This is a genomic window from Aurantimonas sp. NFXS3, from assembly GCF_049132005.1.
GTDB classification, from domain to species: domain Bacteria; phylum Pseudomonadota; class Alphaproteobacteria; order Rhizobiales; family Rhizobiaceae; genus Aurantimonas; species Aurantimonas coralicida.
This window is the reverse complement of sequence record NZ_JAGDDZ010000006.1, coordinates 169718-359610: the sequence shown is the minus strand read 5'-3', so window position 1 is coordinate 359610 and position 189893 is coordinate 169718. Positions and strand designations below refer to the sequence as shown.

At 66.0% G+C, this 189893-nt stretch carries 181 protein-coding genes, 6 tRNA genes and 4 pseudogenes (1 of these 191 cut by a window edge); 62 read left to right on the top strand and 129 right to left on the bottom strand.

Annotated features, from left to right (window positions below; genetic code table 11):
* Window positions 1-140: 140 nt before the first annotated feature.
* Entirely contained in the window at window positions 141-1232 is a 1092-nt protein-coding gene (locus tag J3367_RS18055; RefSeq protein WP_024351815.1) for a hypothetical protein, read from the top strand.
* Window positions 1233-1295: 63 nt separating this feature from the next.
* Here the strand turns inward: J3367_RS18055 and J3367_RS18050 are convergent, their stop codons facing one another.
* Entirely contained in the window at window positions 1296-2306 is a 1011-nt protein-coding gene (locus J3367_RS18050) for a 3'-5' exonuclease (protein ID WP_029703596.1), read from the bottom strand.
* Between the two features lie 148 nt (window positions 2307-2454).
* Here J3367_RS18050 and J3367_RS18045 point away from each other — a divergent pair.
* Window positions 2455-2702 (top strand): annotated as a pseudogene (locus tag J3367_RS18045) (cupin domain-containing protein); the annotation flags it as partial.
* 142 nt (window positions 2703-2844) lie between these two features.
* Here the strand turns inward: J3367_RS18045 and J3367_RS18040 are convergent.
* The 5 genes from J3367_RS18040 to J3367_RS18020 form a co-directional block, all read right to left on the bottom strand.
* Complete coding sequence (locus J3367_RS18040; protein WP_024351813.1) at window positions 2845-4008, bottom strand: aldo/keto reductase; 1164 nt, start codon at window positions 4006-4008, stop codon at window positions 2845-2847.
* Window positions 4009-4105: 97 nt separating this feature from the next.
* Complete coding sequence (locus J3367_RS18035; RefSeq protein ID WP_024351812.1) at window positions 4106-5098, bottom strand: aldo/keto reductase; 993 nt, start codon at window positions 5096-5098, stop codon at window positions 4106-4108.
* 65 nt (window positions 5099-5163) lie between these two features.
* Window positions 5164-5757, bottom strand: a complete 594-nt coding sequence (locus tag J3367_RS18030) for a flavodoxin (RefSeq protein WP_024351811.1) — start codon at window positions 5755-5757, stop codon at window positions 5164-5166.
* 16 nt (window positions 5758-5773) lie between these two features.
* On the bottom strand, window positions 5774-6763 hold the full coding sequence (locus J3367_RS18025) for an aldo/keto reductase (RefSeq protein WP_024351810.1): 990 nt from the start codon (window positions 6761-6763) through the stop codon (window positions 5774-5776).
* A gap of 155 nt (window positions 6764-6918) precedes the next feature.
* Window positions 6919-7983, bottom strand: coding sequence for an alpha/beta hydrolase (locus tag J3367_RS18020; protein WP_421461903.1), 1065 nt, complete (start codon window positions 7981-7983; stop codon window positions 6919-6921).
* A gap of 103 nt (window positions 7984-8086) precedes the next feature.
* Between J3367_RS18020 and J3367_RS18015 the strand changes: the two genes are divergently transcribed.
* Window positions 8087-8980: a LysR family transcriptional regulator gene (locus J3367_RS18015; RefSeq protein WP_024351808.1), complete on the top strand. Its 894-nt coding sequence runs from the start codon at window positions 8087-8089 to the stop codon at window positions 8978-8980.
* On the opposite strand, the gene J3367_RS18010 is transcribed toward J3367_RS18015, so the two are convergent.
* Together J3367_RS18010 and J3367_RS18005 are read right to left on the bottom strand one after the other, a co-directional pair.
* Window positions 8977-9666 carry a DUF4405 domain-containing protein gene (locus tag J3367_RS18010; RefSeq protein WP_024351807.1) on the bottom strand — a complete coding sequence of 230 codons (690 nt, stop codon included), beginning with the start codon at window positions 9664-9666 and terminating at the stop codon, window positions 8977-8979. The two genes, J3367_RS18015 and J3367_RS18010, sit on opposite strands and share 4 nt — an antisense overlap.
* Before the next feature lie 7 nt (window positions 9667-9673).
* Window positions 9674-10135 carry a cytochrome P460 family protein gene (locus J3367_RS18005; protein ID WP_029703591.1) on the bottom strand — a complete coding sequence of 154 codons (462 nt, stop codon included), beginning with the start codon at window positions 10133-10135 and terminating at the stop codon, window positions 9674-9676.
* 163 nt (window positions 10136-10298) lie between these two features.
* Here J3367_RS18005 and J3367_RS18000 point away from each other — a divergent pair, with 163 nt between their 5' ends.
* On the top strand, window positions 10299-11195 hold the full coding sequence (locus J3367_RS18000; RefSeq protein WP_024351805.1) for a dihydrodipicolinate synthase family protein: 897 nt from the start codon (window positions 10299-10301) through the stop codon (window positions 11193-11195).
* A 444-nt stretch (window positions 11196-11639) separates the two neighbouring features.
* On the opposite strand, the pseudogene J3367_RS17995 reads toward J3367_RS18000, so the two are convergent.
* Both J3367_RS17995 and J3367_RS17990 read right to left on the bottom strand, forming a co-directional pair.
* Window positions 11640-12062 (bottom strand): annotated as a pseudogene (locus J3367_RS17995) (ATP-binding protein); the annotation flags it as partial.
* A gap of 54 nt (window positions 12063-12116) precedes the next feature.
* Window positions 12117-13007, bottom strand: coding sequence for an AraC family transcriptional regulator (locus J3367_RS17990; RefSeq protein WP_024351804.1), 891 nt, complete (start codon window positions 13005-13007; stop codon window positions 12117-12119).
* Between the two features lie 134 nt (window positions 13008-13141).
* On the opposite strand from J3367_RS17990, the gene J3367_RS17985 reads away from it, so the two are divergent.
* From J3367_RS17985 to J3367_RS17970, 4 genes are all read left to right on the top strand, one after another.
* On the top strand, window positions 13142-13885 hold the full coding sequence (locus J3367_RS17985) for an SDR family NAD(P)-dependent oxidoreductase (RefSeq protein WP_024351803.1): 744 nt from the start codon (window positions 13142-13144) through the stop codon (window positions 13883-13885).
* Between the two features lie 34 nt (window positions 13886-13919).
* Window positions 13920-14321 (top strand): VOC family protein, encoded by a 402-nt coding sequence (locus J3367_RS17980; protein WP_024351802.1) that lies wholly within the window; start codon window positions 13920-13922, stop codon window positions 14319-14321.
* 4 nt (window positions 14322-14325) lie between these two features.
* Complete coding sequence (locus J3367_RS17975; protein WP_081651978.1) at window positions 14326-14670, top strand: nuclear transport factor 2 family protein; 345 nt, start codon at window positions 14326-14328, stop codon at window positions 14668-14670.
* 100 nt (window positions 14671-14770) lie between these two features.
* Window positions 14771-15754, top strand: coding sequence for a saccharopine dehydrogenase family protein (locus J3367_RS17970; RefSeq protein WP_024351800.1), 984 nt, complete (start codon window positions 14771-14773; stop codon window positions 15752-15754).
* Window positions 15755-15764: 10 nt separating this feature from the next.
* Here the strand turns inward: J3367_RS17970 and J3367_RS17965 are convergent, their stop codons facing one another.
* A complete protein-coding gene (locus tag J3367_RS17965) occupies window positions 15765-16370 on the bottom strand; it encodes a TetR/AcrR family transcriptional regulator (RefSeq protein ID WP_024351799.1) in 606 nt (201 codons plus the stop codon).
* 172 nt (window positions 16371-16542) lie between these two features.
* Between J3367_RS17965 and J3367_RS17960 the strand changes: the two genes are divergently transcribed.
* The 4 genes and pseudogenes from J3367_RS17960 to J3367_RS17945 all read left to right on the top strand — a co-directional run bounded on the left by J3367_RS17960 (window position 16543) and on the right by J3367_RS17945 (window position 20199).
* Window positions 16543-17289, top strand: coding sequence for an SDR family NAD(P)-dependent oxidoreductase (locus J3367_RS17960; protein WP_024351798.1), 747 nt, complete (start codon window positions 16543-16545; stop codon window positions 17287-17289).
* Between the two features lie 181 nt (window positions 17290-17470).
* Window positions 17471-18496, top strand: coding sequence for a zinc-dependent alcohol dehydrogenase family protein (locus J3367_RS17955; RefSeq protein ID WP_024351797.1), 1026 nt, complete (start codon window positions 17471-17473; stop codon window positions 18494-18496).
* On the top strand, window positions 18490-18879 hold the full coding sequence (locus J3367_RS17950) for a VOC family protein (protein WP_029703588.1): 390 nt from the start codon (window positions 18490-18492) through the stop codon (window positions 18877-18879). The genes J3367_RS17955 and J3367_RS17950 overlap by 7 nt, the downstream gene beginning before the upstream one ends.
* Window positions 18880-19396: 517 nt before the next feature.
* Window positions 19397-20199: pseudogene (locus J3367_RS17945) on the top strand (IS5 family transposase).
* On the opposite strand, the gene J3367_RS17940 reads toward J3367_RS17945, so the two are convergent.
* From J3367_RS17940 to J3367_RS17910, 7 genes are read right to left on the bottom strand one after another with little or no spacing between them, the layout of a single operon-like run.
* Window positions 20196-21086 carry an ABC transporter permease gene (locus tag J3367_RS17940; RefSeq protein ID WP_421461898.1) on the bottom strand — a complete coding sequence of 297 codons (891 nt, stop codon included), beginning with the start codon at window positions 21084-21086 and terminating at the stop codon, window positions 20196-20198. The pseudogene J3367_RS17945 and the gene J3367_RS17940 sit on opposite strands and share 4 nt — an antisense overlap.
* Window positions 21083-22021, bottom strand: a complete 939-nt coding sequence (locus tag J3367_RS17935; RefSeq protein WP_024351794.1) for an ABC transporter permease — start codon at window positions 22019-22021, stop codon at window positions 21083-21085. Before J3367_RS17935 ends, J3367_RS17940 begins: the two co-directional genes overlap by 4 nt.
* Window positions 22018-23445: an alkaline phosphatase family protein gene (locus tag J3367_RS17930; RefSeq protein WP_024351793.1), complete on the bottom strand. Its 1428-nt coding sequence runs from the start codon at window positions 23443-23445 to the stop codon at window positions 22018-22020. Before J3367_RS17930 ends, J3367_RS17935 begins: the two co-directional genes overlap by 4 nt.
* Window positions 23442-24176, bottom strand: coding sequence for a glycerophosphodiester phosphodiesterase (locus tag J3367_RS17925; RefSeq protein WP_024351792.1), 735 nt, complete (start codon window positions 24174-24176; stop codon window positions 23442-23444). Before J3367_RS17925 ends, J3367_RS17930 begins: the two co-directional genes overlap by 4 nt.
* A 26-nt stretch (window positions 24177-24202) precedes the next feature.
* Window positions 24203-25018, bottom strand: coding sequence for an ATP-binding cassette domain-containing protein (locus J3367_RS17920; protein ID WP_051141644.1), 816 nt, complete (start codon window positions 25016-25018; stop codon window positions 24203-24205).
* 11 nt (window positions 25019-25029) lie between these two features.
* Entirely contained in the window at window positions 25030-26073 is a 1044-nt protein-coding gene (locus tag J3367_RS17915) for an ABC transporter ATP-binding protein (RefSeq protein ID WP_244495470.1), read from the bottom strand.
* On the bottom strand, window positions 26070-27635 hold the full coding sequence (locus J3367_RS17910; RefSeq protein ID WP_421461894.1) for an ABC transporter substrate-binding protein: 1566 nt from the start codon (window positions 27633-27635) through the stop codon (window positions 26070-26072). Before J3367_RS17910 ends, J3367_RS17915 begins: the two co-directional genes overlap by 4 nt.
* A gap of 571 nt (window positions 27636-28206) precedes the next feature.
* Here J3367_RS17910 and J3367_RS17905 point away from each other — a divergent pair.
* Complete coding sequence (locus J3367_RS17905; protein ID WP_024351788.1) at window positions 28207-31548, top strand: AAA family ATPase; 3342 nt, start codon at window positions 28207-28209, stop codon at window positions 31546-31548.
* Between the two features lie 347 nt (window positions 31549-31895).
* Here the strand turns inward: J3367_RS17905 and chrA are convergent, their stop codons facing one another.
* Together chrA and J3367_RS17895 are read right to left on the bottom strand one after the other, a co-directional pair.
* Window positions 31896-33311, bottom strand: a complete 1416-nt coding sequence (gene chrA, locus J3367_RS17900) for a chromate efflux transporter (protein ID WP_024351787.1) — start codon at window positions 33309-33311, stop codon at window positions 31896-31898.
* Window position 33312: 1 nt separating this feature from the next.
* Window positions 33313-34131, bottom strand: a complete 819-nt coding sequence (locus tag J3367_RS17895; protein WP_024351786.1) for a chromate resistance protein ChrB domain-containing protein — start codon at window positions 34129-34131, stop codon at window positions 33313-33315.
* A 539-nt stretch (window positions 34132-34670) separates the two neighbouring features.
* Here J3367_RS17895 and J3367_RS17890 point away from each other — a divergent pair.
* Together J3367_RS17890 and J3367_RS17885 are read left to right on the top strand one after the other, a co-directional pair.
* Window positions 34671-36170: an ATPase domain-containing protein gene (locus tag J3367_RS17890; protein WP_024351785.1), complete on the top strand. Its 1500-nt coding sequence runs from the start codon at window positions 34671-34673 to the stop codon at window positions 36168-36170.
* Between the two features lie 2 nt (window positions 36171-36172).
* Complete coding sequence (locus tag J3367_RS17885) at window positions 36173-37840, top strand: ATP-binding protein (protein ID WP_024351784.1); 1668 nt, start codon at window positions 36173-36175, stop codon at window positions 37838-37840.
* Window positions 37841-38481: 641 nt separating this feature from the next.
* On the opposite strand, the gene J3367_RS17880 is transcribed toward J3367_RS17885, so the two are convergent.
* The 5 genes and pseudogenes from J3367_RS17880 to J3367_RS17860 all read right to left on the bottom strand — a co-directional run bounded on the left by J3367_RS17880 (window position 38482) and on the right by J3367_RS17860 (window position 45945).
* On the bottom strand, window positions 38482-39342 hold the full coding sequence (locus J3367_RS17880; RefSeq protein ID WP_024351783.1) for an alpha/beta fold hydrolase: 861 nt from the start codon (window positions 39340-39342) through the stop codon (window positions 38482-38484).
* 167 nt (window positions 39343-39509) lie between these two features.
* Window positions 39510-39706: pseudogene (locus J3367_RS17875) on the bottom strand (ATP-binding protein); the annotation flags it as partial.
* A 292-nt stretch (window positions 39707-39998) separates the two neighbouring features.
* Window positions 39999-43877: a vitamin B12-dependent ribonucleotide reductase gene (locus J3367_RS17870; RefSeq protein WP_024351782.1), complete on the bottom strand. Its 3879-nt coding sequence runs from the start codon at window positions 43875-43877 to the stop codon at window positions 39999-40001.
* Window positions 43878-44495: 618 nt separating this feature from the next.
* Entirely contained in the window at window positions 44496-44993 is a 498-nt protein-coding gene (gpt, locus tag J3367_RS17865) for a xanthine phosphoribosyltransferase (protein ID WP_009209626.1), read from the bottom strand.
* Window positions 44994-45189: 196 nt separating this feature from the next.
* Complete coding sequence (locus J3367_RS17860) at window positions 45190-45945, bottom strand: competence/damage-inducible protein A (protein WP_024351781.1); 756 nt, start codon at window positions 45943-45945, stop codon at window positions 45190-45192.
* A gap of 296 nt (window positions 45946-46241) precedes the next feature.
* On the opposite strand from J3367_RS17860, the gene wrbA reads away from it, so the two are divergent.
* Window positions 46242-46841: an NAD(P)H:quinone oxidoreductase gene (wrbA, locus tag J3367_RS17855; RefSeq protein ID WP_024351780.1), complete on the top strand. Its 600-nt coding sequence runs from the start codon at window positions 46242-46244 to the stop codon at window positions 46839-46841.
* Between the two features lie 185 nt (window positions 46842-47026).
* On the opposite strand, the gene J3367_RS17850 is transcribed toward wrbA, so the two are convergent.
* On the bottom strand, window positions 47027-47233 hold the full coding sequence (locus J3367_RS17850; protein ID WP_024351779.1) for a hypothetical protein: 207 nt from the start codon (window positions 47231-47233) through the stop codon (window positions 47027-47029).
* A gap of 157 nt (window positions 47234-47390) precedes the next feature.
* Between J3367_RS17850 and J3367_RS17845 the strand changes: the two genes are divergently transcribed.
* Together J3367_RS17845 and ade are read left to right on the top strand one after the other, a co-directional pair.
* Window positions 47391-47476: transfer RNA gene (locus J3367_RS17845), tRNA-Leu, on the top strand.
* A gap of 148 nt (window positions 47477-47624) precedes the next feature.
* The gene (gene ade, locus J3367_RS17840) at window positions 47625-49433 is read left to right on the top strand and encodes an adenine deaminase (protein WP_024351778.1); all 1809 of its coding nucleotides are present in this window, start codon (window positions 47625-47627) and stop codon (window positions 49431-49433) included.
* A 39-nt stretch (window positions 49434-49472) separates the two neighbouring features.
* Here ade and J3367_RS17835 read toward each other — a convergent pair whose 3' ends face one another.
* The gene (locus J3367_RS17835) at window positions 49473-50102 is read right to left on the bottom strand and encodes a LysE family translocator (protein ID WP_024351777.1); all 630 of its coding nucleotides are present in this window, start codon (window positions 50100-50102) and stop codon (window positions 49473-49475) included.
* A 380-nt stretch (window positions 50103-50482) separates the two neighbouring features.
* Here J3367_RS17835 and ilvA point away from each other — a divergent pair, with 380 nt between their 5' ends.
* Window positions 50483-51736 carry a threonine ammonia-lyase IlvA gene (gene ilvA, locus J3367_RS17830; protein WP_024351776.1) on the top strand — a complete coding sequence of 418 codons (1254 nt, stop codon included), beginning with the start codon at window positions 50483-50485 and terminating at the stop codon, window positions 51734-51736.
* A 59-nt stretch (window positions 51737-51795) separates the two neighbouring features.
* Here ilvA and J3367_RS17825 read toward each other — a convergent pair whose 3' ends face one another.
* The 6 genes from J3367_RS17825 to J3367_RS17800 all read right to left on the bottom strand — a co-directional run bounded on the left by J3367_RS17825 (window position 51796) and on the right by J3367_RS17800 (window position 57794).
* On the bottom strand, window positions 51796-52815 hold the full coding sequence (locus tag J3367_RS17825; RefSeq protein WP_024351775.1) for an aldo/keto reductase: 1020 nt from the start codon (window positions 52813-52815) through the stop codon (window positions 51796-51798).
* A 49-nt stretch (window positions 52816-52864) separates the two neighbouring features.
* Complete coding sequence (locus J3367_RS17820) at window positions 52865-53920, bottom strand: hydroxyacid dehydrogenase (protein WP_051141643.1); 1056 nt, start codon at window positions 53918-53920, stop codon at window positions 52865-52867.
* Window positions 53917-55002 (bottom strand): LacI family DNA-binding transcriptional regulator, encoded by a 1086-nt coding sequence (locus J3367_RS17815; RefSeq protein WP_024351773.1) that lies wholly within the window; start codon window positions 55000-55002, stop codon window positions 53917-53919. The genes J3367_RS17820 and J3367_RS17815 overlap by 4 nt, the downstream gene beginning before the upstream one ends.
* Window positions 54999-55745: an ATP-binding cassette domain-containing protein gene (locus J3367_RS17810; protein WP_024351772.1), complete on the bottom strand. Its 747-nt coding sequence runs from the start codon at window positions 55743-55745 to the stop codon at window positions 54999-55001. Before J3367_RS17810 ends, J3367_RS17815 begins: the two co-directional genes overlap by 4 nt.
* Complete coding sequence (locus J3367_RS17805) at window positions 55742-56773, bottom strand: ABC transporter permease (protein ID WP_210310380.1); 1032 nt, start codon at window positions 56771-56773, stop codon at window positions 55742-55744. Before J3367_RS17805 ends, J3367_RS17810 begins: the two co-directional genes overlap by 4 nt.
* Window positions 56774-56849: 76 nt before the next feature.
* On the bottom strand, window positions 56850-57794 hold the full coding sequence (locus J3367_RS17800) for a substrate-binding domain-containing protein (protein ID WP_244495471.1): 945 nt from the start codon (window positions 57792-57794) through the stop codon (window positions 56850-56852).
* Between the two features lie 335 nt (window positions 57795-58129).
* Between J3367_RS17800 and J3367_RS17795 the strand changes: the two genes are divergently transcribed.
* The 4 genes from J3367_RS17795 to J3367_RS17780 all read left to right on the top strand — a co-directional run bounded on the left by J3367_RS17795 (window position 58130) and on the right by J3367_RS17780 (window position 62333).
* Window positions 58130-59062 carry an SMP-30/gluconolactonase/LRE family protein gene (locus tag J3367_RS17795; protein WP_024351769.1) on the top strand — a complete coding sequence of 311 codons (933 nt, stop codon included), beginning with the start codon at window positions 58130-58132 and terminating at the stop codon, window positions 59060-59062.
* A 73-nt stretch (window positions 59063-59135) separates the two neighbouring features.
* Window positions 59136-59582: an RbsD/FucU family protein gene (locus J3367_RS17790; RefSeq protein ID WP_024351768.1), complete on the top strand. Its 447-nt coding sequence runs from the start codon at window positions 59136-59138 to the stop codon at window positions 59580-59582.
* A gap of 8 nt (window positions 59583-59590) precedes the next feature.
* Entirely contained in the window at window positions 59591-60508 is a 918-nt protein-coding gene (locus J3367_RS17785) for an amidohydrolase family protein (RefSeq protein WP_024351767.1), read from the top strand.
* Between the two features lie 118 nt (window positions 60509-60626).
* Window positions 60627-62333 carry a GMC oxidoreductase gene (locus J3367_RS17780; protein WP_421461925.1) on the top strand — a complete coding sequence of 569 codons (1707 nt, stop codon included), beginning with the start codon at window positions 60627-60629 and terminating at the stop codon, window positions 62331-62333.
* A gap of 82 nt (window positions 62334-62415) precedes the next feature.
* Here the strand turns inward: J3367_RS17780 and J3367_RS17775 are convergent.
* Window positions 62416-62505: transfer RNA gene (locus J3367_RS17775), tRNA-Ser, on the bottom strand.
* Window positions 62506-63108: 603 nt separating this feature from the next.
* Here J3367_RS17775 and J3367_RS17770 point away from each other — a divergent pair.
* The 8 genes from J3367_RS17770 to mazG all read left to right on the top strand — a co-directional run bounded on the left by J3367_RS17770 (window position 63109) and on the right by mazG (window position 71771).
* Complete coding sequence (locus tag J3367_RS17770) at window positions 63109-64200, top strand: septal ring lytic transglycosylase RlpA family protein (protein ID WP_024351765.1); 1092 nt, start codon at window positions 63109-63111, stop codon at window positions 64198-64200.
* 208 nt (window positions 64201-64408) lie between these two features.
* Window positions 64409-65602, top strand: a complete 1194-nt coding sequence (locus J3367_RS17765) for a D-alanyl-D-alanine carboxypeptidase family protein (RefSeq protein ID WP_024351764.1) — start codon at window positions 64409-64411, stop codon at window positions 65600-65602.
* Window positions 65603-65636: 34 nt separating this feature from the next.
* Window positions 65637-66305 (top strand): dTMP kinase, encoded by a 669-nt coding sequence (gene tmk, locus J3367_RS17760; protein ID WP_029703578.1) that lies wholly within the window; start codon window positions 65637-65639, stop codon window positions 66303-66305.
* Window positions 66302-67360, top strand: a complete 1059-nt coding sequence (locus tag J3367_RS17755) for a DNA polymerase III subunit delta' (RefSeq protein WP_024351762.1) — start codon at window positions 66302-66304, stop codon at window positions 67358-67360. The genes tmk and J3367_RS17755 overlap by 4 nt, the downstream gene beginning before the upstream one ends.
* A 107-nt stretch (window positions 67361-67467) precedes the next feature.
* Window positions 67468-69015, top strand: a complete 1548-nt coding sequence (metG, locus tag J3367_RS17750) for a methionine--tRNA ligase (protein ID WP_024351761.1) — start codon at window positions 67468-67470, stop codon at window positions 69013-69015.
* Window positions 69015-69809: a TatD family hydrolase gene (locus tag J3367_RS17745; RefSeq protein WP_024351760.1), complete on the top strand. Its 795-nt coding sequence runs from the start codon at window positions 69015-69017 to the stop codon at window positions 69807-69809. The genes metG and J3367_RS17745 overlap by 1 nt, the downstream gene beginning before the upstream one ends.
* Window positions 69810-69824: 15 nt before the next feature.
* Window positions 69825-70637 carry an MBL fold metallo-hydrolase gene (locus J3367_RS17740; protein WP_024351759.1) on the top strand — a complete coding sequence of 271 codons (813 nt, stop codon included), beginning with the start codon at window positions 69825-69827 and terminating at the stop codon, window positions 70635-70637.
* Window positions 70638-70898: 261 nt separating this feature from the next.
* Window positions 70899-71771, top strand: coding sequence for a nucleoside triphosphate pyrophosphohydrolase (mazG, locus tag J3367_RS17735; RefSeq protein ID WP_024351758.1), 873 nt, complete (start codon window positions 70899-70901; stop codon window positions 71769-71771).
* 57 nt (window positions 71772-71828) lie between these two features.
* Here mazG and J3367_RS17730 read toward each other — a convergent pair whose 3' ends face one another.
* From J3367_RS17730 to J3367_RS17685, 10 genes are all read right to left on the bottom strand, one after another.
* The gene (locus J3367_RS17730) at window positions 71829-72218 is read right to left on the bottom strand and encodes a TfoX/Sxy family protein (protein ID WP_024351757.1); all 390 of its coding nucleotides are present in this window, start codon (window positions 72216-72218) and stop codon (window positions 71829-71831) included.
* A gap of 28 nt (window positions 72219-72246) precedes the next feature.
* Entirely contained in the window at window positions 72247-72624 is a 378-nt protein-coding gene (sufA, locus tag J3367_RS17725) for a Fe-S cluster assembly scaffold SufA (RefSeq protein WP_024351756.1), read from the bottom strand.
* 119 nt (window positions 72625-72743) lie between these two features.
* Entirely contained in the window at window positions 72744-73163 is a 420-nt protein-coding gene (locus tag J3367_RS17720; protein ID WP_029703574.1) for a VOC family protein, read from the bottom strand.
* 10 nt (window positions 73164-73173) lie between these two features.
* The gene (locus J3367_RS17715) at window positions 73174-73587 is read right to left on the bottom strand and encodes an SUF system Fe-S cluster assembly protein (protein WP_024351754.1); all 414 of its coding nucleotides are present in this window, start codon (window positions 73585-73587) and stop codon (window positions 73174-73176) included.
* A gap of 87 nt (window positions 73588-73674) precedes the next feature.
* Window positions 73675-74925, bottom strand: a complete 1251-nt coding sequence (locus J3367_RS17710) for a cysteine desulfurase (RefSeq protein ID WP_024351753.1) — start codon at window positions 74923-74925, stop codon at window positions 73675-73677.
* A 95-nt stretch (window positions 74926-75020) separates the two neighbouring features.
* Complete coding sequence (gene sufD / locus J3367_RS17705) at window positions 75021-76256, bottom strand: Fe-S cluster assembly protein SufD (protein WP_024351752.1); 1236 nt, start codon at window positions 76254-76256, stop codon at window positions 75021-75023.
* A 2-nt stretch (window positions 76257-76258) separates the two neighbouring features.
* The gene (gene sufC / locus J3367_RS17700) at window positions 76259-77014 is read right to left on the bottom strand and encodes a Fe-S cluster assembly ATPase SufC (protein ID WP_024351751.1); all 756 of its coding nucleotides are present in this window, start codon (window positions 77012-77014) and stop codon (window positions 76259-76261) included.
* A gap of 14 nt (window positions 77015-77028) precedes the next feature.
* Window positions 77029-77346, bottom strand: a complete 318-nt coding sequence (locus tag J3367_RS17695; RefSeq protein WP_024351750.1) for an antibiotic biosynthesis monooxygenase family protein — start codon at window positions 77344-77346, stop codon at window positions 77029-77031.
* On the bottom strand, window positions 77343-78866 hold the full coding sequence (gene sufB, locus J3367_RS17690; RefSeq protein WP_024351749.1) for a Fe-S cluster assembly protein SufB: 1524 nt from the start codon (window positions 78864-78866) through the stop codon (window positions 77343-77345). Before sufB ends, J3367_RS17695 begins: the two co-directional genes overlap by 4 nt.
* Window positions 78867-78999: 133 nt before the next feature.
* A complete protein-coding gene (locus J3367_RS17685) occupies window positions 79000-80187 on the bottom strand; it encodes a cysteine desulfurase family protein (protein WP_024351748.1) in 1188 nt (395 codons plus the stop codon).
* A gap of 187 nt (window positions 80188-80374) precedes the next feature.
* On the opposite strand from J3367_RS17685, the gene J3367_RS17680 reads away from it, so the two are divergent.
* Window positions 80375-81049, top strand: a complete 675-nt coding sequence (locus tag J3367_RS17680) for an alpha/beta hydrolase (protein ID WP_024351747.1) — start codon at window positions 80375-80377, stop codon at window positions 81047-81049.
* A gap of 28 nt (window positions 81050-81077) precedes the next feature.
* Here the strand turns inward: J3367_RS17680 and J3367_RS17675 are convergent, their stop codons facing one another.
* Window positions 81078-82253 carry an anhydro-N-acetylmuramic acid kinase gene (locus J3367_RS17675; protein ID WP_024351746.1) on the bottom strand — a complete coding sequence of 392 codons (1176 nt, stop codon included), beginning with the start codon at window positions 82251-82253 and terminating at the stop codon, window positions 81078-81080.
* A gap of 89 nt (window positions 82254-82342) precedes the next feature.
* On the opposite strand from J3367_RS17675, the gene tyrS reads away from it, so the two are divergent.
* Complete coding sequence (gene tyrS, locus J3367_RS17670; RefSeq protein WP_024351745.1) at window positions 82343-83596, top strand: tyrosine--tRNA ligase; 1254 nt, start codon at window positions 82343-82345, stop codon at window positions 83594-83596.
* Window positions 83597-83626: 30 nt separating this feature from the next.
* Here tyrS and J3367_RS17665 read toward each other — a convergent pair whose 3' ends face one another.
* A complete protein-coding gene (locus J3367_RS17665; protein WP_024351744.1) occupies window positions 83627-86848 on the bottom strand; it encodes a hypothetical protein in 3222 nt (1073 codons plus the stop codon).
* Window positions 86849-87103: 255 nt separating this feature from the next.
* Between J3367_RS17665 and J3367_RS17660 the strand changes: the two genes are divergently transcribed.
* The 3 genes from J3367_RS17660 (at window position 87104) to J3367_RS17650 (ending at window position 89898) form a co-directional block, all read left to right on the top strand.
* Window positions 87104-87580 (top strand): peroxiredoxin, encoded by a 477-nt coding sequence (locus J3367_RS17660; RefSeq protein WP_024351743.1) that lies wholly within the window; start codon window positions 87104-87106, stop codon window positions 87578-87580.
* Window positions 87577-88413, top strand: a complete 837-nt coding sequence (locus J3367_RS17655) for a ferritin-like domain-containing protein (protein ID WP_024351742.1) — start codon at window positions 87577-87579, stop codon at window positions 88411-88413. The genes J3367_RS17660 and J3367_RS17655 overlap by 4 nt, the downstream gene beginning before the upstream one ends.
* A gap of 156 nt (window positions 88414-88569) precedes the next feature.
* Window positions 88570-89898, top strand: a complete 1329-nt coding sequence (locus tag J3367_RS17650; protein ID WP_421461879.1) for a M23 family metallopeptidase — start codon at window positions 88570-88572, stop codon at window positions 89896-89898.
* A gap of 86 nt (window positions 89899-89984) precedes the next feature.
* Here the strand turns inward: J3367_RS17650 and prfB are convergent.
* From prfB to J3367_RS17635, 3 genes are all read right to left on the bottom strand, one after another.
* A protein-coding gene (gene prfB / locus J3367_RS17645) for a peptide chain release factor 2 (RefSeq protein WP_155898541.1) occupies window positions 89985-91113 on the bottom strand; the annotation gives its coding sequence in 2 pieces (ribosomal slippage) (window positions 89985-91043 and window positions 91045-91113; 1128 coding nt in all).
* Between the two features lie 127 nt (window positions 91114-91240).
* The gene (locus J3367_RS17640) at window positions 91241-93691 is read right to left on the bottom strand and encodes a penicillin-binding protein 1A (protein ID WP_024351738.1); all 2451 of its coding nucleotides are present in this window, start codon (window positions 93689-93691) and stop codon (window positions 91241-91243) included.
* Between the two features lie 236 nt (window positions 93692-93927).
* Entirely contained in the window at window positions 93928-95154 is a 1227-nt protein-coding gene (locus J3367_RS17635) for an N-acetylmuramoyl-L-alanine amidase (RefSeq protein WP_024351737.1), read from the bottom strand.
* A gap of 690 nt (window positions 95155-95844) precedes the next feature.
* Here J3367_RS17635 and J3367_RS17630 point away from each other — a divergent pair.
* Window positions 95845-98703, top strand: coding sequence for an Rne/Rng family ribonuclease (locus tag J3367_RS17630; RefSeq protein ID WP_421461877.1), 2859 nt, complete (start codon window positions 95845-95847; stop codon window positions 98701-98703).
* A 119-nt stretch (window positions 98704-98822) separates the two neighbouring features.
* Here the strand turns inward: J3367_RS17630 and J3367_RS17625 are convergent, their stop codons facing one another.
* Entirely contained in the window at window positions 98823-100004 is a 1182-nt protein-coding gene (locus J3367_RS17625; protein ID WP_244495472.1) for a pyridoxal phosphate-dependent aminotransferase, read from the bottom strand.
* 104 nt (window positions 100005-100108) lie between these two features.
* Between J3367_RS17625 and J3367_RS17620 the strand changes: the two genes are divergently transcribed.
* From J3367_RS17620 to aat, 6 genes are all read left to right on the top strand, one after another.
* Entirely contained in the window at window positions 100109-101491 is a 1383-nt protein-coding gene (locus tag J3367_RS17620) for a M48 family metalloprotease (protein WP_024351734.1), read from the top strand.
* 59 nt (window positions 101492-101550) lie between these two features.
* Complete coding sequence (locus J3367_RS17615; protein WP_035695195.1) at window positions 101551-102330, top strand: DsbA family protein; 780 nt, start codon at window positions 101551-101553, stop codon at window positions 102328-102330.
* A gap of 117 nt (window positions 102331-102447) precedes the next feature.
* Window positions 102448-102882: a type II 3-dehydroquinate dehydratase gene (gene aroQ / locus J3367_RS17610; protein WP_024351732.1), complete on the top strand. Its 435-nt coding sequence runs from the start codon at window positions 102448-102450 to the stop codon at window positions 102880-102882.
* Between the two features lie 31 nt (window positions 102883-102913).
* Window positions 102914-103393, top strand: a complete 480-nt coding sequence (gene accB / locus J3367_RS17605) for an acetyl-CoA carboxylase biotin carboxyl carrier protein (RefSeq protein WP_024351731.1) — start codon at window positions 102914-102916, stop codon at window positions 103391-103393.
* A gap of 10 nt (window positions 103394-103403) precedes the next feature.
* Window positions 103404-104753, top strand: coding sequence for an acetyl-CoA carboxylase biotin carboxylase subunit (accC, locus tag J3367_RS17600; RefSeq protein ID WP_024351730.1), 1350 nt, complete (start codon window positions 103404-103406; stop codon window positions 104751-104753).
* A gap of 4 nt (window positions 104754-104757) precedes the next feature.
* Complete coding sequence (gene aat / locus J3367_RS17595) at window positions 104758-105426, top strand: leucyl/phenylalanyl-tRNA--protein transferase (RefSeq protein ID WP_421461873.1); 669 nt, start codon at window positions 104758-104760, stop codon at window positions 105424-105426.
* Here aat and J3367_RS17590 read toward each other — a convergent pair.
* The 9 genes from J3367_RS17590 to J3367_RS17550 form a co-directional block, all read right to left on the bottom strand.
* On the bottom strand, window positions 105366-105773 hold the full coding sequence (locus tag J3367_RS17590; protein ID WP_009209683.1) for a DUF2155 domain-containing protein: 408 nt from the start codon (window positions 105771-105773) through the stop codon (window positions 105366-105368). The two genes, aat and J3367_RS17590, sit on opposite strands and share 61 nt — an antisense overlap.
* A gap of 158 nt (window positions 105774-105931) precedes the next feature.
* Window positions 105932-106312, bottom strand: a complete 381-nt coding sequence (locus tag J3367_RS17585; protein ID WP_024351728.1) for an NADH:ubiquinone oxidoreductase subunit NDUFA12 — start codon at window positions 106310-106312, stop codon at window positions 105932-105934.
* Window positions 106313-106416: 104 nt separating this feature from the next.
* Entirely contained in the window at window positions 106417-106923 is a 507-nt protein-coding gene (locus J3367_RS17580; RefSeq protein ID WP_024351727.1) for a GNAT family N-acetyltransferase, read from the bottom strand.
* Window positions 106920-108419 (bottom strand): Asp-tRNA(Asn)/Glu-tRNA(Gln) amidotransferase subunit GatB, encoded by a 1500-nt coding sequence (gatB, locus tag J3367_RS17575; RefSeq protein WP_024351726.1) that lies wholly within the window; start codon window positions 108417-108419, stop codon window positions 106920-106922. Before gatB ends, J3367_RS17580 begins: the two co-directional genes overlap by 4 nt.
* A gap of 96 nt (window positions 108420-108515) precedes the next feature.
* On the bottom strand, window positions 108516-108749 hold the full coding sequence (locus tag J3367_RS17570; RefSeq protein WP_024351725.1) for a hypothetical protein: 234 nt from the start codon (window positions 108747-108749) through the stop codon (window positions 108516-108518).
* Between the two features lie 4 nt (window positions 108750-108753).
* On the bottom strand, window positions 108754-110235 hold the full coding sequence (gatA, locus tag J3367_RS17565; protein ID WP_024351724.1) for an Asp-tRNA(Asn)/Glu-tRNA(Gln) amidotransferase subunit GatA: 1482 nt from the start codon (window positions 110233-110235) through the stop codon (window positions 108754-108756).
* The gene (locus tag J3367_RS17560; protein WP_024351723.1) at window positions 110232-110702 is read right to left on the bottom strand and encodes a GNAT family N-acetyltransferase; all 471 of its coding nucleotides are present in this window, start codon (window positions 110700-110702) and stop codon (window positions 110232-110234) included. Before J3367_RS17560 ends, gatA begins: the two co-directional genes overlap by 4 nt.
* A 7-nt stretch (window positions 110703-110709) precedes the next feature.
* Window positions 110710-110997 (bottom strand): Asp-tRNA(Asn)/Glu-tRNA(Gln) amidotransferase subunit GatC, encoded by a 288-nt coding sequence (gatC, locus tag J3367_RS17555; protein ID WP_009209688.1) that lies wholly within the window; start codon window positions 110995-110997, stop codon window positions 110710-110712.
* Window positions 110998-111140: 143 nt separating this feature from the next.
* Window positions 111141-111842, bottom strand: coding sequence for a metal-dependent hydrolase (locus J3367_RS17550; RefSeq protein ID WP_421461870.1), 702 nt, complete (start codon window positions 111840-111842; stop codon window positions 111141-111143).
* Between the two features lie 107 nt (window positions 111843-111949).
* Here J3367_RS17550 and ruvX point away from each other — a divergent pair, with 107 nt between their 5' ends.
* Entirely contained in the window at window positions 111950-112420 is a 471-nt protein-coding gene (gene ruvX / locus J3367_RS17545; RefSeq protein WP_024351721.1) for a Holliday junction resolvase RuvX, read from the top strand.
* Here the strand turns inward: ruvX and J3367_RS17540 are convergent.
* The 3 genes from J3367_RS17540 to J3367_RS17530 form a co-directional block, all read right to left on the bottom strand.
* A complete protein-coding gene (locus tag J3367_RS17540; protein ID WP_024351720.1) occupies window positions 112381-112719 on the bottom strand; it encodes a DUF6105 family protein in 339 nt (112 codons plus the stop codon). The genes ruvX and J3367_RS17540 overlap by 40 nt on opposite strands.
* A complete protein-coding gene (locus tag J3367_RS17535) occupies window positions 112719-113276 on the bottom strand; it encodes a hypothetical protein (protein WP_156421805.1) in 558 nt (185 codons plus the stop codon). Before J3367_RS17535 ends, J3367_RS17540 begins: the two co-directional genes overlap by 1 nt.
* 165 nt (window positions 113277-113441) lie before the next feature.
* A complete protein-coding gene (locus tag J3367_RS17530) occupies window positions 113442-115097 on the bottom strand; it encodes an acyl-CoA dehydrogenase family protein (RefSeq protein ID WP_024351718.1) in 1656 nt (551 codons plus the stop codon).
* Window positions 115098-115169: 72 nt separating this feature from the next.
* Between J3367_RS17530 and J3367_RS17525 the strand changes: the two genes are divergently transcribed.
* The 4 genes from J3367_RS17525 to dprA are packed head-to-tail and all read left to right on the top strand — an operon-like array spanning window position 115170 to window position 119169.
* Window positions 115170-116123, top strand: a complete 954-nt coding sequence (locus tag J3367_RS17525; protein WP_009209692.1) for an aspartate carbamoyltransferase catalytic subunit — start codon at window positions 115170-115172, stop codon at window positions 116121-116123.
* A complete protein-coding gene (locus tag J3367_RS17520) occupies window positions 116120-117433 on the top strand; it encodes a dihydroorotase (protein WP_024351717.1) in 1314 nt (437 codons plus the stop codon). Before J3367_RS17525 ends, J3367_RS17520 begins: the two co-directional genes overlap by 4 nt.
* Complete coding sequence (plsY, locus tag J3367_RS17515) at window positions 117434-118042, top strand: glycerol-3-phosphate 1-O-acyltransferase PlsY (RefSeq protein ID WP_421461866.1); 609 nt, start codon at window positions 117434-117436, stop codon at window positions 118040-118042.
* Complete coding sequence (gene dprA / locus J3367_RS17510) at window positions 118039-119169, top strand: DNA-processing protein DprA (protein ID WP_024351715.1); 1131 nt, start codon at window positions 118039-118041, stop codon at window positions 119167-119169. Before plsY ends, dprA begins: the two co-directional genes overlap by 4 nt.
* Here the strand turns inward: dprA and J3367_RS17505 are convergent.
* The gene (locus J3367_RS17505; protein WP_421461864.1) at window positions 119158-119334 is read right to left on the bottom strand and encodes a hypothetical protein; all 177 of its coding nucleotides are present in this window, start codon (window positions 119332-119334) and stop codon (window positions 119158-119160) included. The two genes, dprA and J3367_RS17505, sit on opposite strands and share 12 nt — an antisense overlap.
* 253 nt (window positions 119335-119587) lie before the next feature.
* On the opposite strand from J3367_RS17505, the gene topA reads away from it, so the two are divergent.
* The 7 genes from topA to J3367_RS17470 all read left to right on the top strand — a co-directional run bounded on the left by topA (window position 119588) and on the right by J3367_RS17470 (window position 128565).
* Entirely contained in the window at window positions 119588-122374 is a 2787-nt protein-coding gene (gene topA, locus J3367_RS17500) for a type I DNA topoisomerase (protein ID WP_024351714.1), read from the top strand.
* A 3-nt stretch (window positions 122375-122377) separates the two neighbouring features.
* Window positions 122378-124645 carry a ribonuclease R gene (gene rnr / locus J3367_RS17495; RefSeq protein WP_024351713.1) on the top strand — a complete coding sequence of 756 codons (2268 nt, stop codon included), beginning with the start codon at window positions 122378-122380 and terminating at the stop codon, window positions 124643-124645.
* A complete protein-coding gene (locus J3367_RS17490) occupies window positions 124642-125079 on the top strand; it encodes a DUF983 domain-containing protein (protein WP_024351712.1) in 438 nt (145 codons plus the stop codon). The genes rnr and J3367_RS17490 overlap by 4 nt, the downstream gene beginning before the upstream one ends.
* On the top strand, window positions 125076-125834 hold the full coding sequence (locus tag J3367_RS17485; RefSeq protein ID WP_024351711.1) for an NUDIX domain-containing protein: 759 nt from the start codon (window positions 125076-125078) through the stop codon (window positions 125832-125834). The genes J3367_RS17490 and J3367_RS17485 overlap by 4 nt, the downstream gene beginning before the upstream one ends.
* Before the next feature lie 19 nt (window positions 125835-125853).
* Window positions 125854-127053: an MFS transporter gene (locus J3367_RS17480; protein ID WP_421461862.1), complete on the top strand. Its 1200-nt coding sequence runs from the start codon at window positions 125854-125856 to the stop codon at window positions 127051-127053.
* Window positions 127054-127245: 192 nt separating this feature from the next.
* Window positions 127246-127413 carry a 50S ribosomal protein L33 gene (gene rpmG, locus J3367_RS17475; RefSeq protein WP_024351709.1) on the top strand — a complete coding sequence of 56 codons (168 nt, stop codon included), beginning with the start codon at window positions 127246-127248 and terminating at the stop codon, window positions 127411-127413.
* A 144-nt stretch (window positions 127414-127557) separates the two neighbouring features.
* Window positions 127558-128565, top strand: coding sequence for a hypothetical protein (locus tag J3367_RS17470; RefSeq protein WP_024351708.1), 1008 nt, complete (start codon window positions 127558-127560; stop codon window positions 128563-128565).
* Window positions 128566-128620: 55 nt separating this feature from the next.
* Here the strand turns inward: J3367_RS17470 and J3367_RS17465 are convergent, their stop codons facing one another.
* From J3367_RS17465 to J3367_RS17185, 57 genes are all read right to left on the bottom strand, one after another.
* The gene (locus J3367_RS17465) at window positions 128621-130153 is read right to left on the bottom strand and encodes an acyl-CoA carboxylase subunit beta (protein WP_024351707.1); all 1533 of its coding nucleotides are present in this window, start codon (window positions 130151-130153) and stop codon (window positions 128621-128623) included.
* Between the two features lie 103 nt (window positions 130154-130256).
* Window positions 130257-130979 carry an ATP12 family chaperone protein gene (locus J3367_RS17460; RefSeq protein WP_024351706.1) on the bottom strand — a complete coding sequence of 241 codons (723 nt, stop codon included), beginning with the start codon at window positions 130977-130979 and terminating at the stop codon, window positions 130257-130259.
* A 93-nt stretch (window positions 130980-131072) separates the two neighbouring features.
* Entirely contained in the window at window positions 131073-131780 is a 708-nt protein-coding gene (locus tag J3367_RS17455; protein ID WP_024351705.1) for an HAD-IA family hydrolase, read from the bottom strand.
* Window positions 131780-132766, bottom strand: coding sequence for an RluA family pseudouridine synthase (locus J3367_RS17450; RefSeq protein ID WP_024351704.1), 987 nt, complete (start codon window positions 132764-132766; stop codon window positions 131780-131782). Before J3367_RS17450 ends, J3367_RS17455 begins: the two co-directional genes overlap by 1 nt.
* A gap of 37 nt (window positions 132767-132803) precedes the next feature.
* Window positions 132804-133181 carry a fluoride efflux transporter CrcB gene (crcB, locus tag J3367_RS17445; RefSeq protein WP_024351703.1) on the bottom strand — a complete coding sequence of 126 codons (378 nt, stop codon included), beginning with the start codon at window positions 133179-133181 and terminating at the stop codon, window positions 132804-132806.
* 141 nt (window positions 133182-133322) lie between these two features.
* Complete coding sequence (locus J3367_RS17440) at window positions 133323-134939, bottom strand: BCCT family transporter (RefSeq protein ID WP_024351702.1); 1617 nt, start codon at window positions 134937-134939, stop codon at window positions 133323-133325.
* Between the two features lie 147 nt (window positions 134940-135086).
* Window positions 135087-136445, bottom strand: a complete 1359-nt coding sequence (locus J3367_RS17435; protein ID WP_421461857.1) for a replication-associated recombination protein A — start codon at window positions 136443-136445, stop codon at window positions 135087-135089.
* A 1-nt stretch (window position 136446) separates the two neighbouring features.
* The gene (locus J3367_RS17430) at window positions 136447-138006 is read right to left on the bottom strand and encodes a DegQ family serine endoprotease (RefSeq protein WP_373279292.1); all 1560 of its coding nucleotides are present in this window, start codon (window positions 138004-138006) and stop codon (window positions 136447-136449) included.
* A gap of 189 nt (window positions 138007-138195) precedes the next feature.
* Window positions 138196-138366 (bottom strand): hypothetical protein, encoded by a 171-nt coding sequence (locus J3367_RS17425; RefSeq protein ID WP_155898538.1) that lies wholly within the window; start codon window positions 138364-138366, stop codon window positions 138196-138198.
* A 236-nt stretch (window positions 138367-138602) separates the two neighbouring features.
* Window positions 138603-139637, bottom strand: a complete 1035-nt coding sequence (locus J3367_RS17420; protein WP_024351699.1) for an NAD-dependent epimerase/dehydratase family protein — start codon at window positions 139635-139637, stop codon at window positions 138603-138605.
* A 145-nt stretch (window positions 139638-139782) separates the two neighbouring features.
* Window positions 139783-140205 (bottom strand): 50S ribosomal protein L17, encoded by a 423-nt coding sequence (gene rplQ / locus J3367_RS17415; protein WP_009209711.1) that lies wholly within the window; start codon window positions 140203-140205, stop codon window positions 139783-139785.
* 148 nt (window positions 140206-140353) lie between these two features.
* The gene (locus tag J3367_RS17410; RefSeq protein ID WP_009209712.1) at window positions 140354-141382 is read right to left on the bottom strand and encodes a DNA-directed RNA polymerase subunit alpha; all 1029 of its coding nucleotides are present in this window, start codon (window positions 141380-141382) and stop codon (window positions 140354-140356) included.
* 116 nt (window positions 141383-141498) lie between these two features.
* Complete coding sequence (gene rpsK, locus J3367_RS17405) at window positions 141499-141888, bottom strand: 30S ribosomal protein S11 (RefSeq protein ID WP_009209713.1); 390 nt, start codon at window positions 141886-141888, stop codon at window positions 141499-141501.
* A gap of 104 nt (window positions 141889-141992) precedes the next feature.
* Window positions 141993-142361, bottom strand: a complete 369-nt coding sequence (gene rpsM / locus J3367_RS17400) for a 30S ribosomal protein S13 (protein ID WP_009209714.1) — start codon at window positions 142359-142361, stop codon at window positions 141993-141995.
* A gap of 209 nt (window positions 142362-142570) precedes the next feature.
* Entirely contained in the window at window positions 142571-143224 is a 654-nt protein-coding gene (locus J3367_RS17395) for an adenylate kinase (protein WP_009209715.1), read from the bottom strand.
* Window positions 143221-144564: a preprotein translocase subunit SecY gene (secY, locus tag J3367_RS17390; RefSeq protein WP_024351698.1), complete on the bottom strand. Its 1344-nt coding sequence runs from the start codon at window positions 144562-144564 to the stop codon at window positions 143221-143223. Before secY ends, J3367_RS17395 begins: the two co-directional genes overlap by 4 nt.
* Before the next feature lie 137 nt (window positions 144565-144701).
* Entirely contained in the window at window positions 144702-145169 is a 468-nt protein-coding gene (gene rplO, locus J3367_RS17385) for a 50S ribosomal protein L15 (RefSeq protein ID WP_009209717.1), read from the bottom strand.
* A 120-nt stretch (window positions 145170-145289) separates the two neighbouring features.
* Entirely contained in the window at window positions 145290-145493 is a 204-nt protein-coding gene (gene rpmD / locus J3367_RS17380; protein ID WP_024351697.1) for a 50S ribosomal protein L30, read from the bottom strand.
* Between the two features lie 54 nt (window positions 145494-145547).
* Complete coding sequence (gene rpsE / locus J3367_RS17375) at window positions 145548-146105, bottom strand: 30S ribosomal protein S5 (RefSeq protein WP_009209718.1); 558 nt, start codon at window positions 146103-146105, stop codon at window positions 145548-145550.
* An 89-nt stretch (window positions 146106-146194) separates the two neighbouring features.
* On the bottom strand, window positions 146195-146557 hold the full coding sequence (gene rplR, locus J3367_RS17370) for a 50S ribosomal protein L18 (RefSeq protein ID WP_009209719.1): 363 nt from the start codon (window positions 146555-146557) through the stop codon (window positions 146195-146197).
* Between the two features lie 8 nt (window positions 146558-146565).
* Window positions 146566-147099, bottom strand: a complete 534-nt coding sequence (gene rplF / locus J3367_RS17365; RefSeq protein WP_009209720.1) for a 50S ribosomal protein L6 — start codon at window positions 147097-147099, stop codon at window positions 146566-146568.
* A gap of 41 nt (window positions 147100-147140) precedes the next feature.
* On the bottom strand, window positions 147141-147539 hold the full coding sequence (gene rpsH / locus J3367_RS17360) for a 30S ribosomal protein S8 (protein WP_009209721.1): 399 nt from the start codon (window positions 147537-147539) through the stop codon (window positions 147141-147143).
* Between the two features lie 12 nt (window positions 147540-147551).
* Window positions 147552-147857, bottom strand: a complete 306-nt coding sequence (gene rpsN, locus J3367_RS17355) for a 30S ribosomal protein S14 (RefSeq protein ID WP_009209722.1) — start codon at window positions 147855-147857, stop codon at window positions 147552-147554.
* 25 nt (window positions 147858-147882) lie between these two features.
* Window positions 147883-148446, bottom strand: coding sequence for a 50S ribosomal protein L5 (rplE, locus tag J3367_RS17350; RefSeq protein WP_024351696.1), 564 nt, complete (start codon window positions 148444-148446; stop codon window positions 147883-147885).
* Window positions 148439-148753, bottom strand: coding sequence for a 50S ribosomal protein L24 (gene rplX / locus J3367_RS17345; RefSeq protein WP_009209724.1), 315 nt, complete (start codon window positions 148751-148753; stop codon window positions 148439-148441). The genes rplE and rplX overlap by 8 nt, the downstream gene beginning before the upstream one ends.
* Before the next feature lie 15 nt (window positions 148754-148768).
* Window positions 148769-149137, bottom strand: coding sequence for a 50S ribosomal protein L14 (rplN, locus tag J3367_RS17340; RefSeq protein WP_009209725.1), 369 nt, complete (start codon window positions 149135-149137; stop codon window positions 148769-148771).
* Window positions 149138-149199: 62 nt separating this feature from the next.
* A complete protein-coding gene (gene rpsQ, locus J3367_RS17335; protein ID WP_024351695.1) occupies window positions 149200-149448 on the bottom strand; it encodes a 30S ribosomal protein S17 in 249 nt (82 codons plus the stop codon).
* Between the two features lie 10 nt (window positions 149449-149458).
* A complete protein-coding gene (gene rpmC, locus J3367_RS17330; protein ID WP_009209726.1) occupies window positions 149459-149659 on the bottom strand; it encodes a 50S ribosomal protein L29 in 201 nt (66 codons plus the stop codon).
* Window positions 149660-149670: 11 nt separating this feature from the next.
* Window positions 149671-150084 carry a 50S ribosomal protein L16 gene (rplP, locus tag J3367_RS17325; protein WP_009209727.1) on the bottom strand — a complete coding sequence of 138 codons (414 nt, stop codon included), beginning with the start codon at window positions 150082-150084 and terminating at the stop codon, window positions 149671-149673.
* A 27-nt stretch (window positions 150085-150111) separates the two neighbouring features.
* Window positions 150112-150819 carry a 30S ribosomal protein S3 gene (gene rpsC, locus J3367_RS17320; protein ID WP_009209728.1) on the bottom strand — a complete coding sequence of 236 codons (708 nt, stop codon included), beginning with the start codon at window positions 150817-150819 and terminating at the stop codon, window positions 150112-150114.
* Window positions 150819-151208 (bottom strand): 50S ribosomal protein L22, encoded by a 390-nt coding sequence (gene rplV / locus J3367_RS17315; RefSeq protein ID WP_009209729.1) that lies wholly within the window; start codon window positions 151206-151208, stop codon window positions 150819-150821. The genes rpsC and rplV overlap by 1 nt, the downstream gene beginning before the upstream one ends.
* A 2-nt stretch (window positions 151209-151210) precedes the next feature.
* The gene (rpsS, locus tag J3367_RS17310; RefSeq protein WP_024351694.1) at window positions 151211-151489 is read right to left on the bottom strand and encodes a 30S ribosomal protein S19; all 279 of its coding nucleotides are present in this window, start codon (window positions 151487-151489) and stop codon (window positions 151211-151213) included.
* Between the two features lie 12 nt (window positions 151490-151501).
* A complete protein-coding gene (rplB, locus tag J3367_RS17305) occupies window positions 151502-152338 on the bottom strand; it encodes a 50S ribosomal protein L2 (RefSeq protein ID WP_009209730.1) in 837 nt (278 codons plus the stop codon).
* 23 nt (window positions 152339-152361) lie between these two features.
* Complete coding sequence (locus J3367_RS17300) at window positions 152362-152655, bottom strand: 50S ribosomal protein L23 (RefSeq protein ID WP_024351693.1); 294 nt, start codon at window positions 152653-152655, stop codon at window positions 152362-152364.
* Window positions 152652-153272 carry a 50S ribosomal protein L4 gene (gene rplD, locus J3367_RS17295; RefSeq protein WP_009209731.1) on the bottom strand — a complete coding sequence of 207 codons (621 nt, stop codon included), beginning with the start codon at window positions 153270-153272 and terminating at the stop codon, window positions 152652-152654. Before rplD ends, J3367_RS17300 begins: the two co-directional genes overlap by 4 nt.
* Entirely contained in the window at window positions 153272-153997 is a 726-nt protein-coding gene (gene rplC / locus J3367_RS17290) for a 50S ribosomal protein L3 (protein ID WP_024351692.1), read from the bottom strand. The genes rplD and rplC overlap by 1 nt, the downstream gene beginning before the upstream one ends.
* Before the next feature lie 25 nt (window positions 153998-154022).
* Window positions 154023-154331 (bottom strand): 30S ribosomal protein S10, encoded by a 309-nt coding sequence (rpsJ, locus tag J3367_RS17285; RefSeq protein WP_006205468.1) that lies wholly within the window; start codon window positions 154329-154331, stop codon window positions 154023-154025.
* A 165-nt stretch (window positions 154332-154496) separates the two neighbouring features.
* A complete protein-coding gene (tuf, locus tag J3367_RS17280) occupies window positions 154497-155672 on the bottom strand; it encodes an elongation factor Tu (protein ID WP_060577032.1) in 1176 nt (391 codons plus the stop codon).
* A gap of 63 nt (window positions 155673-155735) precedes the next feature.
* Window positions 155736-157826 (bottom strand): elongation factor G, encoded by a 2091-nt coding sequence (gene fusA / locus J3367_RS17275; RefSeq protein WP_024352402.1) that lies wholly within the window; start codon window positions 157824-157826, stop codon window positions 155736-155738.
* Between the two features lie 30 nt (window positions 157827-157856).
* On the bottom strand, window positions 157857-158327 hold the full coding sequence (gene rpsG, locus J3367_RS17270) for a 30S ribosomal protein S7 (RefSeq protein ID WP_009209735.1): 471 nt from the start codon (window positions 158325-158327) through the stop codon (window positions 157857-157859).
* A gap of 31 nt (window positions 158328-158358) precedes the next feature.
* Window positions 158359-158730: a 30S ribosomal protein S12 gene (gene rpsL, locus J3367_RS17265; RefSeq protein ID WP_009209736.1), complete on the bottom strand. Its 372-nt coding sequence runs from the start codon at window positions 158728-158730 to the stop codon at window positions 158359-158361.
* A 424-nt stretch (window positions 158731-159154) separates the two neighbouring features.
* Complete coding sequence (rpoC, locus tag J3367_RS17260) at window positions 159155-163351, bottom strand: DNA-directed RNA polymerase subunit beta' (RefSeq protein WP_024352401.1); 4197 nt, start codon at window positions 163349-163351, stop codon at window positions 159155-159157.
* Between the two features lie 140 nt (window positions 163352-163491).
* On the bottom strand, window positions 163492-167661 hold the full coding sequence (gene rpoB / locus J3367_RS17255; RefSeq protein ID WP_024352400.1) for a DNA-directed RNA polymerase subunit beta: 4170 nt from the start codon (window positions 167659-167661) through the stop codon (window positions 163492-163494).
* 324 nt (window positions 167662-167985) lie between these two features.
* On the bottom strand, window positions 167986-168360 hold the full coding sequence (gene rplL, locus J3367_RS17250; protein WP_009209739.1) for a 50S ribosomal protein L7/L12: 375 nt from the start codon (window positions 168358-168360) through the stop codon (window positions 167986-167988).
* 51 nt (window positions 168361-168411) lie between these two features.
* On the bottom strand, window positions 168412-168930 hold the full coding sequence (rplJ, locus tag J3367_RS17245; protein WP_024352399.1) for a 50S ribosomal protein L10: 519 nt from the start codon (window positions 168928-168930) through the stop codon (window positions 168412-168414).
* Between the two features lie 363 nt (window positions 168931-169293).
* Window positions 169294-169998, bottom strand: coding sequence for a 50S ribosomal protein L1 (rplA, locus tag J3367_RS17240; protein WP_024352398.1), 705 nt, complete (start codon window positions 169996-169998; stop codon window positions 169294-169296).
* A gap of 4 nt (window positions 169999-170002) precedes the next feature.
* Entirely contained in the window at window positions 170003-170431 is a 429-nt protein-coding gene (gene rplK, locus J3367_RS17235; protein ID WP_009209742.1) for a 50S ribosomal protein L11, read from the bottom strand.
* Window positions 170432-170576: 145 nt separating this feature from the next.
* Complete coding sequence (nusG, locus tag J3367_RS17230) at window positions 170577-171107, bottom strand: transcription termination/antitermination protein NusG (protein WP_009209743.1); 531 nt, start codon at window positions 171105-171107, stop codon at window positions 170577-170579.
* Window positions 171108-171138: 31 nt separating this feature from the next.
* Entirely contained in the window at window positions 171139-171330 is a 192-nt protein-coding gene (secE, locus tag J3367_RS17225; RefSeq protein WP_029703862.1) for a preprotein translocase subunit SecE, read from the bottom strand.
* Window positions 171331-171461: 131 nt separating this feature from the next.
* Window positions 171462-171537: transfer RNA gene (locus tag J3367_RS17220), tRNA-Trp, on the bottom strand.
* 216 nt (window positions 171538-171753) lie between these two features.
* Window positions 171754-172614 carry a hypothetical protein gene (locus J3367_RS17215; RefSeq protein WP_051141679.1) on the bottom strand — a complete coding sequence of 287 codons (861 nt, stop codon included), beginning with the start codon at window positions 172612-172614 and terminating at the stop codon, window positions 171754-171756.
* A gap of 33 nt (window positions 172615-172647) precedes the next feature.
* Window positions 172648-173340 (bottom strand): glycosyl transferase, encoded by a 693-nt coding sequence (locus tag J3367_RS17210; protein WP_024352396.1) that lies wholly within the window; start codon window positions 173338-173340, stop codon window positions 172648-172650.
* Window positions 173341-173443: 103 nt separating this feature from the next.
* Entirely contained in the window at window positions 173444-174130 is a 687-nt protein-coding gene (locus tag J3367_RS17205) for a hypothetical protein (protein ID WP_024352395.1), read from the bottom strand.
* A complete protein-coding gene (locus tag J3367_RS17200) occupies window positions 174127-175074 on the bottom strand; it encodes an ELM1/GtrOC1 family putative glycosyltransferase (protein ID WP_024352394.1) in 948 nt (315 codons plus the stop codon). The genes J3367_RS17205 and J3367_RS17200 overlap by 4 nt, the downstream gene beginning before the upstream one ends.
* Before the next feature lie 239 nt (window positions 175075-175313).
* Window positions 175314-176489: an elongation factor Tu gene (gene tuf / locus J3367_RS17195; protein ID WP_060577032.1), complete on the bottom strand. Its 1176-nt coding sequence runs from the start codon at window positions 176487-176489 to the stop codon at window positions 175314-175316.
* Window positions 176490-176650: 161 nt separating this feature from the next.
* Window positions 176651-176724: transfer RNA gene (locus tag J3367_RS17190), tRNA-Gly, on the bottom strand.
* A gap of 27 nt (window positions 176725-176751) precedes the next feature.
* Window positions 176752-176836 (bottom strand) — tRNA-Tyr (locus J3367_RS17185).
* A gap of 263 nt (window positions 176837-177099) precedes the next feature.
* On the opposite strand from J3367_RS17185, the gene rlmB reads away from it, so the two are divergent.
* The gene (rlmB, locus tag J3367_RS17180) at window positions 177100-177954 is read left to right on the top strand and encodes a 23S rRNA (guanosine(2251)-2'-O)-methyltransferase RlmB (protein ID WP_024351209.1); all 855 of its coding nucleotides are present in this window, start codon (window positions 177100-177102) and stop codon (window positions 177952-177954) included.
* Window positions 177955-177979: 25 nt separating this feature from the next.
* On the opposite strand, the gene J3367_RS17175 is transcribed toward rlmB, so the two are convergent.
* A tRNA-Thr gene (locus J3367_RS17175) sits at window positions 177980-178054 on the bottom strand.
* A gap of 157 nt (window positions 178055-178211) precedes the next feature.
* On the opposite strand from J3367_RS17175, the gene J3367_RS17170 reads away from it, so the two are divergent.
* Window positions 178212-178985, top strand: coding sequence for an NAD kinase (locus J3367_RS17170; RefSeq protein ID WP_024351208.1), 774 nt, complete (start codon window positions 178212-178214; stop codon window positions 178983-178985).
* A 28-nt stretch (window positions 178986-179013) separates the two neighbouring features.
* Here the strand turns inward: J3367_RS17170 and J3367_RS17165 are convergent, their stop codons facing one another.
* The 3 genes from J3367_RS17165 to J3367_RS17155 form a co-directional block, all read right to left on the bottom strand.
* Entirely contained in the window at window positions 179014-180153 is a 1140-nt protein-coding gene (locus J3367_RS17165) for a DUF2336 domain-containing protein (protein WP_024351207.1), read from the bottom strand.
* 161 nt (window positions 180154-180314) lie between these two features.
* Window positions 180315-180935: a flavin reductase family protein gene (locus tag J3367_RS17160; RefSeq protein ID WP_024351206.1), complete on the bottom strand. Its 621-nt coding sequence runs from the start codon at window positions 180933-180935 to the stop codon at window positions 180315-180317.
* A gap of 2 nt (window positions 180936-180937) precedes the next feature.
* Window positions 180938-181522: a nitroreductase family protein gene (locus J3367_RS17155; RefSeq protein WP_024351205.1), complete on the bottom strand. Its 585-nt coding sequence runs from the start codon at window positions 181520-181522 to the stop codon at window positions 180938-180940.
* A 162-nt stretch (window positions 181523-181684) separates the two neighbouring features.
* Between J3367_RS17155 and J3367_RS17150 the strand changes: the two genes are divergently transcribed.
* On the top strand, window positions 181685-182842 hold the full coding sequence (locus J3367_RS17150; RefSeq protein ID WP_029703308.1) for a hypothetical protein: 1158 nt from the start codon (window positions 181685-181687) through the stop codon (window positions 182840-182842).
* Window positions 182843-182878: 36 nt separating this feature from the next.
* Here the strand turns inward: J3367_RS17150 and J3367_RS17145 are convergent, their stop codons facing one another.
* Window positions 182879-183733, bottom strand: a complete 855-nt coding sequence (locus J3367_RS17145) for a 1-acyl-sn-glycerol-3-phosphate acyltransferase (protein ID WP_024351203.1) — start codon at window positions 183731-183733, stop codon at window positions 182879-182881.
* Between the two features lie 103 nt (window positions 183734-183836).
* The gene (gene thrS / locus J3367_RS17140) at window positions 183837-185813 is read right to left on the bottom strand and encodes a threonine--tRNA ligase (RefSeq protein ID WP_024351202.1); all 1977 of its coding nucleotides are present in this window, start codon (window positions 185811-185813) and stop codon (window positions 183837-183839) included.
* A gap of 154 nt (window positions 185814-185967) precedes the next feature.
* Between thrS and J3367_RS17135 the strand changes: the two genes are divergently transcribed.
* On the top strand, window positions 185968-186459 hold the full coding sequence (locus tag J3367_RS17135; RefSeq protein WP_024351201.1) for a LysM peptidoglycan-binding domain-containing protein: 492 nt from the start codon (window positions 185968-185970) through the stop codon (window positions 186457-186459).
* Between the two features lie 24 nt (window positions 186460-186483).
* Here the strand turns inward: J3367_RS17135 and yidD are convergent, their stop codons facing one another.
* Window positions 186484-186873 (bottom strand): membrane protein insertion efficiency factor YidD, encoded by a 390-nt coding sequence (yidD, locus tag J3367_RS17130; protein WP_024351200.1) that lies wholly within the window; start codon window positions 186871-186873, stop codon window positions 186484-186486.
* A 48-nt stretch (window positions 186874-186921) separates the two neighbouring features.
* Window positions 186922-187368 (bottom strand): iron-sulfur cluster assembly scaffold protein, encoded by a 447-nt coding sequence (locus tag J3367_RS17125; protein WP_024351199.1) that lies wholly within the window; start codon window positions 187366-187368, stop codon window positions 186922-186924.
* 259 nt (window positions 187369-187627) lie between these two features.
* Between J3367_RS17125 and folE the strand changes: the two genes are divergently transcribed.
* The 3 genes from folE to J3367_RS17110 all read left to right on the top strand — a co-directional run bounded on the left by folE (window position 187628) and on the right by J3367_RS17110 (window position 189747).
* On the top strand, window positions 187628-188251 hold the full coding sequence (gene folE / locus J3367_RS17120) for a GTP cyclohydrolase I FolE (RefSeq protein WP_024351198.1): 624 nt from the start codon (window positions 187628-187630) through the stop codon (window positions 188249-188251).
* Window positions 188248-188691 carry a phosphoribosyl-AMP cyclohydrolase gene (gene hisI / locus J3367_RS17115; protein WP_029703307.1) on the top strand — a complete coding sequence of 148 codons (444 nt, stop codon included), beginning with the start codon at window positions 188248-188250 and terminating at the stop codon, window positions 188689-188691. Before folE ends, hisI begins: the two co-directional genes overlap by 4 nt.
* Window positions 188692-188763: 72 nt before the next feature.
* Entirely contained in the window at window positions 188764-189747 is a 984-nt protein-coding gene (locus tag J3367_RS17110; protein WP_024351196.1) for a patatin-like phospholipase family protein, read from the top strand.
* 51 nt (window positions 189748-189798) lie between these two features.
* Here the strand turns inward: J3367_RS17110 and J3367_RS17105 are convergent, their stop codons facing one another.
* Window positions 189799-189893 carry the end of a CBS domain-containing protein gene (locus tag J3367_RS17105; protein ID WP_024351195.1) on the bottom strand. 337 nt of this gene lie beyond the right edge of the window, so only the last 95 of its 432 coding nucleotides appear in the window; the start codon falls outside the window, past its right edge; it ends in the stop codon at window positions 189799-189801.

Below are 189893 nucleotides of genomic sequence, written 5' to 3'. Positions count from 1 at the left end.
GACGGAAGGCCAGGTGAACAAGCTCAAGCTCGTGAAGCGGCAAATGTACGGGCGCGCCAAGCTTGATCTTCTTGAGGCCCGCTTGCTAGGCGCCGCCTGATCGTCATCGAAAGTGCGTCAGACCCAAAATTGCACGCCGAATGACAGCGGAGATCGACCCGATGTTCGCGGGTGCGGTCTCCATTTGCCGAGAGTTGGTGACTCCTGCGGGCGCGATCGACAACTTGTTGGTTACCCCGTCCGGGTTGCCGATCCTCGTGGAATGCAAACTCTGGCGAAATCCGGAAGGACGTCGCGAGGTCGTCGGACAAATCCTAGACTATGCCAAGGAGCTCAGCCGCTGGACGTCTGCCGATCTCCAGCGTGAGGTAGGGCGTCGGCTTGGTAGAGAGGGCAACGCCGTTCTCGATCTTGTGCGGTCGGCGGACGCGTCCGTCGACGAGATAGAGTTCAACGACGCCCTTTCCCTTAACCTACGCCGCGGGCGGTTCCTCCTCCTCATCGTCGGCGATGGGATTCGCGAGGGGGTCGAGGCTATCGCCGAATACCTACAACGCCACGCGGGCCTCCATTTCTCACTCGGTCTTGTGGAGATGCCCGTCTATGTAATGCCGAACGGCGACAAGTTGGTCGTTCCGCGCGTGCTCGTCCGGACGGCGATTGTGACGCGCAATGTTGTTGGGGTACCCGACGGTCACGTCGTACAGGACGTCGCCTCGGACGGGGAAAGCCACGAGGTCGATCCCGACCGCCAAGCCCTCGGTGATATACAGCAGGCGTTCTGGAAGGAGTTCCTCCCTGTCCTTCGTATTCGTGATCCAGAACAGCCGATCCCACGGGCCCCCAGGCAGGGATACCTGAATGTCATGATGCCCGCGCCCGGTGGAAGCAGTTGGCTGACCGTCTACCGTGACATGCGGAAGAACGAGGTCGGGCTGTTCCTGTCAGCGACCCGCAACAGCGCGGGGGAATACGCTTCCGACAGATTGGTCGAAGATTTCGCTGCCGTGGGTCCGCAACTCGGTGGAGCGGCCGAAGTGACCAAGGATACGTACGGCAGAAACCGCATCGGCGAGCATGCATCCTTCGGACCGCTCTCACACCCCGATAACAAGGCACGCGCGTTCAGTTGGCTCGCTGAACGCGTGGACAGCTATGTCACCGTCATGCGCCCCCTGATCAGGTCGGCGGTGGCAGACTATGCAGAAACCTATGGAACGGGGGCGACCTGAGTGTCCGATTTCGCTCGTGCCCGACGGAGGCGGTGATGACGGTCGGCTTATGGCTAAGACAGTTCAGGCTTTGAAACGCTCGCAAGCCGTCAGCCGCTGGACAATCGCCTCCGAGTGCCCGCCGTAGACTTCTTCGCGCAGGAACAAGTCCTCGTCGTCGAAGGCGTCCTCGTCGACCTCCCGCCACCAGCACTTGGGGCGACCGTCCGAACCGTCCGCCCAGCGGTAGCCGCGCGCCTTCAGGACATCCTTCGTGTGGAAGGGCGAGGCGACCGCATGGACGCGCAGCCTCGCGCGCCCGGCTGATACCAGCAACTGCGCGAAGGGGGCAACGGCACCGTCGACCCGCGACGGGCCCGCTAGGACCTCGAGCAGCGCGTGGCAGTCGTCGACGGCACGGTGGCCGTTGTGGAAGAGCCCGACTTGCCCGACGAGGTAGCCGAGCTTGGTTCCCTCGAACCCGAGTGACGTCCAGTCGATCTCGGACACCGAGCATGCCCACGGTTTCACATCGAAGCCGCACGCGAGCTTTTCGCAGAACGGACGGTCGAAGCGCGCGTTGTGCGCGATCATCAAGTCGGCGGGCTCAATGAAGCGCTCCACAACGTCGAGGTCGATGACCTGCCCGCGGACCATCTCGTCCGTGATGCCGGTGATCCGGGTGATCTCGGCGGTGATGGGCTGACTCGGTTGGCGCAAGCCAGAGAACACGCCGACGACGTCACGGATTCCTCCGTCGTCGTAGGTGAAGGCTACCATACCGAGTTCGATGATTTCGTGCGTCGCGTGGTTCAGTCCGGTCGTTTCCGTATCGAGGAGGACGCCGAGCTTCAAGCCGTTCGGCCACGGGCACGGCATCGGCTCGACGGGTCGCGGTACAAGTTGCCGGAGGACACGGTAGCGGCCGGTCTCTTCAAGGCGGCTGGCCATCTCCTCGTCCGCGGGGAAGGCGGCCACCTGGGGACGGCGAGTGGAAGGGTAGGGCAGGGGCGGGGCGACTGCGTCGTCGTTCGCTGCGGTCTCCGCGAACAAGTCGGCCTGCCTCCCTGCCGCCGCCGGAGGAAGCTGCCCCATCAGGACACCCCGGTGGGCAACGGCGAGGAGGGTCGACCGAGATTGGGAGACAGGCGGTCTGAAACCATGGTGGGACAACATCATCGAGTGAGACTCGTGTAGCGCAATAGTGCGCCACGGGACTATCCCCACAATTCGCTCGCGGTGGTCAGCTTGGCACACACACCCTCTCGGCCAGACCCTGATCGTCCTTTCAGGTGTCGGCCTGGTCCAGCGTTGGGAGGGACCGGTTCAGGAAATCCGGGCGGGTGACACCGTTTGAATCCCGCCGGGGTCAAGCACTGGCACGGTGCCTCACCCGATAACGCGACGAGCCATATCGCGTTTTCCGAAAGTGTCGACGGCTCGACAGTCGAGTGGCTCGAACTCGTTACTAACGATCAGTATCCCGACTGAGTGGTCCATCACGGGGCGCTACATCTCGCGGACTCGCGCGCCCAAACCCAAAAACGTCCGCAGTCAAGTTGGCTGCGGACGTTCCGTCAGGATCGCTAAGTCAGGAGGCTCCGACCCGCTGAAGGGAGCTCCTGGTCCAGAATCAGGTTTTCGGCGGCGCCTCGACGCCTGAGAAGGCGAGCACTGCTTCGGGAAGCCGCGCGCCCCGAACCTCAATGGCCGCGACCGCGGCATTCAGTTCCTCCAACTCCTGCGGCGTGAACCCGATTGCCGTCGCGCCGACGTTCTGGAGCATGTGCGCCATCTGCGTCGTGCCCGGGATGGGGACGATCCAAGGCTTCTGCGCCATCAGCCATGTCAGGGCGATCTGCCCCGGGGCGGCTTCCTTCCGCTCCGCCCAGCTCTTCACGAGTTCGACGAGCGCAAGGTTGTGAGGCAGGTTTTCCGGCGAGAACCGGGGCTCGATCCCACGGATGTCACCCTCGGCAAAGCGCGTTCGCTCGTCGATGGCCCCCGTCAGGAAGCCGACACTGAGCGGACTCCACGGCACGAAGCCGATGCCGAGTTCTTCACATAGCGGGATCACCTCGTCTTCCGGCCCGCGCCACAGCATCGAGTACTCGTTCTGAACGGCGGTGACGGGTAAGGCGGCGTGCGCCCGCCTCAGCGTGTCCAAACCCATTTCGGAGAGGCCCCAGTGGAGGACCTTGCCCTCGTCCATGAGGTCCTTGACCGCCCCCGCGACGTCCTCGATCGGCACGTCCGGGTCAACGCGATGCTGGTAGAGAAGATCGATGCGGTCGGTGCGAAGGCGTCTGAGCATGCCTTCCACGGCCTGCTTGATGCGCGCCGGTTTGCTGACCAGCCCCGGACGCCGCTCGCCGGTCTCAAGATCGACATCCCAGCCGAACTTGGAGGTGATCACCACCTTGTCGCGAAACGACTCGATCGCCTCGCCGAGGATCCGTTCATCCTCATGCGGGCCATACGCCTCGGCCGTGTCAAAGAAGGTCACGCCGTGATCGTAGGCGGCGCGGATGATGTTCAGCATCTCCGGCCGATACGGGACCAGCGTCGTGTAGGTCCGGTGCATGTTCTGGACACCGAGGCCAATGCTGGAGACCTCCAGCGAGCCCAGCCGCCTGCGCCCCGCTACTTCGGCCGTCGATGCAGCGCCGCCGTTGCCGCCGCCACTTTCGACGGAAGCCTGCGCATGGGCGCGTCCGATAAGCGGCGCGGCGGCGGCGGCTCCTGCCGCAAGAAGGAGGCCGCGGCGGCCAATTTGAAGTCCTCGCTTGTTCGTCATGTCAGATCCTTTCGTGAGAGTTCGTGTGGTTGCGCCGTGTTCCGCCTGCGCGGTCGGATGCCAGGGGCCGGTCGTGCCGGCGCCTCTGGGCGCGTTGCTAGAGTCCGGTCATCCGCAGCGCGGCTTCCGGCAAGCGTTCACCCTGAAGGTCGAGCTGGGCGGCGCGGCTTTCGATCTCGGACAGATCCGCCTCGGTGAGATCCACCTCGGTCGCCCCGAGGTTTTCCCGAAGCCGGTGCGGCTTGGTCGTGCCGGGGATCGGGACGATCCAGGGCCGCTGGGCGAGCAACCACGCCAACGCCACCTGAGCCGGCGTCGCTCCCCGGCGATCCGCCACCGAGCGCAGCAGTTCAACGAGGACAAGGTTGGCCCTGCGTGCCTCTGGCGAGAAACGCGGAACGTTGTTGCGGAAGTCGGTCGGATCGAACTGCGTGGCCTCGTCGATCTTGCCCGTCAGGAAGCCGGCGCCGAGCGGGCTGAAGGGAACGAACCCGATCCCGAGTTCCTCCAGCGCCGGCAGCAGTTCGCTTTCCGGGCCACGCCAGAACAGCGAGTACTCGCTCTGGACGGCCGTGAGAGGCTGGACCGCGTGAGCGCGGCGGATCGTCGGAACGCCCGCCTCCGACAGGCCGAAGTGTCCGACCTTGCCTGCGGCAATCAGTTCCTTGACGGCCCCGGCGACGTCCTCAATGGGGACCACCGGGTCGACCCGGTGCTGGTACAGGAGGTCAATGCGGTCGGTCCGCAGCCGCTTCAACATGGCGTCGACGACTGCCTTGATGTGGTCGGGACGGCTGTTGGTTCCGCCGGTCCGCTGGCCCGTCTCGAGATCGATGTCGAAGCCGAACTTGGTCGCGATCACGACGCGGTCCCGGATCGGCGCAAGCGCCTCGCCGAGCAGGCGCTCGTTCTTGAACGGACCGTAGGACTCGGCCGTGTCGAACAGCGTGACACCCTCGTCATGAGCCGCGCGGATCAGGCTGATCATCTCCGTCTTGTCGGCAGCCGGGCCGTACAGGCTGGTCATGCTCATGCAGCCGAGGCCCAGGGCGGAGACCTCCAGTCCATTGCCCAGCGTGCGATGCTTGATCGTCATGGTCTTGCTTCCGAATGCGTTGAAAGGAGGCTCTCCAAGTTCGAGAGCGGAAAGGCGTGTCAGCGAACCGGCGGCGACCGTTCGAGCCAGTCAGTGACCTCCTCGAGGGTGCGACGTTCCTGGTCGGCCTCGAGCGCGAAGGCTCTCGCCAGGCGCGAACCTTCGGCGCGCTCGGCGAGGAGTTCCTCGCTGTTGCCGAGGCCATAGCCACCATGCGTGATGAACGGCAGGACGGTTTTGCCGGACAGGTCGTGCTGCGAGAGGAACGAGCGGATCACCGGCGGGGCGGTGCCGCTCCAGATCGGAAAGCCGAGATAGATGGTTTCGTATCGTGACAGGTCCGATACCGAGCTCTCCAGCTCCGGCTCAAAACCGGCGTCCCGCTCCCGATGCGACTGTGCGACGGTCTCCTCGTAGTCGGCCGGATAGGGCTGACGGGGGCGGATCTCGAATTCATCTGCTTCGGTTGCCCGGCGGATCTGGCCCGCGATCACCCGCGTGTTGCCGGAGCGGGAGAAGTACGCGACGAGAACCCGCGAGGCCGACCCCTGTGCGCGTGCGCCGCTTCCGGGACTTGTCGCGACCAACGTTGGAAGCGCCAGCAGGGTCGACGCGGCCAGCAGGCTTCGGCGGGATAAACGGGTCGAGCTCATATGATGGCCTCCAGCCTCAGCGACCGACGCGGGCGCGAAGGTGCTCCGGGTAACGGTCGCCCTGTACCGCGATCCGCGACATCGCTCCGTCGATGCGGGCGAGGTCGTCGGCGGACAGCAGCACGGCATCGGCGCCGATGTTTTCCTTCAGGCGATGCGATTTGGTCGTGCCGGGGATAGGGACGATCCATGGCTTCTGCGCGAGGAGCCAGGCCAGGGCGATCTGGGCGGGCGTCGCCGCCTTGGCGGCGGCGATCTCCTTCAGGAGGTCGACGACTGCGAGGTTCGCTTCGCGAACGTCGTCGGAGAAGCGCGGCACGCTGGCCCGGAAGTCGCCTTCGGTGAACTTAGTGTCCCGGTCGACCGCGCCCGTCAGGAAGCCCTTTCCGAGCGGCGCGAACGGCACGAAGCCGATGCCGAGCTCCTCGAGCATCGGCAGGATCTCCGCTTCCGGCTCGCGCCACCACACCGAGTACTCGCTCTGGAGGGCGGTTACCGGTTGGACCGCGTGGGCCCGGCGGATTGTCTCTGCCCTCGCCTCGGACAGACCGAAATGGCCCACCTTGCCGGCGGCGATCAGGTCCCGGACCGTCCCGGCGACGTCCTCGATCGGCACGTCGGGATCGACACGATGCTGGTAGAGAAGGTCGATGTGGTCGGTCCGCAGGCGCTTCAACGAGGCGTCCACGACCGAGCGGATGTGGTCGGGCTGGCTGTTGAGGATCTGCTGCCTGCCGTCCTCGCCGAACGTGAAGCCGAACTTCGTGGCGATCACCACGCGATCGCGAACGGGGGCCAGTGCCTCGCCGACCATCTCCTCGTTGGTGAAGGGCCCGTAGACCTCCGCGGTGTCGAAGAACGTGACGCCGAGATCGACGGCCTGCCTGATGAGGTCGACGCCCACCTTCGCATCGGGAGCGGTGCCGTAGACCGGCGCAAAGCCCATGCAGCCGTATCCGATCGCGGATACTTCCAGGCTGCTCGTTCCCAACTGACGCTTCCGCATGGCGGATCTCCTTCTGGTTCACCGCGAGCACGCGCATCGAAGCCGCCGACCGCGACCCGCAGGGTGAAGTCCGTGTTGGTGTTGGGGGTGATGTAGGCCCGCGGCGGACAGCGGATTAGCCGGAAGAATGTTCTAACGCTTAGAAGCAGCCCTAATCAGTCAACGGGCGTCGCAGCCCTTCTCGACGGACGTCGGTTCGGCTCCACGAAGCGCTCCCAGAACCCGATCGCCTCGTCGATCCAGGCCGCCGCCCGCGTTCCCGTGCCGAGACCAAAGCCATGGCCGAGACCCGGGTATTCCCGGTAAACGACTTCGGCGCCCAACTCGCGCAGGGCGGTGACCCGCTCAAGCATTCTCGAAGGGGGAGCGACGCCGTCGGCTTCACCGACGACAACGAATGTCGGAGGCTCATCGGCCGCGTGGTCCGAATGGCCCGTGTAGGCCATGACCACCGCCGATGGCTTCGGCAGATCCTGGCCGCCGAACGCTGCGGCGCCGTGCGATCCGATCGAGGCCGCCATGCGCGCGCCGGCGGAGCTGCCCCACAGCGCGTATCCCTTCCTTGCGACCCCAAGTTCCTCTGCGTGGTCGACGATCCAGGACAGGGCAGCCGCGAGGTCTTCGGTGGCGAGCCTGCCGCCCAAACCGGCCCGGTATCGCAGGACAAAGGCGTTGTACCCCTGTCGGCTGATCTCCTGTGCGTAGGGAAAGCCTTCGTGCAACGAGCCGACATAGGAGAATCCGCCTCCGGGCGCCACAATGGCGAAAGGTGCTCCCGGCACGCTGCGGAAGTAGAACAGGCCGGTGCTATCGACCGTCGGGCCGTTCTTCGGCCGGGTTCCTTCGTAAAAATCGTAGAACACCCGGTTTCCGTCGTTCACGTCGTCGATCATGCGGTTGAGCGCCGCGACGGCACCCTCGGGATCGACCTCACTGTGGTAGGGCATCAGCGACCGCATCCCCCGCAGGCTCATGGAGGGATCGTACGGGCGGCCGTCCCACGGCAGGATCGATGGCGCGAAGCCTTCGAATGCCGGGTGCGACAGCAGGTCGCCGATGGTGTCGTCGGCCGACAGATGGTCGCTCGTCGGCGCGGCGATCGTCTCGACTTCTGTGGTGCCTTCGTCCCCGTCGACGGGGGAGTCAGCGGATGTGGCCCCCACCAGGGCGAGCGAGGCAACGGTCAGGCAGACGGCGGAAGCGGTGCTGGACCAGTTCATCGTTGATGTCCGTGACGAAGATGAGCGACGCCCGAACCGTAGCGCTGGCTGAACGCCTCTGTTAGAGGCGTAATCGGCAAAGCCTCAGAAGGAACGCTAATCAATGGCGCTCGAGAACTACAACGAGCTTGCCGCGTTTGCGATCGTGGCGAGGGAGCGGAGCTTCACCCGGGCAGCGGCCCAGCTCGGCATCTCGCAATCGGCACTGAGCCAAACGATCAAAGGTCTCGAGGCCCGGCTCGGAATGCGTCTCCTGACCCGGACGACCCGTAGCGTCGCTCCGACCGAGGCGGGCGAGCGCCTGTTGCAGACTGTCGCGCCGCGCTTTCAGGAGATCGATCACGAGCTCGCGGCATTGAGCGTCCTGCGGGACAAACCCGCGGGGACCGTTCGCATCACAGCCGGTGAGCATCCGGCGATCTCAATCCTGCAACCCGCCCTTGCTCGTTTCCTTCCCGAGCATCCCGACATAAAGATCGAGATCATCGTCGACTACGGCCTGACCGACATCGTCGCCGAGGGATTTGACGCCGGGGTCCGGATGGGCGAGCAGATCGCCAACGACATGATCGCCATGAAGATCGGCCCGGAGATGCGGATGGCCGTGGTGGCGTCGCCGGGCTACTTCGCGGAGCATGGGGTTCCCCTGTCACCTGAGGACTTGACCGCCCATCGTTGCATCAACACGCGGCTGCCGACCTACGGCGGACTGTTCCCCTGGGGCCTTGAGAAGGACGGCCGGGAGATCAAGGTTCGGGGCGAGGGTCAACTCGTCTTCAACAACCTCGCCATGCGCCTTCTCTCGGCCATCGATGGGCTCGGCGTCGCCTACATGCCGGAGGACCAAGTGCTGCCGCACGTCGCCGCCGGGCGGCTCGTCCGCGTATTGGAGGACTGGTGCCCGCCGTTTCCCGGCTACCACCTCTATTATCCGAGCCGAAAGCACGCCTCGCCGGCCTTTTCCGTCCTGGTGGAGGCTCTGCGCTACCGCAGCTAGGCGGGCCTGCGCACGGCGGATCGTCCGGCTTCCACGAGCTTTAGGCCGTAATGCGTCAGGGCGATGCAAAGGCCGACGATGGCTCCCGCGTGGCCGAAGAAGCCGAGCACCGACTCCTCGAAGTTCCACCAGTCGAGACTCACCTGCATCGTCAGTTTGCCGCCGAGGCCGAGCGCCAGCGAGCTGGCGACGCCCTGCACGGCTATTGCCAGCGTGACAAGGCGAAGAACGGTCGCCCGCAGCATGCTTCGACCGGTGATGCCGAACAGGCTGCGCGCCATGCCCATGATCATCGTCCAACGAAAGCCGAGGTGGACCGCGACGATCACCAGCGCCCAATAGGCCGCCAGCGTGTGGATCTGGCGGACTGTGAAGCCGCCGTAGGCCGACATCACCGGAGACAGGGCATTGGAGATCAGGATGCTCGTCGCCAAGAGGGCCAGCATGACGAGGAGAAGCGCGAGCGTGGCCGGGACGTTCAGGGTCGAACGCATGTCGCGCTGTGGGCGCGCGGCTCTACCGTACCAGCGGCGGTTGAAGGCGTTGTGGACGATCAGGAGGAGAAAGAACGCGGTCCCCGCCACCTCGTGAGCGATGTTGCCGAGCCACCAGTAGGAAAGGCCGAACAGCAGCAGGCCGAAGGCAAGAAGGTCGAGGACGAGGCGCAGGCGGAGGATGCTGGTCATAGAACCCTCACTCGACCGGGGTGCCGTCGAAGCGCGGGATCCGGTAACCCGTGAACAGATAGTCGGCGTCAGCCTGGCTGCTGTGGCAGGACTGGCAGCGCGCCGTGTTCTCGTCCGTGTTGATGGAGCGGTCCGGCCAGAACCACTGGAATTGCCAGTCGTCGGTGCGCCGGCCTTCGTCGTAGTCGGCGCCCCAACCGTCGCCCTTCTCCATCACGAAGTAGCGGTAGAGCTCGTCGTCGCGATAATCGACCAGGACGAACTGGGTGCCGGAAGGGATGGCCTCACCTTGCTTAACCGCCTCGATCGCCATCGGCGTCGTCATGATGTGTTCGGTGACGTCGCCGCGGCGCACGGTCGTGTAGTGCACAAGCGCCTCCAGTGCCGGGAACTGCACGCGATTGGGCTCGGCATGGACCTGCCACCCCGCCGCTATCGTGGTAATGGCGGCCGTGACGACGAAGACCAGGGCGGCTTGGGGTCTTGTGGGGATCAACAGGCGGTCCTTTTCAAGGTTCGCCTGACCGTTACCCTTTCCGCATCCTCGCCTTTAGACCCCTGAAACCGATAAGAGCTAGAAGCCGCGCTAATGAGTTGATGCGCGGCGTGTGCCAATCGCAACGGAGCTGACGATGTCCGGTCCTTCTCCCTTCCACGGCTTGTGCGCCTTCCCGATCACGCCTGCTGACGAACACGGGCGCGTCGATGTCGAGATGCTCGCGAGGCTTCTGGACCGCTTGTGCGAAGCGGGCGTCGATTCGATCGGCCTTCTTGGCTCCACCGGCACCTACGCCTACCTAACAAGGGAAGAGCGGCTTCGAGCGGCGAAAGCCGCGGTGGAGTGCGTACGAGGGCGCCTACCGCTCGTCGTCGGCGCCGGGGCGCTCCGCACGGATTGGGCGCAGGATCTTGCACGGGACGCCGAGGCCGCAGGCGCCGACGCGCTGCTCATGGCACCGGTCTCCTACACGCCACTGACGCAGGACGAAGCCTTCGAGCACTACGGGGCCGTGACGGATGTTTCCGGATTGCCGATCTGCCTCTACAACAATCCCGGCACCACCCACTTCACCTTCGGCTTCGATCTCCTGGAGCGGCTCTCCGGCCTCCCGACGATCCGGGCCGTGAAGATGCCCTTGCCCTCGGACGGCGACTACGCTGGCGAGCTCGCCACCCTGCGCAACCGGACGGAGCTTGCGGTCGGCTACAGCGGCGACTGGGGCACTGCGGATGCGTTACTGGCGGGGGCGGATGCCTTCTACAGCGTCCTCGGCGGCGCACTGCCCGGTCCGGTCGTTGCCCTCGCGCGCGCTGCGCGGGCGGGCAATGCCGAGGACTTACGTCGCATCGATGCCGAGCTGTCGCCGCTTTGGGAGGTCTTCCAGATCTTCGGAAGCCTACGCGTCATGTACGTGCTCCTTGATCTACTAGGTCTCGGAAAAATGGAGCTGCCGCGACCGATCCAGCGGCTTGGGACAGAGGCGAGGGAGCGTGTGGCAGCGGCGGCGGAACCGTTGCTGGCCAGTTGATGAGGCGAGTTTTCCCATTTCTGGTTTGCACGACGGATGTCTGTGTAGTGCAAAGGGAGGCAGCACCACGAGCGGCTCTTCTGGGTCGTGAGCGGAATGACGGCTATTTGCGACAACGCTCCAGAAGCGGACGGTCTTCTTTCGGCCCGGTTTCCGCAGTCAGAGATGGTTCCTGGTCGGGGTATTTACCCTTGCTGCCTGAACTCGCGAACTCTCCCAACTCGTGCGTCGAAGGGCCCGGTCGGTGTCCTGCCGTCCTGGTGCCTGCATCTAAACTGGGCCCGATCGGCGAGTACGATCTCCGCTCCGAACTTGCTTGCCGGCTTCTCGAGCCTACTGCGTCCTTTTGGTTCTCACTTGACCGACAGAAGTGTTGATTCCCACGCGGAACTGACCCGGGTTGTCCATCGAGGAGTAATCCGGCTTCGAGTTGAGTTGAGATGGTCATGTCTGGGTCAAGGTATGTTCGCCTTCCTTCCTCTTGCGGTTGGTGGCCGCGGTGCTCGCCCTGAAGCGGAAGCTGTCATTTCCGATTTCGAGAATGTGGCAGCGATGGATGCGTCGATCGAGTAGGGCGGTGGTTATCTTGGCGTCGCAGAAGACGGTGGCCCATTCGCTGAAGCTCAGATTCGCCGTGATGACAACGCTGGTGCGCTCGTAGAGCTTGCTCAGCAGATGGAAGAGCAGCGCGCCGCAGGAGGCACTGAATGGCAGGCATCGAAGCTGGTCTAAGACCACGAGGTCGAGACGCGCAAGGGTCTCGGACAACTAGCCGGCCTTGGCCTTCTCCTGTTCGAGCGTGTTGACGAGTTCGATGGTCGAGAAGAACCGAACTTTCCGACGCTGATGCATAACAAGCTCGCCGCCGCGCCTTACAGAGTCGAGGACAAGCGGTCAGGACGGCGCCCCGCAGCTTGGACGTCAGGAAGGGCGTCCGAGTTCGCTCTGAACCTTGGCGGCGTCACGGGACGGCGGAAGGCCGAAGAACCGCGCGTACTCTCGGCTGAACTGCGAGGCGCTCTCGTAACCGACCTCGAAGGCAACAGCGGCGGCGCTTTCGGCCCCGCCGATAAGCAGGGTTCGGGCATGGAGCAGCCGGATCTGCTTCTGAAACTGGAGCGGGCTCATCGCGGTCGCCGCCTTGAAGTGCCGATGGAAGGCGGAAGCACTCATCGCCACCATGTCTGCCAATGCCTCGACGCGCATCGGGCTGCGGAAGTTGCCTCGGATCCACTGGATCGCGAGGCGCATGCGGGACAGGGCGGTGTCCGGCATGGCAATGTCGCGCAGCATCGCCCCGTGCGGCCCTTGCAGGACCCGGTACAGAATCTCCCGCTCGTAGGCAGGGGCGAGAACCGGGATGTCGCCCGGAACCCTCATCAGGCGCAGCATTCGCACCCAGGCGTCCAGCAGGTCGGGCGTTACCGAGGCAACGGAGAAGCCGCCGACGTGCAGGTTGGCATGGGATAGGGGCGGTGCATCCGCCAGCATGCCTGCGACAACGTGCGGATCGATCGTCAGGCTGACCGCAAGGTAGGGCTCGCCCGTCGCCGCCGCGTGGATGGACCCCACCGCCGGCAGATCGATGGACATGACGAAGTAGCTCGCGGGATCATAGTCCAGCGTGCGGTCGCCGATCGTCATCGATTTCCGCCCCTGGAGGATGAGGTTGATCATCGGGTCGTAGACGGCGGAGAGCTCGTGCTCGGGAATCTTTCCCTGCACCATGGCGACGCGCGGGATACCCGTGTCGGTTCTTCTGTTCTCGGCATGCGAGGCCAACGCGCGCAGTTCGTTCAGGCGATCTTCCATACCTCGAGGCTTGCAGTCGGCGACCGGGCGCGCAAGCCGGAAAGCAGGAATAGGCAAGAACCGGACAGGATCGGGCCCGACCTCCTGTCCGTGGCGGCGGTAGAAAAGAGCCACGGACAACGCGGAGAACACCAATGAAGATTGCCATCATCACCGGCTCCAGCCGCGGCCTCGGCCGGAGCACCGCACTCAACTGCGCCCGGCGCGGTGCGGGTGTCATCGTTACCTACAACAGCCATCCCGACGGCGCCGAGGAGGTGGTCCGGGCGATCGAAGCCGAGGGCGGCAAGGCCGTGGCGCTGAAGCTCGACGTCTCCGACACCGCTTCGTTTCCTGCCTTCCGGGACCAGGTAGCCGAGACACTGTCGGCGACGTGGGACCGAGCCGACTTCGATCATTTGGTCAACAACGCGGGCTACGGCCTCTGCAACCCAATCGAGACCGTCACCGAGGCCGACTTCGACGACCTGTTCAACGTGCACCTGAAGGGGCCCTTCTTCCTGACACAGGCGCTGCTGCCGCTGATGGCGCGCGGCGGGCAGATCATCAACCTGACCAGCGCCACCACTCGCGTCGCCACCGCCGGCGTCGCGCCCTATGCCGCCTTCAAGGGCGGGCTCGAGGTGCTGACCCGCTACATGGCCAAGGAGTTCGGCGACCGCGGCATCCGGGCCAACGCTGTCGCGCCCGGCGCCATCCGCACCAACCTCGGTGGCGGCTTGAACGACGAGTTCGAGGCGCTCCTCGCCGGACAAACCGCACTCGGCCGCGTTGGCGAGCCCGACGACGTCGGTCGGATGATCGCCGGCCTCCTCTCGGACGACAATGCCTGGGTGAACGCCCAGACCATCGAGGTCGCCGGCGGCTACGTCATCTGAACCACCCGTCCAAACTCAGCCGCAGGAGAGTCCCGTGCTCGACCACGTCTTCATCTCGGTCAGCGATCTCGACCGCTCGATCGCCTTCTACACCGCGACCCTCGCGCCGCTCGGCATTACGGACCGCGTCGACTACGACGGCGCTGACGGTCCACCCGGGCATCCCGACCTGAAGGGGTTCGGCTGCGACGGCCGCATTTTCTTCTGGCTGCGCCCAGGGATAGTCGAGGGGCGGGCCGCCCATGTCGGCTTCGTCGCAAAATCCAACGCCGCGGTCGATGCCGCCTATGCCGCGGCGATGGCGGCCGGGGCGACCGACAACGGCAAGCCCTCGGCCCGGCTTTATTACGACCCACGCTACTACGCCGCCAACGTCCTCGACCCCGACGGCTACAGCCTCGAGTTCGTGCACAAGAGCTGGCAGCAAGGGAGCTGATGCCATGTCCGATCAAGGCAAGATGCATCGCGCGGCCGAGGCTTTGATCGCGGCGTGCAACGCCTTCGACGTTGACGCGGCCGTTGCACTCTTCAGGCCGGAAGCGGTGATCGACGATCCCTCGACAGGCCAGCGCTTCGACGGCCACCCCGGTATCCGAGATTACGTCACGCAGTTCTTCGTCGGCTACCACTCCGTCACGCGTCTTCTGTCGATCGAGGCAGTGGCCACGGACCGTACCCGGGTGCGGGCCGATTTCACCGGCGACTTCGGCCATGAGGTCGGACTGCTGGATGTCTCGGTCGATCAGGATGGGTTCATCGTTCGCATCGACGCTGATCTCGAGTGACGTCGGCCTGAGCGCCGCAGCCTCGAGTCCACGCTTGGCGACACCTGAACCTTACACCCGCACGAACGCCGACCCTCGGTGCGTCGGAAAGGAATAAACCATGACGAAACTACTGATCTACGGCGCCACCGGGTACACGGGTCGGCTGGCGGCGGACCGGGCGAAGGCTGTCGGGCTCGACTTCGAGATCGCCGGGCGGGATGCCCCCAAGCTGGACGCGGCATCGGTCGAGCTGGGTGTTGCCCATCGTGTCTTCTCGCTCGATGACGCAGGCGAACTTCCCAAACACTTAGCCGGATGTTCGGTACTGCTCAACTGCGCGGGTCCATTCGCCAAGACCGCGGAGCCGCTGATGCGGGCCTGCATGAAGGTCGGTGCCCACTACCTCGACATTACCGCCGAGATCAACGTCTATCGCCGGGCCGAAGCCTTGGGCGGTGAGGCCGAAGCCGCGGGAACGATGCTGCTCCCGGGCGTTGGCTGGGACGTGGTGCCGACGGACTGCCTGGCCGCCCACGTGATGAGCCGGGTGAAGGATCCGAGACGGCTACGGATCGCCCTCCAGGTCGCCGGATCAATGTCCCGAGGTTCGGCAGTCAGCGCGGGAGAGATCATCGGTGCGGGGTTGATGGCTCGTGTCGACGGAGCCCTTGTGACCAAGTCCGACACGAGCTTCGCATCCTTCAACTTCGGCGACGGCGCGGTCGATTGTGCGCCGCTGTCGTTCGGCGATCTGGTGACCGCCTGGCGTTCCACCGAGATCCCGAACATCGAGATGTTCGTCCACGTATCTGGTGACGCTTTCCCCGAGGGCGACCTATCGACGTTGCCGGACGGACCCAGCGCCGAGGAGCGCGATGCGCACCGCGCACGAGCGGTGGCCGAGGTCACCGGGGCCGACGGGACGGCCGCCCGCTCCGTTATCGAAACCGTGAACGGCTACTCCTACACGCCGTTGGCTGCCGTCGAAGCCGCGCGGCGGGTGCTGGCGGGCGAACACGAACCCGGCTTCCAGACCCCGGTCAGGGTGTTCGGAGCAGGCTTTGCCGAGACAATCTCAGGGACGACGATCACCGACCTCTGACGGTGAGCACTTAAGCGGCGTCTGGCGGTACGCCAACGTTCTGGAACTCGCCCTCCAGCGTGCGGCCTGCCATCCGCGCAACCTCGACCAATCGTTTCTGCGACATGCCAAGGCACGCGAAGGACGACAGGCCGCGCATGGTCACGAGGACGTAGTCGGAGATTTCCCGGGCGCGGGTCGGATGATGGAGCGCCACATAGGCATGGATGGCATCCATGGCGCCCCGCCCTAGCTCCATGGCCATCCGCCGCGCGGTCTCGTCGTCTGCCCGCATCCCCTCCGTGACGAGGCAACCCTTGAGTTCCGCGTCGCCGCCATACTGACGGGCGCTGGCAACAAGAAGCGCGTTCAACGCCTCGGCAGGAGGACGTCCAGGAGCGAGCAGCTTGTCGAGCGGCAACGCGTGCAACGACGAGTAACGCTTCATCGCGCGCTCGAAGAGTTCGGCCTTGCTGCCATAGGCAGCGTAGAGGCTCGGCGGGTTGATCTCGAGCTCCTTGGTCAGATCGGCGATGCTGACGGCGTCGTAGCCATGTCGGTGGAAGAGTGCCTGCGCCTTGGCAACACCCTCCTCGCGATCGAACGCCGGCCGCCGCTTGCGCTTCTGTGCCTCCATCAAACCCTCCGTTTCGACCCATGATATAACGGTCGCTACACCGACGCACAAGCCGACACCATCTCTTGTATGTAGTGAATGGTATATAAAACGCTTGCCAGCGCATTGTCGTGCATATAGCGTCCGCTACATGAATGGTGGCGATGATGCCTCCGGTACCGGGAACGAGCTTATGACATTCGCAGGAAAGATTGCCGTCGTGACGGGCGGGGCGACGGGCCTCGGCTTCGCCATTGCAAAGGAGCTGGTGAGCCAGGGCGCCCGCGTCGTGGTGACGGGTCGGCGCCAGAAGGAGCTCGACGAAGCCGTCGCCATGCTTGGCGAGATGAGCGCCGCGGTGCAGGCGGACGTCTCGAAGCTGGAGGACCTGAGCCGACTGTTCTCGCAGGTCGGCGCCGAGCATGGTCGCGCCGACGTCCTGGTCGCGAACGCTGGCAAGGGAGAGCTGGAGCCTTTGGGATCGATCACTGAAGGATCGTTCGACCGGATCTTCGACACCAACGTCAAGGGCGTGGTGTTCACCGTCCAGCACGCATTGCCTCTGATGCGCCCGGGCGGCTCGATCGTCATCGTCGGCTCGACCGCATCGATCAGTCCGGGCCCGGGGCTCAGCGTCTACGGTGCAACAAAGGCCGCCCTTCGCGCGCTCGTCCGAGCCTGGGTCCTTGACATCAAGGGAAGCGGCATCCGCATCAACCTCCTCAGCCCGGGCCCGGTGAACACCCCATCTCTTCGGAACATGTTTCCGACGCCCGAAGAGGCCGAAACCGCGATCGCCTTCCTCAACGGCCAGAGTACCATCGGTCGCATCGGCGAGCCGGAGGAGATCGGACGCGCGGTGGCTTTCCTCGCCAGCGACGCGGCCAGCTACGTCAACGGCGCCGAGCTCTTTGCCGACGGCGGCGCCTCGCAGGTCTGAGGCCCGCCGAGCTCGCCGCAAGGATGTCTGTCCGGCAAAGATCGGAGCCGACGAACCGACCACCAGCTTCCTCGGCGTAGCTCGGTTCAAGCAGCCCCGGGGACCTGACGTCCCCCACTATCCCTTTCCAATCTTGCCGCGCCAAACGATCTGCGTCGGCTTCACTCCATTAGAGGTTTCCATGTCCACTGCCCAACGCGTTGTCTATCGTGAACTCGGCGGTCCCGAAGTCCTGAAGCTCGAACCCCTCGATCTCCCGGAGCCGGGCCGAGGCGAAGTCCAGTTGCGGATCCTTGCCGTCGGCACCAATCGGTTCGACGCGTTGATGCGGCGCGACCATTACGTGATCGCGCCCGCCTTTCCTTCAGCGATGGGCAACGAAGCTGTCGGCGTGGTGAACGCCGTCGGTGCCGACGTCAGTCATGTTGCGCCGGGCGACCGGGTCGCGGTTCTCCCGGTCGTCTCGCCCATCATGGGGACGGGGACCTATGCGACCGATGCCAATGTTCCCGCTCACGCGGTCGCGTCCGCCATCGCGGAACTGACGTCGGCGGAGGAGGCGGGCCTTTGGATGGCAGCCTTGCAGGCATGGAACATGATGGCTCGCCACGACCTACCAGCAGGAACATGGGTTCTGGTAACGGCCGCCACTTCGGCAGTGGGATTGATGGCCTTGCAGATGGCGCGCGATCTGGGGCTCCGCGCCATTGCCACCACCCGCCGCAAGGACGCAGAGACTTCGCTGTTGGCCACCGGCGCCGCCGCGGTCATCGTCACGCGCTCGGCCGGTGATCTGGCTAAGGGCGTCGAGGAGATCACCGGGGGAGCCGGAGTCGGTCTGGTCATCGAAGCGGTGGGTGGCGACACGCTCGCCGAATGCATCGGCGCTACCGCTGAAGGCGCCCACATCATCTCCTATGGCGCGCAGAGCTCTCCGGACTTCAAGGCCGCCCGGGTCAATCTGCCCCTGATCGCGCTCGATCGCAGGACGCTGACCTTCTCGGAACTGTTCGAGGTGACGGAGAATGCCGAGCGCTTCGCCGCCGCTAGAGATTACATCCGCGAGGCTGTTCGCCGAGGCGCGCTGCGGCCGGTCATCGACCGCACCTTTCCACTGACTGAGGTCCAGGCCGCGCACCGCTACCTTGAATCCGGCCGCCTCACGGGAAAGGTCGTTCTCTGCGCGACGGAGGAAGTCCCATGCTGATCGACCATGTCGAGATCCCGGTCTCCGACGCGGATGCGGCCAGGGCGTTCTACGAGGCGGCGCTCGGACCCCTCGGCGTGGCCTGCATCGTGTCGGTTTCGCCGGATCATTCGGCGAGCGGCACCAAGCGGCATGGCCTGGGAAGCGACGGATACCCGCGCCTGTGGATTCACGACGGCGAGCCCGCGCCTGGTGGTGTTCATCTCGCTTTCGCCGCGCCCGACCGTGCCACGGTGGATGCCTTCTACGCGGCGGCCATGTCCGCCGGCGGCCGGGACAATGGTCGGCCCGGCATCCGCGCCCGATATCATCCGTCCTACTATGCCGCCTACGTCCACGACCTCGATGGCAATAACATCGAGGTCGTGTGCCAAAGGGAATGAACGAAGAGGCTGCTTAGGGAGGCGGCATGACGGTCAGGACATGTGGATGCAACTGCGGCGCGGTCCGCCTCGAGATGCGCGGCGACCCGATCCGCGTCGGCCTCTGCCACCGCACCGTCTGTCGGAAGAAGACAGGCGGACCCTACCTGGCGTTCGCCGTCTTTGCAGAAGCGGTCGTCACCGTCACCGGCGATACCCGGGGATGGGCGGGACTTCGTCCACCGTCACTTCTGCCCGACCCGCGGCTCGTGGCTCTTCAGCGTCGAGGGCAACGGAGAGCTCAAGGTCCGCCGCGGGTGCCTCGACGCCGCGCCGACGGATCTGGCGCCCACGTACGAGAGCTGGATCGTCCATCGCGAGAGGTGGCTTCCCGGAGGTGCCGGGGCAGGGCAGAGCGAGCGGGATCGGAATGCGCAAAGCTAAATCGCAGGGAGCGCTCGCGGCCACTAGGTCACGAACTCATAAACGGGTAGCGGATTTGGCTGCGGGATGATTCAAGCTCCGAAAGGAGTTTGCAATGTCGCAGCGCCGCTACGAGCTGACCGATTTCGAATGGTCGATCATCGAGCCACTTTTGCCGAAGAAGCCGCGCGGGGTTCCACGTGCCGATGACCGCAAGGTCCTGAACGGCATCTATTGGCGGCTTCGCATTGGGTCGCCATGGGCCGACATTCCGGAGCGCTACGGTTCGGCGACGACCTGCTACAATCGCTTTGTGCGGTGGCGCAAGGTCGGTGTGTGGGACCGCATCTTCGATGCCGTTTCGGTGGCCTACGATGGTTATCTGCAGTCGACCGACTCCTCCTCGATCAGGGTTCACCAGCATGCCAGCAACGTCAGGCGGCAAAAAAGGGGGCGCCGAAGCCGCCAGCCTGGCACGATCCGTCGCCCTCTGTATGGGGCGCTCGCGGGGCGGATTGACGACGAAGATCCATGCCCTTGTCGATGCCGACGGGCTACCTGTGAAGCTGGCTCTCACCGCCGGGCAGGCCCATGACGGGCGCTCGGCCATTGGCATGCCCGACACAATCGGCCCGGGGCAGGCCCTGCTTGCCGATGCAGCTTACGACAGCGACGCTTTGCGTCGCCAAATGAAGGCGCAAGGCGGCTGGGCTTGTGCAAAGCCGATGCCCAACCGACGCGAAAAGCCCCCTTCAGCCGCTATCTCTATCGCTTCCGGAACGTGGTCGAGCGGTTCTTCAACCGCATCAAACACTGCCGCGCCATCACGACCCGCTACGAAAAGCACGACGCTATCTCGCACTCGTCAAACTCGCCGCCGTCCGACTATGGATCGCAGCTAATGAGTCAGTGGCCTAATCCGCGTCACGCAGGGTTGGATCGAGACGGTCACGCAGCCAGTCACCGAGCAGGCTTACCGACAGCGTCGTCAGGAAGATTACGACGCCGGCTGGGATTGCCATCCACCAGGCCGTCGCGATGTAGTTCCGCCCTTCGCCGAGCATCAACCCCAGGCTCGTTTCCGGTGGCTGGACGCCAAGCCCGAGAAAGCTCAGCGAGGTCTCCAAGAGAATCAGTTCCGGAAAGTTCAAGGTGACCTGCACCACGAGGACGCTGAGAATGTTGGGCAGTACGTGGCGGACGTAGATGCGGAACGGGTGGACGCCGAGCGTGCGGACGGCGAAGGCGTAGCCCTGCGCGTTCGCCTGCAGGACCAGCCCGCGCGTCAGGCGCGCATAGACTTCCCAACCATAGAAACCGACCACGATGAGGAACAGTTCGAAGCTGTTGCCGAAGAAGGCGAGGATCGCCAGCGCGATGATCAGGAACGGCATCGACGCCTGGAAATCGACCAGCAGCATGACGACTTCGTCGACCCAACCGCGGAAATGGGCGGCGAGAAAGCCGAGCATTGTGCCGATCACGGAACCGATCAGCGTGCCGCAAAACGCGATGAGGACGCTTGTGCGCAGGGCGTACAGGAGCCGCGAGAAGACGTCGCGACCTAGCCCGTCAGTACCCAGAATATAGGCCGGGTCGCCGCCGAGAAAGGCTGGTGGCTTAAGGCGATTGAGCAGGCTCTGCTCGGCGTAGCCGTAAGGCGCGATCAGGTCTGCGCCGATGGCCGTGATAAGAACGAGGAAGAGCCAGGCGCTGCACAGGCTGACGACCACCGGCAGGCGGCGCTGTCGCCGCGTTGATTGCGTCTCTGGTTCGGTGAGGATCGGATCGACGGAGGTGCTCATGCCTGCGCCTCCCGTCGGCCAGCGCCGATGCGTGGGTCGAGCCAACCATAGAGGATGTCGACGAGGAAGTTCACGACGACCATGGTGAAGGCGATCAGCAGCACGACCGTCTGGACGACGGCGAGATCGCGGAAGGCGACGGCATTGACGAGAAGCTGGCCGACGCCCGGCCATGCGAAGACTGACTCGACCACCACCGCACCGCCGATCAGCGCCCCTATGCGAAGACCGATGACCGTGACGATCGGGATGCCGGCATTCGGCAGTGCGTGGCCCATGATCCGACGCCCGAACGGCACGCCCTTGGCCCTGGCTGTCCGCATGAAGGGTTGATGCAAGACTTCCAGCAGCGACGAGCGGGTAAAGCGTCCGACCGTGGCGGCGTAGCTGGTGCCGAGCGTCACCGCCGGCATGATCAGGTGCTCGATACTGCCGGCACCCGAACTGGGCAGGACCCGCCAAGTCATTGCGAAGAGCAGGATCATCAGAATGCCAAGGAAGAAGTTCGGCATCGAATGGCCGAAGATGGTGAAGGCCATGGTCGCGTGATCGATCGCGTTCCCACGGTTCAGGGACGCCAGGATACCCGCTCCGAGCCCGAGAAGCAGCGTGAGGGCAAGCGCCGCGAGACCTAGTTCAAGCGTCAGGGGCACGCGCTCTAGGACGATTTCGAGCGCCGGCCGGTCGTCGCGGAACGAAAAGCCGAAATCTCCGCGGACGAGGCCCGCGACGTAGCGCAGATATTGTTCCGGGAGCGGACGGTCGAGACCCCACATCGTGCGGTACTGCGTGATCACGGCCGCCGGCGTGTCGTCGGGGAGCATCTGCGTGACCGGATCGCCGGACATGCGCAGGACGACGAAGACGAAGGTCACCGCCAGAACGAGCGTCAGACACGCGCGCAGCAGCTTCGTGAGGACGAAACGCGGGCTCATTGCAGCAGGTCTCCCGGTCCGTTCGACCAGCCGTAATCGGTGATTGCCCGGCCGTCGACGAGCCACTGCTCGACGATCTGTTGGTGGTCGCCGACCGCGGCCATGAGGCTGCGGCGCTCGACGCGCGCAGCGCCGCCGTCCTGATTTGCCAGGACCTCATGCATGATGCGGCCGCTGGTTCCGTCGCTTGCAAGACCGAGGACCGCCAGTAGCGTCGGCGCGATGTCGGGCAGCCAGCATGGTGTCGCCGATCGCACGCCGCGATGGAATGCCGGCCCGGCCGCAGCGAGAACGGTCGAGAGCTCGCCTCGGGCGAGGCCGCCATGCATGCCGCCGCCGGGATCGATCCCGCCGACGAACAGGCAGGTTTCCGGCGAGCCGGGCTCGGGGCCCGTCGAAGCTCGGAGCGTGAAAGAGACGGGCGCAGAGCGACGATGGCCGCCGCCCATGGCCGAGGCCGCGATCGCGCCCGGCACGGCGGCCTGCGGCTCGCCGGGAAGGTTGACGAAGACCAGCCCGCACCACGGCTCGGCCGCCAGTCTTTCGACGGTCGCGGCGATCGTCTCGCGGGATGGTTCGGGGAGATAGAGGCCGGAAAAATAACCGGGCGCCAGATGGTCCACATGGTCGGGCAGGGCTGCCCTCAGATCGACCCGGCGCGTGCCGGTGATCTGGCCATGGTCAGACATGACCATGATGTTTTCCGGCCCGTCGCCGGCCTCCCACCAATCGAGAAGGCGCCCGAAGGCGTCGTCGCAGCCCCGCTGCGCGGCGATCGTCTCGAGCCCGTCGATCCCAAACCCGTGCGAGGTGATGTCCGGATCCGACATCCAGAAGATTGCCAGATCCGGACCATACGCAGGATAGACGAGGTCGGTCAGGACTCGCGTCGCATAGTCAATCCTTGCCGAGTTGGGCGTTGCGCCTTCTGGTACTGTACCGAACCGGTCCTCAGCCTGCCGCATGACGTCCGGCGTTCCGACCCCCTCATGCACCGAGAACACCGGCTGTCCGAGACTGCCCGCGCCGTAGCTCATCATGAAGGTAGCGCCGGGCGTGGCCGTGCTGACGACGGCGAAGCGCTTGCCTGCGCGCGCAAGCCGATGGCCGAGGCTCTCGCGATCGACGAGGACGCCGAGCGCGTCGGCTCGCAGGAGATTGTCACGCTTCGCCGTGTTGAAGAGACCCGCCGCCGAGACCTCCGGATGGATGAACTGGTTGGCGACGAGCCCGTGCTGGCCCGGAGCGCAGCCGGTGACCGTGCTGGTCGAGGCAACGCGGGTCTCGCTCGGAAAGACGCTGCGCGAATGGGTCATGTCGACGCCGCCTGCGATGAACCGGGCCAGATTCGGCATTCGTTCGGCCGTGGCCCGGTCGCGCCGCAGTCCGTCGAAGCAGACGAGAAGGGTCGAGCCTTGGTTCATGCGCGGGCCTCCGGCTGATGGCCGGCAAGGGCATCGCGCGCTGCGGCGGGATCGTTGACGAGGAAACCGGCAACGCCGTTGGCGGCCATGCGGCGCAGGGCCTCAGGCACGAAGTCGCCGACGTCGCGGCCGGTGTGGTGATGACCCGTGGTGACCCAGACCCGGCGGTTCCGGCCATTGACGGCATCGAGGCGCTCCGGGCTCGCGTCGCACTCCCACAGGCGCAGGATGGTGCCGCCGGCCGCGAAGAACGCCTCTTCTTCGTCAGGGTCCTTCAGAAGGCCCAATATGGCGGCGCTCGTCCGGGCTCTGACGTGGCGCACCGAGGCGATGTCATGGAGACCGAAGACAGGTCTGTCACGACCGCAAGCCTCTGACACCGCGACGATGCGATCGAGTGCTTCGGGCCGCTCGTCCTTGATGTCGAAAAGGATGGCTTGCCCGGCCGGCAGAACGCTGAACAGCAGCGCCAGAGGCGGTGCTGCCGCCGCACCGTTGGCAGCGATTGCGGCAAGGGTTGCCACGTCGATATCCGCGATCGTGTCGTGACGGCCCGCAAGCCGAGTAAGATCGCCGTCGTGGCAGCACACGAGCGTCCCGTCGCGGGTCATGCGGATGTCGGCCTCGACGAAGTCGGCGCCGGCCTCGTATGCGGCCCTCCAGGCATCGGGCGAGTTTTCACGGTGCGCGGCCGAAAAGCCGCGATGGGCGACGATCGCCGGTCTGTTCATGACGGAGAAAGGCATGGGTAGGATTCCTAGGCGGCTTGGGCCGCCGCTTCGCGGGCTCGGCGCATGGCGGGAGAGGCCGCCGGCAGCGCCGCGATCAGCGATTGCGTGTAAGGATCTTCCGGGCGGGCGAAGACCTCGCTCGCCAGCCCTGTCTCGACGATCCGTCCGCGCTGCATCACCGCGATGCGATGGCTGATGTGGCGCACCACGCCGAGATCATGGGAAATGAAGAGGTAAGCGACGCCGAACTCGACCTGGAGGTCTTTCAACAGGTTGAGGATCTGCGCCTGCACCGAAACGTCGAGTGCGCTGACGGCTTCGTCGCAGACGATCAGCCGCGGCGACAGAGCGAGCGCCCGGGCGATCACCGCGCGCTGCAACTGGCCGCCGGACAACTGGTGCGGAAAACGCGATCCGAGCCCGGCAAGGCCGACACGGGCGAGCAGGGTCTGCGTCTTGTCCTCGCCGTTCACCACCGCGTCGATCCGATGAGCGGCCATGGCGCCGTGGATCTGCGCGGCAATTGCCAGCCGTGGATCGAGGGCCTGGGACGGGTTCTGGAAGACGACTTGGACGGTCTTGCGCTGCCGGCGCCATGCTGCCGTGTCGATAGCCGCATAGGGCTCGCCGTCGAAGGTGACCCGGCCCTCGCTGGGCGCCTCGATGCCCGCCGCGATGCGGCCGAGCGTCGACTTGCCGCTGCCGCTCTCGCCAACGATCCCGAGCGTCTCGCCCGGGCAGAGCGTCAGGGTGACGTCCTTGACGGCGCTGACCGGATCGCCGCGGCGGAGCAAGACGTGCTTGCCGCCATAGCGCCGGCTCACGGCCTGAAGTGCGAGCATGGGGTCGCTCATCAGCTCTGGCCCGGAAAGTGGCATGCGACGGTCTGCGACCCGGCATAGGGCCGTGGAGGCGGGCAGGTCGCGCATGGATCGGCTTGCTTGTCGCAACGCGGACGAAACGCGCAGCCGGTGGGGCGCGCCGCCGGCCGCGGCACCGTTCCACCGATAGCCGCGAGCCGTCCGTCCGTCGCCGACAGCGCATGCAGGCGGCAGTTCATCAGGCCCTGCGTATAGGGGTGGGCAGGGTGGTCGAAAATGTCGTCGACCGTGCCCGTCTCGACGATCCGGCCAGAATACATCACCGCGACGCGGTCGGCGATCTCGGCGACGACGGACAGGTCGTGAGTGACGAAGATCATCGCCGTTCCCGTCTCGTCTTGCAGAGCCTTCATCAGCTTCAGGATCTGCGCTTGGGTGGTGACGTCGAGCGCCGTGGTTGCTTCGTCGGAGACGAGCAGCCGCGGGCTGCAGGCGAGTGCCATGGCGATCATTACCCGTTGGCACATGCCGCCCGACAATTGATGCGGATAGGCACCGGCGCGCGCTTGCGGGTTCTGAATTCCGACCTTGTCAAGAAGTTCGACCGCCCGGCGCATCGCGACTTTCCACGAAGCCCCCTCGTGGACCACCAATGCCTCGGCGACCTGGCGGCCGACCCGCTGCACCGGGTTCAGCGAGGCGGCTGGATCCTGGAAAATCATCGCGATGTCGCGCCCGCGCAAATGCCGCAGTGTCCGCTCGTCGAGGCCGGTCAGATCGTTGCCGAGAAGGCTGACGCGACCGGCCTTCAGGTGCACGGGATCCGCCAGCAGGCCCATCGTGGCGAGGCAGGTCAGGCTCTTGCCGCAGCCACTTTCACCAACAAGGCACAGCGTTTCTCCGGCGGCGACATGAAGCGAGGCGTCAAGAACGAGATCCACCGTATCCGTGCCGATGGTCATCCCCTCGATCGAAAGGACCGGAGCCGCAGTATCGGCAGGAGCGATCGAGACATCCGAAACGGGGGAGGCGCCGGCAAAGCCGGCGCCTCCCGTTGGCGGGAGGGAGAGGTTCACGAGCCCTTGGCCCCGTCCTCCAGATTGAAGGGCCGCAGGTCCATGTAATAGAAGGTGTAAGGCTGCCATTTCAGAGACTTGCGTACGCCGTAGGTCTCCAGCGGCTGGTACAGGATCGTGCCGGGCGCATCGTCCTCCCAGGTGTCCATCAGATCGACGGCGAGGTCAAAACGCTTGTCGTGGTCGAGCGTCGTCTCAAGCTCCTGACCAATCTGGTTGAACGTGTCGGGCGTCCAGCTTTCCCAGGTCTTCTGGGCCGAGCCATAGGGGCCCCAGGTGTTCCACAAGCCGCCGACCGGGTCGGGATAGCGGGTGGAATTCGACCAGTTGCGGACCATCAACTCGTCGTTCGAGAGGGAGTCGAGATCCTCCATCACGTTTAGCTCGGCATTGAAGCCGACAGCCTTCCACATCTCCAGGATCGCCTGGGCGGCCGGCAAGGCGTTCAGGTAGTATTGCGGCTCTGTGGAGTAGATGATCGCCTCGCCGTTGTAGCCGGCCTCTTCGAGGAGCTGACGGGCCTTGTCCGGATCGTAGGCGAAACCGGGGCGTTCGGCCTGGTACATGTCGCCATATTCTGGATATTGGTGACCGTTCGGCACCACGGCATCGCCATTCCAGAGCGCATCAACGAGCAGCTTGCGATCGATTGCCAGGTTCATCGCCTGGCGAATGCGCTTGTCGGCCAGCACGGGATGGTCGGTGTTGTAGACAAGGACGTGCGAGTTCGCGAGGACAACGCTGCGCGTCTCGATGTCGTCATAGGCGTCGATCTGGGCGATCTGGTCCGGCGCCACATTGGTCACGATGTCGAACTCGCCGCTGACGAGACCGGCGATGCGGGCGGCCGGCTCCGGCACCCTGCGGAAGGTCACGGTCGCCGCGGTCGGCTCGCCGTCCCAATACTGGTCGAACGCGTCGAGCCGGATGTACTGATCGGCCCGGTACTCGTCGAGCATGTAGGGACCGGTGCCGACTGGAAACTGGGCGAAGCTCTTGCCTTCGGCTTTCTCCAGCCAGTCGTCCTTGTCGACGATCCAGGAGGCCCAGGAGGCGAGGCGCTGCTCGAGAAGCGGGTCCGGCGCCTTGGTGACGAAGCGCACGGTGTAGTCGTCGAGCTTCTCGACCCGGTCGAGTACGCCGAAATAGGCCCGACCTTGTGGCAGCGGCGAGTCCTCACCGATCAGGCGCTCGGGCGAAAAGGTGAAGACCACGTCGTCGGCATTGAACGCGGCGCCGTTGTGGAACGTGACGCCCTCGCGGAGCTTCACTTCGAGTGTTGTGTCGTCGATCCGCTCCCAACTCTTCGCGAGCGATGGAACGAGCTTGGCGCCGCCGCCGCCTTCACCCGAGAGGAAGTCCCGGCGGATCAGGGTGTCGAATACCGAGTAGGTGATCCGGGTGCCGACATTGGAGAGTTCCTTGCCTGGCTCCAGCGTCGGCGGATTGTCTGCGACGGCGACGACGATGTCGGGTCTGTCGGCAGCTTGCGCCGGCATTGCGCCGAGACCGCCCATGGCAAGCCCCGCAGCAAGGCAAGCTGTGATCGTCCTGTCGAACATGTTCGCTCCTAAGTCCTACTGACAAAGGGCGTCTATCGCTCTGGTGAGAAGCCGCAGTGACACTCACGCGACGATTCTGTGAACGAGGGCGGCGAAGGATCGAGGACGTCGGCCCGCAGAGCAGCAGAATGTTTCGACGGACAGCTTCTGCGTGGACGTTCAAGGGAGCCGGGGAACTTGCCGCCGAGCCCTGCCAACGGCTTAGTTGCGCCCAATTCAGGCATAAGAGCCAGTTCCGCGATCGTCTATAGCTGACATCGAGTGGCTTCAACGGCTGATCTCGTCAGCGGTGGGTGCGCAAGCTAAACGAGTTTGCCTACAGTATCCCGCCGATGGAACGCGAACTGAAATTGGCCCATGCGACGAGAGCGTTATGAATTATCGTATGCGTCGGCAGATTTCTAAGACGCTATTTGCAGGCAGCTAAAATACAACTCCTGCTGGAAGTGGGTGAAGCCACATAGCGCTATTGTCAACTTCCTCTCCTGCAGCGGTGCCATACCATGCCGTACCCGCACGGCCGCCCCAAACGTGCTAGCCTGACGTGGGGCTAGGCTCGGATGGCGGGAACTTGGAACGAAGAACCGATCATGGTGCGGAGACCGACCACGACCGTCCCGAAGGGCTCGAGTCCTGGTTGCGCCTGGCCGGCCTAGAAGCTCTGGCACCGCGCCTGATTGAGGAGGATCTGGATCTGGAGCTCTTGCGTGAGCTCGACGAATCCGACCTGCAGGAACTCGGCCTGACGCTCGGACAGCGCCGGCGCTTGCTAAAGGCGCTGCACGAGGCGACGCCGGCGCGGCCTGTCGACGCCGAACCGCCGTCAGACGGTGCAGCCGAACGGCGGCAGATCACCGTCATGTTCGTTGACCTCGTCGGCTCCACCGAACTCGGCGCGCGTCTGGACCCAGAGGAGATGGCGACCCTGATCCGTCGGTTCCAGGACACGGTCGCGGGCGAGATCGCTCGGTTCGGCGGCCATGTCGCCAAGTTCATGGGGGATGGCGTGCTAGCCTATTTCGGCTGGCCGCGCGTGCGCGAGGACGAGGTCGAAATGGCGTTGCGCGCCGGCCTTTCGGTCGTCGAGGCGGCCGGGCGCCTCGCTTCCCCTACGGATATCCCGCTCGCCGTTCGCGTCGGTTGCGCAAGTGGTCCCGTCGTGGTCGGCGACCTCATCGGCGACAACGAGGCGCGCGAGCGCACCGTCGTCGGCGATACGCCGAACCTCGCCGCGCGGCTGCAATCGATCGCGGCCCCCTCCGCCATGGTGATCTCGGCGATGACGCGTCATCTCGCAGGCGAACACTTCGAGGTCGAGCCCTTGCCGGCGCTGAGGCTGCGTGGCTACCTCCGGCCGGTCGAGGCCTTCCGCGTCCTGCGCGAAAAGATGCTCGTAAGCCGCTTCGAGGCGCGGGAGGGTCATCGCCTGCTGCCGCTTTGCGGCCGCGCGATTGAGTTGTCGCTCCTGCTTGAGCGCTGGGAGCTGGCGAGGGGCGGCGAGGGGCAGTGCGTACTCCTGACCGGGGAGGCCGGCATCGGCAAGTCGCGGATCACGGCGGAATTGCTGCGTCGTCTGGAAGGCACGCATCACTTCCGGATTCGCCAGCAATGCTCGCCCTACTACGCCGATACACCGCTCTGGCCGGTGGTCCAGCAACTACGGCACGCGGCTGGGCTCGACCCCGATGTCGGAAATCCAGAGAACCTTAATCGTCTGACTGCACTGCTGGCGAAGGGCGATGAGGAGACGATCGGCGCGCTGCCGGCGCTGGCCGACGCCGTTGGTCTGGTCCCGCCAGACTCCGAAATTTTCGAGCGATTCGGTCCGCAGCAACGCCGTGTGATTACGCTGCAGGCGCTTGCTGCCCAACCTGTGGGCCTTTCTCGCGCCCGTCCGGTCCTCATGGTGCTGGAGGACGCGCATTGGGCCGATCCCTCCACGCTGGAACTCTACGGCCTCGTTCTCGACGCGATCGGCGACCGGCCAGTGATGATCCTTATGACCAGCCGTCCAGAGGGTGGGCCGCGGCTGACGGCCCATCCCCATGTCACCCGGCTCGCGCTCAATCGGCTGAGCCGTGCCGCCGCGCAAGAGCTGATCAGGGAACTGATGAGTGATACCGCGACGTCGAGCGAGATCCTGGAAGAGATCATAGCCCGCACCGACGGCGTGCCGCTTTTCATGGAGGAACTGACCAGAGCCGTCATCGAGTCCGGCAGCCAGGGCCCCTCGCTCGCCGCCATCCCCGCTTCTTTGCACGACAGCCTCATGGCCCGCCTCGATCGACTGCCGGGCGTTCGCGAAGTCGCGCAGATCGCCGCGTGCATCGGCCGCGAGTTCGATTACGCGCTGCTCGCGGCCGTGGCCGGCCTGCCCGGGGCGCAAATCGACGAGGCGCTCGATCGGCTGGCCGAAGCCCAGTTGGTCTTCCGCCGCGGCGCCGCTCCCGCCGTTCACCATGTCTTCAAACACGCACTGGTCCGTGACGCCGCCTATGCCAGCCTGTTGCATTCGCGCCGCCGAACTATTCACGGAGTCATCGCGGCCGCGCTCACCGCGCGTCCCGACGGGGCGCCCCACAGTCTGATCGCCTACCATGCGGCCGAAGCTGGCGATCTGCCACAAGCTATCGATCGCTTCGTGGCCGCCGGCCGTGCCGCCACCCATCGCAGCGCCAATGAGGAGGCGGTGAGCGCCATTTCCAACGCACTCGCCCTCACGGAGAGACTTCCCGAGGGACCCGATCGCGCGACGCGAGAACTGGACGCACGTGTTGCCCTCAGTGTGCCGCTCATCGCGGTGCGGGGCTATGCCTCGCCGGATGTCGAGGCGGCCTTGACGCCTGCCGTCGCGCTCGCTGAGCAACTTCGGGACGATGCGTGCCGCTTCACGGTGCTGCGCGCGCTCTGGAACTGCGTCTACGATCAGGGGGAGTTGACGCGCAGCGCCGCGCTCGCCGATCAGCTCATCGATCTGGCCGAAACCTGCGGTCGGGGAGACTGGTTGCGGCTTGCCCGACGCGCCCGCGGCTCCAACTGCAAGTCGGAAGGTCGTTTGCCGGAGGCGCGTGCGGCGTTGGAGGCCGTGCTCTCTGACCCCACGCCATGGTCGCCGGAGCAATCTCTCTTCGACCACGGCGAGAATCCGGAATTGATCGCACATCTCTATCTCGGGTGGATCGATACGGTCGAAGGCATGCCAGCCACCGGCCTTGCCCGGATCGAGGCGGCCATCGGCGATGCCGATGCGCTGGAATTCCCGATCGCCAGTGTTTTCGCTGGTGCCATTCGCAGCTTGGTTCTCTTCTTGCGGCGGGATGCAGAAAGCTGTCTGGAACAGGCAGAGAAGAACCTGCGGCTGAGCGAGAAGCACGGCTTTGTCTTCTGGGCCGCGCACGACAACATCTTCATCGGTTGGGCAAAAGTGCTGCTGGGCGGAGGCGTGTCAGCCCTCAAACAGTCACGCGACGGCATCGAAAGGTGGAAGCGGACGGGCGCGCGCTTGCATGTCGCGACCTGGGATGCGGTCGCCGCCGACGCGGCGCTCCATCTGGGATGCACGGCGGACGCTGTGGAACTGGTCGAAGAGGCGTTTGCCTGCACCGCGCACGCAGGTGAGGAGTTCATGCTATCCGAAATTCAACGTCTTCATGGGTGCAGGCTTCTCCATGAGGGCGACGTCGATGCCGCAGAAGAGGCCCTCGGCCGCGCTTGCGCTACGGCGGACTGGCAAGGCGCCCACTGGTTCAAGCTACGAGCGGCCCGCGACCTCGCCGCGCTCCGCATGGCGAGGGGCGACAATTCGGGAGTGTCATTGTCAGCGCTCGTGAGTGCCCTCGACTCAGTAATCGAGGGTGACAATCTGAGGGACGTCGTTGAGGCGCGCGATCTGCTGCATCTGCTCCGCGAATAGCTCGTGACGCCGCTACACCGTTGGATGCGATCTGCTGATGTAATCCACCGTCCGAATCGTCAGAAACCGATTCCGAGTATCCTGAGGATTTGGGTCTTAATGAGCGTGACCCGCTTCGCTCGCGCGCCCAATTCCCAAGTCCGGGACTGGTTTGGCAACAAATGGCAGAGCGCGAGGGCCACGGGCTCTGCTGAACAACAACTCTCATATCTGCGTACCTAAGTGGACGGTCTCTTTACGGCCCAATGCTGAACCGGAAATCATTTCCGACCCGGGTGGAAAGCGGCCAGGCAGTTCTCCAGCGTCGATGAGAGAAAAGCGGACGCATGTTGAGCTTCTGGGCCGTCTCAGATCAACCCTCCTGCTAGATGCCAGAGTGCTCCCGCACCCGCGGCTCCCAGGAGAGTCGGCAGGATGCCGATGTTAAGTCGGAATAACGCCAGAGCGGCTGCGGCAAAAAGCAGTAGGGCCATTGGGTCAACGCTCGAAGGGACCGGAACATCGAGGGAAAGCAGACCCATTTGGGCTTCATCAACCTGTCGGAAGAGGACGTGCATCCCAAACCAGACGCCCAGGTTCAGGATCACCCCGACCACCGCCGCGGTGATCGCCGCGAGTGCGCCGGAGAGCGCGCGGTTGCCGCGCAACCGCTCGATGTAGGGCGCGCCGAGGAATATCCACAGGAAGCACGGCGTGAACGTCACCCAGGTCGTGAGCAACCCGCCGAGGGTACCGGCGAGGTAGGGGTTCATGCTTCCCGGGTCCCGGAAGGCGGCGAGGAAGCCGACGAACTGGGTGACCATGATCAGCGGCCCCGGCGTCGTCTCCGCGAGGCCCAGCCCGTCCAGCATCTCGCCGGGTCCGAGCCAGCCATATTGCTCGACGGCCTGCTGCGCGACATAGGCGAGAACGGCGTAGGCGCCGCCGAAGGTGACCACGGCCATCTGGCTGAAGAACACCGCGATGTCGGCGAAGGCATTGCCGGTGCCGAACACGATCAAAAGCAGGGCGACGGGGATCAGCCAGAGCGCCAGGAACACCCCCGAGATGCGCAGCGCCCAGGCAACATTCGGCTGGGCGTGATCCGGCACCGCTTGGCCCAGCGCGGAGTCGGCGTCGGACACTGTCGCTCCCTTCGATGGTCCGTGACCGCCGTTGCCTGAGAAGGCCGGAAGTCCTGCACGGGCGGCGACGTATCCAATGGTCCCTGCGGCAAGGATGATCGCCGGGAACGGCACGTCGAAGAGGAAGATCGCGGCGAAGGCCGCACCGGCTATCGCGACCATGATGCCGTTGCGCAGCGCCCGTCGGCCGATCCGGTTGACCGCTTCCAGCACGATCGCGAGGACCGCGGCCTTCAGTCCGAAGAACAGGCCGGCGACGATGCCGACATTGCCGAAGGCGACATAGACCCACGACAGCGCCATGATGGCGACAAGGCCCGGTAGGACGAACAAGGCCCCGGCGACGAGGCCGCCCTTCGTGCGATGCAGGAGCCAACCGAGATAGGTGGCGAGTTGCTGGGCCTCGGGCCCGGGGAGGAGCATGCAGTAGTTCAGGGCATGCAGGAACCGCTCCTCGCCGATCCATCGCTTCTCGTCGACGAGGATGCGGTGCATTACGGCGATCTGACCCGCCGGACCGCCGAAGGATAGGCAGGCGATCTTCGCCCAGACGCGGACCGCTTCACTGAAGGGAATCCCATGGTCTGGGGTGCGGGCGGATCCGGACGCGTCATGGCGGGAGGCGGGCAAGTCGGTCATCTCACAATCCTGCCTTCCGAACGGGCCAGTTGTGCGTCTCGTCCGTCGCGTCGCGGCACCAGCGGTAAAACGCGTCGTAGAGGAGCAGTCCGGCCTCCAGTTGCTCGAGGTCGTTCGCGTACATCCGCGAAAGGCCGAGCGATGCAGCTAGCAATCCGGCTGCTTCCGGGGCGAGGTCCGGTCGGGCGGTGTCGGCACCGCGAACCAGGGTCGCAAGCCGGAGCAGCGGCGGCGTCGCGAGATCGAGCTCCTCGACCATCGTGTCGAACGTGCAGCGCTCCCCGCGGTGGCTCCAGAAGACGTTCTCGACGTCGAACGGCGCGGCCCCGAAGCGCTCGCCGACCGCCTGGACCTCGGATGGCTGGACGAATAGGAACACCGCGAACGGATCGACGAAGCGTCGGATCAGCCAGGGACAGGCGATCCGGTCAACCTTCGGCCGGGCCCGGGTGACCCAGACGGTCCGACCCTGGCCGTCCCGACGGGGAAGCGAGGCTTCCGGCACGACCGGCAGGCCCGCAGAAGACCAGGCTTCGTGGCCACCCTCCAGCGCTTCGGCGGCGACACCTTCATGGCGCAGCCAGGCGGCGACGCCGTGGCTGAGCTTGGCGCCGGCATGGCAGACAACGACGACCGCTCTGGCGCGAAAGTCCGCCGCCCAGGTCGCGACCGTCGCATGATCCCTGCGCACCGCGCCCGGCACCAGCCGCGGGTCGGCGGCGAAGTCTTCCTCCGTCCGCACATCGACGACGAACGGACATTTCGGGGTGCCGACGAGGCGTGCAAGCTTGGCGTGTGTGATGGCGATCGTAGAAGCCATGACGCGTCCTTCCATGAATGGATGAGTGGACGCGATGCTTCGGCCGGGGCCTCGTGGGGTGATCGCAATCCCCATTCCGGCATTCAGCCAGGGCGGCCGTCAAAGTCAAGTCACCGCCGCGCCGATCCCCGCCATCGGATGCGAAGGAGGTTCATTCGCCACCATGACCCGGATTCGGAATTCATTTCCGACCCGGGTGGAAGCCATCCGTACGCTATGCGGCCGGTATAGTCTCAACCTGCCAGTTGCACGTTCAAGCTGTTCTGATCAGGCGGCATTTTGCCAAGTGAGGCCCCTGACGATTATTGGTGATCATCGGAGATGACGGATCGTGATCAGATTGTGCCGTCGAGCGTGTAGCGAACACCGTCTCCCGGTTACGAAATGGCCGCCTTGCACGCGACATATGAAGCCCGCGGTCGATTTGCGTCCAAGTTCGCTTCATCGCAGGTTTACCGATTGCCAGCATCCGTAGCTGCGGCTACCGATCAACCATGCGGATTGGAAACTGCATTGCCCATACCCTGCATGGAGCTCTTATGGAAACTGCAGTTATCAAAGCGAAGACGGGCGTAGCGGGTCTTGACGACATCCTCGTCGGTGGCTTGGCTCCCGGCCACGTCTTCCTGATGGAAGGCAGTCCTGGCACCGGTAAGACCACTATTGCTCTCAGCTTCCTCATGAGCGGTGCTGAGATCGGTGAGAGGGGCCTCTACATCACACTGTCGGAGACGGAGAAGGAACTGCGGGCCGGCGCGAGATCGCATGGCTGGGACCTCGGCGATACGATCGAGGTAAGCGAGCTCGTCCCTCCCGAAAGCCTGTTAGATCCGGATTCCCAGCAGAGCCTTTTGTATTCTTCGGACCTGGAGTTGGGCGAGACGACGAAGGCAATCTTCGACGCCTTCGAGCGCATCCAGCCTTCCCGTGTCGTCCTCGACAGCCTTTCCGAGATACGCCTGCTCGCACAGAGTTCACTTCGCTACCGCCGGCAGATCTTGGCACTGAAGCATTTCTTCGCCACGAAGAACGTCACCGTCCTCCTGCTTGACGACCTTACGACTGACACGATGGACAAGACTGTCCATTCGATTGCGCATGGCGTGATCAAACTGGAGGAACTTGCGCCAGAATACGGTTCGGAACGCCGAAGGCTTCGCGTCATGAAGTATCGCGGTCAGTCTTTTCGTGGAGGCTACCACGACATGGTCATCAAGAATGGCGGCGTGCAGGTATTTCCACGGCTTGTCGCGTCCGAGCACCGTATTCCTTTTACCCGGACGCAGTTGACGAGCGGGATTGCGGAACTCGACGCGTTGGTCGGCGGCGGGCTAGAGCAGGGTTCTAGCACATTGGTCCTCGGCCCTGCCGGTACCGGAAAGAGCACCTTCTGCTTCCAGTTCGCCGTCGCGGCCGTCGCGAGAGGCGAGAGGGTGGCGATGTTCATCTTCGATGAAGAGCTCGGCCTGTTGTTCGACCGGACGAAGGCCTTGGGGATGGACCTCGAGGCGATGAGGGATGCAGGGCTGCTGCTGATCGAGCAGGTCGATGCGGCAGAGCTTTCCCCTGGCGAATTTGCTCACCGTGTCCGGGATCGCGTCGACAGTTCGAATGCAAAAACCGTCGTCATTGACAGCCTCAACGGATATCAAGCAGCGATGCCGGCTGAAGGTTCCCTGACGCTGCACATCCACGAGTTGCTCCAATACCTGAACCGGCGTGGGGCAACCACCTTCCTGACGGTCGCGCAGCATGGTCTCGTCGGCGACATGAAGTCCCCTGTAGATCTGACGTACATCGCGGACACCGTCATCCTACTCCGATATTTTGAAGCTCTCGGCAATGTCCGTCGGGCGGTCTCCGTAATCAAGAAGAGAACGGGTCTACATGAGGATACCATCCGTGAGTACAAGATCGGAGTGACTGGCCTGGTCCTCGGACAGCCGCTGAAGGAGTTCCAAGGCGTGCTTCGCGGTGTACCTACTTTCATCGGCACCTCGGAAGGCGGACCGAGGTCTGTTCCAGAGGGCATGCTGTAGGGATGTCGGCACTGATTGCCCTCATCTTGTCGCCCGGCGGCAGGGACGCTGCCATTGCCGCGCGAATCATAGAGGATGTCGGCCTTCAGCCGGTCGTATGTGAGAGCTGCCAGGAACTGATCTGCCGGATCGGCGACGGCAGCGGCTTCGCGATCGTGACCGAGGAATCCTTTCGGGGCGTCGATCTCAAGCCATTGCACGACCGCCTTACTACACAGAATGCGTGGTCGGACTACCCCTTCATCATTCTGACGCGGCGTTCGGAAAGTTCGCAGCGAAATCCTGCGACGACGCAGCTTGCCGAACTTCTGCGGAACGTGACTTTCCTCGAGCGTCCATTCCATCCCTCGACGTTCATCAGTCTTGCGAAGACCGCTTCGAGAAGTCGTGAAAGGCAGTTCGAGGCTCGTGCCCGTATCGTCGAATTGCACGAGCGCGACGATCAGCTCAGGCAGGCAAACGAGACTTTGGAGACGCGTGTCGCCGAGCGGACGGCGGAAATGCAGTTGGCTCACGAAAAACTGGTGATGGAGGTTGAGCAGCGGGAGCGGACGGAAATTCTTCTGAGGCAGGCGCAGAAGATGGAGATGATCGGTCAGCTTACGGGCGGCATCGCGCACGACTTCAACAATTTGCTCATGGCGGTCCTGGGAAACCTCGAACTTCTGCATCGTCATATGACGCTCGATGCGAAGGCTGAACGCTTGGTCGACGGAGCTGTGAAGGGCGCGCAGCGTGGCGCCGCACTCACCCAGAGACTTCTGGCATTCGCGAGAAGGCAGGAGCTCACCCTCGCTCCGACGAACCTCTCCGAGCTCGTGAGGGGAATGGCGGACCTCTTGGACCGATCTCTCGGCTCGACAATCGAGCAGCATGTCGTACTTCCAGAAGGCATGCCTCTGGCTTTCGTCGACGGCAATCAGCTCGAGCTGGCTCTGCTCAATCTCGCAGTGAATGCACGTGATGCAATGCCGGACGGCGGCAGCCTAACGATCGAGGTGGACGTGCCGGATACGTTCGAAGCGATGGTGCTGCCATCGGGCACCTACGTGCGACTTTCAGTCTCCGATACTGGCTCTGGTATGAGCGAGGAGACGCTGAAGCGGGCGACCGAGCCTTTCTATTCAACAAAGGGCGTCGGCAAGGGAACCGGTCTCGGGCTGTCGATGATTCAGGGTCTTGCCGAACAACTCGGGGGATCGCTGCGGCTGACAAGCACGGTTGGCATAGGGACGCGTGCGGAGCTCTGGCTTCCGGTCGCCGCCGGCGCAGGCGAAGTACAGGCTGCCGAGCCAGATCTCGAAATTTCGGCGGTGACCGTCAGTTCCCGGATCCTGATAGTAGATGACGATCCGCTGATTTTGATGAGCACTGTCGACATGCTCGAAGATCTCGGTCACGAAGTCGTCGAGGCGGGTTCTGGAGCGAAAGCGCTTGAGATTCTGAACGCCGGTGAGCAGTTTGACCTGATGATCACGGACTTTTCGATGCCGAGGATGAACGGCGGTCAGCTTGCCCGTGCGGTTCATGAGCTTCGTCCAAGCCTGCCGATGCTTCTGGCCACAGGATTCGCAGAGATGCCGTCCGGTTCTGAAATCGAGCTGCCGAGGCTCGGGAAGCCGTATACCCAAGCGCAGCTAGCGGCTGAGATCGGGAAGCTACTGCGGTAATGTCAGATCGTACATGTGACTGGCGTGCGCTGAATATAGGAGGGCTGTTATGAAGCCTTGGGTGCCATGTATTCCGCATAACGAGCCTGTTGCCATTACAGCTATGCTGCCCGAGGATCTTGGACTGGAACCGCTCCCTTATGCGCACGGGCACGTGTTCGGACACCGGGGATTCCAACTATCCTCATGGTTATCTTAGCCTGGATGACAGCCTACACCTCTGAACTAAAAAGCCTCGTTTGCCGCCGACGGCGGGCTGGATGACCAAGTCGATCTGCTACTCTTGGGCTTGGGCTCCCAGCCCTTGTCGGCACATATGTCAGGGCTTCTGATCGACCGCATGCTCCGTTCGCTCGTCCTGATCAGCCTAGGTGCATTCGGTAACGTCGCCCCCGCTGTTGGGATGTCACCGGAGACCGCAAACGAGATGACGATGGCCGAATTAAATGAAAGCAATCGGGATTTTGCAGCGATAGCTTAAGTGCCTGACGTGGGTCGTGAGCGGTACGACAGCTACAGGCCATACCGTCCAGAAAGCCGCCGGTCGGCTTTCGGCCCGAACCGGAATCGGAAATCATTTCCGACCCGGGTGGGCTGCTGCCAGTCCGGTTGACGACGCTAAAGAGCCAAAGCGGACACGGCTACGTGTGGCTGAAAAACGCTCCCAACTCGACAGCCAGTTCCTCCGGCGCTTCCTCGGCCATGTGGTGGCCGCAGTCGAGGCTGCGACCCATCACGTCGTCGGCCCAACCTCGCCAGATGCCCAAAATGTCGCCGTGAAGTTCTTCGAGGTCATCGCGTGCTGACCAGAGAACCAGAAGCGGACAGGCCAGCCTGCGGCCCGCCGTCTGATCGGCCTCGTCATGAGCCCGGTCAATACCAAGTCCAGCTCGGTAGTCCTCAATCATTCCGTGAACGGTTGCAGGATCGTGGATCGCTGCATGGAAGTCCGCGTAGGCTTGTTCGCCCATAGCAGTCGGAGTCCCGCCATACCAAGCGTCCGGGTCGGCCAGGATCGCGCGTTCGGGCTTCTCGGGCTGCGCGAAGAAGAACCAGTGATACCAGGCGGTGGCAAAACGTGCGTCGCAGCGATGGAGCGCTTCCGCAATGGGGACGCCGTCCAGGATCGCAAGACGGCTGACGACGTTGGGATGGTCCATTGCTGTGCGGAACGCCGTGTAGGAGCCTCGGTCGTGGCCGACGAGCCCGAAGTGATCAAAGCCTAGGTGGTGCATGAGTTCCACGCAGTCTTGTGCTTTGGCCCGTTTGGAAGAGCCGGAATGATCGGGCGTGTCCCGTGGCTTTGAGGATTGGCCAAACCCACGGAGATCGGGGCAAACCACCGTGAAGCGATCGGACAGGACTGGGGCGACCCGATGCCATGTTGCATGGGTGCGCGGATGACCATGAAGCAAGAGGAGCGGCGGACCACTGCCACCCATGCGAACTCTTAGTGTCGCATTAGAAAGCTGGATCCGCTCCAGCTCGAAGCCTTCGAACATACGGCCTCCCGCCCGTTCTGAGATGATCCGGTGACAGTTAGGGCCGCGTTCGCTTATGGGTACGAGGCAAGTCTGCCCTGTCGACAGCAACGGGTCGCGAGCGGTACGACAGCTATCGGCCATACCGTCCAGAAAGCTGCCGGTTGGCTTTCGGCCCGAACCGGAATGCTCAGCAGATGGAAGAGCAGCGCGCCTTCGGAGGCACTTCCGGCAGGTATCCAATCTCGTCGGGGATCACGAGGTTGAGACGGGCAAGGGTCTCGGACAGTTAGCCGGCCTTGCCCTTGGCCTTCTCCTGTTCGAGCGTGTTGACAAGTTCGATGGTCGAGAAGAACCGGATTTTCCGACGGTAATGCTCGACTGCTCACCCCGCGGCGGCGGGGTGAGCGGGCTTCATGCGATCACGAGCGAACCTATGCGACGCTGAGCGAGATCCGGTGACGCATCAGGGCGCCGGTCCCCCGACAGCGCTTCCGTGATCCCTGTTTGTTCCTGCTTGCATTCCTGCGCGGCGGTGCCGCGCAGGTTAAGTCATTCTATTGGCGTCGTTTTCAGGACGTCGCGAACCTAGGTTTCAGTTCCTACCTTGTCGAAGGCGCTCACAACTTTGCTTCCGATTCCACAAATTTGGTATTCCCAACATCTATCGGATCGGATCAGCTGCAGCCGCTGGTCGAGCCGCAGGTGTCGCATTTCAGGCAGGTGCCATTGCGGACCATCGAGTAGTTGCCGCATTCGGTGCAGCTGTCGCCGGTGTAGCCCTTCATCATGGCGATGGAGCGCCGTTCGGCGGTCGACGGTGCCGCCGCCACATTGGCGGTGTCCTTCGCGCTCGCCTCATAGGCCAGCGGCTGATCGAACAGGCCCTGGGCCGGCGTCGTGTCCGACGTCGGGGCCGGATCGGCAAGCGGCGCCTGCTCGTAATCGCGCTTGAAGGCGGCCGCCGGCGTGCCGAGCGCCGTCGGCGACAAAGCCGTGGCCGTGGCGGCAGCCGTTGCCGGACGAGCGGTGACGCGGGCAGGGGATCCGCCGGCGGTGTTGGCCGCCGTCCGCGCGGCCGTGGTCACCGGCTTGGTGCCGGCCGGGGCGTTGGCTGCGTTGCCCTGGGGCTCGGCCGAGGAGATCAGCCGGAATTTCGACGTCTGCCCGCGGACCATGCCGTGGGAGACCGGCAGCGGCTGCGGCTTGTCGCCCTCGACACCGCGACCGAGGGTCGAGGCGCCGAAATCCTCCGGCTGGACATGGGCGAGATCGTGCCGGTCCAGATAGGAGACCGCCAGCTCGCGGAAGACGTAGTCGAGGATCGACGTGGCGTTCTTGATCGCCTCGTTGCCCTGCACCATGCCCGCCGGCTCGAAGCGGGTGAAGGTGAAGGCCTCGACATATTCGTCCAGCGGCACGCCGAACTGCAGGCCCAGCGAGATGGCGATGGCGAAATTGTTCATCATCGCCCGGAAGGCCGCGCCCTCCTTGTGCATGTCGATGAAGATCTCGCCGATGCGGCCGTCATCGAACTCGCCGGTGCGCAGATACACCTTGTGGCCGCCGACGATGGCCTTCTGGGTGTAGCCCTTGCGCCGGTTCGGCAGCTTCTCGCGGTCCCGGACGACCTTCTCGACGATCCGCTCGACGATGCGCTCGGCGACTTCCGCGGCCTGGGCCGGCTTGGTCGCGGAGGCGAGCGCCGCGGTCGCCATCTCGACGGCGTCCTCGTCCTCGTCGTCCTCGTCGGCGATCAGCGAGGCGTTGAGCGGCTGCGACAGCTTGGAGCCGTCGCGGTAGAGGGCGTTCGCCTTCAGGGCCAGCTTCCACGACAGCATGTAGGCCGCGTTGCAATCCTCGACCGTCGCCTCGTTCGGCATGTTGATGGTCTTGGAGATGGCGCCCGAGATGAAGGGCTGCGCCGCCGCCATCATGCGGATGTGGGATTCCACCGACAGGTAGCGCTTGCCGATGCGTCCACAGGGGGTCGCGCAGTCGAACACCGCCAAGTGCTCGGGCTTGAGGTGCGGCGCGCCCTCGAGCGTCATGGCGCCGCAGACATGGACGTTGGCCGCGTCGATGTCCTTCTTCGAGAAGCCGAGGAACGGCAGGAGCTCGAAGGCGAAGTCGGCGAGCTGCTCGTCGGAGACGCCCAGCGTCTCCTTCATGAACGCCTCGCCGAGGGTCCATTTGTTGAAGACGAACTTGATGTCGAAGGCCGAGCCGAGCGCGGCGTTCAGCGCGGCGATGTGCTCGTCGGTGAAGCCCTTGGCCTTGAGCGAGCCCGGATTGATCGCCGGTGCCTGGTTCAGATTGCCGTGGCCGACCGCATAGGCCTCCATCTCAGCGATCTGGGCCTCGGTGTAGCCGAGCGAGCGCAGGGCCTCCGGCGCGGCGCGGTTGATGATCTTGAAGTAGCCGCCGCCGGCGAGCTTCTTGAACTTCACCAGCGCAAAGTCGGGCTCGATGCCGGTGGTGTCGCAATCCATGACGAGGCCGATCGTGCCGGTGGGCGCGATCACCGAGACCTGGGCGTTGCGGTAGCCGTTCTTCTTGCCGAGTTCGACGGCATCGGTCCAGGCGGTCTTGGCCCGGGCGGAGAGGCGCTTGTCGGGCAGCGAGGCATGGTCGAGCGGGACCGGGTCGACCGACAGGCCCTCATAGCCATTGGCGATGCCATGGGCGGCGCGGCCATGATTGCGCATGACGCGCAGCATGTGCTCGGAATTGCGCTCGTAGTCCGGGAAGGCGCCCAGATGCCCGGCCATCTCGGCCGAGGTCTTGTAGGCGACGCCGGTCATCAGCGCCGCGATGGCGCCGCAGATCGCCCGACCCTCGTCGGAATCATAGGGGATGCCAGCGGTCATCAGCAGGCCGCCGATATTGGCGAAGCCGAGGCCCAGCGTGCGGTAGTCGTAGGACAGCCGCGCGATCTCCTTGGACGGGAACTGCGCCATCATCACCGAGATCTCGAGGACGACGGTCCACAGGCGGGTGGCATGCTCGAAGGCGTCGGTATCGAAGCGCTTGATGCCCTCCGGGCCGTCGAGGCCTTCCTCGCGGAACTGGATAAGGTTCAGCGACGCCAGGTTACAGGCCGTGTCGTCGAGGAACATGTACTCCGAGCACGGATTGGAGGCACGGATCGGGCCGGCCGCCGGGCAGGTGTGCCAGTCGTTCATGGTAGTGTTGTAGTGCAGGCCGGGATCGGCCGAGGCCCAGGCGGCGTAGCCGATCTGGTCCCAAAGCTCGCGTGCCTTCAGGGTCTTGGCGACCTTGCCGTCGGTGCGACGGATCAGGTCCCAGGTGCCGTCCTCCTCAACCGCGCGCAGGAAGTCGTCCTTCAGCGAGACCGAATTGTTGGAGTTCTGGCCGGAGACGGTGAGATAGGCTTCGGAATCCCAGTCGGTGTCGTAGACTGGGAATTCGATGTCGGTGTAGCCCTGCCGCGCGAACTGGATGACGCGCTTGACGTAGTTCTCCGGAACCTGGGCGCGCTTGGCGTCCTTGACCGCGCGCTTGAGCGCCGGGTTCTTCATCGGCTCGAAGCAGTCGCCGTCCGGACCCTCGCAGTTCACGCAGGCCGACAGGATCGCCTTGAGGTGCTTGGACACGGTCTTGGAGCCGGTGACGAGCGCGGCGACCTTCTCCTCCTCGCGGACCTTCCACGAGATGTAGTTCTCGATATCGGGATGGTCGATGTCGACGACGACCATCTTGGCGGCGCGGCGGGTGGTGCCGCCCGACTTGATGGCGCCCGCCGCACGGTCGCCGATCTTCAGGAAGCTCATCAGGCCCGACGACTTGCCGCCGCCGGCCAGAGTTTCGCCTTCGCCGCGCAGATAGGAGAAGTTGGAGCCGGTGCCGGAGCCGTATTTGAACAGGCGCGCCTCGCGGACCCACAGATCCATGATGCCGCCGTCATTGACCAGATCGTCGGCGACGGACTGGATGAAGCAGGCATGCGGCTGCGGATGCTCGTAGGACGACGTCGAGCGAGTCAGTTCGCCGGTGCGGTAGTCGACGTAGTAATGGCCCTGGCCGGGACCGTCGATGCCGTAGGCCCAGTGCAGGCCGGTGTTGAACCACTGCGGCGAGTTCGGCGCGACCTTCTGGGTGGCGAGCATGTAGGCGAGCTCGTCCTTGAAGGCGGCGGCGTCCTCTTCCGAGGCGAAATAGCCGCCCTTCCATCCCCAGTAGGTCCAGGTGCCGGCGAGCCGGTCGAAGACCTGCCGCGCGTCCATCTCCGAGCCGGTGCGCTCGGCCTCGGGCAGCTTGGCCAGCGCCTCCTCGTCGGCGACCGAGCGCCAGAGGAAGGAGGGAACGTCGTTCTCCTCGACCTTCTTCAGCGCCTTCGGCACGCCCGCCTTGCGGAAATATTTCTGCGCCAGGATGTCGCTGGCGACCTGGCTGAACTGGGCCGGCACGTCGATGCCGGCGAGGCGGAAGACCACCGAACCGTCGGGGTTCTTGATCTCGCTCGTCGCCTTGCGGAACTCGACCGAATGGTAGGCGCTCTCGCCAGCCTTCGTGTACCGGCGTTCGATCTTCATGCCCATGACGGTCCTCGTCTATTCCGTGTTTGCCGCAACGAATCGCGCCAGCGGGCGAGGGAAACCCCTTCGCGCGGCGCGTTGTCTCGAAAAATCGCCACCGGGCGCATGTGGTATGGGGCCCGGGTGGCGACACTAGATATAGTATATTCGGGGTGGTTAAGCGACTCTGAATCGGGCGTTTGCGACCGGAGGCGGCAGCTTATCCACCTATTCCCGACGGGCCTGTGGACAGCGGTTAACGCCTTGGCGCCACGCGGCCGGTTCTGCCCTGCCGGCCGGCGCTCCAGCCCGCGCCGGATCGCACTCGGGCGGGTCCGCAGCTTCGCGGCCAACCTCGCAGGGGGAGGCTGGCGAGCGCAAGTGTGGACGGCGGTTGAAAGCGGGGACAAGTCCGCGAAGGCGCCGGAGCCCGGTTGTTTCGTCGGACGCTTGATGTCGCACCGGTGCGGTCCGGCAACGGTGCGAAGGCGGGCATAGGAAGCCCAAGCCATATCTGCCGGGCGCGGCGGCCGAATCGGTGTCTGGCTACGAAGATCGGCGCCCGGACGCGTCTCGCCCCTTCAGCCGGACACCGAAACGGACCGGCCAGGGTGCTCTATCGCTGGGTGGCGTTTGTCAGCCGAGGGTGCTCTTGCTGATCGGCGCCTGGAAGGTCAGGCCGAGATCCCAGGGGAAGAAGATCCAGGTGTCCTGAGACACTTCGGTGATGAAGGTGTCGACCAGCGGCCGGCCCTTCGGCTTGGCGTAGACGGTGGCGAAATGCGCCTTGGGGAGCATGGTGCGCACCAGGCCGGCGGTCTTGCCGGTGTCCGTCAGGTCGTCGACGATCAGGATGCCGTCGCCCTCGTCCTTCAGGAGTTCCGGCGAGATCTCCTTGAGAACCCTGAGCTCTCCCTGCTCGCTGTACTCGTGGTAGGAGGCGATGCAGACCGTCTCGATCAGGCGGGTGCCGATCTCGCGGGCGATGATGGCCGCCGGCACGAGGCCGCCACGGGTGATGCAGACGATGGCGCGCCAGTCGTCGCGCTGGCTCGCCAGCCGCCAGGCCAGCGCCCGTGCATCGCGGTGAAACTGGTCCCAGGAGACGGGGAAGGATTTCTCGACCGTGGACATGACGCGCTTCCGGGCTGCTGGAGGGAGCGGTTGCGATAGATCGAATCATCCCGCCGATGCAAGCCGCGTTGCCCGCGGACGCGTCACGGACGCCGGTTTCCACGCATAAAACCGCCGAGGGCCGCAGCACTGCGGCAAAACGGACACGTTGCCGCCGTCGGATCGGGAGGAGATCGCCGGTCCCCCGGGCTCGGTCCTACTCCTTGGAGCGCGCCCGACCGAGATCCTCGAGCATCGCCGTCACCGCGGCTGCGGCGCTCTTCAGCGCCGCATCGTCGCGCGAGCGCACGACGATCTCGGTGGAATAGCGGTCCCCGTCGAATTTCGGATAGGAGCCGATCGTCACCGCCGGGTGCGCCTTCGACAGGGTGCGCAGCGGGTCGCCGATGTCGCCCTCGCCATACGGGCAGGGGATGGCGAGGCTGGCGATGGCCTGGCCGGCCGGCAGCGTCGACAGGACATTGCCCAGCATGGCCTGGAAGATCTGCGGGACACCGGCCATGACGAAGACATTGTCGATGCGAAAGCCCGGGGCCTTGGACACCGGATTGTCGATCAGCGTCGCGCCCTCCGGGGTGCGGGTCATGCGGCGGCGAGCGTCGGTGAAGTCGAGGCCGCGGCCGGCATAATAGTCCGCCAGGAGTTCGACCGCCTCGGGATGCTCGCCGATGGGCAGCCCGAAGGCGGCGGCGACCGCATCGGCGGTCAGGTCGTCATGGGTTGGGCCGATCCCGCCGGAGGTGAAGACGTAGTCGTAGCTGCGCCTGAGGGTATTGAGCGTGTCCGCGATGAAATGCGGCTCGTCGCCGATAATGCGGACCTCCTTGAGATCGATGCCGGCGAGCGTCAGGAATTCCGCCAGATGGCCGATATTCTTGTCCTTGGTGCGCCCGGACAGGAGCTCGTCGCCGATGGCGAGCATCGCGGCAGTCGCGGCGGGTTGGGCACTCATGGCGAAGCTCCGGCACTGCGCTGGGACCACGGCACGGACTGCGTCCGCGCCCTCCACAGCTCGATCGATTCTCAGCGGCACCACCCGGTCCGGACGGCGCTGCAGCACCGCTAATGAGGGCGTTCGGCGCCGCAAGGCAAGGCCCGGCGCGAAACAGCAATGCGCCGCTTTGCTTCTGCGGGGTGACGGTGCGTTGCAACATTTCCACCTCTCGGATGCCGGCAATCCGACTAGGTAAGGGCCAGAGCCCATCCGGCCTCCAGACTCCACGACATTTTCTGAAAGGAAGCGAACCGATGGCGAAAGTCCTCGTACTCTACTACTCCAGCTACGGACATATCGAGGCGATGGCAGAGGCCGTAGCCGAGGGCGCGACCAGCGCCGGCGCCACGGTAGACATCAAGCGCGTCCCCGAGACGGCCCCGCAGGAAGTTGTGGCGGCGGCACATTTCAAGACGGATTACGCCCATCCGGAATGCGACCCGATGGACCTGCCCAGCTACGACGCCATCATCGTCGGCGTGCCGACCCGCTTCGGCAACATGGCCTCGCAGATGCAGGCGTTCTGGGATCGCACCGGCCCGCTGTGGGCGAAGGGCGCGCTCGTCGGCAAAGTGGGCGGTGCCTTCACCTCGTCCGCGTCCCAGCATGGCGGCAACGAGACAACGCTGATCTCGGTGATCAAGACGCTGCTGCATCACGGGCTGATGGCCGTCGGTCTGCCCTATGCCTTCGCCGGACAGATGGACATGAACGAGATCGTCGGCGGCACGCCCTATGGCGCGTCCACCATGGCCAGGGGTGACGGTTCGCGCATGCCCAGCCAGATCGAGCTCGACGGCGCCCGTTTCCAGGGACGGCACATCGCCGAGATTGCCGCGAAGGTCGCGGCCTGAACGAGGCCGGATTTTTGGGGACGGCGAGGGACACGAGATGCCCCTCGAGGGTGGTCGTCCGATATGGCTCGGGCGACCGCTACTCCGATAGACGGCGCAAAGACATGATGACGCTTGCCTGCGTCATGATTGCGGGCTGATTGCCCCCGCAGGATCGCAGCCAAACGTGCCGAAACGCGCGCGTCTCAGTTGTTCGGCGTCTCCTGAAGCGAGCCGCTGCCCTCGAAATTCAGCGCATCGAGCAGGCGCGTCAGGGCCGCGTTCTGCTTCTTCAACCGGACGAGGAAACCCTGCGCTTCGTGAGCATCGGTACTGGCGCTGTCGACACTTTCCACGCGGGCAATGCGCGCGGATCGGGCGGTGTCTCCGAAACGGCTGGAGTGCTCCGTCATGCGTCGGTCTCCCATGCTCGTGTGGTCCGGCTTCTGGCCCGCCGGTTACGCAACGTTACTCATTTTTGCCGCAATTCGCGATGGCTTTTTGTTTCAGTGTGACATTCGGTCCACGAATCTTGACACGGATACCCCGTTTGGTTGAGGTCGCGGCGGCGCGGGCGTGGCGGAATGGTAGACGCAAGGGACTTAAAATCCCTCGGGCTTCGTCCCGTGCGGGTTCGAGTCCCGCCGCCCGCACCAGCAGACAGAACGACTTAGTGCCGGTTCTTGCTGCAATTTGCGAACGATGGCTCCTCATGCGGGCCATCAGTGGCACTGATCACCACAATGTGTGACCGCCGATCACGGACTGGCAGCGGCGGCCGGGCTCTCTCCACGGGGACATTCCATGACCGATCTACCCACCAGCGTGCCCCCGTTCGAGGCCGTGGCACCGCAACTCGTCGATGTGGCGATGGGGCGGACCCATGCGGATCTGGTCGTGCGCAACGCGCGCTGGGTCAATGTCCATTCCGGCGAGATCATCCCGCAGACCGACGTCGCGGTCGCCGCCGGGCGCTTTGCCTATTGCGGGCCCGACGCCGGCTACATGATCGGGCCGGATACCGAGGTGGTGGAGGCCGCCGGGCGCTTCATCATGCCGGGGCTCTGCGACGCGCACATGCATGTCGAGAGCGGCATGGTGACCGTCACCGAGTTCTGCCGCGCGGTGATTCCGCACGGCACGACCTCGATGTTCATCGACCCGCACGAGATCGCCAATGTGCTGGGCCTGCCGGGCGTCCGGCTGATGCATGACGAGGCGCTGGCCCAGCCGGTCAATGTCTGGGTGCAGATGCCGTCCTGCGTGCCGTCGGCGCCGGGGCTCGAGGAAGGCGGCGCGATCCTCGGCCCGCAGGATGTCGCCGAGGCGATGGGCTGGCCGGCGATCATCGGCCTCGGCGAGGTCATGAACTTTCCCGGCGTGGCGGCCAACGACCCGACGATGGTCGGCGAGATCGCGGCAACCCGGAAGGCCGGACGCACGGTCGGCGGACACTATGCCTCGCCCGATCTCGGCCGCGCGTTCCACGCCTATGTCGCCGGCGGTCCCGAGGACGACCACGAGGGCACCCGCATGGAAGATGCCGCCGCGCGGGTACGCCAGGGCATGAAGGCGATGCTGCGGCTGGGCTCGGCTTGGTACGACGTCGCCGAACAGGTGCGGGCGATCACCGAGATGGGTCTCGATTCGCGGCATTTTATCCTGTGTACCGACGACTGCCATTCCGGCACGCTGGTCCGCGAGGGGCACATGGACCGCGTCGTGCGGCATGCCATCTCGCGCGGGCTGAAGCCGATGACCGCGATCCAGATGGCGACGATCAACACCGCCGAGCATTTCAAGCTGGAGCGCGAAATCGGGTCGGTCACGCCGGGGCGCCGTGCGGACTTCCTGATCGTCTCGGATCTGAGCGATCTGACCATCGACGCCGTCTATGGCCGCGGCGTGCGGCTGGCGTCGGGCGGCAAGCTGGAAGCCGACATGCCGGCCCATGCCTATCCGGACAGCGCCATCGACACGGTGAAGCTCGGCCGGGCGCTGACGGCGGACGACTTCCGCGTCGCCGCGCCGAAGGGCGCGGGCGCGACGGTCGAGGCGCGGGTCATCGGGGTGGTCGAGAACCAGGCGCCGACCCGGGCGCTGACCGCAAAGGTGCCGGTGCAGGGCGGCATCGCCATGCCCGATCCGGACAACGACGTCTGCCGCATCGCGCTGGTCGAGCGGCACCGGGCGAGCGGCGACTTGGTCAACGGCTTCGTGTCCGGCTTCGGCTACACGGGGCGCTGCGCCATGGCCTCCACCGTCGCCCATGACAGCCACCACATGATCGTCGTCGGCACGTCCGAGGACGACATGGCGCTGGCCGCCAACCGGCTGGGCGAGGTCGGCGGCGGCGTGGTCTTCTTCGCCGATGGCAAGGAGCAGGCGCTGGTCGAAATGCCGATCGCCGGCCTGATGTCGAGCGAACGGGCCGAGATCGTCGCGGAAAAGGCCGACCGGCTGATCGCGGCCATGCGCGCGGCCGGCTGCACGCTCAACAACGCCTATATGCAGCATTCGCTGCTGGCGCTGGTGGTCATTCCGAGCCTGCGCATCTCCGACAAGGGCATCGTCGACGTGGAGCGCTTCGAACTGGTCGACCTCTTCGTCTGACGCCTTGGACCGCCAATCGGCCCGGTCGCGCCCTTTCCATCAGGCGGCGACCGGGCTCCGCGCATCCGACATGATCTTCAGCCCGATCGCGACGAAGCAGGCGCCGGCCAGCCGCTCGATACGGTGACGGACATCGCGGAACCGGGCCATGATCGGTGGCGAAGCCATGAAGAGGCTGACGGCGGAATACCAGGCGAGTGAGCTCGCAACGACCAGGCCGATCATCAGCACCATGACCCACGACGGCATGGCGCCGGACGCCGCCGTCGCAAACACGCTGGCGAACAGGACGATCGCCTTGGGATTGGTCAGGGTGACAAAGAAGCCGAACAGGAGCGCACTGCGCTCGCGCGGCGCTCCGCCGGCGATCTCCACGGGATCGGGGCGCTTGATGATCAGCCGCAGCCCGAGAAAGACGAGATAGGCGCCGCCCAGGATGCGGACGAACCAGGTCAGCCATTGATACTGGGTCAGGATCGCCGACAGGCCGATCAGGCTCAGGCCTGCGTAGAAGCCGAGACCGAGCGAAACGCCCAGCGCCGTCGCCAGGCCGGCCCGCGATCCCCGCGTCATCGCAGAGCGCACGACCGCGACGAAATCGGGCCCCGGCAGCATCAGTGCCGGGATGAAAACCGCGAGCACGCTGCCGACTGTCATGACGAGGTCCATCGGGCATTCTCCCGCGCAGGCTTAAGAGAGGTGATTATCGTTCCTGCCTTCAACCCGTGCAACGACAGCGACGCGGGTGACGCGGATCGGCCGCGCGGCTTTACAAATTCGCGCGGATGGCCGATGGCTGGCGCAACGGTAATCGAGCAGAGAAAGGGGCGCGCGATGGCATGGAACATCACGATCGGCGGAGCCACGTCCCTGATTATTGGCGCCGGCCTGTCTGGCGCCCGTGCTGCACAGCAGCCATCCGGTGCTCCGACATGTCCGGCCCGCGGCGGCGTCGTCTAGACAGCTTCCGCCTATCCGGCCGCCGCATGTGACGGCCGCGCATTCCTTCGGAGCCGGAGCCGGTTCCACAAGAGCTAAGTCTGTGATCCATGTCCGATAACGAGTTTTCCCGCCGCGTCGCTGTCGCGGAAGAGGCCCTGCGTGCCCTGTTTCCGGCGACGCCCCTGCAGCTCAACGAGCATCTTTCGGCCAGATACGATGCGCGCATCTTCCTGAAGCGCGAAGACCTGACGCCGGTGCGCTCCTACAAGATCCGCGGCGCCTTCAACTTCATGCGCAAGCGGATCGCCAACGGCTCCGCCACCGGGCGGTTCTGTTGCGCTTCGGCCGGCAACCACGCCCAGGGCTTCGCCTTCGCCTGCCGGCATTTCGGTCTCGAGGGCCGGGTCTACATGCCGGTGACCACGCCGCAGCAGAAGATCGACAAGACCCGTGTCTTCGGTGGCGATGCCGTCGAGATCGAGCTGATCGGCGACTTCTTCGACGATTGCTATGCGGCGGCCAAGGCCTATTCCGCCGAGACCGGCGCGGCGATGGTGCCGCCCTTCGACCATGAGGACATCGTCGAAGGCCAGGCGACGGTTGGCCAGGAAATCGCTGCGCAGCTCGACGGGGAGCGCCCCGACATGCTGGTGCTGCCGGTCGGCGGCGGCGGACTGGCCTCCGGTCTGGCCCGCTACTACGCCGGCGAAGCCAGCCCCGACTTCCGCTTCGTCGAGCCGCTCGGGGCGCCCAGCCTGCGCACAAGCCTGACCAAGGGCGAGCGCACGCGTTTGCCGCAGCTCGACGGATTCGTCGACGGTGCAGCCGTCGCCGAGATCGGCGCGCTGCCCTACGAGACGCTGTCGCGCTTTGCGCCGGACGACGTGCTGCTGTCGCCGGAAGGCCGGCTCTGCCAGACCATGCTGGAGATGCTCAATCTGGAGGGCATCGTCCTGGAACCAGCCGGCGCGCTGGCCATCGACGCGCTGCGCGACCTGAAGGACGAGATCCGCGGCAAGACCGTCGTTCTGGTGGTCTCGGGGGGCAATTTCGATTTCGAGCGCCTGCCGGACGTGAAGGAGCGGGCGCTCCGCTTCGAAGGCTTGAAGAAATACTTCATCCTTCGGCTGGCCCAGCGCCCCGGCGCGCTGAAGGATTTCCTCGATTATCTCGGCCCGGACGACGACATCGCCCGCTTCGAATATCTGAAGAAATCGGCCCGCGACTTCGCCTCGATCCTGATCGGCATCGAGACCAAGGACCCGGCGAATTTCGAGGGGCTGCTGGCCCGCTTCGCCGAGAATGGCGTCAGCTACCAGGACATCACCGACAACAATATCCTCGCCGATCTCCTGATCTGATCCGCCAGCGATCCGCGTGATCACGACCGCCGCGGCTCCGGCCAGCGGCGGTCGCGTTGTCAGTCCTGCGGGACCGGCGCCTCAGTGCGCAGCAGGCCTTCGGACTTCAGGTCCGACCACAGGCCGGCGGGGATCGTCTGCCCGATCAGTTGCAGATTGCGCTGCAGATGGTTGCGGGACGACATGCCGGGGATCACCGCGGCGACGCTCGGATGGGTGAGGGGAAAGCGCAGGGCGGCGGCGGCCAGCGGCACGTCATGGGCCTTGCAGACGCTCTCGATCCGCCGCACCCGCTCCAGGATTGCCGCCGGCGCAGGCTCGTAGTCGTAGGTGGCACCCGCCACAGGCCCCGTCGCCAGAATGCCGGAATTGAACGGCCCGCCGATGACGATCGAGGCGTTCTCACGCTGACAGCGCGGCAGGAAGCTGTCGAGTGCGGTCTGTTCGAGAAGCGTGTAGCGGCCGGCCAAGAGGAACACGTCCCAGCGTCCGTGGTCCATCGCCTCCTCGCAGACCTGCCACTCGTTGACGCCGAGCCCGATCGCCTTGACGTCGCCATTGCGGCGCAATTCGTCGAGCGCCCGGTAGCCGCCTTCCATGGCCTGCCTGAACAGCGCCGGATGCGCCGCGGCGCCATGGGTGACCGGACCGATGTCATGCAGGAAGAGGATGTCGACCCGGTCGATGCCCAGCCGCTGCAGGCTGTCCTCGTGGGAGCGCATGACGCCGTCATAGGAATAGTCGTAGTCGGAGCGGAAGGGCGCCGCATCGACGAACTTCTCCCGGTCCGGATTGGGCCCGCGATCCGGTCGGATCAGCCGCCCCACCTTGGTGGAGACGACGGCCTCCTGCCAAGGCAACCCGCGCAGGGCGTCGCCGAAACGGCGCTCCGACAGGCCGAAGCCGTAATAGGGGGCCGTATCGAAATAGCGAAAGCCCGCCTCCCATGCGTCGGTCAGGAGGCCGCGCGCCTCGTCCTCCGCGATCGGGGCGTAGAGATTGCCCAGCGGCGCACCGCCGAAGCCGTATTCGGTGACCTGGACGCCGCTGCGCCCGATCTCGCGTTTGCCGAACTGCATGGGTGATCCTCCCTGTTGGTTCAGGCGGAGCCTCGCCGCAGCCGCCGATCTAGTTTGTCGTCACCGGGCGCGAGCGCATCCTGGCGACGGTCTCGCGCTCGGCCCGCTTGCACAGCATCGGCGGCAGGCCGCGGTCCATCAGATCCATATCGTCCAGCACCATGTCGCCCATCCGCTTGAACGCGACATCGAGCGCGCCGGCGCGATGCGCCGAGCAGAGGAAGCCGTCGAGGGTGCGCACCGGATGATCCTGCGCCAGGGGCTCCTCGGGGAAGACGTCGCTGGCGGCCTGGATGCGACCGGAGCCCACCGCCGCCATCAGGGCGTCGAAATCGACGACGTCGGCGCGGCTGAGCAGGATGAAGGACGCGCCCGCGCGCATAGCCGCAAACTGGGCGGCGCCGATGAAGCCCTGGTTCTCGGAGGTGACTGCGGCGACGGTGAAGACCGTGTCGCTCTCGGCCATGACTTCTTCGAGCGTGGCGGGGACAACGCCGTGGCCGCGCAGGATCGCGTCGGGAAGCCAGGGGTCGAAGACCCGGATGGTGACGCCGAACCCCGTCAGCAGCCGGTGCAGCGCCCGGCCGAGATCGCCAAAGCCGATCAGGCCGATTTCAGATCCGCCGATCAGGCGGGCGCTGTGGTTGCCGTCGCCGCCCCAGGCTTCGCGGCCCTCGCGGAAGGCGCGCGCCGCGGTGCTGACGCCGCGGGCAAGATCGAGTGCCATGGCGAGGCCCAGTTCGGCGACCGGCTGGGCAAAGACGGCGCCGGTCGTCACCACGTGAATGCCGCGCTCGAACAGCGTCGGATAGGGCATGTTGTCGATGAGGTTGCTCTCGACATTGAAGACGCAGCGCAGCGATTGCAGCCGCTCCAGCGTGTCCGCGTCGACCGGGGGCTGGCCGATGATGTAGCGGGCCGCCGCCAGGACCGGATCGGGCAGGGCGGCCAGACCGTCCGGTTCGCATTCCACGACCTGATAGGTGTCGAAGAGCTGCCTGCGCCGCGCATCGGTCAGGATCAGCGCGAGCGAGCGCGGATGCGGCACGCTGATCACCAGCGGCCGGTCGTCGACAATTGCGGATGGGGCAGCCGGCAGGCTCACGCGACGTTCTCCATGTTCGTTTGCGACCGGGGCGGTCTGGCCGATCCGCGGATCACCAGACGCGACGCCAGCCGCCTGTCCGAAGGGCGCCGGCTCGGATCGGCCAGAAGCTCCTGCATCATGTCGGCGGCCGCGTCGATCATCGCGGCGACCGGCTGATGGACCGTCGTCAGGTCGTAGGCCGCATGGGCGGCAACGCCGATGTCGTCGAAGCCGACGACCGCCAGATCACCGGGAATCTGCAGGCCGAACTCGCTGCGCGCCACGTCGATCACCGCCAGCGCCATGACGTCGTTGGCAGCGAAGATTGCGTCCGGCTGTTCGGCTCCCGACAGCAGCCGCCGGCTGGCGGCAAGACCGTCGGCATAATTGAAATTGCCCGTCTCCTCGGCAAGCAGCGCGACGCCGCGGGCCGCGAGCCGGTCCGTGAAGCCGCGCCTTCGCTCACCGCTGGTCGCCGCACAGGGCAGTCCGGCAAGATAGGCCGGTCGCCGGCAACCGGCATCGAGAAGCAGGTCGGCGACCGCCGCCGCGATCTCGACATTGTCGACCGTGACCGCGCCCACCGGCACCTCGTCGGCGTGGTCGGAAATGCCCTCGATATCGGAGTTGAACACGACGACCAGCGGAATATCGAATTCGGTATAGCGGGCGGCGGACTGGGGCGAGATGTCGTTGGACAGGAAGAAACAGCCATCGACGCGGTATTCCAGCATGGAGGGCATGGCGATCTGCAGGTCGCTTTCCGCGTCGCCGGAAAAGATCAGCGTTTTCAGGCCGTCGTCCTGCAGGCGCCGCGCCAGCCGCTCCAGCGCGACGGCGATGAAGGGGTTGTCGAGCCGGCCGGTGACGATGCCGATGATGCCGGAGCGCCGGCTTACCATCGCGCGGACCAGAGCGTTGCGGTGATAGCCGAGCTCCTTGGCGGCGGCGAGCACCTTGCGGCGGGTCTCGTCCGAGACGCTGGCTCCCTCGGTGAGGGTGCGCGACACCGCCGAACGCGACACGCCGGCCAGTTCCGCGACGTCGAGCGCGGTCACGCGGCGGCGGGACGGGCGCGAGGGTCGTTTGGCTGACGTCATGCCGTTTCGAGCGCCCCCGTGATCAGGCCGGTCGCCTCTTCCGGAGAGCTGGCGGAGATGGGCTTGTCGGCGACCTTGCGCCCGCGGCGCAGGACGACCAGCCGCTCGGCGACGGCGAAGACGTCGGGCATGCGGTGGCTGATCAGGACGACGGTGACGCCGCTGTCGCGCAGCCGCTTGATGAGATCCAGCACCTGCGCGACCTGCCGCACGCTGATGGCGGCGGTCGGCTCGTCCATCAGGACGATCTTCGATTGCGCCAGCCGGGTCCGGGCGATGGCGACGGCCTGGCGCTGGCCGCCGGACATCATCCGCACCTTGTCGCCGGGGCAGGTCTCGGACTGGAGCTCGGCGAAGAGCTCGGCCGCGCGGCGCGACATGGCGCGGTAGTCGAGCACCTGGAAAGGACCGATGCGGCGCTTGAGTTCGCGGCCGAGGAAGACGTTGTCTGCCGCGGTCAGGTTGTCGCAGAGCGCCAGGTCCTGATGCACCACCTCGATGCCGTGATTGCGCGCATCGGCACTGTCGGCAAAGCGCACCGGCTGTCCCTCCAGCGCGATCTCGCCCTCGGACGGCTGGAAATTGCCGGCGATGATGCGCACCAGCGTCGACTTGCCGGCGCCGTTGTCGCCCATCAGGCCGACGACCTCGCCATGGCCTAGCGTCAGGTCGATGTCGTCGATCGCGTGGATCGCGCCGAAGCGCTTGGAGACGTTGCGCAGTTCGAACAGCGGTCCGGTCATTCGGCAAGCCTCCGCGTGGCGGCGAACTGGTCGAGGGCGACGGCCGCCACGAGGATCACGCCGATCAGGATCTGCTGGATGAAGGAGGAGACATTGAGCAGCACCAGGCCGTTGGTGAGAACGCCGATCAGCAGCGCGCCGACGACGGTGCCGAAGATGCTGCCGACGCCGCCGAAGAGGCTGGTGCCGCCAATGACGACAGAGGCGATGACGGTGAGTTCCAGGCTGAGGCCAGCGACCGCTTCGGCGGAGTTCAGGCGGGCCGAGAGCAGGAAGGCGGCGAGGCCGCAGAAGAAGCCGCTGATGACATAGACCAGCATCACGATCCGGCGGATCGGCACGCCATTCAGCGCGGCGGCCCGGGCATTGCCGCCGGTGGCGTAGACGTGCTTGCCGAAGGCGGTGTAGCGCAGCACCAGATGGGCGACGAGCGCCGCGAGGACGAAGATGATGACCGGGACGGGCACCATCGAGATGCGGCCCTGGCCCCACCAGGCGTAGTCTGCGGTGAAGCCGGAGATCGGCCCGCCACCGGAAAACAGCAGGGCCGCGCCGCGAAAGGCGGTGAGCCCGCCGAGCGTGACGACGAAGGGCGGCACCTTGAGGCGGGTGATCGCCAGCCCCTGCAGCGCACCGCCCGCCATGCCGACGGCGAGCGCGGCGAGGACGGCGAAGATCACCGGGTTGCCGGCGGCATCGCCCGCGGCGATGGCGAAGCGATCGTCCAGCCCGCCCTTGGCGACATAGGCGCCGACAAGGCCGGCGAGCGCCAGGAGCGAGCCGACCGACAGGTCGATGCCCGCGGTCAGGATGACGAAGGTCATGCCGATGGCGATCAGCCCGGCGATGGAGACCTGCCGCAGGACATTGAAGATGTTGAGCGGGTGCAGGAAACGCGGCTCGAGGATGGCGAAGATCGCGACGAGCAGCAGCAGGAACAGCGGGGCGGCATAGCGGGCCAGGAACTGGATCGCATCGAAGGGATGCGCTCGCGAGTGCGGCACCGCAGACGGGGGCGCAGGGGTCATGATCTCATCCGAAGACAGGGACGGGAAAGAGCCGGCGGCGACGCCGGCTCTTCTGGCAGCGCGGTAACGCCCGGCGCTACTGGATCTCGCCGAGGCGCTCGGCCTTGTCGAGATTGTCCTTGGTGATCGCGATCGGGTTCAAGAGGACCAGCGGCTCGGGTGCCTTGCCGTCGCGCAGATGCGCTATCATCGCCTCCAGCGCCGTGGCGCTCTGGCCGCCCGGAAACTGCTCGATGGTCGCGGCGAGGCCGCCGTCGCGCACCGAGGCCAGCGCCTCGGGCAGGGCGTCGAAGCCGATGATCGGGATGTCGAGGCCGCGCTCCTGCGCCACCTGCAAGGCGCCGAGCGCCATGTCGTCATTAGCGGCGACGATGACATCGGGCGGGGTGGCGAGGCCGCCGAGGATCGCCTCGGTGACCGACGCGCCTTCCTCGCGGGCGAAATTCGCCGTCTGCTCGGCAACGAACTCGTAATTGTCCTTGCCGTCGAGGACGTTGTGCAGGCCCTTGTTGCGATCGATCGCCGGGCTCGCGCCGGGCTGGCCTTGCAGATTGACGACGCGGGCGCCGTCCGGGAACAGTTCCATGATGAGGTTGCCCTGGGCCTCGCCGCCGACGACGTTGTCGGCGCCGACATGGGACAGGATGCCCTCGACACCGTCGACGCGGCGGTCGATCGTGATCACCGGGATCTCGGCATCGACGGCCTGCTTGAGGGCCGGGGCCATCGCGACCGCGTCGATCGGGCTGATGATGATGCCGTCGACGCCCTGGATGATCGCCGCTTCGACGTCACCGGTCTGCTTGGTCGTCTGGTTCTGGCCGTCGGTGGCGATCAGGCTGATGCCGCCGACCTCCTCGGCCTTCTTGGTCAGCGCGTCCTGCATGTGGACGAAGAACGGGAACTCCAGCGCCGGCATGGAGGTCGCCAGCGTGACGTCCTGGGCATGCCCCGGCACCATGGCGCCCAGCAGCGACGCGGCGACGACGCCCGGCGCCAGCAATTTCGAAAACGGCTTCATTCCATCCTCCCGAGATCCGGCGCGTTCGCGGCCTCCCAGCGTCGAACGCCCGTATTTATCGTCGCGGAATCAATTAGAAGCGCCAACCGCCCCAAGTAAAACCGCCCTTTGCACACGTGTGCAACGATGCTACGCTAGCTTCGGTGCTGCGATCGGTCAATGGCCGAGCTGCCGCCGGCGGATTTCAACTTTGCGCTGCATGTATAGCCATGTTGCGATGCGAAATCTGACAGTAACGGGTTGATCTGCGTCGCCTTCGGGTGACACTCAAGGCGAGGGCCGGCGGCATTCCTGCTGCAAACGCCCGGGACGAACTGCCGGCGGGAGGGCCGAATATGGGGGAAACAGGGTCGGCTGTGGCCGTGGAGGATCCGCGCTTTGCGGCATTCTTCCCGCCAGACGCGAAGCTTGAGCGCATTGCGGAGGGGTTCATCTGGGCCGAGGGGCCGGTCTGGTTCGACGAGATCGGCGAATTGCGCTTCTCCGACATTCCCAACAACCGCATGATGGCTTGGACGCAGGAGGGCGGACTGCGCGTCTTCCGCCAGCCGGCGCAAAGCACCAACGGCCATACCCGCGACCGCGACGGCGCGATGATCTCCTGCGAGCATACCGGGCGCTGCGTCAGCCGGACCCGGATGGACGGCACCTACGAGGTGCTGGCGACCCACTGGCAGGGCAAGCGGCTGAACTCGCCCAACGACGTGGTGGTCAAGTCCGACGGCTCGATCTGGTTCACCGATCCGCCCTACGGAATCATCTCGGACCATGAGGGCATTCGCGCCGAGAGCGAGATCGGGTCGAACAATGTCTACCGGATCGATCCCGACACCGGCGCGGTCGACCTCGTCGCCGACGATTTCGACCGGCCCAACGGCCTGGCCTTCTCCGTCGACGAATCCGTTCTCTACGTCGCCGATTCCGGCCGCGCCCGCGGCCACGGCTTCGGCACCGACGACAGCCGGCCGCATCACGTGCGGGCGCTGACCGTGGTGGATGGCCGGCGGCTGGGGACGAGCCGGGTCGTCTGCGAGGTCGACCGCGTGCCCGACGGCCTGCGGGTCGACACGGAAGATCTCCTCTGGGTCTCGGCGGCCGACGGCGTCCATTGCTTCACGCCGGCCGGCGAACGGCTCGGCCGCGTGCGGGTGCCGGAGGTCGTGGCCAATCTCACCTTCGGCGGGCCGGATCGCTCGCGGCTCTTCATCTGCGGAACGAGCTCGATCTACGCCATCGACACCACGCGCCGCGGGGCGCAGCGGCCGTGACGGTCACCGCCCGCACCTTCGTCACGAACTTCCGGCGCCGGAACGGGGCCGCTCACCAGAAGGACCATCGCCCATGCTGAAGGGGATCGACCCGCTCCTGAACGCCGAATTGCTGGGCGTCCTCGCCGCCATGGGACATGGTGACGAGATCGTCATCACCGACGCGAACTTCCCGTCCGAATCGGTGGCACGCGACACCGTGCACGGCACCGCGCTGCGCATGGACTGCTCGGCCCCGCGCGCGGTCGAAGCGATCCTGTCGCTGCTGCCGGTCGACGATTTCGAGCCGGACGCCGTGCGCTTCATGAATGTCGTGGGCGATCCCAAGGCCCGGCCCGAGGTGATCCAGGAGGGCGAGGCGCTGTTTCGGGCCGAAGGCGCAGACCTCACCGGCGTCGACCGGTTCGATTTCTACGATCAGGCGCGCGAGGCCTATGCGATCGTCCAGACGACCGAGCGGCGTTTCTACGGCAATTTCATCATCCGCAAGGGCGTGATCCCGCCGGGTTCCAGCAGCTGAGGCGAGCGATGTCGGAGCGGATCGACGCCCATTGCCATTTCTGGCAGCTGTCGCGAGGCGACTATCACTGGCTGCAGGACAATGACGATCCGGCGCTGGCGCCGATCCGGCGCGATTTCGGTCCCGCCGATCTGCGCCCGCTTTCGGCAGCGGCCGGGATCGGGCAGGTGGTCCTGGTGCAGGCGGCCGAAAGCGACGCCGAGACCGATTTCATGCTGGCGCTGGCCCGGCAGAACGATGAGATCGCAGGCGTCGTCGGTTGGGTCGATCTGGCCTCGGCCGGGGCCGCGGACCGGATCGCAGCGTTTGCGGCGGAGCCGGCGCTGAAATCGCTGCGGCCAATGCTGCAGGATATTGCCGATCCCGACTGGCTGCTGACGGCGCCGTCGCCCGCGGCACTCGCCGCGCTGGACCGCTCGGGCCTGCGCTTCGACGCGCTGGTGCTGCCGGTGCATCTGTCGCGGCTCGCGAGCTTCTGTGCTGCCCATCCCGATCTGCCGGTCATCATCGACCACGCCGCCAAGCCGGCGCTCGGCGCGCCGTCGGATGATCCGCGCCATGCCCTGTGGGCCGAGGGGATGGCCCAGCTGGCCAGCGAGACGGCCTGCGCCTGCAAGCTGTCCGGTCTCCTGACCGAAATGCGTCCCGACCAGCGCGACACGCCGGAGGCGGCGCTGGCCGTCCTGCAGCCGGTGTTCGAGCAGCTGTTGGACTGGTTCGGGCCCGGGCGCCTCGTCTGGGGCTCGGACTGGCCTGTGCTGACCCTGGCGGCATCTCACTCCAGCTGGGTCGAGATCACCGACGCCTTTCTCGCGCCTCTGTCAGCGAGCGAGCGCGCGGCGATCCTTGGGGGCAATGCCCGCCGGTTCTACGGGCTGGCGGAGGCGAATAACGGATTGGGCTCAGCCAAGCTGAGCGGCACCTGAATGCGCTTTCTCGCTTCCTTGCGCGAGTAATATGTCCCGGTACAACGCAGACGCGCTCCCCTTCCGTTGCGAAACGTGCCAGCTTGGTCAAAGTGCAATGCAGCATCGGGGCTTGATCATGATCTCGCATGGTGTTCCTTCGCATTTCGGAACCGCGGATATCTGTGTGGCGGGAGCGGGCCCGGTCGGTCTCGCAGTTGCACTGCAATGCGCCCAGGCCGGCCTCAAGGTGATCCTTCTGGAGTCCGGTACGCAGCGCGCAAGCAAGACGCACCAGCTGCTGTCGAATTTCACCAGCGACGACGACATCATTCATGCTCCGGCGCATCTGACCGTGCGCAGGGTTCTGGGTGGCACATCAACCATGTGGGGCGGGCGCTGCGTCGAGTACGACGATATCGACTTTGTCAGGCGCGACCATGTGGGAGGATCGGGCTGGCCTATCGCCCATCATACGCTGAGACCGTACTACGACGCCGCGCGCCGTTTCCTCAGCAGCGACTTCGGCGCAATTGACCCGGTGCCGGAGCAGAGTATCTTCCAGACCACGTCGCTGGAAAGCTGGACCCGCGACAGAAACACGGCGCATTACCACCGCGAGGTCCTGAAATCGTCGAAAAGCATACTCGTCTGCACCGACAGCACACTGGTCGACGTGCGGATGCGCAATGGGGGCGGCGCCGTCGAAGCGTTCGTCATACGGTCTCGCGGGCAGGAGGTTGTCGTCCGGGGCTGCGCCTTCGTTCTCGCCTGTGGGGGGCGCGAGAACGCCCGTTTGCTCCTCAACCTGCAGAGGCGGTTCTCCGCAATGTTCGGCGGGGAAGGGGGCCCACTGGGGCGCCGTTACATGGGCCATCTGGCCGGCGAAATCGCCTGTATCGAATTCGCGGACCCGAGTCTGGCCGAAGCGTTCTTCTTTCGGCGGGCCGGGCAGCGGACCTTCATACGGCACCGGTTTCGACCGACCGACGAGACCCAGCGTCGCCACGAGCTTCTTAATATCGCCTTCTGGCCAAAAAGTCCGCCGCCGGAGGATGCGTCCCATCGCGACGGCGTTGCTTCGGCGCTGCACATAATGAGCCGGCTGCGCGTACGAGCGCGACATCGACCGGGGCGCCCAGCCGACCCGACAGTCGCCAGCGCGCACATCCTCAATATTCTCCGCAAACCGGGCGCTGCGATGATCGGGGCAGCCAGCTATGCCTATCGGCAAGCGACGCCGCGGAGCCGATATCCGCATTATTTTCTTCGGACACCCGATAATATCTATCTACTCCACTATCACTCCGAACACGCGCCGAACGACGCTAGCCGGATCGCGCTTTCGTCCGACAAGGACGATTTCGGGCTTCACAGGCTATCGGTGAGCTTCCGCTATGGCCACCAGGATTTCCAGTCCGTCGTACGCGCCCATGAACTGCTGGATGAGTGGCTGAGGTCTCAAGGATATGGCCGATTGCGATATCTGGACGATAGCGGGGATCGCCTTGAGGGCATCCGCCGCCATGCCCGGGACGGCTACCACCAAATCGGCCTGACCCGCATGTCGGATAGGCAGGGAGATGGGGTCGTCGACACAAACTGCACCGTACACGGGGTCGCCAACCTCTCCATCGCCGGAAGCTCGGTTTTCCCGACCTCCGGACAAGCCAACCCGACCCTCGCCGCAGTCGCGCTTGCGCAGAGACTTGGCGATCACCTCACCCGCAGGCTCTCGACGCGCGGCTCGCCCAGCCCGGCTCCGCACGACCCGCCAGCAAGTTCGTCCTCCACCTTGACTGAGGGGCGTTTCCTCCGAGGACGAACGGACGGGGCAGAAGCGTGAACCGATACTCGGTCATTGACGCGAACCGCACTGCACCCCGGGACCATAGGAATTCGCGATACCAAGTGATCGATAGCTGGGTTGGCGGATGGGGTGGGATTCGAACCCACGGTACGGTCTCCCGCACGCCGGTTTTCAAGACCGGTGCCTTCAACCGCTCGGCCACCCATCCGACAGCGTCCGATTAAAGCCGACGGCGGTCCGGCGCAAGCGGGCGTGGTGTCTTGGCCGCGATCGTGGGCGTGGCCTTCGCGTCGGTGTCGGCCGCGGTGGTTCAAGCAGTTCGCGACGCGCGGCCGGGTTGGGAGATAGCGTTGTAATAATTCGTGAACGGACGTTATCCGCATAGCGGCCACCGGTCCAACCGTGGCGGCAATGTGGCGCCCGGCGTTGATTGGCGGGGCCGTGCAGCCGTCGGCATGCCGGCGCATTGTGCTGTGTTCGCGTGGCAGAGGCTGTTCGGACTCAACGCCTTATCGCCGGGCGCGGCAGGGGCCGCGCCGCGTTTGGGGGGCGTGGCAACGCGGAGCCGGGCGGTTGTGAAGAGCGTGTCGGCTGCGCGCGGCCGGCGGCCAAGTCAAGCGCCGAAAGGGCCGGCGGATCGGGCGCGTTGCGGCCAAAGGTTTGCCCGGCGGGTTCAGTCTTTGGTAAGCTCCAGCCTGCATGGGGGCGCAGGTGCCGGAAGTGCCGTTCGCGGATCTTCCGGCTGTGTATTGAGTGATGGAAGGGGCGCAGCATGGGCATTGCCGCTGCGAGACGGAAGCGACACGGGCTGATGACCGGCCTGATCGTTTCGTCCGGAATGTTTCTGGCCGGCTGCACGGGGGCGCAGTCCCCGGTCGAGGAACTGGCCGACATCAGCACTACCGTGAAATTCGACTCCCGGACCTTCGGCGTTCCGGCCAGTCCGCGCATCACCACTGCCAAGCGCGTGCCCAAGGGCGGCGGCCGTTCGCAGGTCGGCAAGCCCTACAAGGTACGCGGCAAGTGGTACTATCCCAAGGACGATCCGGGCTATTCCAAGTCCGGCACGGCCTCGTGGTACGGCCCGAACTTCCACGGCCGCCTGACCGCGAATGGCGAAGTCTACGACATGCATGGCCTGTCGGCGGCCCATAAGACGTTTCCGCTGCCCTCCTATGCGATGGTCACCAATCTCGAGAATGGCAGCCGCGTCATGGTGCGGGTCAACGACCGCGGGCCCTTCGCCCATGGCCGCGAGATCGACCTGTCGGCCGTGGCGGCGAAGCTGCTGGACTTCCAGCATGCCGGCACTGCCGAGGTGCAGGTCGACTATATCGGCCGGGCGCCGCTGGAAGGCGACGACACGCAGATGCTGATGGCGAGCTACGTGCCGGCCCAGGGCGCCGATCCGTATGGCGACGCCGTCATGGTGGCCTCGGCCGACGATCGGCCGATCCCGCAGCGCGGCGTCCAGCCGAGCGCCATCGCTTATGGCGAGACCCGCGAATTGCCGGGTGTGCGTCCGGACGCCGTCCGGGCGGGTGAGGGCAGGGGCGCCGGATCGGGTGAAGGCTTCGATCTGCGCAGCTTGCTGCCGCTGGACGGGATCGCCGCTTTTGCCAGCTCCTACGCGCCGGAACACAGCACTGGCGGTGCAGGCGATGCACTGTCGGCGGCGGTCGCCGCGGAGCCGGAACGGATTGCCATCGGCACGATCGCCGGCGATCTGGCAGAGCGGGTGCGCAGCGTCGCATTCGGTCATGGCGAACTGGTCGAGGACGCAGTTCCCGGCGAGAATGGCCGCGTCGCGACGTTGGTCGTCGCCCCCGTTGCCGACACCGATGCCGTGCTGCGTCGGCTCTGGCAGGTCGGTGCGGAAAACGCTTTCGTCATCCGCGACTGATCGGTTGCGCGACAGGCCCGGCAGGCGGCCGCCGAGCCGGCCCACGGGCTTGTTCAGCCTCTCAGCGCATCCTCTCCCGAGAGAGCGGAAACCAGTCCGACGGAAAGTGACGACGCGCATGTTGCGGCGGCGTCCGGCAGCGGCCTAAAGTCCGCTCATCTTCCAGTGCCCGCGGCTCCAAGCCGCCGGCACGTGCACGCGGATACCGATGACAAACGCATTTCCGTTCAAGGCCTTCGTCGTCACCGTCTCTCTCATGCTGCCGCTGGCAGGGCCCGTCGGCCCCACCCTGGCCCAGGAGGAGGACGTGCCGCGGATCGAGACGACGGCCCGCGAAGCGTTGCTCGTCGATGGCGAAACCGGCACGGTGCTGTTTGCCAAGAATGCCGACGCGCCGTTCCCGCCGGCGTCGCTCGCCAAGATGATGACGATGGAAATCGTCTTCGCGGCGATCAAGGACGGGACGCTCACCCTCGACACGGAATTTCCCGTCAGCGAGCATGCCTGGCGCACCGGCGGCGCACCGTCGCGGACCTCGACGATGTTCGCCGAGCTGAAGTCCCAGGTGCCGGTCTCGGCGCTGATCCGCGGGGCGATCATCCAGTCGGCCAACGACGCGGCGATCGTCATCGCCGAGGGCATGGAAGGCTCCGAGGCGGCCTTCGCCGAGCGCATGAACGCCCGGGCCCGGGAGCTCGGCATGATCAATTCGCGCTTCGCCAATCCGACCGGCCTGCCGGCGGACGACCAGTATGTCACCGCCCGCGACCTGATCACGCTGGCGCGTCATCTCCGGTCCACCTATCCCGAGCTCTACGCGATCTATGCCGAGCCGGCCTTCGAGTGGAACAAGATCTTTCAGCGCAATCGCAATCCGCTGCTGTCGATGGAGATCGGCGCGGACGGGATCGAGACGGGCTACACCGAGGCCTCGGGGTTCAGCCTGGTCGGAGCCACCTCGAATGGCGGCCGCGATACGCTTCTGGCGGTGAGCGGGCTCGAAACCGCCCGCGACCGCGCCAGCGAAGCCCGCAAGTTGCTGCTGTGGGCACGGGAATCGTTCGAATCGGAGACGCTGTTTCCGGCCGGCCAGATCGTCGGTTCGGCCAATGTCTTCGGGGGCGAATCCGGCAGTGTCGCGCTGGCCGCGACGGAGCCCGTCGAGGCGCTCGTCCCCGCCGATGCGCCCGAGCTCGTCAGCCTCCAGATCCGTTATCTGGAACCCCTGATCGCGCCGATCGCCGAAGGCCAGACCGTTGCCTCGCTGGATATTCTGGTAGAAGGAGAGCCGGTGCTTTCGCGCGACCTCCACGCTGCCAGCGCGGTGGCTGCCGGAAGCTTCACCGACCGCGCACTCGGCGCGGTCAGGGAGCTCGCCGTCGGCTGGCTCCGGACGCTCTGATCATCCACGCGGACGCGAATTGACCCGATTTTTCATGACATTCGAGGGCGGCGAGGGGAGTGGCAAGACGACCCAGATCGCCCGGCTTTCCGACCATCTGCGCAGCGAGGGCCACGACGTCGTCACCACCCGCGAGCCGGGCGGCTCGCCCGGCGCCGACGCACTGCGGCACGTCATCCTGTCCGGCGCCGCCGAGGGGCTGGGCGTCGAGGTCGAGGCGATGCTCTTCGCCGCTGCCCGCGCCGATCATGTGGACACGCTGATCCGGCCGGCACTGGATGCCGGCAAGATCGTCCTGTGCGACCGGTTCCATGATTCCACCCGGGTCTATCAATTCCTCGATTCCGATCTCGACCAGGATTATCGCGACGCGATGGAGCGGGCCGCGCTCGGCGATCTCCTGCCGAACCTGACCATCATCCTCGACGTGCCGGCGAGCGTCGGGGTCGAGCGGGCGCGCCAGCGCCGGGCCGACCATTCGCCCGACCGTTTCGAGAAGGAGGACGAAGCGCTGCACGAGCTCCGCCGGCAGGCCTTCCGCAAGCTCGCCGAGGACGAACCGGAGCGCTGCGTGATCGTCGACGGCACGCAGGCCGAAGACAAGGTCGCGGCGGAGATCCGGGACATCGTCGACGACCGCCTCGGGGCGGCCCGGTTCGAGGCGATCGGCCAGTCGCTGGGGGCAGGGCAGGCCGCCCGATGAGCGACGCGGCGCTGGACATCCCGGCGAGCCACGACGATCTCGATGGCGTGCCGCCGCCCGCGGCGACACCCACGCTCTTCGGGCACCGCAGCGAATTTGCCGAGCTGGCGTCGGCCGAAGCGGCCGGGCGGCTGCACCATGCCTGGCTGTTTCAGGGCCCGCGCGGGGTCGGCAAGGCGACGACCGCCTTCGCCTTCGCGCGGCACCTGCTTTCGCCCGGCCATGCCAGGGGCACCGAGGCGCCGGTGTTCGATCCGGCCGACCCCGCCATGCGCCAGATCGCGCTCGGCACCTATCCCGGCCTCGTTCATGTGACCCGCCCGCCGGTCGAGAAGGGCACGGGTTTTCGCACCCAGATCACCGTCGAGGGCGTGCGCAAGCTCAACCGGTTCTTCCAGGCCACCGGTTCGCGCACCAGCTGGCGGATCGCGATCATCGATCCGGCCGACGACATGAACCGCAGCGCCGCCAACGCGCTGTTGAAGATTCTCGAGGAGCCGCCCGCGCGCTCGGTCTTCCTGATCATGAACCACACGCCGGGCCGGTTGTTGCCGACCATCCGGTCGCGCTGCCGCACCCTGCGCTTCGAACCGCTGGAGGACGCTGACCTCGCCGCAGCGACCGCCGCCGCGCTGCCCAGCGCCGGCCAGGATGAGATTGCCGCCGCCGTACCGCTCAGCGAAGGCAGCGCACGGCAGGCGATCTCCCTGATCGCCTATGGCGGGATCGAGATCCGGCAGTCGCTCCAGACGCTCATTGCAGCAGACCGGCCCGACTGGAACAGCATCCATTCCATGGCCGACGCCCTGACCCAGAAGGGGCGCGAGCAGGCCTACGAGTTTCTGATCACGGCGCTTCTGTCGGCAACAGCCGAGGCGAGCGAGGCGTGCCTTTCGCGCGGCGACAGCGCCGGGGCCGCGTCGCTCGCGGCGCTCTGGCAGGACGAGACCGCAAGGCTGCGCGAGGCCGCGGCCTACAATCTCGACCGCAAGCAGGCGCTGCTGACGCTTTTCGACCGGTTCTACCGCTGCCGCGGGGCCGCAAGCGCCGCCTGAACGCCATTGCGGCAGGTTTCGGGCGCCGATCGATTGAGCCGCCTGCGCCAATGCACTATGTCGCAGGGATCACGTCGCCTATCGTACCGGAGTTTGACGACAGCCCCATGGCCGAACGCTTCTATCTGACCACCGCGATCTCCTATCCGAACGGTCGTCCGCATATCGGCCACGCCTACGAGTTCATCGCGACCGATGCCCTGGCGCGCTTCAAGCGGCTGGACGGCTACGACGTGTTCTTCCTGACGGGCACCGACGAGCACGGCATCAAGATGCTGCAGAGCGCGCGCGAGCAGGGCATCAGCCCGGCCGAGCTCGCCCGGCGGAACTCGGCCGAGTTCGAGGCGATGGCGACCCTTCTGGGCGGCACCAACGACGATTTCATCCGCACCAGCGAAGAGCGGCACGTGGCCGCCAGCCAGGCGATCTGGACCAAGATGGCCGCCGCCGGAGACGTCTACAAGGACGCCTATTCGGGCTGGTACTCGGTCCGCGACGAAGCCTATTACGGCGAGGACGAGACCGAACTGCGCGAGGATGGCAAGCGCTACGGCCCGCAGGGCTCGCCCGTCGAATGGGTGGCCGAGGAAAGCTATTTCTTCAAGCTGTCGGAGTTCCAGGACCGGCTGCTGGCGCTTTACGAGGACAATCCCGACTTCATCGGCCCGGCCGAGCGGCGCAACGAGGTGATGTCCTTCGTACGCTCGGGCCTGCGCGACCTGTCGATCTCGCGGACCACCTTCGACTGGGGCATTCCCGTGCCCGGCGACGAGAAGCACGTCATGTATGTGTGGGTCGACGCGCTCACCAACTACCTGACCGCCACCGGCTTTCCGGAGGAGGGCGAGCGCTCGGCCTACTGGCCCGCCGACCTGCACGTCATCGGCAAGGACATCGTGCGCTTCCATACGGTCTACTGGCCGGCCTTCCTGATGTCTGCCGGCCTGCCGCTGCCGCGCCGCGTCTATGCCCACGGCTTCCTGTTCAACCGCGGGGAGAAGATGTCGAAGTCGGTCGGCAACGTCATCGACCCGGCCGCCCTGGTCGAGGTCTACGGCCTCGATCGGCTGCGCTATTTCCTGCTTCGGGAGGTGCCGTTCGGCCAGGACGGCAATTATTCCCACGAGGCGATCGTCAACCGAACCAATTCCGAGCTCGCCAACGATCTCGGCAATCTGGCGCAGCGGTCGCTGTCGATGGTCGGCAAGCATTGCGGCGCGAAGGTGCCAGCGCCGGGCGCGTTCACCGAGGCCGATACGGCGATCCTGACCGCGGCGAACGACCTGTTGCCCAAGGTCCGCACGATGATCGACCGGCAGGAACTGCACGGCGTTCTCGCCGCGATCATCGCCGTGGTCAGCGAGGCCAACCGCTATTTCGCAGGCCAGGAGCCCTGGGCGCTGCGCAAGAGCGATCCGGCGCGCATGGAGACGGTGCTGTTCGTCACCGCCGAGATCCTGCGCCGCGTGGCGATCCTGCTGCAGCCCTTCGTGCCGGAGAGCGCCGGCAAGCTGCTCGACATTCTCGGGGTCGGCCCGGACGGCCGGACATTCAATGAACTGACACCCGATGTCCGCCTCGTCCCGGGGGCCGACCTGCCGGCGCCGCAGCCGATCTTCCCGCGCTTCGTCGAGGCGGAAGACGCCGCATCATGATGCCGTTCCTCGTCGACAGCCATTGCCATCTGGACTTCCCGGACTTCGCCGAGGATCGCGCGGACCTGATCGTCCGCGCCAAGGCCGAAGGCGTCGGCCTGTTCGTGACGATCTCGACCTTCGTCTCGAAGATCGAGAACTTAAAGGCGATCACGCGGGACCACCCGGAGGTCTATGCCTCGGTCGGCACCCATCCGCACAACGCCGCCGCCGAGCCGGATGTCAGCACCGAAGAACTCGTGCGTCTGTCGCAGGACCCGCGGATCGTCGCCATCGGCGAAGCCGGGCTCGACTATTTCTACGACAAGGCGCCGCGCGACATCCAGGAGACGGTGTTTCGCCGGCATATCGCGGCGGCGCGCGAGACCGGGCTGCCGCTGGTGATCCATTCGCGCGACGCCGACGACGACATGATCCGGATCCTCGAGGACGAAAGCGGGAAGGGGACCTTCCCCTTCATCCTGCACTGCTTCTCCGCCGGACCGCGGCTCGCCGAGGTCGGCGTGGCGCTTGGCGGCCATGTGTCGTTCTCCGGCATCCTGGCCTTCAAGAAGTCCGAGGAGATCCGCGCCATCGCCGCCGACGTGCCGATGGAGCGCCTGCTGGTTGAGACCGACGCGCCGTATCTCGCGCCGCCGCCGTATCGCGGCAAACGCAATGAGCCGGCTTACGTTCGCCATACCGCCGAGGTCCTTGCAGAAACGAAGGGAGTCGATCTGGCGACCATCGCGCGCCAGACCTCGGACAATTTCTTCGCGCTGTTCTCGAAAGTTCCCGATCCGAGAACGGCTTAGGCGGAGACGCTGAGGGTGAGCGACACGCTACGGCTGACCATTCTGGGCTGCGCTTCGTCGCCGGGAGTGCCGCGGATCAACGGCGACTGGGGCGCATGCGACCCGACGAACCCGAAGAACCGCCGTCTGCGGTCTTCGGCGCTGGTCGAGCGGATCGGACCGAACGGCCGGACGGTCGTCGCCATCGATTGCGGCCCGGATTTTCGCGAGCAGATGCTGATGGCCAGGGTCGCACATCTCGACGCCGTGGTGCTGACCCATCCGCATGCCGACCACATTCACGGCATGGACGATCTGCGCGGCTACATGCTGACCCAGAAGTCCCGCATTCCGGTGCATTCCGACCATTCGACCCATGCCCGTGTGCTGGAAGCCTTCCGCTATTGCTTCGAGACACCGGCGGGCAGCGCCTATCCGCCGGTGGCGCGGCATGTCGAGATCAGCGCCGGCCAGACATTCTCGGTCGATGGCGCCGGCGGCAAGCTGAGCTTTGCGCCATTTCGCCAGGAACACGGCTCGATCCATTCGCTGGGCTACCGGATCGGGCCGCTGGCCTATTGCAGCGACGTCAGCGACTTTCCGGACGCCGCCATCGCGGCCATTGCCGGCGCGCAGCACATCGTCATCGACGCGCTCCAGTACCGGACGCATCCGAGCCATCTGTCGGTCGAGCAGGCGCTCGACTGGATCGCGCGTTTCGGCGTGCCCGAAGCGACGCTGACCCACATGCATATTCCGCTGGACTACGCCACACTCTGTCGCGAGCTGCCGGGCCATGTGCGTCCGGGCTTCGACGGCCTGACGCTGGAATGGCCGCTCGACGCCTGAGCCGGAGCCGCGCCGGCTGCGACCGGATCGCAGGCCCGACCGAGGCCGCCCAACGTCCGGCATATCTGCTGCCCATCAGCCGCCATCCGTTCGGTTCCATAATCTATCTTATGCAACTTAGGTGCATGGGTGGATGGATACGGGCTCGACTGTAGGCCGTGTGAGACGCCGCGATGCGTGCCGGTCATCGGCTGGCCCTTCCCCTCGGGTCCGCGCGTCGCTATGCGGGATCGATCCGCAGGACTGTTCCGGAGTTTCGCCATGACGCCATCCAAGGACGTTGCACGCCTCGTCGAGATCATGGCGGCGCTGCGCGATCCGGTTTCCGGCTGTCCCTGGGATGTCGAGCAGGACTTCGCTACGATCGCGCCCTACACGATCGAGGAAGCCTACGAGGTCGCCGATGCCATCGAACGCAACGACGCGGTCGACCTGCGCGAGGAGCTGGGCGACCTCCTGCTGCAGGTCGTATACCACGCACAACTCGCGTCCGAGGCCGGCCTGTTCGATTTCGGCGACGTGGTGGACGGCATCACCCGCAAGATGATCCGCCGGCATCCGCATGTCTTTGGCGATGCCGAAGCGCGTTCGGCGGGCTCGGCCAAGGGCCAGTGGGAGCGCATCAAGGCCGAGGAAAAGGCCGAGCGCGCGGCTCTGCGCGCGACAGCGGCCACGGTCGCGCTGACGGCCGACACGCGCGTCCCGGAGGCAGCGGACCAGGCCGCATCGGGGTTTCTCGACGGGGTTCCGTCAGGCTTTCCGGCGCTGACGCTGGCACTGAAAATCCAGCAGAAAGCCGCGAAAGTCGGCTTCGACTGGGACCGGCCGGAGCCGATCGTCGGCAAGATCATCGAGGAAATCGACGAAGTCGCCGAGGCTGCGGAGAGCGGCGATCGCGACGCGCTTGAGGGCGAGATCGGCGATCTCCTGTTCAGTGCGGTCAATCTCGCGCGCTATCACGAGATCGATCCCGAAGCCGCGTTGCGGCGTTGCGTCCGCAAGTTCCGTGGCCGGTTTCGCCATATAGAGCAAGAGCTTGCCGCGACGGGCCGCGCGCTGGAAACGGCCAGCCTCGATGAAATGGAAGCGCTCTGGATCGCAGCCAAGACGCGCAAGCAGCCGGCGGCGTCCTGACGGGGCCGGGCCGGTCCTGAGGGTCTGGTCGGATACCGCAGGTCAAGGCTGCCGCGCTCAGGCCTTCGGGGTTCGGGTGCCCGATCTCGGCCGTTTCGGCTCGCCTTTGGGCTTCGCGGCGCCCTTCGCCTCGGCCGCGCGCCGGGAGGCTCCGTCCGCTAGCGCGATCCAGCGTTGCGCTTCGTCCGGGTCGTCGAAGGCGGCATCCGGAATCCGGTAATAGGGCATCCGCACGGGGCTTCGACCGGTGCGGGCGTAATGCCAGTTTTGCAGACCTTCGGCCTCGTAGATGGCATCGGTCTCGGCATTGCTCTTGAGATAGAGTTCGCCGTCGACGACCAGGGCGAGGATGCGATCCCCCGCATAGATCCCCTGCCCGCCGAACATCCGGCGAATGCGAAATCCGGGAACCGAGGCGAAAAGCTCGCGGAGAATGTCCTCGTCCATCGGACCGCTCAGGTGCGATGGCGGGCGGTCATCCCGGCTGGCCGGCGAGCGTCGCCAGATCGGCCTGCTTCAGCTCGACGGATTCGCCGCAGCCGCAGGCCGAGGTCTGGTTGGGATTGCGGAAGGTGAAGCCGGACCGCAGGACGGTCTCCTCGTAGTCCATCTCGGTGCCGAGCAGGAACAGGACCGCTTCCGGCGCGACCAGCACCCTGGCGCCGTCCTTCTCGATCATGTCCTCGTTGGGATTGGCCTCGGTTGCGAGGTCGATGGTGTATTCCATCCCTGCGCAACCACCCTTCTTGATACCGACCCGCAGGCCGAGCGCACCCTCGCCCTTGCTCGACGTGATCGCCTTGACCCGCTCGGCGGCGGCGTCGGTCATGCTCATCACGGTGAAGCGGCCCATGGCGGCCTCCTTTCGAGAAATTCTGTCACGCGAACACTATCAGAAAGATGGGGCGTTTCGCGAGGCGCCACAAGGCGAACGCTGCGTCGGCATGCGGGCTGCGCGCGATGCAGCATTGCTCAGGACCGCGACCAGAGTTCGCGTGTGGCAAGTTCGGCCGCATGGCCGTCGGGATCGCGGAAATACAGGCTGTGGCCCCGTCCCCGCGACCATTGCACCTCGCTCTCCACCGCGACACCGCAGGCTTCGAGATGGCGGCGCCATTCATCCACCGAGCCCGACGGAATGCCGAGCGCGAAGTGGATCGGGCCCTGGCCGTCATGCGGCGGGATCGTCCCGTCCGGTGTCGCCACCGGTTCCAGCGTGGAGCCGCGGGCGAACAGGATCAGGACCGTGCCGTCGGGCAGGCGGAAGACGCAGATGCGCTCTTCCTCGAACAGCGGCTCGATGCCGAGCAGCGCCGCGTAGAACGCCTTCGACCGCGCCATATCATCGACATAGAGGCAGGTCTCCAGCAATCCCGACAGCGGCGGTGTCATGGCGTCAGCGTCAGAACCAGCCGACGGCGACCTGCGCCTCTTCGCTCATCCGCTCGGGCGTCCACGGAGGATCGAAGACGAGGTCGACGCGGACCTGGCCGACGCCGTCGACCGAGCTCACGGCATTCTCGACCCAGATCGGCATTTCGCCGGCCACCGGGCAGCCCGGTGCGGTCAGGGTCATCTCGACATCGACATTGCGCTCGTCGTCGATGTCGATCTTGTAGATCAGGCCGAGCTCGTAGATGTCGGCCGGAATCTCCGGATCGTAGACGGTCTTCAGCGCGCCGACGATGTCGTCGGTGAGGCGCGTGAGCTCCTCGGCCGGGATCGCCGATTGCGTGCCGTTGTCGCCGGACGCCATGGCGACGTTGGCGGCGGCGGTGTCGTCCGCTGCGGGCTTTTGTTCGGCTTGGTCGGTCATGCGATCATCCTTGCGGCCTGCCCCGGTTTCGCGTGATCGCGATGCTGCGGGGCCATGCCTTCAAAATCTTCTCTGGCGGGCGCCTGATCAGGCGAAGAAGCGCCGCGCCTTTTCGAGCGCCTCGGCCAGGCGATCGATCTCGTCGGTGGTATTATACATACCAAACGATGCCCGGCATGTGGAAGTCGCGCCGTATCGCTTCAAGAGCGGCTGGGCGCAGTGGGTGCCGGCGCGCACGGCGACGCCCTCACGGTCGATGACCATGGAAATGTCGTGGGCGTGAATGCCCTCCAGGTCGAAGGAGACGATGGCCCCCTTCCCCGGCGCTTCGCCATAGATGCGCAACGAGTTCACTGCGCGCAAGCGCTCATGGGCGTAGTCGCGCAGGGTTTCCTCGTGGGCGGCGATCGCCTCGCGGCCGATGTGGCGCATGTAATCCAGCGACGCACCAAGGCCGATGGCCTGGACGATTGGCGGCGTGCCCGCCTCGAAGCGGTGCGGCGGCGCGTTGTAGGTCACCGCGTCCTCGGTCACCTCGACGATCATCTCGCCGCCGCCATTGAAGGGCCGCGTGCGCTCCAGCATCTCGCGCTTGCCGTAGAGAATGCCGATGCCGGTCGGGCCGTAGACCTTGTGCCCGGTGAAGACGTAGAAATCGCAATCGAGATCCTGCACGTCGACCGGCAGATGCACGGCGGCCTGGCTCCCGTCGACGAGCACCGGAATGCCCTTGGCATGAGCCATCGCGCAGACCGCCTTCACGTCGACGACGGTGCCCAGCACATTCGACATGTGGGTGGTGGCGATCATCTTCGTGCGCGGCGTGATCGCCCGTTCGAAGGCCGCGACGTCGATGGAGCCGTCTTCCTCGACCGGCACGAAGACCAGCTTGGCGCCCTTCTTCTCGCGGATGAAGTGCCAGGGCACGATGTTGGAGTGGTGCTCCATGATCGTCAGGACGATCTCGTCGCCCTCGCCGATCTCGTTCATGCCGTAGCCATAGGCGACGAGGTTGATCGCCTCGGTGGCGGACCGGGTGAAGACGATCTCCTCGGCGCTCGGTGCGTTGAGGAAGTCCGAGACCTTGCCGCGGGCCGCCTCGAATTCTTCCGTCGCCTTGTTGGACAGGAAGTGCAGGCCGCGATGGACGTTGGCGTAGTCCTCGCTATAGGCCTTCTGGATCGCGTCGAGCATGGCCCGCGGCTTCTGGGCCGAGGCGCCATTGTCGAGATAGACCAGCGGCTTGCCGTAGACTTCCTTCGACAGGATCGGGAAGTCGCGCCGGATGGCGTCGATGTCGTAGGCGGGACTGGCCGCAGCCATCACGTCAGCCTTCATGGCACGGGAACTCCGGTTTGCGCGCGGGTCGCCTCGGCATGGCCGAGGGGCGAGACGGGCGCGGCCGAAATGTCGGCGCGCCCGTCAGGACCGCATTATCGCTCGTGTGCGAGCCAGGCGTCGATGCGCTCCATCAGCGCGTCTCCGGCTGCTTCGTCTTCCAGTTCTTCCACGACCTCGGCGACGAAGGCCTTCACGAGCAGCGCCCGTGCCGGCTTCTCCGGAATGCCGCGCGACATCAGGTAGAACAGGTGATCGGCGTTGATCTCGCCCGCCGTCGCGCCGTGTCCGCACTGCACGTCGTCGGCGAAGATCTCCAGCTCGGGCTTGGCCGAGAAGTCACCCTGGTCCGACAGGAGCAGCGTGTTGCAGGCCATCTTCGCGTCGGTCTTCTGCGCGTCCTTGGCAACCTTGATCATGCCCTGGAAGACGCCGTGGCCACCCGTGACCACGTTCCGGAAGGTCTCCGTCGCGGTGGTGTGGGGCACCTGGTGGCGCAGGGTCGTCGTCACGTCGACATGCTGGCCCTCGGTCAGAAGGTTCACGCCGCGGATTCGAATCTCGCTGTTCTCGCCAACGGATTCGACGTGAACCTCGTTGCGTACCAGCGCGCCGCCGCTGTTCAGGACGAACAGCTTGAACACGGCATTAGCGCCGACGGTCACGTTCAGCTGCCCGAGATGGGCGGCCGACATGCCCTTCGCCTGATCGATGATCCAGAGCACTTCGGCCCCGTCGGCGATGGTCAGGTGCGACACGCCGGTCGAGGGCGCGCCGGTGGCGTTGCCCTCGATACGCTCGACGAAGGTCGCGCGGGCGCCCTCGCCGACCGTGCAGCGGGCAAAGCCGTGGCCACGCTCACCGGTGCCGGCGCGCAGCTCGATCGCGGACGCCAGCGCCGTACCGGCGGCGACGTTGACCACGACGGCCGGTGCGCCAAAGGCGGCATTGACCAGGCGGACCGTATCAATCGGCCGATCGAGATGGTTCGGCGACTTGTTCCAGTCCGCCGCTTCGCTCACCGCCGCGATCTGCACGCCCTCGGGCGCACTGGTCGCAGCCGGATCGCTCATCTCGACCACATGGCTGTTGTGCAGGAGCGGCGCCAGCAGCGCCGAATCTTCGCTCGCCGTCGCCTCGGCCGCCGGCAGGCGCCCCATCAGGGCGCGGAGATCGGTGTAGTGCCAGGCTTCGGTGCGCCGGTTGGGCAGGCCTTCACGGCGCAGGGCGTCGATGGCGGAGGCCGCCGTCGCGACGCTGCCGGCCCGCTCGGCGCTGTCGATCAGCGCCGCCTCGGCCGGGCTTCGGGTCTTGAGCAGATGCACCGTCATGATCAGGCTGCCTCGTCGATCAGCTGGCCGTAACCCTCGTTCTCGAGCTGCAGGGCCAGATTCTTGTCGCCGGTCTTGATGATGCGGCCCTTGTAGAGGACGTGCACCGTGTCCGGCACGATGTAGTCGAGCAGGCGCTGGTAATGGGTGATGACCAGGAACGAGCGCTCCGGTGAACGCAGCGCGTTGACGCCGTCGGCGACGATCTTCAGCGCGTCGATGTCGAGGCCGGAATCGGTCTCGTCCATGACGCAGAGCTTGGGCTCGAGCAGCGCCATCTGCAGGATCTCGGCGCGCTTCTTCTCACCGCCCGAGAAGCCGACATTCAGCGGCCGCTTCAGCATGGCGGCGTCGATCTTCAGATCGGCTGCCGCGGCCTTTACCCGGCGCATGAAGTCGGGCGTGGTCAGCTCGCCCTCGCCGCGCGCCTTCCGCTGCGAGTTGAGCGCGGTCTTCAGGAAGGTCATCGTGGCGACGCCCGGGATCTCCAGCGGATACTGGAAGGCCAGGAAGACGCCCGATGCGGCGCGCTCGGCCGGGTCCATCTCGAGGATCGACTCGCCGTTGTAGAGGATATCGCCCTCGGTGACCTCGTAGTCGTCGCGACCGGCGAGGATGTAGGACAGGGTCGACTTGCCGGAGCCGTTCGGCCCCATGATCGCCGCGACCTCACCGTCCTGGACGGTCAGATTGACGCCGCGCAGGATCTCGGTTTCGTCGTCCGCCACGCGGGCATGAAGGTTCTTGATTTCAAGCATGTCAGTTCCTGCGATCAGTAGCTGCGCGTGTCGCGCAATTCATAGTGTTGCGAGCGTTCGTCGAACCGCTTCAGGACTTGCCGCGCCTCGTCGGGGACGTAGCTGCGCTCGTGGTCATCGCCGACAAAAGCCTTCACGTTGTCGATGGAATCGAATTCCATGATGGTGATGAACTCGACCTCGTCGGCAAGCGGGCGTCGCAGCACCTCTATGCGGCGGAACCCGGGAATGGCCTTGCCTTCGATGCCCTTGATCACCTCCGAGCGAAGGATCGCCTCGTACGTGTCGGCGTTTTCCGGCGTCGTGTATCCATGCCAGATCCGTTTGATCATCCCACCGAGCCTTCGAGGCTGATGCCGATCAGCTTCTGGGCCTCGACGGCGAACTCCATCGGGAGCTGCTGGATCACGTCCTTGACGAAGCCGTTGACGATCAGCGCCACGGCCTCTTCCTCGGGGATGCCGCGCTGCATGCAGTAGAACAGCTGGTCGTCCGAGATCTTCGAGGTGGTCGCCTCGTGCTCGAACTGCGCGGTGGCGTTCTTCACCTCGATATAGGGCACGGTATGGGCGCCGCAGTCGTTGCCGATCAGCAGCGAGTCGCACTGGGTGAAGTTGCGGGCATTGGTCGCCTTGCGGTTGGCCGAGACCTGGCCGCGATAGGTGTTGTTCGAATTGCCCGCCGAGATGCCCTTGGAGATGATGCGACTCGACGTGTTCTTGCCGAGATGCAGCATCTTGGTGCCGCTGTCGATCTGCTGGCGACCGTTGGACACGGCGATGGAATAGAACTCGCCCCGGGAATTGTCGCCGCGCAGGATGCAGGACGGGTATTTCCAGGTGATCGCCGAGCCGGTCTCGACCTGGGTCCAGGAGATGCGCGAGTTCTTGCCGCGGCAGTCGCCCCGCTTGGTGACAAAGTTGTAGATGCCGCCCTTGCCGTCCTTGTCGCCCGGATACCAGTTCTGGACGGTGGAGTACTTGATCTCGGCATCGTCCAGGGCGATCAGCTCGACCACGGCCGCATGCAGCTGGTTCTCGTCGCGCTGGGGCGCCGTGCAGCCTTCCAGATAGGAGACGTAGGAGCCCTCATCGGCGATGATCAGCGTGCGCTCGAACTGGCCGGTGTTCTTCTCGTTGATCCGGAAATAGGTCGACAGCTCCATCGGGCAGCGAACGCCCTTCGGCACGTAGACGAAGGAGCCATCGGTGAAGACCGCGGAGTTCATCGTGGCGAAGAAATTGTCCGACACCGGCACGACCGAGCCGAGATATTTCTTCACCAGCTCGGGATGCTCGCGGATCGCCTCGGAGATCGGCATAAAGATGACGCCGGCCTTCTCGAGTTCCTTCTTGAAGGTGGTGGCGACGGAGACCGAATCGAACACGGCGTCGACGGCGACGCGGCTTTCGCGCGGCGCGATCTCGTTGCCGTCCTCGTCATAGGTCGGCTCGGCCGCCGGCTTGACGACGCCGGCCAGCATCTCCTGCTCGCGAAGCGGAATGCCGAGCTTCTCGTAGGTGCGCAGGATCTCGGGATCGACCTCGTCCAGCGAGGCCGGGCCGGACATGGATTTCGGCGCTGCGTAATAATGGATGTCCTGGAAGTCGATCTCGGGATAGTCGAGACGCGCCCAGGACGGGCTCTCCATCGTCTTCCAGCGCTCGAACGCCTCCAGACGCCAGTCCAGCATCCACTGGGGCTCTCCCTTCTTGGCGGAGATCAGCCGGATGATGTCTTCGTTGAGGCCCTTGGGCGCCACATCCATCTCGATGAGCGTCTCGAAGCCGTATTTGTACTGATCGACATCGATCTTGCGGACCTGATCGATGGTTTCCTGAACTGCTGGCATTCCAATTCTCCATACTCGCCGGATTCAAGGTCCGGTGGTCGGCGCGCCGCCGAAGCGCCCGGCCGCGCGGTGTAGATAGCAACGAAGCGCCCCGATTTTTAGGGCGTAGCCGATGTCCTGCGAACTCTTATCGTCACGCCGCGCGGTGGGCCCTCGCCGCCGGTGCGGCGCGCCCAGCCAGGGCGGCATATTCGCGAACGAAACGATCGAGATCGTGCGTCGCGGTGTCATAGCCGAAGCTGATGCGGATGGCACCGTCATCGGCAGAAATCTGAAGGCCTCCACGGACCATCGCATCGACCACATGGCTGCGACCGACCTTGCCCGACGAACAGGCCGATCCGGCCGACACGGCGAGCCCGGCGAGATCGAGACCGATCTGAGCGGTTTCGGCGCGCAGACCCGATGCTGCGATCGCCACCGTGTTGGGCAGGCGCGGCGCATGGCCGCCGAGAAGGGTCGCCTGCGGCACTTGCGCCAGAAGCGCGGTTTCCAGATACCGGCGCAGCGCCATCAGATCGTCGGGCGCATGCTCGAGCCGTTGCCGCGCGATACGGGCCGCCGCGCCGAGGCTTGCGATGGCCGGCACGGCTTCCGTTCCGGCGCGGCGCCCCTTTTCCTGGCCGCCGCCGCGCACGAGCGCGAAAGGCCGCGTCGCGGGATCGCGAAACATCATGGCGCCGACGCCCTTGGCCGCACCGAATTTGTGCCCGGAGACGAAAGCCGCATCGGCGCCGCTCGCCGCAAAATCGAAACCGATTCGGCCGATCATCTGGACCACATCGAGGATAAGCCGGACCGGACGATCGGCAATTGCCGTCCGGATGTCGTCCAAGGGCTGCAGGACACCGGTCTCGGAATTGGCCAGCGTCAGCGCCAGAAGGCCGGTGATGCCGTCTTCGAGGGTCTCGGCCCATGCGGCCAGGGCGGCGCAATCGACGATGCCGTCAGCATCGACCGGCAGGCGCGTCACGTCGGCGGGGGCGAAGGCACCGCCGTCACGCACGCAAGGGTGATCGGTGTCGATGACGGCGAGATGTAAAACCTGCGTCTCCTGCCCGTCCACGAGCCAGCGCGGCGACAGGCAGGTAGTGGCCGCCTCACTGGCGCCACTTGTGAAGGCGATCTGTTCGGCGTCGCAGCCGACCAGCCGCGCCAGTTCGTCACGGGCGCTCTCCACCAGCTTCCTGGCGGCACGTCCTTCGCTGTGAACAGACGAAGCGTTGGCGGCATCGAGCGAGTCGATCAGCGCGGCGCGCGCTTCGGCCAGAAGCGGCGCACTCGCATTGTGATCCAGATAGAGACGCTCGTCTCTGCTCATTGCCTCTCGCAACGGTTCGGTCCGGGGCGCGATGCGCAAAAATCTTGAATTTTCGACGACGCCCGGACTACAAGACGCCTGATAGACGCCCGTAGTTTTGAATCATTCTAAACTGGACCCTACGAGGCCACTTCGGCTTCGTCAAGTCAGGCCAGCCGAGCCATCCCGCTCGCCAAGGAACATTATTATGCCCGAAGTGATCTTCAATGGCCCTGCCGGCCGCCTGGAGGGCCGTTACCAGGCCGCCAAGGAGAAGAACGCCCCGATCGCCATCGTCCTGCACCCGCATCCGCGCTTCGGCGGCACGATGAACAACCAGATCGTCTACAAGCTCTTCTACATGTTCGTGGAGCGCGGCTTCACCACCCTGCGCTTCAATTTCCGCGGCATCGGCCGCAGCCAGGGCGAGTTCGACCATGGTTCGGGCGAATTGTCGGACGCCGCCTCGGCGCTCGACTGGGTGCAGAGCCTGCATCCCGATTCCAAGCAGTGCTGGGTCGCCGGCTATTCCTTCGGCGCCTGGATCGGCATGCAGCTCCTGATGCGCCGTCCCGAGATCGAAGGCTTCTTCTCGATCTCGCCGCAGCCCAATTCCTACGACTTCTCCTTCCTTGCCCCCTGCCCGTCCTCGGGCCTGATCATCCATGGCGACAAGGACCGGGTGGCACCGCCGAAGGACGTCCAGACCCTCGTCGACAAGCTGAAGACCCAGAAGGGCATCGTCATCACCCAGAAGACCATGGAAGGGGCCAACCACTTCTACAGCGAGCACACCGACGAGCTGCTCGGCGAATGCTCCGAATATCTCGACCGGCGTCTGGCCGGCGAACTCAGCGACCCGCGGCCGAAGCGCCTGCGCTAGGCCTCAGAACCCGGCACCGAGACGCCTCTCAGCGATCGGTGCCGGCTTCCGCCTGTCGGGCATCATCCGGCAGCGACAGGACACCGCCGGTCACCGCCTCGCGGCAGCCGGTGGTCGTCGGCCAGGTCAGCGGACGGCGATCCAGCGACCGGACGGCGAGATAGCCCCAGGCTTCCGCCTCCATGGCATCGCCGTCGAAACCGGCCTCCTCGGCCGAGACGACCACCGCATCCGGCCCGGCGCCGGCTTTCAGATCGGCCATGATCGCCGGATGGTGGCGCCCGCCGCCGCAGATGATCCAGAGCTTCGGTTTGGCCGGAAAATGCTCGGCCGACATCAGGATGGCCGCGGCGCTGACGAAGCACAGCGTGCGGGCGACATCCTCGAGCGTGCCGCTGCCCGGCGGCGGAACCGGAAAATCGAAACGGTCCAGCGATTTCGGTGCGGGTCGGGCAAAGAAGTCCGACGCCAGATAGCGTTCGGCCATGCCTTCGATCAGACCGCCCTCGCTGGCGATGGCGCCATTCTGGTCGTAGGGAATGCCCGCCTCGCGCTGCAGCCACTGGTCGAGAAGCGCATTGCCCGGCCCCGAGTCGAAGGCGACCGGATCGGTTTCACCATCGAGCCAGGTGACGTTCGAGATGCCGCCGATATTCACGAATACGACCGGATAGGTCCCACGGTCCGCGGGCAGGCTGCCGGCCAGCGCCGCGTGATAGGCGGGCACGAGCGGCGCGCCCTGCCCGCCGGCCACCATGTCGGCCGCACGCATGTCATGAACCACCGGCAGGCCCAGTTGCCGGGCGAGGAAATCGCCCCGGCCGATCTGGACCGTCAGCGCCTCGGCCGGGCGGTGCAGCACCGTCTGGCCGTGAAAGCCGACGACATCGACCGAGGCCCTGTCGATGCCGCATTCCTTTAGGAAGCGCGTGACCGCTTCACCGTGGCGTTGGGTGAGCGCGACTTCCAGCGCCGCCAGATCCCCGGGACGTGCGTCGCGCTGCCGGATCGTCTTGGCGGTCTCCAGCGCCGCCGCGAGCTGGTCCCGGAATACCGCGTCATAGGCGTAGACCCGGGCCGGTCCGCGTTCGACGACGGTATCGCCATCCGTGTCGACCAGCGCCACGTCGATTCCGTCGAGCGACGTGCCGCTCATCAGGCCGATGGCGCGGCGCAGCTTCGGTTGGCGCAATTTCGGCTCCACAACTGGAATTCTGGCGCAGGGCTGATAAACCGCACCCCACATCTTGCGGAGCGCCTGCCGCTCCGGCGAAAGAACAGGATCACCATTCCATGACCCGCTTCAAGTCCGAGTTCCTGGCGACACTCGCCGAGCGCGGCTTCATCCACCAGACATCCGACGACAACGGCCTCGACGAGCTGTTCCGCACCGAAACGGTCACCGGCTATATCGGCTTCGACCCGACGGCCGCCAGCCTGCATGTCGGCTCGCTGATGCAGATCATGATGCTGCACTGGATGCAGCAGACCGGTCACCGGCCGATCGCGCTGATGGGCGGCGGCACCGGCATGATCGGCGATCCGTCTTTCAAGGACGAGGCGCGCAAGCTGCAGACCGAGGACACGATCGCGTCCAATCTCGCCGGCATCAAGCGGTCGTTCCAGCCATACATCCGTTTCGGCGACGGGCCGACCGATGCGGTCATGGTCGACAACGCCGAATGGCTGCTGGAGCTGAACTACGTCGCCTTTCTGCGCGATGTCGGCCGGCACTTCTCGGTCAACCGCATGCTCTCCTTCGATTCGGTCAAGCTGCGGCTGGACCGCGAGCAGTCGCTGTCCTTCCTCGAATTCAACTACATGATCCTGCAGGCCTACGACTTCGTCGAGCTCTACAAGCGCACCGGCTGCAAGCTGCAGATGGGCGGCTCGGACCAGTGGGGCAACATCGTCAACGGCATCGATCTCGGCCGGCGCATGGAGGGTGCGGATCTCTACGCCCTCACCTCGCCGCTGCTGACCACCTCGTCGGGCGCCAAGATGGGCAAGACCGCCTCGGGCGCGATCTGGCTCAATGACGACATGCTCAGCGCCTATGATTTCTGGCAGTACTGGCGCAACACCGAGGACGCCGATGTCGGTCGCTTCCTGAAGCTCTACACCACCTTGCCGATGGACGAGATCGCGCGGCTCGAAGCGCTGGGCGGCTCGGAGATCAACGACGCCAAGAAGGTGCTGGCGAACGAGGTCACGGCCATGCTGCACGGCCGCGCCGCGGCCGAAGCCTCCGCCGAGACGGCGCGCAAGACCTTCGAGGAAGGTGCGCTGGCCGACAGCCTGCCGACCATCGAGGTTCCGGCGGCGTCGCTGGCCGAAGGCGTCGGCCTCCTGTCGCTGCTGGTCTCCGCGGGCCTCGCCGGCTCGAACGGCGAAGCGCGCCGCCACATCAAGGGCGGCGCCGTGCGGGTCAACGACGCGCAGGTCACCGACGAGCGGCTGACGGTCGGCACGGACGCCCTCGTCCAGGGCGTCGTCAAGCTGTCTGTCGGGCGCAAGAAGCACGTGCTGGTCCGGCCCGCCGACTGAGCGGCCGGACGCGCCCGCGCTGCGGGGGCGTCAGTACTCGAAGATGCGCCGGAAGATGCCCGGCGCGATGGCGGAGATCGGGTTCACCGACAGGGTCGGGTCGTCGAGCGGCCCGGCCAGACGGTAGGTGATCCCGATCAGGCCGCCCTCTTGGCCATTACCCAGAATGCCGCCAAAGAAGGGGATCGCGCCGAACAGGCGGTTCACCCCATAGGCGGGCATGAAGGACCCGTCGATGGCGATGCGCTGGGCGTCGTCGACGATCACCCCCTCGAAGCTCGATCCGAAGATCGGCCCGCGAATGATGCCGTCGCGGGCCACCAGCCGCGACCCGTTCCAGGCGAGCTGAGCCGAGGCCGCGTCGAAATAGGCATCAGAGGTCTGCAGTTCCTGACCCACGGCGCCGGCGAGACTGGCCTCCCGGTCGCGGGTCGTGCCGACGAGCCGGGCCAGCCGCGATTCGTTCACCAGCGTGAAGTCCTGCAGCGCCAGCTTGCCGCCATACTGGGCGGGCTGATTGCCCGCCATGGCGAGCCGCGCCCTGCCGCCATACATGTTGGAATAGAGCCCGGTGAAGCGCAGCAGCGCGCCGGCGTCGTCGGTGCTCAGTTCGACGCTGCGGCCTTCGCCGCGCTTCTGGATCGCCAGACGTAGCGGCGAGCCATCCGCGGCCACGGCGGCGATGTCGGCCACCGGCGCGCCGGACGCCTGCTGGCGAAAGGCGATGGTGGCATTGCGCAGTTCCTCGCCGCCGAAGCCGATCAGGCGATCCACCGCGATCGACAGGTCGAGCGGCGCCTGGCGGGTTCCGGTATCGGTCGCCGATGCCATGCCGCCGGCGCGCAGCCGCGCAAGGCCGGCCCGCGCATCGAGGCTGCGTCCGGTCAGCGCCACCTTGAAGCCGCCATCCTCGCGCCGAACGCTGCCGGAAAAGTCGTCCGAGCGACTGAAGGCCGCCTTGTCGATCGTCACCGACTTCAGGCCACCGCCATCGGCTTCGGCTCGGCCTTCGGCGTGGAAGCCTTCGCCTTCGAGCTTGGCATTGGTCAGGCTGAGCGTGTTGTCGTCCGTCGTCATGTCGAAGGACAAAGAGGCCGGCACGCCGGGCCCCTTGCTCCAGCCGGCCGCCGGAAGCCGCAGGCGCGCGGCCGACAGATCGATCGCGGCGCGGTAAGTGTCGCCGGACCGCACCAGGGTCGCCGACAGGGCGCCGTCCACGACGTCGTCCAAGGTCGGCAGGATAGCCTGCAGCTGGCTCTTTTCCAGTTCGGTCGTGATGGTCAGGGACCGCTCGCCGACCGGGTTCGGCTCCAGCGGTTCGGCAAAGGCGATCCGGGCCGGGACGCCGTCGATCGTCGCGTCCACCTCGCCGAAGACCGTGCCGGGGGACAGGCTGGCCATGCCGGTGATCGCGCCGAGCTGGCGCCCTTCCAGCCGGCGTTTCAGCCCGACATCGTCGAGGTCGGCGATCACCGTCCAGTTCTGCAGAACGGATTTCTCGCCCGGGCGCCCGAGCAGGAAGCGGGCATTGACCCCGGCCGTCGCCGCGCCCGAGACCTCGTCGCTCTTCCAGCCGATCTTGTCGAGCGCATTGATCGGGTCTCGGTCGGCGATCTCCAGAAGCGCCGGGGCCGGCCCCCCGATGTTCAGCGAGAGCGACGCGATCACGCCGGACTCCTCGCGTTCGAACTCGAGCGACGATGGCAGAATCGTCACCTCGGGAACCGCCGCGACCGTCGCCGAAGCGACCGAGATCACCGTCCTGCCGGCCCGAAAATCCAGATCGCCCGTAACGGCGGAGAGATCGGGCAGATCGCCGATCGTGGCAAAGGCGGCGCCGTCGATCGCGAGGGCGAGATGCATCTCCTCGGCGCTCGGGCTGATCTCGGGGTCGAGGATCTTCGGCAGCCGGTCGACGGACACGTCGAGCGTGAAATTGCCGTTTTCCACCCGGCCCGTATCGCCGGCATGGTCGATCACCCAGGATCGCGCCTCGGGCGAGATGATGATCGGCCAGAAGGCCTTCACTGTGGCCGCATCGACATTGTCGAAGGTCAGATCGGCGCGGATGCGGTCCTCGGGCTCCATCCCGCCCAGTGCGGCGGCCCCGGCCAGCCCGCCATCGCCGGTGTCCAGGACCAGACGCTCGATGTCGGCCGCCGCATCGGCCGGATCGAACCAGCCGCCCAGCGTCAGCTCGGCGGATCGCGCCGCGCCATCGCCCCCGGCGGTCGAGATCAGACGCGAACTGGCAAGGCTGAAGCCGTGATGGCCGGCGGCGTCGGCGACGAGGTTCAGCCCGCCCCGAAACTCAGCCTCGACCGACGCGGTCTCGATACGGGCGGCGGAGACGCGCGCATAGCTGCGCCCCTCGTCGAGTGTCAGTTCCAGGACGCCGCTCTGCAGCGCGACGGGCATGCGGCCGATCAGGCGGCCTTCGCCGGCGTCCAGCCGCACGCGCAGGTTCCGGCCGGCCTCGGTGGTGGCGAGTTCGGCGGCCAGCGAAGCCGAGCCCTCGAAGGCGACGGATCGGTCCGCCGCGTCCTGCGGCGGTTCGCCGAAGGCCAGCGGCAGTGGAGCGGTCTCGAGCGACAGCCCGGCCAGCCTGTCGCCGTTCGGGGCCAGGGTGGCGCGCCCGGTCACCGCGACGTCGCGACCTGCAAGGTGCGCCGTCAGGTCGATGGCGGTCTCCCCCTGGCCGACGCGACTGACCGTCAGGCGGTCGAGCCGCGTGTCGGGATCGGCGTTCAGGCTGGCGACGTCGGCCACCTCCAGCAGGCGCAGGCCGGCGTCATCGAGGGCCGTGAAGATGCGATCGGCCGTCTGGAAGATCTCGTCCGGTTCGAAGGGCTCGCCATCGCCTTCCCCATCCAGGCTGCCCGGGTCCAGTCGCACCCGCTCCACGGCGAGGGTTTCCAGCGCGAGATTGCCGGACAGCAGGCTGGAGACGCCGATGCCGGCGCGCACCAGCGCCACCGTGCCGACCGTTTCGCCGGACTCGCGATCGCGCAGGGCGACATCGGAAAAGCCGAGCCCGATCCGGCCGCTCGGGCCGATGCCGATCGTCTGCTGGCCCAGCGCGACGACATAGCCGGGACCAAGGGCGTTCGAGGCGAGTTCCTCGGTCTTGCGCCGCAGCAGGTCCTGGCCGGAATCGGTCCACAGGATGGCGGCGGCAAGCCCGCCGATCAGCAGGGCCGCGCAGATCGCGATGCTGGCCGTGCCGGCCAGGATACGGACGACAATCTTCATCTTCGGCGAAACGCCTCCGGACTGCGACCAGCCTCGTGCGCAGGACGGAATGGAATCTGCGCAGACATGGCGTCTCGGCGCTCCCCTGCCGACGCCGTTTCGAACCGGACGCCGCGCGTTGAACAATACGTCGCGCGGAGCATGCTTTCGCCCGCGCATCTCATCCGGCATCTTCGCCACCAGATCGTCAGCCGCCGGCTGATTCGTCCAGTCACCCTCTCCTGACGCACGATTTCCCCGAAAGGATGGCACGCCATGCCGATTTCAGCCGGTGAACCCTGTCCGACATTCAGCCTGCCTGACGATCACGGCGCCGTGGTCGCGTCCGACGATCTCCTCGGCAAGCCCTTCGTCCTCTATTTCTATCCCAAGGACGATACCTCCGGTTGCACGCTTGAAGCTATCGAGTTCACGCGGCTGAAGAGCGATTTCGACGCGATCGGCGTTCCGGTTTTCGGTGTCTCGCCCGATCCGGTGAAGAAGCACGGCAAGTTCCGCGACAAGCACGAGCTCACGGTCCGGCTTCTGTCGGACGAGGAGAAGACGCTGCTGTCGGCCTTCGGCATCTGGGTCGAGAAGAGCATGTACGGCCGCAAATACATGGGCGTCGAGCGGACGACGGCGCTGGTGGCGGCCGACGGCACGGTGGCGCGGCTCTGGCCCAAGGTGAAGGTGCCGGGGCATGCCGAGGAGGTTCTGGAGGCCGCGCGCCAGCTGTCTGCCGCGACATGAGCAGCGAACCGCGCGAGGCCGGCTCCCCTGCGACGCTGCGCCAGGCCGCGATCGAGGCGCTGAGGGCGGCCGATCTCGACGAAAAGGTCGAGCGCACCAACCTCGCCTGCCGGCTGTGGTTCGGTCGCCGGCTCGGTCTGCACGCCCCGCACGATCCGGCGCTACCCGACAGGCCGGGCCGCCCCGCCGAGCCGGTGCTCGTCTCGCCGCGCACGGTCAAGCGCCGCTCGGTGCACACCGAAACCGGCCGGATCGCACTGATCCATGCGCTTGCCCATATCGAACTCAACGCCATCGACCTGGCGCTCGACATCGTCGCGCGCTTTGCCAGCGAACGCGTGCCGCGCTCCTTCTTCGATGGCTGGATGACCGTGGCGCTGGAAGAGGCCAAGCATTTCCGGCTGCTGTCGCGGCGACTGGAATCACTCGGCAGCCATTATGGCGCCCTGCCCGCCCATGACGGGCTCTGGCAGGCGGTGGAGGCGACCGCCCACGATCTGGGCGCACGGCTGGCGGTGGTTCCGCTGATCCTCGAAGCCCGCGGGCTCGACGTCACGCCGTCCCTCTTGGAGAAGCTGCTGGAGGTCGGCGACGCAGACACCGCCGCGATCCTGGAGATCATTTACCGGGACGAGAAGAAGCACGTGGCGATCGGCGCCAAATGGTTTCGCTTCCTGTGCGCCCGCGAAGGCCGCAACCCGGCGCAGCGGTTCCAGGAGCTGGTGCGGGCGAGCTTCCGCGGCGACGTGAAGGCGCCCTTCAACGATCGCGCCCGCGCCGAGGCCGGCCTGACGCCCACCTTCTACCGGTCGCTCTCGCCGCTCTCGAGCTGAGGTCGACGGCCGATTACCCCGGCCAAAGCGGGCCCGGACGCCCGTCGCCACCGCCGGAAGGCGGTCGATCCGCTGCCGATCAAAGGAATGTTAACCTTACCCGAGTGTAATCAGGCGGTCGACGGGACATCGCGTCCCGGTATCCGGGGATGGGTAATGACTGCGGTGAAGCACAGGCGAACATTCGGCGATCGACGCGAACCGCATACGGTGATCATCGCGCGCGGCGAACAGGTTCGCTACTTCACCATCGGCCGCAAGGCCCTGATGCTCGGCTCGGCCCTCGCCGCCCTCGTCGCGGTCACCTGCGTCGCGATTCCCTCCTACTATCTCCTGCAGGACGACCTCACCGTGCGCTATGCCGAGCGCCAGTGGAAGGTGACGCGCGACTACGAACAGCGGATCGCGGCGCTGCGGGCGCAGCTCGACACCGCCACGAGCCGGCAGTTCCTGTCCGAGAAGATGGTCGAGACCAAGGTGGAAGTGCTGCTCGACCAGCAGGAGGAACTGACCGCCCGCTACGACAAGCTGCAGCCGCTCCTCGAACGCGCCAAGGCCACCGGGATCATCACGACGGCCGTCCCGCTGCCCACGCAGAACCCGCGCACCTCGTCGGTCGAAGACACGCCCTCGGAGACCGAGCCGGCGCTCGAAGCCCATGGCGATTCGCTGGACGAGGACGAGCCGATGCTCGACACGATCCGCACCAGCGCGATTCCCGGCGACGACTGGCGCGCTGCGCCGATGACGGCCGCAGCGACCGCGAAGGTCGGGCCGCGCCGCTTCGACATTTCGGAAGCTGCGATCCGGCAGATCGGACGCTCCATCGACATGGCCGAGCTTCGCCAGATCGGCGACCTGCAGAGCCTCGCCGCCAAGGCGCGCACCCGCACCGTGCGCATCGCATCGGCCCTGACCGCGATCGGTATCGACCTGCCGCCGGACACCGTCGGTTCGGCCGTCGGCGGCCCGTACGAGCCGGCACCCGCCGATTTCGATTTCGAGGAATCCTACGCCGAGCTCGATGCCGCGCTCGATGCGCTGAAGAAGCTGCATGACGTTGCCGAGCGCCTGCCTTTGACCGAGCCCATGCCGGCGAGCACCCGCTCGAGCACCTTCGGCATTCGTTCCGACCCGTTCCTCGGCAAGCGCGCCCTGCATGCGGGGATCGACTATGCCCGCCCGAGCGGCTCGGCGGTCTCGGCGGTCGCGCCGGGCAAGGTCGTGCGCGCCGGTCGGGCCGGCGGCTACGGCAATCTTGTCGAGATCGACCACGGCAACGGCATCACCACCCGCTATGGCCACATGTCCCGGATCGACGTGTCGGTCGGCGACGAGGTCGGCCGCGGCACGCGCATCGGCGCCGTCGGCAGTACCGGCCGCAGCACCGGGCCGCATCTCCACTACGAAGTGCGACGGGACGGCAAGGCCGTCGATCCGATGCGCTTCCTGCGCATCCGCGACAGGATCCGCCTGCCGTCCTGACACGGGGAACGGTCTGCACCGGGCGCAACGCAAAACGGGCCACCGTTTCCGGCAGCCCGCTGAATGCTCATGCGACGATGGCGTCGTCAGTCGATGTCGTCGACCGCGGCGTCGCCGCCATGAACCCGGTGCGCCAGCGCACCCTCCATGAAGGGGTCCAGCCCGCCGTCCAGGACTTCCTGCGGCGAGGTGCTCTCGATGCCGGTCCGCAGATCCTTGACCATCTGGTACGGCTGCAGGACGTAGGACCGGATCTGGTGGCCCCAGCCGATATCCGTCTTCGAGGCCGCCTCGGCATTCGCCGCATTCTCGCGACGTTCGAGCTCGGCTTCGTAGAGCCGGGCGCGCAGCATGTTCCAGGCGGTCGCCCGGTTCTTGTGCTGCGAACGCTCGGCCTGACACTGGACCACGATACCGGTTTCCAGATGCGTGATGCGCACGGCCGAGTCCGTCGTGTTCACGTGCTGGCCACCGGCGCCGGACGCCCGGTAGGTGTCGATGCGGACATCGGATTCGTTGACGTCGATGTCGATCGAATCGTCGACCACCGGATAGACCCAGACCGAGGCGAAGGACGTGTGCCGCCGCGCCTGGCTGTCATAGGGCGAGATCCGCACCAGCCGGTGGACGCCGGATTCGGTCTTCATCCAGCCATAGGCGTTGTGGCCCTTGATGAGCAGCGTGGCGGACTTGATACCCGCCTCTTCGCCGGAATGCTCTTCCAGGACCTCGACCTTGAACTTGGCCCGCTCGGCCCAGCGCATGTACATGCGCTGCAGCATCGCCGCCCAGTCCTGGCTCTCGGTGCCGCCGGCGCCCGAATGAACCTCGACATAGGTGTCGTTGGAATCGGCCTCGCCGGAGAGGAGCGTCTCGATCTGCCGCTTGTCGGCCTCGGCCTTGATCTCGCGGATCGCAGCCTCGGCTTCCTTGACGATCTCGGCGTCCTTCTCCTCCTCGCCCATGGCGATGAGTTCGATATTGTCCTGCAGCGACTGGTTCAGGCGGTTCACCGCGCCGATGGCGGTGTCCAGGAACTGGCGTTCGCGCATGAGCTTCTGCGCTTCGGCCGGATCATCCCAGATGGTCGGATCTTCCGCCTTGTTGTTCAGCAGGTCGAGGCGTTTGAGAGATTTCTCCCAGTCAAAGATGCCTCCTCAGCAGGCTTATGGCCTGCTTGATTTCGTCGACAAGGTTCTCGATCTCGGCGCGCAAGCCGCAATCTCCTAAATCCTGAGGGTATGGTCTCGCACCGGCGACGCAGGCCTCGCCGTCGCGCGGGGCGACGTCGGAGCCGGATTGCCGGTCGGGGTGGCTCTATAACGGTCCGTGGCCGGCTTGGCTAGAACAGCCCGCCGCCACCACCGCCCTGGACGATGGCCTGCTCGGCCTCCTGCGAGACCTGCCCGGAGCCGAAGCCGCCGGCCATCTCGTCGGCGCCGATGATGTTGAAGGTGTCGGACGGCCCGGTGCCGGGCTTGAACGCCTCCATGATGACGTCGCCGCCCGAACCGCCGGAGCGCATGCCGGTCTTCCGGTTCACGGCGATCAGGTCCATGCCCTCGGGCACCTTGAACTCGACCGGCGGCACGCCTTCCAGCGCATCCTCCATGAAGTCGATGAAGACCGGTGCCGCCATGCCGCCACCGGTGGCGCCGCGGCCCATCGGGGTCGGGTTGTCGTAGCCGAGGAACACGCCGGTCACGAGGTCCGGGGTAAAGCCGACGAACCAGACGTCCTTCTCCTCGTTGGTGGTGCCGGTCTTGCCGGCGATGGGAACGCCGAGCGCGGCCACACGGGTGGCGGTGCCGCGCTGGACGACGCCCTCCATCATCGACGTGATCTGGTAGGCGGTCATCGGGTCGAGCACCTGATCGCGCTCGTCGACCAGTTCCGGCTCGCTCTGGCCGTCATAGGCCGGCGCGTCGCAGGTCTGGCAGATGCGCTGGTCGTGCTTGTAGATCGTCTTGCCGTAGCGATCCTGGACCCGGTCGATCAGCGACGGCTCCAGCGAGCGGCCGCCATTGGCGATGACCGAATAGGCCGACACCATGCGCAGGACCGTGGTCTCGCCGGCGCCGAGGGCCATCGGCAGATATTTGCCGAGATTGTCGTAGATGCCGAAACGCTCGGCATATTCCGCGACAAGGTCCATGCCCATGTCCTTGGCGAGCCGGATCGTCATGAGATTGCGGCTCTTCTCGATGCCGAGGCGCAGGGTCGAGGGACCGGCCGAGCCGCCGCCGTAATTGGACGGTTCCCAGACGCCGCCATTGCCGTCCGGCAGCGAGATCGGCGCGTCCATGATGACCGAGGACGGCGTGTAGCCATTGTCCAGCGCCGCGGCGTAGACGAAGGGTTTGAAGGACGAACCGGGCTGGCGATAGGCCTGGCTGGCCCGGTTGAACTCGGACTGGGCGAAGGAGAAGCCACCGACCATGGCGACGACACGCCCGGTCTTGGGCTCCATCGCCACCAGTGCGCCCTGCACCTTCGGCGGCTGGCGCAGCCGGTAGCCGGCGCCCTCTTCCTTCTTCTCCACATAGACGACGTCGCCGCGCGACAGCACCTCGGCGGCGGAGCTGACATTGCCCTTCCGATCCTCGGTGTTCAGGCGCAGCGCCCATTTCATGTCGTCCCTGGCGATGCTCGCCAACTCGCGCTCAGCGCCCCGGGCGCCGGACATGTCGCGCGGCGGCTGCAGGCCGATCTCCACGCGACCCGCTTCGGCGGTCAGGACGACGGCCAGACGCCATTCGGGGACGTCGGCGAGCGGCTCGATCTTGGCCAGCGACTGGCCCCAGTCGCTGCCGATCTCGACCCGGGTCACCGGCCCGCGCCAGCCGCGCTCCTCGTCATATTTGATCAGCCCGTGCTGGAGCGCCTTGCGCGCCTCCGCCTGCAGCGTCGGATCGAGGGTCGTGCGGACCGACAGACCGCCCTCGTAGAGCGCGTCGACGCCGTAGCGCTGGATGATCTCGCGGCGCACGTCCTCGGTGAAATACTCGGACGACGCCAGATAGGTGCCGGTCGGCCGCGGATTGACGTCGAGCGGCTTTTCCTGCGCCTCGCTGGCGGCCTCGGCGGTGATGAAGCCGTTGGCGGCCATCTGGTCGATGACCCAGTTGCGGCGCTCGATCGCCCGGTCCGGGTCGCGGAACGGATTGTAATTCTCCGGCGCCTTCGGCAGCGCGCCCAGATAGGCGGCTTCCTCGATGGTCAGTTCGTTTACCGACTTGTCGAAATAAGCCAGCGCCGCGGCGGCGACGCCGTAGGAGCCGAGGCCCAGATAGATCTCGTTCAGATAGAGCTCGAGGATCTTGTCCTTGGAATAGGCCTGCTCGATGCGCAGCGACAGGATCGCTTCCTTGATCTTGCGGTCGAAGGTGCGCTCGTTGGTCAGAAGGAAGTTCTTGGCGACCTGCTGGGTGATGGTCGAGGCGCCCTGCATGCGGCCGCCCTTGGCCAGCACCATGACGGCGCGCGCCACGCCTTCGATGTCGACGCCCGGATGCTGGTAGAAGTTCTTGTCCTCGGCGGAGAGGAAGGCGTTCTTGACGAGATCCGGCACCGCCTGGATCGGCAGGAACAGGCGCCGCTGGCGCGCGTATTCGGCCATCAGCGAGCCGTCGGCGGCGTGCACCCGCGTCGTGACGGGCGGCTCGTAGGCCGCCAGGACCTGATAGTCCGGCAGGTCACTGCCCATCTTCTCGATGTACCAGGCGAAGCCGCCGGCCACCACGAGGAAGAAGACGGCACCGATGGCAAAGAAATAGCCGAGCAGTCTGATCATCGAAACTCCGTCCGCCCTGCGCCGCCGCGCCGGTCCGGTTCATGCTCCCCGCATCGGCTCGCAGGAGCCTTGGCCGGGAATTTGCAACATCCGCCGCGCATGGGCCGCAGCGAACGTCCTTTTAACGTTTTCCTGCTGCGCAAATGCGGCGAGGCCATGGACATGGGTGCATGACGGCCCCGCAATGCAGGCAAGCGTTGTCGATTTACCACATCCGCCCGGATGCGCGTGCCCGATTAGCCGGGCTTGCGCGGTTCGGCGACCTTTTCCCCGAAGAAATCCATCACCGCCCGGGCGATCGCCGCGGCGGTGTCCTTGCGCCAGGCCGCGTCCGTCAGGAGCTTCTCGTCCTCGCGATTCGACAGGAAGCCGAGCTCCACCAGCACCGAGGGGACGTCCGGCGCGGTCAGGACCTTGAATCCGGCCGAGCGTTTCGGCCGGTTGATCAGGCGAATGTCCTCGCGCCGCAGGTCCCGGACCAGCGACGAGGCGAAATGCTCGGAGAAGCTGACGGTCTCGCGCCGGGTCAGGTCGAGAAGGATGTCGAAGACGGTCGGCTCGTCGCGCTGCCATTCCTCGCCGGCGAAGCGGTCCGCCGCATTTTCCGACGCGGCGATCTCGCGCGAGAGCTCGTCCGAGGCGGTCTCCGAGAGCGTATAGACGGTCGCGCCCCGCAGATCGGCGTAGCGGATCGAGTCGGCATGGATGGAGATGAACAGGTCGGCGCGTTCGCGGCGGCCGATCGCCGCGCGCTCCTCCAGCGGAATGAATGTATCGTCGTCGCGGGTCAGCGTCACCTCGACATCGCCGCGGGCCTGCAACGCATCGCGGAGAGCCAGCGCCATGGCGAGGTTGATCTCCTTCTCCAGCGTGCCCGACTTCGACACGGCGCCCTTGTCGACGCCGCCATGTCCGGCGTCGAGCACGACCTTGAGGACACGCCCCTGCGGCACGGCCGCCGGCACATCGGGTCCGGCGTCAGGGGCATCCTGCCGCGGCGCCGGCGTCGACGATGACGCCGCAGCAACCTTGCCGGACGTCGCCGGGCGGATGGTCAGGGAGAGCGTCTCGCCGTTCGCCGTCGCGGCGCGGTCGAGCTCGGCGCTGGCCGCACCCTTGAGCGTAAAGATGAAGCGATACCGGTCGGCCGCGACAAGGCCGTGCCGGCTCGTCGAGACGAGCGCATTGTCAGGCGGCGCATCCAGCGCGGCAGCCGAGAGGGTGTCCTCGAAATCGACGGCGATCCGCTCGGGATTGCGCAGATGCAGGACCCGCGCCTCGGGCTTGCCGATAACGTCGAACGCGACGGTGAAGGCGTCCGCGTCGGCGGCCTGGGTCACCGCGGTGATGATCCGGTCCTCGGCGAGCGCGGAAGACTGGGCACCCCACAGCAGGAGCACCACCACAGCCGCCAGGGCTGTCCGGGCAAGCTCGGCCACCACGTTCCGGCATCGTCCTGTCATTGCACCCCTTCCCGGTCACAGCGTGTCGCGTCCTCTGCGCGATAGGCCATCCCTGCTGACGCGACAATGTTGATGAGACTGGGGCGACGGCTCAAAGTCGCGCGGCCGAACCGCTGCGGCGGCCGGCAGCGCTCCGGCGACAGGCGGTATGCCGCTTTGCACCCACGCCTCGCGCGATCTCTTACCTTGCGACCACAATCGCCGCGCCGCACTTGTTTATTAGGCATTCCCGTCATAAAATCGAACCGAGGCTTAGTGATGCGGAATCACATGCAGCTGCCGATTCGGAGGCACGAGTGCCCCGCGGACGTCGGCACGGCTGCGGCGAAAACGTCGCGGCAGGTTTGCGATCCTGCGACCAGTCACCGAGCCTCGAGCAGAATTTTCATTTCGCCGCAGGAATTTCCTTCCCGGCGGATTTCCAACGTCGCGAATGTGCCCGGCTCGCAAGCCGCCAATTCGCCCGTTTCGTCGGCCGCCCCAGCGGCCATGTAGTTGTTACAGGTCGAATCTTGTCACCAGCTCCCGTTCTCCGATACCCGCCGCATCCCTTAACAAGGGGTCTGGCGCCGTCGAGTCACGGCCGCGCTGCAATGCCAGATTCCACCGATACGGGCTCGCGCCCTCCCGTCGACAGGCAGGCGCATGACGCCTTGCCGCGACCTGGTGCGAGCGCCCGGGAGTCCTTTCATGGCAAACAAAATGCTGATCGACGCGTCCCACCAGGAGGAGACGCGCGTCGTCGTCGTCCGGGGTAGCCGGGTCGAGGAATTCGATTTCGAATCCGAACACAAGAAGCAGCTCAAGGGAAATATCTATCTGGCGAAGGTGACGCGGGTCGAACCCTCGCTCCAGGCCGCCTTCGTCGAATATGGTGGCAACCGCCACGGCTTCCTCGCCTTCAGCGAGATCCATCCCGACTATTACCAGATCCCCAAGGCCGACCGTCAGGCGCTGATCGAGGAAGACCTCCAGCGCGCGATGGAAGAGGAAGAGGCCGACGAGCCAAAGCCGACCCGTTCGCGTCGCGGATCGCGCAGCAAGTCTGCCGCGAACAGCGACGAGACCGTCTCGGAAAAGGCCGAGATCGACGAGAACGGTGACGAGGCCGGCTCCGACGCGGCGTCGAGCGACGCCGATCAGGGCGAGGCCCATGGCGACGAGACCGAAATCCGCGCCACCGAGTCCGACGACGATCACGACGCAGACGCCGATGCCGATGGCATCACGACGTCCGGCGGCGACGGTGACGACGAGGAGAACGGGTCCGAGCGGTCTTCGCGGGGCCGGCGCGGCGGCCGCGGTCGGCGCGGGCGCACCCGCGCGTCCGGCGACGACGAGAGCAATGGCGACGAGGACGGCGACGACGAGATCGACCAGATCGGCTCCGAGGACGCCATGGAGGAAGTGCCGGTCCGCCAGGCACGCCAGCGCCGCCAGTACAAGATCCAGGAAGTCATCAAGCGTCGGCAGATCCTGCTGGTGCAGGTCGTCAAGGAAGAGCGCGGCAACAAGGGCGCGGCCCTGACCACCTATCTGTCGCTGGCCGGTCGCTATTCGGTGCTGATGCCGAACACGGCGCGTGGCGGCGGCATCTCGCGCAAGATCACCAATGCGGCCGACCGCAAGCGGCTGAAGGATGTCGTGCGCGAGCTGGACGTGCCGCGCGGCATGGGCATCATCCTGCGCACGGCCGGTGCCAACCGCACCAAGCCGGAGGTCAAGCGCGACTACGAATATCTGATGCGGCTGTGGGAGACGGTGCGCACCGTCACGCTGTCGTCGATCGCCCCTGCCCTCGTCTACGAGGAAGGCAGCCTGATCAAGCGATCGATCCGCGACCTCTACAACAAGGACATCGACCAGATTCTCGTCGCCGGCGAGACGGGCTACCGCGAAGCCAAGGACTTCATGCGGATGCTCATGCCGAGCCAGGCGAAGGTCGTGCAGCCCTATCGTGACCCGACCCCGATCTTCGTGCGGCAGGGCATCGAATCGCAGCTCGACAAGATGGTGCAGCCCCACGTCACGCTGAAGTCGGGCGGCTACATCATCATCAACCAGACCGAGGCGCTGGTCGCCATCGACGTCAATTCGGGGCGTTCCACCAAGGAACACTCGATCGAAGACACGGCCTACCAGACCAACATGGAAGCCGCCGAAGAGGTGGCGCGCCAGCTGCGTCTGCGCGACCTCGCCGGCCTGATCGTCATCGACTTCATCGACATGGACGAGAAGCGCAACAACCGCGCGGTCGAGAAGAAGATCAAGGAGTGCCTGAAGAGCGACCGGGCCCGCATCCAGGTCGGCAGCATCTCGCATTTCGGCCTGCTGGAAATGAGCCGCCAGCGGATTCGCGCCAGCGTGCTGGAATCGACCATGCAGACCTGCCCGGTCTGCGAAGGCACCGGTCATATCCGCTCGTCCTCGTCGTCGGCGCTGCACGTGCTGCGCACGATCGAGGAGCATCTGCAGAAGCACGCCGACCACGATCTCATCGTCAAGGTTCCGACCTCGACGGCGCTCTACGTGCTCAACGAGAAGCGCCAGCGGATCGAGGAACTCGAGCACCATCACGGCCTGCGCATCATCCTGGAAGCCGACGACAGCGCCGGCCACCAGGCGATCACCATCGCGCATGGTGCCGAAGCGACGAAGCCGGAAATCACGATCGATGCCGGCCAGCCGGATGCCCTCGCCGTCAGCGATGCGCTCGACGACGCGGCGGACGAGGAAGCGGCACGCCGCTCGGCCGACGAGCTCGACCGGATCGCCGAAGAGAAGCCTGCGGTCGAAGACAAGGGCCGTGCGGAGGAAGACCGGAACGGGTCGGACAATTCCGAAGGCGGCGGTCGCCGTCGCCGCCGGCGTCGGCGCAAGCGGTCGGGTGACGAGGACGAGACTGTCGCCGACGGCCAGTCGCGCGACGACCGTTCGGATCAGGACAATGGCGATGATCGCGACGGCGATGCCGAAGGTGACGACGAGACGGATGGCGGCGCACATCGCAGCACCAGCCGGACCGACGACGACAGCGACCGGGGCCGCAAGCGCCGCCGCCGCGGTCGTCGGGGTGGTCGCCGCAATCGCGAGGACCAGAATGGCGAGGGCGAATCCGGCCAGCCGTCCGGTGACGTCGCAGCCGATCAGGCTTCGGACGCGCAGCCGATCCACGCCACCGCAACGACGGTGATGTCGGATCAGGTCGCCGCAACGCCGGCCCCCGTGGCCGAGGATGCGCCGGTGGCGTCGCCCGCCGAGCCGGTTGCCGCGCAGAGCGAAGCGGCCGACAACGCCGACTCGGCGGTCGTGGCAGAGCCTGCAATGCCGGCTCTGGCCGCCGAGCCGGTGGCCACCAGCGAGCCGGCACCGGTCGAGGCACAGCCTGCCGCAACCGAAGAGACCGCCGCGGCCGCAGCCAACGACGATACGCCCGCCGCGCCGGAATCGTCCGACCCGGTGGTCACGTCGAGCACCTCGAACGATGCCGAGGCCAAGCCCGAGAAGCCGCGCCGCACCGGCTGGTGGGCGCGCCGGAGCTTCTTCTAAGGCGAAGCGCATCACCCGCGTCGCGCCGCGGGACACGGCAGACATGAAAACGGGCGGCCCATCGGGCCGCCCGTTTTGCGTTCCGGGTCTGTTGTTGGGGCCGGGACCGGCGCTGCCGGTCAGCCGATGCGGCGGTCGGCGATCCGGTCCAGCGCCTCGGCGAGCGTTGCGTGATCGCAGGCGTAGGACAGCCGCACGAAGTTCTCGCCGCGGCGGGTGTCGAAGTCGGTGCCGGGGGTGATCGCCACATGGCAGCGCTGGAGGATGTCCGCGGCGAACTGCGTGGCGCCTGATTCGCCCTCGGGGATCGCGGCATAGGCGTAGAACGCGCCATCGATGGGGGCGATATCGCGGAAGCCCAGCTCCGGCAGCCGGCTCGCGATGAGGTCGCGATTCTTCACATAGCCATCGCGCACGACGTCGAGTTCGGCCGTCGCGTCGAACACCGCCGTGGCCGCGACCTGCGAGAGCTCCGGTGCGGAGATGTAGAGGCTCTGGCCGATCCGCTCGGCGGCCCGCAGCAGCGCCTTCGGCAGAATCAGCCAGCCGATCCGCCAGCCGGTCATGCAGTAATATTTGGAGAAGGAGTTGACGATGATCGGCCGGTCGGAGAACTCCAGCGCCGTCGCCTCGGCCCGGCCGTAGGCAAGGCCGTGATAGATCTCGTCGGAGACGAAGCGGATGTTTTCGGCATCGGCATATTCGACCAGCCGGCGCAGCTCGTCGCGGGGCGTGACGGTGCCGGTGGGGTTGGCCGGGCTGGCGATCAGGACCCCGGCGAGCCGGTGCTCCTCATGGGCGGCGCGCAGATGCTCGGCGGTCAGGATGTAGCCGGTGGTCCGGTCGACCTCAATCTCCACCGGCACCAGCCCGAGCGCGCGCAGGATGTTGCGATAGGCCGGGTAGCCGGGCGCGGCGAGCGCGATCCTGTCACCCGGATCGAAGGCGGCGAGAAAGGTCAGGTTGAAGCCCGCCGACGAGCCGGTGGTGATCATGATCTGCGCGGCATCCACCGTCTGGCCGTAGGCGTCGGCGTAGTGGCGGGCGATGCGCTCGCGAAGATCCTGGCGCCCGAGCGCATCGGTATAGGCGATGCGGCCATGGTCGAGCATGCAGCGGGCGGCATCGCGCGCGATCTGCGGCGCCGGCGCGGCCGGCTGGCCAACGGCCAGCGACAGCACCCGGTCGCCCCGTGCGATCATCCGGTTGGCTTCGGCCAGAACGTCCATGGCGCGAAACGGGTCGATGTCGGACCGCTTTGATGCCATCATCGTGAGGGTTTCGGACAGGTCGGACCGCATGTTTCGCCTCGATTTCGCCGGATTGGGGTGAGGATTGCCAGACAGTGCCGGGATCGGATCGGGAATTGGCGATCGGTCATCGGCCAGCATCGGAGGGGACTAGCATGAACATGTCGCTCGGCGCGATCTCCGCCCGCATCACATCGATGATCCTGGCGGCATCCGTGGCACTGGCACCGGTTAGCGTTCAGGCCGCCGGGAAGGACAAGGCCAGCCTGCCGATCGTGCGGGACGCCGAGATCGAGGCGCTGGTCGCCGACTATGCGCGTCCGCTGCTGAAGGCGGCGGGCCTGTCGCGTTCAGGCATCGAGATCGTGCTGGTCAATTCCGACGCCTTCAACGCCTTCGTCTCCGGTCGCCGCATCTACATCAACACCGGCGCGATCACCGCGACGCAGACGCCCAACCAGCTGATCGGCATCCTCGCCCACGAGATCGGCCATCTGGCCGGCGGTCACCAGCAGCGACTGCGCGAACAGCTGGAGCGCTCCCAGGCCATCGCCGTGGTCGCGAGCCTGCTCGGGGCCGGAATCGCAGCGGCGGGCGCCGCCGCTGGCGGCGGCAGCGCGGTCAGCGCCGGGGCAGGAGTGATGATGGGCGGCGGCGGCATCGCCCAGCGCAACCTGCTCAGCTACCAGCGCGGCGAAGAGTCCACCGCCGACCGGTCCGCCCTCACCTATCTGGAAGCGACCGGCCAGTCCGCCCGGGGTCTTGTCGAGACCTTCGAGATCCTCGATCGCGGCAATCTCTTCGCCCGCAGCAGCGGCGGGAACTACACCTCCTCGCATCCGGTGCCGCGCGACCGCATTGCAGCCCTGCAGCGGCTGGCCCAGGAAAGCCGTTTCTACGACCGGGCCGACAAGCCGGAACTGGCCGTGCGCCACAATCTCGCCCGGGCCAAGATCGTCGCCTACAATGACGGTGCCGGGGCGGTCCGCCGGATGTTCGCCCGCGATCCGCGCAGTCTGGCGGCCTATTACGGCGACGCGATCGCCACCCACCTCGCCGGGTCCCCGGCCTCGGCGCTCGCCAAGGTCGATGCGCTGCTCAAGGCCCAGCCGAACAACGCCTTCTTCTACGAGCTGCGCGGCGATATCCTCGTCGATGCGGGACGCTCCCAGGAGGCGGCGGCCGCCTATTCGAAGGCCGCCAGGCTGGACAAGACCGGCTCGGGGATCCTAAAGGCCGAGATCGGCCAGGCGCTGGTGACCAGCGGCGATCCGGCCAAGATGAAGGAGGCGATTCGCCTCATCCGCGAGGGCCTCAGCTCGGATCCTGGCAATTCCGTCGCCTACCGGTTCCTCGCCATGGCCTACGGGCGGATCGGCGAAGTCGGCCGCGCCGAACTTGCCACCGCCGAAGGCTACTGGCATGGCGGTGCCTTCCGCCAGGCGAAGATCTTCGCCATCCGCGCCCAGCAGAAGCTGCAGCCGGGCACGCCGCCCTGGCGGGCGGCGCAGGACATCATCCAGACCGAGATTCGCTGACGGGCGATCCGCACCGAACCGAACAGAAGGACGCCGCACCCGTGCTTTCCATCCGACGCCTGACCGCCGCAACGGCCCTCGCCTGCACGCTTCCGCTGATCGCAGCCGGCGCCGCCAACGCGCAGGACAGCGCGCCCGCGGCAGCGCAGACATCGTTCGACGCGAAGCAGACCGACGCGATCGAGACGATCGTGCGCGCCTATCTGATCGAGCATCCCGAAGTGCTGCTGGAAGCGCTCGACGCGCTGGAGGCCAAGCGGACGGCCGACCAGTCGGCGGCCCAGAAGGCGGCGATCGCCGAAGTCGGGCCGGCGCTGTTCGAGACACCGGAGGGCACGGTGCTCGGCAATCCCGACGGCGACGTCACCGTGGTCGAGTTCTTCGACTACAATTGCGGCTACTGCAAAAAGGCGATGCAGGACATGGATGCGCTGCTCGCGGCCGATCCGAACATCCGCTTCGTCCTGAAGGAAATCCCGGTGCTCGGCCCGCAGTCGCTGGAAGCCGCGCGGGTCTCCCTCGCCTTCCGCGAGATCGCGCCGAACGAATACGCAGCCTATCACCGCGCGCTGCTCGGCTCGCGCGGCACCGCCGACGAGGCAAGCGCCATTGCGGTGGCCGGAGATTTCGGCGTCGAGGAGTCGGCCCTGCGCACGGCCATGCAGTCATCCGCCGTGACGGAGGCGCTGCGGCAGTCGAACGAGATGGCGACCCGACTCGGTATCAACGGCACGCCGTCCTACGTGGTCGGCGAAGAGGTGGTTCCCGGCGCGGTCGGTCTCGACAATCTGCAGGCGAGCATCGCCAATGTGCGCGAATGCGGAACCATTGCCTGTTGAGGACGGGCTGAGGGAACGAAACACCCGTCGGGGCGCTTTCCCCACGCTGTCGATGCCTCTATACGGGGCTGTGAGCTGCGCGGTGCGCGTGCGATTGCCAGAAAAGACCGAGGGTCGATGACCTCGACGATCTACTTTCTCAACGGCCCCAATCTCAACACGCTCGGAACCCGCGAGCCCGAGATCTATGGCACGACGACGCTGGCCGACATCGAGGCCCGGTGTCGCGATGTGGCCGCGGACGCCGGCTTCGAGATCGTGTTCCGGCAGTCCAACCATGAGGGCGAACTGGTCGACTGGATCCACGAAGCGCGCGAACGCGCCGTGGCGATCGTCATCAACGCCGCCGCCTACACCCATACTTCCCTCGCCCTTCACGACGCGCTCCGGGTCTTCGGAAAGCCCGTCGTGGAGGTGCATCTGTCCAACATTCACGCGCGCGAGGAGATCCGGCACAAGAGCCTGATCGCGCCGGTCGCCGTCGGCATGATCGCCGGCTTCGGCCCGGTGGGTTACGAACTCGCCATTGCAGCCCTCAAGGCGCGCCTGTGAACAATCGAGTCGAATAGACCGAAGGAATCGCATGTCGAAAGAAGACAACTCTGTCGACCCGTCGTTCGTCCGCGAGATGGCGAGCATCCTGAAGGACACCGATCTGACCGAGATCGAGGTCGAGCACGGCGAGATGCGCGTCCGCGTCTCCCGCCAGAAGGATTATGGCGGCTACGCCCAGCCGATGCACTACGCTGCGGCGTCGGGCCCGGCGCCCGCCGCTCCGGCGCCGCACGCGGAGCAGCCTGCCGCCCCGGCGGCCGCCACCGGCCCGGAGAAGGGCACGGTCCCCTCGCCGATGGTCGGCACGATCTACCTGTCGTCGGCGCCGGGCGCGCGCGCCTTCGTCGAGGTCGGCCAGAAGGTCGCCGAGGGCGAGACGCTGCTGATCATCGAGGCGATGAAGACGATGAACCAGATCCCCGCGCCGCGCGCCGGCACGGTGACCAAGATTCTGGTCGAGAATGCGCAGCCAGTGGAATACGGCGAACCACTCGTCGTGATCGCGTAAGGGGCGCGGCATGGTCAAGAAGGTCCTGATCGCCAACCGCGGCGAGATCGCCCTGCGGGTGCTGCGCGCCTGCAAGGAACTCGGCATCCCGACGGTGGCCGTCCACTCCACCGCCGACAACACGGCCATGCATGTGCGCCTTGCCGACGAGAGCGTCTGCATCGGTCCGCCGCCGGCCCGCGACAGCTATCTGAACATTCCGCAGATCGTCGCCGCCTGCGAGGTGTCCGGCGCCGATGCCGTGCATCCCGGCTACGGCTTCCTGTCCGAGAATGCGCGCTTCGCCGACATTCTCGACGCCCACAAGATCACCTTCATCGGCCCCACCGCCGAGCATATCCGGATCATGGGCGACAAGATCGAGGCCAAGCGCACCGCCAAGCGTCTCGGCATTCCCGTGGTCCCCGGCTCGGCGGGCGCGGTGACCGACGACGACGAGGCCGCACGGATCGCCGCGGAGATCGGCTATCCGGTCATCGTCAAGGCTTCGGCCGGCGGCGGTGGCCGCGGCATGAAGGTGGCGAAGACGGCGCAGGACCTGTCGATGGCGCTGTCCACGGCCCGTTCGGAAGCCGGAGCGGCCTTCGGCGACGATGCCGTCTATCTGGAGAAGTATCTGGAGAAGCCGCGCCATATCGAGGTGCAGGTCTTCGGCGACGGCGCCGGCAACGGCATCCATCTGGGCGAACGCGACTGCTCGCTGCAGCGCCGCCACCAGAAGGTCTGGGAAGAAGCCAGCTCGCCGGCGCTCGACCAGGAGCAGCGCGACCGGATCGGCATGATCTGCGCCAACGCCATCGCCAAGCTCGGCTATCGCGGCGCCGGCACGATCGAGTTCCTGTACGAGAACGGCGAGTTCTATTTCATCGAGATGAACACCCGCCTGCAGGTGGAGCATCCGGTGACGGAAGCCATCACCGGGCTGGACCTCGTCCACGAGCAGATCCGCGTCGCCAGCGGCCAGGGTCTGTCGGTGACGCAGGCCGACATCCAGTTCGCCGGTCATGCGATCGAGTGCCGGATCAACGCCGAGGACCCGGAGACCTTCGCACCGTCGCCGGGGCGGATCACCCATTACCACATGCCCGGCGGTCTCGGCGTACGGGTCGATTCGGGCGTCTATCAGGGCTATTCGATCCCGCCCTTCTACGACAGCCTGATCGGCAAGCTGATCGTGCATGGCCGCACCCGGACCGAATGCATGATGCGGCTGCGGCGCGCCCTCGACGAGATCGTCGTGGACGGGGTGAAGACCACGCTGCCGCTGTTCCGTGACCTCGTGGACAATCCGGACGTCGCCAAGGGCGACTACGACATCCACTGGCTGGAAAAGTATCTCGCCCGCAGATCAGCAGGGTAGGATCATGACACGGCGTGGTGGCCAGCGTTTCGAGATCACCCCGTCCATCCTGCTGAAGGCCTATGCCTGCGGCATCTTTCCGATGGCGGAAAAGGCGGACGATCTGGGCATCTTCTGGATCGATCCGACCGAGCGGGGAATCCTGCCGCTGGACGGCTTCCACCTGCCGCGCAGCCTGCGCAAGACCATCCGCCGAGCGCCCTTCGACATTCGCGTCGACACCGCCTTCGCGGCGGTGGTCGACGGCTGCGCGGAAGCTGCGCCCGGCCGCATGGAGACCTGGATCAACGGCCAGATCCGCTCGCTGACACTGGCGCTGGCGCAGGAAGGCTTTGCCCATTCGGTAGAAGCTTGGGACGGCGACGAGCTCGTCGGGGGCCTGTATGGCGTATCACTGGGCGGCGCGTTCTTCGGCGAGAGCATGTTCTCGCGCCGCACCGATGCGTCCAAGGTCGCGCTGGCCTATCTGTGGGAGCGGCTATGCCGTGGCGGCTACCAGCTCCTCGACACCCAGTTCCTGACCGGCCATCTGGAGCGCTTCGGCGCGATCGAGATCGACCGCGACACGTACCAGGCGCTGCTGGCCGAGGCGATCACGGTGGATGCGACGTTCTACCCCGCGGGCGCCGGGACATCCGATTCGCTTTTGCAGCTCTTCAGCCAGACGTCATAGACCGGATGCTCGACGGCGTTGAGGCCGGGAGACGCGGCGAACATCCAACCGGAGAAGATCTGGCGGATGTCGCGCTGCAGGGTGATCTCGTCGACCTTCACGAAGGCATCGGTCTTGGCGGCTTCGCCCTCGGCGCTGGTGTAGCAGACCTTCGGCGTCACCTGCAGGGCGCCGAACTGCACCGTCTCGTCGATATAGACGTCGAAGCTGGTGATCCGGCCGGTGATCTTGTCGAGCCCGGAGAACACCGCGACCTTGTTGGCGATGCGCTGCTGCGCCGACGCCGGAACCAGCGCGAGACCGGTCGTCACGGCAAACAGGATCGACGCACATAGCCGACGGTTCATGGGGGCGTCCTCAACATTTCCGGCCCGCCGGGCCGGGCAATACGCGCTGTGTCTGCCGGCAGATTGCGGCGATGACAGGGAGATCGTCCGGGCAGCAATCGAAAAGGCCGAAAGCCGATCCTGTCAGGCGGCCGACCGCGCTCCGGACCGCCGTGCGATCAGGGCGTCCAGGCGTCGTAATCGTCGGTGACGCGCGGGCGCTCGGACGGAGTGAGCAGCGAGCCCTGCGGCCGGTAGGCCTTGGCCGTGCCGGTGTAGTTCGGCTGGTGCGGCTTCTGCCAGGCGCGCGGCTTGTAGTCTTCCTGCGAAGGCGGCGTATCGACCCGGTAATGGATCCAGCCGTGCCAGCCGCCGGCTATCATCGACGCCTCGGCCGGGCCGTTGTAGATGACCCAGCGCTTGGTGCCGTCGGCGTTCTGATAATACTGGTTGCCGGCATCGTCCTCGCCGACCTTCTGGCCCTTGCGCCAGGTGTAGAATCTCGTGCCGATCGTCTGGCCTTGCCACCAGGTGAAGATCTGCAGCAGCCATTCCTTCATGGGAATTCCAGTCCGTGTCGATGCGGGGACGTTATGCTGCCGCGGCCGCAAAATGTCCACCATGGATCGCGTTCGCGCCGCCCTTCGGCGGCGCCCTGCCCGGCTCAGCCGGCGGCCAGCGTCTTCTCGTAGACCGAGGCTGGAATACCCGAATCGGCACAGCCGCAATTGGCGGTCGAGCCGGTCTGGGTGAAACCGTGCGCGCGGTAGAAGTCGATCGCCGGCATATTGGCTTCCTCGACCTCGAGGCGCAGCGTGCGCGCCGTCGGGAAGCAGTCGGAAATCTCGGCCAGAAGATCGCGGCCGATGCCCTGGCGCTGACAGCCCGGCCGCACATAGAGCTGGTGCAGGACGACCATCTTGCCGTCGCCGGCGGTCGCGGCGGCATAGGCCATGCCGCCCAGCCGCGTGCCGTCGTCGGCGACCAGGAACTCCGAGTTCAGCCGGTTGATCCGCGGCCTGAGCGCTTCGACCGAATGCCACGAGCGGGTGATCTCGCTCACCCGCTCAGCCCCGTAGATGTGGTCGTAGGTCGCGTGCCAGGTCTCGCCGAGCAACTGGCTGATCGCCTCCAGATCGGCCGCGCCGGCGGTGCGGACGAAGAAGGTCATTCCACGCCGAGCTTCTGCTTGACCAGCGCGTTGACCGCCTGGGGATTGGCCTTGCCCCCGGTCGCCTTCATCACCTGGCCGACGAACCAGCCGGCCATGGTCGGCTTGGCGCGGGCCTGCTCGACCTTGTCGGGATTGGCTGCGATCACCTCGTCCACCGCCGTCTCGATGGCGCCGGTGTCGGTGACCTGCTTCATGCCGCGCTCGTCGACGATCTTCTCGGGGTCGCCGCCCTCGTTCCAGACGATCTCGAACAGGTCCTTGGCGATCTTGCCGGAGATCGTCTCGGCCCGGATCATGTCGAGGATCGCCCCGAGCTGGTCCGCGGTCACCGGCGTCTCGCCGATATCCTTGCCGGCCTTGTTCAGCGCGCCCAGCAGGTCGTTGATGACCCAGTTGGCAGCCTGCTTGGCGTCGCGGCCCTTCGCCACGGCCTCGTAATAGTCGGCGATCGCCTTTTCGGAGACGAGGATCGAGGCGTCGTAGGCCGACAGGCCGGCATCGCGGATCAGCCGGTTCTTCTTGGCGTCCGGCAGTTCCGGCAGGCCTTCGAGCAGCGCGTCGACATAGGCCTGGTCGAATTCCAGCGGCAGAAGGTCCGGGTCCGGGAAGTAGCGGTAGTCATGCGCCTCTTCCTTGGACCGCATGGCGCGGGTCTCGCCCTTGGCCGGATCGTAGAGGCGGGTCTCCTGGTCGATGGTGCCGCCATCCTCGAGGATCGCGACCTGACGACGCGCCTCGGCCTCGATGCACTGGCCGACGAAGCGGATGGAGTTGACGTTCTTGATTTCGCAGCGGGTGCCGAAATCACCGCCGGGACGCCGCACGGAGACGTTGACGTCGGCGCGCATGGAGCCCTCGTCCATGTTGCCGTCGCAGGTGCCCAGATAGCGCAGGATGGTCCGCAGCTTGGTCAGATACGCCTTGGCCTCGTCGGCCGAGCGCATGTCGGGCTTGGAGACGATCTCCATCAGTGCGACGCCGGAGCGGTTCAGATCGACATAGGACATGGTCGGATGCTGGTCGTGCATCGACTTGCCGGCATCCTGTTCGAGATGCAGCCGCTCGACGCCGATCTCGATCTCCTCGAACTCGCCCTTGGAGTCCGGGCCGACGGAGACCGAGACGATGCCCTCGCCGACGATCGGGTCCTTGAACTGGGAAATCTGGTAGCCCTGCGGCAGGTCCGGATAGAAATAGTTCTTCCGGTCGAACACCGAGCGGTGCTTGATCTCGGCCTTGAGGCCGAGGCCGGTGCGCACCGCCTGGCGGACGCATTCCTCGTTGATCACCGGCAGCATGCCCGGCATGGCCGCGTCGACGAGGCTGACATGATCGTTGGGCGCGCCGCCGAAATCGGTCGAGGCGCCGGAGAACAGCTTGGCCTCGGACGTTACCTGGGCGTGGACCTCCATGCCGACGACGATCTCCCAGTCGCCGGTGGCGCCGGAGATGAAGTTCTTCGGATCGGGCGTTCGGGTGTCGACGAGGGTCATGGGCGTGTCCAGAAACTGAAGATGGGCTGCCAGAACGGCTGGTTCAATGCATGAAATCGGTCCGGTGGCGCAGCACGCCGGAGCGGCTGCAGCCGGTCAGCGACCGAGTGCGGCGACGATCGTGTCGCGCTCGGCCTCGAGGCTCTGCGCGCTCGGCTCGCGCCCGGCGCGGCGATACCAGTATTCGGCATTGCCCTGGTCGCCTTCGACGCGGTGGAGATGTGCGTGGATCCAGGCTGCGTCGGCGGAATGATCGTCCTGCACGATCGCGTGGGCGCCGTGCCAGTCGCCCGCCGCCAAGAGATCGAGTGCCTTGCGAAGCTCCGCCATCAGCCTACCACCATCTTGCCGGTTCGAAGCGGCCGGCCGCCTGCTCGATGGCGCTGCCGATCGCAAACAGGGTCTCTTCCTCGAAGGGCCGGCCGATGAGCTGGAGACCGAGCGGCAGCCCGTCGCCGGACAGGCCCGCGGGAACGGCGAGGCCCGGCAGGCCGGCCATGTTCACCGTCACCGTGAAGATGTCGTTCAGATACATCTTCACCGGGTCGGAGGCCATGTCCTGATCGGCGATGCCGAAGGCGGCCGAGGGCGTCGCCGGCGTCAGCAGCGCGTCGATGCCGTCCGCATAGACGGTCTCGAAGTCGCGCTTGATCAGCGTGCGGACCTTCTGGGCGCGCAGGTAATAGGCGTCGTAATAGCCGGCCGACAGCACATAGGTACCGATCATGATGCGGCGCTTCACCTCGCGGCCGAAACCGGCAGCGCGGGTGTTCTCGTACATCTCGGCGACGTCCTTGCCCGGCACGCGCAGGCCGTAGCGCACGCCGTCATAGCGGGCGAGGTTCGACGAGGCTTCCGCCGGCGCGACGATGTAATAGGCAGGCAGGGCGTATTTCGTGTGGGGCAGCGAGACGTCGACGATCTCGGCGCCGGCGTCGCGCAGCCAGGCGATGCCCTGCTGCCAGAGCGCCTCGATCTCCTCCGGCATGTTGTCGACGCGGTATTCCTTCGGAATGCCGATGCGCAGGCCCTTCACCGAACGGCCGACCGCGGCCTCGTAGTCCGGCACCGGCAGGTCGACCGAGGTGGTGTCCTTCGGATCGACGGAGGCCATGGATTTCAGAAGGATCGCCGCATCGCGCACGTCGCGGGCGATCGGCCCGGCCTGGTCGAGGGACGACGCGAAGGCCACCGTGCCCCAGCGCGAGCAGCGGCCATAGGTCGGCTTGATGCCGACCGTGCCGGTCAGCGCGGCGGGCTGGCGGATCGAGCCGCCGGTGTCGGTGGCCGTCGCGCCGGCGCACAGATGCGCCGAGACCGCCGCGGCCGAACCGCCGGACGAGCCGCCGGGCACCAGGTCGGCATTCGAGCCCTTGCGGCGCCAGGGGTTCTTCACCGGGCCGTAATAGGAGGTCTCGTTGGACGAGCCCATGGCGAACTCGTCCATGTTGAGCTTGCCCAGCATGACGGCGCCATCGGCCCACAGATTGGCGGTGACCGTCGATTCGTAGCGCGGCTCGAACCCGTCGAGAATATGCGACGCGGCCTGGGTGTGGATGCCCTCGGTGGCGAACAGGTCCTTGATGCCCATTGGGATGCCTTCGAGCGCGCCGGCCTCGCCCTTGGCCAGCCGCTCGTCGGAGGCCTTCGCCATGGCCAGCGCCTTGTCCGGCGTCACCGCCACATAGGCGTTGATCTGCGGGTTGGCGGCCTCGATCGCGGCATTGTAGGCCTGCGTCAGCTCGGTCGCGGAAAACTCCTTCGCCGCCAGCTTGTCCCGCGCTTCGGCGATGGTGAAAGACGTCAATTCGGTCATGGGGACAGCTTCTTCTCGTAAAAGCGACTGTAATCGGAATCCGGGTAGTCGAGCACGGCGCCGCAGCGCGTGAAACCGGATCGTTCGTAAAGTCTCCAGGCCGCCTCGAAGCCGGCCGTGGAGCCCGTTTCCAGTACCAGCCGGCCGAGTTCCCGGCGGCGCGCCTCGGCCTCGATGGACTGCAGGACCAGCCAGCCGAGCCCGGACCCGCGCACGTCCGGCGTCGTGTACATGCGCTTGACCTCGCCGATCGCGGGGCTGTGAACCTTCAGCGCGCCCATCCCCACCGCGGCGGACTGATCATCGCGCACCACGAAGACGGTGGTGTCCTCACCGGCCATCTGCTCGGCGGTGAGCTGAAACTGGAACTCCGGCGGCGACAGCGGCCGGAGATGATCGTTCAGCCGGGCGACCAGTTCGCGCAACTCATCCTGAAGCGGCGATTCCACCGCGATCGTCACCGTCATGGCGCGACTATTCCACCACCTTCGGCACGACGAAGAAATGATCTTCGCTGGCCGGCGCGTTAGCGACGATGTCGTCGGCCTTGGCGCCGTCTGTCACTTCGTCGGCGCGTTTCTTCATCACCATCGGGATCACCGACGTCATCGGCTCGACGCCCTCGACATCGACCTCGCCCAGATGTTCGACGAAGCCGAGGATCGCGTTGAGTTCGCTTTCCATCGCCACGACCTCGTCGTCGGTAACGGCGATCCGGGACAGCCGGGCGACCCGGCGGACTGTTGAAGCATCGACGGACATTGCGGTCCTACTGGTTGCAAGAGGAATTGCGCGAGCTATAGCGGCGCGCCCCTTGCGAGGCAACGCCGCAATGGCCGGACGGCCTAGGCGCTGCTCTGCGCCCCGACCGTCCGGTCCGGATCCGAAAGCCGAAATGCGTGCGATCAGACCTCGAAGGCTTCGCCGATCGCCGGCTTGAGGATCTTGCCGGCGTCGCCTTCCATCGCCTCGGTGAACTTGTCCGGGGTCTGGTCGAGGATCGGCAGCGTGCCCCAGTGGATCGGGATGATCTTGTCGAAGTTGAAGTAGCGCCGGCAGGCGAGCGCCGCCACCGCCGCGCCCATCGTCAGCCGATCGCCCACCGGCACCATCGCAACCTTCGGGGCGTGCAGTTCCTCGATCAGCGCCATGTCGGCGAAAATGTCGGTGTCGCCCATGTGATAGACCGTCGGGCCGTCGGCGAAGTGGAAGACCAGTCCGTTCGGCATGCCGAGATAGGTCACGGTCCCGTCTTCCTCGACATGGCCGGAGGAATGAAACGCCTGGGTCAGGGTGACGGTGAAGTCGTCAAAGCTCGCGGTTCCGCCGGTGTTCAGCGGCTCGATCGCCTCGATCCCCTTCTTGCCGAGCCAGCTGACCAGTTCGAAGGTGCCGACAACCTTGCAGCCATGCTTCTTCGCGATGTCGACGGTGTCGCCGACATGGTCGAAGTGGCCGTGGCTGAGGACGATATGGGTGACGCCCGCGACGGCGCTGTCGATATTGCCCTCGAAATGCGGGTTACCGGACAGGAACGGGTCGATCAGGATGACCGACGAGCCGGTGTCGATCCGGAATGCGGAATGGCCGAAATAGGTGATCTTCATGGGGGCTCCTTGCGGTCCGATCGCCGGCCGGACCTCTGTTCTGTGGGTGGTGTCCGGCACTCGGCGTGCTAACTGCACCGGCCCGTCCCCCGGTCAAGGAGAACGCGATGGCCATCGTGACGCTGGAAGAATTCGCCGACGCCGTCCCGAGCGGCACGACCATCGCCGGTCTCGACCTCGGCACCAAGACCATCGGCCTCGCCGTGTCGGACCGCGGCCAGCGCTTCGCCACGCCGCGCAAGGTGCTGCGGCGAACCAAGTTCACCGCCGATGCGAATGCGCTGGTGGCGGCGCTGAACGAGGACAGCATCGTCGGCATCGTCATCGGCCTGCCGCTGAACATGGACGGGTCGGAGGGGCCGAGGGCGCAGGCGACGCGGGCTTTCCTGCGCAATTACAGCCGCTTCGACGAACGGCCGGTGCTCTTGTGGGACGAGCGCCTGTCCACGGTCGCTGCGGAACGCGGCCTGCTCGAAGCCGACGTCTCGCGCAAGAAGCGGGCCGAACGGATCGATTCGGCCGCCGCCTCCTTCATTCTTCAGGGTGCGCTGGACCGGCTTTCGTCGCTGCGCTCATAGGCAAAGCCGTTCGCCAGGGCGAGCCGCGCGGCGCGCCGGGCCTGCCACCACGCCCGGATCTTCTTGCGGCGGCGGAAGGCGAGGATCGCGCCGAGGATCAGGCTGTCGATCGCGAGCGCACGCGCCACCAGCGGCGGGATCGTCGCCGGCTCGATACCGAGGATCGCGCCGTAGACCATGAAGACCCGGTCGTGGGTTTCGCGGGAGAAGAGCGGTCCGCCGAGATCGTTCAGCGAAAGAAAATACCAGCCCCAGAAAAAGACCAGGGGTCCGATCCAGAGCACCAGGAAGGTGCGCATCAGCGGGACTTGCCCTTGTCGCCGAACGGCGAGCGATGGCGGCGCATGAGCGCCTCGCGCTCGGCGGCGTGGATCGACCTGAGAACCGATTCGAAGGCCGCATCGTCGGCCGCGTCATCGACTTCGACCAGGCGGTCGAACAGCAGCGCTCCGAAGGTCAGCGCCAGCGCGACGAGGAAACCCGGGCCATCACCGAACAGGCTGGCGAGCGGCGATCCGGCGATGCTTGCAGCGGCATAAAAGGCGAAGAGTGCGACCAGCACAGCCGCGGCCAGCGGCTCGGCCCGGCGGATGGCCAGAATCGATGGCGAGGAAAGCCCGGCGATCGCCATGCCGAGGCCCGTGGCCAGCGCTACGAAGAGGCCTGCGAAGACGAGGGTCGCCTGGGCCGGCAGATAGAGGTCGGCCGCGATCGCGAAATCCTGCAGGAGCGGCGCGGCCGCGGTTCCGGCGGTCAGCGGATCGAGCCAGCCCGAATGCGCCATGAGCCGCAGACTGCTGACAGCCGCGAACCCAATCCAGGCACTGAGCGCCAGGGTCGTCGCCATTCTGCGCATGGAACCTCCTCGTCACGGTTACCGATCCGTTAACGGCGACCCTGTCGGTGAGAGGCCTTTGCCGCAATCGAAACCGGTTGTTAACCTTAACGCGTCCCCTTCCTCTGCCTCCTTCAGTGCAAACGCCGCAGCTTGGGTTTCGGTTGCCGAAATCCGGCGCCGGGCTCAGCGGATCGGCGGGTAGAGATCCTCGACGATTGCCCGCGAATCATGGCGCAGGTCGAGCATGCCGTAGGTATTGCGGAAGACACCGCCGAGCCGCGTCTCAGTGAAGGCATCGGCGGTCTGGCCCAATCCCAGCCGGCGCATGGAGGCGCTGGCGCCCGCCAGGGCCAGCTGCTCGGCCAGCAACCGGCAGGCGCCTTCGTCCGCCAGCGCCATCGCCATCGCGGCGCGCAGGACACCGGGCGTGCCGCCGGCGGTCTCGGCCATGTCCGCCTCGATCGTCGAGATCACCGTGTCGAAGGCCTGCGGGTCGCGCTGCAGGATGCGGGCGAGGTCGAGGGCCATCACGTTGCCGGAGCCCTCCCAGATCGCGTTGACCGGGGCTTCGCGATAGGCGCGGGCAAGCCTGCCGTCCTCGACATAGCCATTGCCGCCGAGACACTCCATTGCCTCGTATGTCAGCCCCGGGGCCATCTTGCAGACCCAGTATTTGGTGACCGGGGTCATCACCCGCGCCCAGGCGGCGTCTGCCTCGGAGGCCGCCTCCCCCGTTCGCCGGTCGAAGGCTTCGGCGAGCCGGAAGGACAGCACCGTCGCGGCCGCAACGTCCAGCGCCATGTCGGCCAGGACGCGCACCATCTGCGGCTGCTCGATCAGCGTCTTGCCGAACACCCGGCGTTCCCGGGCGTGATGGACCGCCTCGGCGAGCGCGCCACGCATCAGGCCCGCGGAGGCCAGCGCACAGTCGAGGCGGGTCAGCGTCACCATTTCGATGATGGTCTTCACGCCCTTGCCGGGATCGCCGACACGCCGCGCGTCGGCGTCGACGAACTCGACCTCGGAGGAGGCGTTGGAGCGGTTGCCGAGCTTGTCCTTCAGCCGCTGGAAATGCAGCCCGTTCAGCGAGCCATCGTCGCGGCGCCGGGGCATCAGGAAGCAGGTCGGCCCCTCCTGCGTCTGCGCCAGAACGAGGAACCCGTCGGACATCGGTGCCGACATGAACCATTTGTGCCCGGTCAGCCGATAATGCCCGCCGCCGGCATCGACGGCGCGGGTGGTGTTGGCCCGCACGTCGGTACCGCCCTGCTTCTCGGTCATGCCCATGCCGAGAGTGATGCCGGCCTTGGTCAGCGGCGCCTTGACGCTGGGGTCGTACTGCCGCGTGGCGATCACCGGCAGCCAGGCATCGCGCAGCTTCGGCGCCGCCGCGAGCGCCGCGACCGACGCGCTGGTCATGGTCACCGGGCACAGATGGCCGCATTCGACCCCGGCCGTCATGTAGAAGCGCGCGGCCCGCACCGCATGGCGGCGCCCGACCTCCTCCTCCGGCCCCTGCCAGATCGAGGCGTGCAGCCCGTCGGCGACCGAGCGCCGCATCAGGGCGTGATAGGCGGGATGATAGTCGATCAGTTCCAGCCGCCGGCCCTTCTCGTCGAAACGACGCAGGCGCGGCGTCTCGATATTGGCAAGCCGCGCCAGATCATGGGCCTCGAATGAGCCGCAGAATCGTCCGTGCCGCTCCAGTGTCGTCAGGACCAGGTCAGGAAAATCGGCGGCCAGGAGACGCAGCAGCGGATCGCCGCGAAAGGCGTTGAAACCAGCATAGTCGGAGGACTGGTTGGTCACCTCGTGGGTGTGGAAATTCGTCTCGGCCACACGCGACTCCTGTGCTTCACTTGCTCTCGATCCTTGCCGCTAAACCACGGATTGCCTATAGGCGTCGTTTTAATGAGCGCGACCCTGCCTTTTCCCCCGTTCGGCCAGCGACACCTTCTGGGTATCGCCCGCCTGCAACCCCACGAGATCGAACAACTGATCGATCTGGCCGAGGCGGAGGTGGCGGTCAGCCGCCGGCGCGACAAGAAGAAGTCGACGCTGAAGGGCCGCACCCAGATCAACCTGTTCTTCGAGGCCTCGACCCGCACCCAGGCGTCGTTCGAACTGGCCGGCAAGCGGCTGGGCGCCGACGTCATGAACATGGCGGTCGCCAATTCGTCGGTGAAGAAGGGCGAGACCCTGATCGACACGGCGATGACGCTCAACGCCATGCAGCCGGACATCCTGATCGTGCGGCACCATTCGGCCGGCGCCGTGGCGCTGCTGGCCCAGAAGGTCGCCTGCTCGGTGGTCAATGCCGGCGACGGCGCGCATGAGCACCCAACCCAGGCGCTGCTCGATGCGCTCACCATCCGCCGCCACAAGGGCCGCATCGCCCGGCTCACGGTGACGATCTGCGGCGACGTGCTGCACAGCCGCGTCGCGCGCTCCAACATCCTGCTCCTCAATGCGCTGGGCGCCCGGGTCCGCGTCGTCGCCCCGGCAACACTGCTGCCGAGCGGCATCGAATCGATGGGCGTCGAGGTCTACCGGCGCATGGAAGACGGGCTGAAGGACGCGGACGTGGTGATGATGCTGCGCCTGCAGCGCGAGCGCATGGAGGGCTCCTTCGTGCCGTCGGTGCGGGAGTATTTCCGCTATTTCGGCCTCGATGCGGCCAAGCTGCGCCACGCCCGGCCCGACGCGCTGGTCATGCATCCCGGGCCGATGAACCGCGGCGTCGAGATCGCCTCGGAGATCGCCGACGGGCCGCAGAGCGTCATCGAGGAACAGGTGGAGATGGGCGTCGCCGTGCGCATGGCCGTGATGTCGGCCCTCATCGGCGGACCGGAGGCCTCGGCATGAGGGTTGCAGCTCCGACCGTCATCGAGCATGTGCGGATCATCGACCCGGCCCGGTCGCTGGACGCGGTCGGCACGGTCGTCGTCGTCGACGGCCATATCGTCGCCGCGGGCGCCGACGCGCTCAACCAGGGCGCGCCCGACGGCGCCGAGATCGTCGACGGCCGAGGCCTGCTGCTGGTGCCCGGGCTCGTCGACGCACGGGTGTTCATCGGCGAGCCGGGCGGCGAACACCGCGAGACCATCGCCTCGGCCTCGGCGGCGGCGGCGGCCGGCGGCGTCACCTCGATCCTCACCATGCCCGACACCAATCCGGTGGTCGACGAAGTGGCGATCGCCGAATTCGTCATGCGGACGGCGCGCGATACCGCCGTCGTCAACGTCTTCCCCGCGGCAGCGCTCACCCGCGGCCTGAAGGGCAAGGAGATGAGCGAGATCGGCCTTCTCACCGGGGCCGGCGTGCGCGCTTTCACCGACGGCCGCCACACCATCGCCGACCCGGTGCTGCTGCGCCGGATCATGACCTATGCGCGCGATTTCGATGCCCTGGTCATGCACGAAACGCAGGATGCGGCGCTGACCGGCAACGGCGTCATGAACGAGGGGCTGCTGGCCTCCTGGCTGGGCCTGCCGGGCGCGCCGGCCGAAGCCGAGATCATTCCGCTGGAGCGCGACCTGCGGCTCGCCGTCCTCACTGGCTGCCGCTACCACGCCGCCAAGCTCTCGCTGGGCGAATCGGCGGACGTCATGCGGCGGGCCAAACGGCGCGGCATCGCGGCGACGGCCGGCGTGTCGATCAATCATCTGTCGCTGAACGAGAACGACATCGGCGAATACCGCACCTTCTTCCGCCTGTCGCCGCCGCTGCGGCGCGAGGAGGATCGCGCCGCCATGGTCGAGGCGCTGGCCGACGGCACCATCGACATCATCGTTTCGTCCCACGATCCGCAGGACGCCGACGGCAAGCGCCGGCCCTTCGCCGAGGCCGAGAGCGGCGCGATCGGCCTGGAGACGCTGCTGCCGGCGGCGCTGCGGCTGCATCATTCCGGCGCCGTGCCGTTGGCGCGCATCATCGAGGCGGTGACCGCCGCTCCGGCAAAGCTCCTCGGCCTCGATCGCGGCACGCTGGCGCCCGGATCCGTCGCCGACATGGCGCTGGTCGATCTGGAAGCGCCGTTCCTGTTCAGCGAGGACCGCATCCGCTCGCGCTCCAAGAACACCGCCTTCGAGAACGCCCGCTTCCAGGGCCAGGTCTTGCGGACCTTCGTCGCGGGCCGCACAGTCTTTTCGGAATCGGACCGGAGCGGGGGCTGAATGGTGGATTGGGACTCAAGCCTCTGGCCGATCTGGCTGGCCTGCGTTGCTGGCGGTTATCTCGTCGGCTCGATTCCCTTCGGGCTGATCTTCGCGCGGCTCTTCGGCCTCGGCGACATCCGCAAGATCGGTTCGGGCAATATCGGCGCGACCAACGCGCTGCGGACCGGCAACAAGCCGATGGCGGCGCTGACGCTGGCCGGTGACGTCCTCAAGGGCACCGTGCCGGTCCTGATCGCCTCGCGCTGGGGCGGCGAAGCGGCGATCCTCGCGGGTCTCGCGGCGTTTCTCGGCCACCTCTTCCCGGTCTGGGTCGGGTTCAAGGGCGGCAAGGGCGTCGCCACCTATCTCGGCATCCTGCTCGGCATCGCGCCCATCGGCGTCCTGGTCTTCGCGGTGGTCTGGCTCTCGGTGGCCTTCCTCTTCCGCTATTCCTCGCTGGCGGCGCTCGTCGCCACGCTGGTCGTGCCGGTGGTCTATGTCGCGCTCGGCTACATAGACGCGGCCGCCCTCACCGCGATCCTGACCGCCATCGTTTATATCCGCCATCACGCCAATATCCGCCGGCTGCTGGCCGGCACGGAGGGCAAGATCGGAGCCAAGGGGTGAGCCCCTCTGACGCCCCTCCCCACGGCGTCAGACTTCCCGACGAGACGCGGCTCGCCTGGCTCCGGCTGATCCGCAGCGAGAATGTCGGCCCCGCCACCTTCCGATCGCTGATCAACCGCTATGGCGGCGCCGAGGCGGCACTCGCGGCGCTGCCGGAACTCGCAGCGCGGGGCGGCCGCAGCGTTCGCGTCGAGAGCCTTGCCGCGGCCGAGGACGAGATGAACCGGGCCAGCCGCATGGGCGCCCGCTTCATCTGTCTCGGCGAGCCCGACTACCCGCCGCTCCTCAAGGCCACCGAGAGCGCGCCGCCGGTGCTGGCGGTGATGGGCACCGAGACGGTTCTCCATCAGCCCGCCGTCGCTATGGTGGGGGCCCGCAACGCCTCGCTCTCGGGGATCAAGCTTACCCGCCAGTTTGCCGACGAGATCGGCCGGGCCGGCTACGTCGTCGTCTCGGGCCTTGCACGGGGCATCGATGCCGCCGCGCACGAGGCGGCGCTGACCACCGGCACGATCGGCGTCTTTGCCGGCGGCCTCGACCGGCCCTACCCCGACGAGAACCGGCCGCTGATGCGCCGGATCATCGACGAAGGCGGATGCCTCCTGTCCGAGCGGCCGTTCGGATGGGAGCCGCGCTCGCGCGATTTTCCCCGGCGCAACCGGCTCGTTGCCGGCTTGGCCCTGGGTCTCGTCGTGACCGAGGCGGCGCTGCGTTCGGGCTCACTGATCAGCGCGCGGATCGCCGCCGAGATCGGGCGGATCGTCTTTGCCGTGCCCGGATCGCCGCTCGACCCGCGGGCCGCCGGTGCCAATCAGCTTCTGAAGAATGGCGCGATCCTGGCGACCGAGGCGAACGACGTGACCGCGGCGCTGCGACCGTTGGACGACCGCATGGGCTGGATGCCGCCCGCCATCGAGGAACCGCCCTCGGGCCAGGAAACCGACGAGCCGGCCAAGGGCGAACGCGAGCGCATCATCGAGACGCTCGGGCCGACGCCGATCGATGTCGACGACATCATCCTCCACACCGGTGCGCGGCCCGGTGTCGTGCAACTCGTGCTTCTCGAACTCGATCTGGCGGGCCGCCTCGAGCGACATCCGGGCGGACTGGTCTCGCTACTTCTCTGAGCGCCGGGCACCGGACGTGAGCTGATGCTCGGCCTCGAGCCGCGCCATCTCCAGGAAATAACCCAGCAACGAGTTATGCGGCGCGCCGAATACAACCTTCAGTTGCGCCAACATGTCGCTCACGTAGCGCAGGCTCGCTTCCCGGTCCTCTGGATGTGCTGTCATGGTCGGCACGCTCCCGAACGCGGTTTGAACCGGCCACTGATCCTGCAGCCCACCGCCTCGTCTGCAGGTTGGGATTATAGAGATTTTCCCTTATTGGTTGCAACCTTCGCGGGGTCCCGATCCCGCCGGGGTTGACCGGTCGCGCCGGACTGTCCATGTGACGGTGCGGTCGACGCGCTGTTCGTCGCTGAATTCTCCGCCGCACAGGCGACCTTACCGGGTCGCATCTCTCTTCTCTCAGGACTGCCTTGTCATGGATGTCGTCATCGTTGAATCGCCCGCCAAAGCGAAGACGATCAACAAGTATCTCGGCAGCAACTACCAGGTGATCGCCTCCTATGGTCACGTCCGCGACCTGCCGGCCAAGGACGGCTCGGTGCGCCCGGACGAGGACTTCGCGATGAGCTGGGAGGTCGGCAAGCCGTCCGTGAAGCGAATCAGCGAGATCGCCCAGGCGGTCAAGAAGGCCGACGGCCTCGTGCTCGCCACCGATCCGGATCGCGAAGGCGAAGCGATTTCCTGGCACGTCCTGGAAGTGTTGCGGCAGAAGAAGGTGATCGGCACCAAGCCGGTCAGCCGGGTGGTGTTCAACGCCATCACCAAGAAGGCCGTGCTCGACGCGATGGCCAATCCGCGCGCCATCGACGAGCCGCTGGTGGACGCCTATCTCGCCCGCCGCGCCTTGGACTATCTCGTCGGCTTCACCCTGTCGCCGGTGCTGTGGCGCAAGCTGCCCGGCGCCCGCTCGGCGGGCCGCGTCCAGTCGGTGGCGCTGCGCCTCGTCTGCGACCGCGAAGCCGAGATCGAGCGCTTCAAGAAGGAAGAGTACTGGCAGATTGCCGCGATGCTGGCGACGCCGCGCGGCGACGATTTCCGCGCCCGCCTCACCGGCTTCGGCGGCGACAAGCTGCAGAAGATGTCGATCGGCGACGGCGACAAGGCCGAGACGATCCGCGCCATGCTGGACGGGGCGACCTACCGGGTCGACAGCGTCCAGGCCAAGCCGACCAAGCGCAATCCGGGCCCTCCCTTCACCACCTCGACGCTGCAGCAGGCGGCCTCCGCCAAGCTCGGCTTCTCGGCCTCGCGCACCATGCAGGTCGCGCAGCGGCTCTATGAAGGTGTCGATGTGGGCGGCGAGACCGTCGGCCTGATCACCTATATGCGGACCGACGGCGTGCAGATGGCGCCCGAGGCGATCGCCGACGCGCGCAAGTCGATCGGTGCCGCTTTCGGCGAGCGCTATGTTCCGGAAAAGCCACGCTATTATTCGAGCAAGGCCAAGAACGCGCAGGAGGCCCATGAGGCCATCCGCCCGACCGAGTTCGGTCGCGCGCCCAAGGATGTCGAGCGCTATCTCGACCGTGACCAGGCACGCCTCTACGACCTGATCTGGAAGCGCTGCATCGCCAGCCAGATGGCCTCCGCTGAGATCGAGCGCACCACCGCCGAGATCGTCGCCACCAATGGAGGCGAGACCGCGACCCTGCGCGCTACCGGCCAGGTCATCAAGTTCGACGGCTTCATCGGCGCCTATGTCGAGCACCGCGACGACAGCAAGGCGAGCGATCCGGGTGACGAGGACGACGACCGCGCCCGGCTGCCGGAAATCCTCGCCGACGAGGATCTGGCCAAGCGCGCCATCGAGGCCTCGCAGCACTTTACCGAGCCGCCGCCGCGCTATTCCGAGGCGTCGCTGATCAAGAAGATGGAAGAGCTCGGCATCGGCCGGCCCTCGACCTATGCCTCGACGCTGCAGACCCTGGAGGATCGCGGTTATGTCGTGCAGGAGGCCCGCAAGCTTCTGCCCGACGCCAAGGGGCGTCTTGTCACAGCGTTCCTGCACAATTTCTTCGAGCGCTATGTCGAGTACGACTTCACCGCGGCGCTGGAAGAGAAGCTCGACCTGATCTCGGCCGGCCAGCTCGCCTGGAAGGACGTGCTGCGCGAGTTCTGGCAGAACTTCTCCGCACAGGTCGACGGCACCAAGGAACTGCGGGTCACCAATGTTCTGGACGCGCTGAACGTCGAACTCGGCCCGCTGGTCTTCCCGCCCAAGGAAGACGGCACCGAGCCGCGTGCCTGCCCGCGCTGCGGCAACGGCCAGCTGTCGCTGAAGCTCGGCAAGTTCGGCGCCTTTGTCGGCTGCTCGAACTATCCCGATTGCGGCTATACCCGCCAGCTCGGCACCAACATGTCGGGCGACGGTGCGGCCGCCGACGAGGGTCCGTCGGATCTCGGCGTCGATCCGGAAACCGGCGAGCCGGTGACCCTGCGCACGGGTCGTTTCGGCCCCTATGTCCAGCGCGGCGAAGGCAAGGAAGCCAAGCGTTCGTCCCTGCCCAAGGGCTGGCAGGCCAGCGAGATGGATCTCGACAAGGCGCTGCGGCTGCTGTCGCTGCCCCGCGAGGTCGGCCTGCATCCCGAAAGCGGCAAGCCGATCCTGGCCGGTCTCGGGCGCTACGGGCCGTTCCTCAACCATGACGGCATGTACGCCAATCTCGAGACCATCGAGGACGTGTTCGAGGTCGGCCTCAACCGGGCCGTCACCGTCATTGCGGAGAAGAAGGAAAAGGGCGGCCGCGGACGCGGCACCCCCGCGGCGCTGGCGACCCTCGGCGAGCATCCCGAATATGGTGGCCAGATCACCGTTCGGGACGGCCGCTTCGGGCCCTATGTGAATGTTGGCAAGGTCAATGCGACGCTGCCCAAGGCCAAGGACCCCGCCAGCGTCACGTTGGAAGAGGCGATCCAGCTGATCAACGAGCGGGTTGAGAAGACCGGCAAGACGCCGAACGCCAAGAAGGCTCCTGCCAAGAAGCCGGCGGCCAAGAAGGCTGCCACGAAGAAGGCGCCCGCCAAGAAGGCCGCGCCCAAGAAGACGGCGGCGAAGGCCGATGCCGATGGCGAGGCAGCAGTGAAGAAGCCGGCGGCCAAGAAGGCGCCCGCGAAGAAGACTGCCACGGCCAGGAAGCCGGCGGCGAAGACAACCACCGAACCGCAGGCCGCCGACGATTCGGTGCCCTGGGATCAGGAGTAGACCTTGGCGAAAGGCCGGTCCCGGAACGACGCACCGCCCGAGCTCACGCGCGAGGCGGTGCTCCGCTTCATCGCGGACAATCCCGGCCGCGCCTCCAAGCGCGACATCGCCAAGGCCTTTGCGGTCAAGGGCGACGGGCGCGTCGCGCTCAAGGATCTTTTGGCCGATCTGCAGGCCGAGGGGCTGCTGGCGGGAAGCCGTAAGCGCTTCTCGACGCCGGGGGTCCTGCCGCCGGTGGCGGTTCTGGAAATCCGCAGCCGCGACGACGACGGCGGTCTCCTGGCCGAACCGGTGAGCTGGGACGAGGCCGTCGATGGCGAGCGGCCGCGTCTGGCCGTGCGGCAGGATCGCGCCAAAAGCCCGGCGGCGGGCCTCGGCGAACGCATCCTCGCCAGCATCGAGGAGGACGAGGGCGGCGCCCGGATCGCCCGGATCATCCGCGTTCTGGAGCAGCGCAAGACGACGGCCCTGGGCGTGTTCCGCGCCAAGCCCGGCGGCGGCGGCCGGGTCGAACCGGTCGAGCGCAAGCAGCCGGAATACGCCATCAAGCCCGGCGACGAGAACGGTGCGCGTAACGGCGACCTCGTGGCCGTCGAGCCGGGGCCGCGCGCGCGTCTCGGCCTGCCCTTCGCCACCGTGACCGATGTCGTTGGTTCGATGGAATCGGAGCGCGCGATCTCGACCATCGCACTGCATGCCCATTCCATTCCGCATGTCTTCCCGAAGGCGGTGCTGAGCGAGGCCGAGGCCGCCGGCCCGGCCAGCATGGCGCATCGCGAGGACTGGCGGTCGCTGCCGCTGGTCACCATCGACCCGGCCGACGCCAAGGATCACGACGACGCGGTCCATGCCGCGCCCGACGAGGACCCGGCCAATCCCGGCGGCATGGTGGTGACCGTCGCCATCGCCGACGTCTCCTATTACGTCCGCCCCGGCACCAAGCTCGATTCCGAGGCCCGGCTGCGCGGCAATTCGGTCTACTTCCCCGACCGGGTCGTGCCCATGCTGCCCGAGCGGATCTCCAACGACCTCTGCTCGCTGCGCGAGAATGTCGACCGGCCGGCGCTCGCCGTGCGGATGGTGCTCGGCGCCAATGGCGAGAAGCGGCACCACAGCTTCCACCGCGTGATGATGCGCAGCCACGCCAAGATCGCCTACGAGGCCGCCCAGGCGGCCATTGACGGGGCGACCGGCGACGTCGACCCGCATGTGACCGAGACGATGCTGAAGCCGCTCTGGGCGGCCTACGCACTGGCCCGCTCGGCGCGCGAACGCCGCCAGCCGCTCGACCTCGACCTGCCCGAGCGCAAGCTCAAGCTCGGCCCCGACGGCCGGGTGGAGAAGGTCGTCGTGCCGGCTCGCCTCGACGCCCACCGGCTGATCGAGGAGTTCATGATCCTCGCCAATGTGGCGGCGGCCGAGAGCCTCGAATCCAAGCGGCAGGCGCTGATCTACCGCGCCCATGACGCGCCGTCCCTGGCCAAGCTGGAATCCCTGCGCGAGTTCCTGCGCACGCTGGAAATCTCGCTGGCCAAGAGCGGCACGCTACGCCCCTCACACTTCAACGGCATCCTCAGCCAGGTGAAGGCCAGCGAGCACGAGAGCCTGGTCAACGAGGTCGTGCTGCGCTCCCAGTCGCAGGCGGTCTACTCGCCGGACAATATCGGCCATTTCGGCCTGAACCTCGACCGTTACGCGCATTTCACCTCGCCGATCCGCCGCTATGCCGATCTCATCGTGCACCGGGCGCTGGTCACCGCCTTCGATCTCGGCGAAGGCGGGCTCAGCCGCGAGGACGAGGAAAATCTCCAGGCGACCGCCGAGGAGATCTCGCGGGCCGAACGCCGGGCCATGGCGGCCGAGCGCGACACGGTCGACCGGCTGATCGCCCACCATCTGGCCGACCGGATCGGTGACGATTTCGAGGGACGCATAGCCGGCGTGACGAAAGCGGGGCTTTTCGTCGCGCTTCCGGCCTTTGGCGCCGATGGTTTCGTTCCCATATCGACACTGGGGAACGAGTTCTTCCATTATGACGAGGTCGGACGTTCGCTGGTTGGCGACCGCAGCGGCAACGGCTACCGCCTCGGCGACACCGTCGAGATTCGTCTGAAGGAGGCCATTCCGCTGGCCGGCTCGATGCAGTTCGAGATGCTCAGCGAGCCGCGCAAGCTGCCGCGCGAGGCGGGCTCGTTCCACAAGACCGGACGCAAGCAGCGCTTCGGCCGCCGCGAGAAGAACGTCGCCGGGAAGGTCAGGAAGAAACGATGAACAGTGTGACCATGCACGCAGACGCCGAGGCCCGGGCCAACAGCGCCGAAGGCGATCGCCCGCTCTGGCCGGCGCTCGTCAACGGCTTCCGTTGCCACTGCCCCAATTGCGGTGAAGGCAAGCTGTTCCGCAGCTATCTGCGCAGCGTCGACGACTGCACCGTGTGCGGCCAGGAGATCCACCATCACCGCGCCGACGATTTACCGCCCTATCTGACGATCTTCATCGTCGGGCATATCGTGGTCGCCCTCTTCATGGGAATCGAAGCCTCCTACGATTTGTCGATGTGGACGCATCTGGCGATGTGGGTTCCGGTCACGCTGGTGCTCTCGCTGGCACTCCTGCAGCCGCTGAAGGGCGCCACCATCGGCCTGCAATGGTCGCTGCGCCTCGGCGGCTTCGGCACCGAGGACGAGGCGGATCGCGTCGGGTGAGCGAGGCCGGTGATCCGCTCGCTACACTGAACGCCGAACGGGCGCGGCTTGCCCGGCCGAGCGGACTGCCGGCGGCCAAGGCGATCCGCGACGCCGGAACGCTGCTCATCGTCGACGACAGCGACGGCACGGCCCGCGTCCTGATGGGACGACGCTCCACGAAGCATGTCTTCATGCCGGGACGCTATGTCTTTCCCGGCGGCCGGGTCGATCCGTCCGATCTGGCGCTGGCCCGCGACTTCGCCCTCTCCGAACCTGCCCTCGACCGCCTCTGTGCCGGCCCCCCGGCCCGCTACGACCGACGGCGCGCCACCGCAACGGCGCTCGCCGCGATCCGGGAAACCTTCGAGGAGGCGGGCGCCATGATCGGCGCGCCCGGCAGCTTCGCCGGCAAGGGCGAGCACTGGAGCGTCTTCGGCGCACGCGGCATCCGCCCCGCCCCGGAGATGCTGGTGCCCATTGCGCGGGCGATCACGCCGCCTGGTCCCCCGCGGCGCTACGATACCCGCTTCTTCTGTGTCGCCGCCGATGCGATCGGCCATCAGCTCGCCCTCGACGAATTGCCGACGGACGAGCTGGAAGAGCTTGCCTGGGTCGATCTGAACGCGCTCCAGGAGCTGTCGCTGGCACCGATCACCCTGCGCATCGTCGGTGATCTGAAGGCGCGCATCGCCGACGGGACCTGGCGCGACCCGGCGCGGCCGATGCCGTTCTACCGGGCCATTCGCGGCCAGTTCGTACGCGAATCGCTCTGACGCAACGGGGCGGTGACCGATGGACAGGCAAACCGCCGACGACATCGTGGCCGAAGCGGAAGCCGGGATCGAACGCGTCGACTGGGTTGCCGCCGGCGCCGCCATCGCCTCGATCAGCGCCGTCGGCATCGCGCTCGGTCTCGGCCTGCCGCTGCTCAGCGTCATCCTCGAAAGCCGCGGCATCTCCACCACGATGATCGGCGCCAACACGGCTGTCGCGGGCGTCGCCTCGCTGCTGGCCGCGCCGCTCGTCACGCCCATTGCGCGCGTCCTCGGCGTGCGCCTGTCGATGCTGATCGCGATCGTCCTGTCCGGTGTCTCGGCCCTCGGCTTCTACTATTTCACCGCCTTCTGGACGTGGTTCCCGCTGCGACTGGTCTTCCACTTCGCCATCACCGCGCTGTTCGTCCTGTCGGAGTTCTGGATCAACGCCGCCGCGCCGCCGAGCCGCCGCGGTTTCATCCTCGGTATCTATGCGACCGTCCTGTCGCTCGGCTTCGCGCTTGGCCCCTACATCTTCTCGGTGGTGGGCTCGCAGGGCTTCCTGCCCTTCGCGATCGGCTCGGGCGTCATCTTCGCCTCGGCGATCCCGCTGCTGTTCGCCTGGGATCGTCAGCCGGCGCTGGGCGAGCGGCGCCACGGGGCGTTCTGGCGCCATATCGTATCGGTTCCCACGGCCACCGGCGCGGTGCTGATCTTCGGCGCGGTCGAAGCCGGGGGATTCGCCCTCTTCCCGATCTATGGCGAGCGGCTCGGCTACACGGAGGCCGCGGCGGCGCAATTGCTCATTGCCATCGGCCTCGGCAACGTCCTGATGCAGATCCCCATCGGACTGATCTCCGACCGCGTACGGGACCGGCGCTCGCTGCTGACCCTGTTCGCGGCGGTCGGGCTGGCCGGGACGCGGTGCCTGCCGCTTCTGGGCACCGACTGGTGGCTGATGGCGAGCCTTCTGTTCCTGTGGGGCGGTGTCGTGGCCGGCCTCTACACGGTCGGCCTTGCCCATCTCGGCTCGCGACTCGGGGGCGCCGATCTCGCCGCTGCCAACGCCGCCTTCGTGTTCTGCTATTCGGCCGGCATGCTGGTCGGTCCGCAGACCATCGGGTCTTCGATGGATCTCTTCGGCTACAACGGATTTGCCTGGGCCTTGGCGCTGTTCTTCGGGCTTTATCTGGTTCTCACCGTCGCCCGCATGGTCTGGGCCCGCGACCGGTCTTGACTTGGCTGCCGTCATGGCTATGGTCCGGCTCGAATTCGCCGACGCCCTGCGCCGGCGCATCGTCGCGTGCTACCGCTGCAGCGGCTTTTCGCGAATCGAACAATTTGGGTTTCCGCCGTCATCTGGACGAACGGCACCGGCACAGGGCCGGTCAGTTCGAGACGCGGCACGCATCAGCGAACGGATAGGGCCATGGCCAAGGCAACCACGATCAAGATCAAGCTCCTCTCGACCGCCGACACCGGCTTCTTCTACGTCGCGCGCAAGAACAGCCGCACGATGACGGAGAAGATGGTCAAGACCAAGTACGACCCGGTCGCGCGCAAGCACGTCGAGTTCCGCGAAGCCAAGATCAAGTAAGCTCCGGCAGGCCTTCGCCTGCCAGGGACGAATCGAGCGCCGCTCCGGCAACGGGGCGGCGCTTTTCGTCGTTCAGGCGGCGGTTGTGCGCGGACACAACCCAGAGTACCGTGATCGTGCGGCAGATGCATGCGGAGCCCGGACATGGCGAAGCATCTGATTCTGGTTCACGGGCGCTCGGTGAAACCAGCCGGCAGCCTGATGGCGGCGATGGTCGGGACAGCCCTTCGCGAGGGGTTGCGACGGGCCGACGCCGGGATCGCGCTGGCCGATCTCGAAGCCGGCGACCTCAAACTGTCCTTCATCTATTACGGCGACATCAACAACGAGATCGCGGCAGCCGATCCTGCCAAGCGCGCCATTCTCACCGCGACCAACGATCCGCGCTATGCGTTCCGGCCGGCCCTGCCCTTCGACCTGATCGAGGTGGGCTACGCCCTCACCTCGGCGCTGCGCCGCTTCAACCGGACGACCTATCGCGCCGTCCTGGCCGAGGCGGAGGACTGGCGGTTGCTCGACGAGGCGGCGGATATTGCCAGCCTGTTCGGCCAACTCTTCACCTTCGGCTTCCTGAACGATCGGCTGATCTCCGGCGCCCTGCCGGACCTCTCAGCCTATCTCACCTCGCAGATCGTCTCCTCGGCGATCCGCAGCCGGCTGCAGTCGGTGCTTCTCCCGGCGATGGAGGCGCGCGACGATATCTGCCTCCTGACCCACAGCATGGGCTGCATCGTCGCCTGGGACGTGTTGTGGAAGCTGTCCTACATGAGCGAATACGAGCCGCTGCGGGCGCGTGGCGGCCATGTCGCGCGCTGGATCACCTGCGGCTGCCCGCTGGGCGAACCCGGCGTGCGGCGCAATCTGCTCGGCGGCTGGGCACGAGCGAACGAGGAATTTCCGCGGCAGATCCGGCAATGGCGCAATATCCACGCCGAGGACGACTACATCGCCCATGTCGAGCGGATGCGGTCGACCTTCGGCGCGATGATGCGCGCCGGCTTCGTCGGGCAGATCAGCGACCGCAAGATCTACAATTGCTGGCACTATGCGGATGCGGCGACCGGGGCCCTCGTCTCCAACCCGCACGATCTCTACGGATACCTGATGCATCCGGCGATGGGCGCCGCCATCGCCGAATGGGCCCAGCACTGATCGCCGGCATGCCAGGCAGGCCGAGCGCTCCTCGCCGCCCTGTCCTCAGCTCCCCTTACAGCGGGATGTTGTCGTGCTTCTTCCAGGGGTTCTCGAGATCCTTGTTACGCAGCATTGCCAGCGCCCGCGAGACCCGGCGGCGGGTCGAATGCGGCATGATCACCTCGTCCACATAGCCCCGCTCGGCAGCGACGAAGGGCGACAGGAAGCGCTCCTCGTAGGCCTTGGTGTGGGCCGCCAGCTTCTCCGGATCCTTGGCGTCCTTGCGGTGGATGATCTCCGACGCCCCCTTGGCGCCCATCACCGCGATCTGCGCCGTCGGCCAGGCATAGTTGATGTCGCCGCGCAGATGCTTGGACGCCATGACGTCATAGGCGCCGCCGAAGGCCTTGCGGGTGATCACCGTGACCTTCGGCACGGTCGCCTCGGCATAGGCAAAGAGCAGCTTGGCGCCATGCTTGATCAGGCCGCCATATTCCTGCGCGGTCCCGGGCAGGAAGCCCGGCACATCGACGAAGGTGACCACGGGGATCGAGAAGCAGTCGCAGAAGCGCACGAAGCGCGCGGCCTTGCGCGAGGCGTCGGAATCGAGAACGCCGGCCAGCACCATCGGCTGGTTGGCGACGATGCCCACGGTGCGGCCCTCAATGCGGCCGAAGCCGGTGACGATGTTGCCGGCGAAGGCGGCCTGGATCTCGAAGAAGTCGCCCTCGTCGACGGTCTTCCGGATCAGTTCCTTGATGTCGTACGGCTTGTTGGCGTTGTCCGGGATCAGCGTGTCCAGCGACACGTCCTCGGCGGTCACCGACTGGCTGTAGTCGAGCTCGGGCACCGGCGAGGTGTTGGAGGCCGGCAGGAAGTCGATCAGCCGGCGCATCTGCAGCAGCGCGTCGACGTCGTTGTCATAGGCACCGTCGGCGATCGACGACTTCACCGTATGGATGGAGGCGCCGCCCAGTTCCTCGGCCGTCACCGTCTCGTTGGTCACGGTCTTCACCACGTCGGGACCGGTGACGAACATGTAGGAGGTATCGCGGACCATGAAGATGAAGTCGGTCATCGCGGGCGAATAGACGTCGCCGCCCGCGCAGGGGCCCATGATCACCGAAATCTGCGGGATGACGCCGGAGGCCAGGACATTGCGCTGGAAAATCTCGGCATAGCCGCCGAGCGCCGCGACGCCCTCCTGGATGCGTGCACCGCCGGCGTCGTAGAACCCAATGATCGGGGCGCGGTTGCGCAAGGCGAGGTCCTGGACCTTCTGCACCTTTTCGGCATGGGCCTCGGACAGAGAGCCGCCCAGCACGGTGAAGTCCTTGGCGAAGACGAAGACGGTGCGGCCGTTGACCGTGCCCCAACCGGTGACGACGCCGTCGCCGGGATAATGCTGCTGGTCCATGCCGAAATCGGTCGCCCGGTGCTGGACGAACATGTCGAACTCCTCGAAGGAGTCCTCGTCGAGAAACACCGTCAGCCGCTCGCGGGCGGTCAGCTTGCCCTTGGCGTGCTGCGCCTCGATCCGCTTCGTGCCGCCGCCTTCGCGGGCCTTCTCGCGCCGCGCCTCGAGTTCCGACAGCATGTCGCGCATTGCCTGTTTCCTCACCTGTTGCGTCTGTACGCGGTCCTTGCGACCGTCCTGCCCTGCGGGCAGACCATAGCAGTGCCGCCGCCCGGGTCGAGCGGCGACCGGCTTATTCGCTGTCCAGAAGGACGGCCGCGACCTGCATTTCCTGCCAGCGCAGTTCGCGGCGGGCGCTCGCCTCGTCGTCGGCGCCCCATTGTTCGATGTTCCAGTCCTCGTCGACATGCGCCCTCAGCCATACGTCCTCGGCCGTCAGATGCCCTTCGGCGAGGGCGAGAGCCAGCAGCGCCGATCCGGTCAGGGTCGTCGCCTGATGCATGGCCGCGACCTTGAAGGGATCGTCGATCCCGGCGAGGCGCTCCCGGAAGGCGGCGATCGCGGCGGGCGGCTGGGCGACATGCATGACGCCCTCGGTCAGAAGATACCGGGCGCCGAAGCTATCCCGCGCCCAGTCGAGCACCGGGTCCCAAAGCTCCTGCTGGCGCGCCACCAGCCGCTCCGGCGTGCCGGCGCGATAGAACAGGAGATCGGTCTCGATATAGCGGGCGAGATCGTCGCGCACCGGAATCGGATCGTCGGCGATCGCCTCGACCACGGTGTTGACCAGCCGGGTCATCGGCATGGTTGCCGGATCGATGCGCTCGCGCTGGGCATCCCATTCGGCGGCAACCACCTCGGCGGCCCTCTGCATGGGGACCGCGAGCGGCCGTCGGCCAGGCGTCTTCACCGGCCGGCCATCGAGGAGCACCGCGAAGCCGTCGTCGGTCGGCGCTAGCGTCACCTCGCTGTAGAAGCGCTTCGGCAGTTCAGCCTTCGCCTTGTCCTGCGTCATCCGTGTCTCTCATCTTGCGTGCCGCACACGGAGCGCTGTCAATCGCGTCGCACCACATGCCATTGTCGTCTGCCGGCCTCGCCGGACCCCGCCCTACAGCGCCGGAGCGGCTTGCCGCATCGCGGGCTGGATGATCGGGTCCGCCAGCCAGCGGTCCACGCTCTCGACCAGCCCGGTCACGGTTTCGGCGACGGCATAGGCGCCGGAGGCGAGCAGCGGCGCCGGCTCGTGCGTGCCCCAGGCAACCCCCAGGGCCGCGGCGCCTGCGGCCCGGGCCATTTCCATGTCGAAGATCGAATCGCCGACGACCAGCGCATCGCGCGGCGCAACGCCGAAGACCGTGCAGCATTCCTCGACCATCGCTGGATGCGGCTTGGACGGGCAGTCGTCCGCCGTGCGGACCGCGAGGAAGGCGTCGGTCAGGCCATGGGCCTCGCAGATCGAGGCGACGCCACGGCGCGACTTGCCGGTCACCAGCCCTACGAACACGTCGTCGCGCGCCGCCAGATCCTGGACCAGCGCCTTCATGCCGGGAAACAGATGCTCGCGGAAATCGGGATCGGCGCGCTGGATGCGGAAGGCTTGCCGATAACCGTCGACGAGAGTCGCGACGAGCGCCGGCTCGGCGACGGGATGCAGCCGCCGGATCGCCTGGTCGAGGGACAGGCCGATAATGCCCCGCGTCGCGGCATCCTCGGGCGCCGGCAGGCCGTGTGCCTCGAAGGCCAGGCGCATCGTGGCGCAGATGACCCCGCAGGAATCGGCAATCGTGCCGTCGCAATCGAACAGAACGGCCTTCATCAGTCGTTCATCGCCGTTTCGTCGAAGCCGAACAGATTGAAGGTCTGGATCATGTGGGGCGGCAGCGGTGCGATCTGGTCGATGAAGCCGCCGCTCGGATGCGGAATGACAATGCGGCGGGCGTGGAGGTGCAGCCGTTTCTGGACGCCGCCCGGAAACTCCCAGTTGGTGTCATGCTCGAAATATTTCGGGTCGCCCAGGATCGGGTTGCCGATATGCAGCGCGTGGACACGCAGCTGGTGGGTGCGGCCGGTATAGGGCTCCATCTCCACCCAGGAGAAGTTCTGCGCCAGGTTCTCGATGACCCGGTAATGGGTCAGCGCATGGTCGGCGCCCTCCTCGCCATGCTTGGCGGTCCGCATGCGGTCGCCGTCCGGCGTCTGTTCCTTGACGAGAAAGGTCGAGATGCGGCCCTCATGGGGCACCGGTACGCCCTTGAGGATGGCCCAGTAGGTCTTCTTGGTGTCGCGCTCGCGGAACGCCTTGGTCAGCGCGGTGGCCGCGCCGCGGGTGCGGGCGACGACCAGCACGCCGGAGGTGTCGCGGTCGAGGCGGTGGACCAGCCGGGGCTTCTCGCCCTTGCGGCTGCGCCAAGCCTCCAGCATCTTGTCGACATGCCGGTTCAGGCCGGAGCCGCCCTGCACGGCCAGTCCTGCCGGCTTGTTGAAGACGAAGACCTTCTCGTCCTCGTAGATCAGCATCTGCGACAACACCTCGTCATCGTGCTTGTCGCGCATGGTGTTGGCCGTCAGCGGCCCGATCTTCGGACGCCCCGCATCGCCGCTCATCGGCGGAATGCGAACCATCTGCCCGGGCTGCACCCGGGTATCGGTCTTGGCGCGACCACCGTCGATGCGCACCTGTCCCGAGCGCAGCAGCTTCTGCAGATGGCCGAAGCCCAGTCCCGGGTAGTGCAGTTTGAACCAACGATCGAGGCGCAATCCCGCCTCGTCATCCTCGATCCGTCTTTGTTCGACCGACGCCATTATCACATGCCTTCCGCTTGAACTGGTGCAGATAGCATCAGGCGAGCCCGCGCGCGAGGGCGAGACCGGCAAACAACGCCGCGATCCCCACAACCACCGACCCGATCACGTAGATCGCCGCCAATGTGTGGGATCCGCGCTCGGCCAACGCCATCGCATCGAGCGAAAAGGTCGAGAAGGTGGTGAAGCCGCCCAGGCATCCGGTGGCGACGAACAGGCGAACTTCCTGCGAGGCTCCGAAGCGTCGTGCCGCCAGCTCGATGAACAGCCCCATCAGGAACGAGCCGAAGACGTTCACGAAGACCGTGCCCCACGGAAATCCCGCGCCGAACAGGCGCATGGCAGCCATGCCGGAGAGGTGCCGGAGGGTGGCGCCGACGGCACCGCCGGCGGCAACGATGAGAAGCTGTGACATGGCCGCCTTCTAACCGATGGCGCGACGTGGCGTAAGATGCCGGAGAAGCCCGGTGTCGGCAGGCTGAGAACACCGTCCGAACGCAAGACGGCGGGGCCAGTGGCTGGCCCCGCCGTCGGTTTGTCGTCCTGGGAAGGCGGCCTATTCGGCGGCGCGCGCTTCCGCCTCGGCGTGCTGCTGGAACGGCTGCTTCAGCTCCCCATGGAGCCCGCGCAGGGTCGAATAGCAGAGCACGAGCAGCAGCACCGCGAAGGGAAGCCCCGTCGTGATCGCCGCCCCCTGCAGGGCCGCCAGACCACCGCCGATCAGCAGCGTGATCGCCACCAGACCTTCGAAGGTCGCCCAGAAGATGCGCTGGGGCACCGGCGCGTCGATCTTGCCGCCTGCCGTGATCGTGTCGATCACCAGCGAGCCGGAGTCCGACGAGGTCACGAAGAACACGATCACCAGGATGATGCCGATGAACGAGCTGATCGAGGACAGCGGCAGCTCGCCGAGCATGGCGAAAAGCTTGACCGACAGGTCGGCGTCCACGATCCCGGTGTAGCCGGCGATCGTTTCGGTCAGCGCGGTGCCACCGAAGATCGTCATCCAGATCACCGAAACGACGGTCGGGATGAGCAGCACGCAGGTGATGAACTCACGCACCGTACGACCGCGCGAAACGCGGGCAATGAACATGCCGACGAAGGGCGACCAGCTGATCCACCAGGCCCAGTAGAAGGTCGTCCAGCCGGTGCGATAGCCGTCATCGGTCCGGCCGAACGGGTTCGACAGCGGGATCACCTCGCGCAGATAGGCGACGGAGTTGCCGAAGAAGCCGTAGACGAGATCCATCGTCGGCCCGACTGCAAAGATGAACAGCATCAGCAGCAGCGCCAGGACCATGTTCAGCTCCGACAGCCGCTTCACGCCACCGTCGAGGCCGGCCACGACCGACACCAGCGCGACGGCGGTGATCAGACAGATCAGCACGATCTTGGACAGGAGCGAATCCGGCACGCCGAACAGGAAGTTGAGACCGGACACCGCCTGCTCCGCACCGAAGCCGAGCGAGGTCGCCAGACCGAACAGCGTGGCGAAGACCGCCAGGATGTCGATCAGATGGCCGGGCCAGCCCCAGGTCTTCTCGCCGAGCAGCGGATAGAAGGCCGAGCGGATGGTCAGCGGCAGACCGAGATTGTAGCTGAAGAAGGCGAGGGCCAGCGCCACCACGGCGTAGATCGCCCAGGGATGCAGCGCCCAGTGGTAGATCGTGGCGGCCATGCCAAGACGGCGTGCCGCCTCGATGTCGCCGGGAGCGCCACCCAGCGGTGCAGCCGAGCCGCCTTCCATGGCGGCGGTGAAGTGGGTGATCGGCTCGGACACGCCGTAGAACATCAGGCCGATGCCCATGCCGGCGGCGAACAGCATCGCGAACCAGCCGAAATAGCCGTAGTCCGGACGCGCGTCCTTTCCGCCGAGCCGGATCTTGCCGTAGGGCGAGACGATCAGGAACAGGCAGAACAGCACGAAGATGTCGCCGGCGATGATGAACAGCCAGTCGAAGGTGTTGGTGATCGCCGGACGCAGCCACCCGAAGAAGCCGTCCGCCATCGTCGGGAACAGCAGGGTGAAGGTGACGAAGGCGATGATGACGCCGGCGGAAATCGGGAAAACCGGATTATGAATATCCAGCCCGAACCGTTGCATGTTGTCTTGACCGACCTCGTAATCGGTTATCGAATGTTCGGCCAATTGGCCCGGTTCGAGAGACATCTGAACCTCGCTTTGCACGATTATGGAAATTCGGGGGCGTCAAACGAAGCCCGGACGATCAAGCCGCCATATTGCCACAGATCGGGCACGCGGACACTCCGGCGATATTCTCACCGATGCTGATTACTTGGTGTCGCGGGAAAAGTATCAACCCCCGCGGTCACGATTGCGGCGAAGTTTCGCCCAATTTTGAAGCCGGTCGCCGATCGGGATCTCTGCACCACGATCAGTCGGCCGGTAGAATTGCTGCCGGTCCATCTCGTCCGGAAAATAGTCCTGACCGGAAAACGCGTCGGGCGCGTCATGGTCATAGGCGTATCCGGAGCCGTAGCCCTCGTCGCGCATCAGCGCAGTCGGGGCATTGAGAATGTGTTTCGGCGGCAGCAACGAGCCGTGTTCCTTCGCCGCGCGCATGGCCGCCTTGTAGGCGGTGTAGACGGCGTTGGATTTCGGTGCGCTCGCCAGATAGACGGTCGCCTCGGCCAGCGCGAGTTCGCCCTCCGGCGATCCGAGATAGTCGAAGGCGTCCTTGGCGGCGAGCGCAATGCCCAGCGCGCGGGGATCGGCCAGTCCGATATCCTCGGAAGCCATGCGCACCAGACGGCGGCCGAGATACAGGGGGTTCTCCCCTGCGTCAAGCATGCGGCACAGCCAGTAGAGGGCGGCGTCCGGGTCCGAGCCGCGCACCGACTTGTGCAGCGCGGAAATCAGATTGTAATGGCCGTCCTGGCCCTTGTCGTAGACCGGCGCGCGCCGCTGGACGATCTCCTGCAAACCCGCGGCATCGAAGATCTCGCCCTTGCGGCTGGCGCGCCAGACCTCCTCGGCCAGCGTCAGCGCGGCGCGGCCGTCGCCATCCGCCATGCGCAGCAGCACCGCCCTCGCCTGTTCGTCGAGCGGTAGTGCCATGCCTTCGGTCGCCTCGGCCCGCTCCAGCAGCTTCACGAGGCTGGCGGAACCGTGCGGCTTGAAGGTCAGTACCCGTGCGCGCGACAGGAGAGCGGCGTTGAGCTCGAAGGACGGGTTCTCGGTCGTGGCGCCGACGAGGACGACGGTGCCGTCTTCCATGACCGGCAGGAAGGAATCCTGCTGGGCGCGGTTGAAGCGGTGGATCTCGTCGACGAAGAGCAGCGTGCGCCTGCCGTTGGAGCGACGCAGCCGCGCCGCCTCGAACATCTTCTTCAGATCGGCGACGCCGGAAAAGATCGCCGAGATCTGCTCGAAGGCGTAGTCCACCTCATGGGCGAGCAGCCGCGCCACGGTGGTCTTGCCGGTGCCCGGCGGACCCCAGAAGATCATCGAACCGAGGCTCGTCGCCTCGAGCATGCGCGACAGGACCCCGCCCTCGCCCGTCAGATGTTCCTGGCCGACGACCTCGCCGAGCTGGCGCGGTCGCAGCCGGTCGGCCAGCGGCCGGGAGCGGTCGTTCCGATCGTCCACCGCCGTTGCGGATGGCCGCGGCCGCTCGCTCGGAGCGCCGCCACCGTCGCCGAAGAGATCCGCCATGTCAGCGCACCCGCCGCGCCAGGCGGCGTCCGTTCCGGTCGATCTCGAAGCTCCAGCCGCGATTGCTGTCGATGGCTGCGGCCTCAAGTTCCCTGGTGGTCGTCACCGGCTCGCCGTTGACGGCGAGGACGATGTCCCCCGGCCGCAACCCGAAACGCTGCGCGAGCGAGCCGCGCGCCACCTCCGCCACGAGCACGCCGGTCTTTTCGAGCGGCATGTCGAACTCCTCCGCCACGCGCGGCGACAGGTTGAGGACGGTGGCCCCGGCGAACGGGTTCTGCCCGTCGATGGTGCGGGCGTCGCGCGGCGGTATCTCCGGCGCCGGCTGCAGCGGCAGTTCCAGCGTGCGGCGCTCATCGCCGCGCAGCACCGTCAGACTTACGGTCTTGCCGATCCCGGCCGTCGCCAACCGGTACCCCAGGGCATCTGCGCCGCCGACCTCGAGGCCGTCCACCGCCAGGATCACGTCGCCGACCGCAAGGCCTGCCGCCTCGGCGGGACCACCGGGCATGATGCCCCGGACGAGGGTTCCCGACGGGCGATCGAGCCCCACCGCCTCGGCGATGTCGGCGGTCACCGGCACGAAGCTCGCCCCGATGAAGGGCCGCTCGAAGCGGCCGCCGGCCTTGGCCGAACGGATGAAGCTCGCCACCATGTTGGCGGGAATGGCGAAGCCGACGCCGTTGGAGCCGCCCGAGCGCGAGAAGATGGCGGTGTTCACCCCGACCAGTTCCCCCGACATGCCGATCAGCGCGCCGCCGGAATTGCCGGGATTGATCGCCGCATCGGTCTGGATGAAGAAGCCGAAATCGTCGACGCCGATATGGGTTCGGGCGAGCGCCGAGACGATGCCGCTGGTCACCGTCTGGCCGATGCCGAAGGGATTGCCGATCGCCAGGACGAGATCGCCGATCTGCAACCGGTCCGAATCGGCGATCGGCAGGGTCGGGAACGGCCCCTCGCCCTCGATCTTCAGCACCGCCAGATCGACGCTGTCGTCCTTGAGCAGGACCTCGGTTTTGAACTCGCGCCCGTCGGCAAAGCCGATCTTCACCTCGTCCGCGTCGGCCACGACATGGTTGTTGGTAACGACGAGCCCCGACGCATCGACGATGACGCCGGAGCCGAGGGACGATTCCATCCGCGGCTGGCGATTGCGCGGCTGGCCGAAGAACTGACCGAAGAAGGGATCGCCGGCGAAGGGCGAGCGCTGCGCCGGGACGGCCCGCGCGGCATAGACATTGACCACCGCTGGCGCAGTCCGCTTCACCAGAGGTGCGAAGGAAAGCTGGATCTGCGTCTGGCTCGCCGGCACGCGGGCATCGGCCTCCCCGACGGGGGATGACGGCACCGGCTGCCCGGCCGGGGCGGTGTCGGCCTCGGCGACGCGGGTCTCGCCGTCATCGAGGAGGGGGACGAAACCATCGCCCGGCGCCGCGCTGCCCGCCGCATCCTGCCCCAGGGACGGCTTCGGATCACCGCCGTCGAAGAGGTCGAGATAGGGGGCTGCGAGCACCCCGGCGCCAATCAGTAGACCCGCAAGAATCAGTTTCATCTGCATATCCGGTCCGCCGTGGTGGCTCGGCAGCATCGGCCCGGCACTGTGAACAGGCGCTGGAACCGGATGCTGCCTTGCGAAAAGTCACGCCGCGCAGTGGCGGCCTGCTTTCGCATAGACCAGACCGCGGACGCGAAAAAGGGGCCGTTGCGGCCCCTTCCTCGTCATTGCGATCTGTGTGGCTGACGTCGCCTAGTCTGCGACCGCCGTCTGCGTGCTGGTCGCAACCGCCTCGTCAGGCAGGTCGGCCGTCGCGTAGCTGGCGGTCAGGACGCCAAATGCCGCCATGGCACACAGGAGGGTCAGAAAAGTGCGTCGCATGGAGAGCCGGCCCGTGGTGTTCATGATGTCCGCATTTTTCATAGAAGTTGTTTCATCCGCGTAAATGTCGCCACTTTTGCGTGGCTGCGTCCCGTTCTTGAGGGCAAAAGCGTTCGGCCGCCAAAAGGTTGCCTCGTTTTGAACGAAATTTCTGCTGGCTCCCCCGAGACCCCGCCTATGCCACGCCCCGGCGGCCCTCGCCATGGCATTTGCATCACACTTACCGAATACGCGAAATGCGTAGCAGCCGAAGCTGGAGCGGCCCATGCGGGCTTGTCTCAGACGGTCCGCGGCAGCTGCGGGATGCTCTGCGCCATCGCGGCGACGGCATCTTCCGGGGGCCGTGCCGACAGGCCGAGAATGTCGCGCGCCGGCGTGGTGTCGAGCGATTTGCGACGACCGAGTTCGGGCACGGCGGCGCGTGCCTGCGGTGACAGGATCGCGGCAAGCCGCACCACGCGATCCGGCAATGTCCAGCGCGGCAGGCGGCGTGCTTTACCGGGACAGGCCTCGCCCACCACCTTGCCGATCTCGATCAGGCTGAGCGTGCCGCTGGACAGGGCGAAACGCCGTCCGGACACTGACGGCGCCGTCATCGCCGCCAGATGCGCGTCGGCGACGTCGCGGACGTCGGCGAGCGCGAAGGCCAGATCGGGAACGACGGGCATGCGCCCCTCCATCACGGCCCGGATCAGCGCTGCCGACGTGCCCTCGCCTCCCGGCGCGCCTGCCCCCAGCAGCGGACCGAGAACCAGTGCCGGATTGATCGCGACCAGGTCGAGCCCCGCGTCTCGCGCCGCATCCCAGGCAGCGCGTTCGGCGAGGGTCTTCGACAGGGCATAGCCGGAGATGTCGGGGCTTTCGGTGTCGGACCAGTCGGCCGCGCCGTAGTACTCCCCAGGGCGCGGAGGATGGGCCGAATAGATCGCCGCGGCCGACGACGTCAGGACGATCCGCTCGGCGCCGGCGCGTTCCGCGGCGGCCATCACCCGCAGGGTGCCGTCCACGGCTGCCGGAACCAGCGCATGCCGGTCGCGTGGCGGGCTTGCGGGGAATGGCGATGCGCTGTGCAGCACGTAGCGGCAGCCTGCGGCCGCCTCCATCCAGCCGGCGTCGTCAGTGAGGTCCCCAGCGACGAAGGACAGCCGATCGATATCCGCACCGGCGGCGGCGAGCAGGCCGCGAACGGCGTCTGCCTTGTCGAGCCCGCGCACCGTTCCGCGCACATCGTAGCCGGCCCGGAGCAGACGCAGCGCCACATGGCCGGCGATGAAGCCCGATATGCCGGTGAGCAGCACCCGATCCCGCGCCATCGCTAGCCTCCTCGTTCGTGCTGTCCCACGCCGCACGACTACGCGCGGGTCAGCCGGTCACCCTCCGGCAGATAGCGTGGGGTGGAGCGGACATGAAAAAGGGGCCACATGGGCCCCTCGTTCCTCGTTCCGATGATCGGGTCGATCAGGCTGCGTCGAGCTCGCCTTCGGCCTCGACGCGCTCGCGATCAATGGCGCCACGGGCTTCCGGGTCACGATCGACGAATTCGATGACGGCCAGCGGGGCGTTGTCACCGCGGCGGAAGCCGGCCTTCAGAACGCGGGTGTAGCCGCCGTTGCGCTCGGCGTAACGCGGAGCCAGCGTGTCGAACAGCTTGCCGATGACCGACGGGTCGCGAACCTGCGAGATCGCCTGGCGGCGCGCATGCAGATCGCCGCGCTTGCCCAGCGTGATCATCTTCTCGACGATCGGGCGCAGTTCCTTGGCCTTCGGCAGGGTGGTCACGATCTGCTCGTGCAGGATCAGCGAAGCGACCATGTTGGCGAACATCGCCTTACGGTGGCTGGCGGTACGATTAAGCTTACGACCGCGTTTTGCGTGGCGCATGGGATTTCCTCAAGTCAAATAAGCCGGCGTCATTGCGCCGGAAGTCGGGATCTTTGCGTCCCTGCCCCGTTCTCGGGACAGGCCGCCGTTCCTTTGAATGATTGAAATCCTCCCGCCGACGCGGGCGCCGGCGGGAGGCAGTCTCGTTCTAGTACTGGTCTTCGTAGCGCTTGGCCAGATCGTCGATGTTCTCCGGCGGCCAATCCGACACTTCCATGCCGAGATGCAGCCCCATGGACGCGAGAACTTCCTTGATCTCGTTGAGCGACTTGCGGCCGAAATTCGGCGTACGCAGCATCTCCGCCTCGGTCTTCTGAATCAGATCACCGATATAGACGATGTTGTCGTTCTTCAGGCAGTTCGCCGAACGCACGGACAGTTCGAGCTCGTCGACCTTCTTGAGCAGCGCCGGGTTGAAGGCCAGTTCGGCCATCTGTTCCTCGGCACCGGCCGGCGCGCGCTGGTCGCGCTGCGGCTCCTCGAAGTTCACGAACACCGAAAGCTGGTCCTGCAGGATGCGCGCGGCGTAGGCCACGGCGTCCTCGCCGCTGATCGAGCCATCGGTCTCGATCTGCATGGTCAGCTTGTCCTTGTTCAGGTCCTGACCCTCGCGGGTCGCCTCGACCTTGTAGGACACCTTCTTGACCGGCGAGAACAGCGAATCGACCGGGATCAGCCCGATCGGCGCATCCTCGGCGCGGTTCTGGTCGGCCGGGACGTAGCCCTTGCCGGTGTTGACCGTGAACTCCATGCGGATCTCGGCGCCCTCGTCGAGGGTGCAGATCTCGTGCTCGGGGTTCAGGACCTCGATGTCACCGACCGTCTGGATGTCGCCGGCGCGGACGATGCCCGGGCCCTGCTTGCGCACCACCATCCGCTTCGGGCCTTCGCCCTGCATGCCGATGTTGATTTCCTTGACGTTCAGGACGATGTCCGTGACGTCTTCACGGACGCCCGGGATCGAGGAGAACTCGTGCAGAACGCCGTCGATCTGGATGGCCGTAATGGCGGCACCCTGGAGCGACGACAGAAGAACGCGACGCAGCGCGTTGCCGAGCGTCAGGCCGAAGCCGCGCTCCAGCGGCTCGGCCGTCAGGGACGCCTTCGAACGGCTTCCGCCATTCTTGAACACCACCTGGTTCGGCTTGGTAAGATCTTGCCAATTGCTAGCAATCATGCGGATGCCTTTCAGTTTCCTCGCCACCATCCAATCGTGGCGATAGGTCTGAGTGCGGAAGGCGGAACCCTTCCTGTCGGCTGCACACCGCGCTCAGACGAGCGCGGCGAAAAGCATCAGACGCGGCGCTTCTTGCGGGGGCGCACGCCGTTGTGCGGGATCGGCGTGACATCACGGATCGAGGTGATCGTGAAACCGGCGGCCTGCAGCGCGCGGAGCGCCGACTCACGACCCGAACCCGGACCGCGGACTTCGACCTCGAGGGTCTTCATGCCGTGTTCCTGCGCCTTCTTGGCGGCGTCCTCGGCAGCGACCTGCGCGGCGAACGGCGTCGACTTGCGCGAGCCCTTGAAACCCTGCGCGCCAGCCGACGACCAGGCAATCGAGTTGCCCTGCGCATCGGTGATGGTGATCAGCGTGTTGTTGAAGGTCGAGCTCACATGGGCGACGCCCGACGTGATGTTCTTGCGCTCGCGACGGCGAACGCGCTGTGCTTCTTTAGCCATTAAACTGTCCTGTTGATATCGACACCGCCGTAATTCCGGCAGCTACACCACGGCGCGCCCGAGGACGCGCCGCATCGTATGAAACGGTTCCGGAAGGACCCGTCTTACTTCTTCTTGCCGGCGATCGCCTTGGCCGGACCCTTGCGGGTGCGGGCATTGGTGTGCGTGCGCTGACCGCGAACCGGAAGGCTGCGACGATGACGCAGGCCGCGGTAGCAGCCGAGGTCCATCAGACGCTTCACGTTCATTGCGGTCTCGCGACGCAGATCGCCCTCGACGCGGTAGTCGCGATCGATGATCTCACGGATCTGCAGGACTTCAGCGTCGGTCAGGTCGTTGACGCGGCGCTCGTCGCCGAGATTGACCTTCTTGACGATGTCCTTGGCATGGGCAGCGCCGATACCATGGATGTACTGCAGCGCGATGACGACGCGCTTGTTGGTCGGGATGTTGACGCCAGCGATACGGGCCACAACCATACTCCTAGAATTAGATGGGCTCTGGGCCCGCCATACACAAGATGCGGGGCCCTGCAGCCGAAAGCGACCGATGCAGGACTCCGAATGAAGACATGCGCCGATCGCTAAGGATTCGCGAATAGCGCAGGCTATAGATCAGCGGGGCTTGACAAGTCAACCGCCCGCCCCTTGCGGCGGCCGTGGCCGCCGCCGGTTTCGACGCGTCAGGCCTTGCCCGAAACGATGCGCTCGATGCTCTCGGTCACCACGTCGATGGGCTGCATGCCATCGACGGCACGCAGCGTGCCCTTGCAGTGGTAGTAACCGACCAGCGGCGAGGTGTCCTTGTAATAGGACCGCAGCCGGGTGCGCATGGTCTCGGCATTGTCGTCGGGACGGCGCTTGAAATCCGTCGAGCCGCAAACGTCGCAGACGCCCTCGACCTTCGGACGCTTGTCCTCGTCGTGATAGACCGCGCCGCAACTGGCGCAGGAGAAGCGACCGGAGACGCGGTTGACGAGGATATCGTCATCGACCTTGATCTCGATCACATGATCGAGCTTCAGGCCCTTGCGCTCCAGCATCGCCTCGACCGCGTCGGCCTGGTTCAGCGTCCGCGGATACCCGTCGAGGATGAAGCCCTCGGCGCAGTCCGCCTGGTCGATCCGCTCGGAGACGATCGCATTGACGATGTCGTCCGAGACGAGATTGCCGGAATCCATCACCGCCTTGGCTTTCAGCCCGACTTCGGACTGGGCGGTCACAGCCGCCCGCAGCATGTCGCCGGTCGAGAGCTGCGGGATCTTGTGCGTTTCGATCAGGCGCTGCGCCTGGGTGCCCTTCCCGGCTCCCGGCGGCCCCAACAATATCAGCCTCATCTGGCCCCCCGTCTTCCACCCCTGAGTTTCGCCTTCTTCACGAGGCCCTCATACTGGTGCGCCAGGAGGTGCCCCTGCACCTGCGCGACAGTATCCATCGTGACGCTGACGACGATCAGCAGCGACGTGCCGCCAAGATAGAACGGGACACCCACGGCCGAGATCAGGAATTCCGGCAGAAGACAGATGATCACCAGGTAGATGGCGCCGACGACCGTGATGCGGGTCAGCACGTAGTCGATGTATTCGGCCGTGCGCTCGCCCGGACGGATGCCCGGAATGAAGCCGCCATGCTTCTTCAGATTGTCGGCCGTGTCCTTCGGATTGAACACGACGGCCGTGTAGAAGAAGGCGAAGAACGCGATCAGGCCGGCATACATCGCCATGTAGAGCGGCTGGCCGTGGCCGAGCGAAGCGATCGTCGCCGACGCCCAGCCCGGCAGATCCTCCGTGCTGGTGAAATTCGCGATCGTCACCGGCAGAAGCAGGAGCGAGGACGCGAAGATCGGCGGGATGACGCCGGCGGTGTTCAGCTTCAGCGGCAGGTGCGACGTGTCGCCCTGGAACATCCGGTTGCCGACCTGGCGCTTGGGATACTGGATCAGCAGCCGGCGCTGGGCGCGCTCGAAGAACACGATGACCGCGATGCAGGCGACCGCCACGACGATCACCAGAAGGATCACGGCGGTGGACAGCGCGCCGGTGCGGCCGAGCTCGAGGAGATTCGCGATCGCCGAAGGCAGATGCGCCACGATGCCGGCGAAGATGATCAGCGAGATGCCGTTGCCGATGCCGCGGGCGGTGATCTGCTCGCCCAGCCACATCAGGAACATGGTGCCACCGACCAGCGTGATCACCGCGGAGACCTGGAAGAACATGCCCGGATCGACGACGATGCCGGGCTGGGTCTGCAGGCCGGCAGCGATGCCGTAGGCTTGGACCGTGGCCAAAAGCACGGTGCCGTAGCGGGTGTACTGATTAATGACCTTGCGGCCCTGCTCGCCTTCCTTCTTCAGCTGCTCGAGCGACGGAATGACCGACGTCATCAGCTGAATGATGATGGAAGCGGAGATGTAGGGCATAATTCCCAGCGCGAAGATCGCCATGCGTCCGACGGCACCGCCGGAAAACATGTTGAACAGACCGAGAATGCCGGTCGACTGCTGCTGGAAGGCCTGCGCGAGTGCGTCAGGGTTGATGCCCGGCATCGGAATATAGGTGCCGAGCCGATACACCAGAAGCGCACCCAGGGTGAACCAGATGCGCTTCTTGAGATCCTCAGCCTTCGCAAAGGCCGAAAAGTTCAAATTCGCGGCGAGTTGTTCCGCAGCCGATGCCATACTTTACCTGTCTCCGGGGTTGTCCGGCGGGTCGGCATCGAATGCGCGCCCGTACCGTCAGCCGCGCCGTCTACCGGCGGGCTCCTCCATGAGGAAGACCGAGAGATAGACGCCGCGTCCGCCGGGTGCAAGAAGCCTTAGGCTTCCGCTCCCACGGTCTTGATGGAACCACCAGCCTTCTCGACCTTCTCGACGGCCGACTTGGAGGCGCCATCGACGAGGAAGGAGACCTTGGCGGTCAGTTCGCCGTCGCCCAGGACGCGCACGCCGTCCTTGGCGCGACGCACCAGACCGGCAGCCTTGAGGGCTGCGAGATCGACTGTCGCCGAGGCGTCGAGCTTGCCGGCGTCGATCGCCTGCTGCACGCGTCCGAGCGACACGACGTTGAAGTTCTTGGCGAAGATGTTGACGAAGCCGCGCTTCGGCAGACGGCGGAACAGCGGCATCTGGCCGCCCTCGAAGCCGTTGATCGAGACGCCCGAACGGGACTTCTGTCCCTTGACGCCACGACCACCGGTCTTGCCCTTGCCCGAACCGATTCCGCGACCGACACGCTTGCGCGAGTGGGTCGCGCCCTCGACGTCGGAAATCTCATTGAGTTTCATGTTGCTTCTCCTGGTCTACCGGAGGGTGGGCAACGCCCTGCCCTGCGCGGTAGCCCGATGCTCTGGCAAAATTACGGTCTGGTGCGGCCGCGCCCAACGCGATGCCGCTCCACGCACTCGTCAGGCCGGCTCGACCACGCGCACGAGATGGGCGACCTTGGCGATCATCCCACGCACGGCGGGGGTGTCCTCGAGCGTCCGGCGACGGTGCATCTTGTTCAGCCCCAGGCCGATCAGCGTCTGGCGCTGGTCGGCGGAGCGACGGATGGGGCTGCCGGTCTGCACGACGGTGACGGTGCTACCTGCGGTTTTTGTTTCGGCCATCGATTGGCTCCTTCAGTCAAAGCGCGAGGAGTTCGCCGAACTCCCCGCATCCAATCAATCCTCGGAAGCGGCCTGCGCACCGATGACTTCCCGGCGACGTGCCTGGAGCTCGGAGTACTTGATGCCGCGACGCGAAGCGACGTCCTTCGGATGCATGGCCTGCTTCAGGCCGTCGAAGGTCGCGCGAACCATGTTGTAGGGGTTCGACGAGCCGAGCGACTTGGCGACGACGTCATGCATGCCGACGGCTTCGAAGACGGCGCGCATCGGGCCGCCGGCGATGATGCCGGTACCGGCCTCGGCGGCGCGCAGGATGACCTTGCCGGCGCCGTGACGACCGCTGACGTCATGATGCAGCGTACGACCGTCGCGCAGCGGCACGAAGATGAGATCGCGCTTGGCGGCTTCCGTCGCCTTGCGGATGGCCTCCGGCACTTCGCGTGCCTTGCCGTGGCCGAAGCCGACGCGGCCCTTCAAGTCGCCGACGACGACGAGGGCGGCGAAGCCGAAGCGACGGCCACCCTTGACCACCTTGGCAACGCGGTTGATGTGAACGAGCTTGTCGACGAAACCGTCATCGCGGTCTTCACGTCGATCGTTACGAGGCGCCATATCCTGTTCCTTGTTCTTTTCCGGAGGCGTCTGTCGGTGGCGACCGCGTCAAGCGGCCGCAATGATACGGGCGATGCGCCCGAGCGGCCTCAGAAGTTGAGACCGCCTTCACGTGCCGATTCGGCGAGTGCCTTGATCCGGCCGTGATAGATGAACGCGCCACGATCGAAAACCACGTCGGTGACGCCGGCTTCCTTCGCACGCTCGGCGACCAGCTTGCCAACCGCCGCAGCGGCCTCGGTGTCGGCACCCGTCTTCAGCTGCGAACGCAGCGAGGTGTCGAGGGTCGAGGCAGCGGCGAGCGTACGGCCCGCGGTGTCGTCGATGATCTGCGCATAGATGTTCTTCGAAGAGCGATGGACGGACAGCCGAGGACGACCGTTCGCCACCTTCTTGATCGAGCGGCGGATGCGCGAGGCCCGCCGTCGCAGATTTTCCTTCAAGGTAGCCATTACGAGCCCTACTTCTTCTTGCCCTCTTTGCGGACGATCGTCTCGTCAGCATATTTGACGCCCTTGCCCTTGTAGGGCTCGGGGCCGCGGTACTCGCGAATCTCTGCCGCAACCTGCCCGACCCGTTGACGGTCGATGCCCGAGATGACGATCTCGGTTGGCTTGGGCACGGTGATCTGGATACCTTCCGGCACCGGGTAGATCACATCGTGCGAGAAGCCAAGGGCCAGCTGCAGGTTCTTGCCCTGCAGCGAGGCACGATAGCCGACGCCGTTGATCTCGAGCTTCTTCTCGAAACCCGTCTTCACGCCGTTGACGATGTTGGAGATCATCGTGCGGGACATGCCCCACTTGGAGCGTGCATCCTTGGAATTGTCGCGCGGATCCACCTGGACCGCGCCGTCTTCCATCTTCACGAGGACTTCCTCGTTCACCACGAAGGTGAGCTCGCCCTTAGGGCCCTTTGCCGTCACGGTCTGACCGTCGACGGTGGCAGAGACACCCTCCGGCAGTGCGATCGGCTTCTTACCAATACGAGACATTTCGAAACCCTGTGCGTTCGCTGGGCGTCAGTGCCGCCGCGTCAGAAGACGCGGCAGAGCACCTCGCCGCCGACATTCTGTTCACGGGCGCTATGGTCGGCCATGACGCCCTTCGGCGTCGACAGGACCGAGATGCCCAGACCGTTCGCGACCTGCGGAATCGTCTTGGCCGACACATAGACGCGACGACCAGGCTTCGAGACGCGGGCGATCTCCCGGATGACGGGTCCGCCTTCGTAGTACTTCAGCTCGATTTCGTACTCGGACTTGCCGGCAACGAACTCGGTCTGGGTGTAGCCACGGATGTAGCCCTCGTCCTTGAGGACGTCGAGCACACGGCCGCGCAGCTTCGACGCGGGCGTCGTCACCGAGGACTTGTTGCGCATGATGGCGTTGCGGATACGGGTCAGCATATCGCCGAGCGGATCAGACAAAGACATGTCTATACCTCCTTACCAGCTCGACTTCACGATACCGGGGATCTGGCCGTTGTTGCCCAGGTCCCGGAGCGCAATGCGGCTCATCTTCAGCTTGCGATAGTAGGCGCGCGGACGGCCCGTCACCTCGCAGCGGTTACGAATGCGAACCTTCGACCCGTTCCGCGGCAGTTCCGCGAGCTGGAGCTGCGCCTGAAAGCGCTCTTCCATGGGGGCGTCGGCATTCTTGGTGATCGCCTTCAGAGCAGCCCGCTTGGCGGCGTATTTCGCCACCATCTTCTGACGGTGCTTGTTCTGCTCGATCATGCCCTTTTTGGCCATTATCTCGTCCTTTGCTCGTCAGCCGTTACTGGCGGAACGGGAAGTTGAACGCTGTCAGCAGCGCCCGGGCTTCGTCGTCGGTGTTCGCCGTCGTACAGACGATGATGTCCATGCCCCACATCTGATCAACCTTGTCGTAGTTGATCTCCGGGAACACGATGTGCTCCTTGACGCCCATGGCGAAATTGCCACGACCGTCGAAGCTCTTCGGGTTCAGGCCGCGGAAGTCGCGGACACGCGGCAGTGCGATCTGCACCAGCCGGTCCATGAACTCGTACATGCGGTCCTTGCGCAGCGTGACCTTGGCGCCGATCGGCATGCCTTCGCGGACCTTGAAGCCTGCGATGGAGTTGCGCGCATAGGTGATGACCGGCTTCTGGCCCGCGATGCGGCCCAGGTCCTCGGCAGCGACCGTCGGCTTTTTGGAGTCGGCAGTTGCCTCGCCGACGCCCATGTTGATGACGATCTTGTCGACGCGCGGGACCTGCATCTCGTTCTGATACGAGAACTGGTCCTGAAGCGTCTTGCGGACCTCTTCGCGATAGACGCGCTTGAGGCGCGGCTCGTAAGCGGTTTCCGTATCAGCCATTGATCTGCTCTCCCGAGCGCTTGGCGACGCGCACCTTGGTGCCATCGTCGAGTACCTTGAAGCCGACGCGGGTCGCCTTGCCGTCCTTCGGGTCTGCGACCGCCAGGTTGGAAAGCTGAATGCCGGCTTCCTTGTTGATGATGCCGGCTTCCTGGGAAGCGGTCTGACGCTGGTGGCGCTTGATCATGTTGATCCCACGCACCAGTGCACGACCGTCCTTCGGCATCACCTTAATGACTTCACCCGACCGGCCCTTGTCCTTGCCGGCGAGCACGACGACCGTGTCGCCCTTGCGGATCTTCTGCATCGTCCGCTCTCCTTCTTACAGAACTTCGGGGGCCAGCGAGACGATCTTCATGTGGTTCTTGCCGCGAAGCTCGCGGGGAACCGGGCCGAAGATACGGGTGCCGACCGGCTCTTTCTTGTTGTCGATCAGGACCGCGGCGTTCGAATCGAACCGGATCACCGAACCGTCGGCGCGGCGGATGTCCTTGGCGGTACGTACCACCACGGCCTTCATCACGTCGCCCTTCTTCACACGGCCCCGCGGAATTGCCTCCTTCACGGAAACGACGATGATGTCGCCGACCGAGGCATATTTCCGCTTCGAGCCGCCCAATACCTTGATGCACATGACACGACGCGCACCGGAGTTATCCGCGACGTCGAGGTTTGTTTGCATCTGAATCATGTCAGACCGCCTTCAAAGCTTGCTGCCGGGGTGCGCTTGACGCGCGCGTCCCGGCCAAATCATCAACTGGCTGCTGCCGCTTCGCTCGAAACGACGATCCAGCTCTTGTCGCGCGAGATCGGCCGCGTCTCCTCGATGGAGACGATATCGCCGACCTTGTACTGATTGCTCTCGTCGTGCGCCTTGTACTTCTTGGTACGGCGCACGGTCTTCTTGAACAGCGGGTGGGTGAAGCGACGCTCCACCAGGACCACTACCGTCTTGTCGTTCTTGTCGGAGACGACCGTCCCCTGCAGGATACGTTTGGGCATATTCTCGTCCTCAGGCCTTGGCCTCGCCCGCCTTCAGGCGAGAAATCGTCTTGATCCGCGCGATGTCGCGGCGCACCTTGCGCACGCGGGCGGTGTTCTCGAGCTGACCCGTGGCACGCTGGAAGCGCAGGTTGAACTGCTCCTTCTTCAGCTTGGCGAGCTCGTCGGTGAGTTCGTCCTGGGTCATTGTCTTGACGTCGGAAGCTTTCACTTCAAACTCTCCTATTCGGCAATGCGCTGAATGAAGCGCGTACGGATCGGCAGCTTGGCCGCGCCGAGACGAAGCGCCTCGCGGGCCGTCGTCTCGTCGACACCGTCGATCTCGAAGACCACGCGGCCGGGATGCACCCGCGCCGCCCAATAGTCAACGGACCCCTTGCCCTTACCCATGCGGACTTCGGTCGGCTTGGAGGTCACGGGCAGGTCCGGGAAGATCCGGATCCACACGCGGCCTTGGCGCTTCATCTGGCGGGTGATCGCGCGGCGAGCCGCCTCGATCTGACGCGCGGTGACCCGCTCTGGTTCCATCGCCTTCAATCCGAAGGCGCCGAAATTAAGGCCGGTTCCGCCTTTTGCGGTACCGTGAATGCGTCCCTTGAACGCCTTCCGGTACTTTGTGCGCTTTGGCTGCAGCATCTTATGTCACTCCGAATTCGATAAGGCTCAGGCGTGCTCGCGACGACGACCGCCGCCGCCCTGACCCTCGCCTTCGACCTGACGGCGCTCGGAGGCCATCGGATCGTGCTCGAGAATCTCGCCCTTGAAGATCCAGACCTTGACGCCGCAGATGCCGTAGGCCGTCTTGGCTTCGGCAGTCCCGTAGTCAATGTCGGCGCGCAGCGTGTGCAGCGGCACCCGGCCTTCGCGGTACCATTCGGTGCGCGCGATCTCCGCGCCGCCGAGACGGCCACCGCAATTGATGCGGATGCCTTCCGCGCCGAGGCGCATGGCGGACTGGACGGCACGCTTCATCGCACGGCGGAACGCCACGCGGCGCTCGAGCTGCTGGGCGATGGACTGAGCCACCAGGGTCGCATCGGTCTCGGGCTTGCGCACCTCGACAATGTTGATGTGCGTCTCGGCGTTGGTCATCGCAGCGAGCTTCTTGCGAAGCTTCTCGATGTCGGCGCCCTTCTTGCCGATGACGATGCCCGGACGTGCCGAGTGGATCGTAATGCGGCACTTCTTGTGCGGACGCTCGATGACGATCTTGGAGACCGCGGCCTGCTTCAGCTCGTTGAGCAGATAGGCGCGGATCTTCAGATCCTCGTGCAGCAGGTGACCGTACTCGCCGGTGTTCGCATACCAGCGCGAATCCCAGGTGCGGTTGATGCCGAGCCGAAAACCGGTCGGATTGATCTTCTGACCCATTATGCGGCCTCCTCGATTGCGGCGATCTCGCGCACGACGATCGTCAGATGCGAGAACGGCTTCTCGACGCGGCTGGCACGACCGCGACCGCGGGCATGAAAGCGCTTCATCGTGATCGACTTGCCGACATAAGCCTCGGCGACGACCAGCGAATCGACGTCGAGATCATGGTTGTTCTCGGCGTTGGCGATGGCGCTTTCCAGCGTCTTCTTGACCGTCTCGGCGATCCGCTTGCGCGAGAAGGTCAGATCCGCGAGTGCGGCGTCGACCTTCTTGCCGCGGATCATCTGCGCGACGAGGTTCAGTTTCTGCGGGCTGACACGGATCGTCCGGGCGACCGCTCTCGCCTCGTTCTCCGACAGCCGACGTTCGGCTTTGGCCTTGCCCATTGCTACTTCCTCTTCGCCTTCTTGTCGGCGCCGTGGCCGTAATAGGTGCGGGTCGGAGCGAACTCGCCGAACTTGTGTCCGACCATATCCTCGTTGACCGACACCGGAATGTGCTTCGAGCCGTTGTAGACGCCGAAGGTCTGACCGACGAACTGGGGCAGGATCGTCGAACGACGGCTCCAGATCTTGATCACATCGTTGCGGCCGCTCTCGCGCCCCTTCTCGGCTTTCTTGAGAAGGTAGCCATCGACGAACGGACCCTTCCAGACGGAACGTGTCATGAAGAAATCCTCTTACTTCTTGCGCTGATGGCGCGAGCGCATGATGAACTTGTCAGTCGACTTGTTCTGGCGGGTACGCTTGCCCTTGGTCGGCTTGCCCCACGGCGAAACCGGGTGACGACCACCGGACGTACGACCTTCACCACCACCATGCGGGTGATCGACGGGGTTCATCACGACACCGCGAACGTGCGGGCGACGACCCAGCCAGCGCGAACGACCAGCCTTGCCGAGGTTGATGTTCGAGTGATCGGCGTTGGAGACCGCGCCGACCGTCGCGAGACAGGACGACGGGACCAGGCGCTGCTCGCCCGAATTCAGGCGCAGGATTGCGAGACCCGAGTCACGACCGACGAGCTGCGCATAGGCGCCAGCCGAACGGGCGATCTGACCACCCTTCTCCGGCTTCATCTCGACATTGTGGACGATCGTGCCGACCGGCATGGCCGACAGCGGCATCGCGTTGCCCGGCTTGACGTCGACGCCGGACAGGCCCGAGATCACCGTGTCGCCAGCAGCCACGCGCTGCGGCGCCAGGATGTAGGCGAACTCGCCATCCTCGTACTTCAGCAGCGCGATGAAGGCGGTGCGGTTCGGATCGTACTCGATCCGCTCGACCGTCGCCGACACGTCGAACTTGCGACGCTTGAAGTCGATGATGCGGTAGGTCCGCTTGTGACCGCCGCCCTGGTAGCGAGCCGTGACGCGACCGGCATTGTTGCGGCCGCCCTTCTGGCTGAGACCCTCGGTCAACTGCTTGACCGGCTTGCCCTTCCAGAGGCCCGAGCGATCGACGATGACCAGCTGACGCTGGCTCGGCGTGTTCGGTTTGAAATTCTTAAGTGCCATTGCCTAGCTCCCTCCGGTCCCGATCAAAGACCGGTCGAGACGTCGATGGACTGGCCTTCGGCCAACGTCACGACGGCTTTTTTCTGATCGCTCTGGCGGCCGATGCGGCCACGGAAGCGCTTGACCTTGCCCTTGCGGACCATGGTGTTGACGGCGGTCACCTTGACATTGAAGAGCGCCTCGACGGCGGCCTTGATGTCCGGCTTGGTCGCCGTCCCCGGGACGTTGAAGACCACCTGGTTGTTGTCGGACAGAAGCGTCGACTTTTCGGTGATCACCGGGCTCGTGATGACGTCGTAATGGCGCAGATCGGTCATTTGAACCGCTCCTCGAGAGCCTCGACCGCAGCCTTCGACAGAACCAGCGTCTGGCGGCGGAGAATGTCGTAGACGTTGATGCCCTGAACCGGCAGCACGTCCATTTGCGGGATGTTGCGAGCCGAGCGCGTGAAGTTCGCGTCGAGCTCCGCACCACCGATGAACAGCGCGTTGGTCAGGCCCAGATCGGCGAAGGTCTTGACCATCGCCTTGGTCTTGCCCTCAGCAGCCTTCAGCTCGTCGATGACGACGATGCCGCCCGACTTCGCCTTGGCCGACAGCGCATGGCGCAGGGCCAGAGCCCGCACCTTCTTCGGCAGGTCATGCGCATGGCTGCGCGAGACCGGACCGTGGGCCTTGCCACCACCGCGGAACTGCGGCGCACGCGCCGAGCCGTGACGGGCACGACCGGTGCCCTTCTGGCGGTACAGCTTCGCGCCGGTCCGTGCGATTTCCGCACGGCCGAGGGTCTGGTGGGACCCCTGCTGGCGCTTGGCCAGCTGCCAGCGAACCATGCGCTGAAGAATGTCTTCGCGCGGCTCGAGACCGAAGATGTCGTCGGCCAGGGTAGCCGTGCCGGCGTCCTTGCCGTCGAGGCTTTTGATCGTAACGTCCATTATTCCGCTCCCTCGGAAGCGTCCGCGGTCTCGACAGCAGCACCGTTTCCGGCGTTGCGGAGCGCGGCCGGCTTCGGCGCGTTGTCGGGCAGCGACGCCTTCACGGCGTCACGAATTTCGATCCAGCCACCCTTGGAGCCCGGGACGGCGCCACGAACCAGGATCAGGCCCTTCTCGGGATCGGTGCGCACGACCTGCAGGTTCTGCGTGGTCACGCGGACGTCGCCCATATGGCCGGCCATCTTCTTGTTCTTGAAGACCTTGCCGGGATCCTGACGCTGACCGGTCGAACCGTGCGAACGGTGCGAGACGGACACGCCGTGGGTGGCGCGCAGGCCGCCGAAGTTGTGGCGCTTCATCGCGCCGGCGAAGCCCTTACCGATCGAGGTGCCGGTCACGTCGACCATCTGGCCCGGCACGAAGTGCTCGGCCGTGATCTCGGCACCGACGTCGATCATGTTGTCGTCCGACACGCGGAACTCGACGAGCTTGCGCTTCGGTTCGACCGAAGCCTGGGCAAACACGCCGCGCATCGGCTTGGACGTGTTCTTGACCTTGGCGAGGCCAGCGCCGACCTGGACGGCGGTGTAACCGTTCTTTTCCTTGGTCCGCTGGGCGACGACCTGGAGGTTCTCGACCTTCAGGACGGTGACCGGAACATGCTCACCGACGTCGTTGTAGACGCGGGTCATGCCGACCTTCTGTGCTATCACACCTGAACGCATGGGCGTTATCCTTCCCGTGCTCGGATCAGAGCTTGATCTCGACATCAACGCCGGCGGCGAGGTCGAGCTTCATGAGCGCATCAACCGTCTGCGGCGTCGGATCGACAATGTCGAGGAGCCGCTTGTGGGTGCGCATTTCGAACTGCTCGCGCGACTTCTTGTCGACGTGCGGCGAACGGTTCACGGTAAACTTTTCGATCCGCGTCGGCAGCGGGATCGGCCCCCGCACATTCGCGCCGGTGCGCTTAGCGGTCGACACGATCTCGCGGGTCGACGCATCGAGAACCCGGTGATCGAACGCCTTGAGGCGGATGCGGATATTCTGGCCGTTCATTTTATTCGTCCTCTCGTCGGAGACCACCGGCGCGGCGGCGCTTTCCGAGCGCTTGTCTTGTCAAAGCAGCCAATGTCGCGCGGGGCGAACCCCGGCTCGCCCGTGGGGGGCAAAGAACCGGGGACGCCGCTCTCAAGCGCGCGGCGTCCCCGAGATCGCTTCGTCCTACTCGATGATCGAGGCGACGATGCCGGCGCCGACGGTGCGGCCGCCTTCGCGGATGGCGAAGCGCAGCTTGTCTTCCATCGCGATCGGCACGATCAGCGTCACGTCCATCGTCACGTTGTCGCCCGGCATCACCATCTCGGTGCCCTCGGGGAGCGTGCACACGCCGGTCACGTCCGTCGTGCGGAAGTAGAACTGCGGGCGGTAGTTGGTGAAGAACGGCGTATGACGGCCACCCTCTTCCTTCGTCAGGATGTAGGCCTCGGCCATGAAGCGCGTGTGCGGCTTCACCGAACCCGGCTTGCACAGGACCTGACCACGCTCGACGCCCTCACGATCGACACCGCGAACCAGTGCGCCGATGTTGTCGCCGGCCTGGCCCTGGTCGAGCAGCTTGCGGAACATCTCGACGCCGGTCACCGTCGTCTTCTTGGTGTCGCGGATGCCGACGATCTCGACTTCCTCGCCGACCTTGACGATGCCGCGCTCGACGCGGCCGGTCACCACCGTGCCGCGACCCGAGATCGAGAACACGTCCTCGATCGGCATCAGGAACGGCTGGTCGACCGGACGCTCCGGGGTCGGGATGTAGGCGTCGACTTCCTTCATCAGCTCACGCACCGCGTCCTCGCCGATCTCCTTGTTGGAGTCTTCGAGAGCGGCCAGTGCCGAGCCCTTGATGATCGGAATGTCGTCGCCCGGGAAATCGTAGGACGACAGCAGCTCGCGAACCTCGAGCTCGACGAGCTCCAGCAGCTCGGCGTCGTCGACCTGGTCGACCTTGTTCAGGAACACCACGATCGCCGGCACGCCGACCTGGCGGGCCAGAAGAATGTGCTCGCGGGTCTGCGGCATCGGGCCGTCGGCGGCCGAGCACACCAGGATCGCGCCGTCCATCTGGGCGGCACCGGTGATCATGTTCTTCACGTAGTCGGCATGGCCCGGGCAGTCGACATGGGCGTAGTGACGGGCTTCCGTCTCGTACTCCACATGCGCCGTCGAGATCGTGATGCCGCGCGCCTTCTCTTCCGGCGCCGCGTCGATCATGTCGTACGCACGGTACTCGCCGAAGTACTTCGTGATCGCCGCCGTCAGCGACGTCTTGCCATGGTCAACGTGACCGATCGTGCCGATGTTCACATGCGGCTTGTTGCGCTCGAATTTGCTCTTGGCCATCTTGCCACTCCGTTTGTCTAGTGCGGGCTCAGGAAGCCCTATTCGTCTCGAAGCCGTTCGCGATCAGGCGAACTTCTTCTGGATCTCGTCAGCGACCTGGTTCGGAACCTGCTCGTAGTGATCGAACTGCATCGTGTACTGGGCGCGGCCCTGGGACATCGAGCGGAGCTGGTTCACGTAACCGAACATGTTGGCCAGCGGGACCATGGCGTTGACGACCTGCGCGATGCCGCGCGGCTCGGTGCCCTGGATCTGACCACGCCGCGAGTTCAAGTCGCCGATGACATCGCCGACGTAATCCTCAGGCGTCACAACCTCGACCTTCATCACCGGTTCCAGGAGGCGCGGTCCGGCCTTCTGGATGGCTTCGCGGAACGCCGCACGGGAGGCGATCTCGAAGGCCAGGACCGAGGAGTCGACGTCATGGTAAGCACCGTCGAGGAGCTCGGCCTTGATGTCGACCATCGGGAAGCCCGCAAGCGGACCTGCACCGAGGACGGACTGGATGCCCTTCTGGACGCCCGGGATGTATTCCTTCGGCACGGCGCCGCCGACGATCTTCGACTCGAAGGAGAACCCTTCGCCGATCTCGGCCGGCTCGAACACCAGCTTGACGCGGGCGAACTGACCCGTACCACCGGTCTGCTTCTTGTGGGTGTAGTCCACCTCGGCCTTCCGCGTGATCGTCTCGCGGTATGCCACCTGCGGTGCACCGATATTCGCCTCGACCTTGAACTCCCGCTTCATGCGGTCGACCAGGATGTCGAGGTGAAGCTCACCCATGCCGGCGATGATCGTCTGGCCGGATTCCTCGTCGGTCTTGACGCGGAAGGACGGATCCTCGGCTGCCAGGCGGTTGAGCGCGAGGCCCATCTTCTCCTGGTCGCCCTTGGTCTTCGGCTCGATCGCGATCTCGATGACCGGATCGGGGAATTCCATGCGCTCGAGAATGACCGGCTTCAGCGGATCGCAGAGCGTGTCGCCCGTGGTGGTCTCCTTGAGACCGGCCAGCGCCACGATGTCGCCTGCATACGCCTCTTCGATGTCCTCACGCGAGTTGGAGTGCATCTGCAGCATGCGGCCGACGCGCTCGCGCTTGTCCTTCACCGTGTTCATCACCGAGGAGCCCTTGGTGAGGACACCCGAATAGATGCGGGCGAAGGTGAGCGAACCGACGAACGGGTCGTTCATGATCTTGAAGGCCAGCATCGACAGCGGCTCGTCGTCCGACGACTTGCGGATCATCTCGCCATCGGTCTTCGGGTCGATACCCTTGATCGCCTGGACTTCGACCGGCGACGGCAGGAAGTCGACGACGGCGTCGAGCAGCGGCTGAACGCCCTTGTTCTTGAAGGCCGAGCCACACAGAACCGGGGTGAACCAGACGTCGCAGGTACCCTTGCGGATCAGGCGACGCAGCTCGTCATTGTCGGGCATCTCGCCTTCGAGATACTTCTCGGTAGCGGCTTCGTCGATCTCGACCGCAGCCTCGATCATCAGCTCGCGATATTCCTCGGCACGATCCTTCAGATCGTCCGGGATCTCGACGACGTCCCACTCGGCACCGAGATTCTCGTTGCGCCAGACAAGCGCCTTCATCTCGATGAGGTCGACGACGCCCTTGAACTCGTTCTCGGCGCCGATCGGCAGCTGGATCACGACCGGACGCGCACCGAGGCGCGACTTGATCATCTCGACGCAGCGGTAGAAGTCGGCGCCGGTCTTGTCCATCTTGTTGACGAAGATCATGCGCGGGACATGATACTTGTCGGCCTGGCGCCAGACGGTCTCGGTCTGCGGCTCGACACCGGCATTGGCGTCGAGCAGTGCGATCGCACCGTCGAGCACGCGGAGCGAACGCTCGACTTCAATGGTGAAGTCGACGTGACCCGGGGTGTCGATGATGTTGAAGCGGCGCTTCTTGCCGTCGCGACCCTGCCAGAAGGTGGTCGTCGCAGCGGAGGTGATCGTGATGCCGCGCTCCTGCTCCTGCTCCATCCAGTCCATCGTCGCAGCGCCGTCGTGCACTTCGCCGATCTTGTGGGACTTGCCGGTGTAGAAGAGCACCCGCTCGGTCGTCGTCGTCTTTCCCGCATCGATGTGAGCCATGATGCCGAAATTACGGTAATCTTCGATCTTATAGTCGCGTGCCATCGGGCGTCGCCTTTCGGACAGAAGCTAGAATTACCAGCGGTAGTGCGAGAAGGCGCGGTTCGCTTCCGCCATGCGGTGCGTGTCTTCGCGCTTCTTCACGGCGGTACCGCGGTTGTTGGCGGCGTCCATGAGTTCGCCCGACAGGCGATCGACCATGGTCGTCTCGTTGCGGTTGCGAGCCGCAGTGATCAGCCAGCGAATGGCCAGTGCCTGACGGCGCTCCGGACGAACATCGACCGGGACCTGGTAGGTCGCACCACCAACGCGGCGCGAACGGACTTCCACATGCGGCGAGATGTTCTCGAGCGCCTGGTGGAAGATCGCCACGGCGTCCTGACGGGACTTCTCGTGGACGGCGTCGAACGCGCCATACACGATGCGCTCGGCAACCGACTTCTTGCCGTCATACATGACGGCATTCATGAACTTGGATACGATGAGATCGCCGAACTTCGGGTCCGGGTTGATCTCGCGCTTTTCGGCTCTGTGACGGCGGGACATTTATCGTCTCTTCCAGTGATCAGCGTTGGGCTTATTTCGGACGCTTGGCGCCGTACTTCGAACGCCGCTGCTTCCGGTTCTTGACACCCTGCGTGTCGAGCACGCCGCGAATGATGTGATAGCGAACGCCGGGAAGATCCTTCACGCGACCGCCGCGGATCATCACCACGGAGTGCTCCTGAAGGTTATGCCCCTCGCCCGGGATATAGCCGATCACCTCGTAACCGTTGACGAGGCGAACCTTGGCGACCTTACGCAGAGCCGAGTTCGGCTTCTTCGGGGTCGTCGTATAAACTCGCGTGCAGACACCGCGCTTCTGCGGGTTCGCTTCGAGTGCCGGGACCGTATTGCGCTCGGTGGGACGTACGCGAGGCTTGCGGACAAGCTGGTTGATGGTCGGCATTCCAACCTTCCCTCTTCTTCCAAATCCAAAGTTCGAAACGAAGCAGCCCGCCCGTACATGGAGTGGACTTCTCCATGCACGAAACCGAGCATATCGTTCGCATGTATTGCGAACTGCCCGGCACGAAGCAGAGGACCGCCAGAGCGATCGTGCATACAGCGATGTGGCGTCTCGTTGAACGAAGCCTTGTTTGAAGCTCTGGATCCCGGACGCGGCGTCCTTGGGAAGAGTCGGCTTCACATCGGCTCTGTTGGAGGGCTATCTATCGATTCCCTCCCCCCTCGTCAACCCCGATCCCCCGCTCCCGCCGGAAAGCGCCGGCATATTGCGGACGCTCGCGCCGCTCGGTGGCGCATCGCGGGGCTTAAACGACAAAGGGCCGCCCGAAGGCGGCCCCTGAAGGGTGTTAACAGGCGGTTAAGGCCTATTCGGCCGGGTCGCTGACCGAAGTCAGCATCCGGTCGGTCTCGGCGACGTTGGCCGCCTTGCGGCGATCGTCGAGAATCAGGTCGTCGCGCGCCGTGGCGATGCGGCGGACCTGGGTCATGGTGCCACCGGTACCGGCCGGGATGAGTCGGCCGACGATGACGTTCTCCTTGAGGCCCTGCAGCGTGTCCGTCTTGCCGGCAACCGCGGCCTCGGTGAGCACCCGGGTCGTCTCCTGGAAGGAGGCGGCCGAGATGAAGGACGGGGTCTGCAGCGACGCCTTGGTGATGCCGAGCAGGACCGGGTTGCCCGAGGCGGGACGCTTGCCCTCCTCGTTCAGACGCTCGTTCAGCTCCGCCAACTCGATCCGGTCGACATGGTCGCCCGGAATGTAGCCGCTATCGCCGGATTCGACGATCTCGACCTTTTGCAGCATCTGCCGGACGATGACCTCGATGTGCTTGTCGTTGATCAACACGCCCTGGAGCCGGTAGACCTCCTGGATCTCGTTGACGAGGTAGCTCGCGAGAGCCTCCACGCCGCGGATGGCCAGAATGTCGTGCGGTGCCGGGTTGCCGTCGAGGATGTAGTCGCCCTTCTCGATGACGTCGCCTTCCTGGAGATGGAACGGCTTGCCCTTCGGGATCAGGTACTCGACGGGCTCGGCGCCCTCCTCGTGCGGCTCGATGATGATCCGGCGCTTGTTCTTGTAGTCGCGCCCGAACTTCACCGTACCGTCGATCTCGGCGATGACCGCGTTGTCCTTCGGCTTGCGGGCCTCGAACAGCTCGGCGACGCGCGGCAGACCACCGGTGATGTCCTTGGTCTTGGCGCTTTCCATCGGAATACGCGACAGGACGTCACCAGCCGAGACCCGCGTGCCCGGCTCGACCGACAGGATGGCGTCGACCGACTGGTAGTAGCGGGCATCGGAACCGCGCGGCAGCTTGAGAACCTCGCCGTCGTCACCCTTGATGACCATCGCCGGTTTGAGGTCCTGACCGCGCGGGCTGGCCCGCCAGTCGATGACCGCACGCTTGGTGATGCCGGTGGCCTCGTCGGCCTGTTCGGACACCGAGATGCCGTCGACCAGATCCTCGAAGTCCACCGTACCGTCGAGCTCGGTGAGCACCGGGCGGGTATACGGGTCCCACTCGGCGACACGCTGGCCGCGCCGCACGGTATCGCCATCGTCCACATAGACGCGGCTACCGTAGGTGACGCGATGCGAGGCCCGTTCCTTGCCCGCCTGATCCATGATCAGGATGGCCATGTTGCGGCCCATGGCGACCAGCTGGCCGTCGGAGTTGCGCACCACGTTGCGGTTGCGGATCTGCACCGTGCCTTCGTAGGACGCCTCGAGGAACGAGGAATCCACCACCTGCGCGGTACCGCCCATGTGGAAGGTCCGCATGGTCAGCTGCGTGCCCGGCTCGCCGATCGACTGCGCGGCGATGACACCGACGGCCTCGCCCATGTTAACGGGCGTGCCACGGGCCAGATCGCGGCCGTAGCAGGTGCCGCAAATGCCGGTGCGGATCTCACAGGTCAGCGCCGAACGGATGTTGATCGACTGGATGCCGGCCTTCTCGATGATCTCGACATCCGGCTCCTCGATGGTGACGCCACCCTTGACGATGACCTCACCGGTGAGCGGATGCACGATGTCCTCGAGCGCGGTCCGGCCCAGCACGCGCTGGCCCAGCGATGCGACCACCTGGCCGGCATCGACGATCGGCTGCATCGTCAGACCCTTGTCGGTCCCGCAGTCGACCTGCGTGATGATGCAATCCTGCGCGACGTCGACGAGACGACGGGTCAGGTAACCCGAGTTGGCGGTCTTCAGGGCGGTGTCGGCCAGACCCTTACGGGCACCGTGGGTCGAGTTGAAGTACTCGAGAACGGTCAGGCCTTCCTTGAAGTTCGAGATGATCGGCGTCTCGATGATCTCGCCCGAAGGCTTGGTCATCAGGCCGCGCATCGCCGCCAGCTGACGCATCTGGGTCGGCGAACCACGCGCGCCCGAATGCGACATCATGTAGATCGAGTTCATCGGCTTCTGACGGCCGTCCTCGTTGAACTCGACGGCCTTGATGCGAGCCATCATCTCGTCGGCGATCTTGTCTGTGCACTTGGCCCAGGCGTCGACGACCTTGTTGTACTTCTCGCCCTGGGTGATCAGGCCGTCATTGTACTGCTGCTCGTATTCCTTCGCGAGCGCCTGGGTCTCGCCGATCATCTGCGGCTTGGTCTCGGGGATCAGCATGTCGTCCTTGCCGAACGAGATACCCGCGGTACACGCATGGCGGAAGCCGAGCTGCATGATCCGGTCGCAGAAGATCACCGTCTCCTTCTGACCGCAGTGGCGATACACCTGATCGATCATCCGCGAGATGTTCTTCTTCGTCATCAGCTCGTTGCAGATGTCGAAGGGAACCTTGGCGTTCTTCGGCAGGATCTCGCCGATGAGCATGCGGCCCGGGGTGGTCTCGTAGATCTGCGAGACCGGGTTGCCCTCGGCGTCGATGGTCTTGAACCGGCCCTTGATCTTGGAGTGCAGCGTCACGGCGCCGGTGAACAGCGCCTGCTCCATCTCGCCGATGTCGGAGAAGGCCATGCCTTCGCCCGGCTCGTTCTCGTTCATGATCGACAGGTAGTACAGACCCAGCACCATGTCCTGCGACGGCACGATGATCGGCTGGCCGTTCGCCGGGTGCAGGATGTTGTTGGTCGACATCATCAGGACGCGGGCTTCGAGCTGCGCCTCGATCGACAGCGGCACGTGGACCGCCATCTGGTCACCGTCGAAGTCGGCGTTGAACGCCGTGCAGACCAGCGGGTGCAGCTGGATGGCCTTGCCCTCGATCAGCACCGGCTCGAACGCCTGGATGCCGAGACGGTGCAGCGTCGGCGCACGGTTCAGCAGAACCGGATGCTCACGGATGACCTCGTCGAGGATGTCCCAGACTTCCGGACGCTCCTTCTCGACCAGCTTCTTGGCCTGCTTGACCGTGGACGAGAAGCCCTTGGCGTCGAGGCGCGCATAGATGAACGGCTTGAACAGCTCGAGCGCCATCTTCTTCGGCAGGCCGCACTGATGCAGCTTCAGCTCGGGACCGGTCACGATGACCGAACGGCCGGAATAGTCAACGCGCTTGCCGAGCAGGTTCTGACGGAACCGGCCCTGCTTGCCCTTGAGCATGTCGGAGAGCGACTTCAGCGGGCGCTTGTTGGCACCCGTGATGACGCGGCCGCGACGGCCGTTGTCGAACAGCGCGTCGACGGATTCCTGCAGCATCCGCTTCTCGTTGCGGATGATGATGCCCGGTGCGCGCAGCTCGATCAGCCGCTTGAGGCGGTTGTTCCGGTTGATGACGCGGCGATACAGGTCGTTCAGGTCGGAGGTCGCGAAGCGGCCGCCGTCCAGCGGGACGAGCGGGCGCAGGTCCGGCGGGATCACCGGGACGACGCTCATGATCATCCATTCCGGCTTGTTGCCGGATTCCAGGAAGTTCTCGACGATCTTCAGCCGCTTCATCAGCTTCTTCGTCTTGAGCTCGGAGGTGGTCTCCGCAAGCTCCGAACGCAGGTCGCCGGCGATCGTCTCGAGATCCATCGAGCCGAGCAGATCCTGGATCGCCTCGGCGCCGATCAGTGCCGTGAACGAATCCTCACCGAACTCGTCGGTGGCGATCATGTACTCTTCCTCGGACAGGAGCTGGTGCTCCTTCAGCGAGGTCAGGCCCGGCTCGGTGACGATGTAGTTCTCGAAATAGAGAACCCGCTCGATGTCCTTGAGGGTCATGTCGAGCAGCGTGCCGATGCGGCTCGGCAGCGACTTCAGGAACCAGATATGGGCAACGGGGGCTGCGAGCTCGATATGGCCCATGCGCTCGCGACGCACGCGCGAGAGGGTGACCTCGACGCCGCACTTTTCGCAGATGATGCCCTTGTACTTCATGCGCTTGTACTTGCCGCACAGGCACTCGTAGTCCTTGATCGGACCGAAGATGCGCGCGCAGAAAAGGCCGTCGCGCTCGGGCTTGAACGTACGGTAGTTGATCGTCTCCGGCTTCTTGATCTCGCCGAACGACCAGGAGAGGATCTTCTCAGGCGAGGCAAGCGAGATCCGGATCGAATCGAACGTCTGCGCAGCCACCTGCGGATTGAAGATGTTCATGACCTCTTGGTTCATGGCTTTTCTCCTTCTGGGGCGCCTGCCCCGGGCCGCGGCGGGGGTTACCGGCGGCCGCTCAAATTCTTCAATCGTCGAGGACCGGCGCCGAAGGGGCGCCGGCCCGGACCGCGGCGCGCCGCGGTCCTGTCATGAATGGCCTATTCGGCAGCGTCCGGCAGGTCGGCCGGAGCCGGCAGCTCGGCGGCGGAGTTCGCCAGATCGACGTCGAGGCCGAGCGAGCGCATTTCCTTGACCAGCACGTTGAAGCTCTCCGGAATGCCGGATTCGAACGCGTCGTCGCCGCGCACGATCGACTCGTAAACCTTGGTACGGCCCGCGACGTCGTCCGACTTCACCGTCAGCATCTCCTGCAGCGTGTAGGCCGCGCCGTATGCCTCGAGCGCCCAGACCTCCATCTCGCCGAAGCGCTGGCCACCGAACTGCGCCTTGCCGCCCAGCGGCTGCTGGGTCACGAGCGAGTACGGTCCGATCGAACGGGCGTGGATCTTGTCGTCCACCAGGTGGTGCAGCTTCAGCATGTAGATGTAGCCGACCGTGACCTGCCGATCGAAGGCTTCGCCGGTACGCCCGTCATAGAGCGTGACCTGACCCGAGCCGTTCAGCCCAGCCCTCTCCAGCATCTCGACGATATCCTGCTCGACCGCGCCGTCGAAGACCGGCGTGGCGATGGAGACGCCGCGCTTCATCTGCTTGGCGAGCGTCAGAACGCTTTCGTCGTCGTAGTTCTTCACCTTCTCGTTGCGATCGCTGTCGCCCAGCAGCCCGGCAATCTCGTCGCGCAGCGGCGAGACGTCCTGGCTGGTCTGGTAGGCCTCGAGCATGTCGCCGATCTTCCGGCCCATGCCGGCACAGGCCCAACCCAGATGGGTCTCCAGGATCTGTCCGACATTCATGCGCGACGGCACGCCCAGCGGGTTCAGCACGATGTCGACATGGGTGCCGTCCGCGTTGAACGGCATGTCTTCCACCGGCAGGATCCGCGAGACAACGCCCTTGTTGCCGTGACGGCCGGCCATCTTGTCGCCCGGCTGGATCTTGCGCTTGACGGCGACGAAGACCTTGACCTGCTTCATGACGCCCGGGGGCAGCTCGTCGCCGCGCTGGACCTTCTCGACCTTGTCCATGAACCGCTGCTCGAGGGTCTTCTTGGCCTCGTCATAGACGTTGCGCAGATCCTCGAGAGCCGCCTGGGTCTTCTCGTCCTCAACGGCGAACATCCACCACTGCGACCGCGGGTATTCACCCATCGCCTCGGCGGTGATGACGGAGCCCTTCTTGAAGCCCTTCGGCGCTGCGACCGCAGCCTTGCCGTCGAGCATTTCGATCAGGCGACCGTAGACGTTGCGATCCAGGATCGCCTGCTCGTCGTCGCGGTCCTTGGCGAGGCGCTCGATCTCCTCGCGCTCGATCGCCATGGCGCGCTCGTCCTTCTCGACGCCGTGGCGGTTGAACACGCGGACCTCGACCACGGTGCCATAGGCGCCGGGAGGCATGCGGTTGGAGGTGTCGCGGACGTCGGACGCCTTCTCACCGAAGATGGCGCGCAGAAGCTTCTCTTCCGGCGTCATCGGGCTTTCGCCCTTCGGCGTGATCTTGCCGACCAGGATGTCGCCCGGCTGCACCTCGGCACCGATATAGACGATGCCGGCCTCGTCGAGGTTCTTCAGCGCCTCTTCCGACACGTTCGGAATGTCGCGCGTGATCTCCTCGGGTCCAAGCTTGGTGTCACGCGCCATGACCTCGAACTCCTCGATGTGGATCGAGGTGAAGACGTCGTCGGCGACGATGCGCTCGGACAGGAGGATGGAATCCTCGTAGTTGTAGCCGTTCCACGGCATGAACGCGACGAGCACGTTCCGGCCGAGGGCGAGATCGCCCAGATCCGTCGACGGACCGTCGGCGATGATGTCGCCCTTCTCGACCCGGTCACCCACCGCGACCAGCGGACGCTGGTTGATGCAGGTGTTCTGGTTCGAGCGCTGGAACTTCATCAGACGATAGATGTCGACGCCGGACTTGCCGGCTTCCAGATCCTCGGTCGCCCGGATGACGATACGCGTCGCGTCGACCTGGTCGACGATACCCGTCCGGCGGGCGCCGATGGCGGCGCCCGAGTCGCGGGCCACGATCGGCTCCATGCCGGTGCCGACGAACGGCGCCTCGGCGCGCACCAGCGGCACGGCCTGACGCTGCATGTTCGAGCCCATCAGTGCGCGGTTCGCGTCATCGTTCTCGAGGAACGGAATGAGCGCGGCCGCCACGGACACGAGCTGCTTCGGCGAGACGTCCATCAGGTCGACATTGTCGCGCGGCGTCATGAAGACGTCGCCCTGGTGGCGGCAGACCACGAACTCGTTCTGAAACTGGTTGTCGTCCGTCAGGATCGCGTTCGCCTGGGCGACGTGATGCTTGGATTCCTCCATGGCCGACAGATAGACGACGTCGTGGGTGACCACGCCATCGACAACCTTGCGGTACGGGCTCTCGATGAAGCCGTACTTGTTCACCCGCGCGAAGGTGGCGAGCGAGTTGATCAGTCCGATGTTCGGGCCTTCCGGCGTCTCGATCGGGCAGATACGGCCGTAATGGGTCGGATGCACGTCGCGGACTTCGAAGCCGGCGCGCTCGCGGGTCAGACCACCGGGTCCAAGCGCCGAGAGACGACGCTTGTGGGTGATTTCCGACAGCGGGTTGGTCTGGTCCATGAACTGCGAGAGCTGCGAGGAACCGAAGAACTCGCGCACGGCGGCGGCCGCCGGCTTGGCGTTGATCAGGTCCTGCGGCATGACGGTGTCGATCTCGACCGACGACATGCGCTCCTTGATGGCCCGCTCCATGCGCAGCAGACCGACGCGGTACTGGTTCTCCATGAGCTCGCCGACCGAGCGCACCCGGCGGTTGCCGAGATTGTCGATGTCGTCGATCTCGCCCTTGCCGTCGCGCAGGTCGACCAGCGTGCGCACGACCGCGAGGATGTCCTCCTTGCGCAGCACGCGCACGGTGTCCTCGGCGTCGACGTCGAGACGCATGTTCATCTTGACGCGGCCGACGGCCGACAGATCGTAGCGCTCGGAATCGAAGAACAGCGACTGGAACATCGCCTCGGCGGTTTCCATCGTCGGCGGCTCGCCCGGGCGCATGACCCGGTAGATGTCGAACAGCGCGTCCTGACGGCCTTCGTTCTTGTCCACCGCGAGGGTGTTGCGGATATAGCCGCCGACATTGACGTGGTCGATGTCGAGAACGGTGAACTCGTCGTAGCCCGCGTTGATCAGGTCGATCAGCGAACCCTTGCGCTCGCCGGTCTTGGCGTCGACGGTCATCTCCAGTTCCTGGCCGGCTTCGAGATAGATCTCGCCGGTCTCAGGATTGACGATGTCCTCGGCGATGTAGGAGCCGACCAGATCGTCCTCGGTCGCGCGGAGCGCCTTGACGCCCTTCTCCTGCATCTGACGCGCCTGGCGCGCGGTGACCTTCTTGCCGGCCTCGACCAGCACTTCACCGCTGTCGGCGTCGATCAGATCGACGACCGCACCCTGGCCGCGCACGCGCTCGACCGAGAAGGGAACGCGCCAGCCGTTCTTGTCCTTCTCGAACTTCACGGTGTCGTAGAAGGTCGACAGGATCTCTTCGCCGTCCATGCCCAGCGCCATCAGCAGGCTGGTCACGGGAATCTTGCGGCGCCGGTCGATGCGCGCATGCACGACGTCCTTGGCGTCGAACTCGATGTCGAGCCAGGAACCGCGATAGGGAATGACGCGCGCCGCGAAGAGCAGCTTGCCCGACGAATGGCTCTTGCCCTTGTCATGGTCGAAGAAGACGCCCGGCGAACGGTGCATCTGCGAGACGATGACGCGCTCGGTGCCGTTGACGATGAAGGTACCGTTCATGGTCATGAGCGGCATGTCGCCCATGTAGACGTCCTGCTCCTTGATGTCCTTGATGGACTTGGAGCCGGTGTCCTCGTCGACATCGAACACGATGAGGCGCAGCGTCACCTTCAGCGGCGCAGCATAGGTCAGATCGCGCTGACGGCATTCCTCGACATCGAATTTTGGCTGCTCGAACTCGTACTTGACGAATTCCAGCATGGCCTGGCCGGAGAAGTCGGAGATCGGGAAGACCGATTTGAAGACGGCCTGCAACCCTTCGTCCAGACGCCCGTTTACCGGCTCGTCCACCATCAGGAACTGATCGTAGGAGGCCTTCTGGACCTCGATCAGGTTCGGCATTTCGGCCACTTCGGGGATCGACCCGAAGAACTTGCGCACGCGCCTGCGACCGCTAAACGTCGTCGTCTGAGACATCGTCGCTCCTTCTCGTGATATCGCCCTCGACCAAAGGGCTGAAATTCCTCTGTCTCTCCGCCGAGAGACTCCGCTGCGCCCTGCGGCGGCAGCGACTGACCGATCTGTCGGGCGCTGGGCCCGCGTCTTCGAAAGGCTTGCCGGCAAGCCGTTCGAACACACGCACTGCATTCCCGTCCCGCGTCTTACCGTGCCGCACCGCGGAGAGTGCCCTGCCCGCCAGATCGACCCTTAGAGGCCGGAACCCTATGGCGAGCACGGAAGGCGGAACGGCAAATTGCCGTCCCGCCCCCGGATGTTCTGCGTAAGCGCGGCGAACCGCGATTACTTGACTTCGACCGTGGCGCCAGCCTTCTCGAGCTGGTCCTTGATCTTGTCGGCCTCGGCCTTGTCCACGCCTTCCTTGACGGGCTTCGGCGCGTTGTCGACGAGGTCCTTGGCTTCCTTGAGGCCAAGACCCGTGATCGCACGGACTTCCTTGATGACGTTGATCTTCTGCGCACCGGCAGATGCGAGGATCACGTTGAACTCGGTCTGCTCTTCGGCGGCTTCGGCCGGAGCACCACCACCAGCGGCCGCAACGGCGACCGGCGCGGCGGCGGAGACGCCCCACTTCTCTTCGAGCATCTTCGACAGCTCAGCCGCCTCGAGGACGGTCAGGGCCGACAGGTCTTCAACGATCTTGGCGAGATCAGCCATGTTAGTATTCCTTCAGGTTCGAACTTTGAGGTGTGCAGCGAGGAACCATCCTCACGCCGCTTCGTCTTTCTTGGCATAGGCACCGAAGACGCGTGCGAGTTGCCCCGCAGGCGCCTGGAGAACCCCAGCGATCCGAGTAGCCGGCGTATTGATCATGCCGACCAGCTTGGCCCTGAGTTCGTCCAGCGACGGCATGGTGGCCAAGGCCTTCACACCGTCTGCATCGAGTGTCGTGGCGCCCATCGAACCGCCGAGGATGACGAGCTTGTCGTTCCCCTTGGCGAAGTCGTTGGTCACCTTGGCCGCCGCCACCGTATCGCTCGAATAAGCGATCAGCGTCTGGCCCTCGAACAGATTCGAGATGCCTGCGGCGTCCGTGCCTTCAAGAGCGATCTTGGCGAGGCGGTTCTTCGCGACTCTGACGGTGCCTCCCGCGACGCGCATCTTCGAACGATAATCGTTCATCTGCGCGACCGTGAGACCGGCATAGTGGGCCACGACGACCGTTCCCGAGGCCTGGAAGGTCTCGTGAAGGGACGTGACGAATTCGCGCTTTTCCGCTCTGTCCACTGCCTCTCTCCAGTTAGCCCCGGTTCTTGCGAAACGAGGCCGGTTGCCTTTTGCCGCCCGGACCATCCGGGCGACGCTCGGAGATCCTGTCCCCCCGGCCAACCCGCAGCAGCTCCGTGGAACCGATGGGCGACGCAAGGCATTCAGAGGTTCGAACCGACCAGACCGGCGATGCCGGAAAACTCGGAACTTCCCCGTCTCATGAGGGCTATCTAACGATTATGACCGGAGCCGAAGCACCGGCCGCCCACAATCTCGGACAGGCATTCAGGAGGCTTTCAAAAGCCTCCACGTACCGGGACGAGCCCGGAACCTTGATAGGGAAGCGGCGGATATAGGGACGCCGCTTCCAATTTGTAAGGGTCAGGCCTGCGAGGCGCCGACGGTCGACGGATCGACCTTCACACCGGGGCCCATCGTCGACGTCACCGCGATGCGCTGGACATAGTTGCCCTTGGCGCCCGACGGCTTGGCCTTCTGGACCGCATCGGCGAAGGCGCGGATGTTCTCCACGATCGCCTTGCTGTCGAAGCTGGCCTTGCCAACGCCGGCATGCACGATGCCGGCCTTCTCGACGCGGAACTCGACGGCGCCGCCCTTCGAAGCCTTGACGGCCGCTGCGACGTCCGGGGTCACCGTGCCGACGCGCGGGTTCGGCATCAGGCCGCGGGGGCCGAGCACCTTACCGAGACGACCGACGAGGGCCATCATGTCCGGCGTGGCGATCGCACGGTCGAAGTCGATCGTGCCGCCCTGGACCTGCTCGACGAGGTCTTCCGCACCGACGATGTCGGCGCCGGCAGCCTTGGCTTCCTCGGCCTTGTCACCACGCGCGAAGACGGCGACGCGGACGGTCCGACCGGTGCCGTTCGGCAGGTTGACCACGCCGCGGACCATCTGGTCGGCGTGACGCGGGTCGACGCCGAGGTTCATCGCAACTTCGATGGTCTCGTCGAACTTGGTCTTGGTCCGGTCCTTGAGCATCTGCACAGCTTCGTCGAGGCCATACAGCTTGGTGCGCTCGATGCCCTCGCGGGCGCTACGGATTCGCTTGCCACTCTTTGCCATCGTCTCAGCCCGCCACTTCGAGGCCCATGGAGCGGGCAGAGCCCTCGACCATGAGAACCGCCGCATCAATGTCGTTCGCGTTCAGATCCTTGAACTTCTTCTCGGCGATCTCGCGAACCTGCTCGCGCGTCACCGAACCGGCGACACTGCGACCCGGCTCCTTGGAGCCGCTCTTGAGGTTGGCGGCCTTCTTGAGGAAGTAGCTCACCGGAGGGGTCTTCATCGCGAAGGTGAAGGACTTGTCCTGGTAGTAGGTAATGACCACCGGGATCGGCTGGCCCTTTTCCTGCTCCTGGGTCTGCGCGTTGAACGACTTGCAGAATTCCATGATGTTGATGCCGCGCTGACCCAGCGCCGGACCGATGGGCGGCGACGGCGTCGCCGAACCGGCCGGGACCTGAAGCTTCAGCTGGCCCTGTACTTTCTTAGCCATTTGTACCTGCCTTCAATGTTCACGCCGGGCGGCCGGCACGAAGCCAGCCGGACTTCCGGCAGTCTGCAGTCCGCGCGGTCCGGAACAGGGGCCGGCTAGAGCCCGAGCGCCTCCCGCACGAGGATGGGCTTGGCGCCCGTTCGGATCAGGCCTTCTCGACCTGACCGAATTCGAGATCCACCGGCGTCGCACGCCCGAAGATCGAAACTTCCACCTTGAGACGCGCGCGCTCCTGGTCGACTTCCTGAACGATGCCGTTGAACGAGGCGAAGGGGCCGTCGGAGACCCGCACCTGCTCGCCAATATCGAAGGAGACGGTCGGCTTCGGCCGCTCGACACCGTCCTGGACCTGCGCGAGGATCTGCTCGGCTTCCTTCTCGGTGATCGGGGTCGGCCGGTTCTCGGCGCCCAGGAAGCCGGTGACCTTCGGCGTGTTCTTGATCATCGAGAACACCTGGTCGGTGAGCTCGGCCTTGACCAGGACATAGCCGGGGAAGAACTTGCGCTCGGCATCGACCTTGCGGCCGCGGCGCACCTCGACGACCTTCTCGGTCGGCACGAGAATCTTCTCGAATTTATCGGACAGACCCTTCTGACGGGCCTGCTCCTCGATCGATTCTGCCACCTTCTTTTCGAAATTCGAATAGGCGTGGACGATGTACCAACGAGCGGTCATGAAACTGGTGATAACTCCTGCAGCGTCCGGATCAGACGCTCATGATCAGGCCGACGACGTAGCCGAGCAGCTGATCCGCGATAAAGAAGAAGGTCGCGGCGAACGCCACCATCACGAAAACCATGATCGTCGAAATGACGGTCTCGCGACGGGTGGGCCACGTCACCTTCGCGGTCTCCGACCGGACCTGCTGAAGAAAGCTGAAGGGATTGGTCTTGGCCATAAACCGCTCACGGCTAAGGCGCATGAAGGCTAGCGATCGCCCCACGCGCCATATGTCATTAAGAATGCCCCACTTAGCCGCCCTCGGAATGATTCACAAGGGCTGCCGGGGAAAACTCTCGTTCGCGTTGCTGGCAGGGGCAGTAGGGCTCGAACCTACGGCCTGCGGTTTTGGAGACCGCCGCTCTACCAACTGAGCTATACCCCTACGATGGCGCCCAGATATCGCCTCACGGCGCGAACTGCAACACCCTTTTTCGACGAAACGCTGCCCGGGGCGCCTAAACCGCGCTCACAGGACGCAGGACTAAACCGCCCTCACCCGCGAAACGGACAAGTCTGGCCATCGCGACCACTTGCCCGACACCAGCCCGTGATCGAGCCGCGCATCGTCGATATTCGAACGACTCAGCCGCGGCGTTCGTCACTTGCCTTCTGACGATCCCCTGGCCGCCTGCTCCGCCAGCTTCTGCTTGCGCGTCTTCGGCTTGAGCCCGCGCAGAAAAGTGTCGAGCCGTCCCTGCAGCCGCGTCAGCGACATCAGGCGGTCGATCGCCTGATTGGTGCCTTCGAGACGTTCCGACAGGACCTCTGAGGAGACGAGCGCGACATCGGCGGCCGTGACGCCCGGAATCCGCGTGGCGATTCGCGACCATTCGCCGGCACTGCCGCTGCCATCCATCGTCAGGCGGCCGGTGCGCACCAGGAGCCGGTTCACCATCTGCTCGAAGGTCCATTCATGGTCGTGGAACAGCTTCCAGCGCGTCGAGCGGCGCGCGGTGAAGCCGGCCAGCACGATGGGCAGTGCGGGACAGGCTTCGGCCAGCCAGAAGGCCAGCGCGAAACCGCTGGTCGGGACATGGGTGCCCGGATAGAAATCGGCAAAGACCGGCGCGAGGTCGAGGAAACCGACCGGCGCGTTCTCGAAGGATTCGGCCGGGCTGAAGGTTTCTGCGGCGCCGGCCTTCAGATTGGCGATGCCATGGAATTGCGGACCGCGCAGGAGCTGCAGCACGGTGCCGACTTCCCGGCGATAGACGATGTTGGCGCCCGCCTGGCTGCTGCGGGCGATCAGCAACGACGGCCGATCGAAGGGCGCGTCGAGAACCTTGAACACCTTGTTGAAGAAGACGAAGAGCGTGCCGTCGCCGTAGCGCGCCGTCAGCGCCGCGATATCGACCGCGTCGCTGTTGGCGACGAGGACGACGCGGGCGAAGCCGCCGAAGAACGCCGCCCAGCCGTCACGCGATTCGGGCAGCCCGCGCGCATCATTCGCCTGCGTCATGGCGGTCATGTCCCGCAGTCCCGCCGCAAGACCTCAGGCGCCGCGCTGCTGGACGAACAGCGTCCGCTCGCGCGCGGCAAACCATTCCTCGGCGTAGTCGTCGTTGCGGTAATCGTCGAAATACGGCCCGCCATCGGTGAAATGCACGTTCCGGGCATCGGGATTGTGGTCGTATTCATTGACCAGCCAGTTCCACTCCGCCGGCAGTTCGCCGATGTTCTCGTCGCCGTCGAGCCATTTGAACTGGTGCAGCTGCAGGCCGGTGGCGGTGTTGACGTAGTCCGGCGTCAGCGCCTGGCATTTGGCATTGTTGAACAGCATGACGCTCGACCAGTTCTTCTTCTCGTATTTGGTCTGCGTCTGGCCGAGGAACTTGGTCTCCACCTTGGGCTGGTAGTCGTGCTTGACGCACATGACCGAATGGCGATCGTCGCGCAGCGCCCAGAGCTCGGCGATGTCGGCGCGCATCAGCATGTCGCAGTCCATGAACAGGCTCCAGCCCGTGAAGCCGGACAGATACGGCACCAGGAAGCGCGAGAAGGAGAATTCCGTCGACTGCAGCGCGTTGCGCTCGCGCTGGAACACGCCTTCCAGGTTGGGCAGATAGAGCGGCGAGAACACCACGGGCACGGTCGCGCGCTCGAGAATGCTCTGGCACAGGACGTGATAGGCAATCACCTCCTTGGAATCGAACCCGATGAAGACCTGAACTGTCGGTTGCGTCACGAGGTCACCTTGCTGAATTGCTGAACGCTGGCGTCATACACCCGTGACCGGCAAAGGCCAACGCCGCGCGAGATCCGGGGCGGGTGTTGCATCGCGGCGCGCGTCAGGACGTCCACAGCCGCAAGCCGAGATCGGCCGCGAGTTCCGGCTCGCTTGTCGCGACGCGCGGATCGTCGCGCAGCATTTCGAGGGCGTAGCGATCCTCCGCGATCTGCATGCGCGGACGCGCCAGCGTGTCGTAGGAATGGCCGGTCCGGGCAAAGGAAAAACCCGACAGCACGATCTCCGGCACGCCGAGAAACAGGCCGTAGCAGAGCGCTGCAATTCCCGTCGAAGGTTTGCCCAGTTCGCCGATGTCGATCATTTCGTGGCCGATCATCGCCAGATTGACCGCTTCGCGGTCGTCGGGGTGCATCGACACCAGGGCGCCGATCCTGGCCTTGCGCTGGCGCAGCAGCTTCCAGTGCTGGCGCCATCTCGGCCGCGGACTGAACCACAGCATGGCCCCCGCCTCGAGGTCGGGGAAGACCGACCATGACTCGACCGGCCGCCGCACGCTCAGATCCGCCGGTCCCCAGCCGAAACGCTTCGCCGCGAGGCCTGAATTGTTGATGTCCACCCGCGCGTGGCTGGCGCGCAGGGCATCCGGCATGGCCGGGTCCGGGGCGCCGCCCAGGAGGACCCAGGGACGCTGCAGCAAGCCGAGGCGGTCCATCTGGGCGCGGTGCGCCTCGCGGATCGCCAAGAGGTGCGGCGTCAGCGCGGCGCCGGAGGGCGTGGCGCCGTTCACCGCCGTGCGGCGTATTCGGCGCGGATCGTCTCGGCAATCTCCAGCGACTGATCGGCGAATGTGTAGTTGTAGGGGGCCAGATCGCCGGCGAACGGCCGGGTCAGACACAGCGTCTCCTGCATATCCTCATGGAACCACTCGAATTTTTCCAGGCGCTCGCCCTGGATCGGCGCGAGATCGAGGCTGTAGACCGGCCGCCCCGATGTCAGCGCCTCGCAATGCATGGTCACCGTGTCCTTGCTGATCAGGAAGGCGTCGGCCGCGGCGAGATAGTCCCGATAGGGATTGTCGCCGGTCCGGTCCCACACGCGGATGTCCGGCTCGCCGACATGCAGCAGCGCGTCCAGCAGCGAGGGGTCGCTGCGGCGGGAAGTGGACACCAGGACCAGCCAGCCCTCCGCCACCAGATCGCGGGCGCTGGCGACCAGCCGGTCGATCGTCGGCGCATCGTAGTCATAGGCGCCGTTGGCCCCGCCCAGCAGCATCACCACGATCGGCCGGTCGTCGCCCTCGGCGAGCCAGCGGCCGCGCGCGGCCACGCGACGCTCGTCCAGCGCCGTCCGCTTGATGCGATGGGGCACGCCGATCATGCTGCGATAATCGGTGCCGTCCAGACGCGGGCTCTTCCAGTCGTGCCGGGACACGAAGGCAAGATCGTAGATGCCGCGCGACGGGGGGGCGGGCGGTTGCAGATGCACGGCAAACGGCCGTCCGCCGAAACGCTCGCGGATACGGGCCACGTGACGTTCGGCGAACCAGCCGCAGGAAATGACGATATCCGGTTCGGCTGCGCGGCTGCGCCAGTAGGGAGAGAACAATCCGCGCCGCCATTTCGGCAGCCGCTCCACCGTATGGACGATTGGCTCGTCTGTCAGATGCTCAGCCACGCCGACGCACTGGGTCAGCGTGCCGGCCTTCTCCTCGCTGACGGTCCATACTCGCAACTGGCGATCTCCTCGCAACACCTGCCGGTTTCTAGCGCGGATGGCGCTGCACGCAACAGTCGGCGCAATCGGACCGGCCTGCGACCGGCGCCATGCAGGGCCGCGTGGATCTCACCGGCCCTGCCCTCTCCGGCTCAGCCGCGAGCGCCTCCGGCACCGCAAACGCAAACGGGCCCCGCGAAGGGGCCCGTCAACTTCAGCATATCGGCGCGGCGCGGCGTTGCGCGCCTGCCGGCAGACTACTCGATGATCGAGGCGACGATGCCGGCGCCGACGGTGCGGCCGCCTTCGCGGATGGCGAAGCGCAGCTTGTCTTCCATCGCGATCGGCACGATCAGCGTCACGTCCATCGTCACGTTGTCGCCCGGCATCACCATCTCGGTGCCCTCGGGGAGCGTGCACACGCCGGTCACGTCCGTCGTGCGGAAGTAGAACTGCGGGCGGTAGTTGGTGAAGAACGGCGTATGACGGCCACCCTCTTCCTTCGTCAGGATGTAGGCCTCGGCCATGAAGCGCGTGTGCGGCTTCACCGAACCCGGCTTGCACAGAACCTGACCGCGCTCGACGCCTTCACGATCGACACCGCGAACCAGCGCGCCGATGTTGTCGCCGGCCTGGCCCTGGTCGAGCAGCTTGCGGAACATCTCGACGCCGGTCACCGTCGTCTTCTTGGTGTCGCGGATGCCGACGATCTCGACTTCCTCGCCGACCTTGACGATGCCGCGCTCGACGCGGCCGGTCACCACCGTGCCACGACCCGAGATCGAGAACACGTCCTCGATCGGCATCAGGAACGGCTGGTCGACCGGACGCTCCGGGGTCGGGATGTAGGCGTCGACTTCCTTCATCAGCTCACGCACCGCGTCCTCGCCGATCTCCTTGTTGGAGTCTTCGAGAGCGGCCAGCGCCGAACCCTTGATGATCGGAATGTCGTCGCCCGGGAAATCGTAGGACGACAGCAGCTCGCGAACCTCGAGCTCGACCAGCTCCAGGAGCTCGGCGTCGTCGACCTGGTCGACCTTGTTCAGGAACACCACGATCGCCGGCACGCCGACCTGGCGGGCCAGGAGGATGTGCTCGCGGGTCTGCGGCATCGGGCCGTCGGCGGCCGAGCACACCAGGATCGCGCCGTCCATCTGGGCGGCACCGGTGATCATGTTCTTCACGTAGTCGGCATGGCCCGGGCAGTCGACATGGGCGTAGTGACGGGCTTCCGTCTCGTACTCCACATGCGCCGTCGAGATCGTGATGCCGCGCGCCTTCTCTTCCGGCGCCGCGTCGATCATGTCGTACGCACGGTACTCGCCGAAGTACTTCGTGATCGCCGCCGTCAGCGACGTCTTGCCATGGTCAACGTGACCGATCGTGCCGATGTTCACATGCGGCTTGTTGCGCTCGAATTTGCTCTTGGCCATCGTCGGCTCCCAACTTAGCGGATGCGTGAGTCCGGGCGCGACATAACGAGTGCAGCGGCCAATGACAAGCGCTGCGAAAACGTGCCGGATACAAAGACGCCGCACGCGGGCGCGCACGGTTTGCTCAGCACAGCGGATGAGATCGGGAAATGCGGGAGGTCTGGAGCGGGTAGCGGGAATCGAACCCGCATATTCAGCTTGGAAGGCTGCTGCTCTACCATTGAGCTATACCCGCGCCTTCGCATCAGCGTTCGACCGGCAGTGGTGGAGGGAGTTGGATTTGAACCAACGTAGGCATAGCCAACGGATTTACAGTCCGTCCCCTTTAACCACTCGGGCACCCCTCCGGACTGCCGTCGAAGCATGCAGGCGCTTGGCCTGGCTGCTGGAAGCGTTCGGCGCGGGACCGAGCGTTTCCGAGCGGCCTTATGATGGCCTTGGCGCAATCTGTCAACGCCGAATGGCACTGGAAATCGCATCGAATTTCACCCGGCGCCGATCATCACCGCACGAAACCGGATGTCCGACCCGCTGCGTCCCCCGCGAAGCAAGGGAGCCCGCGCGGGGATCGCCGCTTTCTTCGCATCGCCGGGTGGGATAGAGAGGCCGCATGAGCGACGATACGCCTTCGGGCACCCCCAAGGACACCCATTACGCCACTCTCAGGCGTGCCCACCGCGACCGCAAGCGCGCCGATGGCGGCGCGGCGCCGGCGGGCGCCCCCAGGCGGCGGCCGCAACCGGGGCGTCCGGCGCCTGCCGGACGGGTCCGGCTTTACGGCATCCACACGGTCGCGGCCGCACTGAACAATCCCCGCCGCAAGCTCCACGCCCTCCTGGTGACGCGCAACGCCCTCGCCCGCCTCGAGATCGCCGAGGACGCGATTCGCTGCCCGGTCGAGATCGTCGAGCCGAAGCGCCTCGATGCCGAACTCGGCGGCGAGGCCGTGCATCAGGGCGTCATGCTGGAAACCGAGCCGCTGCCGGCGATCCGCCTGAGCGACCTCGGCACCGCCCGGCTGGTCATCGTCCTCGACCAGGTGACCGACCCGCACAATGTCGGCGCGATCCTGCGCTCGGCGACGGCCTTCGGCGCCGATGCGCTGGTGACCACGGCGCGGCACTCCCCGCAGGAGAGCGGCGTTCTGGCCAAGGCCGCGTCGGGTGCACTCGAACACGTCACCCAGATCGAGGTGGTCAATCTCGCCGATGCGCTCAGCGCGCTTTCGAAGCAGGGCTTTCGCACCATCGGCCTTGATTCGGACGGTCCGGAATCCTTCGAGGCGAGCCTTTCCGGCGAGCGCATCGCCATCGTTCTCGGCGCCGAGGGCAAGGGCCTGCGCCAGAAGACCCAGGCGACGGTCGATGCCCTCGCCCGGCTGGAAATGCCCGGCGCGATCCGCTCGCTCAACGTCTCCAACGCCGCCGCCATCGCGCTCTACGCAACACGGCGGCATCTCGGCTGAACGGACGTTCGACAGTCTGGATGAATGGTGCCGGATGAGGGGATTGAACCCCCGACCTTCGGTTTACAAAACCGCTGCTCTACCGCTGAGCTAATCCGGCGCGGCTGCGCCATAGCATATCGATCGGCGATTTGCAGCGGGATTTTCGGCCGCGTGCGGACCATGGCCGCGCTTGGCGTGCGGCTCCGGACGGGTTACGTCCTCAGGGGACCCGCGCGCCTCGCCGCCTCATGCCTTCAGAAGTGCCGATCCCGTCCATGCCACGTCTGCCCCAGTCCATCAGCTTCCTGGCCAGCGAGGCCGAACCCGCGCAGGAAGCGGCCCAGCGTCTGTCGGCGCTCTATGGCAACGACCGCCCGGAGACCGCCGAGATCATCGTCGCGCTGGGCGGCGACGGCTTCATGCTGCAGACGCTGCACCGGTTCATGAATACCGGCACCCCGATCTACGGGATGAACAAGGGCACGATCGGCTTCCTGATGAACGACTATCGCGAGACGGGTCTGCGCGAGCGTCTAGCCGAGGCGGTGGAAAACACCATCCATCCGCTGACGATGACCGCGACCGACGCCGAGGGCGAGACCCACAGGGCCCTGGCGATCAACGAGGTCGCCCTGTTCCGGCAGTCCTACCAGGCTGCCAAGCTGAGGATCACCATCGATGGTCAGGTGCGGCTGGAAGAGCTGGTCTGCGACGGCGTGATGGTGGCGACGCCGATCGGCTCGACGGCCTACAATCTGTCGGCCCAGGGGCCGATCATTCCGGTCGACGCGCCGCTCCTGGCGCTCACCCCGGTCAGCGCCTTCCGCCCCCGCCGCTGGCGCGGCGCGCTCCTGCCCAACCACCAGACGGTGGAGATCACAGTGCTGGAGCCGGAGAAGCGCCCGGTCAACGCGGTGGCCGATGCGACGGAAGTCAAATCGGTCCGGCACATCACCATCTGCGAATCGATGGACGACACCGGCCTGATCCTGTTCGATTCGGATCATTCCTGGGACGAGCGCATCCTGGCCGAGCAGTTCCGCTACTGACGCATCGGCGCTGATTCTCGCTTGCAGCCTATGCGGCGAGCTGGCGGGCGTGCTGGCGCGCCGCCTCGCGGCTGGTTTCGCCGGCAAGGCGATGCAGGAAGCGCATGATCTCGTCGAAGCCCGAATCGCCCTGCGTCGCCGTGAACGACCCGGCGACCCGCTGCATGACCAGCTGCGGCACGTCCTCGACCGCCACGGACAGGCGTCCGGTCGCAAGTTCACGCCACACCGAAACGGCGCAGCGAAACAGCGGGGCCGAGGCGACGGGAAGCCCGGCCGCCGTCATCAGCGTGCGGAAGGCGCTCTGGCGGCCATCGGCGAGAATCGTGCGCACGCGGCGGTCGGACATGGCCGAGAGCCGCACGAGCGCGGCCGCAAAGAGATCGATATTGCCGGTGCAGACGGTGCGCAGCAGGAAGGCGACGTTGAGCTGGCCGCTGGCCCGCAGATGCTCGACCAGCGCCGGCACTTCGGCCTCGCCGATATTGTCGGCCAGGAGCGCCGTCGCCCGTTCGCAGGCCTCGAAGGCCAGCCGGTCGGCGCGGTCGCCGCCGACGAGGTTGCGCAGCATGGGCAGTTCCGCCAGCGCCTGGCCGGTCCGCAGGATCAGGGTCTGGCGCACGGTGGACGGCAGGTCGTCCCGCGCCATCAGCGCGCCGCGCAGCGCGGCGACGTCGCCATGCCGCTCGGAGAGCCGGCGGTAGCTGATGCTGGCGATCCCGGCGCCCGGATTGCCGAGCAGCGTAATGCATGTATCGGATTCGGCCAGTTCCGCCAGGGCCGCCGCCACCCGAGCCGAGACAAGGCGGCGCGCAGCAATGGCGCCCCGCAAGGCCTCGGAGCCGGTGGCGACGAGGTCGATCAGGTCGTCGTCGGAGAGTGCCGGCGAGCGGCCGGCGACGATGCAGGCGATGCTGTCATTGTCCTCGCAGAGGGCGCGCAGGACGGCGCGCGGCGCCCCGCGCCCGTCGGCCAGTTCCAGCGCCATTGCCTGGCGCACCTTCGGCGACGGATCGTCGAGCATGAGCATCAGGGCCGCGTCGGCGCCCGGCCGCTCCTCGGCGGTGATGCGTCCGTCGAGCAGCGCGCGCGAGAGGATTGCGGCGCCTTCGGCCCGCTGCGTGCTGGTCGCCGTCTCACACCATTTGACGAACCGCTGAACGATCATGGAACTGGCGACCTCTGCTGCGCACCCGACTGTTGAAAGCGAGTGTGTCAGGCAAAGGTTTAGGCTTCGTTCACCATATCGATCGACGAAGCATCAACCATGTTGGCAGGTCGCCGCCCCTGCGACAGGTCCGTCGCAGGGGCGCGTTTCAGGCGGCGACGTCAGCTGTCGCTGGCATCCTCGAGCGTCGGCCGGCGCATCTGGAACACCTCGTCCGCGACGGCGTAGTCGAGATAGCCGAGCCGCGACAGCGGACGGGCGAGACCCATGTCCAGCATGCCGTTTCGCAGCACCGATTCGGCGATGTGAATGCCGACGACCTGCCCGATGACCATCACCCAGTCCGACGGCTTGCCGTCGACGTCGACCGGCTGGAACGACTGGGTGACCTTGCATTCGAGGGCTGCCGGGCTCTCGGCGACGCGCGGCGCGGCCACGAGGCGGCAGGGCGCCTCGGTCAGGCCGGCCAGCTCGAACTCGCTGCGACCGCGCGGTGCCGGCGCCGAGGTGCGGTTCACCGCCTCGGCCAAATCGCCGGTCGCCATGTTGGCGACGAACTCGCCGCTCTCGATGGCAAGGTTCGCCGAATCCTTGAAGCCGGCCGAGGCGAACATCACCAGCTTGGGATGGTCGCTGACCGCGTTGAAGAAGCTGTAGGGCGCGAGATTGACCGCGCCGTCCTTCGCGCGCGTCGAAATCCAGCCGATGGGCCGCGGGGCGACGATCGCCTTGAAGGGATCATGCGGCAGTCCGTGATCGCCGCGCTCGGGTTCGTAGAACAGCATCAGCCCGCCTCCCTCGCCCGTGCCTCGGTGACGATGTCGGCGAGGTCGGGCCGCGGCCGTTCCGTCGGCGCCTCCTGCGGGGTGCCGACATGCACGAAGCCGACGACCTTCTCGTCCGCCGGGATGCCGAGAAGCGCCTTGGCGTCCTCGTCATAGGCGATCCATTCGGTCACCCAGTTGGCGCCGTAGCCATGCGCATGCACCGCGGTGACAAGGTTCATCGCGACCGCACCAGCGGACAGGACCTGCTCCCACACCGGGATCTTCACATGCTCGCGGGCCCTCGACACGATTCCAATGACGAGCGGGCTGCGGCTGAGCCGGGTCGATTCGGCGCGCTGGCGCGCCTCGCTCAGCGGTGCGCCCTCGCGCGCCTCGGCCAGTTCGGTGAGCGCCTTGCCCAGGTCGATCGCCGCGTCGCCGCGGTAGAGGATGAAACGCCACGGCGCCAGTTTGCCGTGATCGGGAACGCGCGACGCGATCTGCAGGATCTGGTCGAGCTCGGCCCCTTCGGGAGCCGGCGCTGCGAGCAGCGGAATCGGGATCGAGCGCCGGGTGGCGAGGAATGTCGTCGTGTCGGTCAAGGCAGCGTCCTTACGTGATGGCGCGTTCCAGCTAGCCCCTGGCGGCCGCCAGATCAAACCGGCCGCGCCGCGCGAAACGGCGGATCGGCGCGGCGAATTCGCCGTGGCATGAGCATTCGCCTTGAATTCGTCCATCATCTGGGGTCATGAGAGACGGGGTTTATGAAAGCAGGGGTCTGGTTCGTGGCGGTCGATGCCCGTCTTGTGGCGATCATCAGTTCGATAGTGGTCGCGACGAGTCCGGGGCTGGCGCAGGATATCCCGATTCCGTCGCTGCTCGATCGCGGGGGCGGCCTGTTCGGCGGCGAGCCGCGCAAGCCGGGCGCCTATGTCTCCCCTTCCGCCAGCGAATTGCTGCCCAATGCCGCCGATGTGGGGGCAGCGCCGACCCGCGGCCTGCAGCGCTTCGACCCGATCGCCCTGCCCGTCGCACCCGGCATTCCGAAGGCGCCGAAGATCGAGCTTCCGGGTCTGCCCGCCTACGCGCCGCAGAACATGCCCAGCCAGGACATCATCCGTTCGCGCGCGACGCTGACCCTGAAGGCGCGGCTGACCGAGGATGGCGAGCCGATCCCCAACGGGCTGGTCTGGCGGCTGTTCTCGGCCATTCCGGCCATCGACGGACGCGCGACGCTGATCGCCTCGTCCGAGAGCAGCGAAGCCAATTTCGAGGTGCCGGCGGGCTCGTACATCCTGCATGTCGGCTTCGGCCGCGCCGGGGTCGTGAAGCGGATCGACTTCACCGGCGTGAAGACGCAGGAGACCATCACGCTGAATGCCGGCGGCCTGCGGCTGGACGCCATGGTCGGCGACGGCCAGACGATCGAGCCGGCCCGCCTCTCCTTCGACGTCTACAGCGACGCCGAGAACGAAAGCGACCGCGACCTGATCGCCAGCGACGTGCCGCCCAACAAGGTGCTGCGGCTGAATGCCGGCACCTACCACATCGTGTCCAGCTACGGCTCGGTGAACGCCTCGGTGCGGGCCGACATCCGGGTCGAGCCGGGCAAGGTCACCGACGCGACCCTGCAGCACCGCGCTGCCCTCTTGACGATGAAGCTGGTGCGCGAGCCCGGCGGCGAGGCGATTGCCGACACGGCATGGTCGGTGACCACGGCCTCGGGCGATCCGGTGCGCGAAAGCGTCGGCGCGTTTCCGTCGATGGTGCTGGCGTCCGGCGACTACGTCATCGTCGCCCGCAACAACGACAAGGTCTACCAGCGGGCCTTCGCGGTGGAGCCCGGCCAGAACACCGACGTGGAAGTGCTGACGTCGGATCTCGCGGAGACGCCGGACCCGCTTGCCGGATCGGGCGACTAGCCCCGCGCGATCATCCCCTTCGTCCGGCAGTCCGGATCAGGCGGCGATCGGTTCAAGTTCGGACTGGGGCTGGACCGCCGGTCGCGCGAGGCTGAACACGGCCTGGCGCAGGCGCTCGGTCAAGAGCCGGCGGTCGCCGATGGCAGACAATTCCCCGGATGTGATCAACGGCCCGATGCTGAGGTCGATGGACCGGCCGTATCTGCGCCGGAACTCGCCGATCAGCAGCCCGACGCGAAGCGTCATCGACCAGCGGCTGACGAGATGGAACAGCGGCCCGTTCTGGCCGTGGACATGGATCGGCAGGACGGCGGCGCCGCCAGTCCGGATCAGCCGCGCCGTGAACTGCTTCCAGGGCAGATCGGCTGCCTCGCCGAAGATCTTCGGCGCCGTGGCCACGCCGCCGGCCGGAAAGACGACGATGGTCGCGCCCTCGGCCAGGAGCCGCATCGCCTCCACCCGGGTCGCCAGGTTGGCCGCCATCGCCTCGCGCGTCTCCTCGAAGGACACCGGCAGCCCATAGGCCGCCATCTCCGGGATCTTCATTAGGTCGGCATTGATGAGGATGCGGAATGGCCGGCCGAGCTGTTCGGCCAGGGCCAGGAGCGCGACGCCGTCGCCGATCCCGAAGGGATGGTTGGCGACCATCACCAGACGCTCGGGCAGTGTCGCCGGGTCCGGCAGGCGGCCTTCGATCCGCAGGCTGATCCGCATCAGATCGAGCATCATGCCGAAGGCCGGCACGTCGCCGGATGCGAGGTGGCGCTGCCAGACCGCATAGAGCCCGGCGAGCCGGCGGCGGCCGGAGAGCTCTTCCATTGAGCGGATGGCGAGGCGCCGGACGAGCGTGTCCGAGGGACGGGCGTAGGTCAGATGGGTCGTGGTTCGCATCGGCCGGCCATGAACGGTTTCCCCGTCCCTAGCCGACGACCGATGACAGGCCGATGACGAAAACGGGCCCCGGATCGGCTCCGGGGCCCGTCAGATGTTCGTCTCAGGCGACCTTGCGGCGCGCCTCCTGGCGACGCTTCAGGTCCGGCGGCACGGCCTCGTCGGCGAGCGCCGCGACCGCATCGTCCAGCGCCATCGGCGTCTGTTCGCGGGCGCCCAGACGGCGGATGTTGACGGTCCGCTCCTCGGCCTCGCGCTTGCCGCAGACCATGATCACCGGGACCTTGGCCATGGAATGCTCGCGGACCTTGTAGTTGATCTTCTCGTTGCGAAGATCGGTCTCGACCTGCAGTCCGGCCTGGCGCAGTTCCTCGGCGACCTGCAGCGCATAGTCGTCGGCCTCGGAGGTGATCGTCGCCACGACGACCTGCAGCGGCGACAGCCACAGCGGCAGATGGCCGGCGCAGTTCTCGATCAGGATGCCGATGAAGCGCTCGACCGAGCCCAGCATCGCGCGATGCAGCATCACCGGCGTCTTCTTCTCCGAATCGCGGTCGATGTAGAACGCCCCGAAGCGGCCCGGCAGGTTGAAGTCCACCTGGTTGGTGCCGACCTGCCATTGCCGGCCGATCGCGTCGCGCAGGGTGTACTCGTATTTCGGGCCGTAGAACGCCCCATCGCCCTCGGCGACCGCCGTGGTGATGCGGCCCGCACCCTGCTCCTCGATGATGGCGAGAACGTCGCGCATCGAGGCTTCCGCCTTGTCCCACAATTCGTCGGACCCGACGCGCTTCTCGGGCCGCGTGGACAGCTTCACCAGCACGTCCTCGAAGCCGAAATCGCGATAGATCGACAGGATCAGATCGTTGATCTTCAGACTCTCGGCGGTGATCTGCTCCTCGGTGCAGAAGACGTGGGCGTCATCCTGCGTGAAGGCGCGCACGCGCATCAGTCCGTGCAGCGCGCCGGACGGCTCGTAGCGATGCACGGCGCCGAACTCGGCGATCTTCAGCGGCAGGTCGCGATAGCTCTTCAGCCCGTGCTTGAAGATCTGCACGTGCCCCGGGCAGTTCATCGGCTTCAGCGCGAAGACCCGCTCGTCCTCCGTCTCGGTGACGAACATGTCCTCGTGATATTTTTCCCAGTGCCCGGAGGTCTCCCAGAGTGAGCGCTCGAGGAGCTGCGGCGCGTTCACTTCCTGATAGCCCTCGGCCTCCTGGCGCCGGCGCACATAGGAGACGAGCGTCTGGTAGAGACGCCAGCCCTTGGGATGCCAGAACACCGTGCCCGGTGCGTCCTCCTGGAAATGGAACAGGTCCATCTCGCGGCCGAGCCGCCGGTGGTCGCGCTTCTCGGCCTCTTCCAACATATGGAGATAGGCCGCGAGCTGCTCCTTGGTGGCCCAGGCGGTGCCGTAGATGCGCGTCAGCATCGGATTGTTGGAATCGCCGCGCCAGTAGGCGCCGGCCACCTTCATCAGCTTGAAGGCGTCGCCGATCTGGCCGGTCGCCGCCATGTGCGGTCCGCGGCAGAGGTCGAACCAGTCGCCCTGGCTGTAGATCTTCAGGTCCTGGCCCTCGGGAATCGCGTCGACGAGCTCGACCTTGTAGGCCTCGCCCTTCTCGGCGAAGACCGCCTTCGCCTTGTCGCGCGACCAGACCTCCTTGGTGAAGGGCGCGTTGCGGCGGATGATCTCGGTCATCTTCTTCTCGATGACCGGCAGGTCGTCCGGCGTGAACGGCGTGTCGCGGGCGAAATCGTAGAAGAAGCCGTTCTCGATCACCGGGCCGATCGTGACCTGGGTGCCCGGCCACAATTCCTGCACCGCCTCGGCCATGACGTGCGCCGCATCGTGGCGGATCAGCTCCAGCGCCCGGGGGTCGTCGCGGGTGATGATCTCGATCGCCCCGGCACGACCGACCGGGTCGGCGAGGTCGCGGACCTCGCCGTCGAGCGCATAGGCGACGGATTTCTTGAGAAGCGATTTGGAGATGCCGCCCGCGATGTCACGGCCGCTCGTGTCGGCCTCGTATTCGCGCACGGATCCATCGGGGAAGGTCAGGGAAACGGCATTCGCCATCATGTATCTCTTTCGTTCCAGTCCCGCCTACGATCGCGGGTGGTTGCTGTGACCGGCAACGGCCGGCCGAACGGTGGCAGTCGGGTACGATTGCTCAAGGGGTTCGGGCGGGATATATTTGGATGCGGCGTTCCGATGCAAGGGAGCCAGTTCGATGAACATCGAAATCCTGCAGCCGAAGCCTTTCGATCTTGTCGGAAGCCGGATCCTGATCGCCGGTAATGCGGTCGGTTTCGAAGGGCATCTGTCGATCCTCATCGGCGAAGGCCATGACGAGGTCTCCGCCTCCGCCACGGCGGGCTCGACATCGATCCGCCAGTTCCAGGCGGCGGTGGACATTCCCGACGGCACCGCCTTCACGCTCAACCGGCTGTTCGTGACCGTCTCCGACGACAGCGGCGGCGGCGACGGGGTGCCTCCCCCGACCGTGACGGTACCGGTTCTCTACGGCCCGCTGATCCTGCCAGGCTTTTCCGGCTACTGGCTGCACCAGGTGGCCGCCGGCGACACGCTGTCGAAGCTGGCGCTGCGCTATTTCGACGACGCCACCAAGTTTCCGATCATCCATCAGGCGAACCAGCACATCGTCGCCAATCCAAGCCTGATCTTTCCCGGCCAGGTGCTGCGGATACCACGCGCCTTCTGAGCGCCGGCCAGGCTGCGCGGGCCGCTAGTGCGGAGTGCGCTCAGCCGGGCGGCCCAGCCGCAGCAATCGCCACGGCGCCCACCAGCGGTGCCGTGCCGGCAAGGCGCTGGGAACATTGTCGATGCCGCTGGTGCCGAACGGGCCACAGCGGCCGACGCGAAAGACGGACAACCAGCCGCCGCTCCACAGGCCGTGGCGCGCCACGGCCTCATAGGCGTATTCCGAACAGGTCGGCAGGTGCCGGCAATGGCTGCCGATCAGCGGCGACAGGGTCAGCTGGTAGAGGCGCACGAGACCGAGGCCGAGATACCGGCCGGGCGTTGCCCGCCACGGGCCGGAATAGTTGCGTCCGGCTGCAATGCCGGCGTCGGCGGCATGGCGGGGATGGGCATCGTCGGTGCGGTGGTCGCACATGGGCCTAGCGCCACGCCCTGACTGACGGCACGACCCGGCCACTCAGGGTCACGCCGCGGCGCTCTTGTCCCGTGCGGCGATCTTGTCCAGCGCGTCGACCACGGCGTCGAAGGTCAGCATGGTCGAGGCGTGGCGCGCCTTGTACTCGCGCACCGGCTCCAGATATTTCAGATCGGCGAAACGGCCTTCCGGCGGCGTGCCGTTCTCCTTGAGCATCCGCCGCATGGTCTCGCGAGTGGCGCGCAGTTCTTCCGGCGTCGCCCCGACGACGTGGCTGGCCATCACCGAGGACGAGGCCTGGCCAAGGGCGCAGGCCTTCACCTCGTGGGCGAAGTCGGCGACGACACCGTCGGCAAGTTTCAGGTCGATCGTCACGGTCGAGCCACACAGCTTGGAATGCGCCGTGGCGCTGGCATCGGGAGCCTCCAGCCGCCCGATGCGGGGGATGTTGCCGGCCAGTTCCAGTATCCGCGCGTTGTAGACGTCGTCGATCACATGCACACCAATCCATCGCGCAAATGCCGATGGCCCTGTCATTTCGTTCGGTCGGAAATTATATAGGACGCGTGGCACCGGTTCGAAAGTCGCCGTCAGGTCGGCTTCGACATGAAGCGGCCCCTGGCGGCCACCGAAGATAGAGATGAGCGTGACGAAGATTTCGATTGCGGGCCGGGCCGGCCATCCGGCCAAGAATCCCGACCATCATTCGCAGTGGATCGCAGCGCGCATTCCCACGGCACCGGAGCGCAACGACATGGAATCCGTCGTCAAGAAATTCCCCGAAGCAGCCGACGAGCGCGCGGACGACCGGCCGAGCCGGGCCGAGGCCGAGGCTGCCGTCAAGACGCTGCTGCGCTGGATCGGCGAGGATCCGTCGCGCGAGGGCCTGTTGGAGACCCCTGCCCGCGTGGTGAAGGCGTATGAGGAACTCTTCGGCGGCTACAGGCTCGAAGCCGGCGACGTTCTCGGCCGCACGTTCCAGGACGTCTCGGGCTATGACGACATGGTCCTCGTCCGCGACATCGACTTCCACTCCCATTGCGAGCACCACATGGTGCCGATCATCGGCAAGGCGCATGTCGCCTATGTGCCGGACGGTCGAGTGCTGGGCCTGTCGAAGATTGCCCGCGTTGTCGACATCTACGGTCGCCGTCTCCAGACGCAGGAATCCATGACCGCGCAGATCGCCTCGGCCATCGCCGGCATGCTGGTTCCCAAGGGCATCGCCGTGATGATCGAGGCCGAACACATGTGCATGTCCATGCGCGGCATCCGCTCCAAGGGCTCGATGACCATCACCTCTGCCTTCCAGGGCGTCTTCGCCGAGGACGGCGAGTTCAAGTCCCGCTTCCTCGCGCAGGCCAGCAGCCGCTCGTGACCGCCGACCTATCGCCTGCCCCGCTCTTCGCCGCTCCCTCCCCTGATCATCGCGAACAGGAAGAGGGCGTGGTCCTGCGCCCGCGTTTCGACGCCGCCGGGCTCGTGACCGCCGTCGTCACCGACGTGGCGTCCGGTGACCTCCTGATGGTTGCGCACATGAACGCCGAGGCGCTGGACCGGACGCTGGCCACGGGCATTGCCCATTACTGGTCGCGCTCGCGCAAGGCGTTGTGGAAGAAGGGCGAAACCTCGGGCGCCCTGCAGAGCGTTGCCGAGATCCGCATCGACTGCGACCAGGACGCGGTGTGGCTCAAGGTCGCCGTCGCCAGGCCCGAGGACACCTGCCACACGGGCCGCGACACCTGTTTCTACCGCCGCGTGGCCGCCGACGGTCGCACGCTCGACGCCTTGCCGGGCCGGGACTCCGACGCCAGTTGATCCTTAAGCAGTTGATCAAACTTTAGGCGCATCATGATCCATTGATCGTGATTGCCAGCCGGAGTGATGCGGATGCTCGATCGGGTTTTCAGCCGCCGGGAAGGACCGCCGATGGACGCCGCGCCGGTCCGGTCCGAGACCGCCAGGAAGCAGCCGGGCATCGCCCTGGCGCTGGGCGGCGGAGCGGCGCGCGGCTGGGCCCATATCGGCGTCCTGCGGGCCTTCGACGAAGCCGGCATTCCCATCTCGATGATCGCCGGCACCTCCATCGGCGCGCTCGTCGGCGGCTGCTACCTCGCCGGCAAGCTCGATGAGCTCGAAGCCTTCGCCCTGTCCCTGACACGCCGCGGCCTGATCCGTTTCCTCGACTTCCGTTTCGGGGCCGGCGGCCTGATCGGCGGCATGCGGCTCAGCCGGAAGCTGTCGGAGGCGCTCTCGGACCTGCGGATCGAGGATCTCGACCGGCCGCTGGTCTGCGTGGCGACCGAAGCGCGCAGCGGTCACGAAGTGTGGATCGATTCGGGCTCGCTGGTGCTGGCCATGCGCGCCTCCTATGCCCTGCCCGGCGTGTTCGAGCCGCTGGACTGCGGCGGGCGCAGCCTGATGGACGGCGCGCTGGTCAATCCGGTGCCGGTCAGTGTTTGCCGCGTCTACGAGGAACGCTTCGTGGTCGCCGTCAATTTGCACTACGATCTGTTCGGACGCGCGGCGGTGATGCGGCTGCGCGCCGACCCTGCGACCGCGGCGACGCAGGCCGCGGACCTGGCCGCCCGCACGGTGGACGCAGCGCCGCTCGACGATCTCGCCCAGCGGCGCGAGAAGCTCGGCATGGCGCGCTCGATGGTCGACGCCTTCAACATCATCCAGGACCGGATCTCGCGGGCCCGGCTCGCCGGCGACCCGCCGGACCTGTCGCTGCAGCCGCGCGTGCGCGACATCGGCCTGTCGGAATTCTTCCGCGCCCGGGAAGCCATCGATCACGGCTACGAGGCGACGATCAGCCGGATCGCCGAGATCCGGCGCATGACCGATATTTCGGCCGACGCCACACGCTAGGTCGACGCGTTCCCCGTTTCCGAGGCCCAGGCCGGGCCCCGGCGGTTCCGTTCAGCCGGCGGCGATATACTCGCGCATTTCCATGGCCTCGCGCTCGACCTCCTCGATCCGCTGCTTGACCACGTCGCCGATCGAGATGATGCCGA

Coding starts and splice junctions, on each gene's coding strand:
- J3367_RS18055 (WP_024351815.1), top strand. CDS start 141: ATGACAGCGGAGATCGACCCGATGTTCGCGGGTGCGGTCTCCATTTGC.
- J3367_RS18050 (WP_029703596.1), bottom strand. CDS start 2,306: ATGGGGCAGCTTCCTCCGGCGGCGGCAGGGAGGCAGGCCGACTTGTTC.
- J3367_RS18040 (WP_024351813.1), bottom strand. CDS start 4,008: ATGACGAACAAGCGAGGACTTCAAATTGGCCGCCGCGGCCTCCTTCTT.
- J3367_RS18030 (WP_024351811.1), bottom strand. CDS start 5,757: ATGAGCTCGACCCGTTTATCCCGCCGAAGCCTGCTGGCCGCGTCGACC.
- J3367_RS18025 (WP_024351810.1), bottom strand. CDS start 6,763: ATGCGGAAGCGTCAGTTGGGAACGAGCAGCCTGGAAGTATCCGCGATC.
- J3367_RS18020 (WP_421461903.1), bottom strand. CDS start 7,983: ATGAACTGGTCCAGCACCGCTTCCGCCGTCTGCCTGACCGTTGCCTCG.
- J3367_RS18015 (WP_024351808.1), top strand. CDS start 8,087: ATGGCGCTCGAGAACTACAACGAGCTTGCCGCGTTTGCGATCGTGGCG.
- J3367_RS18010 (WP_024351807.1), bottom strand. CDS start 9,666: ATGACCAGCATCCTCCGCCTGCGCCTCGTCCTCGACCTTCTTGCCTTC.
- J3367_RS18000 (WP_024351805.1), top strand. CDS start 10,299: ATGTCCGGTCCTTCTCCCTTCCACGGCTTGTGCGCCTTCCCGATCACG.
- J3367_RS17990 (WP_024351804.1), bottom strand. CDS start 13,007: ATGGAAGATCGCCTGAACGAACTGCGCGCGTTGGCCTCGCATGCCGAG.
- J3367_RS17985 (WP_024351803.1), top strand. CDS start 13,142: ATGAAGATTGCCATCATCACCGGCTCCAGCCGCGGCCTCGGCCGGAGC.
- J3367_RS17975 (WP_081651978.1), top strand. CDS start 14,326: ATGTCCGATCAAGGCAAGATGCATCGCGCGGCCGAGGCTTTGATCGCG.
- J3367_RS17970 (WP_024351800.1), top strand. CDS start 14,771: ATGACGAAACTACTGATCTACGGCGCCACCGGGTACACGGGTCGGCTG.
- J3367_RS17965 (WP_024351799.1), bottom strand. CDS start 16,370: ATGGAGGCACAGAAGCGCAAGCGGCGGCCGGCGTTCGATCGCGAGGAG.
- J3367_RS17960 (WP_024351798.1), top strand. CDS start 16,543: ATGACATTCGCAGGAAAGATTGCCGTCGTGACGGGCGGGGCGACGGGC.
- J3367_RS17955 (WP_024351797.1), top strand. CDS start 17,471: ATGTCCACTGCCCAACGCGTTGTCTATCGTGAACTCGGCGGTCCCGAA.
- J3367_RS17950 (WP_029703588.1), top strand. CDS start 18,490: ATGCTGATCGACCATGTCGAGATCCCGGTCTCCGACGCGGATGCGGCC.
- J3367_RS17940 (WP_421461898.1), bottom strand. CDS start 21,086: ATGAGCACCTCCGTCGATCCGATCCTCACCGAACCAGAGACGCAATCA.
- J3367_RS17935 (WP_024351794.1), bottom strand. CDS start 22,021: ATGAGCCCGCGTTTCGTCCTCACGAAGCTGCTGCGCGCGTGTCTGACG.
- J3367_RS17930 (WP_024351793.1), bottom strand. CDS start 23,445: ATGAACCAAGGCTCGACCCTTCTCGTCTGCTTCGACGGACTGCGGCGC.
- J3367_RS17925 (WP_024351792.1), bottom strand. CDS start 24,176: ATGAACAGACCGGCGATCGTCGCCCATCGCGGCTTTTCGGCCGCGCAC.
- J3367_RS17920 (WP_051141644.1), bottom strand. CDS start 25,018: ATGCTCGCACTTCAGGCCGTGAGCCGGCGCTATGGCGGCAAGCACGTC.
- J3367_RS17910 (WP_421461894.1), bottom strand. CDS start 27,635: ATGTTCGACAGGACGATCACAGCTTGCCTTGCTGCGGGGCTTGCCATG.
- chrA (WP_024351787.1), bottom strand. CDS start 33,311: ATGACCGACTTGCCCGCCTCCCGCCATGACGCGTCCGGATCCGCCCGC.
- J3367_RS17895 (WP_024351786.1), bottom strand. CDS start 34,131: ATGGCTTCTACGATCGCCATCACACACGCCAAGCTTGCACGCCTCGTC.
- J3367_RS17890 (WP_024351785.1), top strand. CDS start 34,671: ATGGAAACTGCAGTTATCAAAGCGAAGACGGGCGTAGCGGGTCTTGAC.
- J3367_RS17885 (WP_024351784.1), top strand. CDS start 36,173: ATGTCGGCACTGATTGCCCTCATCTTGTCGCCCGGCGGCAGGGACGCT.
- J3367_RS17880 (WP_024351783.1), bottom strand. CDS start 39,342: ATGTTCGAAGGCTTCGAGCTGGAGCGGATCCAGCTTTCTAATGCGACA.
- J3367_RS17870 (WP_024351782.1), bottom strand. CDS start 43,877: ATGAAGATCGAACGCCGGTACACGAAGGCTGGCGAGAGCGCCTACCAT.
- gpt (WP_009209626.1), bottom strand. CDS start 44,993: ATGTCCACGGTCGAGAAATCCTTCCCCGTCTCCTGGGACCAGTTTCAC.
- J3367_RS17860 (WP_024351781.1), bottom strand. CDS start 45,945: ATGAGTGCCCAACCCGCCGCGACTGCCGCGATGCTCGCCATCGGCGAC.
- wrbA (WP_024351780.1), top strand. CDS start 46,242: ATGGCGAAAGTCCTCGTACTCTACTACTCCAGCTACGGACATATCGAG.
- J3367_RS17850 (WP_024351779.1), bottom strand. CDS start 47,233: ATGACGGAGCACTCCAGCCGTTTCGGAGACACCGCCCGATCCGCGCGC.
- ade (WP_024351778.1), top strand. CDS start 47,625: ATGACCGATCTACCCACCAGCGTGCCCCCGTTCGAGGCCGTGGCACCG.
- J3367_RS17835 (WP_024351777.1), bottom strand. CDS start 50,102: ATGGACCTCGTCATGACAGTCGGCAGCGTGCTCGCGGTTTTCATCCCG.
- ilvA (WP_024351776.1), top strand. CDS start 50,483: ATGTCCGATAACGAGTTTTCCCGCCGCGTCGCTGTCGCGGAAGAGGCC.
- J3367_RS17825 (WP_024351775.1), bottom strand. CDS start 52,815: ATGCAGTTCGGCAAACGCGAGATCGGGCGCAGCGGCGTCCAGGTCACC.
- J3367_RS17815 (WP_024351773.1), bottom strand. CDS start 55,002: ATGACGTCAGCCAAACGACCCTCGCGCCCGTCCCGCCGCCGCGTGACC.
- J3367_RS17810 (WP_024351772.1), bottom strand. CDS start 55,745: ATGACCGGACCGCTGTTCGAACTGCGCAACGTCTCCAAGCGCTTCGGC.
- J3367_RS17805 (WP_210310380.1), bottom strand. CDS start 56,773: ATGACCCCTGCGCCCCCGTCTGCGGTGCCGCACTCGCGAGCGCATCCC.
- J3367_RS17800 (WP_244495471.1), bottom strand. CDS start 57,794: ATGAAGCCGTTTTCGAAATTGCTGGCGCCGGGCGTCGTCGCCGCGTCG.
- J3367_RS17795 (WP_024351769.1), top strand. CDS start 58,130: ATGGGGGAAACAGGGTCGGCTGTGGCCGTGGAGGATCCGCGCTTTGCG.
- J3367_RS17790 (WP_024351768.1), top strand. CDS start 59,136: ATGCTGAAGGGGATCGACCCGCTCCTGAACGCCGAATTGCTGGGCGTC.
- J3367_RS17785 (WP_024351767.1), top strand. CDS start 59,591: ATGTCGGAGCGGATCGACGCCCATTGCCATTTCTGGCAGCTGTCGCGA.
- J3367_RS17780 (WP_421461925.1), top strand. CDS start 60,627: ATGATCTCGCATGGTGTTCCTTCGCATTTCGGAACCGCGGATATCTGT.
- J3367_RS17770 (WP_024351765.1), top strand. CDS start 63,109: ATGACCGGCCTGATCGTTTCGTCCGGAATGTTTCTGGCCGGCTGCACG.
- J3367_RS17765 (WP_024351764.1), top strand. CDS start 64,409: ATGACAAACGCATTTCCGTTCAAGGCCTTCGTCGTCACCGTCTCTCTC.
- tmk (WP_029703578.1), top strand. CDS start 65,637: ATGACATTCGAGGGCGGCGAGGGGAGTGGCAAGACGACCCAGATCGCC.
- J3367_RS17755 (WP_024351762.1), top strand. CDS start 66,302: ATGAGCGACGCGGCGCTGGACATCCCGGCGAGCCACGACGATCTCGAT.
- metG (WP_024351761.1), top strand. CDS start 67,468: ATGGCCGAACGCTTCTATCTGACCACCGCGATCTCCTATCCGAACGGT.
- J3367_RS17745 (WP_024351760.1), top strand. CDS start 69,015: ATGCCGTTCCTCGTCGACAGCCATTGCCATCTGGACTTCCCGGACTTC.
- mazG (WP_024351758.1), top strand. CDS start 70,899: ATGACGCCATCCAAGGACGTTGCACGCCTCGTCGAGATCATGGCGGCG.
- J3367_RS17730 (WP_024351757.1), bottom strand. CDS start 72,218: ATGGACGAGGACATTCTCCGCGAGCTTTTCGCCTCGGTTCCCGGATTT.
- sufA (WP_024351756.1), bottom strand. CDS start 72,624: ATGGGCCGCTTCACCGTGATGAGCATGACCGACGCCGCCGCCGAGCGG.
- J3367_RS17720 (WP_029703574.1), bottom strand. CDS start 73,163: ATGACACCGCCGCTGTCGGGATTGCTGGAGACCTGCCTCTATGTCGAT.
- J3367_RS17715 (WP_024351754.1), bottom strand. CDS start 73,587: ATGACCGACCAAGCCGAACAAAAGCCCGCAGCGGACGACACCGCCGCC.
- J3367_RS17710 (WP_024351753.1), bottom strand. CDS start 74,925: ATGAAGGCTGACGTGATGGCTGCGGCCAGTCCCGCCTACGACATCGAC.
- sufD (WP_024351752.1), bottom strand. CDS start 76,256: ATGACGGTGCATCTGCTCAAGACCCGAAGCCCGGCCGAGGCGGCGCTG.
- sufC (WP_024351751.1), bottom strand. CDS start 77,014: ATGCTTGAAATCAAGAACCTTCATGCCCGCGTGGCGGACGACGAAACC.
- J3367_RS17695 (WP_024351750.1), bottom strand. CDS start 77,346: ATGATCAAACGGATCTGGCATGGATACACGACGCCGGAAAACGCCGAC.
- sufB (WP_024351749.1), bottom strand. CDS start 78,866: ATGCCAGCAGTTCAGGAAACCATCGATCAGGTCCGCAAGATCGATGTC.
- J3367_RS17685 (WP_024351748.1), bottom strand. CDS start 80,187: ATGAGCAGAGACGAGCGTCTCTATCTGGATCACAATGCGAGTGCGCCG.
- J3367_RS17680 (WP_024351747.1), top strand. CDS start 80,375: ATGCCCGAAGTGATCTTCAATGGCCCTGCCGGCCGCCTGGAGGGCCGT.
- tyrS (WP_024351745.1), top strand. CDS start 82,343: ATGACCCGCTTCAAGTCCGAGTTCCTGGCGACACTCGCCGAGCGCGGC.
- J3367_RS17665 (WP_024351744.1), bottom strand. CDS start 86,848: ATGAAGATTGTCGTCCGTATCCTGGCCGGCACGGCCAGCATCGCGATC.
- J3367_RS17660 (WP_024351743.1), top strand. CDS start 87,104: ATGCCGATTTCAGCCGGTGAACCCTGTCCGACATTCAGCCTGCCTGAC.
- J3367_RS17655 (WP_024351742.1), top strand. CDS start 87,577: ATGAGCAGCGAACCGCGCGAGGCCGGCTCCCCTGCGACGCTGCGCCAG.
- J3367_RS17650 (WP_421461879.1), top strand. CDS start 88,570: ATGACTGCGGTGAAGCACAGGCGAACATTCGGCGATCGACGCGAACCG.
- J3367_RS17640 (WP_024351738.1), bottom strand. CDS start 93,691: ATGATCAGACTGCTCGGCTATTTCTTTGCCATCGGTGCCGTCTTCTTC.
- J3367_RS17635 (WP_024351737.1), bottom strand. CDS start 95,154: ATGACAGGACGATGCCGGAACGTGGTGGCCGAGCTTGCCCGGACAGCC.
- J3367_RS17630 (WP_421461877.1), top strand. CDS start 95,845: ATGGCAAACAAAATGCTGATCGACGCGTCCCACCAGGAGGAGACGCGC.
- J3367_RS17625 (WP_244495472.1), bottom strand. CDS start 100,004: ATGCGGTCCGACCTGTCCGAAACCCTCACGATGATGGCATCAAAGCGG.
- J3367_RS17620 (WP_024351734.1), top strand. CDS start 100,109: ATGAACATGTCGCTCGGCGCGATCTCCGCCCGCATCACATCGATGATC.
- aroQ (WP_024351732.1), top strand. CDS start 102,448: ATGACCTCGACGATCTACTTTCTCAACGGCCCCAATCTCAACACGCTC.
- accB (WP_024351731.1), top strand. CDS start 102,914: ATGTCGAAAGAAGACAACTCTGTCGACCCGTCGTTCGTCCGCGAGATG.
- accC (WP_024351730.1), top strand. CDS start 103,404: ATGGTCAAGAAGGTCCTGATCGCCAACCGCGGCGAGATCGCCCTGCGG.
- aat (WP_421461873.1), top strand. CDS start 104,758: ATGACACGGCGTGGTGGCCAGCGTTTCGAGATCACCCCGTCCATCCTG.
- J3367_RS17590 (WP_009209683.1), bottom strand. CDS start 105,773: ATGAACCGTCGGCTATGTGCGTCGATCCTGTTTGCCGTGACGACCGGT.
- J3367_RS17585 (WP_024351728.1), bottom strand. CDS start 106,312: ATGAAGGAATGGCTGCTGCAGATCTTCACCTGGTGGCAAGGCCAGACG.
- J3367_RS17580 (WP_024351727.1), bottom strand. CDS start 106,923: ATGACCTTCTTCGTCCGCACCGCCGGCGCGGCCGATCTGGAGGCGATC.
- gatB (WP_024351726.1), bottom strand. CDS start 108,419: ATGACCCTCGTCGACACCCGAACGCCCGATCCGAAGAACTTCATCTCC.
- J3367_RS17570 (WP_024351725.1), bottom strand. CDS start 108,749: ATGGCGGAGCTTCGCAAGGCACTCGATCTCTTGGCGGCGGGCGACTGG.
- gatA (WP_024351724.1), bottom strand. CDS start 110,235: ATGACCGAATTGACGTCTTTCACCATCGCCGAAGCGCGGGACAAGCTG.
- J3367_RS17560 (WP_024351723.1), bottom strand. CDS start 110,702: ATGACGGTGACGATCGCGGTGGAATCGCCGCTTCAGGATGAGTTGCGC.
- gatC (WP_009209688.1), bottom strand. CDS start 110,997: ATGTCCGTCGATGCTTCAACAGTCCGCCGGGTCGCCCGGCTGTCCCGG.
- J3367_RS17550 (WP_421461870.1), bottom strand. CDS start 111,842: ATGAAGATCACCTATTTCGGCCATTCCGCATTCCGGATCGACACCGGC.
- ruvX (WP_024351721.1), top strand. CDS start 111,950: ATGGCCATCGTGACGCTGGAAGAATTCGCCGACGCCGTCCCGAGCGGC.
- J3367_RS17540 (WP_024351720.1), bottom strand. CDS start 112,719: ATGCGCACCTTCCTGGTGCTCTGGATCGGACCCCTGGTCTTTTTCTGG.
- J3367_RS17535 (WP_156421805.1), bottom strand. CDS start 113,276: ATGCGCAGAATGGCGACGACCCTGGCGCTCAGTGCCTGGATTGGGTTC.
- J3367_RS17525 (WP_009209692.1), top strand. CDS start 115,170: ATGAGCGCGACCCTGCCTTTTCCCCCGTTCGGCCAGCGACACCTTCTG.
- J3367_RS17520 (WP_024351717.1), top strand. CDS start 116,120: ATGAGGGTTGCAGCTCCGACCGTCATCGAGCATGTGCGGATCATCGAC.
- plsY (WP_421461866.1), top strand. CDS start 117,434: ATGGTGGATTGGGACTCAAGCCTCTGGCCGATCTGGCTGGCCTGCGTT.
- J3367_RS17505 (WP_421461864.1), bottom strand. CDS start 119,334: ATGACAGCACATCCAGAGGACCGGGAAGCGAGCCTGCGCTACGTGAGC.
- topA (WP_024351714.1), top strand. CDS start 119,588: ATGGATGTCGTCATCGTTGAATCGCCCGCCAAAGCGAAGACGATCAAC.
- J3367_RS17490 (WP_024351712.1), top strand. CDS start 124,642: ATGAACAGTGTGACCATGCACGCAGACGCCGAGGCCCGGGCCAACAGC.
- J3367_RS17480 (WP_421461862.1), top strand. CDS start 125,854: ATGGACAGGCAAACCGCCGACGACATCGTGGCCGAAGCGGAAGCCGGG.
- rpmG (WP_024351709.1), top strand. CDS start 127,246: ATGGCCAAGGCAACCACGATCAAGATCAAGCTCCTCTCGACCGCCGAC.
- J3367_RS17470 (WP_024351708.1), top strand. CDS start 127,558: ATGGCGAAGCATCTGATTCTGGTTCACGGGCGCTCGGTGAAACCAGCC.
- J3367_RS17465 (WP_024351707.1), bottom strand. CDS start 130,153: ATGCGCGACATGCTGTCGGAACTCGAGGCGCGGCGCGAGAAGGCCCGC.
- J3367_RS17460 (WP_024351706.1), bottom strand. CDS start 130,979: ATGACGCAGGACAAGGCGAAGGCTGAACTGCCGAAGCGCTTCTACAGC.
- J3367_RS17455 (WP_024351705.1), bottom strand. CDS start 131,780: ATGAAGGCCGTTCTGTTCGATTGCGACGGCACGATTGCCGATTCCTGC.
- J3367_RS17450 (WP_024351704.1), bottom strand. CDS start 132,766: ATGGCGTCGGTCGAACAAAGACGGATCGAGGATGACGAGGCGGGATTG.
- crcB (WP_024351703.1), bottom strand. CDS start 133,181: ATGTCACAGCTTCTCATCGTTGCCGCCGGCGGTGCCGTCGGCGCCACC.
- J3367_RS17440 (WP_024351702.1), bottom strand. CDS start 134,939: ATGTCTCTCGAACCGGGCCAATTGGCCGAACATTCGATAACCGATTAC.
- J3367_RS17435 (WP_421461857.1), bottom strand. CDS start 136,445: ATGGCGGATCTCTTCGGCGACGGTGGCGGCGCTCCGAGCGAGCGGCCG.
- J3367_RS17430 (WP_373279292.1), bottom strand. CDS start 138,006: ATGCAGATGAAACTGATTCTTGCGGGTCTACTGATTGGCGCCGGGGTG.
- J3367_RS17425 (WP_155898538.1), bottom strand. CDS start 138,366: ATGAAAAATGCGGACATCATGAACACCACGGGCCGGCTCTCCATGCGA.
- J3367_RS17420 (WP_024351699.1), bottom strand. CDS start 139,637: ATGGCGCGGGATCGGGTGCTGCTCACCGGCATATCGGGCTTCATCGCC.
- rplQ (WP_009209711.1), bottom strand. CDS start 140,205: ATGCGCCACGCAAAACGCGGTCGTAAGCTTAATCGTACCGCCAGCCAC.
- J3367_RS17410 (WP_009209712.1), bottom strand. CDS start 141,382: ATGATTGCTAGCAATTGGCAAGATCTTACCAAGCCGAACCAGGTGGTG.
- rpsK (WP_009209713.1), bottom strand. CDS start 141,888: ATGGCTAAAGAAGCACAGCGCGTTCGCCGTCGCGAGCGCAAGAACATC.
- J3367_RS17395 (WP_009209715.1), bottom strand. CDS start 143,224: ATGAGGCTGATATTGTTGGGGCCGCCGGGAGCCGGGAAGGGCACCCAG.
- secY (WP_024351698.1), bottom strand. CDS start 144,564: ATGGCATCGGCTGCGGAACAACTCGCCGCGAATTTGAACTTTTCGGCC.
- rplO (WP_009209717.1), bottom strand. CDS start 145,169: ATGAAACTCAATGAGATTTCCGACGTCGAGGGCGCGACCCACTCGCGC.
- rpmD (WP_024351697.1), bottom strand. CDS start 145,493: ATGGCCGAAACAAAAACCGCAGGTAGCACCGTCACCGTCGTGCAGACC.
- rpsE (WP_009209718.1), bottom strand. CDS start 146,105: ATGGCGCCTCGTAACGATCGACGTGAAGACCGCGATGACGGTTTCGTC.
- rplR (WP_009209719.1), bottom strand. CDS start 146,557: ATGGCTACCTTGAAGGAAAATCTGCGACGGCGGGCCTCGCGCATCCGC.
- rplF (WP_009209720.1), bottom strand. CDS start 147,099: ATGTCTCGTATTGGTAAGAAGCCGATCGCACTGCCGGAGGGTGTCTCT.
- rpsH (WP_009209721.1), bottom strand. CDS start 147,539: ATGTCTTTGTCTGATCCGCTCGGCGATATGCTGACCCGTATCCGCAAC.
- rpsN (WP_009209722.1), bottom strand. CDS start 147,857: ATGGCCAAAAAGGGCATGATCGAGCAGAACAAGCACCGTCAGAAGATG.
- rplE (WP_024351696.1), bottom strand. CDS start 148,446: ATGGCTGATACGGAAACCGCTTACGAGCCGCGCCTCAAGCGCGTCTAT.
- rplX (WP_009209724.1), bottom strand. CDS start 148,753: ATGCAGAAGATCCGCAAGGGCGACACGGTCGTCGTGCTCGCCGGCAAG.
- rplN (WP_009209725.1), bottom strand. CDS start 149,137: ATGATTCAGATGCAAACAAACCTCGACGTCGCGGATAACTCCGGTGCG.
- rpsQ (WP_024351695.1), bottom strand. CDS start 149,448: ATGCCCAAACGTATCCTGCAGGGGACGGTCGTCTCCGACAAGAACGAC.
- rplP (WP_009209727.1), bottom strand. CDS start 150,084: ATGCTGCAGCCAAAGCGCACAAAGTACCGGAAGGCGTTCAAGGGACGC.
- rpsC (WP_009209728.1), bottom strand. CDS start 150,819: ATGGGTCAGAAGATCAATCCGACCGGTTTTCGGCTCGGCATCAACCGC.
- rplV (WP_009209729.1), bottom strand. CDS start 151,208: ATGGGCAAGGCCAAAGCCGAACGTCGGCTGTCGGAGAACGAGGCGAGA.
- rpsS (WP_024351694.1), bottom strand. CDS start 151,489: ATGACACGTTCCGTCTGGAAGGGTCCGTTCGTCGATGGCTACCTTCTC.
- rplB (WP_009209730.1), bottom strand. CDS start 152,338: ATGGCACTTAAGAATTTCAAACCGAACACGCCGAGCCAGCGTCAGCTG.
- J3367_RS17300 (WP_024351693.1), bottom strand. CDS start 152,655: ATGACCGATCTGCGCCATTACGACGTCATCACGAGCCCGGTGATCACC.
- rplD (WP_009209731.1), bottom strand. CDS start 153,272: ATGGACGTTACGATCAAAAGCCTCGACGGCAAGGACGCCGGCACGGCT.
- rplC (WP_024351692.1), bottom strand. CDS start 153,997: ATGCGTTCAGGTGTGATAGCACAGAAGGTCGGCATGACCCGCGTCTAC.
- rpsJ (WP_006205468.1), bottom strand. CDS start 154,331: ATGAACGGCCAGAATATCCGCATCCGCCTCAAGGCGTTCGATCACCGG.
- tuf (WP_060577032.1), bottom strand. CDS start 155,672: ATGGCCAAGAGCAAATTCGAGCGCAACAAGCCGCATGTGAACATCGGC.
- fusA (WP_024352402.1), bottom strand. CDS start 157,826: ATGGCACGCGACTATAAGATCGAAGATTACCGTAATTTCGGCATCATG.
- rpsG (WP_009209735.1), bottom strand. CDS start 158,327: ATGTCCCGCCGTCACAGAGCCGAAAAGCGCGAGATCAACCCGGACCCG.
- rpsL (WP_009209736.1), bottom strand. CDS start 158,730: ATGCCGACCATCAACCAGCTTGTCCGCAAGCCTCGCGTACGTCCCACC.
- rpoC (WP_024352401.1), bottom strand. CDS start 163,351: ATGAACCAAGAGGTCATGAACATCTTCAATCCGCAGGTGGCTGCGCAG.
- rpoB (WP_024352400.1), bottom strand. CDS start 167,661: ATGTCTCAGACGACGACGTTTAGCGGTCGCAGGCGCGTGCGCAAGTTC.
- rplL (WP_009209739.1), bottom strand. CDS start 168,360: ATGGCTGATCTCGCCAAGATCGTTGAAGACCTGTCGGCCCTGACCGTC.
- rplA (WP_024352398.1), bottom strand. CDS start 169,998: ATGGCAAAGAGTGGCAAGCGAATCCGTAGCGCCCGCGAGGGCATCGAG.
- rplK (WP_009209742.1), bottom strand. CDS start 170,431: ATGGCTAAGAAAGTACAGGGCCAGCTGAAGCTTCAGGTCCCGGCCGGT.
- nusG (WP_009209743.1), bottom strand. CDS start 171,107: ATGACCGCTCGTTGGTACATCGTCCACGCCTATTCGAATTTCGAAAAG.
- secE (WP_029703862.1), bottom strand. CDS start 171,330: ATGGCCAAGACCAATCCCTTCAGCTTTCTTCAGCAGGTCCGGTCGGAG.
- J3367_RS17215 (WP_051141679.1), bottom strand. CDS start 172,614: ATGACGCAGGCGAATGATGCGCGCGGGCTGCCCGAATCGCGTGACGGC.
- tuf (WP_060577032.1), bottom strand. CDS start 176,489: ATGGCCAAGAGCAAATTCGAGCGCAACAAGCCGCATGTGAACATCGGC.
- rlmB (WP_024351209.1), top strand. CDS start 177,100: ATGAGCGACGATACGCCTTCGGGCACCCCCAAGGACACCCATTACGCC.
- J3367_RS17170 (WP_024351208.1), top strand. CDS start 178,212: ATGCCACGTCTGCCCCAGTCCATCAGCTTCCTGGCCAGCGAGGCCGAA.
- J3367_RS17165 (WP_024351207.1), bottom strand. CDS start 180,153: ATGATCGTTCAGCGGTTCGTCAAATGGTGTGAGACGGCGACCAGCACG.
- J3367_RS17150 (WP_029703308.1), top strand. CDS start 181,685: ATGAAAGCAGGGGTCTGGTTCGTGGCGGTCGATGCCCGTCTTGTGGCG.
- J3367_RS17145 (WP_024351203.1), bottom strand. CDS start 183,733: ATGCGAACCACGACCCATCTGACCTACGCCCGTCCCTCGGACACGCTC.
- thrS (WP_024351202.1), bottom strand. CDS start 185,813: ATGGCGAATGCCGTTTCCCTGACCTTCCCCGATGGATCCGTGCGCGAA.
- J3367_RS17135 (WP_024351201.1), top strand. CDS start 185,968: ATGAACATCGAAATCCTGCAGCCGAAGCCTTTCGATCTTGTCGGAAGC.
- yidD (WP_024351200.1), bottom strand. CDS start 186,873: ATGTGCGACCACCGCACCGACGATGCCCATCCCCGCCATGCCGCCGAC.
- folE (WP_024351198.1), top strand. CDS start 187,628: ATGGAATCCGTCGTCAAGAAATTCCCCGAAGCAGCCGACGAGCGCGCG.
- J3367_RS17110 (WP_024351196.1), top strand. CDS start 188,764: ATGCTCGATCGGGTTTTCAGCCGCCGGGAAGGACCGCCGATGGACGCC.